The following is a 228,095-nucleotide window of genomic DNA, read 5'->3' as shown; positions in this document are numbered from 1 at the left end:
GGCCGGGATCTTGCGCAGCAGGCGTCCGGCCCGGCCGGGCAGTCTCGGCCAGAGCAGCAGCAGGGCCAGGGTCAGCGCGCTCACCGACACGGCCGCGGGGCGCATCTGTGCCAACTGGGCGGGCAGCGCGGCGAGGTTGTCGGGCACGGAGCTCTGCGGTGTGCCGCCGAGCACGATGTGCAGCTGCGCCACGGCGATGGTGACGCCGATGCCGGCGAGCATGCCGTGCACGATGGCGGGGCTGACGGCGAGGGCGCCGCGGGCCACGCGCAGGCATCCCAGACCGAGTTGGGCGAGGCCGGCGAGGACGGTGATGGCGCAGGTCGTCCGCCAGCCGTAGCGCAGGATGAGGTCGGCGGTGACGACCGTGAGGCCGGCGGCGGGGCCGCTCACCTGGAGCGCGGAGCCGCCGAGCCGTCCGGCGACGAGTCCGCCCACGGCGGCGGCGACGAGGCCGGCCTGCAGGGGGGCGCCGGTGGCGAGGGCGATGCCCAGGGACAGGGGCAGGGCGATCAGGAAGACCGCGATCGAGGCCGACACGTCGGCACCCGCGATCCGGAAACGGCGGGGGCCGGTCGGCGGCGGGCTGTGGGGCGGGTGGGTGCGCTCGGTCCTGTTCGGGTCGGCGGCGCGTGTGGGGACGCAGGCAGACATTGTTTCCCGTCTCCTCCGGGGCTGCGCGGTCGCGTAAGGGGGGCTCCCGCTCGGGGCGGGGGTCGGTCGCGGCCGTAGGTCACGGCGTAAATCGGCGGGATGAATCAACGCTCGGTAAACGGATCGTAATGCAGAGTAAAGGGCGGGCATAGACTTTACGGGCAAATGGGCGAATAAATCACCCCGACGAGTGAAGTGGCCATTTGATCGGCTTGTCGTACTAATTCCTTCTCGGTCCCGTGCGAATTTGGCGGCGCTGTCGGCACCCGAGAGAAGGAAGAAGGTGGGCGACACATGGCCGCCACTTACAGGATCGCCGCGGGCTCCGTGATCGCCGCGGTCTGCGCCGCATCGCTCGCCGGTTGCTCGACCGGCACCTCCCGGCACGAAGACCCCGAACCGCGGAAGGCGAAGCCGGCCCAGGCGCCGAAGAGCGCGGTCCGGCTGATCGGAGACGGCTCCACCGCCTACACCGGCGCCCAGCCCCACCTGCCCAGGCCCGAACGGCTGCGGCCCGGCCAGAAGCCCCCGCAGTTCGTCGTCTTCTCCTGGGACGGCGCGGGCGAGGACAGCCAGAAGCTGTTCTCCCACTTCCGCGAGGTCGCCAAGGCCAACAACGCGACGATGACGTACTTCCTGAGCGGCGTGTACATGCTGCCGGACGAGAAACGCGACCTCTACCGGCCGCCGCAGCACTCCCCGGGCCGCTCCGACATCGGCTTCAACGACCGCCGCGGCATCGCCGCCACCGCGAAGCAACTGCGCCTGGCGTGGCTGGAGGGCAACGAGATCGGCACGCACTTCAACGGCCACTTCTGCGGCAGCGGCGGCGGGGTCGGCGAGTGGTCGGTGGAGGACTGGAAGGACGAGATCGCCCAGGCCAAGCAGTTCGTGAAGTCCTGGAAGACCAACACCGGCCTGCGGAACGCCTCTCCGCTGCCCTTCGACTACGACAAGGAGCTCATCGGCGCCCGCACACCCTGCCTCGAAGGCCAGCGGAACTTCATGCGGGCCGCCCGCGAACTGGGCTTCCGCTACGACACCAGCGGCGTCAACGACCAGGTCTGGCCCAAGCGGAAGCAGGGCCTGTGGGACGTGTCCATGCAGCTCGTGCCCTTCCCCGGGCACTCCTACGAGCAGCTCACCATGGACTACAACTTCATGGTCAACCAGTCGGGCACCACCACCCAGGGCGACCCCGACAAGTTCGAATTCTGGGGCGACCAGATGCGCGACGGCCTGCTCAAGGGCTTCTCCCGGGCGTACGACGGCAACCGCGCGCCCTTGATCATCGGCAACCACTTCGAGTCCTGGAACGGCGGCACCTACATGCGGGCCGTCGAGGAGGTCATCGAGGAGGTGTGCACCAAGGAAGAGGTGCGCTGCGTCTCGTTCCGCCGGCTCGTGGACTGGCTGGACGCCCAGGACCCGGCGACGCTGGAGAAACTGCGCTCCCTGAAGGTCGGCGAGAAGCCGAAGCAGGGCTGGGCGTCCTTCCTCGCGGGTGACCCCGCCCCGGCCCCGAAGGGCGTGCCCGGGGCTCCGGCGGCGAAGCGGTAGCGCAGTGAGGAAGGCCACTCCGCCATGGGGAGGGCTCCCGGGGTGCGTAGGGTCGTACTCATGAGTACAGCAGGTGCGGCCGCCGATCCCCTTGCGACCCTGGGGGCGCTGCCCGGTGTGGCCGAGTCCGTGGAGTCCGTGCGCAAGGCCGTGGACCGGGTCTACGGGCACCGGATCATGCGGCGGCGCAGCAACGCGGTCACCTCCGAGGCGGCCCTGCGCGGCGCCCGCGGCTCGGCGGCGCTGTCCGGCGCGGACTGGGCCCTGGAGGAGGTGCGCCGCCGTACGGACTTCAGCGGTGACGACGAGGCGCACACCGTGGGGGCCGCGCTGCGGCTCACCGCCGAGGCGGGCCAGTTGCTGTCGATCTGGCGGCAGTCACCCCTGAGGGTGCTGGCCCGGCTGCACCTGGTCGCGGCCGCCGGCCAGGACGACCAGGTGGGACGGCCCCGGCAGGCGGGCGAGCCGGTCGACGAGCCGCTCGTCGCGCTGCCGCTGCCGAGCGCGGCCGAGGCGCACGGCCGGCTGGAGGGGCTCGCCGGGCTGATCATCGCGGGCGGCACCGCACCCGCGCTGGTGACGGCCGCCGTCGTGCACGGCGAACTCCTCGCGCTGCGCCCCTTCACCTCCCACAACGGCCTGGTCGCACGTACGGCCGAGCGCATCGTCCTGGTCGGCAGCGGCCTGGACCCGAAGTCGGTCTGCCCGGCCGAGGTCGGCCACGCCGAACTGGGCCGCGGCGCCTATCTGGAAGCCCTCGACGGGTACGTCTCCGGTACGCCGGAGGGTGTGGCCGCCTGGATCGCCCACTGCGGCAGGGCCGTCGAACTGGGGGCGCGCGAATCGACGGCGGTGTGCGAGGCGCTGCAGCGCGGAGCGGCGTGACACGCGTCCCCAAAGCCCGGAACCGGAGGGGCCGGAAAGATATGCGGCGGTACGAGAAACTCGTACCGCCGCTGGCATGAGCACCGGGTTACCAAGCGTCCTCGATATATGCCCATCAGGTCGGGAACTTTGCCCGTCCCTGGTGCGGCTGGCCCGTATTCGACGGGTCGACGTCGCGTGGGTGCCTGGTGTTCATGCGCGGTCCGTGGGGCCAAATGCGTATTTAAGGTGATCCTCTCGGATGTCCTTGGTCTCGCGGGCCGTTGAGTCCTTTGTACTCCTGCCCCGCAGCAAGCGGAAGTCCAGGCTGTACTTCTTTACTTTTGCGTTCAAACAGGACTTCTGGTCGTCCCGGGTCAGGCGACCGTCGCCCGGCGCCGGTTCGCGTACCAGACGAGTCCCGCGGTGGCCGCAGCGGCACCTATCGCGGCGACCGCGACGAGCGCCGGGCGCGGCGGTACGGAGAACGCGGGGATGCGCTGCTTGAGCCGGACGGGGCGGTGGAAGTCCAGGATCGGCCACTCGCGCGTGAGGGCCTCGCGGCGCAGCGCGCGGTCCGGGTTGACGGCATGGGGGTTGCCGACGGACTCCAGCATCGGGACGTCGGTCGCCGAGTCGCTGTAGGCGTAGCAGCGGCTGAGGTCGTAGCCCTCGGACGCGGCCAGCTCCCTGATGGCCTCGGCCTTGGTCGGGCCGTACGCGTAGTACTCCACCTCGCCGGTGAAGCAGCCGTCGTCGCCCACGACCATGCGGGTCGCCACCACGCGGTCCGCGCCGAGGAGTTCACCGATCGGCTCGACCACCTCCGCGCCCGATGTGGACACGATCACGACGTCGCGGCCGGCGGTGTGGTGCTCCTCGATGAGGGAGGCGGCCTCGTCGTAGATGATCGGGTCGATCAGATCGTGCAGCGTCTCGGCGACGATCTCCTTCACCTGCTGCACGTTCCAGCCGCGGCACAGCGCGGACAAGTAGGCGCGCATACGCTCCATCTGGTCGTGGTCGGCGCCGCCGGCCAGGAAGACGAACTGGGCATATGCGGTGCGCAAGACAGCCCTGCGGTTGATCAGACCGCCTTGGTAGAACGACTTGCTGAAGGTGAGCGTGCTCGACTTCGCAATGACCGTCTTGTCCAGATCAAAGAAGGCCGCTGTGCGGGGCAAGGAGTGGTTTTCCACGCCCCCGAGCATAGGGGCAGCCCATTCGGCGTAAGGTGGGGCGCGTGGGTTTGCCTGAGAGGGCTCTCGGGTACACCATGGAAGTCACGGATCGTTCGCGACCGTGCTAACCCGGCCCGACTCCTCCCCCCCCGAGTCGGCCGTGGGGACGACCCCCGCTCTCCCCCCCGGCGGGGGTCGTCGCATGTCCGGGTGGGTTTTCTCCCTCTTTCAACGGTCTGATCGCCGTTCTGCTGTGGCCCTGGTGGCGATGTTGTCATGCGCATGACTCATCACGTTGTGTAGCCGTCGGACTGCTCTGTGGAAGTCGCACAGAGGGCCTGCGGCGGTCACCGGTATGGGTGACGGCGATATTCACAACTGTCCAAGCGTCCACAGTTATCCACCAAGATCCACACGATTTCCGGGATCGCTGCACCGTGATTCCCACGCACCCCGCTCGCGGCGAAGTTCATGGCCGGTTCCGATTGCCGGGGGCGTTTGGCCGGTTTCTGTCGGCCATGCAAAGGGAGGCCGCCTTGTCGGTTCTTCCCATGTTCGGGAATCGCGGGGCCCCAGGGCCGCGCGAGGCAAGCAGTGAAGGGGGATGACCGTGGCCGGAGCCGTCACACACGATCCACCACCGGCCGCCGGAGGGCGGCAGGGCGGACCATTGATCGTCACCGAGGACACCGACCTCCTCGACGACCTGCTGCGCCTGTGCGCGGCGGCGGGCGCCACGCCCGAGGTGCACCACGGAGTGCCGCAGCGCAGAGGGAGCTGGGAGGCCGCGCCGCTCGTCCTCGTGGGCGACGACGCCGCGCGGCGGGTACGCGGGGCCGTGCACAGAAGGGGCGTCGTCCTCGTCGGCCGGGACCAGGACGACTCGGGGGTGTGGCGGCGGGCCGTCGAGATCGGCGCCGAGCACGTCCTGATGCTGCCCGACGGCGAGCAGTGGCTCGTCGACCGCATCGCCGACGTGGCCGAGGGCGTCGGCCGCCCCGCCCTCACCGTGGGCGTCATCGGCGGCCGGGGCGGGGCCGGAGCGTCCACGCTCGCGTGCGCGCTGGCCGTCACCTCCGCGCGGGAGGGACTGCGCACGCTCCTCGTGGACGCCGATCCGCTGGGCGGCGGACTCGATGTACTCCTCGGCGGTGAGACGGCCGAAGGGCTGCGCTGGCCCGCGTTCGCCTCCTCCCGCGGGCGGGTCGGCGGCGGCGCCCTGGAGGAGTCGCTGCCCGAGCTGCACTCGCTGCGGGTGCTCAGCTGGGACCGCGGCGACCGCATCGCCGTCCCGCCCCAGGCGGTGCGCGCGGTGCTCGCGGCGGCCCGGCGCCGGGGCGGCACGGTCGTGGTCGACCTGCCGCGCCGCATCGACGACGGCGTCGCCGAGGTGCTCACCCAACTGGACGTCGGCGTGCTGGTGGTACCCGCCGAGCTACGGGCCGTCGCGGCCGCCGGGCGCGTGGCGTCCGCTGTCGGCATGGTCCTGCGCGATCTGCGGGTGGCGGTCCGCGGGCCGTACTCTCCAGGGCTCGACGACCGGGAGGTGGCCCGGCTGCTCGGACTGCCCCTGGCCGGTGAGGTGCCTCTCGAGCCCGGGCTGCTGCGCCCGGACCAGGGCACGACACCACCGGGCGGCGCCCCGCGCGGACCGCTCGCCCGGTTCTGCAAGGGGTTCTGGGAGCGGGCCCTCGTCGAGGCCGGTGCCCCATGAGCGCGATGACCGAAGCGGTGTCCGGAGCCGAGGGCGCCGGGCTGCTCGACGGGGTGCGGCGGTGGCTGGCCGAGAGCGGATCCGAGCCGACCCCCGCGCGCGTGGCCCAGGCCCTGCGGGAACAGGGGCGGGTGCTCGGAGACGCCGAAGTCCTTGGTGCCGCAGCGCAGTTGCGGTCCGAACTCGTCGGCAGCGGGCCGCTGGAGCCGCTGCTCGCCGACCCGTCGGTGACGGACGTGCTGGTGTCGGCCCCCGACCGGGTCTGGGTGGACCGGGGCGGCGGACTGGAACTGACGTCGGTGCGCTTCGCCGACGCGGCGGCCGTACGACGACTCGCCCAGCGCCTCGCCGCCGTGGCCGGGCGCCGCCTGGACGACGCCCGGCCCTGGGCCGACGCCCGGCTGCCCGACGGAACCCGGCTGCACGCGGTACTGCCGCCGGTGGCCGTGGGCTGTGCCTGCCTGTCACTTCGGGTCGTACGGCCGCGTGCCTTCACCCTCGGCGAGCTGGTCGCGGCGGGCACGGTGCCGCCGGGCGGCGACCGCGTGCTGCGCGCCCTGCTCGACGCACGGCTGTCCTTCCTGGTCAGCGGGGGCACGGGCTCGGGCAAGACGACGCTGCTGAGTGCCCTTCTGGGGCTGGTGGGGCCCGACGAGCGGATCGTCCTCGCCGAGGACTCGGCGGAACTGCGGCCGGAGCATCCGCATGTGGTGCGGCTGGAGACCAGACCCGCCAACCAGGAGGGCGCGGGCCTCGTCACCCTCGAGGACCTGGTGCGCCAGGCACTGCGGATGCGGCCCGACCGGCTGGTCGTGGGCGAGGTGCGCGGGCCCGAAGTGGTGCATCTGCTGGCCGCGTTGAACACCGGCCACGAGGGCGGCTGCGGAACCGTCCACGCCAACGCCGCCGCCGATGTGCCGGCCCGGCTGGAGGCGCTCGGCACGGCCGCCGGGCTCGACCGGGCCGCCCTGCACAGCCAGGTCGCGGCAGCCCTCTCCGTGGTGCTGCACCTCGTACGCGACCGGGCCGGGCGGCGGCGGATCGCCGAGGTGCATGTGCTGGAGCGGGATCCCTCGGGGCTGGTGCGGACGGTGCCGGCGCTGCGGTGGGGCGCGGAGGCCTTCGTGCGCGAACGGGGGTGGGAGCGGCTGCGGGGGCTGCTGCGCGGTGAAGGCGGTGGCGGCGGGCCGGGGGAGGCCGGCCCTGTGCCGGTGACAGCGGGCGGGCGAGTCCGGTGACAGCGGGCGGGCGAGCGATGACGGGGGCCGGGTGATGGCAGGGGTGGCTGAGATGTCGATGGGGGCGGCCGTGGCGTGTATGGGGGCGGCGGTCTGGCTGTTGGGGGAGCGGGGCTCGGTGGCGCCTCGGGCGCGCTTGCTGCTCGCGGGCGGCGGGGTCGTCGGGAGTGGGCCGTCCGGGTGGCGGCGGATGACCGGTGGGCTGCGGCGGGTCCGCGGGCGGTTGCGGGCCGAGTGGTGGTCGCCGGTGGCCGGGCTGGTGCTGGCGGTACTCGGCGCGTCGGTGCTGCCCGTCGTCCTGGGAGCGGCCGGGGTGCCGTTGCTGCGGCGGGTCCGCCTGGCCGGGCGGGCGGCGCGGGACCGGGAGCGCCGAGCGGATGCGGTGATCGCGTTGTGCGGGGCGCTCGCCGGGGAGGTGAGGGCCGGACGCCAGCCGGGTGAGGCGCTGTTGCGGGCCGCGCGGGACTGCGGCGGACCGGTGGACGCGCAGGCGACGGTTCTGGCGGCGGCGCGCTTCGGCGGCGACGTGCCGGGCGCGCTCGAGGCGGCGGCCAGGCAACCGGGTGGCGAGGGGCTGCGGGGGCTCGCGGCGTGCTGGCGGGTGGCCGTGGACCAAGGCGCGGGGCTCGCGGCCGGACTCGACCGGCTCGCCGCCGCCCTGCGTGCCGAGCGGGACCAACGCTCCGACCTTCGAGCCCAGTTGGCGGGCGCCCGGGCCACGGCGGTGATGCTCGCCTGCCTGCCCGCCCTGGGGCTCCTCATCGGCACCGCCCTCGGCGCCGACCCCCTCCACATCCTGCTCCACACAGGGGCCGGACTGGGCTGTCTGGTGGTCGGCGGTGTGCTGGAGGGCCTGGGGCTGTGGTGGGTGCTGCGGATCGTGCGGGGCGCGGAGGAGTCGGCATGAGCGGGGAAGTTGTCCACAGGCTGGGGGTGACGGTGGGGATCCTGCTGGCCCTCGGGTGGTCGGTGCGGTGGCTGACGGAGGCCCGGCGCCGCAGGAGGACGCGACGGCGGCTGGCCGAACTGTCGCCCCGGGAGGCGACCGCTCCCGTCCCGCGCCTCGCCTTGGGCCGGGCTGCTGCACGGACTTGGCTGCCTCCTGTGGGTGTGGCGTGCGCCGGCTGGGCGCTGGTCGGTGGCCTCGCCGGTGTCGTCGTGGGGCTGGCCGGAGCGGTGGGGATGTGGCGCTGGCGGCTTCGGCAGGAGGCGGCGGGTGCGGACGCGCGGGCGCCCGATCTCGCCGAGGCGGCTCGGCAACTCCCCCTCGCCGCCGATCTGCTGGCGGCCTGCATCGCGGCGGGTGCCGGCCCGGTGATCGCGGCACAGGCGGTGGGAGAGGCCCTGGGCGGCCCCGTGGGCGACGCCTTGGCGCGTGGCGCGGCGGAGGTCCGGCTGGGCGGTGAACCGGGCGCGGCCTGGGTGCGGCTGGCCGCCGTCCCGGGCGCAGCGGGCCTGGCCCGGCTGCTCGAACGGGCCGGAGTGTCCGGACTGCCCGCCGCCGCACCGGTCGCACGGCTCGCCGCGGAGGCCCGGGCCGACTGGGGCCGCGCCGCGACGGCCCGGGCCCGCCGGGCGGGCGTCATGGTCAGCGCTCCGGTCGGGCTGTGCTTCCTGCCCGCGTTCATCGCGGTCGGCGTGCTGCCCGTGGTGATCGGGCTCGCGGGCGGGGTGCTCGGAGGAGGTGGTGGATGACGCGGATACGGGCCGAGACAGCCGGAGACAGCGACAGAAGTCAGCAGGACCCGAAGGAAGTTCGGACTTTTTCACGGAGGTTGAGATGTATCAGGCGGTACGGGCACGGCTGCGTGCCCTGGTGTGCGGAATGCGGGCGGCGCGGAGGGACGCGGGAATGGTCACGTCCGAGTACGCGATGGGAATCGTGGCGGCGGTGGCGTTCGCGGTGGTGCTCTACAAGGTCGTCACCAGCGGCGCGGTCAGCGGGGAGCTGCAGAGCATCGTGACGGAAGCCCTCAATGCGCGGATGTGAGCGGGATTCGGACCGGGGGTTCGTCACGGCGGAGTCGGCCGTGGTGCTGCCCGTGCTGGTGATGTTCGCGATGGCGCTGGTGTGCGGTCTGCTGGCCGTGGCCGCGCAGATCCAGTGCGTGGACGCGGCGCGGACGGGCGCTCGCGCCGCGGCCCGCCAGGACCCGCCCGGCGCGGTCGTGCGGCTGACCCGCGAGGCGGCACCGCCCGGCGCGAAGGTGACCGTCAGCCGGGAGGCGGAACACGTCCGGGTGATCGTCGTGGCCGCACCGCCGGGGTTGAGCGGGCTGCCCTTCGCCGTGCGCGAGGAGGCCGTGGCGTCGGTGGAGGAGGCGGTGGGCACATGAGACGCCGGGTCATGACACGCGACGTCTCGGACCGGGGTTCCGCCACCGTCTGGAGCGTCGGGGCGATCGCCGTCCTGTGTGTGGTGTTCGGCGTCGTCCTCGCGCTGGGACAGGCCGTCGCGATCCGGCACCGTGCGGCGGGCGGTGCGGATCTCGCGGCGCTCGCGGCGGCGGACCACTGGGCCGAGGGCGGTACGGCGGCCTGTGCCCGGGCGGGCGGGGTGGCCCGGGCACAGGGGGTGCGGCTCGTGCGGTGCGAGGTGGTCGGCGATGTCTCGGACGTCACGGCGGCGTCCGGGCGAGGGCCGTTCACGGCGGAGGTCAGGGCGCGGGCGGGGCCTCCGTCGGCCTCCCTGGAGCCGCTTCCGACGGCTGCTCCGTCGACTCCCCTGGAGCGGCTTCCGGCGGCTCCTCCGTAGCTCGCGTCGGCGGCGAGGAGGGCGCCGGCCGGTCCTCCGACGGCTTCTCCGGGCCTCCGGTAGGCCGCTCCTCCGTCTCCTCCGCCTCCTTCTCCTCGGGGGCGCCCTCCAGCAGCACAGTGAGCAGCCGCACCGCCCCCCTCTTGTGCAATGGGTCGTTGCCGTTGCCGCACTTGGGGGACTGGATGCAGGACGGGCAGCCGGCGTCGCACTCGCAGGAGGCGATGGCCTGGCGGGTGGCGGTCAGCCAGGTGCGGGCCGTGTGGAAGGCGCGCTCCGCGAAGCCCGCGCCGCCGGGGTGGCCGTCGTAGACGAAGACCGTGGGCAGCAGTGTGTCGGGATGGAGCGGGATCGACACGCCGCCGATGTCCCAGCGGTCGCAGGTCGCGAAGAGGGGCAGCAGGCCGATCGAGGCGTGCTCGGCGGCGTGCAGGGAGCCCCCGAGGATCTCCGGATTGATCCGGGCCCGGTCGAGTTGGTCCTCGGTGACGGTCCACCACACGGCCCGGGTGCGCAGCGTACGAGGAGGGAGGTCGAGTTTCGTCTCGCCCAGCACTTCACCGGTGATGAGCCGTCTGCGGAGGAAGGAGACGACCTGGTTGGTGACCTCGACGGAGCCGTAGCAGAGGCGGCCGTCGCCCCAGGGGATCTCGGTGTCCGTCTCCAGGACGGAGATCGACGTCGTGTCGCGGGCGACCGTGGAGTAGGGCGGGGCGGCCTCCTCGACGAGGGCGACGGAGTCCTCCATGTCCAGGGAGCGGACCAGGTAGGTGCGGCCCTGGTGGAGGTGCACGGCGCCTTCGTGCACCGTCGAGTGCGCGGCGCCGGCGTCGACCGTGCCGAGCAGCCGGCCCGTGCCGGTCTCGACGACCTGGACCGGGCGTCCGCCCTCGCCGCGGATGTCGGTCAGGTCGGCGGCGCGCTCGCGGCGGGTCCAGTGCCAGGCCTTGGTACGGCGGCGCAGCAGCTTGGCCGCCTCCAGCTGGGGCAGAAGGCCTTCGCTGGCCGGGCCGAACAGGTCGAGGTCCTCGTCCGTCAGGGGCAGTTCCGCGGCGGCCGCGCACAGGTGCGGGGCCAGCACATAGGGGTTGTCCGGGTCGAGGACCGTGGACTCGACGGGCTGGTCGAAGAGGGCCTCCGGGTGGTGGACCAGGAAGGTGTCCAGCGGGTCGTCGCGGGCCACCAGGACGGCCAGCGCCCCCTGCCCGGAGCGTCCGGCCCGGCCCGCCTGCTGCCACAGGGAGGCGCGGGTGCCCGGGTATCCGGCGATGACGACGGCGTCCAGACCGGAGATGTCGATGCCGAGTTCGAGGGCGTTCGTCGCGGCGAGGCCCAGGAGTTCACCCGAATGGAGGGCGTGTTCGAGTGCGCGGCGCTCTTCCGGGAGATAGCCGCCCCGGTACGCCGCGACACGCCGGGCCAGCGACCGGTCGACCTCGGCCAGACGCTCCTGGGAGATGACCGAGATCAGCTCGGCGCCGCGCCGGGAGCGCACGAAGGCGACCGAGCGCACGCCCTGCACGGTGAGGTCGGTCAGCAGGTCGGCGGCCTCCGCGGTGGCCGTGCGGCGGACGGGGGCGCCCTTCTCGCCGTGCAGCTCGGTCAGCGGCGGCTCCCACAGGGCGAACACCAGTTCGCCGCGAGGTGAGGCGTCGTCGGCGACCTCCAGCACCGGCAGGCCGGTGAGGCGGCGGGCCGCCACCGAGGGCTCGGCGGCGGTCGCTGAGGCCAGCAGGAACACGGGCGAGGCCCCGTAACGGGCGCACAGGCGGCGCAGCCGGCGCAGCACCTGGGCGACGTGCGAGCCGAACACGCCGCGGTAGGTGTGGCACTCGTCGATGACGACGTATTTCAGCGATTTCAGGAAGGAGGACCAGCGGGGGTGGGACGGAAGGATCCCGCGGTGCAGCATGTCCGGGTTGGTCAGGACGTAGTTGCCGTACTGGCGGATCCACTCGCGTTCCTCGAACGGAGTGTCGCCGTCGTAGACGGCCGCGCGCACCGAATGGCCCAGTGGATGTGAAAGTTCCTTCACCGAGCGGCACTGGTCCGCCGCAAGGGCCTTGGTGGGAGCCAGATAGAGGGTGGTCGCGCCACGGCCGTTCGGGGCCTCGGCGCCCTCCAGAAGGGCGGACAGGACCGGCACGAGGTACGCCAGGGACTTGCCGGAGGCCGTGCCCGTCGCGACGACGACCGACTCGCCGTCCAGCGCGTGCTCGGCCGCGCGCGCCTGATGGGCCCAAGGGTGTTCGATGCCGGCGGCGCGCACGGCGGCGAGCACCTCCGCGCGGATCCGGTCCGGCCAGACGGCATGCCGACCCTCGCGCGGGGGCAAGTGCTCCGTATGAGTAACACGCGAAGCCCTGCTCGGACCGGATGTGAGCCGGTCCAGGACCACGCCCGGCGCGGGTCGGGAGGCAGGGTCCGTCGGGGTTCGATCGGATCGGTGATTCTTGGCCATCGGCACCGAGTGTGTCACTGGCGTGACGGACAATGGAGCCAAGGCGTCGTGCACGCCTGCCGGTAAGTGATTGAATGCCATCGCGGCTGGCGAAGCGTCCAAGGGCTGAAGCCGAGTGCCCTTAGGGCGACCGCTCGATAGCAAGGTGCTGGAGGATCCGTGGACCTGTCCCTGTCGACCGAGACCATGGGCGATCGCACGATCGTCAGGGTCGGTGGCGAAATCGACGTATATACCGCGCCCAAGCTGCGCGAGCAGTTGGTCGAGCTGGTGAACGACGGCAGTTTCCACCTTGTCGTCGACATGGAGGGCGTGGACTTCCTCGACTCCACCGGACTCGGCGTACTGGTCGGCGGCCTGAAGCGTGTGCGAGCCCATGAGGGCTCCCTGCGCCTGGTCTGCAACCAGGAGCGCATTCTGAAGATCTTCCGTATCACCGGCCTCACCAAGGTGTTCCCGATTCACACCTCGGTCGAGGAAGCGGTTGCGGCCACCGACTGACACCGGTCCCGGGCTTCGTGCCCGGGCCGGCCGAAGCACGGCAGAAGTTCGGAAGAAGTGAAGACCGAGGGGGCCCGGGCTTTCGGCGGCCCGGAGCCTCCCCACAGCACGCCCGTAGTTGCGAGGGGGATGCATGGCCACCGTTGAGCTCCGCTTCAGCGCGCTGCCCGAGCACGTCAGGACCGCCCGACTGGTGGCGGCAGCGGTGGCGCGCAGGGCCGGAGTGGACGAGGCCGTCCTCGACGAGGTCAGGCTCGCCGTCGGTGAGGCGTGCACCCGTGCCGTCGGGCTGCACCAGACCGTGGGGATCTCGGCACCGGTGAAGGTGCTGCTGATCGAGGAGGAGAAGCAGTTCTCCATCGAGGTCGGCGACGAGGCCCCGCACGCGGTACCGGGTGAGCACGCGCCCGGCCCCGGCGACCCCGACGGGGAAGCCGACGAGGACGAGATGGGCCTCGCGGTCATCAGCGGACTCGTCGACGACGTCGAGGTCAGCGCGGGCGAGCACGGCGGATCGATCAAGATGACGTGGCCGACCACGCCGCCGCCGACGATTCTGGTCTGAACCGGCCACGCCACACACCGTTCCTGACGAAGGGCCCCACCCGTGGGGCCCTTCGTCATGTGCGGCTGTCAGTGCTCGCCTTTACAGTAGTTCCTGTGCCGTTCATCGCGTGAATTCGTTCACGATCATTCGTATGCTCCACGGACGTCTCGGAATGCTTTCAGGGCATTACCTCGGAAGTCTAATTCCGTTTATCGCGCTCTGTTTTGATCAGGTTCCGGTACCTACAATCCCGTCCACATCTTGAGCTCAGCCCAAGCGTCAAGGAGGACGAATGGCGGGGCTTTTCAACTCACCACAGTCGGGCCATCCCACAGACCTCGCAGCCGCTGTACTGACCGACGGCAACCGCGTTCTCGTCGTGGTCATCGCGGTCGTCGCACTGGCGGCACTGGCGGTCGCGGGCGTCCTGGTGCGCCAGGTACTCGCGGCCGGCGAGGGCACCGACAGCATGAAGAAGATCGCGGCGGCGGTCCAGGAAGGCGCGAACGCCTATCTGGCACGGCAGCTTCGCACGCTCGGCGTATTCGCCGTGGTCGTGTTCTTCCTGCTCATGCTGCTGCCCGCGGACGACTGGAATCAGCGTGCCGGACGTTCGGTGTTCTTCCTGATCGGAGCGGCGTTCTCGGCGGCCACCGGCTATATCGGCATGTGGCTCGCCGTACGCAGCAATGTGCGTGTCGCCGCGGCGGCGCGTGAAGCCACACCGGCGGCAGGCGAGCCGGAAAAGGATCTGACCGCGGTCTCGCACAAGGCGATGAAGATCGCATTTCGCACGGGCGGCGTGGTCGGCATGTTCACGGTGGGCCTCGGCCTGCTGGGCGCCTCGTGCGTGGTGCTGGTGTACGCGGCCGACGCGCCGAAGGTGCTCGAGGGCTTCGGCCTCGGGGCCGCGCTGATCGCGATGTTCATGCGTGTCGGCGGCGGCATCTTCACCAAGGCCGCCGACGTCGGCGCCGACCTGGTCGGCAAGGTCGAACAGGGCATTCCGGAGGACGATCCGCGCAATGCCGCGACCATCGCCGACAACGTGGGCGACAACGTCGGCGACTGCGCGGGCATGGCCGCCGACCTCTTCGAGTCGTACGCCGTCACCCTGGTCGCCGCGCTGATCCTCGGCTCGGCGGCCTTCGGCGACGCCGGGCTCGGCTTCCCGCTGCTCGTGCCGGCGATCGGTGTGATCACCGCGATGATCGGCATCTTCGCGGTGGCGCCCCGGCGCGCCGACCGCAGCGGCATGAGCGCCATCAACCGCGGGTTCTTCATCTCCGCGGTGATCTCGCTCGTGCTGGTGGCGGTGGCCGTGTTCGTCTACCTGCCGGGCAAGTACTCGGAGCTCGACGGCGTCACCGATGCCGCCGTCCTGGCCAAGGACGGCGATCCGCGGATCCTCGCCCTCGTCGCAGTGGCCATCGGCATCGTGCTCGCCGCCCTGATCCAGCAACTGACGGGCTACTTCACCGAGACCACCCGCCGGCCCGTCAGAGACATCGGCAAGACCTCGCTCACGGGTCCGGCCACCGTCGTCCTCGCCGGGATCTCCGTCGGACTCGAATCCGCCGTCTACACCGCCCTGTTGATCGGCCTCGGCGTGTACGGGGCGTTCCTGCTCGGCGGTACGTCGATCATGCTGGCGCTGTTCGCGGTAGCGCTGGCCGGCACCGGCCTGCTCACCACGGTCGGTGTGATCGTCGCGATGGACACCTTCGGGCCGGTCTCCGACAACGCGCAGGGCATCGCGGAGATGTCCGGTGACGTCGAGGGCGCGGGCGCGCAGGTGCTCACCAACCTGGACGCGGTCGGCAACACCACCAAGGCGATCACCAAGGGCATCGCGATCGCCACGGCCGTGCTCGCGGCGGCGGCGCTCTTCGGGTCGTACCGCGACGCGATCATCACCGGGGCACGCGACGTGGGCGAGAAACTCGGGGGCGAAGGGGCCCCGATGAGCCTGATGATGGACATCTCGCAGCCCAACAACCTCGTGGGCCTCATCGCGGGCGCGGCGGTCGTCTTCCTCTTCTCGGGGCTGGCGGTCAACGCGGTGTCGCGGTCGGCGGGTTCCGTGGTCTTCGAGGTGCGGCGGCAGTTCCGCGAGAAGCCCGGGATCATGGACTACAGCGAGGAGCCGGAGTACGGCAAGGTCGTCGACATCTGCACCAAGGACGCGCTGCGAGAGCTCGCCACGCCCGGACTGCTGGCCGTGCTGGCGCCGATCTTCATCGGGTTCACGCTCGGCGTCGGTCCGCTCGGCGCGTTCCTGGCGGGCGCGATCGGCGCGGGCACGCTGATGGCGGTGTTCCTGGCCAACTCCGGCGGCGCCTGGGACAACGCCAAGAAGCTCGTCGAGGACGGTCATCACGGAGGCAAGGGCAGCGAGGCCCATGCCGCGACCGTGATCGGCGACACCGTCGGCGACCCGTTCAAGGACACCGCCGGTCCCGCGATCAACCCGTTGCTCAAGGTCATGAACCTGGTCTCGCTGCTCATCGCGCCCGCAGTGATCAAGTTCTCCTACGGCCCGGACAAGAGCATCGGCATGCGGATCCTGATCGCGGCGCTCGCGTTCGCTGTGATCGCCGGCGCGGTCTACGTGTCAAAACGGCGCGGCATCGCCGTAGGTGACGAAAACAACGCCGAGCCGGAACCCAAGTCTCCGGATCCGGCGGTGGTTTCGTAGGGAGGTTCGTCAAGCCCCAGCTCAAGGTGCGGGCGGGCGGCGCGCGTTGGCGCGTCGCCCGCCCGCCCTGTGTGTTCGCACGCCACATCGTGAGCCTTGTCTCGCCCGGATCAAAAGGTAACAAAAAGGTCTTAATAGGTTCTCGGCGTGCGGTTGCCGTGCCCCTGGCGTGTATGTTCCGGGGCCGAGAGCCATGGAAGGGACCAAACCGGTGAACAAGAAGCTCGCGGCCGCACTGTCCGGCGGTGCGGTACTGGTACTGGCGCTGTCGGGCTGCGGCGGCGACGAGAACGAGAAGCTGGACTCCTGGGCCAAGGACGTCTGCGACGCCGTACAGCCGCAGGCCAAGAAGATCGAGTCGGCCAATGCCTCGATCCAGAAGGAGACCTCGGACAACAGCACACCGGAGGACGTCCAGAAGACCGACGCACAGGCCTTCCAGGACATGTCCGACGCCTACAAGGCGATCGGCACCGCGGTGAACAAGGCCGGCGCGCCGGACGTCGAGAACGGCGAGACGAAGCAGAAGGACGCGGTCAAGGAGCTCAACACGATCTCCGCGTCGTACGCCTCGCTGAAGAAGCAGGTCGACGACCTCGACACGAAGGACCAGGGCAAGTTCGCCGACGGTCTCAAGGACATCGCCACCGAGCTGGACAAGCTGAGCAAGAGCGGGAACGACGCGCTCAGCAAGCTGGAGGAGGGCGAGGTCGGCCAGGCGATGGCCCGGCAGACGAGCTGCAAGGCGGCGACGGGACCGGCGTCCGCGACCTGATCCGGCCGTTGGGGAGGGGCCCGCGACGGCTGAGCCGGGAGTGACGGCTCAGCCGGGAGTGACCGCTCGTCCGGGAGTGACGGCTCAGTCGGAAGTGACGGCTGGGCCGGGAGTGACCGTTCGTCCGGGAGTGACGGCTCAGTCGGAAGTGACGGCTGGGCCGGGAGTGACCGTTCGTCCGGAAGTGACGGCTGAGTCGGGAAGTGACGGCTGAGTCGGGAAGTGACGGCTGAGCCGAGCCGTACAGGCCCGCGCAATACCCGGCACGGGCACGTGCGCCACCGGCGCCTGCGGACACAATGGGGGGCGTGAGTAACGCCAGCCAGTCACCCTTGTCCCCGCTGCCCGCCCCCGACCGCCCCGAGGTCGCCGCCCGGCTCCGGGACGCCCTGCTCGGGGCCTCCTTCACCGCCGACGGACTGCTCGAACTGCTCGGCGCCCCCGCGTACGCGGCGCTGGCCCGGAGCGAGACCGTGCCCGCGCTCCGGGCGACCCGCGGGGACACACCGCTGGAGATGCTCGTCCGGCTGTTCCTGCTCCAGCAGCCCGTGCCGCACGCGCGCGTGGCGGACGTCCTGCCTGTCGACGCCTGCCTGGAGACCGGCTGGCTCGAGCGAGCGGGCGACGAGATCGCCGCCACGGTCGACGTGCGGCCCTACGGCGGGCCCGGCGGCGAGGACTGGTTCATCGTGTCGGACCTGGGCTGCGCGGTCGGCGGCGCCGGCGGGATCGGCAGCCGCGACGAGGGAGTCGTCCTGGGCGTAGGCGGCGCCTCCACGACCCTCGCCGGCATCACCGTCCGTACGCCCGTGGGCGCCGCCCTCGACCTCGGCACCGGTTCCGGCATCCAGGCGCTGCACGCGGCCCGGCACGCCACGCGCGTGACGGCCACCGACCTCAACCCGCGCGCGCTGCACATCACCGGTCTCACGTTGGCCCTGTCCGGCGCCCCGGCCGCCGAGCTGCGCGAGGGCTCCCTCTTCACCCCGGTCCGGGACGACGAGACGTACGACCTGATCGTCTCGAACCCGCCGTTCGTGATCTCTCCCGGTGCCCGGCTCACCTACCGCGACGGTGGCATGGGCGGGGACGATCTGTGCCGCACGCTCGTTTCGGAGGCGGGGGAGCGGCTGAACGAGGGCGGGTTCGCGCAGTTCCTCGCCAATTGGCAGCACGTGGAAGGGGAGGACTGGCAGGACCGGCTCAGGTCATGGGTGCCCCGGGGCTGTGACGCGTGGATCGTGCAGCGCGAGGTGCAGGACATCAATCAGTACGCCGAGCTGTGGCTGCGGGACGCGGGCGACCACGAGGGCGACACGGCGGAGTACCAGGCGCGGTACGACGCATGGCTCGACGAGTTCGAGGCGCGCAAGGTGAAGGCCGTCGGCTTCGGCTGGATCACCCTGCGCAGGACGGGCGCCGCCGTGCCCTCCCTCACGGTGGAGGAGTGGCCGCATCCGGTCGAGCAGCCGCTCGGGGACACCATCAAGGCCCACTTCGACCGGCTCGACCACCTCCGCGGCCACGACGACGCCGCCCTGCTCGAAGGGCACTTCCGGCTGGCCGCCGAGGTCGTGCAGGAGCAGGTCGGGCTGCCCGGCGCCGAGGACCCCGAGCATGTCGTGCTGCGCCAGAACCGCGGGATGCGCCGGGCGACCCGGGTGGACACGGTCGGGGCGGGCTTCGCGGGCGTCTGCGACGGCACGATGAGCGCCGGCCGCATCCTTGACGCCATCGCCCAGCTGATCGGCGAGGACCCGGTGCTGCTCCGCGATCGCACACCGGCCCAGATCCGGCTGCTCGTCGAGCAGGGGTTCCTGGAGCCGGTGCGCTGAGGACCCGGCGGAAAGACATCCGCCAAGCCATCCGCCAGACATCCGCCAAGACATCCGCCAAGATCCGCCAATAAATTTCGAGTCGATTTGAACACCTCGTCCCGAACGGGTTCCGAGGGCCGGGTCCTCCTCGATCCCCGGCCGCGTCGCCCCGGCGTTCACCTACGGTTCGCCTGCCCGCCGCCCACGCGTGTCAGCCTCCCGGGGCTGAGGAGTCGCGGACTGGGGAAAAGGGGCACGGGGGCCATGGAGAGCGAACCGGCGATCTTCGCGGGAGCGGTGTTCTCCCTGTTCGGAGGCGGACTGCTGGCGTGGACCGTGACGCGCGTGCGCCAGCACAGGCCCGTCGCCGAGGGTGTGAGGCCCGTCGCGTCGGCGACCCTCGCGAGCGTCGTCGCGGTGCTCGCCCTGGTGGTCGGAACCTGGTGCTTCACCCGCCTCTGAAGCCCCGGCCGACGTCGCGCCCGCCGGTAATCGGGAGGTCGCGCTCCGCATAGGACCGGGCCGGGTACGGGCACTCCGGGCGGCAGGAATGGTGGTAGTCGGGTTACCGTTCGAGTGGCCGTTGCGGGCTTTTCCCGTTTGACACGGGGGCGGGCTGTACCGTCACACTCCGCAGCGTCACCCACGACCCAGCCCCGGGCAAGCGACTCCGGGGAGGCCCCAGCGTCGACCGGAGAGAAGAGCGAAGTTGTCCCCGACCAGCGAGACCGCAGAGGGCGGCCGCCGACTCGTCATCGTCGAGTCGCCTGCCAAGGCGAAGACGATCAAGGGCTATCTCGGCCCCGGATACATCGTCGAGGCGAGCGTCGGGCACATCCGCGACCTTCCCAACGGCGCCGCGGAGGTGCCCGAGAAGTACACCGGCGAGGTCCGCCGCCTCGGTGTGGACGTCGAACACGACTTCCAGCCGATCTATGTGGTCAACGCCGACAAGAAGGCCCAGGTCAAGAAGCTCAAGGACCTGCTGAAGGAGTCCGACGAACTCTTCCTCGCCACCGATGAGGACCGCGAGGGCGAGGCCATCGCCTGGCACCTCCAGGAAGTCCTGAAGCCCAAGGTCCCGGTCAAGCGGATGGTCTTCCACGAGATCACCAAGGCCGCGATCCAGGCCGCCGTGGCCAACCCGCGCCAGCTCAACCAGAAGCTCGTCGACGCCCAGGAGACCCGCCGCATCCTCGACCGCCTCTACGGCTACGAGGTCTCGCCGGTCCTGTGGAAGAAGGTCATGCCGCGGCTGTCCGCGGGCCGTGTCCAGTCGGTCGCCACACGACTCGTCGTCGAGCGGGAACGCGAGCGCATCGCCTTCCGTTCAGCTGAGTACTGGGACCTGACGGGCACCTTCTCCCCCACTCTCGACTTCGCTCGAGCGGGGGGACCCCCATCCGGCCGCGCCGGTGACTCGTCGGACCCGTCGTCGCTGGTCGCGCGCCTGCAGTCCGTCGACGGCAGGCGGGTCGCGCAGGGCCGCGACTTCGACTCCCTGGGACAGCTGAAGAGCGCGAACACCCTGCACCTCGACGAGGCGAACGCCCGCGCCCTGGCCGCCGCCCTGGAGCAGACCCGGTTCGCCGTCCGCTCCGTCGAGTCCAAGCCCTACCGCCGCTCGCCGTACGCCCCGTTCCGTACGACGACGATGCAGCAGGAGGCCAGCCGCAAGCTCGGCTTCGGTGCGAAGGCCACCATGCAGGTCGCGCAGAAGCTGTACGAGAACGGCTACATCACCTACATGCGTACGGACTCCACGACCCTGAGCGACACGGCGGTCGCCGCCGCCCGCGCCCAGGTCACGCAGCTGTACGGCGCCGACTACCTGCCGCCGCAGCCGAGGACGTACGCCGGGAAGGTCAAGAACGCGCAGGAGGCGCACGAGGCGATCCGCCCCTCGGGTGATCGTTTCCGCACTCCCGCCGAGACCGGACTGACCGGCGACCAGTTCAAGCTCTACGAGCTGATCTGGAAGCGGACCGTCGCCTCCCAGATGAAGGACGCGACCGGCAACAGCGTCACGGTGAAGATCGGCGGCGCGGCCTCCGACGGCCGGGACGTCGAGTTCAGCGCGTCCGGCAAGACGATCACCTTCCACGGCTTCCTCAAGGCCTACGTCGAAGGCGCCGACGACCCGAACGCCGAGCTCGACGACCGCGAGCGCCGGCTGCCCCAGGTCTCCGAGGGCGACGCCCTGAGCGCCGAGGAGATCACGGTCGACGGGCACGCCACCAAGCCCCCGGCCCGCTACACCGAGGCCTCCCTGGTCAAGGAGCTGGAAGAGCGCGAGATCGGCCGCCCGTCGACGTACGCGTCGATCATCGGCACGATCCTCGACCGCGGCTATGTTTTCAAGAAGGGCACGGCACTCGTCCCGTCCTTCCTGTCCTTCGCCGTGGTCAACCTCCTGGAGAAGCACTTCGGGCGGCTCGTCGACTACGGCTTCACCGCCAAGATGGAGGACGACCTCGACCGCATCGCCCGCGGTGAGGCGCGTGCCGTGCCGTGGCTGAAGCGGTTCTACTTCGGTGAGACGGCATCCGACAGCGGCTCCGCCGCGGGCGTCGAGGGCGGTGCCGCCGACGCCGGCAACGGCGACGGGGACCACCTCGGCGGCCTCAAGGAGCTGGTGACCGACCTGGGCGCGATCGACGCCCGCGAGGTGTCGTCGTTCCCCGTGGGCAACGACATCGTGCTGCGGGTCGGCCGCTACGGGCCGTACATCGAGCGCGGTGAGAAGGACACCGAGCAGCACCAGCGCGCCGACATCCCGGACGACCTGGCGCCGGACGAGCTCTCCGTCGACCTCGCCGAGGAACTGCTCGCCAAGCCGAGCGGCGACTACGAACTGGGCCCCGACCCGGCCACCGGCCACACGATCGTCGCCAAGGACGGCCGCTACGGCCCGTATGTGACGGAGATCCTCCCCGAGGGCACCCCGAAGACGGGCAAGAACGCGGTCAAGCCGCGTACGGCCTCCCTCTTCAAGACGATGTCCCTGGACACGGTGACGCTCGACGACGCCCTGAAGCTGATGTCGCTGCCGCGTGTCGTCGGCGCCGACGCCGAGGGCCAGGAGATCACCGCGCAGAACGGCCGCTACGGCCCGTACCTGAAGAAGGGCACGGACTCGCGCTCGCTCCAGGCCGAGGAGCAGCTCTTCACGATCACGCTGGAAGAGGCGCTGGCGATCTACGCCCAGCCCAAGCAGCGGGGCCGGGCGGCCGCCAAGCCGCCGCTGAAGGAGCTGGGCGAGGACCCGGTCAGCGGCAAGCCGGTCGTCGTGAAGGACGGCCGCTTCGGGCCGTACGTCACCGACGGGGAGACCAACGCGACCCTGCGCTCCGGCGACAGCGTCGAGACGATCACCCAGGAGCGCGGCTTCGAGCTGCTCGCCGAGAAGCGCGCGAAGGGGCCGGCGAAGAAGACCGCCAAGAAGGCGGCCAAGAAGGCCCCGGCGAAGAAGACGACGGCCAAGAAGACCGCGGCGAAGAAGACCACGACCGCGAAGAAGACGACGGCCAAGAAGACCACCACGGCGAAGAAGACGACGGCGAAGACGGCGGCCAAGACGGCGACCGCCTCGAAGCCGGCGGAGGACTGAGGTCCTTTCAGGACCTGTCCGGGATCCGGACCTTCAAGGGTCCGGATCTTCGCCCAGGGTTCGGAAAGCGAACGCCCCGGCACACTTCGGTGTCGGGGCGTGCGCATGTCAGACCGGGCCCTCCAGGCTGTCGGTGGCTCCCGATAGGCTGAACGCATGACGCGAGCCGAGCACCCCACGGCCTCTCCGCCGGCCCCCGACGATGCCCTGGTCGCGGACTCCCGCGAGCGCGCCGTCCGCGCCCTGCTGCGCCGTCCGCAGTTGAAGCGGCTCTGGAGCGCACAGCTCGTGGGCGGTGTGGGCGACACCCTGGCCCTTCTCGTGCTGGTCCTGCTCACCCTCCAGGCGGCTGTCGCCGAGGGTGCGTTCGGGGGCGGCTACCGAGGCGTGGCGTTCGCAGTGGCGACCGTTTTCGGGGTGCGCATCCTCGCGACGCTCCTCTTCGGCGCCGTGCTCCTCGGTCCGCTCACGGCGCTCACCTCGCAGGACGGCCCGCTCGACCGCCGCTGGACCATGGTCGGCGCGGACGGGCTGCGTGCCGTGCTGCTCATCATCGCGCCGCTGTGGATCGACTGGATGCCCGAGGACGCGCTGGCCATGCTCCTCGTCACGGCCTTCGTGACCGGAGTCGCCGAGCGCTTCTGGACGGTGTGCCGCGAGAGCGCGGCCCCCGCGCTGCTGCCCGCACCCCCGCCGGAAGGCGCGACGGTCCGGCCGCTGCCCGACCACCTGGACGCCCTGCGCCGGCTCTCGCTGCGCACCGGTTTCGTCGCGATCCCGCTCGCGGCCGTCGTGCTCGTCGTCGCGGCCCTGTTCAACAATCTGCTGGGCGTCGGCATCGACTGGTTCGGCCAGCACCAGGCGGCCCTCGCCTCGTACGTGGCGGCAGGGCTGTTCGCCGCCTCCCTCTCCGTACTGACCTTCCTCGAACTGCCCGCCACCCGCACCCCCCGCGCGCGGTCGCCGCTCGAGGGGCTGCGCCGTCCGAAGACCACCGCCGGCGCCGACAAGGGGCGCACGGGCGCGATGCCGCTGCTGGTGCTGGCCTGCGCGGCCGTCGCCGCCGCGGTGTCCGCCGCCGTCGCCGTGGCCGTGCTGCACGCCAAGGACCTGGGCGGCGGCCCGGTGCTCTACGGCCTGTTCGTGGGCGTGCTGACCGGCGGTGTCGTCGTCGGCATCCGTACGGCGCCCGCCCTGCTGCCCGCCCTGTCGCGCCGCCGGCTGCTCGCGCTGGTGATCGCCTTCACCGGTATCGCGCTGCTGGCCGCCGGGCTGGTGCCGGACGTCACCACCGTGCTGCTGATCCTCGCCCTGGCCGGTGTCGGCGCGGGTATCTCCGCCAACATCGGGCACACGCTGCTCGACCAGGAGGCCGAGGAGTTCCGGCGGCCCCGTACGACCGAGCACCTGCACGCGGTCGTCCGGGTCTGTGTGGCGCTCGCCGCGGTGATCGCGCCGCTGGTGGCGGCGGCGATCGGGCCGCACCGGCTGGAGAGCGGCAAGTTCGTCTTCGCGCACGGCGGCGCGGCCTTCACCCTGATGCTCGCCGGCGCCCTGCTGCTGCCGGTCGCCGCGCTGGTGCTGGCCAAGGTCGACGACCGCTCCGGCGTGCCGCTGCGGCAGGACCTGCGGGACGCGCTGCTCGGCGGCGACGACCCGGACCAGGCGTCCGCGACCTCCGGTTTCTTCATCGCCCTGGAGGGCGGCGACGGGGCCGGCAAGTCCACGCAGGCCGAGGCGCTCGCCGAGTGGATCCGCGGCAAGGGCCACGAGGTCGTGCTGACGCGCGAGCCGGGGGCGACGCCGGTGGGCAAGCGGCTGCGGTCGATCCTGCTGGACGTGTCCAGCGAGGGCCTCTCGCACCGAGCCGAGGCGCTGCTCTACGCGGCCGACCGGGCCGAGCACATCGACACCGTCGTACGGCCCGCCCTGGAGCGCGGCGCGGTCGTCATCTCCGACCGGTACATCGACTCCTCCGTGGCCTACCAGGGCGCGGGCCGAGACCTGTCGCCGACCGAGATCGCCCGGATCAACCGCTGGGCCACGAACGGGCTCGTGCCGCATCTGACCGTCCTGCTGGACGTCGCGCCGGAGACCGCCCGCGAGCGGTTCACCGAGGCGCCCGACCGGCTGGAGTCGGAGCCCGCCGAGTTCCACGCGCGCGTGCGGTCCGGTTTCCTCACCCTGGCCGCGGCCGACGCCGGGCGGTACCTGGTGGTGGACGCCGGCCAGGAGCCCGAGGCCGTCACGACCGTCATCCGGCACCGGCTCGACCAGGTGCTGCCGCTGTCCGAGGCCGAGATCAAGGCCCAGGAGGAGGCGCGGAAGAAGGCCGAGGAGGAGGCCCGCCGCAAGGCCGAGGAAGAGGCCGCCCGCAAGGCCGAGGAGGAGCGCCTGGAGCGCGAGCGCCAGGAGCAGCTCGCCCGGCTGCGCGCCGAGGAGGAGGAGCGCAAGCGGCGCGAGCTGGAAGAGGCGCAGCGGCGCGAGGCCGAACGGCAGGCGGAGGAGGCCCGGCGACGGGCCGAGGAAGCGCAGAAGAAGGCCGAGGAGGAGCGGGCGCGGCTCCTCGCGGAGGAGAAGGCCCGGGCCGAGGAGGAGGCCCGCCGCAAGGCCGAGGAGGACCGGCGCCGCAAGCAGGCCGAGGAAGAGGCCCGGCTGCGCGCCGAGGCCGAGGCGCTCCGCCTGGAGAAGCAGCGCAAGGCCGAGGCGGCGCTGCTGCGGGCCGAGGAGGCGCGACGGCTGGCGGAGGCGGCGGCCGCGGCGGCGGAGGCAGGGCCGAAGAGCTCCACCCAGAGTTCCCCGCAGAGCTCTCCCCAGAGCTCTGGCCAGGGTTCCGCTTCGCAGGATGCTTCCCGTACGTCGGCCGGCCAGGACGCGGCGACGGTGCCGACGCCCGTGGTGAAGCCGGAGAACGCTCCGGGTGGCTCCGGGTCCGGGTCGGGTGCTGCCTCCGGTTCCGATTCCGGTTCCGGTTCTGCTTCCGGTTCCGTCGACGAGACGACCGTGCTGCGCCGGGTGCGGGACGACGCCGAGGTGACGGCCGAGCTGCCGAAGCCGCCGGTGCCGCCGACGGCGGCCGAGGAGACGGCGGTGCTGCCGCCGGTTTCTCCCCGGGCGGGCGACGAGACCGAGGTGCTGCCCGCGGTGCGCCCCGGGGCCGAGGAGAGGCCCACCTGGGCAGAGGACGAGACGGCCGTGCTGCCGCCCGTACGCGGGGACGAACCGCCCGTACGCGGGGACGGACCGGCGGACCGGGTTCCGCCCGGGTACTTCCGCGACGACTCGCCAGCCTCCCGCCCCGACGGCACCGATGACCGTACGCGTGAGCTGCCCCAGGTCGACGCCGAGGGCGAGCCGCGCCGCCGCCGGTCCGACTGGGCGGAGGAGACGCCGCTGGACGACCTGCCGTCGCTGGCGGACGAGCTGCTCGGACCGCACGACGACGACCCGGACGAGGGCCGGGGACGCCGGGGGAGGGGCCGGGGCCGCTGAGGCCCTGCCCGGCAGGCAGTTGGCAAGATCACCGGCTCCGGCCCTCTGAGGGCCGGAGCCGGTTGTCAGTGGCCGGCCCCACAATGGATCTCGCAGCGGGCAGGCCTGTCCGCGGACGCGGCAGAGCGGTTCTCGGACGCGGCAGTACGGTTCGCGGAAGCGGACGCGGACGTGACGGAAGGGCGGCGTGACCCATGACCGTGTGGGACGACCTCGTCGGGCAGGCGAGGGTGAGCGAGCAGCTGGGCGCTGCCGCCAGGGACGCCGACGCCCTGGTCACCGCGGCCACGGCCGACACCCCTCCGCCCGAGGCGTCGAAGATGACCCACGCGTGGCTGTTCACGGGCCCGCCCGGAGCCGGGCGGAACCAGGCGGCGCGGGCCTTCGCGGCGGCGCTGCAGTGCGTCAGCCCCGACCGGGCCCTCGGCGGCTCCCCGGGCTGCGGCTTCTGCGACGGATGTCACACGGCACTGGTGGGCACGCACGCCGACGTCACCACCGTCGCCGCGGTCGGCTCGCAGATCCTCGCCGACGACATGCGCGACACCGTCCGCAAGTCGTTCACCTCGCCGGCGAACGGCCGCTGGCAGATCATCCTCGTCGAGGACGCCGAGCGGCTGAACGAGAAGTCGGCCAACGCCGTCCTCAAGGCCGTGGAGGAGCCCGCCCCCCGCACGGTCTGGCTGCTGTGCGCCCCCTCCATCGAGGACGTCCTGCCGACCATCCGCTCCCGCTGCCGCCACCTGAACCTGAGCACGCCGTCGGTCGACGCCGTCGCCGACATGCTCGTACGGCGCGAGGGCGTCGAGCCGGAAGCCGCCGCCGCGGCGGCCCGCGCGACCCAGGGCCATGTCGACCGGGCCCGCCGCCTGGCCACCGACCCGGCCGCTCGCGAGCGCCGTGCCGCCGTGCTGCGGATGCCGCTGCGCGTCGAGGATGTCGGCGGCGCGCTCAAGGCCGCCCAGGAGCTGGTCGACGCGGCCGCCGAGGACGCCAAGCAGCTCGCCGAGGAGATGGACACCAAGGAGACCGAGGAGCTGAAGGCCGCACTCGGCGCCGCCCAGGGCGGCCGGATGCCGCGTGGCACGGCCGGTGTGATGAAGGACCTGGAGGACAAGCAGAAGCGCCGCAGAACGCGCACGCAGCGCGACAGCCTCGACCTCGCCCTCACCGACCTCACCGCCTTCTACCGCGATGTCCTCGCCCTCCAGCTCGGCTCCCGCGTGGCCATCGCCAACGCGGACGCCGAGGACGCCCTGGAGCGCCTGGCCCGTGGCAGCTCCCCGGAGTCCACGCTCCGCCGCATCGAGGCGATCGCCGGCTGCCGTGACGCGCTCGACCGCAATGTGGCGCCGCTGCTCGCGGTGGAGGCGATGACGATGGCGCTCAGAGCGGGCTGACACCCGGTGCGGTCGGGGCACGCTGGGGTCTCGGAGGAACCTGGGGGATTGACGTTGTAACTCGTACGAGGCACGACACGCACGCACGGCACTCATTCCGTCGCGCAGAGTTACGCTCGCTGAATGCACACAAGGCGCACTCCCCGCACCGCCTCCCGCTCGGTCTTCCGCTCCGCCTCCACCCCCGCTTCCCGGCGCGGGGGCTCCGGCGGCGCCCACCGCAGGGCCCGTGGCGGAGTCAGGACCGCGATCGGCCTCCTCGCCACGGCCGCGCTGCTGGTCTCCGCCTGCTCCTCGGGGAGCCCGACGACGTCCGCGGCCTCGGCGGCGGCGGAGCCGGCGACACTGGCCGCGCTGCCGAAGTCCGTCCCCGCCGCGCTCACGTCGTACTACGCGCAGAAGCCGGCGTGGCGGGGCTGTGGCGTCCCCGGCTTCGAGTGCGCCACGATCAAGGCACCGCTCGACTACGCCAGGCCGTCCGCCGGTGACGTCCGGCTCGCCGTCGCCCGCAAGAAGGCCACGGGCGACCGGCTGGGCTCGCTGCTCGTGAACCCGGGCGGGCCGGGCGGTTCGGCGATCGGCTACATGGAGTCGTACGCCGGCATCGGCTACCCGGCCGAGGTCCGGGCCCGCTACGACATGGTGGCCGTCGACCCGCGCGGCGTGGCCCGCAGCGAGCCCGTCGAGTGTCTGGACGGGCCGGACATGGACAGGTACACGCAGACGGACATCACGCCCGACGACGCGAAGGAGGGAGACGGGCTGGTCGCGGCGTACCGGACGTTCGCCGAGGGCTGCGGCGCTGACGCGCCGAGGCTGCTGCGCCATGTGTCCACCGTGGAGGCGGCCCGGGACATGGACATCGTGCGGGCGGCGCTGGGCGACAAGAAGCTGAACTACGTCGGCGCCTCGTACGGGACGTTCCTCGGGGCGACGTACGCCGGGCTCTTCCCGGACCGGGCGGGCCGGCTGGTGCTGGACGGCGCGATGGACCCGTCGCTGCCCGCGCGGCGGCTGAACCTGGAACAGACGGCGGGCTTCGACACGGCGTTCCGGTCGTTCGCGCGGGACTGCGTACGGCAGACCGACTGCCCGCTGGGCGGCGCGGGCACCTCGCCCGAGCAGGTGGGCAAGAACCTCAAGTCGTTCTTCGAGGAACTGGACGACCAGCCCGTCCCCACCGGCGCCCCCGACGGCCGCCGCCTCACCGAGTCGCTCGCCACGACCGGTGTGATCGCGGCCATGTACGACGAGGGCGCCTGGCCACAGCTGCGCGAGGCGCTGACCTCCGCGATGAAGGAGGACGACGGCGCCGGACTCCTCGTCCTGTCCGACGGCTACTACGAGCGTGACGCCGACGGCGCCTACAGCAACCTGATGTTCGCCAACGCGGCCGTGAACTGCCTGGACCTCCCGCCCGCCTTCGACACCCCCGACCAGGTGCGCAGCGCGCTGCCGGACTTCGAGAAGGCGTCCCCCGTCTTCGGCGAGGGCCTCGCCTGGGCGTCGCTGAACTGCGCCTACTGGCCGGTCCACGCCGCGGGTGAGCCGCGCCGCATCGAGGCGAAGGGCGCGGCCCCCATCCTGGTGGTCGGCACCACCCGAGACCCGGCGACCCCGTACCGCTGGGCCCAGGCCCTGGCCGGCCAGCTCTCCTCGGCCCGCCTCCTCACCTACGAGGGCGACGGCCACACCGCCTACGGCCGCGGCAGCGCCTGCATCGACCGCACGATCAACGCCTACCTCCTCCGAGGCACCCCGCCCGAGGACGGAAAGCGCTGCTCATAACCGCAGCCCCCGGCCCCGGAGCGCCCCCCTCCGGGGCCGGTACGGAGCACCCTTCGAAACTGTGTAGACTTACCGTCGTTGCTGATCGCACCATAGTGCGGACAGCGCGCCGCCTTAGCTCAGATGGCCAGAGCAACGCACTCGTAATGCGTAGGTCTCGGGTTCGAATCCCGAAGGCGGCTCAGAGAAACCCTAGGTCACATGAATCGTGACCTAGGGTTTTCTGTTGCTTGTCCCTCCGCTGCCCTACCAACTTGCTGGTGCAGGCGGTACTTGGCCTGGAAGGTGCGGGCGGCGGCCTCAGCGTTCCACCGTTCGCGTCCTTCGGCCGTGACGGCGGCCAGTGTCGGTGCGCTGGTCGGCGGCATGGGTGCGAAAACGGTTGATCACGGAGAACGAGGGGCCGCGGGAATGCGTCGTCGCCGGTGAATCAGTGCAGGGCGTCCCAGGTGGGCGTCGGGTGCTTGTAAGTGAGTTGGCGGACCTCGGAGGCGTAGCCGACTGCTGGGTAGATCAGGCTGATCGGCGGGAGATGGCCGAGGTTCGCGGCCATCTCCAGGACGTCGACGACCGACCTCGCGGATTGCCCCAGCCAACCGGCTCGATGGAGCCAGCCCTTGCCGCTGAGATCGGCGGAAGCAGGCCATCGGGCATGCAGGCCCGGGCCCGATCTGGAGGGGTGCTCGCTACATGGACGGCGGGCGTGAGGCTTGAGGAAACCACGCCCGCCGGTCTAGGTCTGCTGCAGATCAAGGAACCATGGATGCGTTCAGGACGTCCCCTGTACCGTTGAAGCGACAGCGCTTTCGCTGGTGTCTCAGGAGGGGGGAGAGGCATAGGGGCCAATGACGTCTTTGGCGCGCGGTGACCGGCGGCAATCCGATCGCCGCGTGTGATGAGGGGCTGATCGCAGCGCGCTGACCCTCGTCGACCCCTGCCTCTGAGGGCCATGAACGCATTCGACCGTTGGTACAAGGGGCTCAGCAGCTTCAACCGGGACCTCATCCTGCAGCACTTCTGCGCTGAGGTCCCGGTTCCGCTGGGCGAGCTTGCTGCTCAGCATGCCCTTCTTCGGGAGACTGCGCGGCAGTGCCGAAACTTCCTCATGGACGAGTTCAACCGCAGTGTCGAGGGAAATTCCACACTCCGTGCCTGGATAGAGCAGGCGGAGTTTGACCTGCGGAAACCTTGCCTCGTCAGTTCGTTTCTGGACCGCCACGCCTGGCTTGGCGAGAACATTGGGGACAGGCTCACCGTCCTCCGCCTGTTCACCGGCATGCGCTGGCTGGATGCGACCACCTCCTCCGCGTCCCCGACCGGACAGTGGATCTTCATGAATGATCTGGGAGAGTGTGGCGCCGCCACGGTGAGAGCCCTTGATCTTGATGTCGAAGAGGTGATGAGCCTGTCGGCAGCCTCCGCCCTCCTGGAGGCACGCCAGGTGCCTGTCCCCAGCGATCTCGACACCCTGCGTCAGTGGCTGATCTACTGCGGTCTTCACCACGAGGGCAACCAGATCTCGTTGCCACAGCCGACTGAGACCGCCGCCGTCTCAGACGGGCTGTCCGAGCTGATCGAGCAGCTCTTCGCCCTCCTCCTAGTAAATAAGAACGGCGAGAGAGTTATTACTCTCGGTGACATTCTTGGTGAGGCGAAGACGGTAGACGGAGAGCTTGGAGTAGTCTCCCGCATGCTCCGCGACACCACCTTCAAGGCTGGCGAGGGCTGGGTTGTGCCGGATCGCTCCACCGATTCCGAACGGCGTCGAGCAATGCGAGGCGAAGGAACCTCGGCAGAGCAGAATGCTACGGAGGGTAATAGCCCTTCGGGCGCAACCGAGGAAGTCAAAAACAGGGAAGCAGAGAGTGGCGGATCCATTCCGCTTGCAGGCGCGCTGGCGGATGCCGGCGAAGCGGGTCTGGAGGCGTCGCCCGGAGACCTCATCGCGCAGCTCCTCGAAGGTTGCACTGAGGGCATGAGCACCTCGCTCATCGAGGGTGCACTGGACGGAGTCGTGCCGCAGGGAGAGGTGGCAGAGGCGCTCTTCACGGACGCGCGCTTCGCGATCACGGCCAGGGGAGCCTGGTGCCTCCAGGACGGTTCGGCCGACACGACTGCACCCTCCGCTGCAGCGATCCCGGCCCGGGGACTGTCCTCCCGAGAAGGAGCAGCATCCGCCTCGACCACAGAGGCCGCCAGCGGCGTCGGCTCGCGCGGCGGGCTTCAGCGTGAGCGCGAGCGCCTCGACAATGTGGAGGCTGCCTTGCGCGAGGCGGACACCCCGCTGACTGTCGAGGAGCTGAAGGAACGCACGGGCGCCACCATCGGGATCCAGTATCTGCGGCAGCAGATCGAAGGGGATGCCCGCTTCAGCCGGAGCCAGCGGAACCAGTGGGCGCTGACCGAGTGGCGTCTCCCGGTGTACAAGCCGATCAAGGAACTGATCTCTGACATGGTCGATGCGCACGGCGGCCAGGTTGAGGCAGACAAGGTCGTGGCGCTGCTCCGCCGAGACTTCGACATCAAGGAGTCGAGCCTGCGGGCCGCCATGTCCAATGCGCCCTTCACTGCACGTGGAGGGATCGTCCGCCGTATAGGTGAAGACCTGGACACTGGCACCGAGGAAGCCGCTGTACCCGCAGCCCGCACCGCTGAGACCGACGCGTCGGCCGAGCAGCGGCCCCGCCCCGTCGACGAGGCCCCCAACGTGGACGACCTCATGGACCACCTGGGGTTGATCTGATGGCGGCTTCCCCTTTCCTCCGCGACTGTGGCGCGGAGTCCGACTACCGCAGCGACCGCAGCAACCTTGTCGAGGACTTCTACCTGCCTGCCCTCGCCGCCTCCAGCGCCTACGACCGGGCTGTGGGCTACTTCGCTGCGTCCGTGATCGCCACGCTCGGGCAGGGAATCGACGAGTTCACCGCGCGCGGCGGCACCATGCGGATCATAGCCTCCCCTTACCTTGACCCGGCCGACATCAAGGACATCGAGGACGGCTACGAGCTGCGCGAAGTCCTCCAGCGTGCTGCCCTTCGCGACCTGGAGCAGGCGGTCGAGGACGCGCGGGCAGCCCGCGGACTCGGCAAGCTCGGACAACTGGTCGCCGAGAACCGAGTCGACTTCAAGCTGGCCTATGTCGAAGAGCGTGGCCGCGTCGGCATGTACCACGAGAAGATCGGTGTCTTCCGGGATGGCCGAGACGTCATCGCCTTCAAGGGCAGCGCCAACGAGACTCGCTCCGGTCTCGTCGGCAACTTCGAGGCGATCGAGGTTTACCGGAGCTGGGACCCGAGCGATGCACGCCGGGCCGCGCGCATTAGCAAGGACTTCGATGACCTCTGGGAGAACCGCACGCAGTTGCTGCGTGTCATCGCGTTCACCGAGGCCGCCAAGGTGATCGTCGAGCGCAGCGCCCGGGCCACCGCCGACCAGTACGAGCTGGACGACCTCCCGACCGGCGGAACCCCCATCCGCACCGCCCCGCTGCCCCCACCTGGCACGCTCGCGATCCCGCCCAGCCTGAAGGTTCGCGACTACCAGAAGGAAGCTGTCCAGAACTGGTTTCGCAACCAGTGCCGAGGCATTCTTCGCATGGCCACAGGCACAGGCAAAACCCTGACCGCGCTTTCCGCCGCCTCCCAGCTCGGCACGCTCCTTCGGAAGAATGATGCGTCCGCCTCGCTACTCACGGTCGTAGTGGCCCCGTACCAGCATCTCGTCGACCAATGGGCCAAGGACGTTGAGTGGTTCGGCGTGACGCCGTTGCGGGCCTACGAGGCGACCAGCAAATGGTCCCCGCGCGCTCACAGCCTGCTCCAGAACATCGCCCTCGGCGGTACCCGAGGCGGCGTCATCGTCACCACCAACGCCACCTTCGGCGGCGATGCCTTCCAGAACCTGCTCAGCTCCTACCAGGGGCACCTCCTCCTCATCGCGGACGAGGCCCACAACCTCGGCGCCGCGCACCTGCGTACCTGCCTCCCAGAGAAAGCCCAGTACCGCCTCGGCCTCTCCGCCACCCCGGAGCGCTGGTTCGATGAGGAGGGCACCGACGCCCTCACCGACTACTTCGACCGAGTCGTCTTCGAGATGGGCATCGGCGAAGCCATCCGCCGCGGCGCCCTGTGCCGCTACACCTACACGCCCATCCTCGTGGAGCTGGACGACGAAGAAGCCGAGCTGTACGCAGAGACCAGCGCAAAGATCGCCCGCCTGATCGCGGCCGGCACAGACCTGAAGGAGACCGCCGATCGGGACAGCCCGCTCGGCCGACTTTTGAAGAAGCGCGCCGACATCATCGGCCACGCCCGCGGCAAGCTGGAGATCCTCCATGCGGAGATCGAGAGGCGCCGGGACACCAGCCACCAGCTGATCTACTGCGCCGAGGGCAAGCACCCCCTTCTCTACGAACACGGCACCGACGGCCCGCGCCAGATTGACCAGGTTATGGAGGTGGTCGGCAACGAGCTGCACATGCCCGCTGCCCGCTACACCTCGGAGACGAAGCGCTCGGCCCGCCTAGACATCCTGCGCCGCTTCGAGAACAACGAGCTCCAGGTCATCTCCTCCATGCGCTGCCTGGACGAAGGCGTGGACGTCCCGGCCTCCCGGACCGCCTACCTCCTGTCGAGTTCCTCCAACCCTCGCCAGTTCATCCAGCGCCGCGGCCGCGTCCTGCGTAAGGCACCTGGCAAAGAGCGCGCGGACATCATCGACTTCGTCGTCGTGCCGCCCGCGGGCGGGGACGCGATTCAGTACGAGACCGAACGCAGCCTGCTCCGTCGCGAGCTGGCTCGCGTCGAAGAGTTCGCCCACCTCGCTGACAACGAGGGGGACACCCTCAATGCCCTCCGCCCTGTGCGCGAGCGCTACGGCCTCTTCGACACCTGAGCCCCGCAGGTACCCCCATTCCTTCTGTACCGCTAACTCGAACCAGGAGCAACCCGTGAGCGATGAAACAGCTGGCCAGCCTCCCGCACGAACGGTGCGTGACGTCCTGAACGATCTGCCACGGGAAGCCAAGATTCTCGTCCAGAAGGTCATCGACCTGGAGACCGAAAACATCCACATCAGGGAGACGACCAAGGTCGTCCCGAAGATCGTCGACGCCGTGAGGGAGCTGACCAAGTGAAGCTGCTCAAGCTGACGCTGAACAACTTCCGCGCCTTTTACAGTGAGCAGGTTCTCGACTTGTCTGTCGAGGAGGGAAAGCCCGCTGTCCTCGTCTTCGGGAACAACGGTGCCGGCAAGACAACTTTGCTCAACGCATTTGCCTGGGCCCTCTACGGCACCTTCTCGGAGGACGTGGAACAGCAGCATCGCGTCATTCACGACAAGGCATGGGCGGATACCGCGTTCGGTGAGGACGCCACGGCCTCGGTTCGGCTGGACTTCGAGCACGACGGGACCCGGTTCTCCGTGGTCCGGCACGTCACCGTTATCAAGGAGAAGGCGGAGCAGGAGCCCGTCGAGCCTGAGCTGACGGTCACGGAGATCGGGACGGACGGCGAAGCCCAGAGCATCCTCAACGGCCAGGACCGGATCGAGAAGATCCTACCCAAGGGCCTGCGTCAGTTCTTCTTCTTCAACGGTGAGCGCATGGAGAAGATGTTCTCCGGCGATGTGAAGCGGGAAGGCGAAGGAAAGAATCAGGAGGTCCAGAAGGCTATCAAGACCCTTTTGGACTTGGAGGCTATCGAGCGTGCTCTGGAGGACCTGCCGAAGGTCTCCCGAAAGCTCGCCAGCGAGATCGACTCCAAGGAGGACAGCAGGCTGAAGCAGCTGTCCGACCACATGGACCACCTCGCCACCCGCGAGAAGGAAGAGGTGGCAGAGATGCTGCGCCTCTCCAGCGAGATCAGCGCCTTCCAGAAAGAAGTCCAGTCCATTGACCGCGCCCTGCTCCAGAACAGGGAGGCGGAGCCGCTCCAGAAGAAGCGGGACTCGCTGACCCGTCGGATCAAGGCCGCGCACGACCGGCACATGGAGTACAAGAGCCGCAAGCGTGAGCTGCTGTCGCGGCACGGCTTCCTGGCTTTGACCAGTGGGATCGACACCAAGGTGATTGAGCTCGCGGACGACATGCGAGAGCGCCGTCAGCTGCCCGCAGGCATCCAGCGCAGCTTCATCGAGGACATCCTCGAAGCCCAGCTGTGCATGTGCGGCCGTGAGGTCCGCGAGGGGACCCAGGAGTATGTGGAGCTGGACAAGCGCAAGTACAACGCCGGTCTCGAGGACGTCCAGGAGAGCTGGATGCGGGTCAGCGGCAAGATGAAGAACCTGGAGGAGAGGCGCCAGGAGATCCTGGAGCAGCTCACCCTCAATGCTTCCGACATTCAAAAGGCAGACGCCGAGATCAGCGAGCTTGAAGCGGAACGCTCCGATGTCGATCGGCAGCTGGAGGGAGTGAACATCCAGGACGTCCAGCGCCTCATCGAGCGCCGAAAGAACTACGCCTCCAAAGAGACCGACGCCCGTGTCGCGCACAAGGAGGCTGAGAACAAGGTCACCTCGATCAAGCAGGAGGCAGAGGCCACAGGCCGTCAGTACCGGAAGGCTGAGGTCAAGAGCGAGAAAGCCCGCAAGGTTCAGGAACAGGTCGAGCTCGTCGAGAAGGTGCGTGCCGCCCTGAAGGAGATCCTCGAGATCAAAACCGAGGAGGTCCGGGACCAGCTCGACAAGAAGGTCAAGGAAGTCTTCTCCCGGATCTTCATCAAGAGCTACGTACCCGAGCTGAATGACGACTTCGAGCTGGAGCTGCACACCGCGAGCGGAGTGGCCATCCGCTCCACCGGTGAGAACCAGATCCTCGGCCTCAGTTTCGTCGGCGCGGTCTCCGAGGTTGCCAGGAACATCAGTGCCCGAAAGAAGAACAGGGGGGAGGCGACTATCGAGACCGGCAGCGGCGGTGTCTACCCGGTCGTCATGGACGCCCCCTTCGGCAGCCTCGACCTGACCTATCAGGAAGAGATCTCCAAAGCCCTGCCGGCGCTCACATCTCAGATCATCACCCTGCTCTCGCAGTCGCAGGCGCGGGGCAAGGTCCTGGAGAACCTCCAACAGGCTGCCAACCGGATGTACGTACTGCGCTCTTACACGCCGAACCAGTCGGCGGGCGAAGAGACGATCGTGATCAATAACCGTCAGGTTCCGTACGTGTCACACGGCGACTTCGAGCACACTGTTCTGGAGAAGGTGACCTTCTGATGGCCTACACGGACCGATTCCGCCGGCCTCACGCGCATGAGGACCTACTCGGTAAGCTCACCGACAGAAAGACCGGGACGTTCGCGACCATGGTCGAGGCGATGATGTTCGCCGCGCTGCTCGGCCGCCGTCGAGGCGAGCGCAAGCCGTTCGACCAGGCTGATGAGCCGATCCGCCTCGCGCTCATGGAGAGCCGTGACTACGGGGAGGTGCTCCTCGACATGCTCGGAGCCGTCGAGTGCCCCGACGACCCGAAGATCCTCAGCGCGGACCGCCAGCCTGAGCGGGTCCTCATCTTCGAGGAGTACGCGAACGCCGGCCTGTCCCACCTGCAGACTCTTATAAACCGTCAGTCCGACCAGGATCTCGACACGATCATCTCGAACCTCGTCCTCGAGGGGCTTAGGACGCCGCCGCTGGAGGAAGAGAAGGACGATGTTGGCGACATCCTCGCCAGCGCTGATCTGGACTGGTAAAGCTGCTTCTTTCACGGCAGGAGTGGCAGCCGGAAGCCTTTCGGCTGCCACTCCTGGTGATTTCTGCGTCAGCGCGGCCAGGTCTTGACTGCGAGTCCGGCAAGGACGGTCTGCCGAAGTCGGATGCTGTCTGGGGTCCACTCGCTCTTCTCGCTGATCTTTCTGGTCAGCTCGAAGCCCGACTCTTTGAAGACCTCGACCTTTTCGATGAACGGCTTGTTCCCGATCTTGGAGTTCGCTCCAGTCTGCAGGAGCACCATGTTGCCAATGCGGTAGACCCAGCTGGCGGCGTCCTGCTTGTTCCCACTCATCTTGATGAAGTCCTCCCAGTCGGCTTCCTTGGCGTTCTGAGGGAACACGTGCTCCAGGTTGACCTGGCTCGGGTTGCTGTTGGGGACGAACTCCGGCTGGGATTCCTTTCGCCTTGTCGTCTCCAGGGCGCTCAGGTAGTACCGGGCAAGCTTGGAATCGCTTCTTCCTACGGTGGCGAGCGCGAACTGCTCTCTGAAATCGGTGTCGGAGGGGATGAGGTCCTCGACGCGCAGTCGGACCTGCGCGGTGGTGGTGACCTCGCCCTTCCGGATGGCGACCGCGATCTGGGAGTACTGGTCTTCGAATCGACCGCGGTTCATCATGCTCATGATCATGCCGCGCACTGACCAGTTCACCATGGCCCGGAGGAGCTTCTCGAGCTCGTGGGAGTGGAAATGCTCGACTGCTGCCAGCAGGAGGATCTTGTTGGGAACCAGGTCGAATATGGCGAGTGTGTCGAGAGCGGGACGGTGACCGTTGCCACTGCACTTGGTCGCCCAGAAGTCGCTCTCCGGGTTGGAGAGCGCGGTGTAGGCGTGTGCGGCTGACAGGAGGTTCTCCGAGAACTGCAGCGCCTCCTGTCGGTGGGTCACCTCCTTGCGCATTTCCGCGTAGAGATCGCGCTCGGTGATCTTGCCGACCTTCGAGCTCCAGTAGTGGCGCAGGAACTTGGTGAACTTCGCATCGGCAGCCCCGAGCTGGAGCGTTCCAAGTGACTGGTGCCAGTTGTTCCGCACTGCGTTGAGGTTCTGCTGCTCGCCGGCGGCTCCGAAGAGGTGGTTCTTCAGGAGGTCTGCGGTGGTCAGGTCGGCGCCTCGGTTGTTGAGGGTCTCGAAGATCACGTAGGCGTCTGCCTCGGTCGGGGTCTCGACCACGGCGAGCTGCGCCCGGTGCTGGATGTAGCTCACCCATTTCTCGAGGACGTTGGCCGCGTCCATCCCATGCAAGCTGCGGAACTGCGAGACCTTCTCCCGGAAGAACCGGTACGCCTTGACGATGTCGGAGTCGGTCCTTGAAGGTTTCCCCGGGAGCGCGGTCCCGGTGGTGATCCCGAGGAAGTCGGGGTTGTCGCTCTCATTGAGCTTGAGGTGTGGCTCCGCGTACCTGTCGTTCCATGCCTTGCTGGCTAGGAAGGTGCGGCTGATGCCTACAGCCTGGGAGTCGTCCGCCTTGATCAGGTTCCCCTCCAGGGTTCGCAGCTCGTCGCGGATGGCAGCGATCAGGAGGGAGGAGGTGACCAGCCGCTGCTGGCCGTCGATGATCCGCTTCCGAGTCCCGTCGCCGTCCTGGGTGATCACGATCGTGCCGAAGAAGTACTCCTCCTTCGCCCCGCCATTGATCGCCCGGCTCAGGTCGGTCCAGTAGTCGAGGACCTCCTGCTCTACCTTCCAACAGTACGAGCGCTGGAACTGGGGAACGACCAGGCGATTGTTGCGCAGGACCTCACCGATGCCGACGAGGTAGAGCTGAAGCGAGGTGCTGCCGTGTCCCGATGCCATACAGGGCAGCCTATGTGTCAAAGAGTGAAGTGGATCTATGTTTCCTGATGACTGGTCGGCATCTTGTGAGGGGTGGGAATGGGCCGATTCGCGTAGGCGAATCGGCCCTAAGATGAGCGATTCCTGACAAGCTAGACGGTTGCCACTGCCCCGATCAGCCCCTCGATCGCCGTCATCTCCTTGTGCGCACCCAAGTACCCGATCCCCCGGGCCAGATGGATCGTCAGCGTCTTGGAGACATTCTCGTCCGTCGGCTCCAGTCCGTCGGCCACGCAGCGCTGCTTGAGCAGGGCGAGGTAGAGGTCGCCGTGGGGTCCGGCGAAAGTCTTCCAGGACATCTCGACGTTGGAGTCGGTGACGACCTCACGGACCAGGGGGGTAGAGGCGTCCGCGAGGGAGAGCGCCAGGGCCCAGCGGCACAGGACGTTCCACTGTGTGATGCCGGTGGTGCGCTTCAGACGGCTCAGGCGGTCCTTGCTTGCGGTGGCGAGGCGGATGTTCTCAAGCGACATGGCTGGCTCCTGCGCTCCACCAGTAACCCTCGACGACGCTGGTGGTGAAGGTGGTGTCGTCGTGGACCAGAGTGTAGGTGTGGGCGACGGACTTCTTGAGGCGGCCAAGCAGGTACTCGTCGATCTCCTCATCGGTGGAGAGGAGGAGGACTTGGTCGCTGGCGTATGGGAAGTATCGGTCCACCAAGTGCTCACGGTGGCGGCTGTCGAGCCGACCGAGCGGCGTGTCGATGACGTTGGGCAGGTGGTTGCCGGCGACCTTCATCAAGCCCCAGAGGAGGGAGACGGCGAGTAGCTGGCGCTCGCCCGCGCTGAGACGCCCGGGGTCGATCGGCTCTCCATCGGCGTCAGCCAGGGTGAGCGTGAACTTGTCGGTGTCGATGCGGAGGTCGTTCACCAGGCCCTGCTTGCGCATGAGGGTCTGGAAGCTCGTGAGCATCGCTACCTCGAGGCGGCTGATGTGCCGCTTGAGGAGGGCATCGCCGAACTGTTCCAGCGTCTTCCGGGCCTTCTCCGAGTACTTGATGATCCGCTCGACCTCTTCGGCCTTCACCTTGGTGCGGACGAACTCTTCGTGGGCACGCTGAAGGGAGGCCGAGACGTATTCGAGGCGGCGCTTCAACTCCTCGACGTTGCTGAGGCTGTTCTCGTGCTCCCGTTCCAGCCGTGCGACTTCCTGGAGCTGGTCTTCACGCTCCTTCTGGATGGCCTCGACCTTGCTCTTGGCCGGTACACCCGCCAGCTGACGCTCCAGCTGCACACGCTCTTCGGCGGCTTCCGCAGCCTGCTTAAGAAGCTCGGCAGCCCGTGTCTTGTCACGACTGAGTGCCTCGTCGAGTGCCGACAGCTGGGGGAGCGTGTCCGGGGAGAGTTCGAGATCCACCGTGAGGCCAGCGGACTTGGCGCGTTTGGCGCGGTCAGCCTCCAGCTTCTCCATCACGGCGGTTTTCGTCTCGGCAGGGAGCATGTCCAGTAGCCACTGGTCGCGCTCTTCGAGTACCCCCAGTACCTGGTGGGACTCGGCTGCCGTACGCTCGCGATCAGCCTGCTTGCGCAGCTCTTTGAGGTGGCTCCCCAGCATGAGGAGCGGAAGCGGGCCTGCAGCCAACTGGACGAGGTAGCTGCGGGTTTCGGCGAGGCGAGCACAAACCTGCGCGTAGTCGCGCTCGATCTCGACGCGACGCTCGAAGAGGTTTCCGCCTTCCTGCTTGTAGGCAGCCTCCAGCGTTTCGAGAGTGCGCCGAGCTTTGACGAGCTCGCTATTGCGCTGCGCGGCCTGCTGTTCTGCGTTCTCCAATGCGGCGTCGGCTGCCTGCCGTTCCTGCTCCTCCGCGTGGATCTTGTCCATCAGATGCTGCTCTTCCTCCGACAGCTTCTGCCGGCGCTGGAGCGCGAGCAGGTCCGTACGGAGTTGCTGGACGGTGCTGACGCCGAGCAGCGAGTGGATGGCCGATTCGATGACCGATGCCGCGCGCTCGGGGTCGGCGAGCGATTCGATCTTCTCTCCGTCGAAGAACGACAGTGAGGCCACTTCGAGGGGGAGCAGGCTTTCGATGTGATCGGCCCACTCCTGACTGAGAACCCGGCTGTACTTCAGCTCAGGTGCGACGTGTCGCCCCGGCTTTGCCCTGGAGCCGTACTCCTCGTCGACGAACGCGTTCACGAATTCCTTGAGCGTCGTCTTGCCGCTGGTGTGCCAGCTGCGGACCACCTTGTAGTAGTGCTCCGTGCCGTCCACCGTGACCGTGAACTCCAGGATGATCTGCGCACCGCGGGTTGGGTCGGCTTCCCGGTTGATGCTCTCGCGGAGGTACGTCTCGTACGACTTGCTGCCTCGACCGCTGCAACGCGCTCGCGGCCCGTACAGCGCCAGCTGGATAGCGTCGAGCAGGGTGGTCTTGCCGCAGCCGTTGAGGCCGCCGATGAGGACGATCGGCTTGCTCTTCTTGGTGGTCAGATCCAGCGACTGGGTGCCGCGGTAAGCCCCGAACTCTTCGAGAGTGATCTTACGCAGGAGCATCGATACCGGTTTCTTCGTCCAGGGTCAGGTGGGTCGGCGATTCCTCACGCCACTTGTTCTTGCGCTGCGCGAAGTCGATGGCGTCGGCGCTGTCCTCGTAGTACCCCTTCTTTACGGCGGTCTCCAGCGCCTGGAAGAGGCCAGCGCGTCGGGACATTGTCCGGTACTTGCGCTCGACGGAGAGCAGCTCGCGGACCATGTCGTAGTGCAGGTCGTCGTCCTCGCAGAGCTCCTTCAGGAGCTCCATCTCGTCTGCGCCCATGACGAGTTGCTCGTCCAGAGGTCCGCCTGGGAAGTCCTCGCCCGTGGACTCCTTGTATATACGGGGGAGGGAGTCCTCGACCTCGTGCTTGTCGAAGACCCAGATGCGGCGGATCTCGTGCAGCTCGTCGAGGGTGATCAGTTCGATGTTCTTGACGTGCTCCGGCGCGTTGGCGCGGATCCAGGTCTGGGCGTCCAACAGGTCCTTGAGCCACTCCTGGCGAAACTTCTGCAGGTACGGGCCGTGGATCGGGACCTCTTCGCCGTCGGTCCGGCGCGTGTAGACCGTGACCTTGCCGTTCATGCGGCGGAAATCTCGGGCAGGCTGGTCAGGGCGGGGGTACGGGAGCTTCCGGCCTGCGGGAAGTCCTTCCTCGCCTTCTTCGAAGTAGCCGAACGGGGCGTCGAGCTTGTCGCGGAGGTCCAGGAGCGGCCTCATCCACTCCTTCTCGTCGTCGTTCTGGATCATCGCCGACATCGACTTGTCCTGCTCGACTAGCGTGCACGTCCAGCACCCGAAGCGGCTGGAGCCGCAGGAGGGGGTCGTCGAGTCGACCACAAGAGGGCACTCGCCATCGCCGGAGGCGCCCTGGTACATGGTGAGGAGATCCTGATTGTTGTAGCCCCACGGGTTGGGCTTCTGCATCAGGTACTCCCATACGTCGTCGTTGGTCCAGTCTTCGACCGGGCTGTAGACGAGGGAGTTGGGAAGGTTCGCATTGGGGGAGAGGCGATCACGGACGCGTCGCTTCTCGTGCTTCTCCATGGCACGGGCGCGCGCCTGGCTCTCGGTCTTACGGATACCGAGCACCATGATCGCCTCGCCATGTGCTGCCACGACGTTTCGGATGAAGGAATTGGAAGGCTTGATCTTGAGGCGCTCGGTGCACCAGCGGAACTTGGGGCGCGGCGCCGGGTAGCCCCGACCGATCAGGTTGACCCAGAAGGTGTCCTTGATCTCCGGCGTCAGGCGATGGGGCTCGATCGGGAGGCCCTGCTCGGCGGCGGCCTTCTCCATCGTCTCCAGGGACGTCGTCACCCACGCCGCGACGACGGGGTTCTCGACAAGGGTGTCGGTGCTGATGACGTGGACCGTCTTGGTGCGCTGCTCCGCCGGCAGAGCAGCGATGGCGTTCCATACGAGCTGGAGGACCGCGGTGGAGTCCTTGCCGCCGCTGTATCCGATGACCCAGGGCACCTGGTCGGCGGTGTAGAGCTCACGGACCTCGTCTGAGAGCTTGGCGATGACCTCTTCGAGGGGTTGCCCGTCGAACGGCTTCCGCCGGACCGGCGTGATGCCGAGTTGCAGAGGGATGGTGCTCATGCTTCGCCTCGCAGGTATGCGTCCTCTACCCGCTGCTCTTCGGCGCTGAGGCCGAGGCGCAGGTGATTGCGCAGGTAGTTGACTGTCAGGGTTACATTCTGGTGGCTTTTGGAAACACGTCCACCGACGATGGCGCGGCCCTCCCAGTCTGTATTCGACCGAGTCCAGTCGACCTTTTTCAGAGGGGAAAGTTTCCGTTTCCATTTACTGGGCGCGGTGGATTCCCGAAGGAGGGAATTTCCGATGCGGCCGAGAGCATGCAATGCGATTCCGTGACTGTGGATGAAGTCGCGCCGCATCTCGCGTGCCGAGAGCTCTCGCTTGCGAACCATCTCCCACTCGGGAAGTGTCGTGTCGATGTGCTGCCAGTACTCCTGCGCCAGCTCGGCTGCGGCGTCTGCCTTAATCTCCAGGCCCTGGAGGAGGGATTGGGTGCCGTAGTAGAGAGCACTCAAGGTGAACATCATCCGGGAGCGGGCGGAGAGGGTGCTCTTCTCCATCTCGACGTAGCCCTTGAAGACCGTGCACTGGCCGGCCAGCGTGCGCGCGACCTGGGCTTCGCTGTCCCGGTGGTCGTAGAGGACGCCGATGGACCGGGCCGGACGCACCGCGTGCCGGTTGAGGTCCGCGAACATCTGCTGCGAGCGGGCGAGCCCCGCGTCATGGAAGAAGACGACGGCGATCGTCTCGTTACCGATGTCCGGGTTCCCCTTGAGGGCGTGCTCGATGGCTGCGCGCCGGTGCTGGCCGTCGTTGATCAGGAAGCGAGAGTCCATGGGGATGCGCAGCTGCCCGGCACGGAAGGCGTTGCCGTCGGAGCCGAGAGGGTCGAACTCCATGTCGCCATCGACGGATGCGGTCAAAGCACTGAAGACGTAATCCTCTGGATTGTCCAGAATGTACTTCGTGAGTGCCGGGAGGCGTCCCTTGTTGAGGATCCGCTGGGCGCGCAGTTCTGGCGAGAGCTCGTCTTCGTCGAAGATGAAGATCTTTGGGATCAGGCGCAGGGGGCACATCGAGACGTAATACTCGCGCCCTGCCTGGATGCCGCGGATGGCAGGGAACGTGTACTCGAACCCCGTCGAGGTGCGCGGAGCTACGACTCTGGTTGCTGGTGTCGCTGCTTCGATCTCCACCCGGCAACCTTAACGTACGTCACCTGTTTAACGTACGCAGCCTGCTGAAGTTACGTCACCTTCACGTGCGTAAGACGCACCGGCAGGTCTGGGGGAACGCCTGGCTTGCGCGAAGGGCGTTCCTGCCCGGGAAGACGTACGCCGATGTCTGCGTTGACAACTCTGAGGCGCCGCGCTGTGCGTCAGTCGAGCATGCGTGTACGTTAACGGTTTGACGTACCCGGTAACGGGATGATGCTCTGGGATGGGTGAGCGCTGTGGTGGCGTATCTGGATGTGGCGGCGACGACCCGTGTGGAGCCGCGGGTGGCTGACGTGGTGCTCCACTGGATGACCGAAGACTTCGGCAACGCCGGCAGCCGCACCCATGAGTACGGAGCCCGGGCAAAGAAGGCGGTCCAGGAGGCCAGGGCGTTCCTTGCCAGTACGGTCGGTGTGAGGACCGAAGAAGTCATCTTCACCAGTGGAGCGACGGAGTCCAACAACATCGCCCTGCTCGGTATGGCCCCGTACGGCGAGAAGCACGGCCGGAAGCACATCATCACCTCCGCCATCGAGCACAAGGCGGTTATCGAGCCGCTGCTGCATCTGCAGGAGAAGCAGGGGTTCGAGGTCGATTTCCTGGAGCCCGGCCCCTCGGGACGGATCTCGACGGAGGCCGTGCTGGAGAAGCTGAGGCCGGACACCCTGCTCGTCTCGCTCATGCACGTGAACAATGAGACGGGCGTCATCCAGCCCGTGGCCGAGCTGGCAGAGAAGCTCCAGAAGACCCCGACTTATCTCCACGTCGATGCCGCGCAGGGGTACGCAAAGGTTCCCGAGGACCTGAAGGCGCCCATCGATTTGACCAGCATCAGCGGCCACAAGATCGGTGCACCCAAGGGGATCGGCGCTCTGGTGACCCGGCGTCGAGGTTGGGACAAGGTGCCGCTGGAGCCGATCATTTTCGGCGGCGGGCAGGAACGAAAGCTGCGCCCCGGGACGCTCCCTGTGCCGCTGATCATGGGGCTGTACGAAGCAGCCAAGGTCTTCCAGGACAACCGGTCGCGTTGGGAGCGGGACGCGAAGGAGATGCGGGAGCGGCTGCTCGACGCGCTCGGCAAGACCCGCTTCCAGATCAACGGCGATGCCGACCACGCGGTCCCGCACATCCTCAATGTGACCTTCGACGGGCTCAACGCCGAGGCCCTGATCGTACGGATCAAAGACCAGGTGGCCGTGGCGACCGGTTCCGCATGCACCAGCGCCTCGTACACGCCGAGCCACGTGCTGACCGCAATGGGCCTCCCGGAGGAGGTGGCCACCAATGGCCTCCGCTTCTCGTGGTTCCCCGGGCAGGTCTCGGACTTCGACCCGGCCGGGCTGGCGGAGACGATCGCGTACATGCAACCGGATGCCTCCTGACGGTTTGAGCTGCTCAGTCTCCGGGGCGCCGGATCAGCCGGTGTCCCCGGAGCATGCGACCGCACCTGATCAGTTCGGCCTCCCAGCCATTCTCGGTGCCGATCAGGTGCGGATTCTCGTAGAGGCCGACGCGTAGTTCGGACTCGGTCAGACGGCGGTAGCGCAGCACGTCCGGGTCGTCGGGCGCCAGGAATTCGTGCTTGCGGTGAAGCAGAGGACGGTTGGCGGAGTTCGCGTAGGACATGTGCGACGTTTCGAGGGTCTTGAGATCTACGAGGTATGAGGACGTGATCCGCGGATGCGGGTCCTTGTCGAATCCCGGGTAGTCGAGCCAGCTGACGGCTCGCCCCTGGTGCTTCAGCTTGGCGATAGTCCATTCCTGAGGGCGGCCGGCGGCGACGGAGGCGCAGTGCTCGTACAGGCGCAGGACTGTCGGCATCCGGTCGATCGCCCGACGGTGTACGTACAGCGCGGTCGGGGTGATCTTGCCGACGCTGGAGGCGTTCATGGCGCCCCGGATATAGGTGTCGTCCCGGAGCTTGAGGAGCAGCCGGTCGGAGCGCTGGCAGGCTTCCTTGTACGAGGTGAAGAACGAACGGACGTCGAGCTGGACGCCGAGGGGGAGGCTGCTGAACGGGCCTCGGCTGTTGAAGAGCTCGACGGCGAGGAACAGCAGCGTGTTCAACGTCGTGCGCTTGGCGCCCTCGGAGACCTTCTCGGCGTCGACGGAGTCGCGTATGAGGCGCTTGAGTTCGCCGGGTTTCAGGTGGGCGAGCTGTTCGGCCATCGGCCGGGGCATCTCGTCGACACGGGGCGGGCGGCCACGCCGTTCGACGTAGTCGACCAGCGAGGCGATAGCCGAAGTGGTATCGGCTGAAGCTAGCCACTCGGCGTCAGGGACGATGCGGTGTGCGAGGTAGGCCAGTCGGGCTGAGTCGTCCTTGAAGGCGTACACGATGCCGGGAGCCGCTGAAATGCAGCGTGTTCCTGTGACCTCCTCGACGTAGATCCGGAGCTCGTCCGGGCTGAAGAGGTGCTGGAACGTCTGCCTGCTGGTGAGGAGGCCGTCGCCGTACTCCTGGCCGCGGACTTTGAACCGCTCCCAAGAGAGGCGGGCCGAGACGATGAGTACGGAGGTGGCGAGCCTCCATGCCTCCTTGAGCGTCTGCCTACGCTCGGCGGGGTCCTCGATGATGTTCAGGACGTAGGTGAGGAGGACGACGTCGGAGGGGGCCACCGGGGCGCTCGAGCTGTAGTAAGGGTCCCAACCGGTGATCTTGCAATCGAGGCGCTGGAGGGAGGCGACATCGCCGCCTCGGCCGCATCCGTAGTCGAGGATCGTGCGGTCCGCGTTGAGCTGGCGGTCGGCCAGAGCCTGGCGGGCTGGCACGGAGAGGCTGGAGCGACCGATCGCGGTGCGGCGGCGGTCGCTGTTCCATGACTGCTGCATGTCGGCCTCGTCAGTCGAGGAAGGGGTCGGGTCGCAGCATAGGCAGGGCGACGGTACGGGCGAAGAGGTTTCCGGAGGCTGAGTTTCCCCTTGGCCGCGGACACCCAAGGCCTGGCAGCGACGGCGCTGCGCACCCTCGGCTCGGCGGCTGACCCCAGAATGATTACTCGCCCCGGCGGCGCGACTTCGCTGCGGCGATTTCCTTGGGTCGCACTTCCGCCCTTATGGCAGTTCGGGCTGCCCAGTTGCTGGTCTGCGGGCGTAGGCCTGAAGTATGAGCGATGCGTGGCGGACGGTGCTGCACGAAACTGCATCGAGTGCTATGAGCATTCTGGCTTTGCTCGCTGACCTGGAACCCCAGGTCGGATGGAATCCGGCCTGGGGTTCTCTGTGTCAGTGGGCGGCTTCGCGCTCCACCGGGAGCCACAGCTCGGCGTTCGCCCGGGTGCCGTCCGTCGAGAGTTCGGTTCGGAGGAGTTCCGGGCCGGGGCGGCTGCGGTAGGGGTTGGAGGGGAACCACTCGGTGAAGATGTCTCGCCAGAGGTGCTGGATGGCCTGGGGGGCCGGGCCGGAGGTGGTGAAGACCGCCCAGGTGCCGGACGGGACCGGGAGGGTGGTGGTGCCCTCGGGGGCCGGGGTCGGGGGTGTGGTGATCACGGCGTGGTAGTAGTCGAGTTCCGTGCCCTCGGCGCGGCTCGGGTCCAGGTCGTCGCAGACCGCGATGATGCCCTGGGGGTCCTGGGTGGAGAGGTTTCGCAGGTGTTCCAGGGCCTGTTTGTCGAGGCCGCGGACGAAGTTGATGATCGACTCGTTGGGGCCTGAGTGGATCAGGGGGATGCGGGTCTTGAAGCCGGTGACGGTGAAGGCCGGGCGGTCCACCACTCGGTAGTGCATGCTGCTGCTCCCTTCGACGGTGAGGCGGAAGGTCAGCCGGGGCTGGGAGACGAGTGCGGCGGCGGTGCGCCGGGCCTCGCCCGGGCCCACGCCGTGCATCGAGCGGAACGCCCGTGCGAAGGCCTCGCCGGAGCCGTAGCCGTAGCGGATCGCGATCTCCAGGAGCGTCGCGTCCCCCGACAGCACCTCCGCGCCCGCGACCGTCAGCCGGCGGCGGCGGATGTACTCCGACAAGGGCATGCCTGCCAGTGCGGAGAACATGCGGCGCAGGTGGTACTCCGAGGTGGCCGCGATCCGTGCCAGTTCCACGGCGTCCACCGAGTCGTCGAGGTGGCGCTCGATGTGGTCCATGGCCTGGTTGAGTCGCTCCAGCACGCCCGGTTCCTTCCCGTTTCCTTCTTCGTGCCTCTTTGGTGTTCACCACGCTAGGTAGCCGGGCCCCTGCTGGACCCGACTTCCTGTGCCCGATCGGGTCGGGTGTCGCTTCGGCCGAACGAGTCAGCCGGACCGTCGTCCGGCAGGCGTATTTAAGGGGGCCTTATCGTGAACGGCTAGCATCGCCCGTCGACCCGTCAGTTGCCGACCGTGATGAGGTGAGGACATGGGGGCGCCCAGGATCGCCGTCGCCGTGGTGACGATGGGCAATCGGCCCGAGGAGGTCGACGCGCTGCTCCGTTCCGTGGCCAAGCAGGACGTGCCGCCCGAGCGGATCGTGATCGTCGGCAACGGCTGCCCGCTGCCCGAGTTCGCCGAGCGGCTCTCGCTGCCCGGTGAGGTCACGCCCGTCGAGCTCGACGAGAACCTGGGGTGCCCCGGGGGCCGGAACGCTGCCCTGGCGCGGCTGCGGGAGTTCGGGGACGTCGATGTCGTCGTCGATCTGGACGACGACGGGCTGCTCGTGGACGCCGATGTGCTGCGCCGTGTGCGGGATCTGTACGCCGCCGACGAACGGCTCGGCATCGTCGGGTTCCGTATCGCCGACGAACTCGGCGAGACGCAGCAGCGGCACGTGCCCCGGGTGGGTGGTTCGGACCCCCTGCGGGGCGGTTACGTCACCGGGTTCCTCGGTGGCGGGCACGCTTTGCGGATGGCGATGCTCGACGAGGTCGGCGACTGGCCCGCCGAGTTCTTCTTCGCCCATGAGGAGACCGACCTGGCCTGGCGCGCGGCCGACGCGGGCTGGCACATCCTCTACGCGCCCGAACTGCTGCTCCAGCACCCGAAGACCTCGCCCGCCCGGCACGCCATCTACTACCGCGTGAACGCCCGCAACCGGGTCTGGCTGGCCCGGCGCCGGCTGCCGGTCGTGCTCGTCCCCGTCCATCTGGGCGTGTGGGTGCTGCTCACCCTCGCCCGGAACCGTTCCGCCGCCGGGCTGCGTGCCTGGTTCGGCGGATTCCTGGAAGGTGTACGGGAGCCGGCGGGCGAGCGGCGGCCCATGCGCTGGCGCACGGTGTGGCGGCTCACGCGGCTGGGGAGGCCGCCCGTCATCTGACGGCGGCCGGAGCCACGCTGGTGGGGCGGAAGTTGAGTGGGCCCCGGCCGTTCACCTCCGCCGACCGGGACCCGGAACCGACCGTGGCGGCGACACTCCCCCGAGTGGCGCGCCGAGACGCGCACGCCGCCCGGCCAGATCCGACGTAGTGATCACATCAGGTCGTGCCAACGGATCGCTAACATATGGCCAACAGTTGGCCATGGGGCGGACATTCGTCGAGGGCGGTGACACGGGAGGCGGGGAGTGATGGCGGCATCTCCCTGCTCGGGACATGGCGAGAGCGCAGCGGGATCCGGGGAGCGGTGTGCGCTGCGGTTCGGGTTGCTCGGGCCGCCGGGGCTCTACGACGCCCATGGAGGCGGGCGGAGCGAGGCGCGGGGGATCGCGAGCCCCAAGGTGCGGGTGTTGCTCGCCGCGTTGCTGCTCGACGCCGGGCGGGTCGTCTCCGCCGCGTCGCTCAAGGACGCGCTGTGGGGCGGGGCTCCGCCCGCTTCCGCCCAGGCCTCGCTGCACAATCACGTAGCCCGGCTGCGGCGGATGCTCGACGATCCCGAGCGGCTGCGCACCGTGCCGTCCGGGTATGTGCTGCGCGTCGACGACGGCGAGCTGGACGTTCACGTGTTCGAGGCCCGAGTCGCCGAGGCGCGTGCCGCGCACGCCGGCCGGGACTGGGAGCGGGTCGTCCGCGCGTGCGCCGCCGCGCTCGCGCTGTGGCGGGGCGCACCGCTCGCCGGGCTGCCGTCCGACGTGGGCGGCTACGCCTTCGTACGGCGGCTGCGCGAGGCGCGGCTGCTGCTCCTGGAGTGGCGCTACGACGCCGAGTTGGCCCTGGGCGGTCCGCGGCTCGATGGGCTGGTGCCGGAGTTGGCGGCGTTGGCCGCCGAGTATCCGCTGCGGGAGGCGTACCACCGGCAGCTCATGCTCGCCCTGCACCGCACCGGCCGCCAGGCCGAGGCCCTGGCCGTCCATCACGAGTTGCGCACCCGCCTCGTCGAACGGCTCGGCATCGAGCCGGGGCCGGGGGTGCGCGAGGCGCATGTGGAGGTGTTGCGGGGGGCCGTGGGGAGCGGTGGTGCGCAGGGGCCGGGGAGCGGTGGTCCGGAGGGGCTGGGGAGTGCCGCCGGTGCGGCGGACATCGGTGGTGGAGGTTCGCCGTCGTCCCCGCCCGTCGTGCGGCGTTCCGTCGCCTCCGTGACGCCCTCGCCTGCTCAACTGCCGCCGCCGCCAGCCCATTTCACGGGGCGCAGCGGCGTGCGCGATTCCCTGCGCCGTGCCCTCACGACGCCCGGGCCGCACCCCACCGCCGTCCTCAGCGGCATGGCCGGTGTCGGCAAGAGCGCCCTCGCGCTGCATGTCGCGCACGAGGTGGCGGCGCGATTCCCCGACGGGCAGCTCTGTCTCAACCTGCACGGTGCCACCCCCGGCATGACCCCGCTCACCCCCGGCCAGGCGCTCACCGCCCTGCTGCGTGATCTGGGCGTCGAGCCCTGCCGTGTCCCCGAACACCCTGACGCGGCCTCGGCGTTGCTGCGGTCCCTGCTCGCGCCGACCCGCACGCTCCTGGTGCTGGACGACGCCGCGAGCGCCGCGCAGGTACGGCCGTTGCTGCCGGGGGGTGCGCGGTGCGGGGTGATCGTGACGAGCCGCTCGCCGCTGACCGCCCTCGACGGCGTGACCCGTTTCCCGCTCGCCCCGCTCACGGACGAGGAGAGCGCCGAACTGCTGCGCAGGGCCTCGGGCCGGGCCGAGCCGTACCCTCCGCAGGGCTCTGAGCCGGGCATTCTCGACGCCCGTCACCCCCTCGTCGCCCTCACCGGCAGGCTCCCGCTGGCCCTGCGCGTCGTCGCCGCTCGGCTCGCCGCCCGGCAGGCCCTCACCCCGGACGTCCTCGCCGGTCAACTGGCCGCCGCGGACGAGCGGTTGCACCACCTGGAGTACGACGACCTGAGCGTCCGCCGGTCCCTGGCCGTCGCGCACGACGCGCTCGCCGCCTCCGAACGCGAGGCCGACCGGGACGCGGCCCTCGCCCTGTGTCGCGTCGGCGGGCTCGATCTGCCCACGTACGGCGTCCCGTTGCTCGCCCGTCTCATCGGTACGGGTGAACGGCGTGCCGAGGCCGCCCTCGACCGGCTCGTGGACGTCGCCCTGCTGGAGGAGACGGCGTACGGCCGGTACGAGCCGCACGACCTGGTGCGGGACTTCGCGCGTGAGCGGGCCGGTGCGATGGGTGGTGAGGTGGCTGGTGTCGGGATCCGTGGTGACGTCGTCGAGACGGCCCTGCGGTGGTACGCCGACGTCGCCGAGCGCGTTCTCGTCGCGATCGTCGAGCCCGGGCCCGACCAGGACGACCGTCGTCGGCCCAGCGCGGGTCAGCCGGACGGGTACGGGGACGGCCCTGTCGACACCGTCGGCCCCTTCGGCAGTCCCGAGGAGGCCTTCGCCTGGGGAGACCGGGAGTTGGCGAACCTCGTCGCCCTGGTCGGGCGGCATGCGGACGACCCTTGCCGGCGGCGGGCGGGCCTGGTCAGCGCTGTCGTACGGCTGATCCTTCCCTACGCGCACCGCAGGGGGCGGGTCGCCGAGATGGAGGTGCTCGGGCGGGCCGGCCTCCGTGTGGCGCGGCGGCTCGGTGACCGGGCGGCGGAGGCGTGCGCGCTGGTCGACCTCGCCGGACTGCACTTCCTGACCGGCCGGCACAACGAGGCCCTCGACCTCAACGACCGCGCGCTCGACCTCTGGCGGCGGCTGGACCACCCCTCCTGGATCCGGCGCTGCCTCAACAACCGCGGCCTGCTGCTCGACGGGCTCGGCCGGCACGCCGAGGCGGGTGAGGCGCTGCTGCTGAGCCTGGAGTACGCGCGGCAGCTGGACGACCCGTACGGCGAGGCCGTCACCCACAGCCACCTCGGCAACCTCTACGAGCACACCGACGCGCGGGCGGCCATCGAGCAGCACCGGCGTTCGCTGGCCATCGGGGAGGACATCGGTGCCGTCATCCTGCGGCACTCCGCGCACTGCAACATCGGCTACGCCCATCTGCGGCTCGGCGAACCGGCCGCGGCCCTTCCGCACTTCGAGGAGAGCCTGCGCATCCTCGGCGGCCAGGGCGACTGGCACGGCGAGGCCCAGACCCGGCTCGGGCTGGTCCGGGCCCTCCGTCTGCTGGGCCGCACCGGGCGGGCCGCCCGTGAGTGCGCCGAGCTGCTGGCCCGGGCCGACGCCCGCGCCGACCGCTACACCGGCGGTCTCGCCCGCCATCAGCGCGGGCTGCTGCTGCGGGAGCGGGGGCGGCCGGAGGCGGCGTACGAGGAGTGGCGCTGGGCACTCGCGGCGCTGGACGGGACGGATGAGCGGACGGTGGTCACGGAACTCCGCGAACTGCTGGCCCCGGCCGACTGACCGACCGGCCGGTGCTGGGAGTCACTTGGCGTCCGCGTAGCACTCCACCACCGCCGTGGTGAACGGAAACCGCACCTGGGTCTCGCCGAAGGTCAGCCGGCCGGCCAGGGCCGCGGCCTCCTGGATCGCCGCCACGACCGCCTCCGTCTCCTCCTCGGGGCAGTGCACGATCACCTCGTCGTGCTGGAAGAAGACCAGTTCGGCGGCGAGGTCCGCGCAGGTCCGGCGCAGTGCGGCGAGCAGGAGCAGGGCCCAGTCGGCGGCGCTGCCCTGGACGACGAAGTTGCGGGCGAAGCGGCCGCGGGCGCGGGCGTCGGTGGAGGCGTAGCCGGGGACCCAGGGGGCGGCGGAGTCGTCGTCGGCGACGGGGATGCCGGCCTCCTCCGTCGCGTCGTCCGTTCCGCGGGCCGCCGGCGGGCAGGTCCGGCCGAGCCAGGTGCGGACGAGCCGGCCCTCCTCGCCGGCGCGGGCGGCGTCGTCGACGTACGCCACCGCCCTGGGGAAGCGGCGTCTGAGCGCGGCGAGGTTCTTCAGGCCGTCGCCAGAGGTCTGGCCGTAGACCGCGCCGAGCACGGCGAGTTTGGCCTGGGCGCGGTCGCCGGAGAAGGCGCGGTCGGAGACGGACTGGTACAGGTCGCTCTCCCGGCCCGCCACCTCCATCAGGCCGGGGTCGCGGGAGATCGCGGCGAGGACGCGCGGTTCCATCTGGTCGGCGTCGGCGACGACGAGCCGCCAGCCGGGGTCGGCGACCACCGCCCGCCGGATCACCTTGGGGATCTGGAGCCCGCCCCCGCCGTTGGTCACCCAGCGCCCGGTCACCGTGCCGCCCGCGAGGAACTCGGGTCTGAACCGCCCCTCGCGCACCCAGTCCTGGAGCCAGGACCAGCCGTGGGCGACCCAGACGCGGTACAGCTTCTTGTACTCGATCAGGGGTTTCACGGCCGGGTGGTCGACGGTCTCGATCTCCCAGCGGCGGGTCGAGGAGACCTTGATGCCGGCCTGCGCGAAGGCCTTGACGACGTCGGCCGGCAGGTCGGGGCGGACCCTGCGGCCGAACGCCGTGGACACCTCGTCGGCCAGTTCGGCCAGCCGGCGGGGCTCGCCGCCGCCCGCGTACCGGTCGCCCAGCAGGTCGTGCAGGACGGCCCGGTGCACCTCGGCGCTCCAGGGCAGCCCGGCGCGGTTCATCTCGGCGGCCACCAGCATGCCCGCCGACTCGGCGGCCGTGAGCAGTCGCATGCGGTCGGGATGCTCGGCGCTCTCGTGCCGCCGCTGCTGCTCGGCGTAGACCGCGAGGAGGTCCGGCAGGGGGAGCGGGACGCCCTGCGGCTCGAACAGGGAGGACTGCGAGCCCGGTTCGGCGGAGCGCTGGGGCGGATCGGGCGGTACGGGGCCGCCGCGCAGCCGGGCCAGGGCGGCCGCGGCCGAACGGGGTTCCCCGTACCGCCCCTCGTGACCGAGGAGGAGTGTCTCGGCGGCCTCGACGTCGTAACACCGCTCGACTCGCACCCCCGTGGCGAGCAGGCGCGGGTAGACCTCGGCGGTGGACCGCCACACCCACCGCGTGACGCCGGGACGGCTCCGCACGGCCTCGGCGGGATCCGTCTCCCGCCGCACCGGTCCGATGGGCAGCCCGTCCGGACCGAGGGGGGCGACGTCCACGCCACCGTCCTCGGCCGGAGCGAGCGCCCACCGGTCGGTCATGCCGTGAGTCTGGCAGGGGGGTCTGACAACGCCCCCCGGACCGCCCCTCGAACGCCTCCCGATCGCCCGCCGACCGCCTTCCGATCGCCGCCCCGTCCGGCCTCGTCGGGCCTGGTCGGGCCCCGTCACGACTCGTCCGGTGTCTCCTTCTGCGCCAGCATGATCTTCTCCAGCACCGTCACGACGTACTGCTCGGTCGGCTCCTTGCCGATGCCGAGGCCGCTGAGGACGCCCTCGCCGTTCTCGTGCTCCAGCAGGGCCAGCAGGATGTGCTCGGTGCCGATGTAGTTGTGGCCGAGGCGCAGGGCCTCGCGGAAGGTGAGCTCCAGGACCTTCTTGGCGGCCTGGCCGTACGGCACGAGCTCCGGGGCCTCCTCGACGGCGGGCGGGAGGGCCGCCGTGGCCGCCTCGCGCAGAGCGTCGAGGGTCACGCCCTGGACGGTGATCGCCTTCGCGGCGAGACCCTCCGGCTCGGCCAGCAGGCCGAGGACGAGGTGCTCGGGCAGGCCCTCGGCGTTGCGCGCGGACCTGGCCTCGTTGTGCGCGGCCATCACCGTGTTGCGGGCGCGGGGCGTGTAGCGGTTGAAGCCCTGGCTCGGGTCGAGGTCGGCCGACTCCTTCGGCACGAAGCGCTTCTGCGCGGCCTGCCGGGTGACCCCCATGCTCTTGCCGATGTCCGTCCAGGAGGCGCCCGAGCGCCGGGCCTGGTCCACGAAGTGGCCGATCAGATGGTCGGCCACCTCACCGAGGTGATCGGCGGCGATCACCGCGTCCTGGAGCTGTTCGAGGGGTTCCTGATGAACCTTCTTGATCGCCGCGATCAGATCGTCGAGGCGCACGGATGACGTGATGTCGGGGTTCTTCGTCATGCTGTCAACCGTAGGTTGCGCTCCTAGAGGTGTCAACCGTGGGTTGACAGTCGAATGCGTGGCACCATCGGGCCGTGAGCAGTACGTCCTCCACCGTCGACCGCGCGTTCGAAGCCGCCCTGTACGCGACCGGCGAGACGGCCCTCGACACCGGCGCGTCCCTGCTCGCCTCCGACCCGGCGGCCGATGCCGAACTCGCCCGGCGCGGCGAGGAGTTCGTCGCGGCGTCCTGGCGGCGCGGCTGGCAGCCGGCCGATGTCGTACGGATCGTCCGGAGCGAGCTGGAGGACGTCCATGTGCTGCTCGTGGCCGGGCTGATCCGGGCGCAGGCACCCGGCGACCGGGCCCGCGGCCGCCGCTGGAGCGCACAGCTCGCGGAACTCCCCGCCGATGCCCCGCCCCGCACCGACCGCTTCTCGCAGGCCACCGCCGTGCTGGAGCTGTACCGCCTGCTGCTGCGGCTGCCCGCCCTCGAATCCCTCGACGACAGGGCGGGGGACGCGGCCGGTGGGGCGAACGGCGGGGCCAGGACCGAGTCCCGGATGCTCACCCGTATCCGCGCCCTGCTCGCCAAGGCGGAGGCCACCGGGTTCCCGGAGGAGGCGGAGGCGCTCAGCGCCAAGGCGCAGGAGCTGATGGCCCGGCACAGCGTCGACGAGGCGCTGCTCGCCGCGCGGGCGCCCTCGCCCGACACCCCCGACGCCTGCCGGATCGGTGTGGAACCGCCGTACGAGCAGGCCAAGGCGGTGCTGCTGGACGCCGTCGCCTCCGCCAACCACTGCCGGGCGGTGTGGAACGAACCCTTCGGCTTCTCCACCGTCGTCGGCTTCGAGACCGACCTGGAGGCGGTCGAACTCCTCTACACCTCGCTCCTCGTGCAGGCCACGACCGCGATGACGAAGGCGGAGGCCGCCCAGCGCGCGGGGGGCCGCAAGCGCACCAAGACGTTCCGGCAGTCCTTCCTCGCGGCCTACGCCCACCGCATCGGCACCCGGCTGGGGGAAGTGGCCCAGGCCCAGGTGAGCGACGACCTGCTGCCGGTGCTGGCCTCCCGCGATGTCGCGGTCACCGGACGGCTGGACCGTATGTTCCCGGAGACCACCACGACCCGCCTGCGCGGTGTGCGCGACGCGGCGGGCTGGACGGAGGGCGCGCAGGCGGCCGACCGGGCCCAGGTCGGGCACCGGCCGCCGCTGCGCTGAGCCGCCGTCAGTCGCCCGAGGACTCGAAGCCGCTCACCGAGGCCTGGGCCGCGCCGCTCTCCCCGTCCCTGCGTGCGACTTCTCCGTACGACCACGTCAGGGTGTGCGCGTCCTCGGTGGCGCCGGGCAGGGTGAAGGACGCCTTCCGCACGGGGAGACTCTTGGGTGAGCCCGCCTCGCCGCGGACGTAGGTGATGGTGAAGGACGTGGTGCCGCCCTTGCCGAGCGTGAGCGGCTGGGCCTTCACGCCCTCGTCCGGGGAAACGGACGTCGTGCTGTCGTCGGCCATCAGGTCCACGCCGGGGAAGCCCTTCAGCGTGCACTGCGCGCCCTTGTTCGTGAGCGTCACGGTGACGGTGCCGGTGTCCCCGGCGGCCGGGGCGGCGCCGGCCCCGATCTGCACGCCCATGTCGCCGAGCGCGCAGGCCGAAGCGGCCGGCCGGTCCGCGTTCTTGACGTCGTCGGCGCCGGCCCCGTCGTCGTCGCAGGCGGTCAGCAGGAGCGTCCCGGCGAGGGCGGCGGCCAGGGCGAGGGGAGGAAGGGTGCGCATGGGGACCTCTGGTGCGTGATGGCGGTGAGCGGTTCCGATGGATGGATCATCTCGGACGGACGGACCCTCACGCACCCGGGCAGGCCGCCCTGCGGAGTCGCACTCCTACCCGAGTCCGCCCGTGGGCAGTCCGGTCGGCAGCTTCGTGCCCTTCTCGGCCTTGGTGTAGGTCTCCTCGCCGACGCCGCCCTCCCAGGTGACCTTCAGGCTGCTCTTGTCGAGGGAGTCGACCATGCCGGTCGTCCGGTCCTTGCTGCCGTCCCCGCACTTCAGGCGGATCATCCGCATGCCGGACTCCTCGCCCGCGGTGCCGGTGCACACGGTCCCGCCGGTCGCGAAGATCGCGGCCTGCTTGCCGGTGATGACCAGGGCCACGGCCTTGCCGTCGGTCGTCGCGAGCCAGCTGCCGGCCAGCGTGTCGGAGCCGGAGTCGGTGCCCGAACCGGAGCCGGAGTCGCCCGCGCCGTCGGACGCCGAGGCGGACGGAGCCGGGCTGGACGCGGAGTCGTCCCCCGAGCCGCTGTCACTGCTGCACGCGGAGAGCGCGAGCGCACCGGCCAGCCCCGCGGCCGCCGCCGCGACCCGCAGCCGTCGACGCGCTCCCGTGCGACGAGAGAAGATCACCGAAGTCACTGCAGCCCCCAAGCTGTAGCCGGGCGGCCCGGACGCAACCCGGCCGACCCCTGTGCCGGAACGACCGAAGCAAGCTACCAGGGCCCGTCAAGAGGCCCGGGGGACGACCCCACTCGGCTCCTACCGGCCGGCCTCCCGGGGGTGCCGCCCGCCGTCCGGCTCGTACCAGGAGGGCTACCCCGGTAGGGGGCGCCTCGCTGGCGTTCGGCCGACCGGTCCCTCCCGGCCGAGAGGGGTGCGCCGAGTGTCCGGGCGCCGGCGGAGAGGCGGCCCGGGGGCGGCCGGGGTGCTCGCAGTGGGGTGGCCTACTGGCGTGGAGCGGCCCTGGTGTCTGGCTCCCCCCCCAGGACGACCACCCCAGCGGAAGCCCTCGGCCGTTCGGCCTCACCGGAACAGCCGACCCAGCGGAAGCTCCCGCCCCGCCTCACCGGCACAACCGCCCCGCAAGCCCCCGCCCTCACCTCACCTCACCTCACCAGGAAGACTTCCGCACCCCCGGCAGATACCCCGCGTGCGCCTGCCCCCGCAGACTCACCCGGGACAGGCCGAACGTCCGGAAGTAGCCGCGCGGGCGCCCGTCCACCTGGTCGCGGTTGCGTACGCGGGTGGCGCTCGCGTCGCGTGGTTGCCGGCGCAACTCCGCCTGGGCGGCGAGGCGTTCCGTCTCCGTCGACGACGGGCGGCGGACGATCTCCTTCAGTTCGGCGCGACGGGCGGCGTAGCGCGCGACGATCTCCTGGCGCTTGTCGTTCTTCGCGATCTTGCTCTTCTTCGCCATCAGACCCTCACTCCCCGGGCGCGGATCCGGGCGACGGCCGCCTCGATGCCGATCGTGTCGACGGTCTTGACCGCCCTGGCGCTCAGCCGGAGGCGTACGTACCGGCCCTCGCTCGGCAGCCAGTAGCGCTTGGACTGGATGTTGGGGTCGAACCGGCGGGACGTGCGCCGGTGGGAGTGCGAGATGCGGTTGCCGAAGCCTGGCTGCGAGCCGGTCAGCATGCAGTGCGCGGACATGGTGGTGACGTACCTCTCTGACTCACGTGATGTAAATGGAATTCATTTTCAGTAGTGTAGCGGCATGGCACGCAACGAACTCCGGCCGGTCATCAAGCTCCGGTCCACCGCCGGAACCGGCTACACCTACGTGACCCGCAAGAACCGCCGCAACGACCCGGACCGCATGACCCTGCGCAAGTTCGATCCGGTCGCCGGCCGCCACGTCGACTTCCGAGAGGAGCGCTGACCATGCGCGAGGGAATCCACCCGGAGTACGGCCCCGTCGTCTTCCGCGACCGCGCCGCGAACTACGCGTTCCTCACCCGCTCGACCCTCTCGGCCCGGGCGGGCGAGAAGACGATCGAGTGGGAGGACGGCGCCACCTACCCGGTCGTCGACGTCGAGATCTCCGACGCCAGCCACCCCTTCTACACCGGCACCGCCCGTGTCCTGGACACGGCGGGGCGCGTGGAGCGCTTCGAGCGCCGGTACGGAAAGAAGGGCTGACCCGGTGACCGACCCCACCGACCCCACCGGCATGTCCGTCGTCCTCGTCGGCGGGCTGCACGCCGACGCCCGCAGGGCCGCCGTCGCACGGCTGCTCGCCGACGTGCCCGGCAGCGTCGCCCTCCACCACGACCTCGCCACGGCCGCCGCCGGCACGGTCGTACGGACCGTGCGGGACGCCACCGGCCTCCTCGACGCGGGGGAGGCGCCGCTCGTCAACGACTGCGCCTGCTGCGCCCTGCGCGAGGACCTGGTCCCGGAGCTGGAGCGGCTCGCCGACGCCGGGCGGACGCCGCTGGCCGTCGTCGAGCTGTGGGACTCCGTCGAGCCCAAGGCGATGGCCGAGGTCGTCACGGCCGGCGGGCTCACCGTCACCGGTGTGTTCACCGCCGTCGACCCGGCCCTGGTCCTGCCGTACCTCGGCAACGGCGACGACCTGGCCGACGGCGGTCTCGCCGCCGCCGCGACCGACCAGCGCACGGTCGCCGACACCTTCGCGCGCCAGCTGGAGTACGCCCCCGTCCTCGCGGTCGCCGACTCCCCGGAGGCCGACGACGAGGACCGCGAGCTGCTCGCGCAACTGCACCCGACGGCCCGACAGGTTCCGATCGGGCAGGGGGAGTCGGGGGGAGGGCCGGCCGACGACGGACTGACGGTGCCCGCCCCGCGCCGGCGCCCGCGGTCGCCGCTGGCCGAGGCGGCCCTGGCCGGCTTCGACGTGGAGGCCGCGGCCGCCGCCCAGCACCCCGCCTGCGCCCTGCTGCCCGCCGAGGCCGACGCGCACGGCGTCTCCACCCTGGTCTGGCACCGGTGCCGCCCCTTCCACCCCGAGCGGCTCTACGCCGCACTGGAGGACCTGACCTGCGCGGCGGCCCGCAGCCGGGGCCGGTTCTGGCTCGCCGACAAGACCGACACGCTGTTCCACTGGGACGCCGCGGGCGGGGCCCTGTGCGTGGAGAGCGCGGGTCCCTGGCTCGCCTCGCTGCCGGACGCGGCCTGGGAGATGGTCCCGCCGGTGCGCCGCGCCGCCGCCGCGCTGGACTGGCACCCCGAGCACGGCGACCGGGGCCAGCACCTCGTCTTCACCTCGCCCGGCCTCGACCGGGACGGCCTGGAGCGGCTGCTGGAGTCCTGCCTGCTGACCGACGCCGAGTACGCCGCCGGGCGCGACGCCTGGCAGCGGCTGCCGCACGCCTTCGACACCCTCCTGGAGGTCTGATCCCCGATGCCCCGCACGTCCGACCGCAGGCTCCCCGCCAAGAACCGTCCCAATCCGCTGGACCAGGCCGGGATCACGTACATCGACTACAAGGACACCGACCTGCTGCGGAAGTTCGTCTCCGACCGCGGCAAGATCCGCAGCCGCCGGGTCACCCGGGTGTCGTCGCAGCAGCAGCGGCAGCTCGCCAAGGCGATCAAGAACGCGCGCGAGATGGCGCTGCTGCCGTACGCCTCCCGCTGAGATCCGGCCCGGGTGAGGTTCCCCACGCTTGACGTGTGGGGGACATCATGCCTGTGCTCCGGGCCTTCGACAGGCGCACGCCGGGCGGACCGTGAGGGCCTCATCGGCCGACCGCGTATCCGCCGATGAGGCGAGCGGGACACCGGCCCGCAGGACGACGTCCCGGTCCTGCGAGCGGCCCATTTCTCCCTGCTCCCGCAGGTCACGGTCGTCTTCCGCATCGAGCCCGGCCCGCTGCCGCCCGGTCCCCGGGCCGCCCGCCGCCAGCTCCCTCTTCTCGGCCGCGGCCCCCGCGGGACCCTCCGGCTCCGCCGCCGAGCGGATGCTCCGCCTCCACCGGACCTCCGCCGAACCCGCCGACTTCCCCGTCTGCCTCGGGGAACGCGCGAGAAGGCAGGGCCGTCAAACATGCGAGGGCTTCGGTAAAGCGGTCGTCAAAGCTGTAACCGCAGGACCACCCCGCGTGCACGTGCATCTGCTCATGCATCCGCACATGAACAGGGCTATGATCCGGGTCAGTTGACCACTGCATCAATGGCCACATAAGCCAGTGCACCACCGGGGAGCGACCTGTGGACCACGACGTGTACAACGGGATGGCGGCCGCCGGGCTGAACGGTGTGGCCTGGCAGAAGAGCCGGCACAGCAACTCGCAGGGCTCGTGCGTGGAGTTCGCCCGGCTCCCGGGCGGGGAGGTGGCCGTACGCAACTCGCGCTTCCCCGACGGACCCGCGCTGGTCTACACCCGTGCGGAGATCGAGGCGATGCTGCTGGGTGTGAAGGACGGCGAGTTCGACCACCTCGTGGGCGGCTGACGCGTCGGCGAACCCCCTATAAACCGGGGGTAATCGGAAATCCACCCGCTGTAACGCGCGTAGAACCGCGGCGCCAGGAAGCGCCGCGGTTTCTTATTCGCTGCCGGCTCGCGGCAGCCGGAACAGCGCCCAGACCACCTTGCCGCTGAGGGCGCCCGCGAGCGGGTGCCAGCCCCAGCTGTCGCTGAAGGAGTCGACGAGGAACAGCCCGCGGCCCGACTCGGCCGAGAAGTCGTCGGTCTCCCGGGCGACGGGACTGTCGTGACTGGGATCGCGTACCGCGCACACCAGACGCTCGGTCCAGCGCATCAGGTGCAGCCGCACCGGGGGCTCCCGGCCCGCGGCGCACGCGGTGTTGGCCGGCAGGCCGTGCCGCAGGGCGTTGGTGACGAGTTCTGAGACCACCAGGCAGACGTCGTCGAAGCGGTCGCCCATGTCCCACTGGTCGAGGGTTCCGCGGGTGAATCGCCGTGCGTCGCGCACCGCTTCGTAGCGGGCGGGCAGAGCGCAGGAGGCGGCGTCGGACACGGCCGCTGGATCAAGCGGCGGAAGGCCCTGCCGTAACGGCTCGAGCATGGTTGATCCATTCGTCCCCATGCGAGGCACTCCCGGGAATTCGCGGTCGGTGCGATGCGGCGGTGGTGCGGGACCATGGTTTCGGATGCGTTCAGCAGATGCAAGGGCAGATGCACGTGCAGGTGACCGGAATGAGCCGTCCCGTACCGCTTGTTGGTCAATTTTTCCGTCAACTTGGCGCCTTGCTCCGGTCGTTCCTTCACCTTCTTCTTGCATGCGCGCGCGTGCGTTCTCCGATGCGATTCCGTTTCCGTAACCGGACGAGTACTGCTCGGAGTGTTTTAGTGGCAGACTTCGGCCCCTGAAGACGTTGGGGAGGCTGGCGAACGTGAGCGCGGGAGAGCCGGGATCGGTGGTGCGGCGCATGCTGCTCGGATCACAACTCAGGCGTCTGCGTGAGGCGCGGGGCATCACGCGCGAGGCGGCGGGATATTCGATCCGCGCCTCCGAGTCGAAGATCAGCCGGATGGAGCTGGGCCGGGTGAGCTTCAAGACGAGGGACGTCGAGGACCTGCTCACGCTGTACGGCATCACGGACGAGCAGGAGCGCGCCTCCCTGCTGTCCCTGGCGAAGGAAGCCAATGTCGCGGGCTGGTGGCACAGTTACTCGGACGTGCTGCCCAGCTGGTTCCCGACCTACGTCGGCCTGGAGGGCGCCGCTTCCCTGATCCGGGCGTACGAGGTGCAGTTCGTGCACGGCCTGCTGCAGACCGAGGCGTACGCGCACGCGGTGGTCCGGCGGGGCATGCAGGGCGCGAGCGAGGCCGACGTCGAACGGCGGGTGGCGCTGCGTCTGGAGCGGCAGAAGTACCTCGTCGACGAGCGGGCTCCCGACTTCCACATCATCCTGGACGAGGCCGCCCTGCGCCGCCCCTACGGCGACCGCGAGGTGATGCGCGGCCAGCTCCAGCACCTCATCGACATCTCCGAGCGGCCCAATGTGCGGCTCCAGGTCATGCCGTTCAGCCTCGGCGGCCACTCCGGCGAAAGTGGCGCGTTCACGATCCTCAGCTTCCCGGAGTCCGACCTCTCGGACGTCGTCTATCTGGAGCAGCTCACCAGCGCGCTGTACCTCGACAAGGCGGAGGACGTCGCCCAGTACGAGAAGGCGCTCAAGGAACTCCAGAGCGACAGCCCGGGCCCTTCGGAGAGCCGGGATCTTCTCCGGGGGCTCCTCCAGCTTTCCTGAAGGGGCAGCTTTCCTGAAGGTTCCTCAACTCTCCTGAAGGACTCCTCCAACTCGCTTCAAACGCAAGTACGATGACGTGTGATCAGATCGTGAAGAAGCGATCAGAGGTCTGCTTAGGGATCGAGGGATCACATGTCGTCGTCCTACTTCACCGACCTTGCACAGCAGTACATCGACGGTGAGTGGCGCCCGGGTACCGGCTCCTGGGACATCATCGACTTCAATCCGTACGACGACGAGAAGCTCGCGTCGATCACCATAGCCACGGTTGACGAGGTCGATCAGGCGTACCGGGCCGCGGCCCGGGCCCAGAAGCAGTGGGCGGCGACCAATCCGTACGCCCGCCGCGGCGTCTTCGAGAAGGCCCTGCGCCTGATCGAGGAGCGCGAGGCGGAGATCTCCGAGGCCATCATCGCCGAGCTCGGCGGCACCCGGCTGAAGGCCGCCTTCGAGCTGCACCTCGCCAAGGAGTTCCTGCGCGAGGCGGTCCATCTGGCGCTGCGCCCCGAGGGCCGGATCATCCCCTCGCCGGTGGACGGCAAGGAGAACCGCGTCTACCGCGTGCCGGTCGGTGTCGTGGGCGTGATCAGCCCCTTCAACTTCCCCTTCCTGCTGTCGCTGAAGTCCGTCGCCCCGGCGCTCGCGCTCGGCAACGCCGTGGTGCTGAAGCCGCACCAGAACACCCCGATCGTCGGCGGTTCCCTGGTCGCGAAGATCTTCGAGGACGCGGGGCTGCCCGGCGGTCTGCTGAACGTCGTCATCACCGACATCGCGGAGATCGGCGACGCCTTCATCGAGCACCCGGTCCCCAAGGTCATCTCCTTCACCGGCTCCGACGCGGTCGGCCGGCACGTGGCGACCGTCTGCGCCCGGCTGTTCAAGCGCTCCGTGCTCGAACTGGGCGGCAACAGCGCGCTGGTGGTCCTCGACGACGCCGACATCGACTACGCGGTGGACGCGGCCGTCTTCAGCCGGTACGTCCATCAGGGCCAGGTCTGCATGGCCGCCAACCGTGTGCTGGTCGACCGGTCGGTCGCGGACGAGTTCACCGAGAAGTTCGTCGCCAAGGTGAAGACCCTCAAGGCGGGCGACCCGCGCGACCCCGAGACCGTCATCGGCCCGGTCATCAACTCCTCGCAGGCGGACGCCGTCTCCGGCGTGGTCGAGCAGGCCCTCGCCGAGGGCGCCACGGCCCTGGTGCGCGGCGGGCGCACCGACAACCTGGTCGAGCCGTCCGTGCTGACCGATGTGCCGGCCGACTCTGCCCTGCTGAAGCAGGAGGTCTTCGGCCCGGTCGCGTTCCTCGTCCCGTTCGACGGCGAGGAGGAGGCCGTACGCCTCGTCAACGACACCCCGTACGGCCTGAGCGGTGCCGTCCACACCGGGAACATCGAGCGGGGCGTCGCGTTCGCCCAGCAGATCGACACGGGCATGTTCCATGTGAACGACGGCACCGTCCACGACGAGCCGATCGTCCCCTTCGGTGGCGAGAAGCACTCGGGCATCGGCCGGCTCAACGGCGACACCATGCTGGACTCCTTCACCACGACCAAGTGGATCTCGGTGCAGCACGGACGCAGCGGGTTCCCCTTCTAGAGCCCGTCCGCACGGCGCCCGGCGGCCGGTCGAGGCCGACTCGAGACGTGGTCGAGAGCGACGGCCGGTGTCCGGAACTCGTTGCGTGAGGCCGCCCCGGCGCAGCATGCTCTTACCGCGTCCGTCAGGGCAGCCGGAAGCAGTTGCTCAGCACAACTCCCCCTCGAATCACGTGATTTGAGGGGGAGTGCTGGGTGATACTCAAATTGGAGTATCCGGTGGTACGTTGTGCCCACCGACGGACGGAGTGAGTGCATGCACGAACAGGACGAGGTGCTCGACAGCCCGACCGGCTGGGTCGCTACGCATGTGCGTCGATACGTGGCCAGCGAGGGTTCGAAGGGGCACATCTGGTACGGCAAGCCCACGCTGCTGCTGACCACGCGGGGACGCAGCTCGGGGGCGCTGCGGCGGACCGGACTGATCTACGGGGAGGATCAGGGCAACTACGTCGTGGTCGGGTCCAACGGCGGATCCGACCATCATCCTCACTGGTATCTCAACCTGCTGGCGGAGCCGCGGGTGCGAGTGCAGGTGGCCGCGGACACGTTCGAGGCGGTCGCCAGGGAGGCGGAAGAGGGGGAACGGGATCGCCTGTGGGAGGCGATGACCGTGATTTTTCCGCAGTACAAGAGCTACCGGAAGAAGACCGACCGGAAGATCCCCGTCATCGTGCTGGAGCCACAGGAGCCCGCACAGGACTGAGGGGTGTCCGACGCCTGAAGGTGAGGCGGCGGCTACGGCGATGCTCGGGGGAGTGCGCGTCGGTCGAGGACCCGGTTCGACCCGGGTCCCGCGCGCGGACGGCAGGGGGCCGTGCCGTGAGGGGGGACGCGTCATCGTGCCGTTCCACCCACTCGTTTCTCATCGAAGGGTTGGGTGTTGTGCCATGGGCGGATTCAGTCGTCGCGGATTTCTGAGAACGACCGGGGCCGGTGCCGCGGCGGTCGCCACCACGGGGGCCGCCGCGGCACCGGCCGAGGCCGCGCGGGCCAGGGCCAGGGCCAATGTGTGCGTGCCGGAGTCGCCGGTCACGACGGTCGCCGCCGCCGACCCGCGGTACGGCGAACTGGTCAGCAGGGGATTCAACGCCCGCTTCGTCGGGGCGCCGGACCTGGTGCACGTGGTCCACACGCCGAAGCAGATCGACCAGGTCGTCACGGACGCCGTGGCGGCCGGGAAGCGGATCGCGGTCCGCAGCGGCGGGCACTGCTTCGAGAACTTCGCCGACCACCGCGACGTGCGCGTGCTCATCGACACCTCGCCCATGCGCGCGGTCTACTTCGACAAGGAGCACCGGGCGTTCGCCGTACAGCCCGCGGCGACCCTGGGCGAGGTCTACCGCACGCTGTTCTACGACTACGGTGTGACCCTGCCCGCCGGGGTCTGCCCGCAGGTCGGGGCCGGCGGGCATGTCGCCGGTGGCGGATACGGGCCGCTGACCCGTCGTGACGGCACGGTCGTCGACCATCTGTACGGCGTCGAGGTCGTGGTGGTGGACGCCAACGGCAAGGCCCGCACCCTCACCGCCACCCGTGAGCGGGACGATCCCCACCACGACCTGTGGTGGGCGCACACCGGGGGCGGCGGCGGCAACTTCGGCATCGTCACCCGCTATCTGTTCCGTACGCCCGGCGCCTCGGGCGACGACCCCGCGGGCCTGCTGCCCAAGCCGCCCACCCGGCTGCGCTCCACCTATGTGACCTGGTCGTGGGCCGATCTCGACCTGGCCAAGTTCACCCGGCTCGTCACCAACTTCAGCAAGTGGTACGAGCAGAACCACGCCGACGCCCGCTACGGCAGCCTCTACAGCACCCTGCACCTCAACACCCACGCGATCGGCTCCATCTCCCTGGACATCCGCTTCGACGGCGGGCGGGCGGACGCGGCCGAGCTGATCGAGCGGTACGTCGCCGCCGTCAACGCGGGGACCGGACTGGAGCCGGCCGTCGAGCACACCGACGACCTCTGGCTCCAGGCGACCCTCGGGGCACGGTTCGACACCGGCGGGTACGACCGGCACAAGTCGAAGAGCGCCTATCTCAGGCGGTCCTGGACGCCCGAGCGCATCAAGACCGTCCACAAGCATCTGACCGACCCGGCGTTCGAGGGGTGGGGCGCCGTGGACCTCTACTCGTACGGGGGGAAGGTCAACACCGTGGCGCCCGGGGCCACCGCGGTGCCGCAGCGGGACTCGATCCTCAAGGCGTGGTTCTCCGCGACCTGGATGGATCCGGGCCTCGACGACGTGCACCTGAACTGGATCCGCGAGCTGTACCGGGACGTGTTCCGCGACACCGGCGGAGTGCCCGTGCCGAACGACGACCACGACGGCTGCTACATCAACTATCCCGACACCGACCTGGCCGATCCGCGCTGGAACACCTCGGACGTGCCCTGGCACACCCTCTACTACAAGGACGGATACCGCCGCCTGCAGAAGGTCAAGGCGAAGTACGACCCCCGCGGCGTCTTCCAGCACCCGCTCTCCGTCCGGCTTCCCTGATCCCCGGCTGAAAGGAAACCGTCACCGTGCGACCCGGCCGAGCCGTCGGTACACACATCACCCTGGGAGGCGACCTCACCGTGGGCCGGCTCGGCTTCGGGGCGCTCCGGCTGACGGGACCCCACCACTGGGGCCCGCCGACCCGGCCGGACAAGGCCGCCGAGGTGGCACGGTGCGCGGTGGAACTCGGCGCGACGTTCATCGACACCGCCGACGTCTACGGGCTCGGCGCCAACGAGGAGTTGCTCGCGTCGGCGCTCCACCCCTACGCGCCGGGCCTGGTCGTCTCCACCAAGGCCGGTGAGGTCCGGCCCAGCCCCCACCAGTGGCGGGTGCTGGGCCGCCCCGACTACCTCCGCCAGCAAGCGGAGTTGAGCCTGCGCCGACTGCGGCTGGAGCGCATCGAGCTCTTCCAGCTGCACCGGGTCGATCCCCAGGTGCCGCTGGAGGACCAGGTCGGGGCGCTGAAACAGCTCCAGGACGAGGGGAAGATCCGCCACATCGGCCTCTCCGAGGTGACGGTGGAACAGATCGAGCAGGCCCGCGCCGTGGCCCGCATCGTGAGCGTCCAGAACAAGTACAACCTCTACGACCGGCGCTACGAGAAGGAACTCGACCACTGCGAACGCGAGGGCATCGCCTTCATCGCCTGGAAGCCGCTCGCCGGTACAGCCCGGCCGGCCCCCGACAGCGCCCTCGCCCGGGTGGCGAAGCAGACGGGTGCGACCACGACCCAAGTGGCCCTCGCCTGGCTGCTCCACCGCTCCCCGGCTCTGCTGCCCATCCCGGGCACGGCTTCCTTGTCCCATCTGCGGGCCAACATGGCGGCGGGGGAGATCGCCCTCGACGATGAGCAACTGGCCCTGCTCGATGGGGAGTGAGAGGCCGGGACGAGATCAGGCCGGGGGCAGCGCCCCCGGCCCTGACCGGATCCAGAGCTGTCGCCCCGGGTCGGTCACACGCTCAGTTCGTTCGCCACCGCCATGACGTACTCGCCGTATCCCGAGCGGGACAGTTTCGCCCCGAGGCGGTGGCAGGCGTCGGCGTCGATGAAGCCCATGCGCAGGGCGACTTCTTCGAGACAGGCGATGCGGACGCCCTGGCGGTCCTCCAGGGTCTGGACGTACTGGCCGGCCTGGAGGAGGGACTGCGGGGTGCCGGCGTCGAGCCAGGCGAAACCGCGGCCGAAGGTGACGAGTTTGGCTCGGCCCTGTTCGAGATAGGTCCGGTTGACGTCGGTGATTTCCAGTTCGCCGCGGGCCGACGGGCGTATTCCGCGGGCGATCTCCACGACGTCGTTGTCGTAGAGATAGAGCCCGGTGATGGCGAGATTCGAGCGGGGTTTTTCGGGCTTCTCCTCCAGGGAGACGAGCCGGCCTGATTCGTCGACCTCGCCCACGCCGTAGCGCTCGGGATCGGTGACCGGATATCCGAAGAGGACACAGCCGTCGAGGTCCCGGGAGTGCACGTCCAGGAGATCGTAGAAACCGTTTCCGTGGAAGATGTTGTCACCGAGGACGAGGGCGACCGAGTCGTCGCCGATGTGGTCGGCCCCGGTGAGGAACGCCTGCGCCAGTCCATTGGGAACGGGCTGTTCGGCGTAGGTCAGGGAGATCCCCAAGTGGCTGCCGTCGCCCAGCAGTTGGCGCAGCTGAGGGATGTCGCCGGGCAGGGCGATGATGAGGATGTCCCGGACGTCGGCCAGCATCAGCGCCGACAGAGGGTAGTAGATCAACGGCTTGTCGTTGACGGGAAGCAACTGCTTCGAAACAGCCAGGGTGATCGGGTGTAAACGGCTGCCATAGCCGCCTGCCAGCACAATTCCTTTCACTGGCTCCTCCTTAGTCTGGGCATTCTCCGCGACAGTAGGCCGGGAGTCTCCCGGCGGACAACAATCGCCCCGCCGATATCGACCGCGATACGAGGTGAGACCGCCATGGTCACCTTCTGTTCAAGTCCGCTCGATCGGTTCTCGAGTCTGTTCCTTCCAAACCTGCATAGGGTGCACTTCATGGCCGTTGTTGACCCTGACGGCCTGGCACCGAAGGAACGAGAGGTATCGACCGCAAGGGGAGGAAGAACCGTCGTGGCGGCACTGACGAGCGAGAAACTCTTTGCCATCCTGCGTGAGTGCGCGGGGGAAGAGGAGTCCGTAACCAGCGCGGAAAACGCAGTTGACATGGAATTCACAGACCTCGGGTACGATTCGCTGGCCCTTCTGGAGACCGCGGCCCGGGTCTCGCGCGAGTACGACGTGGAGATCCCCGAAGAGGATCTTTCCGAGGTGACGACCCCCGCCGGGTTTCTGGCCGTCGTGAATACGCTGCTGAAGGTGGCTTGATTCATTCGGCGGCGCCCGTCGCACCAGGGCCGTTCGTTGATTGCACAACCGGTTTGTTGCCCACGCAACGAAAATTCCGGCGCTGACAGCGCTTTCCTTTCTGGCGACATTCTGTTCTCCCTGTGGGGAACTTGTGAACCGCCTGAGGCGTTGGGGCTCGGTAGACCAGTAGCTTTCTGCGATCTATGGGGGAACGTCGTGAAGCTGGGTGTTTTAGGCCCACTTTCCGTGCAGGTCGAAGGTGATCTGCACACTCCGAGCGCACCAAAGATGAGAAGCGTTCTGGCCACATTGCTGGTGCACGCCGACCAGGTGGTCCCCGTGTCGTCACTGATACGCGAACTCTGGGACGAGGAGCCTCCGGTCAGCTGCCTGACCACGCTGCAGACCTACATCCTCAACCTGCGCAAGTTACTGGCGTCCGCGACGGGAATGACCGCCCGTCAGGTCGCCTCCGAGATCCTCGTGACCCGGTCCGGCGGTTACCTCTTCCGGACCACCCAGGGGGATCTGGACGTCCACCGGTTCCATCAGCTCGTCTCGGACGGGCGCCGGGCGCTGTCGTCGGGGGACGACAGCACCGCGCTGTCCACCCTCTCCAGCGCGCTGCAGCTCTGGCGCGGACCCGCACTGGTGGACGTCGTCGCCGGCCGGATCCTCGAAGGCCGGCGCCAGCAGTTCGAGGAGTCCAGGCTGGTCGTCCTGGAGTACCTCGTCGACACCCAGCTGCGGCTCGGCATGTACCGCGAGGTGCTCACCGAGCTCGCGGCCCTGACGGCCGACAACCCGTACCACGAGGGCCTGCACGCCCAGTACATGCGGGCCCTCTACCTCAACGGCCGGCGGGCGCAGGCCCTGGAGCTCTTCCAGCGCCTGCGGGTCAACCTGGTGAACCATCTCGGTCTCGAACCCGGTCCGATGGCCCAGGAGCTGCACCGTTCCATCCTCAACGCGGAGTCGATCGACGCGCAGGGCAACCTCCGCAGGCCCACCGGGGACATCGTGCGCATGTCGTCCTCCGGCGCGGTGCGCGTCTACTGACACCACGTGGAGCCCGGTCCGAGGGGTGGACCGGGCTCCACGTGCTCCGTGGCGGCCGCCCGAAGCCGCCTCGGTCCGCTCCCGTCCGCTCAGTCCGCGATCGACGCGCTGACGAAGCGGACCGGGGTGGGCAGATGGAGCGGGCCCTCGCCCCGCAGCCGGTCCAGCTCGGTGGTCAGACGGTGGCGCAACTGCCGGTTCTCGTACTCCGGGAGGTGCTGCCAGAGCAAGCGCATTCCCTGGGTGTGGGACCAGTCGACCCATGTCTCGCCGTCCGGCGCGCGCAGATCGATGTGCTCGTCGGCGATCTCCACGTCCTCGAAACCGGCGTCGATCATCGTCCGGGTCAGGTCGCCGGTGTCCTGAAGCCAGCTGTTGAACCGCCGCTTCAGCGCGTCCGGCCGCCAGTCGGCCGGCAGGTTGCGCAGCAGCCGCTCGGGGATCAGTTCCGTGAACACGGGCGGCAGGAAGGGGAACGTGTCCTCCGTGAAGACCGGGCTGGTGAAGGCGATCCGGCCACCCGGCCGCAGCAGGGCCGCGTACCGGGGGAGCGCGGCGGGAGCGTCGGGCAGGAAGATCAGGCTGTAGCTTCCGGTCACCACGTCGAAGGAGGCGGGCGGGAAGTCCGGGTGCTCGCCGTCCATGACCCGGACCTCCACCTGCCGGGCGCCGAGCGCGGCGGCCTGCCGGCGGGCCTCCTCGACCATGGCCGGAGCGATGTCGATGCCGAGCACATGGCCGGACGGGCCGACCCTCTCCGCCGCCACGAACAGGGACGCGCCCCGGCCGCATCCCACATCCAGAACACGCTGCCCGGGCCTCGGATCGGCCCTTTCCACCAGTCGCCGGCCCATCGGTGTGAAGAACTCGACGCCCAACTGGTCATAAGTCGCCGCGGCATTGTTGAAAGCCTCGGTGACCGTCGATTTGTACTTCGTCTTGTCCATGGGTCCTCCGGGTGACGAAAGCCGACCCGACCACCCTGGCCCGTCCCTCTGAAATGTGAGTCGGAAGGCGCTCGGTGGCCGCTCGAAACCGGCTTGTCGACGGGTCGAGGCGGTGCGGAAAAGGATTGTTGCGGAGAGATGGGGAAGTCAGGATGAACTCCATCGACGACCGACAAGGAGTGCCGACCGTGAGCGATCGCATCGACATTGTTCGCCGCATGGTGAACAGCTACAACACCGGAAAGACGGACGACGTCGCCGAGTTCATCCACGAGGAGTACCTCAATCCCGGCGCCCTGGAACACATGCCGGAACTGCGCGGCCCCGAGGCGTTCGCACTCGCGGTGAAGTGGCTCAAGCTGACTTTCTCCGAGGACGCGCATCTGGAGGAGATCGGCTACGAGGAGAAGGGCAGCTGGGTGCGGGCGAAACTCGCCCTGTACGGACGTCAGGTGGGCGAACTCGTGGGAATGCCCGCCACCGGGCGCAAGTTCTCCGGCGAACAGATCCACCTCATCCGGATCGTCGACGGAAAGATCCGCGACCACCGCGACTGGCCGGACTATCTCGGCACCTACCGCCAGCTCGGCGAGCCCTGGCCCACCGAGGAGGGCTGGCGCCCCTGAGAGGTCCTTCGGAAGGACCCCTGAGCAGCGCTTCCGCTCCGGAACACCGACGCCCAAGGGAAGGAACACGGTGAGCTCTTCCGCACCCGGGGAACCCCTGGAACCGACCGACCAGGACCTCGACGTACTCCTGAAGAACCTCGGCAACCTGGTGACCCCGATGGCCCTGAGGGTCGCCGCGACGCTCCGTCTGGTCGATCATCTCCTGGCCGGAGCGGACACCCTCGCCGGCCTCGCCGACCGCACGGGCGCCCACCCTCAGGCGCTCGCCCGCCTGGTCCGGCACCTGAGTGTCGTCGGTGTCCTGGAGGGCGGGGAGAAACCGGACCAGCCGCTGCGCCCCACCCGGCTCGGGATGCTCCTCGCCGACGGCCATCCGGCCCAGCAGCGGGCCTGGCTGGACCTCGACGGGGCCGTCTCCCACGCCGACCTGGCCTTCACCGGGCTCCTCGACGTGGTCCGCACCGGCCGCCCCGCCTACGCCGGGCGGTACGGGCGGCCCTTCTGGGAGGACCTCTCGGCGGACGTGACGCTGGCCGACTCCTTCGACGCGCTGATGTCCTGCGACGAGGACCTGGCCTACGAGGCCCCGGCCGACGCCTACGACTGGTCGGCGGTCCGGCACGTCCTCGACGTGGGCGGCGGCAACGGCGGCATCCTCGCGGCGATCGCCCTGCGGGCCCCGCATCTGCGGGGCACCCTGCTCGAACTCGCGGGCCCCGCCGAGCGCGCCCGGCGCAGGTTCGCCGACGCCGGTCTGGCCGACCGGGTCGCGGTGGCGGAGGGCGACTTCTTCAAACCGCTGCCCGTCACCGCCGACGTCGTCCTGCTGTCGTTCGTCCTGCTCAACTGGTCCGACGAGGACGCCCTGACGATCCTGCGCGGGTGCGTCAGCGCGCTGGAGCCGGGCGGGAAGGTCCTGGTCCTCGACCGCGCCGATGTCGAGGGCGACGGCGCCGACCGGTTCTTCAGCACCCTGCTCGACCTGCGGATGCTGACGTTCATGGGCGGACGGGTGCGCACCCGGGACGAGGTCGTGGCCCTGGCCGCGTCGGCCGGTCTCGCCCTGGCCTCGGAGCGCACGAGCGGCTCCACGACCCTCCCGTTCGACTTCTCGATCCTCGAGTTCACGGCCGTGTCCGAGGAAGCCGCCCCGGCCTCCGAAGCCCTCCCAGCACAGGAGTAGACACATGTCCGAACGCATCGTGCCGAGCGGGGACGTCGAGCTGTGGAGCGACGACTTCGGCGACCCGGCGGACCCGGCGCTGCTGCTCGTCATGGGTGGCAACCTCTCCGCCCTCGGCTGGCCCGACGAGTTCGCCCGGCGGCTCGCCGACGGCGGCCTCCACGTCATCCGCTACGACCACCGCGACACCGGCCGCTCCACCACCCGCGACTTCGCCGAACACCCCTACGGCTTCGGTGAGCTGGCCGCCGACGCGGTCGCCGTCCTCGACGGCTGGGGCGTCGACCGGGCCCATGTGGTCGGCCTGTCGATGGGGGCGACCATCACCCAGGTCGTCGCGCTCGACCACCACGACCGGCTGAGCAGCCTGACCATGTTGCTCGGCGGCGGCCTCGACATCGACTTCGACGCCAACATCGAGCGCGTGATGCGCGGCGAACCCACGCTGGACGGCCTGCCCGGGCCCCAGCAGCCGTTCCTGGACGCGCTCGCCCTGATGAACCAGCCGGCCGAGGGACGCGCCGCCGAGGTGGCCAAGCGCGTCAGCAAGTGGCGCATCCTCTCCGGCACGGGCGTGCCGTTCGACGACGCCGAGTACGCGCGGTGGGAGGAGCGGGCGATCGACCACGCGGGGGGTGCCCTCGCCGAGCCGTACGCGCACTACTCGCTGACCCTGCCGCCGCCGGCCCGGGCCGCCGAGCTGCGCGATGTCACCGTGCCGACCCTGGTCATCCAGGCCGAGCACGACCCGATCGCCCCCGCGCCGCACGGCAAGCACCTCGCCGGGCTCATTCCCAGCGCAACGGTGGTGGAGATCCCGGGCATGGGGCACGCCCTGCCGTCCTCGGTCCACGGGCCGCTCGCCGAGGTCATCCTCGCCCACACCCGCTCGGCGGTCTGACCGTGGCGGACGAGCAGCGGGCGGGAGAGACGATGTACGGGGCGGACCTCGCGCGGGTCTACGACCTGGTGCACCGGGAGCGCGGCAAGGACTACCGGGCCGAGACCGAGGCGGTCGCCGCCGCGGCCCGGCGGAGCAGGCCGGGGGCCGGGCGGCTGCTGGACGTGGCGTGCGGCACCGGTGGGCATCTGCGGCACTTCGCCGACCTCTTCGAGCATGTCGAGGGAGTGGAGCTGTCCGCGCCGATGGCCGAGGAGGCCCGGGCCGCGCTGCCCGGGGTGAGCGTGCACGCCGCCGACATGCGCGACTTCCGCCTCGGCGCCACCTTCGATGTTGTGACCTGCATGTTCGGCTCCGTCGGCTATATGACGTCGGTCGCCGAACTGGGCCAGGCGCTGACGATGTTCGCCCGGCACCTGGAACCGGGCGGGGTCGCCGTCGTCGACCCGTGGTGGTTCTACGAGACGTTCGCCGACGGCCATGTCTCCGCCGACATCGTCGCCGTCGACGGCGTCACCGTCTCCCGGGTCTCGCACTCCGCCCGCCGGGGCCGTACCTCGCACATGGACGTGCACTTCGTGGTCGCCGAACCCGGCGCCGGCGCCCAGCACTTCGTCGACACCCACATCATCTCCCTGTTCAGCCGCGCCGAGTACGAACAGGCCTTCCGCGAGGCGGGCTTCGAGGTCGAGTACCTGCCGGAGGCCCCGTCGGGCCGGGGGCTGTTCGTCGGCGTCCTGGTGTGAACCGGCCGACGCGCAAGGACCCCAGAGAACGAAGCGAACGACGAGAGAGGAGCAACATGAACGACCACGAGGTCGATGTACTGGTGGTGGGTGCGGGCCTCGGGGGCCTGTCGACGGCGATGTTCCTCGCCCGGCAGGGCGTCCGGGTGCTCGTGGTGGAGCGCAGGCCGGGCCTCTCGCCCTATCCGCGGGCCGCCGGGCAGAACCCGCGGACCATGGAACTGCTGCGCATCGGGGGCGTCGCGGACGAGGTGGTCCGGGCCGACGACATCCGCGGCACCCAGGGCGACTTCGTCATCCGGCTCGCCCAGAGCGTGCGGGGCGAGATCCTGCGGACCGTCTCGGAGAGCTTCGACGACATGGTCGCCGCCACCGAGCCCTGCACACCGGCCGGCTGGGCGATGCTGTCCCAGGACAAGCTGGAGCCGATCCTGCTCGGGCAGGCCCGGGGGCACGGCGGCTCCATCCGCTTCGACACCCGGCTGCTGTCGTTCCGCCAGGACGACGACGGTGTCACGGCCCGGCTCGCGGGGCCCGACGGTGAGTACGACCTGCGCGCCGGATACCTCGTGGCCGCCGACGGCAACCGCAGCCTGGTGCGGGAGTCGCTGGGCATCGAGCGGTACGGGCACGGCACGCTGACCCACATGGTCGGGGTCATCTTCGACGCCGACCTCTCCGGGATCATGGAGCCGGGCACGACCGGCTGGTACTACCTCCACCACCCGGAGTTCACGGGCACGTTCGGTCCGACGGACCGGCCCGACCGGCACACCCTCTTCGTCGAGTACGACCCCGACAAGGGCGAGAGTCCCGAGGACTTCACCCCGGAGCGCTGCGTCCAACTCATCGGCCTCGCCCTGGACGCCCCCGAGGTGAAGCCCGAGCTCGTCGACATCCAGGGCTGGGAGATGGCGGCCCGCATCGCGGAGCGCTGGCGCGAGGGGCGGGTGTTCCTGGTCGGGGACGCGGCGAAGGTCACCCCGCCGACCGGGGGCATGAGCGGCAACGCGGCCGTCGCCGACGGGTTCGACCTGGCCTGGAAGCTCGCGGCGGTGCTGCAGGGGCAGGCCGGGGCGGGGCTGCTCGGGACGTACGAGGACGAGCGCAAGGTCGCCGCGGAGCTGGTCGTGGCCGAGGCGCTGGCGATCTACGCGCAGCGGATGGCTCCGCACATGGCGGAGGTGTGGGACAAGTCGGTGGGGTATGCCGAGACGCTGCTCGGGTTCCGGTACCGGTCCTCTGCGGTGCTGGCCGCGGACGACGATCCGGCGCGGGTGGAGAATCCGTTGACGCCGAGTGGGCGGCCTGGCTTCCGTGGGCCGCATGTCCTGGTGTCGCGGCATGGGGAGCGGCTGTCCACGGTTGATCTGTTCGGTGACGGGTGGACGTTGCTGGTGGGGGAGTTGGGGGCGGACTGGGTCGCTGCGGCGGAGGCGGTCTCGGTGGAGCTGGGGGTGCCTGTGCGGGCGTATCGGGTCGGGGCTGGGCTGACTGATCCCGAGAGCTTGGTGTCCGAGCGGTATGGCATTGGGAAGGCGGGGGCGAGTCTGGTGCGGCCGGACGGGATTGTGGCTTGGCGTACGGATGAGGCGGTTGCTGATGCGGGGCGGGCGCTTGAGGGGGTTTTGCGTCGGGTGCTTGACCGCTGACGGAAATGGCTTCGCGCCCCGCCTGAGGATTTGGCGGGGCGCGGTGTCGTTGGCGGGTGCGGGGCGGTGGGGGTTGTTCGCGCCCACGCGGCGGAGCCGCAAATCGACGCAGCCCCGCGCCCCTAAAGGCAAAAAGCAGGGCGTCAGCTCAAGCCCATGTCCATCGCCAGGGCGTCGTGCGGAGGGGACTTCGGATCGCCGATGAGACGGGCCGCGCGGCGGACACGGTCCACCAGGAAGGCCTGGCGGCGGATCGCCGACATGTCGGCCAAAGGGCCGCCGCCCGTGAGGGCCGCTCGGACGAAGGCGTTCATCGCGTTGTAGACCTGGTTGTCCTCGGGGAGGGAACGCTCCGTGACCACGTCCTGCTGTTCGATCCTGACCACGGGCTTGAGCTGCTCGGGGGGTGTGAAGGCGCGCCGGACGCTCACCCGGCCCCGGTTGCCCCACAGGGCGTAGGTCGAGCGGTAGGAGTGCTCGAAGCCGAAGTCGAGCTGGGCCGTCACGCCCCGGTCGTCGCTCAGCAGCACGCTGCCGGCGACATCGGCGCCGGTCGTCTCGTCGACGCGCAGACACGCGCCGAGGACGTCGAGTTCGCCGGTGAGGTAGAGCTGGGCCGCCCGTAGGGGGTACACCCCGACGTCGAGCAACGCGCCTCCGCCCAGGGCCGGCTGGTAGCGGAACGAGTCCGGGGCCAGCGGCGGCACCGCGAACGACCCCGAGAAATGGCGCAGTTCCCCCACGGACTCGTCCAGCATCGCGCGTACCGCAGCATGCTGGGAATGGTGCAGGAACATGAAGTTCTCGGCGAGCACGAGTCCGAGTTCCGAGGCGGTCGACATCAGCTCGAGAGTTTTCTCGTACGTGTCCGACATCGGTTTCTCGACCAGCACGTGCTTTCCCGAACGCAAAGCCCGTAGCGCCCACTCGTGATGCATACCGGGCGGCAGCGGAATATAGACGGCGTCAAGGTCGTCCCGCTCGACGAGCGCCGCGTAATCGCCCATGCCGGCGCAGCCGAAAGCGGCCCCCACTCGCTCGGCACGGGCCTTGTCCCGGCTGGCCACCGCGACGAGGTCGACGTGGTCGTGCGCGGCGAGCACGGGCATGATCCGGCGTATCGCGATGTTCGCCGTGCCGATCACGCCCATGCGGAGCGCCCGTTGCTGACGGTGCTCTGGCATAGGGATCCTCATCACCTTGCGGGAGTCCAGTGGGTTCCACACCGTACGACCGGGAGATCAAGCACTGCTTGAGGAACGGTGGATACGGAAAACGGCAGTTCGAGTGTTCTTCTAATTCGGCCCCGTACCTTGCCGAGGTAATCGGATGACGGAGGTGGCGGGGTGACGGCGGCGACGAATGCCCTGGGGCGCGAACTGCAACTCGTCCACGCGGCACAGTGGCTCTACGCGATCAACGCGGAGCCGTTCGTACCGGGGGCGGGTGACCCGTATGCCCGGCTGGTACGGGGATTCGAGAGCGGCGAGGACGACGCGGGGGGAGCTCTCGCCTCCATCGCGGAGCGGGGGCCGGTGTGGCGCAGCCGGCTCGACACCTGGGTCGTCACCGGCCCGGCGGCGGTGCGGGAGTTGTTCGCCGGCGCGGAACCCGCGGTGTCGGCCGTGGTGCCGCAGGCGGAGGCCTGGCTGCCCGACCCGGAGCGGCAGCGGACGACCGGACTCGCCCGGGACCTGGCGCGGCGGGGCGGGACGAGGGCCGTGGGGAGGTCGGCCGCATCGCTGCGGGAGCAGGCCGGGCAGGCCGCGGCGCGGCTCGGTCCGGGCCCGGTCGACCTGGTGGGCGACTTCGCCGAGCCGCTGACCGCGGCCGCGTACGCCGTGATCCTGGACGTCCCCGAGGAGCGGCGCGCGGCCTTCGCCGCCGACCTCGCGGCGGCGGCACCGGCGGTGGACGCGCTGCTCTGTCCGCAGACGCTGGACACGACGCGGCGACTGGCTGCGGGCGTACGCGGGCTGCGGGAACTCTTCGCCGGGCGCGCCCACGCCGAGGCGGACCTGGTCCTCGCGGTGGCCGGGGCCCGTGCCGCCGCGGACCTGCTCGGCGACGCCCTGCGCGGCCTCCTCGACCGGCCTCGGGAGTGGGAACTGCTGCGCTCGGACCCCGCGCACGCGGCCCGGCTGGTCGCGGAGGTCCTGCACCGGCGCCCGCCGTGGCGGGCCTGTCCTCTGGTGGCCCTCGCGCCGGCCGAGGTGGCCGGGGTCCGTATCGAGGCCGGTGACAGCGTCACCGTCGTCACGACCACCACCGCCGGGACGGCCGGGATCGACGGGGTCGACGGGGTCGACGGGGCCAGCCGGGCCGCCGGGGCTACAGCGCCCGCCGGCACAGCCGGCACCGCCGAGCCCCCCAGCACAGTCGGCACCGCCGAGGCCCTCAACACCGGCCGAGGCGCCGGCGCCGGCGGTGCCGGCGAACCCGGCGCGATCACCGTGCTCGCCGAGGACACCAGGACCAGCGGTGCCCCGGCGCCCCTCCCCGTGCCCGCCTGCGCCACCCTGCTCCCGGCCGCTCGGGCGGTCGCCGAGTACGGGCTGGTGGCGTTGGCCGCGCGGTTCCCGGGGGTGCGGCCGGGCGGGGAGGTGGTGCGGGGGCGGCGGGCGCCCCTGACCCGGCGCCTGGTCAGGCTGCCGGCCCGCATCGGCGAGGAGGAGACGCGATGAAGGTTCTGTTCACCTCACTGGCCCACCACACCCACTACTACCCGCTCGTACCGCTCGCCTGGGCGCTGCGCACCGCGGGCCACGAGGTGCGGATCGCCAGCCAGCCCGAGCTGACCGACGTCATCACGGGCACGGGACTGACCGCCGTCCCCGTGGAGTGGTCGCTCGGCGCCCTGGAGGACCTCGGGCTGCTCGGCAAGCTCCACGACGAGGCCTCGGCGCATGTGCAGGGCTTCGACTACGCCGCCCGGGGCGAACACCCGTGGGACTACGAGCAGTTGCTGGCGCTGGAGAACATCATGGTGCCCACGCTCTACGGCGCGCTCAACAACGACACCATGGTCGACGCCCTGGTGGACTTCGCCCGCTCCTGGCAGCCCGACCTCGTCGTCTGGGAGACGTTCACCCTGGCCGGGGCCATCGCGGCCCGGGTGACGGGCGCGGCGCACTGCCGGCTGGTCTCGGGCCCGGACATCAGCGTCCGGGCCCGCAAGGAGTTCCTGCGGCTGGCTGCCGAGCAGGAGCCGGAGCACCGCGAGGACCCCACCGCCGAGTGGCTGGAGCGCACCCTGCGACGGCTGGGCTCCGACGCCGGGTTCGACGAGGACATGGTCACCGGCCAGTGGACCGTCAACACCACACCGCCCAGCACCCAGCTCGACCTGAAGCTGCCGACCGTGCAGGTGCGCCATGTGCCGTACAACGGCCCCGCGGTGGTGCCGGACTGGCTGCGGGCCGACCCCGGGCGCAGCCGCGTCTGTGTGACGCTCGGCTCCTCGGCCTCCGACGTCGGCGTCGACATGGCCGAGCTGCTGGCCCATCTCGCGGAGCTGGACGCGGAGATCGTCGCGACCGTCGACGAGGCGACCCGCGAGGCCGCCAAGGATCTGCCGGACAACGTACGCCTGGTCGACTTCGTCCCGCTCAACGACCTGCTGCCCACCTGCGACGCGATCGTGCACCACGGCGGCGTCGGCACCAAGGCCACGGCCGAACTGCACGCCGTGCCCCAGCTGATCCTGGCCTTCGGCTGGGACACCGAGGTCATGGGGCGCGGTCTGGAGGACATCGGCGCCGGTCTGTGCGTGCCGAGCGCGGATCTGCTTCCGGACGTCCTGCGCAAGCAGGTCCAGCGGCTGATCGGCGAGCCGTCGTTCGCGGACGGCGCCCGCCGGCTCCAGGAGGAACTGCTCGCGGTGCCCAGTCCCAACGAGGTCGTTCCGGTGCTGGAGCGGCTGGTCGCCGAGCACGGCACGCACGGCTCAGTCCACGACCGAGGGTGAGGGATCCAGACGTGACGGACACCAAGGCGCTGGTGCTGGAACTGGCGCGTAAATACCACAAGGAGCAGGAACCGCGCGGCTTCGAACCCGGGGTGACACCGATCCTGTCCTCGGGCGCTGTCCTCGACGAGGAGGACCGGGGCGCGCTCGTCGAGGCGGCCCTGGAGATGCGGATCGCCGCCGGGGCGCGCACCCGGAAGTTCGAGAGCGACTTCGCGCGCTACTTCCGGCTGCGCAAGGCCCACATGGTCAACTCGGGATCGTCGGCCAACCTGCTGGCGGTCAGCGCGCTCACCTCGCCGAAGCTGAAGGAACTGCGGCTGCGCCCCGGCGACGAGGCCATCACGGTCGGCGCCGGGTTCCCCACGACCATCAACCCGCTCGTCCAGAACGGTCTGACACCGGTCTTCGTGGACGTCGAACTGGGCACCTACAACGCCTCCCTGGCCCAGATCGAGGCGGCGATCTCCCCGCGCACCAGGCTCATCATGATCGCGCACGCGCTCGGCAACCCGTTCCCCGTCGCCGAGGTCGCGGAACTGGCCCGCCGGCACGATCTGTTCTTCATCGAGGACAACTGCGACGCCGTCGGCTCCACCTACGGGGGCAGGCTCACCGGTACCTTCGGCGACCTGTCGACGGTGAGCTTCTACCCCGCCCACCACATCACCGCCGGCGAGGGCGGCTGCGTCCTCACCGCGAGTCTGGAACTGGCCCGGATCGTCGAGTCGATGCGCGACTGGGGCCGGGACTGCTGGTGCGAGCCGGGCACGGACAACACCTGCCTGAAGCGGTTCGACTACCAGCTCGGCACCCTCCCGGCCGGCTACGACCACAAGTACATCTTCTCCCACGTCGGCTACAACCTGAAGGCCACCGACCTCCAAGGCGCCCTGGCCCTCAGCCAGTTGAAGAAGGTCGACGACTTCGGCGCGGCCCGGCGGCACAACTGGCAGCGGCTGCGCGACGGCCTGGCCGACGTGCCCGGACTGCTGCTGCCGCGGGCCACCCCGGGCAGCGACCCCAGCTGGTTCGGCTTCGCCCTGACCGTGCTGCCCGACGCGGGCTTCACCCGCAGGGACCTCGTCGACTTCCTGGAGGCCCGCAGGATCGGCACCCGCCGGCTGTTCGGCGGGAACATCACCCGCCATCCCGCCTACCAGGACGTGCGCTACCGGATCGTGGACGAGCTGGTCAACTGCGACACCGTCACGGAGGACACCTTCTGGATCGGCGTCTATCCGGGGCTCACCAAAGAAATGCTCGACTACGTCGTCGAGTCCATCACCGAGTTCTGCACGCGAAAGGGCTGATCGGAGCATGTCCTCACCCACCAGCCGGGTCGCCGTCGTCACCGGTGCCACCAGCGGGATCGGCCTCGCCGTCACCCGGTCCCTGGCCGCCGTCGGCCACCGCGTGTTCCTCTGCGCCCGGGACGCCGACCGGGTCGCGCTCACCGTCAAGGAGCTGCGCGCCGAGGGCCACGACGTGGACGGCGCCGCCTGCGACGTACGGGAGGTCGCGGAGATCGAGGCGCTGATGTCCGCCGCGGTCGAGCGCTACGGGCCCGTCGAGGTGCTCGTCAACAACGCCGGCCGCAGCGGCGGCGGCCCCACGCACACCATCGCCGACGAGCTGTGGGACGACGTGATGGCCACCAACCTGGACAGCGTCTTCCGCATCACCCGCGCCGCCCTGACCACCGGCCGGATGCGCGAGGGGAGCTGGGGCCGGGTCGTCAGCATCGCCTCCACCGGCGGCAAGCAGGGCGTGGTGCTGGGCGCCCCCTACTCCGCCTCCAAGCACGGGGTCGTCGGCTTCACCAAGGCTCTCGGGCTGGAGCTGGCCAAGTCCGGGATCACGGTCAACGCGGTGTGCCCCGGCTATGTGGAGACGCCCATGGCGGTGCGGGTCCGGCAGGGCTACGCCGCCGCCTGGGAGACCACCGAGGAGGAGGTGCTCGACCGGTTCCAGGCCAAGATCCCGCTCGGCCGCTACACCACGCCCGACGAGGTGGCGGGCATGGTCGGCTATCTGCTGACCGACGCGGCCTCATCCGTCACCGCGCAGGCGATCAACGTCTGCGGCGGGCTGGGAAACTACTGAGGAGAGCCATGCCGGAGGAGACCGAGCACACCACCGTCCACGAGATCGAGGTGCGGGCCCCGGCCGGGGCCGTGTTCGACCTGGTCGCCGAGGCCTCCCGCTGGCCGGTGCACTTCCCGCCGAGCGTGCACGTCGAGCGACTGGAGGGCGACGACCGGCAGGAGCGGCTGAGGATCTGGGCGACGGCCAACGACGAGGTCAAGTGCTGGACCTCGCGCCGTGAGCTGGACCGGGCCGGACTGCGGGTGACGTTCCGGCAGGAGGAGTCGCGGGCGCCGGTACGGAGCATGAGCGGCGAGTGGCTGCTGGAGCCGCTCGGCGACCGGGGCACCCGGGTGCGGTTCACCCACGCGTTCACCGCCGTCGACGACGACCCCGAGCACGTCGAGTGGATCCGCCGGGCCATCGACACCAACACCGGGTCCGAACTGGAGGCCCTGCGCCGGGGCGTGGAGGACGCTGACCCGGAGCTCACCTTCACGTTCGACGACAGCGTGCGCGTCGAGGGCTCGGCGAAGGACGCGTACGAGTTCGTCCGCGCGGCCGACCGCTGGACGGAGCGGCTGCCGCACGTCGCCCGGGTCGTCCTCACCGAGGACACCCCGAACGAGCAGATCCTGGAGATGGACACGCTCACCGCGGACGGCGCGACCCACACCACGCGTTCGGTGCGCGTCTGCTTCCCCGCCGAGCGGATCGTCTACAAGCAGATCCAGACACCCGCGCTGATGGCCGCCCACACCGGCGAGTGGATCTTCGAGGAGGACGACAAGGGCTGCACCGTCACCTCCCGGCACACCGTACGGATCGCGCCGGACGCCGTCACCACCGTCCTCGGCCCGACGGCGGACGTGGCCGCCGCCCGCACCCTGATCCGCGACGCCCTCGGCCGCAACAGCCTCACGACCCTGCGCCGCGCGGCCGACCACGCCGAGCGGCTGCGCGGCACCGAGCCCGTCCCCGCCGAGACGTATGTCGCCGTGCAGCAGTTCTACGCCCGGCAGATGCGGCTCCTCGACGAGCGGCGGGCCGAGGAGTGGGCCCGTACGTTCACCGAGGACGGCGTCTTCGCGCAGAACATCGCCCCCGAGCCCCTGCGCGGCCGGGACGCCGTCGCCGCCGCCGTACGCCGCAACCTGGAGCGGACGGCGGACACCCCGGAGCAGCGGCGGCACGTCTTCTCCATGCTCACCGTCGCACCCGGGCCCGACGGCTCCCTGAACACCCGCTGCTACGCCCAGGTCCTGATCACCCCGTCCGGAGGACCGGCCAGACTGCACCTGAGCGCGGTGTGCGAGGACGAACTGGTACCGCACGGCGACGGCGGCTGGCTGGTGCGGCACCGCAGGGTGGAGCACGACGGCGTCTGAGCCGCCGCTCCAGGGCCCACACGTCGACGGGCCGCACCTCATCGAGGTGCGGCCCGTCGGTGCGCGGTCCAGCTGTCCGTGAGGGCCGGGCGGCGGCGAGGCCCCGGCACCCCGCGCGGCACGGGGCGGCGGCCCGGGCCCTCAGCGGGGCCGGCCCAGCCCGCCCCGGCCACCGGCCGCCCGGCTGCCCGTGCCGTCCGGCTGCCCGCCACCGGCCCCCCGGCTGCCCGTCACCCTGCCGCCTGTGCGGTCTGGCCGCCCGTGCCGCCCGTGCCGTCCGTGCGGTCCGGCTGCCCGCCACCGGCCCCCCCGGCTGCCCGTCACCCTGCCGCCTGTGCGGTCTGGCCGCCCGTGCCGTCCGTGCGGTCCGGTTGCCCGCCACCGGCCCGCCCCGGCTGCCCGTCACCCTGCCGCCTGTGCGGTCTGGCCGCCCGTGCCGCCTGATGCTGCTCGTGCAGTCCGGCTGCCCCGGCCGTCGGCCGTCCGTGGCGCCCGTGCCGTCCGGCTGTCCCGGCCGTCGGCCGTCCGTGGCGCCCGTGCCGTCCGGCTGTCCCGGCCGTCCGTGCCGTCCGTGCCGCCTGTGCTGCTCGCGCCGTCCGTGCAGTCCGGCTGCCCGTACTGCCCGTACTGCCCGTGCCACCCGTACTGTCCGTGCCGCCCGTACTGCCCGTGCCGCCCGTACTGTCCGGGCCGCTCGTGCAGTCCGACTGCCCGGCCGCCCGTGCCGTCCGATGGTCCGCCTGGCGGGAGCGGCCCGGGAAAGGAGCCGTCAGGTCAGGGAGAGGCCGCCGTCGACCGGGACGACCGCGCCCGTCATGTAGCGGCCCTCGGGGTCGGCCAGGGCGGTGATCCACCAGGCCACGTCCTCGGGGGTGGCGACCCGGCCGAGGGGGATGCGCTCGGCGAGCTGGCCCAGGAAGCCCTGGTACTCCTCGGCGGACATGCCGACGCGTTCGCCGATGCCGGTGTCGGTCACGCCGGGGGCGACGGACACCACCCGGATGCCGCGCGGCGCCAGTTCGACGGCCCAGGTGCGGGTGAAGTGGTTCAGCGCGGCCTTGGTCGCCCAGTAGACCGAGTTGTCGGGGAACCCCTGGATGCCCAGCGAGCCGGCCGAGCTGACGTTGACGATGGTGCCGCCGGTCGCCTCCAGGGAGTCCAGCGCGGCCTGCGCCACGAAGGCCGGGGCGATCAGGTTGACGGCGACCTGGTGCTCGGTCGCGGCCCGGTCGAGTTTGGCGAGCGGTGCGAAGGAGCCGGTCCCGGCGTTGTTGACCAGCACGTCCAGCCGTCCGAACGCCCGCAGCGCGGCCTCCACCACCGCCTCGCCGGCCCCCGGCTCGGTGATGTCCGCGACCAGGGTGCGAATGCTCTCGTGGCCCTCGGCCGTCTCGTCGAGGGCGGCGGCGGTGCGGCCCACGACCAGGACACGGTCTCCCCGCCCCGCGAAGCGACGGGCCGTCGCACGGCCGATTCCGGTGCCCCCACCAGTGATGATCACAGTCCTAGGAGTCATGCCGGGACGCTACTGACGAGGGCTCGAAGCCGGGTCGAGGTCAGTGCGCCGGCCGGTCGTCCCGGGTGATGTGCCGCTCCGCCACGAGCAGTTCGCCGTCCCGCCGGACCAGCCGGTCGCGCATCACACAGGACAGCTCCACGCGCGGGGCGCCGCCGCGCGGGGTCGCCAGGATCTGCACGTACGAGACCGTCTCGATGCCGACCCCGGTGTCCCGGGCGGTCGTCATGGTCACCCAGTGTCGGTGCGTCTCCCCGGCCGCGGCCCGTCCCTCGACCGCCGCCCGCGCCCCGGCGGCGATGCCGTCCCGGCCCCGCACGGGCTCCGTCATCGACGGGGCCTTGAACTCGGCGTCGGGCGTGAACGTACCGGCCCACGCCTCGGCGGCACCGCCGTCGAGCAACTGCATGTGGCGGGCGTAGAACTGCTGGATGTCGGTGCTGTTCACGAACGGCCTCCCCGGCGACGGTCCCGCGTGTCGGTCCTCGAAGCCCGACCCTGGCGCACCCCCGTCGCACGTCTGTCGAATCCCGCTCGAGACGGCCGCGCGGTCGTCGAGCGGTCTTCCAATGCCTTCCGAGCGGCTGCGGCCAGGCTGGCCGGGTCGTCCAGGAGGTGACCGTGCGCATCATTGACCTGTCCTCGCCGGTGGACGCCGGCTCGTTCGAACCGGACCCGGTGGTCCACGAGGTGATGTCCCCCCGCGAGGGCGCGCTGCACATGCGCGACGAGATGCGGCGCCACTTCGACATCGAGTTCGACCCCGACGACCTGCCCGACGGCGAGTTCCTCTCGCTGGACCGGCTGAGTCTGACCACCCACACCGGCACACACGTCGACGCGCCCTCGCACTACGGCTCCCGGACGACGTACGGGACCGGCGTGCCCCGGCACATCGACGCGATGCCGCTGGAGTGGTTCCTCGCCCCCGGGGTCGTCCTGGACGTCCGGGGCCGCGAGGCGGGTGTGGTGGACGCGGCGGACCTGCGCAAGGAACTCGACCGGATCGGCTACCCGCTCGCCCCGTCCGACATCGTGCTCCTGCACACCGGCGCCTCCGCCTGGTCCGGCACCAGCCGGTACTTCACCGACTTCGTCGGCCTCGACGCGAGCGCCATCGCCTTCCTGCTCGACGCGGGCGTCCGGGTGGTCGGCACCGACGCGTTCAGCCTGGACGCGCCGTTCACCACGATCATCGCCGAGTACCGGCGCACCGGGGACGCGGCCGTGCTCTGGCCGGCCCATGTCGCCGGACGCCACCGGGAGTACTGCCAGATCGAGCGGCTCGCGGGCCTGGAGGAGCTGCCCGCCCCGTACGGCTTCCAGGTGGCCTGCTTCCCCGTGAAGGTCGCCGGCGCCGGGGCCGGCTGGGCGCGCGCGGTCGCCCTCGTCGACGACCAGGCCCCCCTGACCAGCCCCTGACCCGAGGAGAAACCATGTACAGCACCGACCTCGCCGAGGTCTACGAGACGGTGTACCGCAGCCGGGGCAAGGACTGGGCGGCGGAGGCCGAGGACATCGCGGCCGTGGCACGCCGGATCGCCCCGGGCGCCGACACACTGCTCGACGTGGCCTGCGGCACCGCCGCCCATCTCGGCCCCTTCAGCAAGCTCTTCGCCACGGCGGAGGGCCTGGAGATCGCGGCGCCCATGCGTGATCTGGCACTGGACCGGTGGCCCGGACTGACCATCCACGAGGGCGACATGCGCGACTTCGACCTCGGCCGCCGCTACTCCGTCGTCACCTGCATGTTCTGTGCCATCGGCTATCTGGGCAGCGTCGAGGAGATGCGCTCCGCCGTGGCCTCGATGGCCCGTCACCTCGAACCGGGCGGCGCGCTGGTCATCGAACCCTGGTGGTTCCCCGAGCAGTTCAAGGAGGGGTTCGTCGCCGGGGACCTGGCCCGTGAGGGCGAGCGGACCGTCGCCCGGATCTCCCACTCCACCCTCCAGGGCCGCGCGACCCGGATGGAGGTGCAGTTCCTCGTCGGCGAACCGTCGGGCATCCGGACCTTCACCGAGATCGACGTACTGACCCTGTTCACACGCGAGGAGTACGAGCAGGCGTTCAAGGACGCCGGCTGCTCCGTCACGTACCAGCCGGGCCCGCCGACCGGCCGGGGCCTGTTCACCGGAGTCAAGGAGCGGGAGGTGTCCGGGCGATGACCACCTACGTCTGGGACTATCTGCGGGAGTACGCCGAGGAGCGCGAGGAACTCCTCGACGCCGTCGACACGGTGTTCCAGTCCGGTCAGCTCGTCCTCGGACAGAGCGTCTCCGGCTTCGAGCAGGAGTTCGCCGCCTATCACGGGCAGCCGCACTGCGTCGGCGTCGACAACGGCACCAACGCCATCGTCCTCGGCCTCCAGGCGCTCGGTGTGAAGCCGGGCGACGACGTGCTCACGGTGTCCAACACGGCGGCCCCCACCGTCCTCGCCATCGACGCCGTCGGAGCCCGGCCGGTCTTCGTCGACGTGCGCGAGGAGGACTACCTCATGCGCACGGACCTGCTCCACGACGCGCTCACCGAGCGGACCACGGCGATCGTGCCGGTGCATCTGTACGGGCAGTGCGTCGACATGGCCGCGGTGACCGCGTTCGCGCGGCGCCACGGTCTGAAGGTCCTGGAGGACTGCGCCCAGGCCCACGGCGCCCGCCACCACGGCCGGCTCGCCGGGACCATGGGCGACGCCGCGGCCTTCTCCTTCTACCCGACGAAGGTCCTCGGGGCGTACGGCGACGGCGGCGCGGTCGTCACCCACGACGCCGGCACCGACGCGGAGCTGCGCCGGCTGCGCTACTACGGCATGGAGGACCGGTACTACGTTGTCCAGACTCCCGGGCACAACAGCCGCCTCGACGAGGTCCAGGCCGAGATCCTCCGCCGCAAGCTACGGCGCCTCGACGCTTACGTCGAGGGCCGGCGGCGCGTGGCGCGACGCTACGCGGAGGGGCTGGGGGACACCGGCCTGGTCCTGCCCGAGAACGCGCTGGGCAATGATCACGTCCACTACGTCCACGTGGTCCGCCACCCCGAGCGGGACCGGATCATCGAGCGGCTCAAGGCGTACGACATCGAGCTGAACATCAGCTACCCCTGGCCGGTGCACACGATGTCCGGCTTCGCGCACCTCGGCTACCACGAGGGCGATCTGCCGGTGACGGAGCGGCTGGCGAAGGAGATCTTCTCGCTGCCGATGTACCCCTCGCTGCCGGGGCACGTCCAGGAGAAGGTGATCGAGGCGCTGCGCGAGGTGATCGCCGGCCTGTGACGCCGTGCCCCTGCGAAACGCCGTGTCCCGGTGAGGCAGTCCGCCTCACCGGGACACGGCGTTTCAGGGTCCCCGTCCGTCAGCCCGCGTGGTACAGGCTGTGCAGGCAGGCGATCAGGCTGCGGGCCTGGACGTTGACGTAGTGGCTGTGCCGCAGCAGGTCCGAGAGCTGGTGCAGCGTCATCCAGCGGTGGTCGGGAAGGTCGCGGGGCACGTCCTGGTCGGTCTCCACGATCAGATAGCGGTTGAGCGCGTGGAAGAAACGCCCGCCCTCCTCGGAGAGCACCGTGTCGAACCGGACGCGCTCCGCGGGAGCCCCCAGCACCTCGTCGAGGAACGGCGGCGCGGCCTGGCCGGGCAGCTGCGCGTGGCTCTCCGCGACGCACTGCACGGTGGGGCCCAGCTCCACCACGTCCGCGAAGCCCGGCTCCACGCGCGCGTGCACGAGGACGTGCAGCACCCCCTCGAACCGCCGGACGAGGAAGGCGATGACGCCCTGCCCCACCGGTTCGATCATCGGCTGGCTCCACCGGTGGACCTCACGGCCCCCGGCGTCGACCTGGACCCCGATGACATCGAAGAAGGCGCCCGCGTCATGGCGGATGCGCTCGTCGGTGCGGCTCCAGTCGCGCAGCTCGCCGAGCGCGACCCGGCGGACCGCGATGTCGCTGCTGGTGCGCCGGTCGGTGATCCAGCCGAGGATCTCCGCCGCGCTGTGCACACTCACCGCCCCGGCATCGCCCGAGCGCAGCAGCGCCGACCCGAAGTCGTCCCCGTCGGGCTTCTCGGTGTCCGGGCCGGTGAACGGCAGGCACGACAGCACGGTCCGGGCGTCCATGTTGACCGTGTCCTTGCGCCCGAGCAGCTCGTGGATCTGGCCGAGCGTCATCCAGCGGTACCCGTCGAGGGCCTCCACCGGCTCGGGCAGCTCGACGACCACATTGCGGTTGCGCTTGCGGTAGAACCACGACCCCTGCTCCGACTGCCGTACGTCGGCGAGCACTCCGGGACGGCTGTGGATGTCCATGAAGTGCTCGAGATACGGCACCGCCCGCCCCTGGTGGACCCGGGTGTAGTTGCTCCGGGTCGCCTGGACGGTCGGGGAGAGCTGGAGCCCCTCGGCGTTGCCGGGCTCGACCTTCGCCTGCATCAGGCAGTGCAGCACCCCGTCGATCGGGGCGGTGAGGATGCCGAGGATGCCGATCTCGGGCTGGTTGATGATCGGCTGGGTCCACCGGGCCACCGGCGCGCCCGGGTTGCTGACCTCCAGCCCGTGCACGGTGAAGAACCGGCCCGTGTGATGGCGCAGATCGCCCGTGCCCGGGTCGGTCTCCCAGCCCTCCAGGGCGTGCAGGGGGACCCGGTCGACATGGGTGTAGGCCCGCCGGCCGTAGTCGGCGAACCAGTCCGTGAAGTCGGAGAGATCGCCGAGGGGGCCGGTCCGCAGCCGGGCCGAATCGTCGATCCGTCGTTCGACGGGATCCCGGGTCGCGGCGGACGAGGGGGCAGGGGTGTCGCTCATGAGACCTCCAGGGAGGTGGTGTCCGCTGCCGCTTCCCACATCGCCCGGACGGAGTCGCCGAGCTCGATCGTGGGCCGCCAGCCGAGCACCTGGGCGGCGAACCGGATGTCCGCGCAGGTCCAGCCGCCGCCCTTGCTGGCGACCTCGGCGGAGTCGATCTTCGCCGACGCGGCGTCCACGCCGGCCGCGTCGAACAGGGCGTCGACCAGGTCGCGCATCGGCACCGCCTCGCCGCGCCCGATGTTCACGACCAGGCCCGTGACGGGCGCGTGCACCGCGGCGACGGCCGCCCGGGCCAGGTCCCGTACGTCGACGAAGTCCCGCCGGGCGTCGGCGACGTCGAGGCCGATCACCTCGCCGGGGCCGAGGGCGCGCAGCCGGGCCACGACGGCACCGAGGAAGCTGGCCGTCGGGGTGTGGGGTCCGCAGACGTTGACCGCGCGCAGCACGACCCCGTCCACCCGGCCATCCCGAGTCTGGGCGAGCAGATGTTCGGAGCCGGTGCGCTTGGTCAGCCCGTACGGGGTCAGCGGGCCGGGCTCGCGCTGTTCGTCGATGCGGACCCCCTCGGGCACCGGCCCGTACTCGTGGATCGAGCCCATCTGGACGATCCGCAGCCGCCGGGAGGTCGCGACGCACCCCTCGACCAGGCGCTCCACCAGGTCGATGTGGGCGCTGCGCATCTCCTCGACGGTGGTGCCCCAGCCGCCGGTGGCGTTGACGACGGCGGTGACGCCGTGCCGGTCGAGGAGCGCGGCGATCTCCTCCGGCGCGGCGGCGGCGACATCGAGGGGGACGAAGGCGTCCGCACGGGTGTGCGGGGCTGGGTGCCGGGCCACCGCGAGCACCCGGTGCCCGGTCCGCAGCAGTTCGTCGCAGAGGCTGCGGCCGACGCATCCGGTGGAACCCAGCACGGCCACGGTCCCGGCGGTCTGCCCGCCCTGTGTGGTGGTGGACATCGCCGGGCTCAGCGCGTGGCGCCGATGCCGGAGGGCTGCCACAGGGCCTCCTCGACCGCCTGGGACTCCGCGTAGTCGGGCAGCAGGCCCTGCGCCCGGGCCGAGGCGAAGGACAGCGCGGCGGCGTCCCGCTCCGACTGCACCGTCTCCAGGCCCGAGGGGAGCCGCACGCCCAGGTCCTTGTCGAAGACGTCGACGGCCAGCTCGTTCTCGGCCACGTACGGGCCCGTGAGCAGATACGACATGACGGTGTCGTCCTCGAGCGCGACGAAGGCGTGGCCGACGCCGACCGGGAAGTACGAGGCGCGGAAGTGGACCTGGTCCATCTCGACCGCGTCCCACTGCCGGAAGGTGGGCGAGCCGACCCGCAGGTCGACCACGATGTCGAGGGCCCGGCCGCGCGCGCAGTACACGTACTTCGCGGTGCCGGGCGGCGTGACGGTGAAGTGGATGCCGCGGATCGTGCCGCGCCGGGACAGGCTGTGGTTGGTCTGCGCCACCGGGAAGTGCGGACGCCCCAGGGCCTGCTGGAACGCGTCGAGCTGGAACGGGGAGACGAACAGCCCGCGGTGGTCGCGGAACTGACGGGGCGTGAACTCGTACGCCCCCTCGACCTCGAGCTTTCGGATCTGCATCGCTTGGTTCACCGTCCGGGAGGTAGTCGGGTACGGCAGGGCCGGCGGCCCGGGCGTGTGCGGGTGCGGCGCGCCGGTCACCGGCGGCGGTGCTCGACGGCCAGGCGCTCCAGCGTCGGGACGACCTGGGCGGGGGCGGGCGCGGCGAGCGCCTCGCGCCGCAGGGCCTCGGCGTTGCGCTTGAAGACCGGCTCCTCCAGCAGGCGGACGAGCAGCTCGCGCAGCCCCTTCGCGCTGAGCTTGCCCGGCACGTAGAGCCCGGCCTGGCGCTCTTCGAGGTAGCGGGACTTGTTGATGGTGTCCCAGACGCCGTCGACGACGATGAGCTGGGGCACGGCGTGGATCATCGCGGTGCCGAAGCTGCCGGACCCGCCGTGGTGGATCACCGCGTCGCAGGTGGGCAGCAGCGCGTCGAGCGGGACGAAGTCCACGGCCCGTACGTTGTCCGGCAGGGTGTCGAAGTCCGTGAGCTGCTTCTCGTTGAGCGTGGCGACGACCTCGACGTCGTCGAGGCCCGCGACGGCCTCCAGCAGGTCCCCGATGGAGGCCCGGTCGGCGCCGAGCACCTCGCGGTGCGCCACACCCAGGGTGATGCACACCCGGCGGCCCTTGCGGGGCGGCTCCTGGAGCCACTGCGGCACCGTGGACTGGCCGTTGTACGGCACGTACCGCATCGGCACGTAGTGCAGGTCCACCGGCAGCCGCATGGACGCCGGCAGCGGGCAGACGGTGAAGTCGCCCGTCACCGCGGCCTCCTCGAAGGAGGCGCCGTGCCGCTCCAGGCTCCAGGTGAGCCACTCGCGCAGCGGGTCGTCCCGCAGCTCCGGCGGGCGCGCGGCCAGCTGCCCGAGGAAGGTCTCGCGCATCAGGCCCGCCAGGTCGAGCCCGAACAGCAGCCGGCCGTGCGCCGTGCCGGTGGCCATGGCGGCGATCGCGCCGGCGAAGGTCATGGTGTCCCACAGGACCAGGTCCGGCTTCCAGGAGCGGCAGTGCTCCACCAGCTCGTCGACCATCTGGTCCGAGCAGCAGTTCTGGAAGACGACCGAGGTCATGGCCGTGAACACCCCGAGCGTGTAGTCCGGGGTGAGCCGCTCCGGCCGGGTCTCGCTCATGTCGAGACCGACCTGCGCCTGGCTCTCCAGCTGGTCGACGTCCTGGCCGATGTTCTCCTGGGTCTCCTGCATCTGCTCGTCGAGATGCAGTTCCTCCCCGACACCGACGGCGGTCAGCCCCGTCTTGGTGATCTCGTCGGCGAGATCGGGATGACTGGCGATCCTGACGTCGTGGCCCGCTGCCTTCAGGGCCCAGGCGAGTGTCACCTGGGCGTGCATGTGCGACTTGGCGGCGAAGGTGGTGAAGAGTACCCGCATCCCAACCCCTGTTCCGGCGAACGACCCGTATGCGATGGGCCTCCACCCTCCGGCCGTGACCTCGTGCGGGAGTCGAGAGTCGTTGCAGCGGCGCTCGATCCGGGGCGTATCGCGCGCTGCGCCCCTCCCGCGCTCGCGGAGAACAGCAGGTCATGTACTACCGTGGGATCAGCCGGCGGGGCCCGGCCGAGGTGCGGAGCACGGGTTGCCGGTCCGCCCCCGTGAGGGAGATTCAGCAGGGAGACGATGTCTGCCACGAGATTGCTCGTCCTGGGCGTCGTGCGCATGCACGGCCGGGCGCACGGCTATCTGGTCCGTTCCGAGCTGCTGTCCTGGGGTGCCGACGAATGGGCGCACATCAAGTTCGGCTCGATCTACCACGCGCTCAGGCAACTGGCCAAGGACGGGCTGCTGAAGTCGACGGACATCCCGGACTGGCCGGGCCGGGTCGACTACGAGATCGCGCCGCCGGGCGACGAGGAGTTCTTCCGGCTGCTGCGTGACGCGCTGCGCCAGGGGAACAACCGGTCCGACATGCTGGGTGCCGCGCTCGTCCTGCTGCCCGCGCTCAGCCGCGAGGAGGCGATCGGCCTGCTGCGTGAGCGCATCGCGTCGCTCTCGGCCGAACAGTCGGAGCTGATCGCCAAGGTCGACGAGACGGCCGGGGAACGGCCGCAGCGTGCCCACATCCGTGAGCTGCTCGGCCTCTGGGAGCACGGCGCCGCCAGTCAGGCCGCCTGGACCGAGGCGCTGATCGAGCGCCTGGAGGCGGGCGCCTACGTCATGGCGGGCGAGGAGAAGGGCGCCTGACGGGGAGCCCTTCCGGCCGTTGATCGGTATCCGGTGGAGGACGGCACGCGTCCCGTGATACTCAAGTTTGTATACCCATGACGCCGGTCCCGAGAGGACGATCGCTGTGCCGATCATGCTGACCTCGGAAGACGTGGACGACGCCTTCGACGACGAGGCCTTCATGGAGGAGCGGTTCTCCGACGTCCAGCGGTTGCTCCTCGACCGCGCTCCGGTGCCCGGCCCCGACACCCTGGTCCTGCTCCCCGCCACGCGCTGCCGGCTGACCGTCGGACCGCACGCTTCCGGCCCTTTCGGCCGCTGCTTCGCCGTCCGGCTCGAACCCCGCCCCGACCTGTCCGCCGCCTGCGTGGAACTGCTGCTCGCCGACGACGGGTCCCTCCTCGGCCTCGTGGACGCCGGCGCCCTCGACGGCTGGCGCGGCGCCATCCCCTCCGGACTCGCCGCGCGCTACCTCGCCCCGCCGGCCCCCTCCAGACTGGGCCTCTTCGGCACCGGGGAGGCGGCCTGGGCCTGTCTTCTCGTCCTGCACCACGCCCTGCCCTCGCTGACCGAGGTGCGGGTCGTCGGCCGGGAGCCGGACCGGGCCCGGGACTTCGCGGCCGCCGCCGCCCTGCGCACCGGCCTGCGGGTGCGGGTGTCCGAGGACGCCCGCGCCACCGCCGCGAGCGCCGACGTCGTCGCTGTCACCGGAGGCCACCCGCCCGTCCGGGCCGCGTGGCTCGCTGCTGGAGCGCTGTTGATCGACCAGGCGGCCACGGTATCGACGGCGGAGCCGGGTGACCCCCGCGACCCGGTGACGGGCCCCCGCCCCGCCGACACCGGGCCCGAGACCGACACCGAGCCCGATACCGACGCCGGGCCCGAGCCCGACACCGGGCCCGAGACCGACACCGAGCCCGATACCGACGCCGGGCCCGAGCCCGACGCCGAGCCCGGGACCGGCCGTGGCGCCCGGCCTTTCGCCATCGGCCCGGGCGTCTGGCTTTCCGGTGGTGGCTCGGGTAGCGGGCCTTCGCATGCCGGCCAGGGCGCCCAGCCGTCCGGCACCGGCCCGGCCGCCCCGCAGTCCGGCACTGGCCAGCGCGCCGAGTCGTCGGGCACCGGCCAGCGCGCCGAGTCGTCGGGCACCGGCCCGGTCGCCCCTCAGTCCGGCACCGGCCAAAGCGCCCAGCCGTCCGGCACCGGCCCGGCCACCCCGCAGCCCGGCACCGGCTCGGCAGCCCCCTCGTTCGATGCCGCGACAGCCGCCCCGGGCCCCGTCGTCCGGCACGTCAGCATCGCTCCCTCCGGTGGCCGTTCCGTCGGCACTCGGCAGCAGTCGATGCCGATCCCGCTCGCCGAGATCGTCGCGGGCCGGGCCCTGCCCCGGCGCAGCGGCTCCGACATCGTCCACTACCGGGGCGGCGAGCTGGCCGGCTGGAGCGTCATCGCCGCCGTCGCCGGACTCGGCCACGCCTGGCGGCGGGACGTCGGCATCCCCGTGCGGCTGGGGCGCGGGGGCTCCTGACCGGGGGCGGGATCCAGCCGTCTTCTAGGGCGCCGCGAGGCACGCGCCGGAGGGTTTCACTCTGACCTCGGCGTACGCGTCGCCGGACGCCCGGACGATGAGGAGCACCGATCCCATGTCTGCCGATCAGCCCGGCCCCGCCACCGGCGGCCCGGCCACCTTCGTGAACAGCTTCACGCTTCGCACCTCCCCGGAGGAGTTCGAGGACGTCTTCGCCCGCACGGCACGCTTCATGGAGCGCCAGCCCGGATTCCTCGGCTACACCCTCGTACGCCACCTGGAGAAGCCGCACAGCTACGTCAACATCGCCCGCTGGTCGGACGTCTCCGCCTTCCGTGCCGCCGTGGGCCAGGCCGACTTCCGGCCGCACGCCGAGGCGCTGCGGGCGATCAGCACCAGCAGCTCCAACCTCTACCTGGAGCGGCACAGCGCGACCGGGGAGGCACGATGACCCGGCGGGTCGTGATCACCGGCATCGGCGTGGTGGCCCCCGGCGGGATCGGCACCAAGCAGTTCTGGCAGACCATCACCGGCGGCCGCACCGCCACCCGGGCCATCAGCCTCTTCGACCCCGCCCCCTTCCGCTCCCGGATCGCCGCCGAGTGCGACTTCGACGCCGCCGAGCAGGGGCTGAGCGCCGAGGACGCCGAACGGCTCGACAGGGCGGCCCAGTTCGCCCTGGTCGCGCTGCGCGAGGCCGTCACCGACAGCGGTCTGGAGCCCGACCCGGAGACCGCGCACCGCACGGGCGTCAGCCTCGGCAGCGCGGTCGGCTGCACCCAGAAGCTCGAAGAGGAGTACCTGGCCCTCAGCGGCGGCGGACAGGAGTGGCTGGTCGACCACACCGCAGCGAGCGCCCAGCTCTACGACCACTTCGTGCCGAGCTCCATGGCCGCAGAGCTCGCCTGGGAGGCCGGCGCCGAAGGCCCCTGCACCGTCGTCTCGGCCGGCTGCACCTCCGGCCTCGACTCGGTCGGGCACGCGGTCGCCCTCATCCGCGAGGGACTGGCCGATGTGATGATCGCCGGGGCCACCGACGCGCCGATCTCCCCGATCACCGTGGCCTGCTTCGACGCCATCCGGGCCACCTCGCCCCGCAACGACGACCCGGCGACCGCGCTGCGCCCCTTCGACCGCACCCGCAACGGCTTCGTCCTCGGCGAGGGCGCCGCCGTCCTCGTCCTGGAGGAACTCACCGCGGCCCGCGCCCGGGGCGCCCACGTCTACGCCGAGATCGCCGGCTACGCCTCGCGCGGCAACGCGTACCACATGACCGGTCTGCGCACCGACGGACGCGAGCTGGCCGCCGCCGTAGACGCCGCCCTCGACGAGGCCCGGCTCGCCCCCGACGCGCTCGGCTACGTCAACGCCCACGGCACCGCCACCAAGCAGAACGACGTGCACGAGACCGCCGCCCTCAAGCGCAGCCTCGGGGCCGCCGCCCACCGGGTGCCGGTCAGCTCCATCAAGTCGATGATCGGGCACTCGCTGGGCGCGATCGGCTCCATCGAGGTCGCCGCCACCGCGCTGGCCCTCGAACACGGCGTCATCCCGCCCACCGCGAACCTCACCGACCCCGACCCCGAACTCGACCTGGACTATGTCCCCCTGCACGCCAGGGAGCGCGCCATGTCGGCCGCGCTCACCGTGGGCAGCGGCTTCGGCGGCTTCCAGAGCGCCATGGTGCTGCGCCGGCCCGAGGGGCGGGCCGCATGACCCCGGTCGTGGTCACGGGCATCGGGGTGGTCGCCCCCACCGGCGTCGGACTGGACGCGTACTGGGCGGCGACGCTGCGCGGCGAGGACGGCATCCGGCGCGTCCAGGCCTTCGACCCCGCCCGCTATCCGACCCGGCACGCGGGCGAGGTGACCGGGTTCGAGGCGGGCGACCATCTGCCCAGCCGGCTGATCCCGCAGACCGACCGCATGACCCAGTTCGCCCTGGCCGCTGCGGACTGGGCCGTCGCCGACGCCGGCATCGACCTCGACTCCGTGCCCTCGCTGACACGCGGCGTCGTCACGGCCGGCGCCTCGGGCGGCTTCGGCTTCGGCCAGCGCGAACTGCAGCACCTGTGGGGCGAGTCCCCCAAGAAGGTCAGCGCCTACATGTCGTTCGCCTGGTTCTACGCCGTCAACACCGGCCAGATCTCCATCCGGCACGGCATGAACGGGCCGACCGGCGTCTTCGTCGGCGAGCAGGCCGGGGGCCTGGACGCCCTCGCCCACGCCGGACGCCAGATCCGCTCCGGTGCGCAGCTGATGATCTCCGGCGGCATGGACTGCTCCCTGTGCCCGTACGGCATGGCCGCCCAACTGGCCGGCGGACGGCTCACCGCCGACGCCTATCTGCCCTTCGACGACCGGGCCTCGGGTCATCTGCCGGGCGAGGGCGGGGCGCTGCTCACCCTGGAGAGCGCCGAGGGGGCCCGGGCCCGGGGGCGTCGCCCCTACGGCGAGATCGCCGGATTCGGCGCGACCTTCGACCCGCGCCCCGGGTCGGGGCGGCCCCCGACCCTGCGGCGGGCGATCGAGCAGGCGCTCGCCGACGCCGGAGCCGACCCGCAGGACATCGCCGTCGTCTTCGCCGACGGTGCGGGCGTGCCCGAACTCGACGCGGCCGAGGCCGAGGCGCTGACCGCGGTCTTCGGCGCGGGCGGGGTCCCGGTCACCGTGCCCAAGACGGCCACCGGCCGGCTCTACTCGGGCGCCGGTCCGCTGGACGTCGTGACCGCCCTGCTGACCCTCCGCGACGGGCTCGCCCCGCCCACGATCAACGTCACCGAGGTCCCCGACGCCTATGGCCTCGACCTCGTCCTCGGCGAGCCCCGGCCGGTCACCGGCACCGCCGCCCTGGTCCTGGCCCGCGGCCACCACGGCTTCAACAGCGCCATGGTCGTACGGGCCCCCGCGCCCGCCGAAGCGCTCGCCGGGTCCGGTCAGAGGGTGGCGGCGTGAACGGCGGGAGGCCGTGCAGCGGGGCGAGCGGAGCGTGGCCGCCGCCCGCCGCACGGGGCGCGGGCGGTCGCTCCGCGTCCGCCGACAGTGGCTCCGCGTCCGCCGCCCCCCTCGCGTACCCGGTCGGGGAGAGGAGGGCGGCATGAACGGCGGCGAGCTGTACATCCGGGCGACCGGGACCTGGCTGCCGCCCGTCGAACGCCTCGCGGACGCGGTCGCGGACGGGCGGTGCGACGCCGCCGTCGCCCGCTCCACCCGGATGGAGTCGGTGACGGTCTCCGCGGGGGAGCCGGCTCCCGAGATGGCGGCCCGGGCCGCCCGGACGGCGCTGGAGCGGGCCGCCGCCGAACCGGGCGACATCGACCTGGTGCTGCACGCCAGCTTCTACTACCAGGGCTTCGACCTGTGGGCCCCCGCCTCCTACGTCCAGCGGACCGCCGTCGGCAACCAGTGCCCCGCGCTGGAGGTCCGGCAGGTCTCCAACGGCGGTATGGCGGCCCTCGACCTGGCCTGGGCCTACCTCGCCGCCGACCCGGCGCGGATCGCGGCCCTGGTGTCCACCGGCGACCGGTTCTGCCCGCCCGGCTTCGACCGGTGGCGCAGCGACCCCGGAACCGTCTACGGCGACGGCGGCACCGCCCTCGTCGTCTCGCGGCACTCCGGTTTCGCCCGGGTCCGCAGTGTCGCGACCGTCTCCGCACCCGACCTGGAGGGCATGCATCGGGGCGACGACCCGTTCGGCCCGGCCCCGTTCAGCCACCGCGACGTCGTCGACCTGGAAGCGCACAAGCGGGACTTCCTGGCCGGTCACGGTGTGGCCCCGACCGTCGCCCGGGTCGCCGCCGCGCAGGAGTCCGTCGTCAAGCAGGCGCTCGCCGACGCCGGGCTCGGCCTCGCGGACATCGACCGGTTCGTGCTGCCGCACCTCGGCCACCGCAGGCTGCATGTCGCCTACTTCGCCAAGTTCGGCATCGACCCCGAGCGCACCACCTGGGACTGGAGCCGGACGATCGGGCACCTCGGCGCCGGAGACCCCTTCGCCGGACTCGACCACCTGGTCACCACCGGGGCGCTCGGGCCCGGTGACACGTGCCTGCTCTTTGGCGTCGGCGCCGGCTTCAGCTGGTCCTGCGCCGTGGTCGAGATCCTCAACACGCCTCCCTGGAGGGACCGATGACCTGGAGGGACCGATGAACGGCACCGACCGCCCGGTCGCCCTGCTGCTGCCCGGCCAGGGCTCGCAGCATCTGCGCATGGCCGCCGGACTCCTGGACGCCGAGCCCGTCTTCGCCGAGGCGATGGACGAGGCCCTGACCGCCCTGACCGACCTCGGCGGCCACAGCACCGGTCTGCGCGAGGACTGGCTGGGGACGGCCGACACCGCGGTGATGGACCACGTCACCCGCTCCCAGCCGCTGCTGTTCGCGGTCGACTACGCCCTCGGGCGGCTCGTCCTCGACCGGGGCGTACGGCCCGTCGCCCTGCTCGGGCACAGCATCGGCGAGGTCGCGGCCGCGGTCCTCTCCGGCGTCTTCACGCTGCGGGACGCCGCCGCCCTGGTCCACGACCGCGTCGGACGGCTGGCACACGCGCCGCCCGGCGGGATGGTCGCCGTCGCGGCAACGCAGGACGAGGTGGCGCCCTTCCTCACCGACGGCGTGGTCGTCGGCGCCGTCAACGCCCTGCGCCAGACGGTCCTGGCCGGCCTCGACGAACCGCTGCGCGGCGTCACGGCGGCACTCGCCGACGCCGGGTTCGTGCTCCAGCGCGTACCGGCCTCCACGGCGTTCCACAGCCCGTCCCTGGCCCCGGCCATGCGCGGAGCCGGCGAGCGGATCGCCGCGCTTCCCGTCGGCGAGCCCCGTATCCCGGTCATGTCCGGGTACACGGCCCGGTTCCTGACCCCCGCGGAGACCAAGGACCCGTCCTTCTGGTCCCGTCACCCCGTCGCGCCGGTGCTCTTCTGGCCCGCCCTCGACGCGCTCCTCGCCGAAGGGGATCTGGTGCTCGTCGAGACCGGCCCGGGCCAGGGACTGTCCCAACTGGCCCGCCGCCACCCGGCCGTGCGGTCCGGCCGCTCGTCCGTCGTCCCCCTGCTCCCGGCCCGGCCCGGCACACCCGCCCAGGACGTGGCGGCCGTACGCGCCGCCGCCGGGGCGCTCGGCGTGTAGCGCGTGTCGAGTGCCTTTGTAGGCACGCGGCCTAGCGTCGCCGGTGGCGCTTCGCCCCTGCTGCTTCCCTCTTCCCTCTTCTCTCTTCGCCCTTCTTCTTCCTTCGAGGACGGTGTCATGCTGACCGATCAGACCAACAGCGAGTTGGGCCGGCATCTGCTGACCATCCGAGGCGTGCAGTTCATCTTCGGCGCCCAGGGCGACCCCTTCGCCATGATCCTGCGCGCCGGTGACGACGACCCGCTCGACCACGGGGCACGCGCCCGTGAACAGGGCCTGCACGAGAGCAGCGTCGGCGCGTGGGTCACCGCGAGCCGCGAACTCGGCGCCCGTGTCCTCGACGACCCGCGGTTCTCCCCGCGCCATGTCGAGGAGGGGCCGCAGTCCCACCCGGGCGTCGACGTCTGGGACAACCCCCTGCTGTGCCATGTCGTCCCGCTGGACGACGCCCGCCTCAACCTCGACCCGGCCGCGTACGCCACGCTCGCCGAGGTCTCCGCGCCGCTGCTGTCGGCCGAGGCCCTCGCGGCACGGGCGCCGCAGATCGAGGCGGCCTACCGCGAGACGCTCGCCGCTGCGGGCGAACGCTTCGACCTGTACCGGGACTTCGCCGTCCCCGCCGCCCTGCGCGTGGTCGCCGAGCTGCTGGGCCTGCCCGACGAGACCCGCGAGCGCCTGCCCGAACTGCACGCGGGCCTCGCCACCGCCCTCGACGCCGGCCACTGCCCGCAGCAGCTGGGGACCGCCCGGTCGCTGCTCACCGCCGTATCGGGCCTGTCCGCCGAGCTGACCGGCCTGGTCGAGGCCGGCCGTGCCACCGGTCTCGCCGGGCTGTCGCCCGAGGACGCGGTCGCGATCGGCGCGCTGGCCGTCGTGGTGGGCGTCGAGGTCACCGCGACCGCCGTGTGCAACGCCGTCGAGGTGCTGCTGGCGCACCCGGAGGAGTGGCAGCGGATCGGGCAGGAATCGGCGGCGGCCCCGGCCGCGGTGCGGGAGGCCCTGCGGCTGGCTCCGCCGCTGCGGTTCGAGAGCCGTATCGCCCGCGAGCAGGCCGAGTTCGACGGCAAGACGATCGAGGAGGGCCGCCGTGTGGTGGTGCTCGTCGACGCGGCCAACCGGGACCCGGAGGCCTTCGCCGACCCGGACGCCTTCACGCCCGGCCGGAGCGACGGCGACCGGTCGCTCACCCTCCTCGGCGGCCCCGCCGCCCCGGTCACCGACGCGCTGGTCCGCGTCCAGACCGAGGCAGCGGTCCGCGCCCTGACCGCGCTCCGGCCCGCCCTGCGCACGAACGCCGAGGTACTGCGCCGTATGCGCTCGGCGGCGCTGCACGGCGTCCTGCGCTTCCCCGTCGCATGACCGGCCCGGCCCACACCAGGGGAGGAGCACCGCGGTGCGTGTACTGCTGACAGCCTTCGCACAGGACGCCCATCTCAACGGCGTCGTCCCGCTCGCCTGGGCGCTGCGGACCGCCGGGCACGAGGTCCGGGTGGCCGGGCAGCCGGCCGCGGTCGAGAGCATCACCCGGGCCGGTCTGACGGCCGTACCGGTGGGCGAGAACCACCGGATGGACGCCGTCATCCCCACCGTCGGTCCGGGGATGCTCATGCACCACCTGGACCGCGACTATCTGGAGAACCGGCCCGAGCGGCTGAGCCTCGACTTCCTGCGGGCGTCGAACGCCATGCTGACGGCGACCTTCTACGCCCAGATCAACAACGACTCGATGATCGACGCGCTCGTCGACTACGCCCGGTTCTGGCAGCCGGACCTGGTGCTCTGGGAGCCCTTCACCTTCGCCGGGGCCATCGCCGCCAAGGCGACCGGGGCCGCCCACGCCCGGCTGCTGGCCTTCCCCGACCTCTTCGCCAACACCCATCTGACGCTGCGCCGGCGCCAGGCGGACCTGCCCGCGGAGCTGCGCGACGACCCGCTGGAGGAGTGGCTGGCGTACACCCTGGACCGGCACGGGGCCGCCTTCGACCCCGACGTGGTCACGGGACAGTGGTCGGTCGACCAGATGCCCGCCGGGGTGCGGATGGAGCTGGGGCTGCCGACGGTGCCCACGCGCTACGTGCCGTACAACGGGCCGGGCCCGGCCGTCGTACCGGACTGGCTGCGCCGCCCGCCGGAGCGCCGCCGGGTCTGCCTCACCCTCGGGCTCACCATCCGGGACACGGAGTTCCCCAACGCGGTCGACGTGAACGACGTGTTCGCCTCGCTGGCCGACCTGGACGTGGAGGTGGTGGCGACCCTCGGGGAGAAGGAACTCGCCCAGGTGTCGCGGGTGCCGGACAACACGCGGGTCGTCGACCACGTCGCCCTGCTGGGGCTGCTGCCCACCTGCTCGGCGATCGTGCACCACGGTGGCGCGGGCACCTGGGCGACCGCCGCCGCCTACGGGGTGCCGCAGGTGGCGCTCGGCTGGATGTGGGACGCGATCTACCGGGCCCAGCGGGTCGAGGAGCTGGGCGCGGGGCTGCATCTGCACTCCGACGGCCTGACCGTCGACATCCTGCGCGACAAGCTCGTCCGGGTGCTCGACGACCCGGCGTTCACGGAAGGCGCGCGGCGGCTGCGGCTGGCCATGCTGTCGGCGCCGAGCCCCAACGAAGTGGTGCCGACGCTGGAGAAGCTGACCGCGCGTCACCGGGCGCCGGTCGCGGCACGCTGACGGGACGAGGACGGGAGAAGCGTGAACATCCTGGTGACCGGTGCGGCCGGTTTCATCGGCTCGCACTTCGTCAGAACACTGCTGAGCGGCGGTTACCCGGGGCACGAGGACGACCGGGTGACCGTCGTGGACAAGCTCACCTACGCGGGGACGCTGAACAACCTGCCCCCGCACGACCCGCGGCTGACCTTCGTGCACGGCGACATCTGCGACGCCCCGCTGCTGGACAAGGTGTTCCCGGGCCATGACGCGGTGGTGCACTTCGCCGCGGAGTCGCACGTGGACCGTTCGGTGACGGGCGCCGAGGCCTTCGTCCGCACCAACGTGCTCGGCACACAGGCCCTGCTCGAAGCGGCGCTGCGGCACGGGACGGGCGTCTTCGTCCAGGTCTCCACGGACGAGACGTACGGCTCCATCGCCGAGGGACGCTGGACGGAGGACGAGCCGCTGCTGCCCAACTCCCCGTACGCGGCGTCCAAGGCCTCGGCCGATCTGATCGCCCGGTCGTACTGGCGCACCCACGGCCTCGATGTGCGCATCACCCGGTGCGCCAACAACTACGGCCCCGGCCAGCACCCCGAGAAACTGGTCCCGCTGTTCGTCACCCGGCTCCTCGACGGGCAGCCGGTCCCGCTCTACGGGGACGGCTCCAACCTGCGGGAATGGCTGCACGTCGACGACCACTGCCGGGCGGTGCGGCTGGTGCTGGACGCGGGCCGGCCGGGGGAGATCTACAACATCGGCGGCGGCACCCATCTGACCAACAAGGAGATGACCGGCCGTCTCCTCGCGCTCTGCGGGCGCGACTGGGACCTGGTGCAGCGGGTCGCGGACCGCAAGGGGCACGACTTCCGCTACGCGGTGGACGACTCCAAGATCCGCCGCGAACTCGGCTACGCGCCGCGCTGGTCGCTGGACGACGCACTGCGCGGGACGGTCGAGTGGTACGCCGCCCACCGCGACCACTGGGACGCCCCGGAGGAGGGCGCCGACGGGGGGCACACGAGGGGGTACTAAAACTTGAATATCCGGGCCGCCCTCCTCTATGCTCGCCGGGTACCCAAATTTGAGCACCCGAAAGAAGGGGCGGGCATGGGCGGCGCCGATTTGGCGATCCAGACCGAAGCTCTGAAGAAGAAATACGGCGAGAAGGAGGCCCTCGCGGGACTCGACCTGGAGGTACCCCGAGGCGTCGTCTACGGCCTCCTCGGCCCGAACGGCGCCGGAAAGACCACCGCGGTCCGCATCCTCTCCACCCTGCTGAAGTACGACGAGGGCATCGCCCGCGTCGCCGGCTACGACGTCGCCACCCAGTCGGCGCAGGTCCGCTACAGCATCGGCCTCCTCGGGCAGCACGCCGCGGTGGACGAGGATCTGAGCGGCCGTCAGAACCTCGTGATGTTCGGGCGCTTGTACCACATCGGCAAGCGCACCGCGCAGAGCCGAGCAGACGAACTGCTGGAGCGCTTCGGCCTGACCGAGGCCGCCGGAAAGCCGGCCAAGCAGTACTCCGGCGGTATGCGGCGGCGGCTCGACCTCGCCGCCAGTCTCATCCTGGCCCCGTCCGTGCTGTTCCTCGACGAGCCCACCACCGGGCTCGACCCGCGGGGCCGCAACGACGTCTGGGAGTCCGTCCGGAGCCTGGTCTCCGAGGGCCGCACGGTCATGCTGACCACCCAGTACCTCGAAGAGGCCGACCAGCTCGCCGACAAGATCGCCCTGATCGACAACGGCAGGGTCGTCGAGTCCGGCACCCCGGACCAGCTCAAGAACAAGATCGGCGGAGACCGGATCGACGTCGTGCTCCGCCGCTCCCACGACCTGGAGCGGGCCGGCCGCATGATCGGCGCGCTGCTGCGGGCCGAGCCGGAGACGGACGCCGACAACCGGCGCGTCAGCGTCGTCGTCGCCAACCGGGTCGCCGCCCTCACCGCGGTCACCCGCGAACTCGACGACGCCGGTATCGAGGCCGAGGACATCGCCCTGCGCAGGCCCACACTCGACGAGGTGTTCCTGAACCTGACCGGCAACAGGTCGGCCACGTCCGCCGAGCAGAGCCTCAAGGAGGTCGCCCAGTCATGACCGCGATCATCGCGCCCGAACTGCCCAGGAACCCGCTGGCCAAACTGGGCTGGGTCCTCGCGGACTCCTGGACGCTCACGCTCCGCGGACTGTCCCACTGGGCCCGCAACCCCACCCAGATCCTCGCCGGCCTCGCCTTCCCGATCCTCATGGTGCTGCTCTTCGGCGGCATCTTCGGCAGCGGGATGCAGGTCGAGGGCGGCGGGGACTACATGGACTTCCTGATGCCCGGCATGTTCGTCATGTCGATGGCCTTCGGCATCGGCGAGACCATGGCCGGCGTCACCGCCGACGCCTCCAAGGGCGTCACCGACCGGTTCCGCTCCATGCCCATGTCGGCCGCCTCGGTCGTCATCGGGCAGAGCATCGTCAACATGCTCTACAGCACCGTCGTCCTGATGATCCTCATGGGCTGCGGGGTCATCGCCGGCTGGAGCTGGAGCGACGGCTTCGCCCAGGCGCTCGGCGCCTTCGCGCTCCTGCTCCTGCTCCGCTTCGCCCTGCTGTGGGTCGGCATCTACCTCGGCCTGATCATCAAGACCCCGGAGGCGGCCTCCGCCGTCTACACCCTGCTCTTCCCGCTCGGCATCGTCGCCAACACCTTCGCCTCCCCGGAGATGATGCCGGGCTGGCTGGCGACCATCGCCGAGTGGAACCCTCTCTCCTCCACCGCCCACGCCACCCGAGAACTGTTCGGCAACCCCGGAGTCGGAGGGACCTCCTGGATCGCCGAACACGCCATGCTCATGTCCTTCGTCTGGCCACTCGCGATCTTCGCGGTCTTCTTCCCCCTGGCCGTCCGCAAGTACCGGTCCCTGAGCCGGTGATCACACCCTGAACCGGGGATGTGAGCCGGCCAATCCCCCGGACCGGCTCACATCCCCCCGGCTCACCGACGACTTCGCAGTCCCGACCTCCGCGACTTGCCCGTCGGCCGCCGTACAGCCCTTCGACTTCCCGGCGACTCCGCCGGACCGCCCTCCGCGTCTCGTCCCGCGCCCTCGACTTGCCGCCGCCGGGCGACAGCCCCTCGACTGCCCGCCACCTCGGCGGGCCGCCCACCTCGGCTCGTCCGCCGGGCGGGCAGCCCTTCGACTTGCCCAGCCGCGTGGGCGTCCCCTCAACCGGTCTGCCGCTCCCGGCGGACCATCCTTCGACCTGTCCACCGATCCCGGATGGCTTCCCCTTGGCTTGTGCACCGGGCGGAGCGGCCGCCCCTCGACCGACTTGCCCACCGATCCCGGCGGCTTGTTCAACGACTCCAGGGGGTACCCCTTGGCTTGTGCGCTGGCCCGGTGGGCCGTTCCTCCACCTGTCCACCCCCCGGGGGGGGGCCACCCTCGGCTCGTCCGTCAGCCGCGTGGGCGTCCCCTCAACCGGTTTGCCGCACCCGGCGGCCATCGCTCGACCTGCTCACGCCCTCCCGGCGGGCCACCCCTCCGACCTGCCCACCACCCCGGCGGCCGGCCTTCCAGCCGTACCGCGAGCCCTCCCGACGGGACGTCGACCACGACTGGAGTCGGTGAAATTAGCGTGCACGGCATGACCGTCTTCGACATCGCCATCGCGGAACTCAACGGCAAGCCCGACCTGTTGGCCCAGCACCGGGGCCGGGCCCTGCTCATCGTCAACGTGGCGTCGCAGTGCGCCCTGGCCGGCCAGTACGCCGGACTCGACGCGCTCGCCCGCCGTCACCACGAGGACGGGCTCAGCGTCATCGGCGTGCCCTGCAACCAGTTCGGCGAGCAGGAACCCGGCACCCCCGAGGAGATCGCCGGCTTCTGCTCCCTGCAGGGGATCTCCTTCCCGCTCACCGAGAAGACCGACGTCAACGGAGCCGACCGCCACCCCCTCTACGCCGCCCTGACCCCCTGCGCCGACGCGGAGGGCCACACCGGCGACGTGCGCTGGAACTTCGAGAAGTTCCTCGTCTCGCCCACCGGCGAACCCGTGGCCCGGTTCGGCCCCACGGTCGACCCGGGGGACCCCGAACTCCTGCGCGCCGTCCGCGCGCAGACGCGAACGCAGTGAGCCCCACACGGAAAGGATGATTTGTGAACCAGACGCCGGTTACCGCAACCGACGAGGGCATCCAGGTCTTAGGTGCCCGAGAGAACAACCTGAAGGACGTCTCCCTCGTCATCCCCAAGAACCGGATCTCGGTCTTCGTCGGCGTCTCCGGCTCCGGAAAGTCCTCCCTGGTCTTCGACACCGTCGCCGTGGAGGCCCAGCGGCAGCTCAACGCCACCTTCCCCTGGAACATCCGGCACGACCTGCCCAAGTTCGAACGCCCCCACGTCGACGCCGTCACCCGGCTGACCACCCCGGTCGTCGTCGACCAGCGCCCCCTCGGCGGCAACGCCCGCTCCACCGTCGGCACCGTCACCGACGTCTACACCGTGATGCGCGTCCTCTTCGCCAACCACGGCAACGACGGACTCGGCCAGACCTGGCTCTACTCCTTCAACGACCCCAAGGGCATGTGCCCCGAGTGCGAGGGCCTCGGCCGCGCCCGCCGCCCCAGCCCCGAGCTGATGACCGACCCCGGCAAGTCCATCGCCGAGGGCGCCATCCTCCTGCCCGGCTACACCGTCGGCAGCGCCAACTGGCAGTTCTACGCCAACTACGAGCACCTGGACGCCGAGAAGAAGCTCGCGGACTACACCGACGACGAGATGCACACCCTGCTGCACGGCAGCACCGGCACGTCCGAGGTGACCTACCCCAACGGCAATGTGCTGGCCCTGCGCTACGAGGGCCTGGTGGACAGCTTCGTCCGCCGCCACCTCAAGCGGGACACCGGCGGCATGAGCAAGGCCGCCCGCGACAAGGCCGCCGAGTTCTTCACCGACGGCGTCTGCCCCACCTGCGAGGGCGCCCGCCTCAACCAGAAGGCACTCGCCACCCGCATCGACGGCCACAACATCTCCGACTGGGCGCAGATGCAGGTCAGCGACCTCATCGGCGTCGTGGCCACGCTGAAGGAGCGGCTCGACACCCCCCTCGTCACCACCATCATCGAGACGCTGGAGCAGATCCAGGCCATCGGCCTCGGCTACCTCACCCTCGACCGGTCCACCACCTCGCTCTCCGGCGGCGAGGGCCAGCGCCTCAAGCTCGTCAACCACCTCGGCAGCGAACTGACCGGCCTGACCTACATCTTCGACGAGCCCAGCGTCGGCCTGCACCCCCGCGACGTCAGCCGGCTCAACGACCTGCTGCGCGCCCTGCGCGACAAGGGCAACACGGTCCTCGTCGTGGAGCACGACCCCGACGTCATGGCCGTCGCCGACCACGTCGTCGAGATCGGGCCGCGGGCCGGTGTGCACGGCGGCACGATCGTCTTCGAAGGCGCCTACGACGAACTCCGCACCAGCGACACGCTGACCGGGCAGGGCCTGCGGCGCACCGGCGGCATCAAGGAGAACCCCCGCCCCTGGGGCCGGACCCTGCCGATCAGGAATGCCACGGCCAACAACCTGAAGAACGTCTCCACCGAGATCCCCTGCGGTGTCCTCACCGCCGTCACCGGAGTGGCGGGCGCGGGCAAGAGCTCCCTGATCGCCCACGCCTTCCGCGACCAGTACCCGGGGTCCGTCTTCGTCGACCAGTCGCCCATCCCGCGCTCCTCGCGGTCCACCCCGGCGAGCTACCTCAAGCTGATGGACCCGATCCGCAAGCTCTTCGCCAAGGCCAGCGGCGAGGACGCCTCCCTCTTCAGCTTCAACTCCAAGGGCGCCTGCGAGGAGTGCGAGGGCCGCGGCCTGCTCATCACCGAGGTCGCCTACATGGACCCGGTCACCACGCACTGCGAGGTCTGCGAGGGCCGCCGCTTCAAGGAGTCGGTGCTCCAGCACCGGGTGCGCGGCAAGAACATCGCGGACGTCCTGGCCATGTCCGCCGAGGAGGCCGGGGAGTTCTTCCTCTCGGGCCCGCTGCGCGCCAAGACCAAGGCCCTGATCGAGACCGGCATCGGCTACCTCGGCCTCGGCCAGTCGCTGGCCACGCTGTCCGGCGGTGAACGCCAGCGGCTCAAGCTCGCCGACCGGCTCTCCGGCTCGGGCACGGTCTACATCCTCGACGAGCCCACCACCGGCCTGCACCTGTCCGACATCGACAACCTCGTCGGCCTGCTGAACCGGATCGTCGACCGGGGCAACACCGTCATCGTCATCGAGCACGACCTGGCCGTGATCTCCCAGGCCGACTGGGTCATCGACCTCGGGCCCGAGGGCGGCAACACCGGCGGCGAGATCGTCTTCACGGGCACGCCCGCCGAACTGGCGAAGGCGGCGCACTCGCACACCGGACAGCACCTGAGCCTGTACCTGGAGCAGTAGGCAGAGGTGGCGCGGACCCGGACCCTTGCGGACAGAACCTGACCGCAAGGGTCCGTAGTTTCGTCCTTGTCAGGCAGCAGGCGCCGGACAGCAGACGCCGGACAGCAGGCGTCACGCAGCAGGCCAACCGACGAGAGGCGGCCGTCCATGGTGAAGCACGTGGGACCCGAGGCACCCGGCGACGAGCGCGGAGCGCTCCTGAACTTCATCGCCGAGCAGCGCGGCGGCATCCGGCGGGCCCTGCTCGGCCTGACGGAGGAGCAGGCCTCCTCCCGCCCCAGCGCCAGCGAGCTGTCCCTGGCCGGTCTGCTCAAGCACGTCGCCGAGGTCGAGCAGGGCTGGATCGCCCGGGCCAAGGGCGAGCGGCCGGCGGTGCACCGCGACGAGTCGAACTGGCACGAGTGTTTCGTGCTGGTCGGCGACGAGGACGTGGAGTCGCAGCTCGCGTACTACGAGAAGGTGGCGGCCGAGACGGAGGCCTTCATCCGCGCGGTGCCCAGCCTCGACGACACCTTCGAGCTGCCCAGGACATCCTGGAACCCGAAGGACGAGTTGCTCTCGATGCGCTGGCTGTGCCTCCACCTGATCCGCGAGACGGCCCGGCATGCCGGGCACGCCGACATCATCCGCGAGTCGCTGGACGGCAGGACCGCTTTCGAGCTGGTGGCCGCGGAGGATCAGGAGACGGCCGGGTCCTAACCTGGACCCCATGTCAGCGATCCGCCTGCTCGTGCTCGGCGCGGTCCGCCAGCACGGGCGGGCCCACGGCTACCAGGTCCGGGGCGACCTGGAGTACTGGGGCGCTCACGAGTGGTCCAACGCCAAGCCCGGCTCGATCTACCACGCCCTGAAGCAGATGGCGAAGCAGGGACTGCTGGTGGCGCACGAGATCGCCCCGTCCACGGCCGGGGGCCCGCCGCGTACGGAGTACGAGATCACCGAGCAGGGCACCGCGGAGTACTTCACCCTGCTCCGCCAGTCGCTCACCGCCTACGACCAGAAGCCGGACGTCCTCACCACCGCGCTCGGCTTCATGGTGGACCTCGGCCGCGAGGAGGCCCTGGGCCTCCTGGAGCAGCGGGTGCGGTCCATCGAGGAGTGGCGCGCGACCGTCGTCGAGGACTATCTGCCCGAGGGCGGCCCCCAGCAGCTCGGCCACATCGGCGAGATCATGAACTTCTGGGTCCACTCGGCCGACACCGGCGCCCAGTGGACCCGCGACCTCATCGAACGCATCCGCTCCGGCGCCTACACCTTCGCGGGCGAGGGCGCCCCCTTCGTCGGAGTGCTCCAGGACGACGACGCCCGCTAGTGGTGGAACCCGGTCGCAGCCCCCTTGTCCCGGGTCAGGGGGCGCGGCTGGCGGCGCAGTTCCGGGAGCAGCCGTTCCAGGTCCTGGGTGAGCAGCTCGGCGAGGTCCGCCGAGAAGCCGTTGCGGCACACCACCCGCAGCACGGACAGGTCCTCCCGGTGCGGCGGGAAGGTGTACGCGGGCACCAGCCAGCCGCTCTCGCGCAGCCGCCGGGACACGTCGAAGACGTCGTACGAGGTCACGTCCGGCGCGGTCGTGAAGGCGAACACCGGCAGCTCGTCGCCCCGGGTCAGCAGCCGGAAGTCGCCGAGCGCCTCGATCCGCGCCGCCATGCCGGTGGCCACGTCCCGCGCGGCCTGCTGCACGGCCCGGTAGCCGTCCCGGCCCAGCCGCAGGAAGGTGTAGTACTGCGCCACGACCTGCGCGCCCGGCCGGGAGAAGTTCAGCGCGAAGGTCGGCATGTCGCCGCCCAGGTAGTTCACCCGGAACACCAGCTCCTCCGGCAGCGCCTCGGCGTCCCGCCACAGCGCCCAGCCGACGCCCGGGTAGACCAGCCCGTACTTGTGCCCCGAGGTGTTGATCGACGCCACCCTCGGCAGCCGGAAGTCCCACACCACGTCCTCGTCGAGGAACGGCGCGACCATGGCACCGGACGCCCCGTCGACATGCACGGGGATGTCGAACCCGGTCCGCTCCTGCAGCGCGTCCAGCGCCGCGCACAGCTCGGCGATCGGCTCGTAGGACCCGTCGAAGGTCGAGCCCAGGATCCCCACGACCCCGATGGTGTTCTCGTCGCACAGCTCGGCCGCGGCCTGCGGGTCCAGATGGAACCGCTCGCCCTCCATGGGCACCAGACGGGCCTCCACCTCCCAGAAGTTGCAGAACTTCTCCCAGCAGACCTGCACGTTCACGCCCATCACCAGATTGGGCCGGGCCGCCGGGTACCGGTCGGTGTTGCGCCGCGTCCAGCGCCGCTTCAGCGCCATCCCGGCGAGCATGCACGCCTCGCTCGACCCGGTCGTCGAACACCCCACGGCCGCCGCCGGGTCGGGCGCGTGCCACAGATCGGCGAGCATCGCCACGCACCGCCGCTCCAGCTCGGCCGTGCGCGGGTACTCGTCCTTGTCGATCATGTTCTTGTCCCGGCACTCCGCCATCAGCAGCCCGGCCTCGGGCTCCATCCAGGTGGTGACGAAGGTGGCGAGGTTCAGCCGCGCGTTGCCGTCGAGCATCAGCTCGTCGCGTACCAGCTGGTGGGCGGTCGCCGGGGCCACGGGCTGGTCCGGGAGCCGGTGCGTGGGCGGGGCCTCGGCCATGTCGCCGAGCGGGTTGGCGGCGCCGTAGAAGGGGTTGACGGACAGGCGGCGTTCGCCGGCCCGGCGGATGCCATCGTTGAGCGGCAAGGGAGTCTCCAGAGGGGTCGTTGGGTCAGCGGACCGATGTCCCGTCCGTCCGCAGCTGCATCTGCGGACGGCCCGTGACCAGCAGCCAGGCGGGCAGTGAGGCGACGCAGAGCAGGGCGAGGATCCCCGGCGAGATCACCAGCACCGCGGCGACGAAGAGGCTGATCCAGCCCTGCCGGGTGATCGCCAGCAGCACCCCGAGCACCCCTGCGGACACCCCCACCGACGGATGCACCCCGGGCACCAGGGCGTGCGCGCACAGCCCGAGGGCGGTGCCGACGAACACGGCCGGGAAGATCCGCCCACCGCGGAACCCGCAGGACGCGGCCACCACCAGCGCGGCCAGCTTCACCACCGTCATGACGGCGAACTCCCCGGCCGACCAGCCGTCCGGGTCGTGTGCCAGCTCGGCGATCTCGTCGAGTCCCTTGAACAGCGTCAGATGTCCGCCCACGGCCGCGAGAGCGCCCAGCACGACCCCGCCCGCCGGGAGCATCAGCATCGGGTGCCGCAGCCGCTTGAAGGCGCTGTGGACATAGGGGAGGGCGCGCACGGCGCACATGCCGAGCAGCGCGCCCACGCACGCCACCACGGCCGACGCCAGCAGGTCCGACCAGCCCGGCTGCCCGAAGGGGGGCAGGTCCAGGTCGAAGCTCGGGTGGTCCACGAGGCTCGCGGTCAGGGACCCGGCCGCGGCGGCGGTCAGCGGCGCGAACAGGTTGTCCCACAGCAGTCCGCGGGTCTCCTGCCGGGCCAGCACCTCGGAGATCACGAGGGCGGCGGCCACCGGCGTGCCGAACAGCGCGCCGAGCGTCGCCGCCTCGGCCAGTGCCGGCCAGATCCGCCCCGGCGCCCGGGGAATCGCCTTGCCGCCCAGCCAGACCGCGAGGCCCACGTTCACGGCGATGATCGGGTTCTCCGGGCCGAGGCTCGGCCCCCCGGCCAGCATCAGCGCCGTCGCCAGCACCAGTCCCGGCAGCACCACGGGCGGCAGGACCGGGGCGTCGAGGCCCAGGGTGGCCGGATCGGGGCCCGCGTGCCCCGGCACCTTCCACACCACCAGCCCGACCGCGATGCCGGTCGAGACCAGCATCACGAACATCCACGCCACGGAGTACCGGCCGATCCCCAGGGCGTCCGGCAGGTTCTGCCACAGCACGTCCTCGAGCTGCTCGGCGGCGACCTCCACCCCCACCAGGAGCAGGCTGCAGATCACCCCCACGGCCAGGGCGGGCAGGATCGACGGCAACAGCGCACGGGCGGGGGTCGCGGGAGTGACGGAGGGCGCCTGCCGCGCGGAGTCCTGGACCACGGGCACACGATAAACGGATCAAAAGCGTACAAAGCGCAAACACGCTTGCACCTCACGCGACGTGAGGCCCGACCGTGAAGAACGAAAGAAGGAAGGGAGCGGAAGTGAGCTACTCGGTGGGACAGGTCGCGGGCTTCGCCGGCGTCACGGTGCGCACACTGCACCACTACGACGGCATCGGCCTGCTCGTCCCGAGCGAACGCAGCCACGCGGGCCACCGGCGCTACAGCGACGCCGACCTCGACCGGCTGCAGCAGATCCTGTTCTACCGCGAGCTCGGCTTCCCCCTCGACGAGGTCGCCGCCCTGCTCGACGACCCGGAAGCGGACCCGCGCGCCCACCTGCGCCGGCAGCACGAACTGCTGACCGCCCGGATCGAGCAGCTGCGAAAGATGGCGACGGCCGTGGAACACGCCATGGAGGCACGCAAGATGGGCATCGATCTCACTCCCGAGGAGCGCTTCGAGGTCTTCGGGGACAAGGACCCCGAGCAGTACCGCGAGGAGGCGGAGGCACGCTGGGGCGACACCCAGGCGTACGCCGAGTCCCAGCGCCGCGCCGCCACGTACACCAAGGAGGACTGGAAGCGCATTCAGGCCGAGGTCGACGACTGGGGACGGCGGTACGCGGCCCTCATGTCGTCCGGCGAGCAGCCGTCGGGTGAGGCGGCCATGGACCTCGCCGAGGAACACCGGCAGCACATCAGCGGGTACTACTTCGAGGTCCCCTACGAGCTGCACCGGTGCTTCGGCGAGATGTACGTCTCCGACGAGCGCTTCAAGGCGCACTACGACGGCATGCGCCCGGGTCTCGCCGAGCACCTGAGGGACGCGATCACCGCGAACGCGGACCGCCACAGCGCCGAGTGAGCGGCGCGCAAATAAGGCGGAGCGCTTAATTTGCGTGGGGCCCTTTGATTCTTCAGGTAATGCGACGGGCCACCCGCCGATCAGTCAATCTACTCATAACTTTAGGCCGGAAGGGGCGTGTTAGCTTTCGAACAAAGCGGGGGGAGCGCTTGTGGCGAGTCACGTGAGAAACGCGAGCCCGGACGTCAGGGGCCCGCACGGCGCGGAGTCGGTGGCGAGCGTCGCCAGGCAGCACACCGGGCTGCTGTGCGCGGGGGTGCTGCTCGGCCTGCTGGGGGTGGGCGCCTCGCTCGCCCAGCCCTGGGCCATCGGCAACCTGATCGTGGCGGCGGGCGGGGGAGCCTCGATGACCGGCCCCGTCGCCCAACTCGTCGGCCTCTTCTGCGCGGGCGCGCTCTTCTCCTCGCTCCAGGCCTATGTCATCGGGCGGGCCGGGGAGAATATCGTCTTCGACGTTCGCCGGATCCTGGTCGGACGACTTCTGCGCGCCGATCTCACCGCGTTCGGAAAAGAGTCGCAGGGCGATATCTTCACCCGCACGGTCACCGATACCTCACTGGCGAGAATCGCCCTCGCGCAGAGCCTCGCCCAGCTGATCGTCAGCGGCGCCACGGTCGTCGGCGGCATCGTGCTGATGTTCCTCATCGATCTGTGGCTGATGGTCATCACCATGGGCTGCCTGGGCACCGCCAGCGTCGTCTCCGTCGCGCTCGCCCGCAAGCTCCGCAAGGCCGCTCTGCAGAACCGGGACGACACCGGCGCCTTCGCCGGGGGCATCCAGCGCGTGCTCTCCGCGCTGCCCACGGTGAAGGCGTCCCGCGCCGAGTCCCGTGAGGCCGCCCGCATCGGCGAACTCGCCGAGAGCACACGGCGTTCGGGCATCCGGGTCAACGCCTACAACGCGCTGCTGATGCCCTCCATGAACGTCGGCACGCAAGGCGCCCTGGCCGTCGTCGTGGGCGTCGGGATGGCCTGGGTGGCCCGTGGCGAGATGGACATGGCCTCTCTGACCACGTTCATCATGTATCTCTTCCAACTCGTGTCGCCGCTGGTGATGCTCTTCATGGGGGTGGGCCAGCTCGTCCAGGGCCGGGCCGCCATCCAGCGGGTGGACGAACTCGCCCGCCTGCCCCAGGAGGGCGACACCGCGGCCGGCGCGCCGGGCCCCGCACTCCCCGGGCAGCTCGCCCCGCACTGGCCGGCGGTCGAGTTCCACGATGTGCGCTTCGCCTACCGGCGAGGCAAGCGGGAGGAGCGGACGCAGGTCCTCGACGGCGTCTCGTTCAGCGTGCCGACCCGGGGGCTGACGGCGGTGGTCGGGCCCTCGGGCGCGGGCAAGACCACCATGTTCCAGCTCATCGAACGCTTCTACCCGGTGGACGGCGGCCTCGTCCGGCTCGGCGGACGAGACATCGAGGCGCTGCCCCTCGACACGGTCCGCGCTCTGGTGGGCTACGTCCAGCAGGACAGCGCCGCGATGCGCGGCACCATCCGGGAGAACCTGACCTACGCCAACCCGCACGCCGGTGACGCCGCCATCCGGGAGGCGGTGGAGATGGCCGGCCTCACCTCGGTGATCGCCCAGCTCCCGCGCGGCCTGGACACCGAACTCGGCGACCAGGGCAGCGGGTTGTCCGGCGGACAGCGCCAGCGCCTGTGCATCGCCCGCACGCTGCTCCAGCAGCCCGCGGTGATGCTGCTGGACGAGGCCACCTCCAACCTGGACTCCGACTCGGAGCGGGACTTCCGCGAGGTGCTGCGCCGGGTCTCCCGGCACTGCGCGGTCATCGCCATCGCGCACCGGATCTCCACGGTGATCGACGCCGACCAGATCGTGGTGATGGAAGCGGGCAGGGTCCGGGCCACCGGAGTGCACCAGGACCTGATGGAGCGCGACGAGCTCTACCGGCGCCTGGCCGGCTCGCAACTGCACGCCGAGCCCGGCCCCGTCGCCCCGGCGCCCCGCCCCGTACCGGTGGAACCGTGGGCGCCGCCGCCCTCCATCGCCGTCGGCTGGCCGTCGTACGCCGGACTCGCCGAGCAGACGATGCAGCTTCGGCCCGTCAAGAGTGAGGAGCACTGGTGAGCACCACCGACGTCGCCATCGTGGGCACCGGACCCAACGGCCTCGCGGCCGGCGTGGTCCTGGCCCGTGCCGGTCTGCGCGTGGAACTCCACGAGGCGGCCGACAGCATCGGGGGAGGGCTGCGCACCGCCTCCCTCTTCGACTCCGGGGTGGTGCACGACCTCTGCTCCGCCGTCCACCCCATGGCCGCCGCCTCCCCGTTCCTCCGCGCGTTCGACCTGCCCGCCCGCGGGGTCGAGCTCCTGCGGCCCGAGATCGCCTACGCCCATCCGCTCGACGGGGGCCGCGCCGCCCTGGCCCACCGCTCTCTGGCGAGGACCTGCGAGCACCTGGGCGCCGACGGCCCTGCCTGGCGCCGCCTCATGGGCCCGCTGCTCGAACGCAGCGAGGAGGTCGTCGACCTCGTCCTGTCCGGGCCGCGCACCCTGCCGCGGACCTCCGCGGCGGCCCTGCTGCTGGCGAGCCGGGCAGCGCTCCACGGCAGCGGACTCGGCGCCGCGCTCTTCCGCGGCGAGGAGGCGCCCGCCCTGCTCACCGGCGTCGCCGCGCACGCGGTCGGCAAGCTGCCGAGCCTGGCGTCCGCGGGGGTGGCCATGCTGCTGGGCCACCTGGCGCACGGGACGGGGTGGCCGCTGCCGCGCGGTGGCAGCGGACGGATCGCCGAGGCGCTGGCCGAGGACATCACGGCACACGGCGGCGTCTTCCACACCGGACACCATGTGAAGGACCTGGCCGAACTGCGCGGCGCACGCGTGGTGTTGCTCGACACCAGCCCCAAGGGCCTGCTGGCCCTCGCGGGCGGCCGGCTGCCCCGGGCCTACGCGCGCGGCCTGGAGCGGTTCCGCTACGGCCCGGGCGCCGCCAAGGTCGACTTCCTGGTCTCCGAGCCGATCCCCTGGGCCGATCCGGCGGTGGGCCGCGCCGGAACCGTGCATCTGGGCGGCACACACGCCGAGATGGTGCGCCAGGAGACCGCGAACGCCCGCGGGGTGCGCACGGGGAAGCCGTTCGTCCTCGTGGTCGACCCGGCGGTGGCCGACCCCGGGCGGGCCCTGCCCGGCAAGCGCCCGGTGTGGGCGTACGCGCATGTCCCGAACGGCGACCCCATCGACCCCTACGACCTGGTACGGGCCCGCATCGAGCGCTACGCCCCCGGGTTCGGGGACACGGTCATCGCCCACCGTTCCGTCGCTGCCGCCGCGTACGAGACCTACAACCCCAACTACGTGGGCGGGGACATCGGTTCGGGGGCGATGACGCTCTACCAGAGCATCGCCCGGCCCCTCCCGCGCCTCGACCCCTACCGCACCCCGCTGCCCGGGGTCTTCCTGTGCTCCGCGTCCACTCCGCCGGGTCCCGGTGTGCACGGAATGTCTGGATACCTCGCCGCCCTCTCCGCCCTCCGCCATTGTTTCGGGATATGTGAGGTACCCGACTTGGCGCCCGATTCGGCACCACTTGCATTCCAGCGTCCCGGATAAATGCATGGCGCGCTGCTTGGCAATCGTTGGCCAAAATCCATGGAACTGGCCATATCGCTTTGGTACGGTGGTGCCAACGAAGCTCCCCACAAGCTCCGTTGAGGCGTTACCGTGCTGTCTGACTATTCACGCGGGTGGTCGCGGAGCATTCCGCAACCGCTGTAGCCGGCATCCCACGTCTTGCCCGGCTCCAACTCCTCGGCTTCATGACGCTCCCATCGGTATGGCAGTGGGGACATCATGAACGGGGAATTCTGTGGTGACCGGAGTTGAAGACATAGGCTACGGCAGACAGTTCGAAGGGTGGTACGACCGGCTGATCCCGGATGACAGGATTACCGCCGAGGCTGTAAAGGGATTGCAGGAGCGCCACCCCGCTCCCGAGGCGGGGACCCTTGAATTCGGTGTCGGCACCGGCCGGATCGCCGTTCCGCTGTCCCGAAGTGTCGGCCGGGTGACCGGCGTGGACTCCTCTCCGGAGATGCTGGACGCATTGCGCGTCAAGCTCAAGGACGGCGGCGACGTCACCCCGGTGCACGGGGACATCCGCACCTACACCTCGGACGCCCGCTACGGGCTGGTGTACTGCGTCTGCGCGACCCTGTCGTGCCTGACCACTCCCGCGGATCAGCAACAGGCCGTCCAGCGCGCCGCCGACCTGCTGCTTCCCGGCGGACGGCTGATCGTCGAGACGCACAACAAGCCGCCGATCCTGGACCTTCACGAGGGCCGGACCCGCACCACCTACTTCGTGCCCTACCCGGAGCCCGGGACGGGTGTGCAGACCCACTCCACCCTGCTCGACGGCAGCCTGTGGCACTGCTCGCACATCCTGTACCAGGCCGACGGCACCACCCGGGTGGGCAGCGAACTCACCCGGCTGACGACCCCGGAGGACGTCGACGGCTACGCCCGCGCGGCCGGCCTGGAGCCCGAGAGCCACATGTCCCGCTGGGACGGCACCCCTTACAGCCACGAGGCGCCCATGTTCATGTGCTCCTACGTCAAACCCTGAGCGCACCGCACACACCACAAGGTTGGCTATAAGGGGGTTGCACGTGGGGCGTCCGCCAGTACTTCCGGTAGACAAGAAACTCGGCCTGGTGGTCAGAGTGATGAGCGGTGAAATCACGGCGGCGGAAGCCGCCAGAGAAGCAGGAGTGTCCGAGCAATCGGTGTCGAACTGGCGCCGTCAGTTTATTGAGGGCGGCCGCAGCGGCCTGGCCGGCGAGGGTGGAAAACCCACCGAGGAAGCGTCCCGCATGGCCGAGCTGGCAAAAGAGAACGCCATGCTCAAGGTGACGATCGGCGAACTCTACATGGAACTGCGGAAGTACGGCCGGAGTACGGCCCTGCGCCCGCCGCAGCGCCGTGAGGGAACACGCCCGGGTCGGCTCGTCAATTAACTCATAAATTGAGCCCGGGATTGCGTGTTAGCCTTCCGGGCAGACAGTCACTTCACATCACGGGGGAGGGAATGTGGCGTCTTTGGAGCGTCAGTTTGCCGTCGGCATTTCTGGATTGGCCGGCGCCGGCCTTCTGACCGGTGCGGTTACGAGATTCACCGGCAAACGCGAGCGTGCGCGTCGCTATCGACTGCACGAAAGACCGGACGGCAGCCTTGTCGAGGTCGATGTCCACATCCCTCCGCGGGCACAGCGCGCCGTTCTGCTCGACAACGGCATGGGCGCGCCTCAGGAATACTGGGACTGGGTCTGTGGCGCACTTCCCGCGGACATGGGATATGTGCGGTTCAACCGCCCCGGCTACGGGCTCAGCACCCCGGACACCCGCTACGGCCTGGACCGGCACTTCGAGCTGCTGCAGGAACTGCGCGACACCTACGTCGCGGGCCTCCCGCTCGTCCTGGCGGGCCACTCGCTGGGCGGCTATCTCGTCGCGGCCTACGCCGCCCTGCATCCGGACGCGTCCGAGGGCGTGACGCACGTGGTCATGATCGACGCCACCGAGGTGGTGAGCCTGCGCCATGCCCGCCGGACCGACGTCGACCGCTGGTCCAACCAGCGGATGGTGATGGAGCAGGTGTTCGCCGGCAGCGGTCTGTCGGTCTTCCGTCCCGCCATGAACCGCAACCGGCAGTACCGCCCGGACATCAACCGGAGCTACCGGGCGTTCCAGGCGACGCCCCGCACCTGGGCCACGGCCCACCGGGAGTACCGGGACGCCATGACCTATCCGCAACTGACCGACCTCGACTGCCCGTTGACGGTCATCACGGCGGAGAACAACATCGGCGACAACACCCTGCACGCCGGTATCCAGGCCAGGCTGGCCGTCATCTCCCAGCGGGCCCGGCACCACTTCGTCGCCGGCTCCGATCACGAGTCCCTGCTCTCCGTGCGTCCGCACGCCGAGGAGGTGGCGGAGCTGCTCGCCGGCGAACCTCCCTCCGAGCCGCTCGGGACGTCCTGGCGGCCGTCCACCAGGAAACTCCGGTCCGTCGACAGCACCGCCGAGCGGGAGGAGGAGTTGGCATGATCACGAAGCCGAACGCCGAACGCGTGAAGGTCGCCGCCGTCACGACGTCGCTCGCCGTCTGGCTGGTCGCGACGGCCGTGGCACAGATCCCCGAGCAGCGCTTCGACGGCCTCCTGAGCCGCGGGAGGCTGCGCATACCGACCCCGAACTGGCGCTTCTTCGGGCCGAACCCCGGCGTCAAGGACAACCACCTTCTCTACCGAGACCTCGACGACGGCGAGCCCGGTGAGTGGACTGAGGTCCCCATCGTCCAGGACCGGCCGTGGTACGCACTGGCCTGGAACGCCCGCAACCGCAGCCCGAAGGCCCTGTTCGACGCGACCCAGCACGCCCTGACCCACGCGGTCGCCTTCGGATCCGAGGTGCTTCCGGTGACGACGGCGACCGGGTACCGGCTGCTGGCCCGCTACATCCAGCTCCATCTGCCGCACGCCGAGGGCGCCACGCACAGCCAGTTCATGCTGCTGCACTCGTACCCCACCAGCCCGGACGACCGGAACATCGAACCCGTCTTCGTCTCCATGGAATTCCCCCTGGAGGGAGACGTCACCCCGGCCGACGCGCCCTCGCGCATCGCCGCATAGCGAGTCGATCGACCCCCTCGACTGGAAGCCGCGCGCTCACTCGGCACCTCATGTGCCGCGTGAGTCCGCGCCCTCCCGCCGAACGGCTGGAGAACTCGCTGAAGAGCTTTTCTCAGAGAAAGAGGACAACAATGTCTGTTGTGGCTGACTTCGCCAACACCGAGCTGGCGGACGTGACCCCGGGCCGTATCGGCAACGAGGCGACCCCGACCATGCTCACCCCGACGGCCACCATCGCGACCCCCGAGGGTGTCGCCGTGACCGCCGCGACCGCCTACGCCTTCAACGAGGTCACCAACGACCTCGCGGGCTGAACGGCCGGCCGGCGGGCGATGCTGACCGGCATCGCTAGCTCCGTCCGATGAAAGACGCGGCGGCACGGTACGCCCGATACGCATACCGTGCCGCCGCTTTTCGTATCCACCGTACTCGCATCACACCATCGGGAGCACCCATCCATGTTCCTCAGCGCTCCGCCCGAGGTCACGGCACGCCGAGTGGCTTCGCTGGGTACGCTGGTCTCCGCACTCGAAATGCTGAGCCAGACGCGTAAGTTCGAAGAAGGCGAAATGCTGAGCGGGCAGCTCGCGAACATGCGCCCCAAGTTCGCCAAGCGCTTTCCCCGGCTGACCCGCGCCCTCGAATCCAAGCAGGCGGCGGTCGCCCTCTACGGGATACAGGCGGGTGCTTCCGCCGCCACCCTGATCTGGGGCCACAAGCGCGCGGTACGCACCGCGGGCAGCGCCGTCCTCGCGGCCACGGGCGCGGCCGGACGCCTGCGCTCCCCCTTCGGCGGGGACGGCGCCGACCAGCTCCAGCAGGTCATCAACATCGCCCTCGCCTCGACCGGCACCTTCAAGGACGGCGACAAGGCCCGCGACGTGGCCATGCGCGCACTGGCCCTGGAGACGAGCATCTCCTACGTCGCCTCCGGTGTGGTCAAACTCGTCTCCCCGGTGTGGCTCAGCGGAGAGGCGTTCAGCGGCGTCATCCGTACGCGCAACTACGGCGACCAGCGCGTCTACCGGCTCGTGCACAAGTACCCGACGGTGGGCAAGCTCGTGACCTGGGGGACGATCGCCGCGGAGGTCTCCTTCCCGCTGGTCTTCGTCCTGCCCAGGCCCGCCGCGAAGGCCTATCTCGGCTCCATGACGCTGTTCCACCTGGGGATCGGGCAGTTCATGGGCCTCAACCGCTTCGTGCTGGCCTTCGGCGCCACCCACCCGGCGCTGCTCTACGTCTTCGCCCAGCGGGACGAGCGCGCGGAGCTGTCCGGAAAGGCGGGGCACGAGGACTGACCCCGAGGGGATACGGCTACCACCGGGGAAACTCCTGTCACCCTGTGTGATCGAGCTCGATCACCACGGCCGTGCCGTACGCGCACACCTCCGTGCCCACGTCCGCCGCCTCCGTCACATCGAAGCGGAACGCGAGCACCCCGTTGGCTCCACGCGCGCGTGCCTGCTCGACGAGCCGCTCCATGGCCTGGTTGCGGGTCTGCACGAGCGTCTTGGTCAGCCCGCGCAGCTCGCCGCCGACCATCGACTTCAGCCCGGCACCGATCTGGCTCCCCAGGTGCCGGGAGCGCACGGTCAGGCCGAAGACCTCACCCAGCACCTCCCGCACGCGGTAGCCGGGTACGTCGTTCGTGGTGACGACGATGACCTCGGGCCGGGGGCCCTGTCCACCGCCGTATTCGTCGATGCCCATGGTTCACAGCTTTGACCGGGACCGCCCACAGTGCATCCTGAGTACGCCCATGGAACCTGGGCCATGACGGCCGCGTTGATACTTTGAGGCAGTCAGCCCCAGCCCGTATCCCCCCAGCAGCAGGAGCCACATCCCCGTGACCACGCTTGCGCTCGGCCCCGAGTGGCTCAGCCCGGACTATCTGATCTCCACGTTCAGCCTGCCCGGCATCCTGCTCATCGTCTTCGCGGAGTCCGGACTCTTCGCGTTCCTGCCCGGCGACTCCCTGCTGTTCACGGCCGGCCTCTTCGTGGCCGAGGGCACCTACATCACCCAGCCGCTGTGGCTGGTCTGCACGCTGATCGTGATCGCCGCCGTCGTCGGTGACCAAGTGGGCTACATGATCGGCAAGTTCCTCGGCCCGAAGCTCTTCAACCGGCCGAACTCCAAGCTCTTCAAGCAGGAGAACCTGGACAAGGCCCACGAGTTCATGGAGAAGTACGGCCCCAAGGCGATCGTCCTGGCCCGCTTCGTCCCGATCGTGCGCACCTTCGCCCCGATCGTCGCCGGCGCCGGCCGCATGAAGTACCGCACCTTCCTCACGTACAACGTGATCGGCGGCATCGCCTGGGGCACCGGCGTCACCCTCGCGGGCTACTGGCTCGGCCAGATCGGCTTCATCAAGAAGAACGTCGAGTCGATCCTGATCCTGATCGTCCTGCTCTCCGTCCTCCCGATCATCATCGAGTACCTGCGCGAGCGCTCCAAGAAGAAGCGCGCGGCGGCCACGCCCCAGCAGGCGCCCCAGTCCCAGCTCCCGGCCATGGACGACGCCACGACCCAGCTCCGCCGCATCACCCCGGACGACCAGCCCCCGCACCAGCAGCAGCAGCCGTACGGCAACCAGAACGGCTACAACGACCAGCAGTACTACAACCAGTACCCCCAGTCCCCGGGCTACGGCCAGCAACAGCAGCAGGGGAACCAGCAGCCTTACAACGGCGGCTACTGACCGACCTGCTTTTCAGGGGCGCGGGGAACTGCGCGACAAGCCACGAACCACCCGCAGCCGCCAACGGACACGAAGCCCCGACCCCATAGGCACTCGGCGCTAGAACCCTCGCGTCCGCTTGGCGGCCCGCCGCTTCTCCGCGGACCCGATCCGCAGGAACATCCGCGAGATCTCGGACCCCAGATTCACCCCGATGGCGATGGCCATGGCCAGCGCCACCGCCTTGGACAGCGACACCAGCCCCTCGTCGATCTCGTTCTGCGCGATCGCCAGCAGACCGAAGTACGTCGCGGAACCCGGCAGCAGGGGCCCGATCGCGGCAGTCGTGTACGGCAGGGCCGAAGCGAACTGATACCGCGACAACAACTGCCCGAACAGCCCCACCAGCCCCGCCGCCGCGGCCGTCGACGCCACCGGCGAGATATCCCCGGCCAGATGCATCGCGCCGTACACGACCCACGCGACACCGCCGTTCAGCGTCACCCACACCACGGTGGATCGTTCCTGCTGAAGCAGCACGGCGAACGCCAGCGACAGCAGCATCGACGCCCCGATCAGCAGCACCGGCTGGTCGGAGATCCCGAGCGCCCCGTCGGGGTTCAGCCGCGCCCCCAGCTGCACACCGAAGTACAGCACCAGCAGCACACCCGCGACGATGCCCACGAAGAAGTACAGAACCTCCAGCAGACGCGCGGACGCGGTGATGTAGAAGCCGGTCAGCCCGTCCTGTACCCCCGCCACCAGCGCCCGCCCGGGCAGCAGCGCGAACAGTCCACCGGTGATGACCGCGGACGCGTTGACGTTCGCATGGACGAGCGTGAGCGCGACCCCGATCGCGGCCGGCGGCATCGCGGCCACCGTGAACTGGTAGAACTCCGGCAGCCCGCGCCCCGCGCACAGCCACGCCAGCCGGTCACCGAGCATCGCGCCCAGCGCGGCGGCGACGAACACGAGCAGATCACCGCCGACGAGCACGGAGGCCGCACCGGCCAGCAGCCCGCTCGCACCGGTCAGCGCCCAGCCGGGGTAGGGGTGCCGGTTACGGCGGATCTCCGCCAGCCGCCGGTAGGCCTCCTCCAGGGAGACCGCGGTCTCGTGGTCGCTGAGGTCGTCCACCAGCTGGTACACGGCCGCGAGACGCGTGTAGTCGGTGCCCCTGCGGCGCACGGTCCGCGACGCCGTGACCGGGTCGTCGACGAGCGACGGCTGATAGGAGATCGCCAGCAGCGTGAAGGTGACGTTCGGCTCGCAGCGGTCCAGACCGTAGGACCGGCAGACGGCGAACATGGCCGCCTCCACGTCCTCGGCGCCCTCACCGCCCGCCAGCAGCAACTCCCCGATACGCAGCGTCAGGTCGAGCACACGGGGCACCGCGGGCCCCGCCTCGTCGGCGTGCCGCTGGCTCGGTTCCGTCGCCGGCCGCTCCGCCACCGGCATCCGCAGCATCGTGCGCATCCGGTCCTGCCAGGGCACGTCCTTGGTCAGGCTGACCACGGGAATCCCGGTCGGCGGGGTGAACGCGGACAGGGCGTGCTTCGCGGTGTACGTGCTCGGCGTCGTGAACGCCGACCCCTCCGGCTCCGCCGAGGGCGCCTGCGGGACGTCCATCCCCTGCGGCAGGGAGAACTCCGACGTGGTCTCGGCCTCCGCACCGGCCGTCCTGTGGACGGCCAGCCCTTCCGGTATGGCGAACTCCGACGTCGTCGACATCTCCCCGTCGACGGCGGCCCCACCGGGAGGCGAGAAGTTGCTCCTCGCCTCGTCCGACTTCGGCTTGCGGTCCTCCGCGTCCGTCACTGCCTGGCGCTCCCTGTACGACACGTCAGCCTCGTACCCCCCACAGCTTCAGTATGCGCACAAACGGACGAACGGGCCGCACGCGCAGGCGTGCGGCCCGATGGGTGTCGAGGAAGGGTCAGTGCCCGCCCGACTCCTTGAAACGCTTGTAGGACCGCTCGATCTCGACCTCGGCGTCCGTACGGCCCACCCAGTCGGCACCCTCGACCGACTTGCCGGGCTCGAGGTCCTTGTAGACCTCGAAGAAGTGCTGGATCTCCAGGCGGTCGAACTCCGACACGTGGTGGATGTCCCGCAGGTGCTCCACACGCGGGTCCGTCGCCGGGACGCACAGCAGCTTGTCGTCGCCACCGGCCTCGTCCGTCATACGGAACATGCCGATCGCACGGCACTTGATGAGACAGCCCGGGAACGTCGGCTCGTCCAGGATGACCAGCGCGTCCAGCGGGTCGCCGTCCTCGCCGAGGGTGTTCTCGACGAAGCCGTAGTCGGTCGGGTAGGCGGTCGAGGTGAAGAGTCGCCGGTCCAGGCGGATACGACCGGTCTCGTGGTCCACCTCGTACTTGTTGCGCGAACCCTTCGGAATCTCGATCGTGACGTCGAACTCCACCGGTGGCTCCTCCATGATCAACACATAGTTCTGGTGGTTAAGTGTCCCTCACGCAGGTGTGTGATCGCGAAAGGGGCTGGTGTTCGTGCCAGAGCTGAGGCCATGGCGGTCCGCGAGACCGCACGTGGTGCGGATCGCGGGTGCCGTACGACCGCGCCTGGCCCGGGCCGCCGCGGCCGCGAAACCACGGGTCGCGCGGCTTGCACGGGCCGGGAAACCGCAGGTCGCGCGGCTCATGCGGCCGAAGACCTGGCAGTACACCGCGGGGGCCGCCACCGCCGGTCTCGCACTGGCCGCCGGTGTGGTGACCGCCGCCGGTCCCTGGGACTCCTCGGGTCAGCGTACGGCCGAGCGGGACCGGGCCGCCGCCCTGAACCGCCCGGGTGGCACAGATCACGGCGGCACCTCGGGCGCCCCCGGCAGGCCCCGGCCCGCCCCCAGCGCCGCCCCGGTGCTCAGGGGCCTCGGCGGCGTCAGCAAGGTGAAGTCCGCCCCCGACGGCAGGGCCCTCAGCAGCGCCCTCACACCCCTGCTGGAGGACCCCGCGCTCGGCCCCCGGCCCGCCGCCGCTGTCGTCGACGTCACAAGCGGCAGGCGCCTGTACGGCACGGGCTCCGACGCCGCGCTCACCCCGGCCTCCACGACGAAGATCGCCACGGCCGTCGCCGCGCTGTCCGCCATGGGCGCCGACCACCGCATCACCACCCGCGCCGCGCTGGAACCCGACACCAGGGAAGTCGTCCTGGTCGGCGGCGGCGACCCCACCCTCACCGCCCACGAGGACGCCGCCGGAGCGGCGAGCCTGCGCGACCTGGCCGCCGACACGGCCGGATCCCTCGCCGAACGGGGCATCCGCGAGGTGACGCTCTCCTACGACACGACCCTCTACGCGGGCGACGAAAAGCACCCGATCGGGGTCAACCCCAACCTCGCCCTCATCAGCCCCCTGATGGCCGACGAGGCCCGCACCGACGACTCGACCAAGGGCCCCGTCGCCCGCGTCCCCGACCCGGCGCAGGACGCGGCCGACCGCTTCGGCGACCTCCTGAAGTCCCACGGCATCAAGACCACGGCCCCCGGCCCCTCCAAGGCCACCACCCGGGCCAAGACCCTCGCCACGGTCTCCTCGCCCCCGCTCTCCGCCCTCGTCGAACGCATGCTGACCAACAGCGACAACGACATCGCCGAGGCCCTCGCCCGCCAGACCGCCCTCGCCACCGGCGAGCGCGCCGACTTCGAAGGCGCCGACCGGGCCGTCGGCACGCAGCTGCGCAAGCTCGGCCTCCCTCTCAAGGGCGCCGCCTTCAAGGACGGCAGCGGCCTGAACCGCGCCGACCGGCTGACGGCGGACCTCCTCACCGCCCTCCTGGCCAAGGCGGCCGACCCCGGCCACCCCGAACTCCGCCCGGCCCTCACCGGCCTCCCCGTCGCCGGCTTCACCGGCACCCTGACCAGCCGCTACACGGACGGAGCAGCCGGCGTCGTACGCGCCAAGACCGGCACCCTGACCGGCGTCAACACCCTCGCGGGCACCCTCGTCGACCAGGACGGCCGCCTCCTCGCCTTCGCGTTCATGGCCAACGAGACCACCAACCCCGAAGCAGCCCAGAAGGCCCTGGACAGAGCGGCGACGACCCTGTCGGAATGCGGCTGCCGATAACCGCTTGCCCTGCTGTGGGCAGTCGTTCTGCTGGGGCGGAACGGGTGGGCACAGCGGGCAACGCCGAGCACAGGCCGAGAAACCCCGGCCCCCGCCGACCCCGCCGAACGCCGAGCACCTGACAACGCACCCCGGCGTCACCCACCCCTCGCCGCCCTGCCCCAGCGGCCAGCGCTCACGTACGGTTGACGCATGACGAGCATCGGTGGTGCTTCAACCGGCATGGTCGACTGGAATCTCGCGGTCGCGACCGCGACCCGGCTCGTACGGCCGGGCCCCGACGTCAGCCGGGACGAGGCCCGCGCCGTCGTCGCGGAACTGCGTCGGCACGCCAAGGCCTCGGAGGGACACGTCCGCGGCTTCACCCGCCTGGGCACCGAGGAGGGACACGACACCCCCGTCCTCGTCGTCGACCGCCCCGGCTGGATCCGCGCGAACGTCGCCGGCTTCAGAGAACTCCTCAAGCCCCTGCTCGACAAGATGCAGGACCGCCGCGGCAACACCCCCGGCGGCGCGGTGATGAGCGCGGTCGGCGGCAAGGTCACCGGCGTGGAACTGGGCATGCTGCTGTCCTTCCTGGCCTCCCGCGTCCTCGGCCAGTACGAGACCTTCGCCCCCGCCACCGCCGGCCTCCCCGCCGCGGAGAACGGCGGCGGCCGGCTCCTGCTCGTCGCCCCGAACATCGTGCACGTGGAGCGCGAACTCGACGTCGACCCCCACGACTTCCGCCTCTGGGTCTGCCTCCACGAGGAGACCCACCGCACCCAGTTCACCGCCGTGCCCTGGCTGCGGGACCACCTCGAGGGCGAGATCCAGGCCTTCCTCAGCGAGACCGACGTCGACCCCATGACCGTCCTGGAACGCGTACGCGAAGCCGCCCAGACCCTCGCCGGAGGCCGCCCCGAGGCCGAGGAGGACGACGGCGGCCGCTCCCTCGTCGAAATCGTGCAGACCCCCGCCCAACGGGAGATCCTCGGCCGCCTCACCGCCGTGATGTCCCTCCTGGAGGGCCACGCCGACTTCGTCATGGACGGCGTCGGCCCGGACGTCGTACCGACCGTCGGAGAGATCCGCGAGAAGTTCCAGCAGCGCCGCGCCAAGGGCGCCTCCCGCCTGGACCTGGCCCTGCGCAAGCTCCTCGGCCTGGACGCCAAACTCCGCCAGTACCGCGACGGCGAACGCTTCGTACGGGCCGTCGTCGACGAGGTCGGCATGGACGGCTTCAACCGCGTGTGGACCTCGCCCAACACCCTCCCCACCAAGACGGAGATCGCCAAACCGGCGGACTGGGTCGCGCGGGTGCACCGCAGGACCGAGTAGTGAACATCGCCGCGAGGTCGTGAAAGGAAACCGGCGGACGGCAGGCGAACGCCCCTCCAATCACCCGTCCGAGGGACCGTGAGGCAGGGGTAGGCGTGCAATGCTCGGGGAACGGCCCGGTTCTGTCACCATCTACACACTCTGCGTGACCGAACCTCGGGCTCACCCCCCGACAACTTCATGAAGGGAACCGGACATGGGTCCCCATCCTGCGGTCGCGGCGATACGCCTGGCGGTCCGCCGCGTCCTCCACGACCTCCTCACCGAACACCACAGCGCCACCGCCGCGCTCCCGCACGAGCCGCCGCCCCCGCCGCTCGTGCTCGTGGCCTGCTCCGGCGGCGCCGACTCCATGGCCCTCGCCTCCGCTCTCGCCTTCGAGTCCCCCAAACTCGGCATCAGAGCCGGCGGCGTGACCGTCGACCACGGCCTCCAGCCCGGCTCCGACGCCCGCGCCGCGGAAGTCGTCCAGCGCCTGCGCGAACTCGGCCTCGACCCGGTCGACTCCGTCGCCGTGACCGTCGGCCGCACCGGCGGACCCGAAGCCGCCGCCCGCGACGCCCGCTACACCGCACTCGACACCGCGGCCGAACGCCACGGCGCCACCGCGGTCCTCCTCGGCCACACCCGCGACGACCAGGCCGAGACCGTCCTCCTGGGCCTCGCCCGCGGCTCCGGCATCCGCTCCCTGTCCGGAATGGCCGCGGTCTCGGGGGCCGGCGGCCGCTACCGGCGCCCCTTCCTGGAACTCGACCGGCAGACCGCCCGCAAGGCCTGCATGGTCCAGTCCCTGCCCGTCTGGGACGACCCCCACAACGCCGACCCCGCCTACACCCGCTCCCGGCTGCGCCACGAAGGCCTGCCCGCCCTGGAGAAGGCCCTCGGCAAAGGCGTCGTCGAAGCCCTCGCCCGCACGGCACAGCTCTCCCGCGACGACGCCGACGCCCTCGACGCCTGGGCCGGCCGGGCCGAGGCCACCGTCCGAGACGCCACCGGCGTGCTGGAGTGCGCGAAGCTCTACGCCCTGCCCCCCGCCGTACGCCGCCGCGTCCTGCGCCGGGCCGCCATCGCGGCCGGTGCGCCGGCCGGCTCGCTGTTCGCCCGCCACATCGAAGAAGTCGACCGGCTCATCACCGGCTGGCGCGGTCAGGGAGCCATCAATCTCCCCGGCAAAGTCGTGGCCCAGCGGCAGGGTGGCAGACTGGTGATTCGGCAAGGCTGAACCACGACCCCTCCGGGCAATCCGTGGAGGGGCCGCTCAGCCGGTGGGACGACCGAAAGTGATGCGGGTGGACGCGAAAGACATGGGTGCCGACCTCCAGCAGGTGCTCATCACCAAAGAAGAGATCGACGCCAAGCTCACCGAGCTGGCCGCGAAGATCGACGCGGAGTACGCGGGCAAGGACCTGCTGATCGTCGGAGTCCTCAAGGGCGCGGTGATGGTCATGGCCGACCTCGCCCGGGCGCTGTCCACCCCCCTCACCATGGACTGGATGGCCGTATCCTCGTACGGGGCGGGCACCCAGTCCTCCGGTGTGGTGCGGATCCTCAAGGACCTCGACACCGACATCAAGGGCAAGCACGTCCTCATCGTCGAAGACATCATCGACTCCGGCCTGACCCTGTCCTGGCTGCTCTCCAACCTCGGCTCGCGCGAGCCCGCCTCCCTCAAGGTGTGCACCCTGCTGCGCAAGCCCGAGGCCGCGAAGGTCGCCATCGACGTGGAATGGGTCGGATTCGACATCCCCAACGAATTCGTCGTCGGCTACGGCCTGGACTACGCCGAGAAGTACCGCAACCTCCCGTTCGTCGGTACGCTCGCGCCCCACGTGTACGGCGGCTGAATCCCGGCCGGGGTGCCGTGACGGTGATCGGGAACCCCAGCGGACTTCCCGCCGTTGGAGCATGCGTAGACGGATCGCCAGTCGTCCCGCGCAGCTTCAGGTGACAATGCTGGGGTACCGTCCGAAGAACAGTCTTTATCAAACTCACTATGGCAGGAGGGACGGGGCGGCACCGCTCCGTATGGATGGACGTGAAGCGATACTTCCGTGGGCCGGTCATGTGGATCGTGCTGGCCGTCCTTGCCGTGGTCGTGTTGATGCAGGTCGTCGGCTCGTCCGGCGGCTACAAGACGGTGGACACCGGCCAGGTCGTCCAGGCGATCAACCAGAACAAGGTGGAGTCGGCCAAGCTGACCACCGGTGACGAGCAGACCATCAAGGTCACGCTCAAGGACGGCGTAAAGGTCGAGGGCAGCTCGAAGATCCAGGCGAGCTACATCGGCGACCAGGGCGTGGACATCGCCAACACGCTGCAGAACAAGTACCAGGACAAGCAGATCTCGGACGGCTACACGATCTCGCCGTCCAAGCAGAACCCGTTCATCGGGATGCTGATCTCCTTCCTGCTGCCCCTGGTCCTCATCGTGGTCATCTTCCTGTTCCTGATGAACCAGATGCAGGGTGGCGGCTCCCGGGTCATGAACTTCGGGAAGTCCAAGGCCAAGCTGATCACCAAGGACACCCCCAAGACGACGTTCTCGGACGTCGCCGGCTCGGACGAGGCCGTCGAGGAGCTCCACGAGATCAAGGAGTTCCTCCAGGAGCCCGCCAAGTTCCAGGCCGTCGGCGCCAAGATCCCCAAGGGCGTGCTGCTGTACGGCCCGCCCGGCACCGGCAAGACCCTGCTCGCCCGAGCCGTCGCCGGCGAGGCGGGCGTGCCGTTCTACTCGATCTCCGGTTCCGACTTCGTCGAGATGTTCGTCGGTGTCGGTGCCTCCCGAGTCCGTGACCTCTTCGAGCAGGCCAAGGCGAACGCCCCGGCGATCGTCTTCGTCGACGAGATCGACGCGGTCGGCCGCCACCGCGGCGCCGGCCTCGGCGGTGGCCACGACGAGCGCGAGCAGACCCTTAACCAGCTGCTCGTCGAGATGGACGGCTTCGACGTCAAGGGCGGCGTCATCCTGATCGCCGCCACGAACCGCCCGGACATCCTCGACCCGGCCCTCCTGCGCCCCGGCCGCTTCGACCGCCAGATCGCGGTCGACCGCCCGGACATGCAGGGCCGTCTGGAGATCCTCAAGGTCCACCAGAAGGGCAAGCCGGTCGCGCCCGACGTCGACCTGTCGGCGGTCTCCCGCCGCACGCCCGGCATGACGGGTGCCGATCTCGCCAACGTGCTGAACGAGGCCGCCCTGCTGACGGCCCGCAGCGACCAGAAGCTGATCGACAACCACATGCTGGACGAGGCGATCGACCGTGTGGTCGCGGGCCCGCAGAAGCGGACCCGGATCATGTCGGACAAGGAGAAGAAGATCACCGCGTACCACGAGGGCGGTCACGCCCTGGTCGCGGCGGCCTCACCCAACTCCGATCCCGTCCACAAGATCACGATCCTCTCCAGAGGCCGCGCCCTCGGCTACACCATGGTGCTGCCGGACGAGGACAAGTACTCGACCACGCGCAACGAGATGCTCGACCAGCTCGCCTACATGCTGGGCGGCCGCGCGGCCGAGGAGCTCGTCTTCCACGACCCGACGACGGGTGCCGCCAACGACATCGAGAAGGCCACCGGCCTGGCCCGCGCGATGGTCACGCAGTACGGCATGACCGAGCGTCTCGGCGCGATCAAGTTCGGCGGCGACAACACCGAGCCGTTCCTCGGACGTGAGATGGCTCACCAGCGCGACTACTCGGAAGAGATCGCCGCGCTGGTCGACGAAGAGGTCAAGAAGCTCATCGAGACCGCGCACAACGAGGCGTGGGAGATCCTCGTCGAGAACCGCGACGTCCTCGACAACCTGGTCCTGGCCCTCCTCGAGAAGGAGACGCTGGGCAAGGAGGAGATCGCCGAGATCTTCGCGCCGATCGTCAAGCGCCCGCCGCGTCCCGCCTGGACCGGCTCCTCCCGCCGTACGCCGTCCACCCGCCCGCCGGTCCTCTCCCCCAAGGAGCTGGCCCTGACGAACGGGACCAACGGCGCGACGCCGGCCATCTCCACCGCGAAGAGCACCACGGCGGAACCCGCCCCGGCGCCCGAGCGGACCCCGGAGGACCGCCCCGAGAGCTGACCACCGCTCTCCCCGCGGCCCCCGGGCCCGGAATGGATGCCGCGCCCCCCAGGTTTTAGCCTGGGGGGCGCGGCTTTTCGCCATTTCCGCAGGCCGCCCCGTGAAGGACACAGGAACGAGGCACCCAGATGACCGACCCCGTGACGCTGGCCGGCGAGGGCCAGCTCGGCGAATTCGACGAGAAGAGAGCCGAGAACGCCGTTCGGGAACTGCTGATCGCGGTCGGCGAGGACCCCGACCGCGAGGGGCTCCGGGAAACACCGGCGCGGGTCGCGCGGGCGTACAAGGAGATATTCGGCGGGCTGTGGCAGAAGCCCGAGGATGTGCTGACGACGACGTTCGACATCGGGCACGACGAAATGGTGCTCGTGAAGGACATCGAGGTGTACAGCACCTGTGAACACCATCTCGTACCGTTCCGGGGCGTCGCTCATGTCGGGTACATCCCGGCCACCAGCGGAAAGATCACCGGGCTGTCCAAGCTGGCCCGGCTCGTGGATGTCTACGCCCGGCGCCCGCAGGTGCAGGAACGACTCACCACGCAGATCGCGGACTCGCTGATGGAGATCCTCGAGCCGCGTGGGGTCATCGTGGTCGTGGAGTGCGAGCACATGTGCATGTCCATGCGCGGGATCCGCAAGCCCGGCGCGAAGACGCTGACGTCGGCCGTGCGGGGTCAGCTGCGGGACGCGGCGACCCGGAACGAGGCGATGAGCCTCATCATGGCGCGCTGACGCCGGGCGTCAGGTCGTAGGGGCCGTGCCCGTGCCGTCGTGTTCGTCGTCTTCCGGGAGTTTGCAGACGCGTTCCAGGAAGAGGGCCGTCGCTATGACGGCGATGCCCGCGAGGACGGAGAGGCCGGCGTAGATGGCCTGGTCGCGGCGGGCGGGGATGTCGAGGGACTCCAGGAGGAAGACGCCGGTGCCGCCGTACATGCCGGAGACGAGGGCGGCGACCAGGGCGCTGGCATGGCCGAAAACGACCGCGCGGGCCGCCATCATGGGGTCGACGCCCTTGGCGTCGGGCTGCCGCTCGCGCTGGGCCTTCAGGCGGGCGCGGAGCGAGAGCGCCGTGGCCAGGAGGACCACGGCGATCATGGCCAGGACGATGGGGGCGGCCATGGGGACGCCGGGAAGGGTGCCGACCGAGTTCCACAGGCGGGCCCCGGCCCAGGACAGGACTCCGGCCACGACGAAGACGCCGACCAGCACCCTGATGCGCAGCTCTCTCACGGTGTCCCTTCGCTTCCCCCGTCGGTGGCCCCGTTCCGCGGCCGTCTTGACCTTAACGGCTACTCGGGCAGCCGGAGTTCCAGGTCCTTGCGGGGCGCCACGCCGTCGCGGGTGACGGCGTCCAGCAGACCGGCGACCGGGCCGCGCCCGGGCAGCTGCGCCTCGGGGTCCAGGTCGTTCCAGGGAGCCAGGACGAAGGCGCGCTCGTGGGCGCGGGGGTGGGGGAGGGTGAGCTGCGGGTCGTCGGAGACGACATCGGCGTAGGACACGATGTCGACGTCGAGGGTGCGGGGGCCCCAGTGCTCGTCCCGGACGCGGTGGAAGGCCTCCTCGACCGCGTGCGCGCGCTCCAGGAGCGAGGAGGGCGGGAGGGTGGTCTTGAGGACGACGACCGCATTGAAGTAGGCGGGCTGGCTGCCGGGCTCCACGCCCCAGGGCTCGGTCTCGTAGACCGGGGAGACGGCCTTGATGCGCAGGCCGGGCGTGTCCTCGAGGGCGTCGACGGCTCCCTGGAGGGTCTCCAGGCGGTTTCCGAGGTTGGAGCCGAGGGCGACCACGGCCCATTTGGGGTTGCTGAGCGTGGTGTCGGCGGCGTCGACCTTGTCGACGACGGAGGCGGGTACCGGCTGTACGGTCGGGTCGCTGGGACCCTGGATGAAGGGTGCAGTCATACTCGGCTCCGGGTGATGGTGACGGTCACGTCGTCGAAGGGGACGGTGATCGGGGCGTCCGGCTTGTGGACGGCCACCTCGACCTCCTCGACCCCCTCGTGCTTCAGACATACCTGGGCTATCCGCTCGGCGAGCGTCTCGATGAGGTTGACGGGCTCGCCCTCGACGACGGCCACGACCTCCTCGGCCACGATGCCGTAGTGAACGGTCTTCGCCAGGTCGTCGTCGGCCGCGGCCGGCCGGGTGTCCAGGCCGAGGACGAGGTCCACGACAAAGGTCTGGCCCTCCTTGCGTTCCTCGGGGAACACACCGTGGTGCCCACGGGCCTTCAGGCCGCGCAGCGCGACACGATCCACGCGAATCACTCCTGCAATCGTCGGTCACGGCCGGTCCGTGCCGTGTGCGGGCGGCACACCGGCCTCAGTCGAATCTACCTGCGAGCCCGGAGGGGGCCGGGCCACGGGGGTGGGCGCCCGGGCCGGGCCGGGCAGGATTCATCCAGCGTTTCCCCTGGCGAACCCGGCGGCTCATGGGTTGGTAGCCGCCCATACCCGGGGGTCCGTGATTCCAACCACGTCGTCGCCGCGGTCCGGCCCTTGTCAGGCGCCTACCCACTCAGGAGGGGGTCTCCTCGCCCTCGTCCTCGTCGGTTTCGGCCAGAACGGGGGAAGCGTGGTGCGACCAGAGTTTCCACCCCTGGGGCGTGCGCCGGAACACGTTGGTGGCGACCACGAGCTGGCCGACGAGCGGGCCGAGCTCCTCGTCGCCCTCGGGGGCGGGGCCGCCGCTGAGGATGTTCTCGGTGCAGTTCACGAGGGCGGTGTCGCCGGTGACCGAGACGTGTACATCGGTCAGGAAGAACTGGATGTAGTCGGTGTTCGCCATGATCAGCGCGTAGGACCGGAGGACCTCGCCGCGGCCGGTGAGCACGGGCCAGCCGGGGTGCACGCAGGAGACCACGCCGGTGTCGGCCGGGTCGTGGTAGGACTCGTCGACGCCCAGGTCGGCAGGGGTCAGCCAGAGCGAGGCGAGTTCCTCGAAGTCGCCCCGCTCCAGTGCCTCGTAGAAGGCGGTGTTGGCGGCCTCGACCTGTTCGACGTCGGTGTGCGGGGCGCTCACCGGGTTCCTTCCGCGCCGGTGTCCGTCGTACGCGCCCTTTCTATGGCGTGGGCGACCCGTACCGCGTCGGCCGTGGCGCGTACCTCGTGGACGCGGACGGCCCAGGCGCCGGCGTGTGCGGCGAGGGCGGAGACGGCGGCGGTGGCCGCGTCGCGTTCGCGGGCGGGCGGGGGCGGGCCGTCGGGGCCGGCGAGGACGCGGCCGAGGAAGCGTTTGCGGGAGGCGGCGACGAGCAGGGGGTGGCCGAGGCGCAGGACCCGGTCGAGGCCGGCGAGGAGCGCGAGGTCGTGCTCGGCGTCCTTGGAGAAGCCGAGTCCGGGGTCGACGACGACGCGGTCGGGGGCGATGCCGCCGGCCAGGACGGCGTCCACGCGGGTGCGCAGCTCGTCCACGACCTCGCGGACGACGTCGGTGTACTCGCCCCGGACGTTGCCGCCCTGGAGGAAGCCGCGCCAGTGCATGACGACGAAGGGGGCGCCGGCGTCGGCGACGGCCGGGATCATGCGGGGGTCGGCGAGGCCGCCGCTGACGTCGTTGACGAGGGCGGCGCCCGCGGCGAGGGCGCGTTCGGCGACGGAGGCGCGCATGGTGTCGACGGAGACGGTGACGCCTTCGGAGGCGAGGCCGCGGACGACGGGGATGACGCGGCGCAGTTCCTCGGCCTCGTCCACCCGGGCGGCGCCGGGGCGGGTGGACTCGCCGCCGACGTCGACCAGGTCCGCGCCCTCGGTGACCAGGTCGAGGCCGTGTTTGACGGCGGTCGTGGTGTCGAAGAAGCGGCCGCCGTCGGAGAAGGAGTCGGGGGTGACGTTCACGACTCCCATGACCGCGCAGCGGTCCCATTCCGGTAGGCCCGCCACGCGCCCGCGTCCGCTCTGGTTGCTCATATGTTCAGCGTAGGCCCCGGCGGGGGCCGTCCGGGGCTGCGGCCCAAGGGACGGCCCCGTGTGGGGGCTCGGTCAGGCCGCCCGGACGCCCCGTTCGGTCGCGGTGCCGTGGGGGCAGGGGCGGCGGCCGGCCGGGCCGCGGCGGCGCAGGAAGCGCGGCAGGGGGAGGGCGAGGTCGACGAAGCCCTCGGCCTGCATGGCGGCGAATCCGATGCGGGGCAGGTCGGCGGAGGCGCGGTAGACGACGAAGCGGGGCTCCCAGCGCGGCCGGAACTTGGCGTTGAACTTGTACAGGGACTCGATCTGGAACCAGCGGGAGAGGAAGACGAGCAGTCCGCGCCAGGCGCGCAGCACCGGGCCGGCGCCGATCTTCTCGCCGCGGGCGAGGGCCGCGCGGAACATGGCGAAGTTGAGGGAGACGCGGGTGATGCCGAACCGGGGGGCGGCCTGGAGGGCGGCGACGATGAGGAGTTCGTTCATGCCGGGGTCGGCGGAGCGGTCGCGGCGCATGAGGTCCAGGGAGGCGCCGTCGGTGCCCCAGGGCACGAAGTGCAGGATCGCCTTGAGGTCGCCGTAGGGGCCGGGGTGTTCGTCGGCCTTGTGGGCGGTGGCGATGAGGCAGTCGCCGTCGGCGGGGTCGCCGACGCGGCCGAGCGCCATGGAGAAGCCGCGTTCGGTGTCGGTGCCGCGCCAGTCGTCGGCGGCGCGGCGGATGCGTTCCAGCTCGGCCTCGCCGAGGTCACGGACACGTCGTACCCGGGTTTCGTAACCGGCGCGCTCGATGCGCTTGACCATCTGGCGCACGTTGCGCATCGCGCGGCCGGCGAGGGAGAAATCCTTGACGTCCACCACCGCCTCGTCGCCCAGTTCGAGGGCGTCGAGCCCGGTCTCGCGGGTCCAGACCTCGCCGCCGGTCTCGGAGCAGCCCATGACGGCGGGGGTCCAGGAGTGGGCCTTGGCCTCGTCCATGAACTGTTCGATGGCGCCGGGCCAGGCTTCGACGTCGCCGATGGGGTCGCCGCTGGCGAGCATGACGCCGGAGACGACGCGGTAGGTCACGGCGGCCTTGCCGCTGGGGGAGAAGACGACGGCCTTGTCGCGGCGGAGCGCGAAGTGGCCGAGGGAGTCGCGGTGGCCGTGCCGCTCCAGGAGGGCGCGCAGCCGGGTCTCGTCCTCCTCGGTGAGCCGGGCGGCGGGGTGTTCGGGGCGGAAGGCCAGGTAGATGGTGGTGACGGCGGTGAGCAGGCCGAGGGCGCCGAGCGAGAAGGCCACGGTCCAGGAGGTGTTGCCCTGGTATTCGACGGGGCCTTCGAAGCCGAACAGGCCGTAGATGACGTGGGTGATGCGGTCGGCCAGGCTCGGGTCGCCGATGATGCGCTCGGCGTGGACGCTGACGATGAGCAGGCCGAGCATGAGCGAACCGGCGCTCATGAGGACGAAGTTGGCGAGGGCCCGCCAGCGGCTGCGCGGGTCGGGCAGGGCGTCGAACTGGTCGCGGTGGAGCAGCAGCGGTGCCAGCAGGGCCAGGGAGATCAGTACGCCGACCAGCGAGTGGCGGTACGTGAACTGGGCGACGGCGCCGGCGGGCAGCAGGGCGACGGCGGCCCGCCAGGCCCGGCGCTTGCCGCGCTTGAGGCCGTGGGCGAGCAGCAGCAACAGCACGCCGGTGCTGAGCGACAGGGCGGCCGCGAAGGGGCCGAGCGCGCCGGGCAGTACCTCGGCGATGGCGTGCATGCGGCTGTGGCGGAAGCGGGGGAACACGCCCGCGGCGATGTCCAGGACGCCCACGAGGGCGCATGCTCTGCCGACCAGGACGGGGACGGCCTCGGGGCGCGGTCCGCGCAGCAGCCGGCGCACCCGGTTCACCCGGCCCGTGGGAGCCGCGTCGCTTCTGCGACTCGGAACCTCGACCGACATTTCCTCATCTGTCCTGACAGACATCGCATCCCGTAGTTCTGCGAGAGACCTTGGATCCGGTACCGATTCGGGCATCCGGCGACATTGCGCCCTCTAGGACGGTGTCTCGGGGGGAGAGGTTCACTCCCCACGTCAAAGCCGTTTCAAAGGCCAAGGAAAGTCCGGGACAAGCCCTCGCGAAGGTGTGGTCGGGGTGGCCGGACGGAGAGCGCGGACAGGTAACCAACCCATGGGTCTCACGAGCAACAACGTGCTGCTGCTGGCGGCGCTGTCGGCCGTGCTGCTGTTCGCCGGCACGGTCTGGCTGTGGCCGCGGCTGGCCCGGCGCGGCTGGCGGGCGGTGTGCGGGCGCGTCGGTCTGCTGCTGGCCACGCAGTTGGCGCTGTTCGCGGCGGTGGGTCTCGCCGCCAACCAGGCTTTCGGGTTCTACGCGAGCTGGGCGGATCTGTTCGGGCAGGAGAAGGACCAGGGCGTGGTGGTCGATCACGCGCGGGGCGGCGGCCCGCTGGAGGTGGTCGCCACGCGGCGGGTGCCGGGGGCGGGCGGCGCTCAGCCCCAGGTCGGCGGCCGGATCCAGGAGGTCGGGATCGTGGGCCGGACGACCCGCATCGCGACGCCCGCGTACGTCTATCTGCCGCCGGAGTACTTCCAGCCGCGGTACCGCACCCGTTCGTTCCCCGCGGCCGTGGTGCTGACCGGCTATCCGGGTACGGCGTCGGCGCTGGTGGAGAAGCTCCACTATCCGCGTACGGCCCTGGAACTGGCCCGGGCGGGGCGGATGAAGCCGACGATCCTCGTGATGCTGCGGCCGACGGTGGCGCCGCCCCGGGACACGGAGTGCGTGGACATCCCGGGCGGGCCGCAGACCGAGTCGTTCTTCGCGAGGGATCTGCCCGACGCGTTGCGTTCGCAGTTCAGGGTGGTCGCAAAGCCGGGCCGGCTGGGCATCGTCGGCAACTCCACGGGCGGCTACTGCGCGTTGAAGATCGCCATGCACCATCCCGATGTGTACGCCGCCGGGGCCGGTCTCTCCGCGTACTACAAGGCGCCGATCGACGCCACGACCGGTGATCTCTTCCAGGGCGACAAGGGGCTGCGCAATCGCGCCGATCTGTGGTGGTACCTGAAGCACAGGCCCGCTCCCGATACGTCGTTGCTGGTCACCAGCAGCAGGGAGGGGGAGTCCAACTACAAGGACACGCTGCGGTTCATCGAACGCGTGAAGAACACCGGGCGGACGCGGATCTCGTCGATCGTCCTCGAAAGCGGCGGGCACAACTTCAACACCTGGCGGCGCGAGATTCCGGCGACGCTGGAGTGGATCAGCGGGCGGCTGGACGGCCGTTCGCGGACCGCTGGAAATGATCTTGGGAGTGATCCTGCGCGTGATCTCGGGAATTGATTGACGGGCGGATTCCGCTCGGTGTCGAGTTCTGATGCGGTGTGAACACTTCGGTATGGCTTTGTTTTGCGGGGTGGCTCACCATGATTCGCCTACGCGCGGTAAGTTTCTGGCCATGCCACGTGGACGTCACCGCCATTCCCCGCCCCTGCACAGGCTGCTTCCCCCGTCGGCGATCGCAGGCGTCTCCCTCGTCTGCGCCCTGGGGCCCTGGGTGTTCACGGAGCCGATGGTGCTCCGCGGTCTGGCGGCGGCCGCCGCGGCGACGGCGGTCGTCGGCGCGGTCGTGCTGCGCCGCTGGGACAGCCAGGCGGGCAAGCGCGTCGCCGACCTCACGCGCGGGCGCGCGAGCGACGAGTGGCGCTTCGAGGAGCGCGTCGCCGAACTGGAGGGCGACCTGGAGGAGTCCCGCGAGCTGCGCGTGAAGCTGGAGCAGCGGCTGCGCGCCAAGCGCACGGAACTGGCCGGGCTGCGCAACGAACACGCCGCGCTGCTGCGCCGGTACGCCACGTCCGAGACCGAGCGCGCGAGCGTCCTCGAGGACCGCCGGATGCTGGAGATCGAGGCGACGGTTCCGGTGCGGGCCGCGCTGCCCGCGGGCGCGTCGAAGCCGGCGGACGGTTCGGCGGACGCGGACGAGGCATCCGCCGCGACGGCCGGGGATCTGGCCGTCGAGGAGGAGCCGGCCGTTCCCGCGGTCTTCTCGCCGGAGGGGTCCCGGCTGTTCCTGCGTGCGGCGGCCGCGCTCGCCCGGTTCGACGGCGACGCGGCCCCGGACCCGGACGGCGGCCCGGACGGCGACGGTGACGGCGTCCCGGACGACGACGAGGACGAGCCCGCGCAGGAGGCGAAGGACGAACAGCCGGACCTCCGGGAGCCGTCGCACGAGGACGAGCCGCGGGAGCGGTCGGAGGCGGTCGACGCCCACGAGCGGGCGGCCGTCGGAACGTCCGCCACGTCCGCCGCGTCCGCCACGTCCGAGACCGAACGGCTCTCGCGGTCGGCCGCGTCGGGTCACTACGCCGTGCCGACCGCCGTGGCCGTCGCCCCGCAGACGCCGGCGCGGCGTCCGCGGACCGAGGGCGGGTTCGACTTCTTCGGCACCAAGCAGGAGACGTCCCGCGCCGCTCTGGAGGCCGTGCAGAACGAGGACCTGGCGGATGTCGTCGGCCAGGAGGCCCTCGCCCTGCACAAGGCCGAGGCGGAGGCCCGGTACAAGCCGGCGGACGAGGAGTCGCGCGGGATCGGCCAGGTCATCGACCTGACCGCGCACGACGAGACGGAACAGATCGACGTGCAGGGGCTGCGCAGCGCGGTGTCCTGAGGCCCGCGCCTTTCGGTTCTCGGCCGGTCACGCCATCCAGCGGTCCGGGCGCGCGTCCCTGCGTCCCGTCCGGGAGCGCTCCGCCTGCCGGGCCAGCAACTCGCGTGCCTCGTCCGCGTCCCGCAGCCGCGCCCGTACGACCTTGTTCGCGCCGGTGTCCACACAGACGTCGGCCACGCCCCGGGCCCGCTCCCAGGGCCCCTGCGTCATCCGTACGCTCTGCACCTTGGCGTGCGGCACCAGCGCCAGACTCCGCGCCAGCAGCCCGGAGCGCGCCGCGAACACCGCGTCGGTGACGGCGAGTCCGTACCCCCGCCACCACACCGGCACGCACCACCGGGCGCGGCGCGGCGACGGCGCGAGGGCCGCGGGCTCCGGCACGGTCACTCCGGGCAGCACCAGCGCGACGACGGTCTCCGCGAGTTCGCGCGGGGCGACCGGCACCAGCACGGAGTTGGACGAGCCCGCCACATCGAGTTCCACGCGCACCCAGCCGCGCCGCCGCCACAGCAGCGGCTCCACGATCCGCACGGTCTGCACCCGGCCCGGCGGCACCGTCTCGTGGGCCCGGTCCAGCAGACCGTGGTCGATGCGCAGCCCGTCGGGCGACTCGCCCACCGTCCAGTCGTACTCGGCGACGAACCTCCCCACGCTGCTCGCGCCCGCCGCGCCCAGGAGCGGCAGGGCGACCGCGAGAACTGTCCACAGGCTGTGGGTGAACAGCCACAGCACCGGCGGTACGACGAGCGCCGCGGCCAGCGATCCCCAGGTGGCGCCCGTCAGCACCAGTGACACGGCGAGGACACCCGGCGGCACGCGGAGCAGCTGCCGGGACGGTGCCTCGCCGACCTCGTGGGCGGTCTCGGGTGCGAAACCGGCCGCCCGGGCGAGCAGTTCGGCGCGCAGGGTGCGTGCCTCGTCCGCGCCCAGGAAGGCCAGTTCGTCCTTCTTGTCGGTCCCTATGACGTCGAGTTTCAGCTTGGCGACGCCCGCGACCCGGGCGAGCAGCGGCTGGGTGATGTCGATGGCCTGGATGCGCTCCAGCCGGATGTGCGCGGTGCGCCGGAACACCAGGCCGGTGCGGATGCGCAGTTCGGTGTCGGTCACCGCGAAGCGCGTGAACCACCAGGAGCAGAAGCCGTAGAGGGCGGCGGCCGGGATGATCACGGCGAGGCCGAGCAGCAACGTGGTCGTCGTCAGCCGGGTCAGCTGGCGCTGCGCCCCGTCGAGGTCGTGCACGGCCCAGCCGATGACCACAGCGACCGGCGCCCAGGCCCGCCGCAGGGGGGTGACGGGGTGCAGTCGGCGCTCGGGTAGGGCGGTAGTGGGGTTGGTGGGTTCGGTGGGTTCGGTGGGTTCGGTGGGCTCGGAGGGATGGGCGGCCTCGGTGGCGCTGTCGGCCGCCCCGGTGGTCCTGTCGGCCTCCGTCCCTGCGGGGTTGGTGGCCTCGGTGGCCCCTGGGGGTTTGGTGGCCTCGGCGGTCTCGGTGGCTCCTGCGGCCCCCGTCGCCTCGGTGGGCCCGTTGGCTCCGATGGTCCCCGCGGCCCTCGTCGCCTCGGCGGTCCCCGCAGTCCCGGTAGCCCTTGCGGCCCCCGTCGCCTCGGTGGGCCCGTTGGCTCCGATGGTCCCCGCGGCCCTCGTCGCCTCAGCGGTCCCGTTGGCATCGGCGGTCCCCGCAGCCCCGGTAGCCCCTGCGGCCCCGGTGGCCCCTGCGGCCCCGGTGGCCCCGGTGGCCCCGTTGGCACGCCCGGTCTCGGCGCTCTCCGGCGTTGTCACAGGCCCGCCGATCGGGCCTCGCCCAGCTCGGTGAGCCGGTCGCGCAGTCGTTCCGCTTCGGCCGGGTCCAGGCCGGGGATGGTCGCGTCGGTGGCCGCGGCGGCCGTGTGCAACTGCACGCTGGCCAGCCCGAAGTGCCGTTCGACGGGCCCGGAGGTGACCTCGACCAGCTGCATCCGCCCGTACGGCACGACCGTCTCCTCGCGCCACAGCACGCCCCGGCTGATCAGCAGGTCGTCGGCGCGCTCGGCGTACCGCCAGGAACGCCAGTTGCGGTCGACCATCACCCAGCCCCAAGCCATCAGCGCCAGCGGCAGCACCGCGAAGACGGCCCAGGCGGGCCCGGCCAGCAGGCCAGGCAGCAACCCGGCGGCCAGGGTGATCAGCCCCAGCCACACCACCAGCAGCAACCGCCGCATCTTCAGCAGCCCGGGCGGCAGCGCGATCCACACCGGCTCGTCCCCGTCCGCCCCCGCCGTGCCCTCGACGGCCGCCACCGGCTCCGCCTCCCGCGCACTCCCCGTATCCATGAGGCCAGCGTACGTAGGAGAGACTGTGTCCATGACTCCTACGACGGAGACCATGGTCGGAATCGGCGGCGCCGCGGAGAGCACCGACATGGTGCTCAACATCGGCCCCCAGCATCCCTCCACGCACGGCGTGCTGCGGCTGAAGCTGGTCCTGGACGGCGAGCGCATCACGCACGCGGAGCCGGTGATCGGCTATATGCACCGCGGCGCCGAGAAGCTGTTCGAGGCGCGCGACTACCGCCAGATCATCATGCTGGCCAACCGCCACGACTGGCTGTCGGCGTTCTCCAACGAGCTGGGCGTGGTCCTCGCCGTGGAGCGGATGCTCGGCATGGAGGTCCCCGAGCGCGCGGTGTGGCTGCGCACGCTGCTCGCCGAGCTGAACCGGGTGCTCAACCACCTGATGTTCCTCGGCTCGTACCCGCTGGAGCTCGGCGGGATCACCCCGATCTTCTACGCCTTCCGGGAGCGCGAGGAGCTCCAGCACGTCATGGAGGAGGTCTCCGGCGGGCGGATGCACTACATGTTCAACCGTGTCGGCGGCCTCAAGGAGGACCTGCCGGCCGGCTGGACCACCCGCGCGCGTGCCGCCGTCGCCGACGTGCGCTCGCGGATGGACCGCTTCGACGACCTGGTGCTCGGCAACGAGATCTTCCGGGGCCGCACCCGGGGCGTCGGCAGGCTCACGCCGGAGGCCGTCCACGCGTACGGGGTCAGCGGGCCGATCGGGCGCGGCTCGGGCGTCGACTTCGACCTGCGCCGGGACGAGCCGTACCTGGCCTACGGCGAGCTGGGCGACGTCCTGAAGGTGGTGACCCGGCAGGAGGGCGACTGCCTGGCCCGCTTCGAGTGCCTCCTGGAGCAGACGCACAACGCGCTCGACCTGGCCGACGCCTGCCTCGACCGGCTCGCCGAGCTGCCGCCCGGGCCGGTCAACCAGCGGCTCCCCAAGGTCCTGAAGGCACCCGAGGGCCACACCTACGCCTGGACCGAGAACCCCCTCGGCATCAACGGCTACTACCTGGTCAGCAAGGGCGAGAAGACCCCGTACCGGCTGAAGCTGCGCTCGGCCTCGTACAACAACATCCAGGTGCTGACGGAGCTGCTGCCGGGGACGCTGGTCGCGGACATGGTGGCGATCCTGGGGTCGATGTTCTTCGTGGTCGGGGACATCGACAAGTAGGGGCTCAGTCCCGGAGCAGGTCCGGGATCCCGACCGGCTGCACCAGCCACCCGAAGTCGCCCAGCCCTCCCGCCGCCGTGAGCTCGGCCGCCTCCCCGGCGCCCGCGAGAGCGCGTACGTAGGCGGCGGGGTCGGTGGACGCGAGCGTGAGCGGGGGGCGTGCGCCGGTCACGCCCAGGGCGTGCAGTGCCTCACGCTGGGGGAGGAGCCGTCCACCGGGCAGCGCGCACGCGTCGAGCGCGACATGGGCCGTGATGTCGCAGGAGCCGTCCGGTACGGGCGCGGTCTCGCGGCCCTCCCGGAACCCGGTGAGCGTCCCGAACGGCGGCCGGGCGTCCGCCGTGTGCGCGTAGTCCACGGCGACGGCGAGCCCCCGGTCGAGTGCGGCGACCGCCGAGGCCCAGGCCTCGTCCCTGGGCAGACCGATCTCGGCCCGCAGCCCCGCCTCGCCGGGCAGCGGCCACCACCGCTGAAGCCACCGCGCCTGATCCCCTCCGACCGGCTCCCCGAGCCGCTCGCTGCCGTCCTCCCGGACCAGCACCAGCCGGGCGGTGTCCGCGGAGTCCACCTCGGCGACCTCCACGGGTACGTTGTCCAGCCACTCGTTGGCGAACAGCAGCCCGGTGATCCGCTCCGGGGGCGCGGCCCGCCACTCGATCCGGTGATCGAGCCCTGGGGGCCGCCCGGCGATCTCGACGGCGTACACCCGCGTGCGGGCCGCCACGTCCGCGGGCAGCGCGTTGAGCACCCCGCCGGCCAGCTCGCCCCGCCCGGCCGCCATGTCCACGAAGTCCAGCACCGCGGGCCGCCCCAGTGCCTCGTCGACCCGGCACAGCAGCCGCGCCACGGCCCCGGCGAACAGCGACGAAGCGTGCACGGACGTACGAAAGTGCCCGGCGGGTCCCTCGTCCCGCCGGTAGAAGCCGGCCGGCCCGTACAAGGCCTCCTCCGCCGCCGCCCGCCACCCACGCCACTCGTGCAACTCGGCTCCCGTACCTGGTGTCACCGGGCCAGGCTAAGCGCACACAACGAACGCAACTCCACCTTGCGGAGTACGCGCGCCCGGTGCGGATCGGTCCTCCGGTTGACCCCTGCACCTATCGCGCTTCCCTACGCTGGGTTACGTGCAGCGCCTCTATGACTTCCTCCGCAGGCACCCGATGTGGGTCGACGGCTCCTGGGCCGTGGTCCTCCTCGGGATTTCCCTGGTCGGCGGAGTGGCGGGCGGATACGGCTCACCGGCCGCCGCCGTTCCACTCACGATTCTGCTGTGCCTGGTGGTCGCGCTGCGCCGCCGTCTGCCGGAGAAGATGCTGCTGCTCGCGACCGCGGTCGGGGTGGCCCAGCTCGTCACCGACGTGGAGCGGGGTCCCGCCGACTTCGCCCTGCTGGTGATCGTCTACACGGTCGCGGCGGAGGGCGCGCGCTGGGCCTCCCGCTTCGCGCTGGGCGCCGGTCTGTGCGCGGCCCCCGTGTCCCAGTTGCGCTGGCCGAGCGACCAGACGAACGTCGCGGGCAACATCGCCCTGACGGTCTTCATGGCCGTGCCCTTCGCCCTCGCCTGGGTGCTCGGTGACTCCATCCGTACCCGCCGCGCCTACTTCGCGCAGCTGGAGGAGCGGGCCGCCCGCCTGGAGAAGGAGCGCGAGGCGCAGTCCAAGGTCGCGGTCGCCGCCGAACGCGCCCGGATCGCACGCGAGTTGCACGATGTCGTCGCGCACAACGTCTCGGTGATGGTGGTCCAGGCCGACGGCGCCGCCTACGTCCTCGACGCCGCTCCCGACCAGGCGAAGAAGGCCCTGGAGACCATCTCCTCCACCGGCCGCCAGGCCCTCGCCGAGATGCGCCGTCTGCTCGGCGTGCTGCGCACCGGGGAGCACCAGGAGGCCGGCGAGTATGTGCCGCAGCCCGACGTCCAGCAGATCGAGGACCTCGTCGAGCAGTGCCGTACTTCCGGACTGCCCGTCGACTTCAAGGTCGAGGGCACCCCTCGGCCGCTGCCCAGCGGCGTCGAGCTGACGGCGTACCGCATCGTGCAGGAGGCGCTCACCAACACCCGCAAGCACGGCGGGCCCAACGCGGGCGCGAGCGTGCGCCTGGTGTACTTCGACGACGGCCTCGGCCTGCTCGTCGAGGACGACGGCAAGGGCGCCCCGCACGAGCTGTACGAGGAGGGCGGGTTCGACGGCCAGGGCCACGGCCTCATCGGCATGCGCGAGCGGATCGGCATGGTCGGCGGCACCCTGGACGCCGGACCGCGCCCGGGCGGAGGATTCCGCATCAGTGCGCTGCTGCCGCTCAAACCCGCCAACTGACCTCGGCACACACGCCCTTCGCTGACACCTGTAACGCTCCCATCTGCAACAAGAGACTTGGAAGAGGACCCGATGACGATCCGCGTGATGCTCGTCGACGACCAGGTGCTGCTGCGCACCGGGTTCCGGATGGTGCTCGCCGCCCAGCCGGACATGGAGGTCGTGGCGGAGGCGGGCGACGGGGTCGAGGCCCTCCAGGTGCTGCGGTCGACCGAGGTCGACGTGGTGCTGATGGACGTCCGCATGCCGAAGCTCGACGGTGTGGAGACGACCCGACGGATCTGCGCCGACACCGACCCGCCGAAGGTGCTCATCCTGACCACCTTCGACCTCGACGAGTACGCCTTCTCCGGGCTGAAGGCGGGCGCCTCCGGCTTCATGCTCAAGGATGTGCCGCCCGGTGAGCTGCTCGCCGCGATCCGTGCCGTGCACAGCGGTGACGCGGTCGTCGCGCCCTCCACCACCCGGCGGCTCCTGGACCGCTTCGCACCGATGCTGCCGGGCACCGCGAAGCAGCCCCAGCACGAGCAGCTGGAGCGGCTCACGGGCCGCGAGCGCGAGGTGATGGTGCTGGTCGCGCAGGGCCTGTCCAACGGCGAGATCGCGGCCCGGCTCGTGCTCTCCGAGGCGACCGTGAAGACGCACGTGGGCCGCATCCTGACCAAGCTGGGCCTCAGGGACCGGGTGCAGGTCGTGGTGCTGGCCTACGAGACGGGGCTGGTGCAGGCCGGCGGGCGCGGCTGAGCGGGCAGCGGCCGGCCGGCCCTCGTCGGCTGCTTTTCTCGGCTGTTCTCCTCGGCTATCTGAGGATCCCCTCCAGGAACTCGCTGCCGAGCCGGGCCACCACCGTCACATCCAGCTGGTGCAGGACGTAGCGCCCGCGGCGGCGGGTGGTGAGCAGGCCCGCCTTCTTCAGCACGGCCAGGTGCCGGGATATCTCCGGGGCCGTCATGCCGTGCACCTGCGCCAGCTCGCCCGTGGTGTACGCGCTGCGGGCCAGGTTGCGGCACATCCGCATCCGCACGGGGTGGGACAGCGCGGTCATGCGCAGGGCGAGCTGTTCGAGTTTGGCCGGGGCGGCGAGCTCGGGGGAGCCGACCGGGTAGTGCAGCACCGGCTGCCAGCCGTGCCGGTGCAGGACCATCAGATGCGGCCAGCCCAGGCTCGTCGGGACGAGCAGCAGGCCGCCGTCCCCGGTGGACGTACCGTCGTCGCCGCCCAGCTTGTCGACCGTGATCCGGGCGGCCGCCTCATCGAGCGTGATCGCCGGGGACACCGCGGCCAGCGCCTCGGACATGCCCTTGCGCCGGAAGAGGTCCGTCTTCAGCCGCGCGTCCGCCGCGAGCTGGTGGCGCAGCCGGGACCAGGCCTCCGCGAAGAACGCCTCGTCGCAGTCCTGGAGGAACTGCCGCAGCCAGGCCCGGATCGAGGGCGGGTCGCCCAGCAGCCGCCGGCTGAACCGCAACTGCTGGGGCCCGCGCGCGGCGGCCAGGTCCAGGGCGCGGCGCCGCACCTCGGGGTCGGACAGCGCGGTGGGCCCGCACGAGCCGTATCCGACGGCGCAGGTGAACTCCAGTGCCGCGTCCACGAACTGTTCGTCCGACAGCTTGTCGAGCAGGTCCAGCTCCTCGGCGAGCGTGCCGCCCGGGAGGGTGCTCCCGCCCGGGACGCCGGCGAAGGGCAGGAACAGGTCCGAGAACGTCGACCGCCACAGGAAGTCGGCCTCGCACATCCGGTCGGCCAGATGCGGGTCGAGCCGGGCCGTCACGCCCGTCACCCAGCCCTGGAGGCCCGGGTGGTGGCCCGGCTCGGACAGCGCGTGCAGCGCCATGCCGAGCTCGGCCAGGGGGGAGGGCACGACGGCGATCTCCTCCGGCCGCAGCCCCGTGATGTCGATGTGCACGCTCATGCCCTCATGGTGCACCCCACCACTGACAACGCCTCCGTCGATTGACGGGCGTCGTCAATCGACGCGACGTCGCCCCGGGTACGGGCGCAGGGTGGGGGCACCGGGGCAGCCGCGGAGCCTTCGGACCCCCCCCGTCACCCCGACCTGCCGAGGCGATTCCTCATGAGCATCACGCAGCAGCACCTCCTCGACCTCTACCGCGCCCAGCAGCACGGCGAGCCCGCCCCGCCCGCGCCCGGCACACACGACCGTCAGGTCGTCCGCGAGTGGCGCGAGGAACGCCGCTTCCGCGCGGTCCTGTCCGGCCGCCCGGCCCACGGCCGGACCCGGATCCGACTCGCCCTGTCCCGCTGGCTGCGTCCCCGACGCGGCTTCACCACCTGACGCCCGGCCGACCGCCCGGCCGACCGCTTTGGCCGAAGGCCTGACGCCTGGCCCTCCCCCTGCGGCGGCCCTTACCGGCCGCCGCCCTCCCCGGGCAACCGGGCGACGAAGTCCGTCACCGCCGTCTTCACGTCCTCGGCGGTCCACTCCAGCCCCGGGGCCCGCACGCTCACCTCGGTGTGGGCCAGACCCGGACCGCCCCGGATCCAGGCGGCGGCGAACAGGAAGACGCCCGTCTCCTCGGCCGTCCGGACCGACGCCTCCATGAGGACGTCCGCCTCGTACGGCAGCCAGACCTGGAAGTCGTGGGTGTGCGGCACCTCCGGGTACACACGGGCCCACGGCAGCCCGGCCGCCGCGAACCCCTCGCGCAGGGCGGCGGCCACCACGCGCGCGTGGGCGACGTACTCCGGCAGCCGGGGCAGCTCCCGCTCCAGCCCGGCCAGCGCCGACAGGGCCGTGGGGAACTGCTGGAAGATCTCCCCGCCGTACCGGTGCCGCCAGGTCTTCGCCTCCTCCACCAGCTCCTTCGGGCCGGCGAGCGCCGCGCCGCCGAGCCCCTCCAGGGCCTTGTAGAACGACACGTAGACGCTGTCCGCCAGGCCCGCGATCTCCTCCACGGACCGCCCGAGCTGGACCGTGGACTCCCACAGCCGGGCCCCGTCGAAGTGCACCACGGCGTCCCGCTCCCGCGCGGCCTGAACCACCTCCGTGAGTTCCTCCCAGGAGGGCAGCACGAAACCGGCCTCCCTGAGGGGGAGTTCCAGCATCAGCGCCCCGAAGGGCTCCTCGAAGTCGCGCACCTCGGCGGCGGTGGGCAGCCGCGGCTGGTCCGTCACGCGCACCGGACGCAGGCCGCCGACCTCGCTGAACGCGTTCCGTTCGTGCACCTCGGGATGGCCGAGCGCGTGCAGGGCGACGGTCGGGTTGCCGGTACGGCCCGCCCAGCAGCGCAGGGCCACCTGCTGGGCCATCGTGCCCGTCGGGAAGAACGCGGCGGCCTCGGTGCCGAGCAGCCCGGCGACCTTCGCCTCCAGCGCCTCGACGACCCCGTCGCCGTACACGTCGGACAGCTCGTCCAGGTCGTACAGATCCTCCACCGCGGCCAGCTCCGCCAGACGCTCCCGGAGCGTCTTGTGGAAGGCGAAGCGCACGAGCACCCGCCGCGCGCCGCGATGGGCGGCCAGCCGCCGCTCACGGAGCCGTGCGCGCCGCTCCCGGTCCGTCTCCCGCCCGGCCGCCCGCTCGTCCCGTTCCGTCGTGTCAGTCATGCCCGGATCCTGCCCCGCGCGCGTGCGGGCGGGCATCCGCATTTCCGGCACACCCTGTGGACAGCATTCCCCACACCCTGTGGACGACCGAACACCCCTCGAACCGATCGCGTTAACATGACGAGAAATCGTCCGGTACCCGGAGCGGACTGGAACGGGAAGGCCGCCGTCGAGTGAACACAACCCCACAGCCAGACCCCAAGGACCGCCCCGCGCGGCTCACCGTCGGCGTCGTCGGCGCCGGCCGCGTGGGACCCGCACTGGCCGCCGCCCTGCAGCTCGCCGGGCACCGCCCCGTCGCCGTCTCCGCGGTCTCCGACACCTCCCGGCGCCGCGCCGCGCAACTGCTGCCCGACGTGCCCGTGCTGCCGCCCGCCGAGGTGCTCCAGCGGTCCGACCTGGTCCTGCTGACCGTCCCCGACGACGCCCTGCCCGACCTGGTCACCGGACTCGCCGACACCGGCTCCGTACGGCCGGGACAACTGCTCGTCCACACCTCAGGGCGCTACGGCGCCCGGGTGCTCGACCCCGCCCTGCGCGCGGGCGCCCTGCCGCTGGCCCTGCACCCCGCGATGACCTTCACCGGCACGCCCGTGGACGTCCAGCGACTGGCCGGCTGCTCCTTCGGCGTCACCGCGCCCGAGGAACTGCGGCTGGCCGCCGAGGCCCTCGTCATCGAGATGGGCGGCGAGCCGGAGTGGATCGCCGAGGCGAACCGCCCGCTCTACCACGCGGCGCTCGCCCTGGGCGCCAACCACCTGGTCACGCTGGTCGCCCAGTCCCTGGACCTGCTGCGCGAGGCCGGGGTCGCCGCCCCCGACCGGATGCTCGGCCCGCTGCTCGGCGCGGCCCTGGACAACGCCCTGCGCTCCGGCGACGCGGCCCTCACCGGCCCGGTCGCGCGCGGCGACGCGGGCACCGTCGCGGCCCATGTCACCGAGCTGCGCCGGCACGCCCCGGGGACCGTCGCCGGCTATCTGGCGATGGCCCGCGCGACCGCCGACCGGGCCTTGGCCCACGGCCTGCTGAAGCCGGAGCTCGCCGAGGACCTCCTCGGGGTACTCGCCGACGCGAGCGACGGCATTGACGGCACCGACGGCACCGAAGGGGACGCCCGATGACCACCACCCTGCTGAGCACCGCCGACGAGCTGCACGCACGCGTGCGGGCGGGCCGCCGCGCCGTGGTGATGACCATGGGCGCCCTGCACGAGGGCCACGCCACACTCATCCGCACCGCGCGCGGCATCGCGGGCCCGGACGGCGAGGTCGTCGTCACCGTCTTCGTCAACCCGCTGCAGTTCGGCCAGGGCGAGGACCTCGACCGCTATCCGCGCACCCTGGACGCCGACATCGAGCTCGCCCGGAAGTCCGGCGCGGACGTCGTGTTCGCCCCCTCGGCGGACGAGGTGTACCCCGGTGGCGAGCCCCAGGTCCGCATCACCGCGGGCCCCATGGGCGAGCGCCTGGAGGGCTCCTCCCGCCCGGGCCACTTCGACGGCATGCTCACGGTCGTCGCCAAGCTGCTGCACCTGACCCGCCCCGACGTCGCCCTGTACGGCCAGAAGGACGCCCAGCAGCTCGCCCTGATCCGCCGCATGGTGAGGGACCTGAACTTCGGCGTGGAGATCGTCGGCGTCCCCACCGTCCGCGAGGACGACGGCCTGGCCCTGTCCAGCCGCAACCGCTACCTCTCGGCCGCCGAGCGGCGCACCGCCCTCGCGCTGTCCAGCGCCCTGTTCGCGGGCCAGGACCGGCATGCCGCGCAGGAGGCGCTGCGGGCCCGGGCCCGTGAGGTGCCGGCCACGCGCGCGCGTGCCGAGGCGCTCAGCGCCATCGGCGAGTCCCGCGCGGCGGCCGACGCGCACGCCGTGGCGACAGCCGTCCCGGGCGGCCCGGCCGCCGTCCGCGCCGCCGCCCGCCAGGTCCTGGACGAGGCCGCCCGCCTCGATCCGCCGCTGGCCCTGGACTACCTCGCCCTGGTCGACCCGTCCGACTTCACCGAGATCGGGCGCGACTTCACCGGCGAGGCGGTCCTCGCCGTGGCCGCCCGGGTCGGGGCGACCCGGCTGATCGACAATGTCCCCCTCACCTTCGGAACCTTCGGAGCCGCCTCGTGACCAGCACAGGCATACGACTGCACGCGCCGGCGCCCGGCTGGTCCATCGCCGCGGACGTGGTCGTCGTCGGCTCGGGCGTCGCCGGTCTGACGGCGGCCCTGCGCTGCCAGGCCGCGGGCCTGAAGACCGTCGTCGTCACCAAGGCCCGCCTCGACGACGGCTCCACCCGCTGGGCCCAGGGCGGTATCGCCGCGGCCCTCGGCGAGGGCGACACCCCCGAGCAGCACCTCGACGACACCCTGGTCGCGGGCGCCGGGCTGTGCGACGAGGAAGCGGTCCGCATCCTCGTCACCGAGGGCCCCGACGCCGTACGCCGCCTCATCGAGACCGGCGCCCGGTTCGACGAGTCCGCCGAGGGCGCCCTCGAACTCACCCGCGAGGGCGGCCACCACCGCCGCCGCATCGCCCACGCGGGCGGCGACGCCACCGGCGCCGAGATCTCCCGCGCCCTGGTCGACGCGGTACGCGCGCGTGGCGTGCGCACGGTCGAGAACGCGCTCGTCCTGGACCTCCTCACGGACGCCGAGGGCCACACCGCGGGCGTCACCCTGCACGTCATGGGGGAGGGCCAGCACGACGGCGTGGGCGCGGTCCACGCACCCGCCGTGGTCCTCGCGACCGGCGGCATGGGCCAGGTCTTCTCCGCGACCACCAACCCGTCCGTCTCCACGGGCGACGGCGTGGCCCTGGCGCTGCGCGCGGGCGCCGAGGTCAGCGACCTGGAGTTCGTCCAGTTCCACCCGACCGTGCTCTTCCTGGGCGCCGACGCGGAGGGCCAGCAGCCCCTGGTCTCCGAGGCGGTCCGCGGCGAGGGCGCGCACCTGGTCGACGCCGACGGGGTGCGCTTCATGCTCGGCCGGCACGAACTCGCCGAACTCGCCCCCCGGGACATCGTCGCCAAGGGCATCATGCGCCGCATGCAGGAGCAGGACGCCGACCACATGTTCCTCGACGGCCGTCACTTCGGCGCCGAGATGTGGGAGCACCGCTTCCCGACGATCCTCGCCGCCTGCCGCGCCCACGGCATCGACCCGGTCACCGAGCCCATCCCGGTCGCCCCGGCCGCCCACTACGCCTCCGGCGGCGTCCGCACCGACTCCCAGGGCCGTACGACCGTCCCCGGCCTGTACGCGTGCGGCGAGGTCGCCTGCACCGGCGTGCACGGCGCGAACCGCCTGGCCTCCAACTCGCTCCTCGAAGGCCTGGTCTACGCCGAGCGCATCGCGGCCGACATCACGGCGAGCCACGCGGAGAACGGCCTCCTCACGCGCGTGCCCCGCCCGCTCCCGTACCCGGAGACCCCCGAGCACCCCCTGCTCACCGCCGAGGCCCGCTTCACGATCCAGCGGATCATGACCGACGGCGCGGGCGTGCTCCGCTCCGCCGGCTCCCTGGCCAAGGCCGCCGACCGGCTCCAGCAATTGCACACCGACGCCCGCGACGCCCTCACCGAGAACGGCAAGACCGCCGAGCCCGGCGTCGACACCTGGGAGGCCACCAACCTCCTGTGCGTGGCCCGCGTCCTGGTCGCCGCCGCCCGGCTCCGCGAGGAGACCCGGGGCTGCCACTGGCGCGAGGACCGCCCCGAGCGCGACGACACCGCCTGGCGGCGCCATATCGTCGTACGCCTGAATCCGGACCGCTCGCTGGCCGTGCACACCACGGACACCACAGACTTCCCTACGACCCTCCCGCCCCAGGCCCCCCAGGAGCAGTGACCGACGTGACCACCCCCGACCTTCCCCTCGCCTCGTCCGGAGGCTGCGGCGACGGCTGTGCCTGCGGCGCGGACGAGCAGGCGTACCTGGAGTGCGGCCTGGACCCCGCACTCGCCCAGCTCCTGGCCGACGCCGGTCTCGACCCGGTCGAGGTCGAGGACATCGCCAACGTGGCCCTCCAGGAGGACCTGGCCCACGGCGTGGACGTGACGACGGTCGCGACGATCCCCGAGGACGCGGTGGCCACCGCGGACTTCACGGCACGCGAAGCAGGAGTCGTCGCCGGCCTGCGCGTCGCCGAAGCGGTCATCTCGGTCGTCTGCGAAGAGGAACTGGAGATCGAACGCCACGCGGAGGACGGCGACCGCGTGGAGGCGGGCCAGAAGCTCCTCTCGGTCACCACCCGCACCCGCGACCTCCTCACGGCCGAACGCAGCGCGCTGAACATCCTGTGCCGCCTGTCGGGCATCGCGACGGCCACGCGCGCGTGGGCGGACACGCTCGACGGCACCAAGGCCAAGGTCCGCGACACCCGCAAGACCACCCCGGGCCTGCGCGCCCTCGAGAAGTACGCGGTCCGCTGCGGCGGCGGCGTCAACCACCGCATGTCCCTCTCGGACGCGGCCCTGGTCAAGGACAACCACGTGGTCGCCGCGGGCGGCGTCGCCCAGGCATTCCAGGCGGTCCGCGACCGCTTCCCCGACGTCCCCATCGAGGTCGAGGTCGACACCCTGCACCAGCTCCGCGAGGTCCTGGACGCCGGAGCGGACCTGATCCTCCTGGACAACTTCACGCCCGGCGAGTGCGAGGAGGCGGTGGCCCTCGTCCAGGGCCGCGCCGCCCTGGAGGCCTCGGGCCGCCTCACCCTCGGCAACGCCAAGGCCTACGCGGACACCGGCGTCGACTACCTGGCCGTCGGAGCCCTCACCCACTCCTCGCCGATCCTGGACATCGGCCTCGACCTGCGGCCGGCGGAGTAGGGGAGCGGGTAAGGCCATGCTGCTCACGATCGACGTAGGAAACACCCACACCGTCCTCGGCCTGTTCGACGGCGAGGACATCGTCGAACACTGGCGCATCTCCACGGACGCGCGCCGCACCGCCGACGAACTGGCGGTCCTCCTCCAGGGCCTGATGGGCATGCACCCGCTCCTCGGCGACGAACTGGGCGACGGCATCGACGGCATCGCCATCTGCGCGACCGTCCCCTCGGTCCTGCACGAACTCCGCGAGGTGACCCGCCGCTACTACGGCGACGTACCCGCCATCCTCGTCGAACCGGGCGTCAAGACGGGCGTCCCGATCCTCATGGACAACCCCAAGGAGGTCGGCGCCGACCGCATCATCAACGCGGTGGCGGCCGTCGAGCTCTACGGCGGTCCCGCCATCGTCGTCGACTTCGGCACGGCGACGACGTTCGACGCGATCAGCGCGCGTGGCGAGTACGTCGGCGGCGTCATCTCGCCCGGCATCGAGATCTCCGTGGAGGCCCTCGGCGTCCGCGGCGCCCAGCTCCGCAAGATCGAGGTGGCCCGCCCCCGCAGCGTCATCGGCAAGAACACAGTCGAGGCCATGCAGTCGGGCGTCATCTACGGCTTCGCCGGCCAGGTCGACGGCGTCGTCAACCGCATGGCCCGCGAACTCTCCGAGGACCCGGAAGACGTCACCGTCATCGCGACGGGCGGCCTGGCCCCCATGGTCCTGGGCGAGTCCTCGGTCATCGACGAACACGAACCATGGCTGACCCTGATCGGCCTACGCCTGGTCTACGAGCGAAACGTGTCCCGCATGTGAGCCCCCACTCGGCACGGGTGCCGGCGCCGACTGGGTCCGCAACCCGGCGGAACGGCGTGCCACCGCGCCCACCCGTGCCGCCCCGAGCGGCACGCATGCCCGCGGCTGGGGCGACCCGCAGCGCCGGCTTGCGGCAGCCGGGGCGAGCCAGGCGCCCGCAGCCGGCCCGGAAGTCCGAAGCCCCGGGCTGAAGCGGAGGGCCGAAGCTCCTGGCTGGAGCGGACGGTCGAGGCCCTGGCTTGGGCGGGAGGCCGAAGCCCCCGCTGGGGCGGAGGGCCGAAGCCGTCGGCTGGGCGGAGGGAGAAACCCGCTGTCGGAGCGGACGGCGGAAGCCACCACGGGCAGCCGCACCCGCCGGCTCACGGATGGGACGTGCGCTGGCTGGGCGGGGTGACGTGTGACGAGCCCCCTGCCGGGGCGGATGGCGGGACCACCGCGCACGCGCACCCGCGTACGGCGAGCAGGGGACGTGTCGGGGGGTGTCCGCCCGCAGCGGTTGGCGCGTCAACGAACAGCTAGTCGGCGTCCGACCCCATCGCGCCGTTCCGAGGACGGACACCCCCCGGCGCGGCCCCGACCCACCCCCACCGCGTAGGCGCTACGCACACCCCCACCCCACCCGCACAGGCGCCGCAGGCACCCCCACCCACCACCCGAGTGGTCCCCCACGCCACACCCACGCCACACCCGCGCCCCCTATGCCGAATTTGTCTGATTAGCGCGTATCGTCGCAGCATGCCCACGCCATACGGATCCCGCGGCGGCATGGCGTTCGGCGTGGAGGAGCTGCGTGTGCTCCGCCGCGCTCTCGCCCTCGCCCTCCACCCCACCCCCGCCTCGTCCGACGACGTCCAGGACTGCCTCCGCCTAGCAGAGTCACTCGACGAGGCGACACAGGAGGGAGCCAGGCTGCGCGCCTTCCTCGTGGCCGATCTCGGCCGGTACCGCGCCGCCCTGCCCGGCACCGCAGCCGGATACCTCACCCTCCTGGACGAGGCCCTGGGCGCCGGATACCGCCCCCACCCCCACGACCTCACAGCCCTCCGCGCCCTGCGAGGCAACCCCACCGCCGCCGCCCTCCTGGACCGCTGCCGCCAGCTCGCCGAGCGCCACGTCCGCACCCACGCACAGCAGCACCCCTCGACCACCCACCCGGCCACCCGAACAACCCGGGCCGCCACCCCAGCCACCCCCGACACCTCCGCCACCCCGGCCACCCCCACCGTCCCCGCCGCCCGCACCCGCCTCCACGCTCTCCCGGGAGGCCTCTCCACAGGCCCCTCCACGAGCCTCTCCACCCCCGCGGACTCCGCCAAGGACACCCCAGGCCGACAGCCCGAAAAGAAGCCCACCCGCAAACCCCCGGCCCCCAAACCGGCCCCCAAGCCCACCCCGGCAGCACCCCCCGCCCCCACCCCCGGCGGCACCCCGAAGCCCAGCCGCCCCATCCCCACCCCGGGCGAGGTCTTCCCGCGCCGCAAGCCCACCCCACCGCCCCCCGCGAACCCCCAGCAGCTCGCCGCGGGCTGACGTGGCTACCCTGGATCCATGGACTATGTCTCCGCGCTGCTGCCCCCGGTCGTCATGGCCGTCTTCTTCATCGGCGTGATCCGGGTGATCGTGAAGACGCAGGGCGGCGCCAACAAGGCCAAGGAGGACGCGGCCGTGGACGCCGCCCTCGCGCGCGTGGAGGGCGCCCACCAGTCCTCCCCGGGCACCCCGAAGGCCTGACCACACCCCCGCCGACGGCGTACGACTCGGCGCGGCCCACCCCCCCCCGGGGGGAGGCCCGCCCCTTCGAGTCGTACGCCCTTTTTGTTCACGTTCGCCGCTGAAGCGCACGTCCGCCACGCCATTACCGAGTTCTCCCACTATTGTTCTGAGCTGTGCCTCGCCCATTGGGAGAACTCGAAGACGCGGTCATGTCGCGGGTGTGGAAGTGGAACCGCCCGGTGACGGTTCGAGAAGTCCTGGAGGATCTTCAGAAGGAGCGGTCCATCGCCTACACCACGGTGATGACCGTTTTGGACAATCTCCATCAGAAGGGCTGGGTGCGCCGCGAGGCGGAAGGCCGTGCCTATCGATATGAGGCGGTCTCCACACGCGCCGCCTACGCCGCCGCCCTGATGAACGACGCCTGGTCGCAGAGCGACAACCCCGCCGCGGCTCTCGTCGCCTTCTTCGGCATGATGAGCGAGGAACAGCGACAGGCACTCCGCGATGCCGTACGCATCGTCCAGGTCCCGGAAACCCAGGAACCGACCGAAGCGTCTGATTCGACGGAAGCCACCCCCGAGAACCCCACCCCCGAGAACCCCACCACCGAGAAGCCCACCACCGAGAAGCCCGCCTCCGAGAACCCCACCCCGCAGAACCTGACCCCCGAGAACCTCGAGAACCCCGCCTCCGCTCAGGACCCCGGAGGGCGATAGCGTCCGCCCATGTCCGCGAAGAGCCCCGAAGCCACCGCAAAAGCCATCACCGTCCGACGGGCCCGCACCAGCGATGTCCCGGCGGTGCGCCGTCTCCTTGACGCCTACGTCCGCGGCGGCAACCTGCTCGACAAAGCAACGGTGACGCTTTACGAGGACATCCAGGAGTTCTGGGTCGCGGAACGGGACGACAACGCGGAGGTCGTCGGCTGCGGCGCCCTGCACGTGATGTGGGAAGACCTCGCGGAAGTGCGCACTCTCGCGGTGAAGCCCGGCCTCAAGGGCGCCGGCGTCGGACACCAGTTGCTGGAGAAGTTGCTGCACACCGCCCGCTGGCTCGGTGTTCGCCGCGTTTTCTGTCTGACCTTCGAAGTCGACTTCTTCGTCAAGCACGGCTTCGTGGAGATCGGCGAGACGCCGGTCGACACGGATGTCTACGCGGAGCTGCTGCGTTCCTATGACGAGGGTGTCGCGGAGTTCCTCGGTCTCGAACGAGTGAAACCGAACACCTTGGGCAACAGCCGGATGCTTCTGCATCTGTGATCGTCGGCGATTCGGGGATCGACACCTGCCCCGGTGCCCTATGTCCGAAACGCGCACGTTTCCGGACGGAGCCAGGGCTCCCGGTCTCTGCCGAGGGTTTGTGTTTTTCCGGCAAAAGCGGTTTGCTTTCCGACGTACTGCAGTACTGCATATAACAGGGGACGGCGATACGGCGGACGCCGGCACACTCCCCGGCCCTGAAGATATCGATGAAAGGAAATCCGGTGGCACAGAAGGTTCAGGTCCTTCTTGTCGACGACCTCGACGGTGGCGAGGCGGACGAGACCGTGACGTTTGCGCTGGACGGCAAGACGTACGAGATCGATCTCACCACTGCCAATGCGGACAAGCTCCGTGGCCTTCTCGAGCCTTACGTGAAGGGCGGTCGTCGTACCGGAGGCCGTGCTTCGGGCGGGCGCGGAAAGGCGCGCGCGGCTTCGAGCGGCAGCCAGGACACCGCGGCCATCCGCGCCTGGGCGAAGGAGAACGGCTACGAGGTCAACGACCGCGGCCGTGTCCCCGCGACCATCCGCGAGGCCTACGAGAAGGCCAACGGCTGAACAGCGGCACTACCGACCTTGCACGCGTGAGGCCGGCGGGCGGGCGCACGCGCGCCGCAGCCGGACCCGGTGGCAGTGCGTGGCCACCGTGTCCACCAGCCGTACGAGATCGGGGGCATTCCCACCGCCCCCCAAGGCCGACAGCGTCGGCAGCGAGGCCTCGACCTCGCATCCCGGCTCGGGGGGCCGCAGCCAGACGGCGGCCCCCTGGGAACCGACCCGGCCCGGGGAGACCGGCCGGCCGGTGAACGGCCCGGTTTCGGGAACCGGTGCCACAGCCGCCCCGGGAGCCATCTGCGGGGCCCTCTGGCCGGGCAGCGGCACGTTCTCACCCGCCCCGCTCACCCCGCCCGGCACCGGCGCCTCCATGGACCCGCCCGCGCCGATCGCGACCAGGTCGAGCGCCAGCGACCCCCACTCCAGCCACTCCAGCAGCCCCGGCAGCTCCTCCGCGCTGCCCGAGGCCACCAGCAGCCGCACACGGTCGCCCCGTACGGCCACGGGAGCCCCAGGCCCAGGCCCAGCCCCCGCCCCCAGGCGCCGCAGCGCCGCGAGCCCCGCCTCGGCCGGCACATCCAGGACGTCGAAGCGAACCCCCACCGCCAGCCGCACCGGATCCCCGGGCACCGTCGGCCAGCCCAGCTCCCTCTCGTACCACCGCCGGACCGGACAGCCCTCGTCGGTCGGACCGCGAGGAGGCGGGACGAGCGGTGAAGCTGAAGGGGACACGGACGCGGACACAGACGCGGTCACGGAGTGCGGGGCGCCGAACATGCCAAGTGCAACCGCCGGAAGGACGTGCGAGTTACGCTGGGTGTTTCGGCAGGCGCACAGAGTGGCGAAAGGGCTGCGTGTGGGGGGTACCGGGAGGCGCAAGGTTGTTCGCCCGTAGCGGAGGGAACCAGGGCACCCGGCATGGACATCCGGGCTCTACGGGTAAGACATCCCTTGTGGGAGGGGGCGACACGCAGGAAAGGCCGTCTCACGTTCGCCATCGGCGTACTGGCGATGGGGGTAACTGCCTGGCCTGCGGGAACATCGTCTCGCACCATCGGGTTGGAGCAGATGTCGGCGTTCGGGGTCAGGAGGCCATCGACGGTGTCGGCAGTTGGAATGAGCGGTCCCCGCTTGCGGGACTAAGCTGCGGAAGGACAGGGAGGGGAAGTTCCCCCCACTGCCTGACCGCTCTGAGGAGCGATTAACGATGTTCGAGAGGTTCACCGACCGCGCGCGGCGGGTTGTCGTCCTGGCTCAGGAAGAAGCCCGGATGCTCAACCACAACTACATCGGCACTGAGCACATCCTCCTGGGCCTGATCCACGAGGGTGAAGGTGTCGCCGCCAAGGCCCTTGAGAGCCTCGGGATTTCGCTCGAGGCGGTCCGCCAGCAGGTGGAGGAGATCATCGGGCAGGGGCAGCAGGCCCCGTCCGGGCACATCCCCTTCACCCCCCGTGCCAAGAAGGTCCTGGAGCTGTCGCTCCGCGAGGCCCTTCAGCTGGGCCACAACTACATCGGCACGGAGCACATCCTGCTCGGCCTGATCCGCGAGGGCGAGGGCGTCGCCGCCCAGGTCCTCGTCAAGCTGGGCGCAGATCTCAACCGGGTGCGGCAGCAGGTCATCCAGCTGCTCTCCGGTTACCAGGGCAAGGAGACCGCCACCGCCGGCGGTCCTGCCGAGGGCACGCCCTCCACGTCCCTGGTCCTCGACCAGTTCGGCCGGAACCTCACCCAGGCCGCTCGTGAGTCCAAGCTCGACCCGGTCATCGGGCGCGAGAAGGAGATCGAGCGGGTCATGCAGGTGCTGTCCCGCCGTACGAAGAACAACCCGGTCCTGATCGGTGAGCCCGGCGTCGGCAAGACCGCCGTCGTCGAGGGCCTCGCTCAGGCCATCGTCAAGGGCGAGGTGCCCGAGACCCTCAAGGACAAGCACCTCTACACCCTGGACCTCGGCGCGCTGGTCGCCGGCTCCCGCTACCGCGGTGACTTCGAGGAGCGCCTGAAGAAGGTGCTCAAGGAGATCCGCACCCGCGGCGACATCATCCTGTTCATCGACGAGCTGCACACGCTGGTCGGAGCGGGTGCCGCCGAGGGCGCCATCGACGCGGCTTCCATCCTGAAGCCGATGCTGGCCCGCGGTGAGCTGCAGACCATCGGCGCCACCACCCTGGACGAGTACCGCAAGCACCTGGAGAAGGACGCGGCCCTCGAGCGCCGCTTCCAGCCCATCCAGGTCGCGGAGCCGTCCCTGCCGCACACGATCGAGATCCTCAAGGGTCTCCGTGACCGGTACGAGGCCCACCACCGCGTCTCGATCACCGACGAGGCGCTGGTCCAGGCCGCCACGCTGGCCGACCGGTACATCTCGGACCGCTTCCTGCCGGACAAGGCGATCGACCTGATCGACGAGGCCGGTTCCCGGATGCGCATCCGCCGGATGACCGCGCCGCCGGACCTGCGCGAGTTCGACGAGAAGATCGCCGGTGTCCGCCGGGACAAGGAGTCCGCGATCGACTCGCAGGACTTCGAGAAGGCCGCCTCCCTCCGCGACAAGGAGAAGCAGCTCCTGGCCGCCAAGGCCAAGCGGGAGAAGGAGTGGAAGGCCGGCGACATGGACGTCGTCGCCGAGGTCGACGGCGAGCTGATCGCCGAGGTCCTCGCGACCGCCACCGGCATCCCGGTCTTCAAGCTGACCGAGGAGGAGTCCTCGCGTCTGCTGCGCATGGAGGACGAGCTCCACAAGCGGGTCATCGGCCAGAAGGACGCCGTCAAGGCGCTCTCCAAGGCGATCCGTCGTACGCGCGCCGGTCTGAAGGACCCGAAGCGTCCCGGTGGCTCGTTCATCTTCGCCGGCCCGTCCGGTGTCGGTAAGACCGAGCTGTCCAAGGCGCTCGCCGAGTTCCTCTTCGGCGACGAGGACGCGCTGATCTCCCTCGACATGTCGGAGTTCAGCGAGAAGCACACGGTTTCGCGGCTCTTCGGTTCGCCCCCCGGCTACGTGGGCTACGAAGAGGGCGGCCAGCTGACCGAGAAGGTCCGCCGCAAGCCGTTCTCCGTCGTCCTCTTCGACGAGGTCGAGAAGGCCCACCCGGACATCTTCAACTCGCTGCTGCAGATCCTGGAGGACGGTCGCCTGACCGACTCCCAGGGCCGGGTCGTGGACTTCAAGAACACGGTCATCATCATGACGACCAACCTCGGCACCCGGGACATCTCCAAGGGCTTCAACCTGGGCTTCGCGGCCTCGGGTGACACGAAGTCCAACTACGAGCGCATGAAGAACAAGGTCCAGGACGAGCTCAAGCAGCACTTCCGGCCCGAGTTCCTCAACCGCGTCGACGACGTGGTCGTCTTCCCGCAGCTCAGCCAGGACGACATCCTCAAGATCGTCGACCTGATGATCGGCAAGGTGGACGAGCGCCTGAAGGACCGGGACATGGGCATCGAGCTCTCCCAGTCCGCCAAGGAGCTGCTGTCGCAGCGGGGCTACGACCCGGTGCTGGGTGCGCGTCCGCTGCGTCGCACCATCCAGCGCGAGATCGAGGACTCGCTGTCGGAGAAGATCCTCTTCGGCGAGCTGCGCCCCGGTCACATCGTGGTCGTCGACACGGAGGGCGAGGGCGATTCCAAGACCTTCACCTTCCGCGGCGAGGAGAAGGCGGCTCTGCCGGACGTCCCGCCGATCGAGCAGGCGGCCGGTGGATCCGGGCCGAACCTGAGCAAGGACGCGTAAGCGTCACGGCTGAGTGAGAGGGGCCGGTGCCGAAAGGCACCGGCCCCTTTTGCATGCCCGGGGGCTGCCCTGTGGCCCTACGACAGCTGCCCGTCGTAATCCGGCAGCTTGTACGTCTTCTCGGCGTGGCCGCCCGACAGATCGGTGGCGCTGTTGCCGATGTTCGCGATGATCGTGTAGCCCTTCTTCTCGATATCGACGCGCTGGGCCGTCTTGTACTCGGCGACGTTCTTGAAGAGGTCGATGAAGTTCCGGACATAGAGGCCGGAGACCCGGTAGCCGGTCTGCTTCAGGTTGTAGTCGGTGAACGAGTAGATGATGTCCGGGCGGGCGGTCACGAAGAACAGCGCGACGCCGCGGTCCTGGGCGTATCTGGCGGCCTCCAGGACCGGCTTGTTGGCCGGCTGCGGGTAGCTGAAGCCGAAATCGGTCTCCAGCGTGGTGTTGTCGATGTCGAAGACGATGGCCTGCTTCTCACCCGGCTTGGCGGCCGCGATCCGCTGCTTCAGATAGGGCAGGGCCTGGCCCATCACCGCCTGGCAGTCCTTCTGCCAGGTGGCGTAGTCGACGTCCGCCGCGGCTGCCGTGGAGGCGGCGGTGGCGGACGCGGAGGCAGGGGTGGCGGTCGTGGCATCGGCCGGCGCGGCCATCGCCACGAGGGCGGCCGCCGATACGGCGGTCACTGATGCGCGGCGCAACCAGGGGCGTCGGGTCTGCATGTCGTGGGGGTCCTCTCACGTCCGTGACGCTGCAACATGGCGTGTGCATGTTCGTGGGCGAGGGTGGCGCGAGGGGAACCGTAGGGTTACCGGACGGTAGGTGCCTAGAGGCGTGCGCCACATTTCCGGAATGGTTGAAGAGGGCCTCCGGTGACATGGCGCACAGGCGATATGTCCGTTACTAGATGGAATAGTTGCTAACGGGCCGGGAGGAAAGGGACTTTTGGCCCGCGAGGCGGGGGAAAGTGCAGTGCAGTGTGCTGATTCGTCCCCTATGGGTGCAGTGTCAAGAGACGTGGAACACTGACCTAAATTACTAACTTCAGTCGTAGATCACGCTTTTTGGGGTTTGTCGGGCTTCGGGTTACCAAGGGATGGCCATTCGGCGAGCGTCTGTGCGCCGGGTGGTTTCTCCGTCCCCTTCCACACGAGGTTTCGATGTCCAAGCGCGTCACGTCCCGTTCTTCCCGTACGTCCCAGCTCCGCACCCGTGCGACCGTGCTGGCCGCCGGCCTTGGCGTCTCGGTCGCACTGGGAGCCGGGGTCGCGTCCGCCGCCGACACCACGTCCGCGTCCGGCGCCGCCAGTGCCGTCCAGGCGCAGGCCGCCGCCCAGGCCAAGCACGCCAAGGCCGAGTCCGTGAAGGCTGAGAAGGCCGCCAAGGCCGCCGCCGCGAAGAAGGCGGCCGAGAAGAAGGCGGCTGCCAAGAAGGCCGCAGCCAAGAAGGCCAAGCCGTCCTGGGTCGACCCGGTGAAGAAGTACAAGCTCTCCGCGAGCTTCGCCCAGAACGGCGGCATGTGGCAGTCCACCCACAGCGGCCAGGACTTCGCCGTCCCGACCGGCACCCAGGTCGTCGCCGCCCACGGCGGCACCGTGGTCAAGGCCGGCGGCAACGGCGCCGGTGACGGCCCCGCCTACGGCAACGCCGTCGTGATCAAGCACGGCAACGGCACGTACTCCCAGTACGCCCACCTGTCGAAGGTCACCGTGAACGTCGGCCAGATCGTGAAGACCGGCCAGGAGATCGCCAAGTCCGGCAGCACCGGTAACTCGAGCGGTCCGCACCTGCACTTCGAGATCCGTACGACCGCCAACTACGGCTCGGCCGTCGACCCGGTGAAGTTCCTGCGCGCCAACGGCGTGAAGGTCTGACGACCACGCCCTGACCGGCGGTGCCCCTAGGAGCCCTCGGCTCCCCGGTGGGCCCGGGTCACCAGCTCGGTGGCGACCTCGAGGACGGCTTTGTCCTTCTCTTCGGGGTCGCCTTCCATTTCCTGGAGCAGGAACATCCCGGCGTGCAGCGTGAAGAGCGCGCTGGCGCAGCGGACCTGGTCGACCAGGTCCGCGTCCGGGTCGATGATGGTGTCCCGCAGGCTGCGGATGCGCTCCTTGAAGGAGTCGCCGATCTGCAGTTCCCGCACCGTCGCCTGGTTCTCGTGCATGAAGCGGAACAGCGGCGCCGCGTGGGACAGCGCCTCGGCGTAACGGCGGACGATCTCCTGCTTGGTGTCGAGGGTGTGCGGCTGGCTCCGGCCCCACTCGATCAGGTCGTCGATCGGCTGCGTGAGGTCCTCGAAGATGCTGACGAGGATCTCTTCCTTCGTCTTGAAGTGGTAGTAGAGCGCCGCCTTGGTGACGTCCAGGCGCTCGGCGATCTCGCGCAGGGACGTCTTCTCGTAGCCCTGCTCCGCGAAGAGTTCGAGGGCCACGTCCTGGATGCGCTGGCGGGTGTTCCCGCGGCGCCGCTGCCTGGTGCCGTCCATGGTGCCGCCCATCCTCCTACGCCGCCCCGCTTTCCATAAAACTTACTTGACGCCCGGCTAGTTCCGGAGCTAACTTCCGAGTGTAGTCACTAGCCGGTCGGCAAGTAAGTAGCAGTAGCTGCAGATACGTAGCGGTAGCTGGGGGAGTGGGAAGCGATGGCGGACACGACGGACACACCGGCGGTCGGCGCCGGCAGCGGGGAGAAACAGCCGAAGAGCGTACGGGTCGTGCTGCTCGCGCTGATGATCGCGATGATGCTCGCGATGCTCGACAACATGATCATCGGTACGGCGATGCCGACGATCATCGGTGAGCTGGGCGGGCTCGAACACCTCTCCTGGGTCGTCACCGCCTACACGCTCGCGACCGCGGCCTCCACCCCGCTGTGGGGCAAGCTCGGCGACATGTACGGCCGCAAGGGCACGTTCATGACGTCCATCGTCATCTTCCTGATCGGCTCGGCGCTCAGCGGCATGGCCCAGAACATGGGCGAGCTGATCGGCTTCCGTGCCGTCCAGGGCCTCGGTGCCGGCGGTCTGATGGTCGGCGTCATGGCGATCATCGGTGATCTGATCCCGCCCCGGGAGCGCGGCAAGTACCAGGGCATGATGGCCGGCGTCATGGCGCTGGCGATGATCGGCGGCCCGCTGGTCGGCGGCACCATCACCGACCACTGGGGCTGGCGCTGGGCGTTCTACATCAACCTGCCCCTCGGCGTCGTCGCGCTCGCCGCCGTCAGTGTCGTCCTGCACCTGCCGAAGAAGCGCTCCGAAGCGCGGATCGACTACCTGGGCGCGGCCCTGCTGACCATCGGCATCACCGCGATCGTGCTGGTCACCACCTGGGGCGGCACCGAGTACGCCTGGAGCTCCGCGCGGATCATGGAGCTGATCGGCATCGGGGTCGCCGCGCTCGTCGGGTTCGTGTTCTGGCAGACGAAGGCCGCCGAGCCGATCGTGCCGCTGCACATCTTCCGCAGCCGCAACTTCACGCTGATGTCGGTCATCGGCTTCATCACCGGCTTCGTGATGTTCGGGGCCACGCTCTTCCTGCCGCTGTACCAGCAGTCCGTGCAGGGCGCTTCCGCCACGAACTCCGGGCTGCTGCTCCTGCCGATGCTCGGCGCGATGCTCGTCACCTCGATGGTCGCCGGGCGGATCACCACGAACACCGGCAAGTACAAGGTCTTCCCGATCCTCGGCAGCGTCCTGATGATCGTCGGCCTCTATCTGCTCTCCACGATGGACACCGGCACCTCCCGCCTCACCTCCGGTGTCTTCATGGCCGTGGTCGGGCTCGGCATGGGCTGTCTGATGCAGATCACCATGCTGGTCGCGCAGAACAGCGTCGAGATGAAGGACATGGGCGTCGCGTCCTCGTCCACCACGCTCTTCCGCACCCTCGGCTCCTCCTTCGGCGTCGCGATCATGGGCGCGCTGTTCAACAGCCGGGTCCAGGACGTCATGGCCGAGCGGGCCGGGGCGCTGGGCTCCAAGGTCACCGAACAGTCGGCCCAGCTCGACAAGGCGAGCCTCGCCAAGCTCCCGGTGCTGGCCCGCGAGGCCTACCAGCACGCGGTCTCCGCCGGCATCCACTCGGCGTTCCTGCTCGGAGCCGTGGTGGCGGTGGTCGCACTCGCGGCGGCCGTCTTCGTCACGGAGGTACCGCTGCGGGGAGCGGGACCGAAGGCGTCGGACGACGACAAGGCGGACGGCCCGGCCGCGCAGACACCGGTCGTCGAGGCCGTCTGACCTGCCCCAGCCCCTTCCGACCCGCTCCAGCCCCTCACACAAGGCCCCGGACGGCCCACCCGCCCGGGGCCTTCGCCGTGCCCGGGCGCGAGGCCGGTGCCGCTGTCGGACCCCCGTGCCACCATCGACGTCATGGACAAGACGCGGCAGCTGCGGCTCGCCAAGGACGCCATGGACCGGGACTGGGCCGATCCCGGGCTGGACCTGGACACCGTCGCCGCGCACGCCGGGTACTCGCGGTATCACTTCATCCGCGCCTTCAAGGAGGCCTACGGCGAGACCCCCGGCCAGTACCTCACACACCGCCGCATCGAACGCGCCGAGGACCTGCTGCGCACGGCGAACCTGTCCGTCACGGAGATCTGCCACCTGGTCGGCTTCAGCAGCGTCGGCACGTTCTCGGCCCGCTTCAAGACCTGGACCGGCCTCACCCCCAGCGAGTACCGCGCCAAACACGTCGGCCGGGGAGCCGCCCTCATCCCCGGCTGCTACGCCATGCTCTGGGCCGGCGGCTTCCGCTCCGCGCCCGGCGCGGGCAAGGAGCGCAATTCCGGAGAAGCGGGCTGACACCCCCGCTGCCTACCGTGGCAGGGCACGCACGAACCGGCCGCCGAGCAGCAGGAGCACGCCATGATCAAGGGTCTCGCCATCTCGACCGTCTGGGTCCTCGACCAGGACCGGGCCAAGGAGTTCTACACGGAGAAACTGGGCCTGGAGGTCCGTACGGACATGACCATGGGCGAGGGCGGCATGCGCTGGCTCACCGTCGGCTCGCCGGACCAGCCCGACGTCGAGCTCACCCTGATGGTGCCCGGCGGCCCCGCGATGGACCCCGAGTCCGCCGAGATGGTCCGGAAACTCGTCGCGAAGGGAGCGCTCGGCGCCGGTGTGCTGACCACGGACGACATCCACGGCGACTACAAGAAGCTCAAGGACCGCGGCGTGGAGTTCCTCCAGGAGCCGCAGGAGCGCCCCTACGGCACGGAGGCACTGTTCCGCGACGACTCCGGCAACTGGTTCTCCTTCACCCAGCCCCGCGAAGGCGGACTCGACATGGACCAGGACTGGTCCTGCTGATCCGCGAGGTCCGGTCCGCGAGAACCGGCGCTACGACTGCGCCCCCGGCAGCATCGGATAACTCCCCGTGTTCGTCGGCGCGTGCTCCGGCAGCCACAGCACCGCCACCGCGCCCTCGGCCGGCACATGCTCCGGTGTCCCGGGCGGGCGGACGTTGCGGAAGGTCAGCCGGGCGCCCAGCACCCGGGCCTGTCCGGCCGCGATGGTCAGGCCCAGGCCGTGGCCGTGCCCGGCGCGGTCCGTGCTGCCGGTGCGGAAGCGGCTCGGGCCCTCGGCGAGCAGGTCCTCGGGGAAGCCGGGGCCGTGGTCGCGGACCCGGATGACCCGGCCCTCGACGGAGACCTCGATGGGCGGCTTGCCGTGCCGGGCCGCGTTGGCCAGGAGGTTGAACAGGACCCGCTCCAGGCGCCGCGGGTCGGTCGTGACCTCCGACTCGTGCACCACCCGCACCTCGATGGCCGGGTCCTTGGCCGTCACCCGCCGGGCGACGAACTCGCCCAGCATGATGTCCTGCAGCTCCGCCCGCTCCGAGGCCCCGTCCAGCCGCGCCACCTCCAGCACGTCCTCCACGAGCGTGCGCATGGCCTTCGCCCGGTCCAGCACCAGCTCGGTCGGGCGCCCCGGCGGCAGCAGCTCGGCCGCGGTCAGCAGCCCGGTCACCGGCGTGCGCAACTCGTGCGCGATGTCGGCGGTGACGCGCCGCTCCGCCTCTATGCGCTGCCGCAGGGTGTCCGCCATGGCGTCCACCGCGCTCGCCAGGTCGTCGGTCTCGTCCCGGACGACCCCGCCCATGGCGTCCCGCACCCGCACGTCCGTCTCGCCGCCCGCGAGCTGGTGGGCCGCGACGGCCGCCTTGCGCAGCCGCCGCGACAGATGCCCGCCTATGAGCACACCGAGCGCGCTGCCGCCGAGGACGACCGCGATGGACCCGATGAGCAGGGCCTGGTCGAGGTCCTGGAGAATGTCCGAGCTGCGGTCGGTGAAGCCCGAGTGCAGGGACATCACATGCCCGTTCTTCAGCGGGACGGCGGCCCATATGTCCGGCGAGCCGCCCGGCCGGTCCGCCACATAGGTCGCCCGCTGGCCCGCCTCGACCCGGTCCCGCAGGGCCTCCGGCAGATCCGGGTCGTCGATCTTGGTGTTGGGGAAGTTCATTCGCCCGGACAGCTCGAAGTTGCGCTGGGCGATCATGATGCGCTCGTCGGCGAGGTCGCGCGCGTTGTCCAGCATCGACACCCGCGCCGCGTTGTGCACGACCAGGCTCAGCGCGATCGCCACCAGCGCGCCGACCAGCGCGATGGCCGCGCTCAGCTTCCATCTCAGGCCCGTACGGATCCCCGCGCGTTCCACGCCCGTGGCGACCAGGCGCCGGAAATGCCCCCTCATAACCCCTGCTCAGGCCTTCAACTTGTAGCCGAAACCACGGACCGTCTCGATACGGTCCTGGCCGATCTTCTGCCGCAGCCGCTGCACATGCACGTCGACGACCCGGGTGTCCCCGCCCCAGCCGTAGTCCCACACCCGCTCCAGCAGCTTGTCGCGGGAGAGCACCGTGCCCGGCGCGGAGGAGAACTCCAGCAGCAGCCGCATCTCGGTCGGCGTCAGCGCCACCGGCTGCCCGGCCCGGCGGACCTCCATGCCCTCGGTGTCGACCTCCAGATCCCCGAAGGCCAGCATCCCGCCGCTCGCGAGAGAGTCCGGCTCCTGCGCCCTGCCGCCGCCCGCGTGCCCGAAGCGGCGCAGCACCGCGCGGATCCGGGCGACCAGCACGGCCCCGTCGAAGGGCTTGGTCACATAGTCGTCGGCCCCCGCCTCCAGGCCCAGCACCACGTCGATGGAGTCGGCCCGCGCCGACAGCATGATGACCGGCACGGTCGACTCGTCCCGGATGCGGCGGCACAGGCTGACCCCGTCGAGGCCGGGGACCATGACGTCCAGCAGCGCGATGTCGGGGCGGTCCGTGCGGAACGCATCCAGTCCCGACAGGCCGTCGGGCATCGCGGTGACCACGAAGCCGTCCCGTTCCAGGGCGAGCTGTGTGGCCTCGCGGATGACGTCGTCGTCCTCGACGAACAGAACGTGGGTCTGGTCTGCCATCCCGGTGCTCTCAGTCCTCGTGTGGGTCGTAGGGGTGTGCTTCTCAAGGACGCACGGTCCGTCCTCTCAGGGGACGCACGGACCGTGCATCGCGTTCACCCAGAGATCGGTCCGAGCGGCCCGATCGGTTCACACACGCCTCGCCCGCGTCAGCTCGCGGGCACCGGCGACGGGCTGTCGCCGACGACCTTGCCGTAGTCGTTGTGCGTGCGGTACTTCTCGCTGAACCGGCCGGAAGCCCATCTGTACGTGATCACGTTCTCCCCGGAGGGGCTCGACACCGGGTCGCCCTTGTCGTACACCTGCTTGGTCACCACCAGGTCGCCGCGGTCGATCTCCGCGTAGACCGGGGGTTCCTCGGCCTTGAACACATTCTCGTACGAGCCGTCCCGCTCGCGATACACATAACTGCCCACACCCACCGCGTCACCGCAGGTCAGCACATTGACGACGACATCGTCGGCCGTTCCGCCGGTCAGCTTGCCGTAGGACACGTCGACGGGATACTCGTCGGCCACGCACGGCTTCAGCTCGCGCTTCACCTCGGGGGAGACCTCGGGGTCGTCCTTGACGAGCCGGACCGCGTTCACGGTGTCGGGCGTCCTGGACGGGGAGGCCGAGGGAGTGGCCGCGGTGGCGCCCGCCACCGCGTCGGCGTGCGCCGGGCCCTCGTCACGGGCGCCGGTGCCGCCGGCACCGCACCCGGACACGAAAAGGGCGAGGGCGGTGACCACGGCCGATGCCGTGCTCACCGCCTGGATGCTGCCCCGGGTCCGTGGGGACCCCTCGCCGGTCAGGCCGCGCACCGCTCCCGCTCCTCACGCTCCAGCGCGCGTGCGTCCAGGTCGCGGGACTCCAGCTCCTCACGGAGCCGGGCGAGCGCCCTGTGCAGCGTGCTTTTGACCGTTCCGGCCGACATACCGAGGGCGGCGGCCGTCTCCTCCGTGGACATCTGCTCCCAGTGTCGCAGGACCACGACACTGCGCTGCTTCGGGGCGAGCACCTTCAGGATGTCCATCAGCAGGGCGCGGTCCGCGTGCTGCTCGGTGGCGTCGTCGACCGAGGCGTCCGGGAGCTGCTCGGTCGGGACCTCCTCCAGCTTGCGGGCCCGCCACCACTCGGTCCGCGTGTTGATCATGACCCGGCGCAGGTAGGCGTCCGCCAGCCGCTTGTCCTCGATGGTCTCCCAGCGGCCGTAGGTCCGCACCAGCGCCGTCTGCAGCAGGTCCTGTGCGTCCGTCGGGTCCGGGACCAGGCGGCGAGCACTGCGCAGCAGTGCGTCCTGCCGGGTGCGGACGTACTCCTCGAACTCGAGCACCTCGCCCTGCGCCATGGTGAACCGCCTCCCGTTTCCCCGTTCGGGCCGGCTCCCCGCCGCCCGTGCACTGCCTGTGTTCCTTGGTCGTCCCGTGTCTTCCGGGAACGCATCTGAAGGTACGGAGGCGTTGTCACGGCGCTGTCCGAAGCAGCCTTCGGCTAGCACTCGGCTGTCCGTCGGTTGTGTAACGGACGTCGTAACGGGGTGCAGCGATGGGGGTGTTGAGGCGGTTATGGGGTGATTTGTCCACCCTGTGTCGTCGTTACGGGAGACCCGAGGCTGTCATCTGCCTGTACGTCAGGTCAGCGGCAGCCGGTACATCCCGCCCGCCAGCGGCTCGACCAGGCCGTCGGCGACCAGGCCGTCCAGGGCGCGCGCCCGCTGCACCGGCTCGTGCCACACGCGGTCGAGCGCCGCCTGCGGAACCGGGGCGTGGGCGTCCCGCAGTACGGCGAGCAGCCGCCCGCGGACCTGCCGGTCGGTGCCCGCGTAGGTCTGGCCGCGGCGCGGCGGCCCGTCGTGCTCCGGCTTGCCCGCCAGCCGCCACGCGCACTGCGCGGCGATCGGGCAGCGGTGGCACGACTCGCTCTTCGCCGTGCACACGAGCGCGCCCAGCTCCATGGAGGCGGCGGCCCAGCGGGCGGCGGTCGGCTCATCCTCGGGGAGGAGCGCGCGGGCCAGTTTGCGCTCGGCGGCGGTGGTGGCGTTCGGCGGGTACTGCACGCCGGTGACCGCGCGGGCGAAGACCCGGCGCACATTCGTGTCCAGCACCGGGTGCCGCTGCCCGTAGGCGAAGGAGGCGACGGCGGCGGCCGTGTACTCGCCGATGCCGGGCAGCGCCAGCAGCTGGGCGTGGTCGGCCGGTACGTCACCGCCGTGCCGTTCCGTTATGGCGACGGCGGCGCCGTGCAGCCGCAGCGCGCGGCGCGGGTAGCCGAGTCGGCCCCAGGCCCGGACGGCCTCGCCGGGCGCCTCCTTGGCCAGGTCGGCGGGGCGCGGCCAGCGGGCCACCCACTGCTCGTAGACGGGCAGGACGCGGCTCACCGGCGTCTGCTGAAGCATGAACTCACTGACCATCACGCCCCACGCCCCGGCCTCGGGGCGCCGCCACGGCAGGTCGCGGGCGTTGTCGTCGAACCAGTCGATGACGGGGGAGTGCAGGTCCCCGCCCGGCGGCGGGCCGGACGCGGTGTCGGTGGGGCCGGAGCTGGTGCGCGGGGTGTTCGTGGGAGCAGTCATGGCCATTCGATCCTGCCACGCGGGAGCCGCGAATCGGGCACACCGCGACCCGAGAGGGCGAGGTACCTGACGATCGGCAGCAGTGCCGCCCCGCCGCCCGCCGATAGCGTCGGCCGAATGGAACGTCCTCGTTCGGCCCGGCTCGCCCGGGGCGCCCTCCTCTGGGCCGCCCTGGTCCTCCCCGCGCTCACGGCGGACCGGATCGGCCTGAACGAGCCGCGCACGCTCTGGCAGCAGGCCGCCGGCGCGGCGGTGCTGGCCGCTGCCGCCGCCCTGTCCCGCCGGCTGCCCCTCGCCGCCTTCGGCCTGACAGCCACCCTGAGCCTGACCGCAGCCCCATCCCTGTTCACCGCCTCCTACGGCCCGGCCCTCGGCACGTCCGCCCTGCTCCTCGGGCTGCGCGCGGGCCGGGCCCGCCCCGCGGCGCTGTGCTTCGCCGCCGTCGGCTGCGCGGGCACCGCGCGGATCGTGCTCGTCGGACTCGACCCGGTCCCCGAGTGGCTGGTCATGACGGGCACGCTGCTCTTCGGCTGCGTCTTCCCCTGGCTCGGCGGACGCTACTGGCGCCAGAGCCGCGAGCTGGCCGCGGAGGGCTGGCTGCGGGCGGCCCGGCTGGAGGACGAGCAACGCCTCACCGAGGAGCGCGCCCGGCTGCGCGAACGCTCCCGGATCGCCCAGGACATGCACGACTCCCTCGGTCACGAGCTCAGCCTCATCGCCCTGCGCGCGGCCGCCCTCCAGCTCGCCCCCGGCCTCGCCGACGAACACCGGACGGCGGCGGCCGAACTGCGCGGCGCGGCCGCCGACGCCACGGACCGGCTGCACCGCATCATCGGCGTCCTGCGCGAGGACGACGACGAGCCCCCACCGCTGACCCCCGCGGGCGAGACCCTGGAACAACTCGTCGCCCGCGCCGCGGAGTCCGGACTCCCGGTGCGCTGGGCACAACCCGCAACGCGGGACCCGCACACGGCCCCCGGCGACCTCGCCGAACGGCTGCTGTACCGAGTGGCCCGGGAGGCCCTGACCAACGCGGCACGACACGCACCGGGTGCCCCCGTGATCGTGGCGGTGACCGGGCGGGACGAGGGGACGTCCGTCACGCTCACCAACGGCTCGCCCACCGAGCCGAGTTCCCGGCCCTCCGAAGGCGGCACCGGCCTGCTCGGGCTGCGCGCCGCGGTGACCTCGGCCGGCGGCACCTTCGAAGCGGGCCCGCAGGGGGAGGGGTTCCGCGTCAGCGCGTACGTCCCCGCACACCGGACCGCGACCGGACCGCCACGCCCCGCCCTCGCCCCGATCACCCACGCCCGCCGCCGCGTGGCCCTCTGCCTCGGCCTCGCGGCCGGCGTGGGCGTCGTCCTCGTCGGCACCGCCTTCGGCTGGTACGCGTACGTGGAGAAGCACTCGGTGCTCGCACCCGCCGCGTACGCGACCCTCCGCCCGGGCGCCCCGGCCGCCGACGTCGAGCGCGTGCTGCCCGACCGGGATGTGAACGACCCGCCCGTCGAGCGGGCGGCGACACCGGCACCGGAGGGTGCCGACTGCCGTTACTACCGGGCGAGCGGTGAGCTGTTCGTCTCCGTCGACCACTTCAGACTGTGCTTCGACGCCGGGCGGCTCGTCACCAAGGACGTGGTCCCGCGCGCCGGCCGGTCCGGCGAAGGCCGGGAAGAATACGAGGAGTTCTCACAGTGATCCGCGTGCTGCTGGCCGACGACGAGACGATGGTGCGGGCCGGGGTGCGCGCCATCCTGGGCAGTGACGACGAGACGGAGGTCGTCGCCGAGGCGGGCGACGGCCGCGAGGCGGTCGAGCTGGCCCGCGCCCACCGCCCGGACGTGGCCCTGCTCGACATCCGCATGCCGCGCCTGGACGGCCTCACGGCGGCGGAGGAGATCGTACGGACCGCGCCCGGCACGGCCGTCGCGATGCTCACCACCTTCTCCGAGGGCGCCTATGTCACCCGCGCCCTCGGCGGCGGCGCCACCGGCTTCCTGCTGAAGTCCGGGGACCCGTACGAACTGATCGCCGGTGTACGGGCGGTGGCCGCGGGCGCCGCGTTCCTGTCGCCGAAGGTGGCCCGGTACGTCATCGACGAGGGCCTCGGCGGCGGCCGGCTCACCCGCGAGGCACAGTCACGGGCCCGCGTGTCCGCCCTGAGCCCCCGCGAACGCGAGGTGCTCGGCCTGGTCGGCGCGGGCCTGTCCAACCCGGAGATCGCCGCCCGGCTGCACCTCGTCGAGGGCACGGTGAAGGCGTATGTGAGCGCGGTCCTGGAGCGGCTGGGCGTGCGCAACCGTGTGCAGGCGGCGATCGTGGCGTACGAGGCGGGACTGGTGGAATCGTGACACCCCATCGGCTCAGGGCCGCGTGTGCGTCCGGCTAGGGCCGCGCGTGCCTACCGGCTCAGTGCCGTGCGTGCGCCCCGTACGACGGCACGGGTGCCGGGCCCGGCCCGCTGACCCACCGCGCGGCCGTTGTCGGCGAGCCGCGCATCGCCCCGGCCAGCCGCGTCATCGGCCCCGTGCCCAGCCGTACGGCGACGAGGGCGACGAGCGTGCCGAGGGCGAGCCCCGCGACCACGTCGTGCGGATAGTGCACGCCGACGTAGACCCGGGAGAAGGCCATCAGCAGGGCGAGCGGGGCCGTCAGCCACAGCAGGGCGCGCCGGACCAGGGCCAGGGCGACGGCCGCGGCGCCCGCGATCGTGGCGTGGTTGGAGGGGAAGGACCAGTCGCCGTGCGGCGGACACTCGGCCAGGGACACCGCCGCACCGGCGACCGCCCGGCACGGACGCTCCTGTGTGACAGCGGACTTGAGCACCTCACTGCACACGTACGCCACAGCCGTGGCCAGAGGTGCAAGGGCCGCGATCGCGAACGCGCGGGGGGTGTCGCGGCGGGCACGCCACCAGGCGGATGCGAACAGCAGGGCGAAGACCAGCAGTCCGGCCTCCGTCCATAACTCGGCCCCGTGCCGTATCCACAGCGGGGAGCCGTCGGCGAAGTCGGTGATGTCGCGGTAGAGCGCGGTGTCCTCGAAGTCCATGGTCACGGACGGTAGGTGACGAGCCGATCCCGTCACACCCAGCGATCGTCGGGTGCCGTATCTGACGAAAGACAGGGGTGGGACAGCTGCTTCCGGCATGATGATCCGGAAAAGTTGTGAGCCTGAGCGGCGGGTGGGACCGGCTAACGCGCTGATCTCTCGTAAGGTTTGCGCCGTGGGATCTCTGCGCAATCCGGTCGGGCCGCTTCCCTCCTCCATCTACTGGCGACGGAGGGTCGTACTGGTGTCCGTGGCTGCCCTGTTGGCGCTGCTGACCACCTGGCTCGTGACCATGGGCGGCGATGGCGGCAAGGACCGCGACAACGGCGCCAACGGCAAGAATCCCGCGCCCTCCATCACACCTGGCCCGTCGAACTCCGGCCCGGCGATCAGCCAAGCGCCGGGCGGGCGCGACGAGTCGGGCGACGAGGGCTCGGGCGGCTCCTCGTCCGGGTCCGGGGCAGGGTCCGGCGGCGGTTCCGGTGACGGCTCGGGCAGCGGAGCCGGGGGCGGTACCGGCACGGGCTCCGGCGGCGGTTCCGGCACCGGCGGGTCCGAGGGAGCGGGCGCTTCGGGCGGCTCCGGCGGTGCCGGTGGCTACGACGGCGGTACCACCGTGGGCGGCGTCGGCGCGGGCGACACACTGCCGGCCGGCTCCATGCTGCCCAACTGCACCGCGAGCATGGTCAAGTTCAGCCTGCGCAGCCAGCACAACAGCTACGACCCCGAGCAGACGCCCACCTTCCTGCTCACCGCGCGGAACGTCTCCGGCCACGACTGCAAGATCGATCTCGGGCCGAAGAACGCGGTGTTCACCATCGCCGAGGCGAGCGCCGACGACGACTACTGGTCCTCCAAGGACTGCCCCAGGACCACCGGCAGCCGGCTCTACCGCGTCCCCGCGGGCAGCGGCATCACCTACGCCCTGAAGTGGGACCGGGGGCCCAGCGCCCCCGAGTGCGCCACGCCTCCCTCGGGCTCGGCCGGAGCGGGCACGTACCTGGTGGAGGCCAAGGCTCCGGGCTACGCCAAGGTGCAGACCTCGTTCGTCCTGAAGAACGATTAGCCGCTTGTCGTTCAGGAGGCCGCCTGGCCTTCATGCGTGAGGGGGGTGTTCCCGACCGGGAACACCCCCCTCACGCGTCAGCGAGCGCCGAAGACGCCTGACGGCTAGACGTACCGCTCCAGGATCGACGACTCCGCCAGCCGCGACAGCCCCTCGCGTACGCTGCGCGCCCGGGCCTCGCCCACGCCGTCCACCGTCTGGAGGTCGTCGACGCTCGCGGCGAGCAGCTTCTGCAAGCCGCCGAAGTGCTCCACCAGCCGGTCGATGATCGCGCCGGGGAGCCGGGGCACCTTGGCCAGGAGGCGGAAGCCGCGCGGCGACACCGCCGAGTCCAGGGTCTCGGGCGAGCCCGTGTACCCCAAGGCCCGCGCCACGATGGGCAGTTCCAGCAGCTCGGCGTGGGTGAGGGCGTCCAGCTCGGCCAACGCCTCGTCGACCGTACGGGACCGCTTGGCGGTCGGCTCGGGCACGTAGTCCCGGACGACCAGCTCACGCTCGGGCTCCACACCGGCGATCAGCTCGTCGAGCTGGAGGGCCAGCAGGCGCCCGTCGGTGCCCAGCTCCACCACATACTCGGCGATCTCCGTGGCGATGCGGCGCACCATCTCCAGGCGCTGGGCGACCGCCGAGACGTCCCGGACGGTCACCAGGTCCTCGATCTCCAGCGCCGACAGCGTGCCCGCGACCTCGTCGAGGCGGAGCTTGTAGCGCTCCAGGGTGGCGAGGGCCTGGTTGGCGCGGGACAGGATCGCCGCCGAGTCCTCCAGGACGCGGCGCTGGCCGTCGACGTACAGGGCGATCAGCCGCATCGACTGGGAGACCGAGACCACCGGGAAGCCGACCTGCCTGCTCACGCGGTCCGCGGTGCGGTGCCGGGTGCCGGTCTCCTCCGTGGGGATCGTCGGGTCCGGGACCAGCTGCACGCCCGCGCGCAGGATCTTCGACAGGTCCGAGGACAGCACGATGCCGCCGTCCAGCTTGCACAGCTCGCGCAGCCGGGTCGCCGTGAACTCGACGTCCAGCACGAAACCGCCGCTGCACAGCGCCTCGACCGTCTTGTCGGAGCCCAGCACGATGAGACCGCCGGTGTTGCCCCGGAGCACGCGCTCCAGGCCGTCACGCAGGGCGGTTCCGGGTGCCACGGCGCTCAGTGAAGCGCGCATCAGGCCATCGGTACCGGCACTCCCACCGGATTTTCCGGGAGCTGCTGCCCGGTCGTTGGCTGCCACTGCACTCCTCCGGTCGCAGGTTCTGGGGCGCCCCGTGTCGCACACTTGGTTCGCACGGACGGGCGAGACCTGGGCAAAGTCTACCGGCGACCCTCCTCGTCCCGTGGGGCCTCTCGGCGACGGGAGCGCGGAAGGACCCGCAGCGCGTCCCCTATGTCCGAGACTTCCAGAACCTTCATACCCGCGGGGATCTTGCCAGGGTCGCCCGGTACCAGGGCGTGTGTGAAGCCCAGACGGTGGGCTTCCGCCAGCCTGCGCTGCACGCCCGTGACCCGCCGCACCTCACCCGCGAGGCCCACCTCACCGATCGCGACCAGGTTCTTGGGGAGAGGTGTGTCACTCGCCGCGCTCGCCAGGGCGAGGGCGACGGCCAGATCCGCCGCGGGCTCCGAGAGCTTCACCCCGCCGACCGTCGCGGAGTAGATGTCCCGCTTGCCCAAGGCACTGATCCGGCCGCGCTGTTCCAGCACCGCCAGCATCATCGAGACCCGGGAGGTCTCCAGGCCCGAGGTGGTGCGGCGCGGGGAGGGGATCTGCGAGTCGACCGTGAGCGCCTGGACCTCGGCGACCAGGGGGCGGCGGCCCTCCAGGGTGACGGTCAGACAGGTGCCCGGGACCGGTTCGGCCCGACGTGTCAGGAAAAGTCCGCTCGGGTCCGCGAGGCCCGTGATGCCCTCGTCGTGCAGTTCGAAGCAGCCGACCTCGTCGGTGGTGCCGTAGCGGTTCTTGACGCCTCGTACGAGGCGGAGGCGGGCGTGCCGGTCGCCCTCGAAGTGCAGGACGACGTCCACGAGGTGTTCCAGCAGACGCGGGCCCGCGATGGCGCCGTCCTTGGTGACATGGCCCACGAGCAGGGTGGACATGCCGCGTTCCTTCGAGGCCCGGATCAGGGCCCCGGCGACCTCGCGCACCTGGGCCATGCCGCCGGGCGCGCCGTCGATCTCGGGGGAGGCCACCGTCTGCACCGAGTCCAGGATCAGCAGCGACGGCTTCACCGCGTCCAAGTGGCCCAGAACCGCCGCCAGATCCGTCTCGGCGGCCAGGTACAGATGGTCGTCGATGGCCTTGATCCGGTCGGCGCGCAGCCGGACCTGGCTCGCCGACTCCTCGCCCGTCACGTACAGCGTGCGGTGCTCGTCGCTCGCCGACTTGGCCGCCACGTCCAGCAGCAGCGTCGACTTGCCGACGCCCGGCTCGCCCGCGACCAGCACCACCGCGCCGGGCACCAGGCCGCCGCCGAGCACCCGGTCCAGCTCGGGCACGCCGGTGGTGCGGGCCGTCGCGCTCCGGCCGTCCACCTGGCCGATGGGCAGGGCGGAGCTGGTGACCCGGCCCGGTGCCGTCGTACGGACCGCGGGCGCGCCGTACTCCTCGACCGTCCCCCAGGCCTGGCACTCGGGGCAGCGGCCGAGCCACTTCGCCGTCTGCCACCCGCACTCCGTGCAGCGGTAGGACGGACGGTCCTTGGTGGTCTTCGTACGGGCAGCCATGGACGAAACCGTAGCCGCAGGCACTGACACCGCGGGGACCGGAGGGCGCGGCCGGCCGCCCGCCAGGGCCCCCGCCACCCCGCGCCGACGGCGGAACGACAGGTTCCTGTCCCCTATTGAGGGATCGTTTCACCCGTACGGATTAAATGTGCTCAAGCCGCCGGAAGGTAACACTCCCGGCCCCCTACGGTCGCCGAATGACGAGCAGTACGCCGGAGATCTCGACCCGCTCGGCCGGCGCCCACCGGGCGCACCGGGAAGCGCGTGACCGCGGTGCGGCGCGCACGCTGGTGCAGCGGCCGCCCGCGCGCTACGAGCCCTACCTGGACGGCCTGTTCACCTACTGCCTGTCCGTGCTGTGCGACCACGACGCCGCGACCGCCGCCCTGGGCGACGTCCTCGCGCTCGCCGAACGCCGCGGCCGGCACGTCCCCGAGGCGCCCGCGGACCGCAGGGCCTGGCTGTACGCACTGGCCCGCTGGGCGTGCCTGCGAGGGCTGGCCGAGGCCAAGCAGAAACGTACGAGCAGCCACGCCGCGGGCCGTGTCCAGCGCCCCGACCCCCCGGCCGCCCCGGTCTCCGAAGAGGTCCAGGAGCGGCGTCGCGGCGAACTGGCCCTGCTGGCCTGGCCGGAGGCCGCCGGCACCACCCCGGAGCAGCGGGAGGCGCTCGAACTGGCCGTGCGCCACCACCTCGCCGCCCACGAGGTCGCCGCCGTCCTCGGCATGGACCTCGCCACCACCCGCGACCTGCTCGCCTCCGCCGCCTGCGAGGTCGAACGCACGCGTGCGGCCCTCGCCGTGGTCGAGACCGGGGCGTGTCCGAGCGTCGCCCACCTCGTAGGCGACGACCGGCTCGTGCTCGGCACGGCCCTGCGCCGCGAACTCGTCCGGCACGTCGACGACTGCCCGCGCTGCCGCCGCACCGCCGAGCGCGCCATGCCCGGCCGCTGGCCCGGCACCAGCGTCACGCCCGCCGCGCTGCCCGTCCTGCCCGCGCCCCTCGCGGCCCTGCACGTCGCCATGGCCCACCCGCCACGCGCGCGTGGCGCCGCCCCCCGCTTCGACCGGCGCGGCTATCCGATGGACCCCAAGGACCGCGCCGCCCGACGGGACCGTCTCCGCGCGCGTGCCGTCACCACGACCGTCGTCGCCACCGTCGTGGCCGCCCCCGTGCTCGCCCTGTGGGCCGCCTACCGGGGCACTCCCGTGGGCGAGGCGCAGGACGGCCGCTCCGCCTCCGCGCTCGAAGTGGACGACCCGCTCGGCCTCGACGGCGAGATGGCGGGCGGCGGCTACGAGAACACCGGCAACGCGAGCACCAGACCCGGCCCCCGCTTCGGCAAGAACGGCAAGGCCGACGTGTCTGTCGAGGTCCTCGGCGTCGCGAGCGCCGGCCGCGCGGGCGCGCTGGACGTCACGGCGGACAACACGGGCGACACCACCCTGATCACGCTCGCCGCCACCGGGTCCGCCCCGGTCCGCTGGTCCGCCTCCACGGGAGCCGACTGGCTCTACCTCAGCCAGTCCTCGGGAACGCTCCGGCCCGGCGAGTCGTTGACGATCAAGGTGTACGTCGACCATCTGCGGGAGCCCTCCGGCCCCTGGCACGCGCAGGTGGCGATCGCACCCGTCGGAGCCGTCGTCCACATCGAGGGCTTCGGCACCGCGCCCACCCCCGCCGACCCCGGCCCGGACCCCCACCCCAGCGACCCGCCGCCGCACCAGCCCGACCCGACGCCCACGACCTCGGCGCCCGACCCCGACCCGACGCCGACCACCCCGCCCCCGTCACCCGACCCGGACCCGACGCACACGGCCCCGGACCCGGACCCGACCGACCCGCCGGACTCGACGTCCCCGCCCTCGGAGGGCGACGACCCGAGCCCGCCCACGTCATAGACGCACGCCGGCCGACATCGACGCGGCTCAGCCGACGTCAACGCAGGTCAGTCCACCGGATCAGCCGGATGCGGCGCCAGCAACGGCAGCTGAGACGCCAGCCGCTCCTCGCACAGCTCGACCAGCCGGTCGTACCCGGCCTTGCCCATCAGCTCGATCAGCTCCGGCCGGTAGGACACGTACACCGGGTCGCCCGCGCCGTGCGCCGAGGTCGCCGACGTGCACCACCAGTGCAGGTCATGCCCGCCCGGACCCCAGCCGCGTCGGTCGTACTCACCGATCGACACCTGCAGCACCCGCGTGTCGTCGGGCCGGTCGATCCACTCGTACGTCCGCCGCACCGGCAGCTGCCAGCACACGTCCGGCTTGGTCTCCAGCGGCTCGCGGCCCTCCTTCAGGGCGAGGATGTGCAGCGAGCAGCCCGCGCCGCCCTCGAAGCCGGGCCGGTTCTGGAAGATGCACGACCCCTGGAAGGGGCGCGTCTGCCGGTCGCCGTCCTCGTCCTCGGAGATCCAGCCGCTGCTCGTGCCCTCGGCGTGGTTCTGCCAGATGTCCGGCGTGAGCCTCGCCACATGCTCGGCGACCCGCTTCTCGTCGTCCTCGTCGGAGAAGTGGGCACCCAGCGTGCAGCACCCGTCGTCCGCGCGGCCGGCCTGGATGCCCTGGCAGCCGCTGCCGAAGATGCAGTTCCAGCGAGAGGTCAGCCATGTCAGATCGCAGCGGAAGACCTGCTCGTCGTCCGCCGGATCAGGAAACTCCACCCACGCGCGGGCGAAGTCGAGGCCCTTCTCGTCGGACACCGCGGGGCCCGATGATTTGTCGCGCTTCGCCTTTTTCGTCTTTGGCACAGCTCCAGGGTACGGGCCTTGTACCCACACCGAGGACGGCGGACGGCCCGGCGGGCAGTAGCGTTCCGTACATGAGACTCGGTGTCCTCGACGTGGGATCGAACACGGTGCATCTGCTCGTGGTGGACGCGCATCCCGGCGCGTGCCCGTTGCCCGCGCACTCGCACAAGGCGGAACTGCGCCTCGCCCAGCTCCTCGACGACGACGGCGCGATCGGCCCGCACGGCGTCGACCAGCTGGTCTCGGTCATCCAGGAGGCGCTCCAGGCCGCCGAGGACAAGGGCGTCGAGGACCTCCTGCCGTTCGCCACCTCCGCCGTGCGCGAGGCCCGCAACGCCGATGACGTCCTCGCGCGCGTGCGCGCCGAGACCGGCGTCGAGCTCCAGGTCCTCACCGGCGCGGAGGAGGCCCGCCTCACCTTCCTCGCCGCCCGCCGCTGGTTCGGCTGGTCGGCCGGGAAACTGCTGGTCCTGGACATCGGCGGCGGCTCCCTGGAGGTCGCCTACGGCATCGACGAGGAGCCCGACGCGGCCGTCTCGCTGCCGCTGGGAGCGGGCCGCCTCACCTCCGGCTGGCTGCCCGGCGACCCGCCCTCCCCGGACGACGTCCGCGCCCTGCGCCGCCATGTGCGCACCGAGATCGCCCGCACGGTCGGCGAGTTCAGCCGCATCGGTTCCCCCGACCATGTCGTGGCCACGTCCAAGACCTTCAAGCAGCTCGCCCGCATCGCCGGCGCCGCCCGCTCCGCCGAGGGCCCCTACGTCCAGCGCGAGCTCAAGCGGGAGTCCCTGGAGGCCTGGGTCCCGAGGCTGGCCGGCATGAAGGAGGCGGAACGGGCCGAGCTGCCGGGCGTCTCCGAGGGCCGGGCCAACCAGCTCCTGGCCGGCGCGCTGGTCGCCGAGGGAGCGATGGACCTGTTCGGCGTCGAGCGCGTGGAGATCTGCCCGTGGGCGCTGCGGGAGGGCGTGATCCTGCGGCGTCTGGACCACATGGAGTCCGCGTAAGAGAGCATGGGAGCCCGCGTAAGAGAGCTGCGAAGGACATGCACCCCCGCCGTGGCAAACACCACAACAGCGAAGAGGCCCCCCGCCCCGCCCCGACCACACCCCGTAATCTGTCCTGCATGGCAGAGCCAGCCGTGAAGATCCCGGACGCGAAGGTCGCCCTGTCGACGGCCTCGGTCTACCCGGAGTCGACGGCCACGGCCTTCGAGATCGCCGCACGCCTCGGCTACGACGGAGTCGAGGTCATGGTCTGGACGGACCCCGTGAGCCAGGACATCGAGGCCCTGCGCAGACTCAGCGACTACCACCAGATCCCGATCCTGGCCGTGCACGCCCCCTGCCTGCTCATCACGCAGCGCGTCTGGTCCACCGACCCCTGGACCAAGCTCCAGCGGGCCCGCGCGGCGGCCGAGAAGCTCGACGCGAGCACCGTCGTCGTGCACCCGCCCTTCCGCTGGCAGCGCCAGTACGCCAGGGACTTCGTCACGGGCATCTGGCGCATGGCGAACGAGACGGACGTACGGTTCGCCGTCGAGAACATGTACCCCTGGCGCTACCGCGACCGCGAGATGCTGGCGTACGCCCCCGACTGGGACGTGACGAAGGACGACTACCGCCACTTCACGATCGACCTCAGCCACACCGCCACGGCCCGCTCCGACGCGCTCGCCATGGTCGACCGCATGGGAGACCGCCTCGGCCATGTCCACCTCGCCGACGGCAGGGGATCGGCCAAGGACGAGCACCTGGTGCCCGGCCGCGGCACCCAGCCCTGCGCCGAGGTGCTGGAGCGGCTCGCCCTCACCGGCTTCGACGGCCATGTCGTGATCGAGGTCAACACCCGCCGCGCCATGTCGAGCGCGGAGCGGGAGGCCGACCTGGCGGAGGCGCTGGCCTTCACACGCCTCCACCTGGCCTCGGCGGCGAAGGTGCCACGACGATGAACGCCCGGCCCCCGACCGGACCCGGCACAGGCAGCGGACCCGGGACTGGCAGCCGGTCCGGCACTGGCAGCGGACCCGGCACCGAAACCAACACCACCCCTCGCCGCCGGGGCCGCCCCCCACGCACGGAATCGGCCGACACCCGCGACCGCATCCTCACCACCGCCCGCGACGAGTTCTCCGAGCGCGGCTACGAGAAGACGTCCGTGCGCGGCATCGCCAAGGCGGCCGGGGTCGACCCGGCGCTCGTGCACCACTACTTCGGGACGAAGGAGCAGGTCTTCGAGGCGGCGATCACCCAGTCCTTCGCCCCGGCCATCGAGGCGCCGAAGGCCATCGAGGACGGCCCGCTCGACGGTGTGGGGGAGCGCCTGGTCCGCTTCTTCTTCGGCATCTGGGAGAACCCGGCGACCCGCACGCCCCTGCTCGCCATCGTCCGCTCCGCCGTCACCAACGAAACGGCCGCCGCCGTCTTCCGCCGGATCGTCGCCACCCAGGTCCTGCGCCGCATCGCCGACCGCCTGGACCTGCCGGACGCCGAACTGCGCGCCGAACTCGCCGCCGCCCAGCTCGTGGGCACGGCCATGCTGCGCTACGTCATCAAGGTCGAACCCCTGGCCTCGGCGGACCCGGAGCAGATCATCGCCCGCCTGGCCCCGGTCGTACAGGGCCACCTCACCGGCCCCTGACCTGCCGAGGACAGCCGTCGGCCGAGATACTCATCCCGCATTTCGGACACGCCGTCCCGCCCTCTGGATGACCGGCGTACGCTCGATAGCAGTCAGAAATCTCCGAATCCTCTGACGCAGTCTCTGAAGGAGCGAGCGACGATGCCCGAGCTGAGGTCCCGCACAGTCACCCACGGCCGCAACATGGCGGGCGCCCGCGCCCTTATGCGGGCCTCCGGTGTACCGGGTGCGGACATCGGCCGCAAGCCGATCATCGCGGTCGCCAACAGCTTCACCGAGTTCGTGCCGGGCCACACCCACCTCCAGCCGGTCGGCCGGATCGTCAGCGAGGCGATCGTCGAGGCCGGCGGCATCCCCCGCGAGTTCAACACCATCGCGGTGGACGACGGCATCGCCATGGGCCACGGCGGCATGCTCTACAGCCTGCCCTCCCGGGACCTCATCGCGGACTCGGTCGAGTACATGGTCGAGGCCCACTGCGCCGACGCGCTGATCTGCATCTCCAACTGCGACAAGATCACCCCGGGCATGCTGAACGCGGCCCTGCGCCTCAACATCCCGACGGTCTTCGTCTCCGGCGGCCCGATGGAGTCCGGCCGCGCCACGCTGGTCGACGGCACGGTCCGCACCCTCGACCTGGTCGACGCGATCTCCGACGCCGTGAACGACAAGATCTCGGACGAGGACATCCTCCGTATCGAGGAGAACGCCTGTCCGACCTGCGGCTCGTGTTCCGGCATGTTCACCGCCAACTCGATGAACTGCCTCACCGAGGCCATCGGCCTCTCCCTGCCCGGCAACGGCTCGGTCCTGGCCACGCACACCGCGCGCAAGCAGCTCTACGTCGACGCGGCGAACACGGTCATGGACATCACCCGTCGCTACTACGAGCAGGACGACGACACGGTCCTGCCGCGCAACGTCGCCACCATCGCGGCGTTCGAGAACGCCATGGCCCTCGACATCGCCATGGGTGGCTCCACCAACACGATCCTGCACCTGCTGGCCGCGGCCCAGGAGGCGGACGTCCCCTTCGGCCTCACGGAGATCGACGCGGTCTCGCGCCGCGTCCCCTGCCTCGCCAAGGTCGCCCCGAACGTCGCCAAGGACCGCACGTACTACATGGAGGACGTGCACCGCGCCGGCGGCATCCCCGCCCTCCTCGGCGAACTGCACCGCGGCGGCCTGCTCAACGAGGACGTGCACTCCGTCCACAGCCCCACCCTCGCCGACTGGCTCAAGACCTGGGACGTGCGCGGCGGCTCCCCGTCCCCCAAGGCCCTCGAACTGTGGCACGCGGCCCCCGGCTGCGTCCGCTCCGCCGAGGCCTTCTCCCAGTCCGAGCGCTGGGCGTCCCTCGACGAGGACGCCGAGGGCGGCTGCATCCGCTCCGTCGAGCACGCGTACTCCAAGGACGGCGGCCTCGCGGTCCTCAAGGGCAACCTCGCGGTCGACGGCTGCGTGGTGAAGACGGCCGGCGTCGACGAGTCGATCTGGACCTTCGAGGGCCCGGCGGTCGTCTGCGAGTCGCAGGAGGAGGCCGTCGAGAAGATCCTGCTGAAACAGATCACGGAGGGCGACGTCGTCGTCATCCGCTACGAGGGCCCCAAGGGCGGCCCCGGCATGCAGGAGATGCTCTACCCGACCTCGTACCTGAAGGGCCGAGGCCTCGGAAAGGCCTGCGCCCTGATCACCGACGGCCGCTTCTCCGGCGGCACCTCCGGCCTGTCCATCGGACACGCCTCGCCCGAGGCGGCCGGCGGCGGCACCATCGCCCTCGTCGAGGACGGCGACCGCATCCGCATCGACATCCCGAACCGCACCATCGAACTCCTCGTCGACGACGCCGAACTGGCCCGCCGCGAGGACGCCCTCAACGGCGTCTACGCCCCGAAGAACCGCGACCGCAAGGTCTCCGCCGCCCTGCGCGCCTACGCCGCGATGGCGACCAGCGCGGACAAGGGCGCCGTCCGGGACGTGTCGAAGCTCGGCTGACCACCCCGGGGCCGCCCCGCAAGGACAACGCGGCGGCGGCCCCTACCACCCGGCCGGATCACGCCCGTCCACACCGAAGACGCTGCCGTCCGGGGCACCGGCGAAGACATGGTCGTCCACGACCACGGGCGTGGGCAGCGTGGCCGGAACCCGGTCCGACTGCTCCGCCAGCCGGGGAGACGTCTGCCCGACGAGCTTCCCGCGCCGCCCGTCGACGGCGAGCAGCCGCCCGTCCGGCGTGGTGACGTACACATACCGATCACCGGCGACGGGGACGGACCCCCGGGCCACCCCGGTCTGCAGACTCCACAGCTGCTTGCGCGCCTTCAGATCGACGGCGACCAGCCCCCCGCTGTCCGCCATCAGATGGACGACGTCCCCGCGCACACTGCCCTGAACCCCCTGCAACGGGATACGCAACGGCACCCGCTCGCTCGTCCGCCCCTCCGGGCTGTACCGCACCACGGCCCGGGCGTCCCCTTGCACGGCATCGCCCGAGAGGAACACGACCGACCCGCCCTCGGTCCCGATCGGCTCCAACGCCCCCTCGAGCCGCGCGTCCCACCGCACCTCGCCGGTGCCGGGATCCACCGCCGTCACCTTCGTCGTGGCCCCGTCGTCGGACACGGTCGCCGCATACGCCAGCGGATCCCCGGGGAACACCGTGAAGTACGGCACCGCCTGCCCCGAGATCGGCTGACGCCACTTCACGTCCCCGGAGGCGCTGTCCACACCGGTCACCGTGCCGTCGGCCGCGGTGAGCAGCACCATCCCGCCCACCGCCGCCACCCCACCGTTCATGGTCATGGCCTGCCGCCGCACCACATCACCCGAGTCCGGATCGAGCAGGGTCAGCCGCTGCCCATGGCCGAGCCCGGCCAGCACCCGATCACCCGACACGACCGGGGCCTCACTCACCGGCCCCTCGGCGGCGATCCCCTCCAGCGGGTACTTCCACAGCAGACGCCCGTCGTCCGGATCGAGAGCGAAGATCAGCCCACTCTGCGCGCACAGCAACTTCCCGGCCGCGTAGGAGCACAAGGGGGTGCCGCCCGCCTTGGACAAGGGCGTCGCCTCCCACGCCGTGAAGGCGGCAGCCGTCGTCCGCGGCGCGCTGGCCGCGGGCGCCGGAGCAGACCCACCCCCGAGCAGAGGCACCACCGCGAACCCCCCGGCGACGGCCAGCCCAAGGGCACCGGCCCCCAGAACGGCCCGCTTGCCGAGACGCGCCCCGAACCGCCGTCGCGGGGACACGACGGAAGGCGTCGCGGCCACCGCCTCACCCGCACCCGGCGCCTCGTCCCCCCGCTGCGCCGGTATGAAAACCTGCGTGTCGTACGACGCCGAAACCGACCGCAGTTCCCGCATCAACTCGTCGGGAGAGGGCCGGTCCTCGGGCTCCTTGGCGAGACACCGCAGCACGAGCGGCGCGAGCTGCTCCGGTACGCCGGCCAGATCGGGCTCGTCATGCACCACCTGATAGGCGACGACATACGGACTGTCGGAGTCGAAAGGCCCCCGCCCGGTGGCCGCATGGACCATCACGGACCCGAGGGCGAACACATCGGCGGCGGGCCCCACTTCCCTGGGCCGCCGGAACTGCTCGGGCGCCATGAAGGGCGGCGTACCGATCAGCTTCCCGGTCTCGGTCCGCAACTCGCTGTCCTTTGGCCGGGAAATGCCGAAGTCGATGACCTTCGGCCCGTCCTCGGCGAGCAGCACGTTGCTCGGCTTCAGGTCCCGGTGCACGACCCCGACCCGATGGATGTCGCGCAGCGCCTCCGCGAGCCCGGCCATCAGCCGCCGCAACTGCGCCGGAGCCAAGGGCCCGTTCCGCTTCACCTCCTGGGCCAGCGTCGACCCCGGGATGAACAGCGTGGCCATCCAGGGCCGCCCGGCCTCGGGATCGGCATCCACGACAGGCGCGGTGAAGGCCCCGCTGACCCGCCGGGCCGCCGCCACCTCCTGCCGGAAACGCCCCCTGAACTCGGCGTCCTCGGCGAACTGCGCGTGCACGACCTTCACGGCCAGCTTCATCCCGGAGGTACTCCGGGCCAGATGCACGACCCCCATGCCGCCCGAGCCCAGACACTCCTCGAGCCGGTAGTGACCGGCATATTCAGGAAGTTCCGCTTCCGGGCCCGCTCCGGTGTGTCCCTGCGCCGCCATGGAACCACCCCCGTGCTGATCGTCCGCGCGCGCGACGCTCGGAGCCTAGTCGATGACTCGTACGAGACAGAGGCGGCTTGCTAGCCTCCGCTGGCGAATCACGCACAAGTGTTTGATGGCGTGATTCAGGGGAATCAACGGGACCCCATGCCTGACATGGGGCCAACGGGGGAGGTTTTTCATGTCTGTCGAACAGGTCAATCCCAGTACCGGCATGCCGGTGGTCACCACACTGGCCGCCGCGGCCACGTACTACTCCATCGCACCCGGCGTCAGCCTCAACGTCCGCAGCGGCCCGGGCACCGGCTACCCGGTCGTCAGGACCCTGCCGGAAGGCGCCCGGGTGGCCATCCACTGCCAGACACCCGGCACCCGCGTCACGGGCCCGTACGGCACGACCACCATCTGGGACAACATCGCAAGCGGCCAGTACATCTCGGACGCCTACGTGAACACAGGCAGCGACGGCTACATCCGCCCCCGCTGCTCCTGACCGCACCACCCGCGAGCGGCCCGCCCCCACTACGGGCCGCCCGCGGCGTGCGGCACTCAGCCGGTACGCGCCCGCACCCGCGTACGGCGAGCAGGGGACGTGTCGGGGGGTGTCCGCCCGCAGCGGTTGGCGCGTCAACGGACAGTCAGTCGGCGTCTGACCCCATCGCGCCGTTCCGAGGACGGACACCCCCCGACGCGGCCCCGACCCACCACCGGCGAGAAGGCGCGACGCGCACCCCCACCAAAGCCGCAGAGGCCGCCGCAGGCACCCCACAGCCAAGCGCGATAATCACCCGATGAGCGCAGAAAACGGCACCCCACCCCCGGGCCCAACGCCCGAACCCATCCGCTTCTTCGGCACGACCTGGCTGAACCACGACACCGGCTACACCCCCCGCCGCATCGCCGTATCCGTCGGCTCACTCGCCACGGCCGCCGCGGCCTGCCTGGTCCTCCGCCTCGCCTACCAGGGCCTCCGGATCGCCGCGATCGGCGGCTTCGTCACGCTCCTCATGACCGTGATGTTCACGATCTGCAGCGCGACGGCCTTCCGCCACACCTGGAACGGCTTCACCCGCCGCCCCGACCCCGACCGCCAGGCATCCCTCCGCGGCCTCCTGGCCATCGGCTTCGTCGGCTCCCTGCTCGCGTACTTCTTCCGCTCCCTCACCGAGGCCCCCGGCGAGAAGCTCCACCGCGAGGAGTACGAGGCAGCCCGCAAGCGACACGAGAAGGGCACCACCCGCCGCTCGGGCAACCCCTCGAAGAAAAGGCGATAACCCGCCACCTCTCACCCAAATCTCACCGCACCGCACCCCACCCCCGGCCACCATGGCCGCATGACCACACCGCCCCCAGCCCACAGCCCCACCGGAGCCGACACCACCACAGACCCCACACCCCAAGCCCCCGCACCCACCCCCGAAACCCACCCCACCCGAACCACCCGAACCACCCGAGCCCACTCCTTCAACACCGCCGCAGCCCAATACGCGGCCAACCGCCCCTCCTACCCCCCAGCCCTCTTCGACGCGATAGAAGACCTGGCCGGCCACCCCCTCCCCGGCTCCCGCGTCGCAGACATCGGCGCAGGCACGGGCATAGCCACCGCCCTCCTCAACGCCCGAGGCGCGGACGTCATCGCGGTGGAACCCGGCGACGGCATGGCGGCGCAATTCCGCCGCACCCTCCCCGCCGTCCCGATCATCCGCGGCACCGGCGACGACCTCCCCCTCGCCACCGCCTCCCTCGACTTCGTCACCTACGCCCAGGCCTGGCACTGGACCGACCCCGCCCGCGCCGTCCCGGAGGCCCTCCGTGTCCTGCGCCCCGGCGGCTCACTCGCCCTCTGGTGGAACACCGACGCCCTCGACGTGCCCTGGATCGCCGAGGCCGCCGCCCGCACCGCGCGCCACTTCGGCATCGACGTCTCCGCCGAGAAACGGAACGTCAACGCCCAGGCCGCCGACCCCACCGGCCGCCTCGACTTCACCCGCCGCACGGTCCGCTGGAGCCGCCGCGTCCCGGTCGACACCCACCTCGCCAACATCGCCAGCCACTCGGTCTTCCTGGTCAACGACGAGGAACACACCGCGACCTTCCTCGCCGCGGAAAGGGAGCACCTGCTCAACGCCTTCCCGGACGGCTCCGTCGAGGAGGTCTACGAGGTGGTCCTCCTGCTCGCGAAGACCAAGACCTGACGAACCCCAGCCCGCCCCATCCCCCCTGCTTGACGCACCCCACCACCGGGAGCATTATTCATCACATGATGAATAATGCTCCCGGCTCACCACACCCCGGCGCGACCCCGAACCCAAACCCAAACCCGAACCCCCCGGCCGTACAGGCCAAAAACCTCACCGTCACCCGAGGCCCCCGCAAGGTCCTCCACAACCTCGCCTTCACCGTCCCCCGAGGCCAGATCACCGGCCTCCTGGGCCCCTCCGGCTGCGGCAAGTCGACCCTGATGCGCTCCATCGTCGGCACCCAGGCCAAGATCACCGGCACCCTCGACGTCCTCGGCCACCCCGCAGGCCACCCCACCCTGCGCACCCGCATCGGCTACGTCACCCAGGCCCCGTCCGTCTACGACGACCTGACCGTCCGCCAGAACCTCGACTACTTCGCCGCGATCCTCGACCCCGGCCGATCCGCAGCCGACCGCCGCGCGGAGAACGTCACCCGCGCGATCGCCGACGTCGACCTCACCACCCACACCGACGCCCTCGCCGGCAACCTCTCCGGAGGCCAGCGCAACCGCGTCTCCCTGGCCGTCGCCCTCCTCGGCACCCCAGAACTCCTGGTCCTCGACGAACCGACCGTCGGCCTGGACCCGGTCCTGCGCCGCGACCTCTGGAACCTCTTCCACGACATCGCGACAAGCCGCGGCGCCACCCTCCTCGTCTCGTCCCACGTCATGGACGAGGCCGAGCGCTGCCACCGCCTCCTCCTCATGCGCGAAGGCGAGCTCCTGGCCGACGACACCCCCGACGCCCTGCGCACCCGCACCACCACCGAAACGGTCGAGGAGGCCTTCCTCCACCTGGTCGACGAAGCGAATGCGGCATCCCACCCGAAGGAGACAACGCGATGACGACCACGCTCACCCCACCGAACACCCCGCCGCACACGCCACCGAACACCTCACCGAAAGCCTTGAGCGCGGCCCGCACCACAGCCACCACCACCCGCGTCCTGCGCCAGCTCACCCACGACCCCCGCACCATCGCGCTCCTGATCCTCATCCCCTGCGTGATGCTGCTCCTGCTCCGCTACGTCTTCGACGCCAACCCCCGCACCTTCGACAGCATCGGCGCATCGCTCCTCGGGATCTTCCCGCTGATCACGATGTTCCTGGTGACCTCCATCGCCACCCTGCGCGAACGCACCTCCGGCACCCTCGAACGCCTCCTCGCCATGCCCCTAGGCAAGGGCGACCTGATCGCCGGCTACGCCCTCGCCTTCGGCACCCTCGCGATCATCCAGTCCGCCCTGGCCACCGGCCTCGCGGTCTGGTTCCTCGGCCTCGACGTCACCGGCAGCCCCTGGCTCCTCCTCCTGGTGGCCCTCCTCGACGCCCTCCTCGGCACCGCCCTCGGCCTCTTCGTCTCGGCCTTCGCGGCCTCGGAATTCCAGGCCGTCCAGTTCATGCCGGCGGTGATCTTCCCCCAGCTCCTCCTCTGCGGCCTGTTCACCCCGCGCGACAACATGCACCCGGCCCTGGAGACCCTCTCCGACGTCCTCCCCATGTCGTACGCGGTGGACGGCATGAACGAGGTCCTCCACCACACCGACATGACGGCCACCTTCGTACGAGACACCCTGATCGTGGCGGGCTGCGCCCTCCTGGTCCTCACCCTGGGCGCGGCGACCCTACGACGCAGGACGGCGTGAGCCGGTCCGCCCGACATCCCGCCCCGACATCCCGCCCACCGGACACGACCCCGCCCCACCGCCCCCCGAGTGCGAGGATGAACCCGGACGACGCGCAACCCCCGGAGGGCACCCCAGCCATGACCCAGAAAGTCGCAGTCCTAGGCACCGGCAAGATCGGCGAAGCCCTGCTCAGCGGAATGATCCGCGCCGGCTGGAACCCGGCCGACCTCCTGGTCACCTCCCGCCGCCAGGAACGAGCCGACGAACTCCGCACCCGCTACGGCGTCACCCCGGTCACCAACCCGGAAGCCGCGAAGACCGCCGACACCCTGATCCTCACGGTCAAACCGCAGGACATGGGCACGCTCCTCGACGAACTCGCCCCCCATGTGCCCGCCGACCGCCTGGTCATCAGCGGCGCCGCGGGCATCCCCACGGCGTACTTCGAGGAGCGCCTCGCCCCCGACACCCCCGTCATCCGCGTCATGACGAACACCCCGGCCCTGGTCGACGAGGCGATGTCCGTCATCTCCGCCGGCACCCACGCCACCGCCGGCCACCTCGCCCACACCGAGGAGATCTTCGGCGCCGTCGGCAAGACCCTCCGCGTCCCCGAGTCCCAGCAGGACGCCTGCACGGCCCTCTCCGGCTCCGGCCCGGCCTACTTCTTCTACCTGGTCGAAGCCATGACCGACGCCGGAATCCTCCTCGGCCTGCCCCGCGACAAGGCCCACGACCTCATCGTCCAGTCCGCCATCGGCGCCGCGACGATGCTCCGCGACAGCGGCGAACACCCGGTCAAGCTCCGCGAGAACGTCACGTCCCCCGCCGGCACGACGATCAACGCCATCCGCGAACTCGAGAACCACGGCGTACGAGCCGCCCTCATCGCCGCCCTCGAAGCCGCCCGCGACCGCAGCCGCGCCCTGGCCTCCGGCAAGAACAGCTGAGCACCGGGGGCGGGCCACCCACACCCGCCCCCACCGCCCGCGTCACCTCACACGGTCACCCCGGCACCGGCCTCGGCCACCTCTGCCACGGCCGGCAGCAACCCGATCGCGCGATAGGCGGCATCCACGGTCGGCCGCGCCATCCCCCGAGCCCGCTCCGCCCCGTCCCGCAGCACGCGCTCCACATACCCGGGATCAGCGCACAACTCCTTGTGCCGCTCCTGCACAGGCCGCAACACCTCGACCACAGCCTCGGCGGCATCCTTCTTCAGATCCCCGTACGACCGATACGCCCCGGCCAGCTCCTGCGGGCTCCCACCCGAGCACGCGGCGAGAATCTCCAGCAGATTCGCGAGCCCCGGCCGCTCCTCCCGGTCGTACACGACCTCCGACCCGCTGTCGGTCACCGCCCGCATGACCTTCTTCCGCACCACGTCCGGCTCGTCCAGCAGATAGACGATCCCCGGCCCGACGTCGTCGCTCTTGCCCATCTTCGACATCGGATCCTGCAGATTCATCACCCGAGCCGCGACCTCGGGACGCGTGGCCCGAGGCACCACGAACGTATGCCCGTACCGCTGGTTGAACCGCACGGCGATGTCCCGCGCCAGCTCCACATGCTGCCGCTGATCGTCCCCGACCGGCACCTCACCGGCCCCGTAGGCCAGGATGTCCGCCGCCATCAGCACCGGGTAGGTCAGCAGCGACAGCCGCACACTCCCACCCCGCCGCTGCTCCCGCGCGGCCTTCTCCTTGTACTGGATCATCCGCCGCATCTCACCGTCGGTGGCCACACACTCCAGTACGTACGACAGCCGAGCGTGCTCATCCACATGACTCTGCACGAACACCGTGCAGACCTCGGGATCCAGCCCGGACGCCAGCAGCAGCGTCGCCGCCTGCCGACTCAGCCGGCGCACCCGCGCCGGATCGTGCTCCACGGTCAGCGCGTGCAGATCGACGACGCAGAACAAGGCATCGGCCTCGTGCTGGTCGACGGCGGCCCACCGCCGCATGGCTCCCAGGTAGTTCCCCAGCGTCAGATGCCCCGTCGGCTTGACCCCGCTGAAGACCCGTGTCATCTCTCCTCCTCCTGCCCGGGACCGCCGCCCCGGGCGGCCGCCCCTCAGTGGTTCCGGAGGGAGAAACAAGAACGGCCGCCGAAGCGGCGGCCGTTGAATGCATACGCGAGAGCGGCCGCCGTCAGGCGGCCCACCACAGTTGGGTGCACGTACGCGTCGTCATGCATCGCAGACTACGCCCCTGGAGTGCCGCCCGCCCTTGAGTTGACACGCCCAGACCCGATCCGTAGTGTTCTCCGAGTTGCCCGACGTGAGCGCCGACCCCGGTCGGTCCCCGGGCAGCCACTCCGGAAGTACCCACCACTCTTCGATGCGCAGCACAGCTGTCGTCGTTTCATTGGTATGCGTATTTACGGAATGAGGAATCCTCGTTCGAAAGGACGCGGCCCCCGATTCGCTCGGGAGCCGGGGAATCCGCTAAAGTCTCACTCGTCGGAACGGCCCAACAGCCGCAAAGACAACCCCCCTCTGACTGGGAGTCAGGCCCGAAAGGATCTGATAGAGTCGGAACCGCCGGAAAGGGAAACGCGGAAGCGGGAACCTGGAAAGCGCCGAGGAAATCGGATCGGAAAGATCTGATAGAGTCGGAAACGCAAGACCGAAGGGAAGCGCCCGGAGGAAAGCCCGAGAGGGTGAGTACAAAGGAAGCGACCGTTCCTTGAGAACTCAACAGCGTGCCAAAAGTCAACGCCAGATATGTTGATACCCCGTCTCCAGCATTCGCTGGGACGAGGTTCCTTTGAAAAAACACAGCGAGGACGCTGTGAACGGTCGGGCCTATTCCGCCTGACTGTTCCGCTCTCGTGGTGTCGACCGGATTACCGGTACACATTCACGGAGAGTTTGATCCTGGCTCAGGACGAACGCTGGCGGCGTGCTTAACACATGCAAGTCGAACGATGAAGCCCTTCGGGGTGGATTAGTGGCGAACGGGTGAGTAACACGTGGGCAATCTGCCCTTCACTCTGGGACAAGCCCTGGAAACGGGGTCTAATACCGGATAACACCTCCACTCTCCTGAGTGGAGGTTAAAAGCTCCGGCGGTGAAGGATGAGCCCGCGGCCTATCAGCTTGTTGGTGAGGTAATGGCTCACCAAGGCGACGACGGGTAGCCGGCCTGAGAGGGCGACCGGCCACACTGGGACTGAGACACGGCCCAGACTCCTACGGGAGGCAGCAGTGGGGAATATTGCACAATGGGCGAAAGCCTGATGCAGCGACGCCGCGTGAGGGATGACGGCCTTCGGGTTGTAAACCTCTTTCAGCAGGGAAGAAGCGAAAGTGACGGTACCTGCAGAAGAAGCGCCGGCTAACTACGTGCCAGCAGCCGCGGTAATACGTAGGGCGCGAGCGTTGTCCGGAATTATTGGGCGTAAAGAGCTCGTAGGCGGCTTGTCACGTCGGTTGTGAAAGCCCGGGGCTTAACCCCGGGTCTGCAGTCGATACGGGCAGGCTAGAGTTCGGTAGGGGAGATCGGAATTCCTGGTGTAGCGGTGAAATGCGCAGATATCAGGAGGAACACCGGTGGCGAAGGCGGATCTCTGGGCCGATACTGACGCTGAGGAGCGAAAGCGTGGGGAGCGAACAGGATTAGATACCCTGGTAGTCCACGCCGTAAACGGTGGGCACTAGGTGTGGGCAACATTCCACGTTGTCCGTGCCGCAGCTAACGCATTAAGTGCCCCGCCTGGGGAGTACGGCCGCAAGGCTAAAACTCAAAGGAATTGACGGGGGCCCGCACAAGCGGCGGAGCATGTGGCTTAATTCGACGCAACGCGAAGAACCTTACCAAGGCTTGACATACACCGGAAACGTCTGGAGACAGGCGCCCCCTTGTGGTCGGTGTACAGGTGGTGCATGGCTGTCGTCAGCTCGTGTCGTGAGATGTTGGGTTAAGTCCCGCAACGAGCGCAACCCTTGTCCCGTGTTGCCAGCAGGCCCTTGTGGTGCTGGGGACTCACGGGAGACCGCCGGGGTCAACTCGGAGGAAGGTGGGGACGACGTCAAGTCATCATGCCCCTTATGTCTTGGGCTGCACACGTGCTACAATGGCCGGTACAATGAGCTGCGATACCGCGAGGTGGAGCGAATCTCAAAAAGCCGGTCTCAGTTCGGATTGGGGTCTGCAACTCGACCCCATGAAGTCGGAGTCGCTAGTAATCGCAGATCAGCATTGCTGCGGTGAATACGTTCCCGGGCCTTGTACACACCGCCCGTCACGTCACGAAAGTCGGTAACACCCGAAGCCGGTGGCCCAACCCCTTGTGGGAGGGAGCTGTCGAAGGTGGGACTGGCGATTGGGACGAAGTCGTAACAAGGTAGCCGTACCGGAAGGTGCGGCTGGATCACCTCCTTTCTAAGGAGCACTTCTTGCCGATCCCCTCGGGGTGAGGTCAGAGGCCAGTACATCAGCGAACGTCTGATGCTGGTTGCTCATGGGTGGAACGTTGACTATTCGGCCGGATTCTCGGGTCGGAGGCTGCTAGTACTGCTCCCTTTGGGGGCGTGGAACGCTGATCTTCGGACGGGAGCCGGCCGGGCACGCTGTTGGGTGTCTGAGGGAACGAACTTTTCCTCAGTCGCCGGCCCCAGTGAACTCCGGTGTGAACCGGGGGTGATGGGTGGCTGGTCGTTGTTTGAGAACTGCACAGTGGACGCGAGCATCTGTGGCCAAGTTTTTAAGGGCGCACGGTGGATGCCTTGGCACCAGGAACCGATGAAGGACGTGGGAGGCCACGATAGTCCCCGGGGAGTCGTCAACCAGGCTTTGATCCGGGGGTTTCCGAATGGGGAAACCCGGCAGTCGTCATGGGCTGTCACCCGCTGCTGAACACATAGGCAGTGTGGAGGGAACGCGGGGAAGTGAAACATCTCAGTACCCGCAGGAAGAGAAAACAACCGTGATTCCGGGAGTAGTGGCGAGCGAAACCGGATGAGGCCAAACCGTATGCGTGTGAGACCCGGCAGGGGTTGCGTATACGGGGTTGTGGGATCTCTCTTTCACAGTCTGCCGGCTGTGAGACGAGTCAGAAACCGTTGATGTAGGCGAAGGACATGCGAAAGGTCCGGCGTAGAGGGTAAGACCCCCGTAGTCGAAACGTCAACGGCTCGTTTGAGAGACACCCAAGTAGCACGGGGCCCGAGAAATCCCGTGTGAATCTGGCGGGACCACCCGCTAAGCCTAAATATTCCCTGGTGACCGATAGCGGATAGTACCGTGAGGGAATGGTGAAAAGTACCGCGGGAGCGGAGTGAAATAGTACCTGAAACCGTGTGCCTACAAGCCGTGGGAGCGTCGGATGGAAGCTTGCTTCCATCTCGTGACTGCGTGCCTTTTGAAGAATGAGCCTGCGAGTTTGCGGTGTGTTGCGAGGTTAACCCGGGTGGGGAAGCCGTAGCGAAAGCGAGTCCGAACAGGGCGATTCAGTAGCACGCTCAAGACCCGAAGCGGAGTGATCTAGCCATGGGCAGGTTGAAGCGGAGGTAAGACTTCGTGGAGGACCGAACCCACCAGGGTTGAAAACCTGGGGGATGACCTGTGGTTAGGGGTGAAAGGCCAATCAAACTCCGTGATAGCTGGTTCTCCCCGAAATGCATTTAGGTGCAGCGTCGTGTGTTTCTTGCCGGAGGTAGAGCACTGGATAGGCGATGGGCCCTACCGGGTTACTGACCTTAGCCAAACTCCGAATGCCGGTAAGTGAGAGCGCGGCAGTGAGACTGTGGGGGATAAGCTCCATGGTCGAGAGGGAAACAGCCCAGAGCATCGACTAAGGCCCCTAAGCGTACGCTAAGTGGGAAAGGATGTGGAGTCGCAGAGACAACCAGGAGGTTGGCTTAGAAGCAGCCACCCTTGAAAGAGTGCGTAATAGCTCACTGGTCTAGTGATTCCGCGCCGACAATGTAGCGGGGCTCAAGCGTACCGCCGAAGTCGTGTCATTGCAGCAACAGGGCCAACGCCCGCTGTGATGGGTAGGGGAGCGTCGTCTGCCGGGTGAAGCAGCCGCGTAAGCGAGTTGTGGACGGTTGACGAGTGAGAATGCAGGCATGAGTAGCGATTCACACGTGAGAAACGTGTGCGCCGATTGACTAAGGGTTCCTGGGTCAAGCTGATCTGCCCAGGGTAAGTCGGGACCTAAGGCGAGGCCGACAGGCGTAGTCGATGGATAACCGGTTGATATTCCGGTACCCGCTGTGAAGCGTCAAACATCGAATCCAGTGATGCTAAGCCCGTGAAGCCGTTCCGGACCCTTCGGGGAAAGGAAAGTGGTGGAGCCGGTGACCCAAGTTGGTAGTAGGTGAGTGATGGGGTGACGCAGGAAGGTAGTCCATCCCGGGCGGTGGTTGTCCCGGGGTAAGGGTGTAGGCCGTGCGATAGGTAAATCCGTCGCACATGTGGCTGAGACCTGATGCCGAGCCGATTGTGGTGAAGTGGATGATCCTATGCTGTCGAGAAAAGCCTCTAGCGAGTTTCATGGCGGCCCGTACCCTAAACCGACTCAGGTGGTCAGGTAGAGAATACCGAGGCGTTCGGGTGAACTATGGTTAAGGAACTCGGCAAAATGCCCCCGTAACTTCGGGAGAAGGGGGGCCACATCCGGTGATGAGCTTTGCGCTCTGAGCTGGGGGTGGCCGCAGAGACCAGCGAGAAGCGACTGTTTACTAAAAACACAGGTCCGTGCGAAGCCGTAAGGCGATGTATACGGACTGACGCCTGCCCGGTGCTGGAACGTTAAGGGGACCGGTTAGTCACTCTTCGGGGTGGCGAAGCTGAGAACTTAAGCGCCAGTAAACGGCGGTGGTAACTATAACCATCCTAAGGTAGCGAAATTCCTTGTCGGGTAAGTTCCGACCTGCACGAATGGCGTAACGACTTCTCGACTGTCTCAACCATAGGCCCGGTGAAATTGCACTACGAGTAAAGATGCTCGTTTCGCGCAGCAGGACGGAAAGACCCCGGGACCTTTACTACAGTTTGATATTGGTGTTCGGTTCGGCTTGTGTAGGATAGCTGGGAGACTTTGAAACTCGCACGCCAGTGTGGGTGGAGTCGTCGTTGAAATACCAGTCTGGTCGTGCTGGATGTCTAACCTGGGTCCGTGATCCGGATCAGGGACAGTGTCTGATGGGTAGTTTAACTGGGGCGGTTGCCTCCTAAAGAGTAACGGAGGCGCCCAAAGGTTCCCTCAGCCTGGTTGGCAATCAGGTGTTGAGTGTAAGTGCACAAGGGAGCTTGACTGTGAGACCGACGGGTCGAGCAGGGACGAAAGTCGGGACTAGTGATCCGGCGGTGGCTTGTGGAAGCGCCGTCGCTCAACGGATAAAAGGTACCCCGGGGATAACAGGCTGATCTTCCCCAAGAGTCCATATCGACGGGATGGTTTGGCACCTCGATGTCGGCTCGTCGCATCCTGGGGCTGGAGTCGGTCCCAAGGGTTGGGCTGTTCGCCCATTAAAGCGGTACGCGAGCTGGGTTTAGAACGTCGTGAGACAGTTCGGTCCCTATCCGCTGTGCGCGTAGGAATATTGAGAAGGGCTGTCCCTAGTACGAGAGGACCGGGACGGACGAACCTCTGGTGTGCCAGTTGTTCTGCCAAGGGCATGGCTGGTTGGCTACGTTCGGGAGGGATAACCGCTGAAAGCATCTAAGCGGGAAGCCTGCTTCGAGATGAGTATTCCCACCTCCTTGAGAGGGTAAGGCTCCCAGTAGACGACTGGGTTGATAGGCCGGATATGGAAGCACGGTAACGTGTGGAGTTGACCGGTACTAATAGGCCGAGGGCTTGTCCTCAGTTGCTCGCGTCCACTGTGTTGGTTCTGAAACCACGAACAGCCCCATACCCAGGTCACGGTGTGGTGCGGCAGTTTACAGTTTCATAGTGTTTCGGTGGTTTTAGCGTTAGGGAAACGCCCGGTTACATTCCGAACCCGGAAGCTAAGCCTTTCAGCGCCGATGGTACTGCAGGGGGGACCCTGTGGGAGAGTAGGACGCCGCCGAACAATCATTCAAGGAAACCCCCGTATCTTCGGATACGGGGGTTTTCTGCGTTTAGGGTCGTGGATATGAACTACGACCTCGTGATCTTCGACAACGACGGTGTCCTCGTCGACAGCGAGCCCATCTCCAACCGGCTGCTGGCCGCGTATCTCACCGAGCTCGGGCATCCGACCTCGTACGAGGAGTCCATTCGGGACTACATGGGGTCGGCGATGCACCGGATTCATGAGCTGGTTCTCGAACGGACGGGACAACGACTGCCGGAGAGCTTCGACGACGTCTTTCATGCGCGGGTGTTCGCGGCGTTCGAGAAGGAGCTCGTGGCTGTGGCCGGGGCCTCCGGTGTTCTGGAGAAGCTCGCCGCGGACGGGGTGCCGTACTGCGTGGCCTCGTCCGGGAGCCATGAGCGGATTCGGGTGGGGCATCGGACGACCGGGCTCAGCCAGTGGTTCGACGAGGGGCGGATCTTCAGCTCGCAGGACGTCGGGCGGGGGAAGCCGGCTCCCGATCTGTTTCTGTACGCCGCCGAGCGGATGGGGGTCGCGCCGGAGCGGTGTGTCGTCGTCGAGGACAGTCCGCTGGGGGTGCGGGCGGCGGTCGCGGCCGGGATGGACGTGTACGGATTCACCGCCATGACACCGCCCGAGAAGCTCGCCGGCGCCACCCGGCTCTTCTCCGACATGGGGGAGCTGGCCGATCTGCTGGTGTGACCCCGCGGAAGATGAGGCAAATTCATCTTTGGCTGGATCTACCCACGGGTAAGCCGGGGCCCTACGCTCGCCGCCATGACTGATGTGCTGCGGCGCGGCAGGGGCTCTTTGGCGTTCAGCTTCTTGGTGCAGGGGGTCGCCTTCGCTCTGCTCGTGACGCGGATCCCGGCCATCCAGGACCGGTACGGGGTTTCCGACGCGTTGCTGCCCGCCTTCCTGGCCGCCGTGCCGATCCTCGCCGGGGTCGGGAGCGTCAGCACCGAGCGGCTGGTGAAGCGGGTGCCGCCGAGCCGGCTGCTGCGGTGGTCCCAGCCCGTGGTGCTGCTGGCGTTGCTCGGGGTCGGGGCCGGGGAGCGGATGGTGGAGCTGGGAGTCGCGCTCGCGGCGTTCGGGCTCGCCGTCGGGGTGCTGGACGCGTCGATGAACATGCTCGGGGTGAGCCTGCAGCGGTCGTACGGGCGCAGCATCATGCTCAGTTTTCACGCGGTCTACAGCCTGGGCGGGATCGTGGGGGCCTCGCTGGCGTGGGTGGGGGCGCACTGGGATCTGGCGTTGTGGGTGTCGTATCTGCCGGTCGTGGTGGTGCTGTTGCCGGCTGTGCTGGTGGGGAGCCGGTGGTATGTCGACGGCGGCGATGCGGGCCAGGTGGCGGAGTCCGGGGTCGGGGAGAAGGCGGGCGAGGGGCAGGGCCTCGCGTTCAAGTTGCTGTTGCCGCTGTGTCTGGTGATGACCGTCGCGTACATCGGGGACTCGACGGTCTCCAACTGGAGTGCGAAGTATCTGCAGGACGTGCTCGGCAGCTCGGAGCAGATGGCGACGGTGCCGTACAACGTGTACATGGTCACCACGCTGCTGGGGCGGACGTTGGGGGACTTCGGCGTGCGGCGGTTCGGGGCCGTGGCTGTGGTGCGGGCCGGGGCGCTGGTCGCGGCGGGTGGGTTCGCCGTGGTGGCGGGGGCGCCCGGGGCGTGGGTCGGGATGCTGGGGTTCACGCTGCTGGGGCTGGGGTTGTGTGTGCTGGTGCCGCAGACGTTCGCGGCGGCCGGCCGGTTGTTCCCGGGGGCTTCGGACGCGGCCGTCGCCCGGCTGAATGTCTTCAACTATGTGGGGTTCTTGATCGGTTCGCCGTTGGTGGGTGCGCTCGGGGATCTGTGGAGTTACCGCGGGGCCATGCTCGTGCCGATGGTGTTGGTGCTGGTGACGCTGGTGTACGCCCGGTCGTTCGCCGCTCAACCGGACCGATACGGTGGCGGTCATGAGCGGCCGCGCACAGCTGATGTGGGACGAGGCAGTAACGGGCTATGACTTCGGTCCCGGGCATCCGATGGACCCGGTCCGGCTCGCGCTGACCCGGAGACTGGTCGACGCCTTCGGGCTGGACCGTGAGGTGGAGGTGGTCGCCGCGAAGGCGGCCGGGGAGTCGACGCTGCGGCTCGTCCACCGGGAGGACTACATCGAGGCGGTGAAGGCCGCGTCGGCCGATCCGGGCGCGGCGGACCAGTCGTACGGGCTGGGGACGATGGACGATCCGGCCTTCGCGGGGATGCACGAGGTGTCGGCGCTGATCGCCGGGCAGTCGGTGGGGGCGGCGGAGGCCGTGTGGCGTGGGGAGACGCCGCACGCGGTGAACTTCGCGGGCGGGCTGCATCACGCGATGCCCGGTGGTGCGTCCGGGTTCTGTATCTACAACGACGCGTCGCTGGCGATCGCCCGGCTGCTGGAGCTCGGGGCCGAGCGGGTCGCCTACATCGACGTCGACGTGCATCACGGGGACGGGGTCCAGGCGGCGTTCTGGGACGACCCGCGGGTGCTGACGATCTCGCTGCACGAGCATCCGAGGACGCTGTTCCCGCAGACCGGGTGGCCGGAGGAGACCGGGGCGGACTCCGCGGAGGGCTCGGCGGTGAATGTGGCGCTGCCGGCCGGGACCGGGGACGCCGGGTGGCTGCGGGCGTTCCATTCCGTGGTGCCGGAGCTGATCGCCGACTTCCGGCCGCAGGTGCTGGTGACACAGCACGGGGCCGATACGCACTTCGAGGATCCGCTCGCGCATCTGGCCGTGTCGCTGGACGCGCAGCGGGCCGTGCAGGTGGCCTGTCACGACCTGGCGCACGAGTACGCCGACGGCCGGTGGGTGGCCCTGGGCGGGGGTGGCTACGCGGTGGTGGACGTCGTACCGAGGTCGTGGACGCATCTGGTCGCCATCGCGGCGCACCGGGAGGTCGAGCCCGAGGCGGTGATCCCCGAGGGGTGGCGGCAGGAAGTGTTCGCGCGGACACGGCAGTTGGCCCCGGCGCGGATGACGGACGGGCGCTGGCCCGTGGAGTGGACCGGCTGGGAGGCGGGGTACGACCCGGCGGACCGGCTGGACCAGGCGGTGCTGGCGGCCCGGCGGGCGGTGTTCCCGCTGCGGGGGCTGCTGCCGGGGTGAGGCGCCCCTGGTGGGCGGGGTGGGCCCGGTAGGCCGACCGAGCGGTGTTCGCCGGTTCCCGGGACAGGTGAGGACCCGGTCGCGGACGATCTTCTCGTGCTGACCCCCGAAGTCCTGCGTACGCACCTGGTGGGTGCGCGCCTCGCCGGTACCGTGGCCACATCGCGTGAGGAGAGCCTGCGCAGCTACCGGCTCTTCGCCGCCCGGGACCCCCGGGTGCTGCTCGGCATCGATCCCGAAGGGCCTTGGAAGCAGCGGGAATTGCTTGAGCTGATGGCGGACCGGTGCGGGGTTTCGGCCGATTCTCGACGGACTTTCGGCCAGGACGTGATCGATCCGCTGCGGACGGTGGCCGCGCTGGACGCCTTCGCGGACCGTCTCGCCGATGCCGCCCGGCGGGGTGCTCCGGTGCTTCTCGGTACCGGGCACCCGCATCGGCTGCTCGGCTTCTACGCCGCTCTGGCAGACGCGCTGTCGGCGGCTGGATGTGCGGTTCTCACCCCCGCGCAGGGTCGCTGTGTCGACATAACGACCCGGTTCGGCCTACGCACGTACAACCTCGACTACGTACGAGGAGTCGCGCTGGTGCGGGCGCCCGAGGCGGAACGCCCCGGTTGTGAGCCCGGCGCACATACGCACTCCCCGCTCCCGGTTCGTATCGCGCTGGCCGCCGCGGCGGAGGCCGGCGGGCCGCTTCCCGAGCTGGTGATCGGGGACCATGGGTGGGTCTGCGGAGCAGGTCAGCTGGGGTTCGAGGCCATCGGGCCGGCCGATACGGACGACCCCGCCCCGTTCGTCGGGCAGGCGGAGGGGCATGTGTCCGTCGTCGTTCCACTTGATGACGGCGTGCGATCTGATTACTACCTGCCGCTTACCCGCTACGTACTCAATCGGGCGTGTCTGTCACAGTAGGCCGTTGATGGGTGCACCTCTTCCCCACTCGCATCACTGGCCCCTACATTGGGGAGTGAGCACGCAGCGACGAAGAGTCACCGGAAGGGGAAGCCGGTGGCCGTCGAGTGCGGAAGGTTCAGGTGTGTCATGGCTGCAGCTGGCGAGAGGCCTCTGAACGAGGTTCAGTTCCTTACCGTGGCGGAAGTCGCCTCGGTGATGCGAGTGTCGAAGATGACCGTGTACCGGCTGGTGCACAGCGGTCATCTGCCCGCTATCCGTGTGGGGCGGTCTTTCCGCGTCCCGGAGCAAGCGGTTCACGAGTACCTCCGCGAGAGCTATGTGGGGGTGGAAACCGCCTGACGGCTGGGGCGGGGTGGTCCCTCACAGGGCACTCGGGATCACCCTGGCCCCCTCGATTACGACCTCAGCGCTCGGGCGGGTAGGCTAGCCCCTCGTAGGTCGTATGGGCCCATGGCGCCCAGCACCGAGTGATGAGAAGTGAGCGAGGGTAGTCGTGGGCTCTGTTATCAAGAAGCGGCGCAAGCGGATGGCCAAGAAGAAGCACCGCAAGCTGCTCAAGCGCACGCGCGTTCAGCGTCGCAACAAGAAGTAAGTTCGCGACGCCGACGCCGCGAGAGCGTCGTTGTGGCCCCCCACCCACGGGTGGGGGGCCACACGTGTATCGCCACGCAGGTCCGGCCGCTTCCCGTAGGTGTTCTGGTCACTTCGCGCATCGGGCGGTCATCACAGCGCAACACCGAACCGCTAAGTTGGCCCCACGGGGGAACGCGGCGGGGACAAGAGGTTGTGGAAGGAAGGCGCTGATCTTGGGCAAGGTCGTGCTCGTGACCGGAGTGGCCCGCCAGCTGGGGGGCCGGTTCGTGAGGCGGATCCAGCGTGACCCCGAGGTGGACCGGGTGATCGCGGTGGACGCGGTGCCGCCCGAGCACCATCTGGGCGGCGCGGACTTCGTCCAGGCCGACATCCGGCAGCCCACGATCGCGCGGGTGCTCGCCGAGACGGCCGCCGACACGATCGTCCACCTGGACGTGACGGGCACACCGCTGGGCAGCGGCAACCGGGCCTCCCTAAAGGAGACCAACGTCATCGGCACCATGCAGCTGCTCGGTGCCTGCCAGAAATCACCGACCGTGCAGCGGCTGGTCGTGAAGTCCAGCACCAACGTCTACGGCTCCGCGCCCCGCGACCCGGCCGTCTTCACCGAGACGACCCCGCCCAAGTCCCTGCCCAGCGGCGGCTTCGCCAAGGACACGGTGGAGGTCGAGGGCTATGTCCGCGGCTTCGCGCGCCGGCGGCCCGACGTGGCCGTGTGCGTGCCGCGGTTCGCCAACATCCTGGGCCCGACCGCGGACACCCCGCTCGCCTCGTACTTCGCGCTGCCGGTCCTGCCGACGGTGTTCGGCTACGACCCCCGGCTGCAGTTCGTGCACGAGGACGATGTGATCGAGGTGCTGCGTATCGCCTCCCACGAGCCCCGGCGGGGCACGCTCAACAGCGGCACCTTCAACATCGCCGGTGACGGCGTTCTGCTGCTCTCCCAGTGCTCCCGGCGCCTTGGCCGCCCCACCGTGCCCCTGCCGCTCCCGGCGGTCACCTGGGCGGGCTCGCTGGTGCGTACGCTGGGGATGACGGACTTCTCGCCCGAGCAGATCCGGCTGCTCACCCACGGCCGGGTCGTCGCCACGGGCCAGATGCGCGAAACGCTGGGATTCCAGCCCAAATACACGACCGCGGAAACGTTCGCGGACTTCGCCCGAAGCCAGGGCCCCGGACTTCTTCCGCCGGAGGCCCTCGCGGGGGCCGTCGACCGGATCGCCGCACTGCCCCTTGCGGGCGACGGCCACCCCCCGACGCAGAGCGCCAACTGAGGAGCGCATCAACGATGGCGGATGCCAAGGTCATTCCGTTCGACGACGACCGGTCCCGCGGAAGCGCCGTGCAGCGCCCCCAGCGGCGCCGGAGCGCGGGCAACCGCCGCTCGGGCACGGAGTCGGCGCCGGTCCGTGAGGTGCAGCCCCTGCCCACCAGGGCTGTTCCGCAGGATGATGTTCCTGTGACTTCTGAGGAGCAGCCGCCGGAGCGGTCCCAGGACGGCTCCGGCGGTCTGGAACGCCGGATCGCGGGCGGGCTCGCGTTCCTGCGCCGGCGCCTCACCGGGGATTACGAGGTCGACGACTTCGGCTACGACGAGGAGCTCACCGACCAGGTCCTGATGTCCCTGCTGCGCCCGTTGTACGACACGTACTTCCGGGTCGAGGTGAAGGGCATAGAGAACATCCCGTCCGAGGGCGGGGCGTTGATCGTCGCGAACCATTCGGGCACGCTGCCGATGGACGGCCTGATGATGCAGGTCGCCGTGCACGACAACCATCCGGCGGGACGGCATCTGCGCCTGCTCGCCGCCGACCTGGTGTTCATGCTGCCGGTGGTCAACGAACTGGCCCGCAAGCTCGGTCACACCCTGGCCTGTGCCGAGGACGCGGCGCGGCTGCTGGAGCAGGGCGAACTGGTCGGGGTGATGCCGGAGGGCTTCAAGGGCCTCGGCAAGCCCTTCGCGGACCGGTACAAGCTGCAGCGCTTCGGCCGCGGGGGTTTCGTCTCGACGGCTCTGCGCGCCGGGACGCCGATCGTGCCCTGCTCGATCGTCGGGGCCGAGGAGATCTACCCGATGATCGGCAACGCCAAGACGGTCGCGCGTCTGCTGGGCTTTCCGTACTTCCCGGTCACGCCCACGTTCCCCTGGCTCGGACCGCTGGGCGCGATTCCGCTGCCGACCAAGTGGACGATCCAGTTCGGCGAGCCGATCCCCACGGACGGCTATCCGCCGGAGGCCGCCGAGGACCCGATGCTGATGTTCAACCTGACCGATCAGGTCAGGGAGCAGATCCAGCACACGCTGTACAAGCTTCTGGTGCAGCGGCGGTCGGTCTTCTTCTGAGCCTGCCCAGGTACGGCGAGGGGGCGTCGGTCGCTCGCAGCGGACAGGAGGGGCCAAGCTCTTGGTGCAGCGGCGGTCGGTCTTCTTCTGATGCTTCGCGTACGACGCTGGGCGCCCCGTACAGGGGCGCCCAGCGTCGTCTAGCGTGCGTCCTCGCCGTCGATGCCCAGGCCGGGCAGGAGGCCGGGCAGGAGCGGTGGGAGTGTGACGTCCGGCTTGGGGACGGCCGGGGTGCCCTCGGCGGACGGTGAGGTGCTCGCCTCGCTGTCCTTCGGCGGGTCGAGCAGGCCGCCGGTGCTGCCGCCGAGCAGGCCGTCGCTTTCGCTGCCGGAGTCGGCCGAGCGGCTGGGGCTGCCGCTGCTCTTGCCGGTGCCGCTCTTGTCGGTGCGCCCTCCGCCGCTCTTGCCGGGCTGGGCCGACCGGTCGGTGGGGGAGGAGCCGGTGGAGGCCTCCTCGGAGGCGCCCCGGTGCTTGCCTCCGCCGCCGTTCTTCGCCGGGGGCTCGGGGAGCAGGGAGCGCAGCGGGGCGACGTCCTCCTCTATGGCGTCGAACACCGACGTCACCTGCTCGCTCACGTCCCCGAGCTGGACCGGGAGCTTTTGGCGCAGTTCGCCCCAGGCCTCGCGGTGGGAGCGGGAGAACGCCGACAGGGCCTGGATGGGGCCCAGGGAGTCCGGGTCGTGCGCGTAGGCCTCGCTCAGCAGCCGGTGGCCTTCCGCGGCGTCGTGCCGCATGCCGGACAGGGCGCGGCGGACCTCGCCGAGGGACTCGTGGTCCAGGGGGCCGCTGCGGCCGCGCTCCATCAGGCGCCGGGCTTCGCCGAGCCGGGTGGAGGCGTGGTCGAGGTAGACCCGGCCGCGCTCGTCGGCGCTGTCGGCGAGGCCGAGTTTCACGTCCTCGATGCCGCGCTTGAGGCCGTAGAGCGAATCGCCGGGCAGGGCGTCGGAGCTGGCGGCGGAGACTCCGCCGAAGGCGCTCGCGGCCACGCCGACACTGAGTCCGCCCGCGGTGAGGCCCTTGGCGAGCCGGGAACGCGGGCGGATTTTCTTCAGTGAGCCGGCGCGGTGAGCGCCGCGGGAGCGCTGTCCGGGGACCGCTCGGTCCGTCGCCCCGCCGCCCGCGGTGCCCTCCTGGAGCATGGCCTCGAACGCGGCCACCAGCTGGGCCCGCTGGACGACCTTGACCTCCGGGTCGAGCTCCGGCTTGGGCAGCGCGTCGAGACCGGAGGCGATCGCCGTCAGGCGTGCCGGTTCGGTCTGTTCCGCGGGTGCCGTGGCTGGTGCCGAACCTTCGGACTGCTCGGCCGCCGGGCCCTGCTCGGACTGCTCCTCCAGGGCCTGGGCGAAGGCGTTCGCCCGCCGGTGTGCCGATACGTTCGCGATCACAGGCGGCACCTCCTCTCGTCATGACGGTCGACTCCCCAGGGGGTCCTGAGGGTTGCACACCCTGATGACAACCACACGATCGAGTGATCGGGGTCGGCCAGGGGGTGACCACAGGGAGCCTGCATCCCTCACAACGAGCGGCGCGGCACTTGGGTTACGGACCCCGGCCGATCGGATGCCGAAGCCAACGGACTGTCACGGAACGTGAGTTGGTTGTCGCCGAGCGTGCGGTCCGGTCAGCGGGCGTCTTCCGGGAGGAGCCGGGCGAGGGTGCGGACGGCCCGGTACTGGAGGGTCTTGATGGCGCCCTCGTTCTTGCCCATCACACGGGCGGTCTCGGCGACGGAGAGGCCCTGGAGGAAGCGGAGCGTCACGCACTCCTGCTGCTGGGGGTTGAGCCGCCGGACGGCGTCGAGCAGGGCGGCGTTGGAGAGGGACTCCAGGACGGAGTCCTCGGGGGAGCGCTCGACCTCGTTGGCGTCGAGCATCTCGCCGGTGGTGACCTCGAGGCGGAAGCGGCTGGACTTGAAGTGGTCCGCGACGAGGTTGCGGGCGATGGTGACCAGCCAGGCGCCGAAGTCGCGGCCCTGCCAGGTGAACGTGCCGATGCGGCGCAGGGCCCGCAGAAAGGTCTCACTCGTGAGGTCCTCGGCGGTCGCCTTTCCTCCGACCCGGTAGTAGATGTACCGGTACACGGTGTCGCTGTACTGGTCGTAGAGACGGCCGAAGGCGTCGGCCTCGCCGGCCTGGGCGCGCTCCACGAGGTCCATCATGCGGGCGCTGTCGCTGTCCGCCGCGGGCCGCCGGGCGGTGGCTCCGCCGGACGGGCGCCCGCGTCTGCCGACCGCGGCGCTGCCGTCGGCCAGTGCGTAGCAAGGGCCTGCGGGTGCTGCGGCGGCGAATGCGGGGACGGTGTACGCGGTGGGGACGAGGCCACGCAGCAGGTCGAGGACCGTTGCGCGCAGCGTAGCCAGGCCCGAGGCGTCAACCCCGACGTGTGGGTACACGGGACTCCCAGAGGCAGAGCTTCCATCACGTGCAGTGCGGGACCTTTCACCCGTCGTAGCGACGGAGGGGTACCGGTTTGCGTCTGAGGAGAATAACGCTTCGTGCAGGCTCTGCTACACCGAGTTGCTCAAATCATCGATTACGTCGCTTCCGTAACCGATTGACGCCGGATCAAGTGCCGGGTTGTGAACAGTTGTTGATCGGAAGGGTTCGGATTGCGGCTGAGTCCAGGGCGTGTTGTGGCCGTGTCCAGCCAAGAGGACTGGATACGAGGTTTTGGGGGTACGCCAGTTGGATTTACGGGCGTTGTCATCCCGCAAACGATGGTGTCCCGGATTGATCGGGTCGTCAGCGACGGCGGCGGTGCAGGGCGATCGCGGCCGCCGTGCCGCCCGCCACGGCTCCCACGCCGGCCGCCGCGGGGATGCCGACCTTGGCCGCCTTGCGGCCCGTGCGGTAGTCGCGCAGACGCCAGTCCAGCTCGCGGGCGTGCCTGCGCAGCTTGGAGTCCGGGTTGATGGCGTAGGGGTGGCCGACCAGGGACAGCATCGGGATGTCGTTGTGCGAGTCGCTGTAGGCGGCGCAGCGGGTCAGGTCCAGGCCCTCCGCCGCGGCCAGGGCGCGGACCGCCTCGGCCTTCGCGGGGCCGTGCAGCGGTTCGCCGACGAGCTTGCCCGTGTAGACGCCGTCGACCGACTCGGCGACCGTGCCCAGGGCGCCGGTCAGGCCCAGACGGCGGGCGATGACCTGGGCGATCTCGACGGGGGCCGCCGTCACCAGCCAGACCTTCTGGCCCGCGTCCAGGTGGGCCTCGGCGAGGGCGCGGGTACCGGGCCAGATGCGCTCGGCCATGTACTCGTCGTAGATCTCCTCGCCGATCGACTGGAGTTCGGCGACGCGGTGGCCCTTGACGATCGACAGGGCGGAGTCGCGGGCCTCCTGCATGTGCTCGGGGTCCTCGACCCCGGCCAGCCGGAACCAGGCCTGCTGCCAGGCGAACTTCGCGAGGTCGCGGGTCTCGAAGAACTTCCGCTTGTACAGGCCCCGGCCGAAGTGGAAGAGCGCGGCGCCCTGCATGACGGTGTTGTCCAGGTCGAAGAAGGCGGCGGCCCGGTCGTCGCCGTGGACCGGGAACTGCGGTTCCTCGGTCGTGCCGGAAGCTTCCTGCGTGGATTTGCGGGCTGCCTCCGCCGAGGCCTCGCCTGCCAAAACGCTCCGCGCCGTGGCGGAGCGCCTACGGGGAGTGAGCCATCCGAGAGCGGCCATGGCGTGAGCATAGCCAGTTTGTTCGGGGGTTCCGGAGTCGAGAGGTTGGGAGCCTGTGAACTCTCGGCGAGCGTGTCGTTAAAGATGCCGCTGGAAGAGCGGGGGCCGGCGTGTCGCGGGCGCGCGACAATGGCCGACATGAGTCCCCTCTTTCGCCGTACGCCCCCTCGGGACCGGCTTGTCACCCTGATCCGGAAGCCCGGGTGTCATCTGTGTGATGACGCACAGGTCGTTGTGGAGAAGGTGTGCGGTGATCTCGGAGTGTCCTGGGAGCAGAAGGACATCACCGAGGACCCGGAACTGCACGACCAGTACTGGGAACAGATCCCGGTCGTGCTGGTGGACGGCAGGCAGCACACGTTCTGGCGGGTGAACGAGGGGCGTCTGCGCAAGGCCCTGACCGACTGAGCCCGGCCGCGAGGCGACTGACCGAGCAGTCCAAAGCGGCCGTAAGGGTCGCTTAGGATCGAGGGTGACTGGTCTCGGGGGCGGGATTCACAGAGGAGAGTGTGCGGTTTTGCCCCCTGAAGCGAAGGAGCGGCGGTGCTTGTGCGCCGGTTCCCCGGGAGTGCGCCGGGGGCGCGTGAGCCCGGTCACGTTGGGCGGGCAAAACGGACACCATCTTTGTGCACGCGTTCACAAAGACATAGCCTGCTTTCGACGGGGCGGTCATGTAGGGACGTATGGCCGCCTACAGCCCCGCTCTACCCGCAGGAGCACCGTGGCAACTGGCCGAACTCACCGACCGGCGACCCGCAGCCGAGGGATTCCCGAGGCCACCGTCGCCCGGCTTCCGCTGTATCTCCGCGCTCTGACCGCGCTGTCGGAGCGCTCGGTACCCACGGTCTCCTCCGAGGAGCTCGCGGCCGCCGCGGGGGTCAATTCCGCGAAGCTGCGCAAGGACTTCTCCTACCTCGGCTCCTACGGGACCAGGGGTGTCGGCTACGACGTCGAGTATCTCGTCTACCAGATCTCCCGTGAACTGGGCCTCACCCAGGACTGGCCGGTTGTGATCGTCGGTATCGGTAACCTCGGCGCCGCGCTCGCCAACTACGGCGGTTTCGCCTCCCGCGGTTTCCGGGTCGCCGCGCTCATCGACGCCGACCCGGCCATGGCCGGAAAGCCCGTCGCCGGGATCCCCGTGCAGCACTCCGACGACCTGGAGAAGATCATCCAGGACAACGGCGTGTCGATCGGTGTCATCGCCACCCCCGCCGGTGCCGCCCAGGCCGTCTGCGAGCGGCTCGTGGCCGCCGGTGTCACCTCCATCCTGAACTTCGCGCCGACCGTGCTGTCCGTCCCGGACGGGGTCGACGTGCGCAAGGTCGATCTCTCCATCGAGCTGCAGATCCTCGCCTTCCACGAGCAGCGCAAGGCCGGCGAGGAGGCCGCCGCCTCCGACGGGGGTGCCCCGGCCGTCGCCGCCCGTAACCAGTCCGCCGACCAGGGGCCTGACGGGGACATGCCCGCCGTGATGCCCGCATGAGCCTTCTCGTCGTCGGACTCAGCCACCGCAGCGCCCCGGTCAGCGTCCTGGAGCGGGCCTCGCTGAACGCGGACGCGCAGGTCAAGCTGCTCCAGGACACGGTCGCCGCCGAACCGGCCACCGAGGCCGCGGTGCTCGCCACCTGCAACCGCATCGAGCTCTACGCCGACGTGGACAAGTTCCACGCCGGTGTCGCCGAGCTGTCCACGCTCCTCGCCCAGCACAGCGGGGTCGGCCTGGAGGAGCTCACCCCCTATCTCTACGTGCACTACGAGGACCGGGCCGTCCACCACCTGTTCTCGGTGGCCTGCGGGCTGGACTCGATGGTCGTCGGCGAGGGACAGATCCTCGGCCAGATCAAGGACTCCCTGGCCCGGGCGCAGGACCTGCACTCCGCGGGCCGGCTGCTGAACGACCTGTTCCAGCAGGCCCTCAGGGTCGGCAAGCGGGCCCACTCCGAGACCGGCATCGACCGCGCGGGGCAGTCCCTGGTCACCTTCGGCCTGGAGCAGCTCGCGCAGGGCGGCGACATACAGGAATGGGCCCGGGGCAAGACGGCCCTGGTCATCGGGGCCGGATCGATGTCCTCCCTGGCGGCGGCGACGCTCGCGCGCGCCGGAGTCGCCGAGGTCGTCGTCGCCAACCGGACCTTCGACCGGGCCGAGCGCCTGGCCCGGATCCTCATGGAGGGCGACGACACGGACGTGGCGGCCCGCGCGGTCCCGATGGAATCGGTGCCGGCCGAGCTGACACGTGCCGACGTAGCCGTCTCCTGTACCGGCGCGACCGGCCTCGTCCTGACGGCCGAGGCGGTCGCCGCCGCGGCGGAGGGCCGTACGGCCGTGCTGTGGGAGCAGGCCGACGGCGCGGAGCCGGGCCGTACCGCGGGGCCCGACGGACAGCGGGGCAATCTGCCGGCCACCAGCCTCGGCAACGAGGACGGCTGTCCGCTCGACCTGACCTCCGTGCAGAGCACCGCCGGATTCTCCGTACTCGGCGAGGCGGCCGTGGCCGGGATGGCCGCCGCCGATCTCGAACAGCACGCGGCCTGGGTGGACAACGGCGCGGTGGGCGGCGGCGCCCAGCGCACGGCGGGCGCCCGGCCGGGGACGATCGACCCGCTCGACCCCGCCCCGGACGCCGACGCCATCGCCGCGCTCGCCGCGACCGCGGCCGCCGTCGGCCGGATCCCCGAGCGGCGCAGGCCCGAGCCCGTCGAGGAGCCGCCGCGCCCGCAGCCCGTGCTCTTCCTGCTCGACCTGGCGATGCCGCGCGACATAGACGCGGCCGTGCACCGGCTGGCCGGGGTGCGGCTGGTGGACATCGAGTCGCTGGCGGAAGCCTCCGCGGGCGCTCCGATGGCTGCCGATGTGGACCAGGTCCGGCGTATCGTCTCCGACGAGGTCGCGGCCTTCGGGGCGGCACTGCGGGCCGCGCACATCACGCCGACCGTGGTCGCCCTGCGCACCATGGCCGCCGATGTGGTGGCAGGCGAGATCGCCCGGCTGGACGGACGGCTGCCCGGCCTCGACGACAAGCACCGCGCGGAGATCACCCAGACCGTGCGGCGCGTGGTCGACAAACTGCTGCACGCGCCGACCGTACGGGTCAAGCAGCTCGCGGCCGAGCCCGGCGGCGCCGGGTACGCGGACGCGCTGCGGACCCTGTTCGACCTCGACCCCGAGACGGTGGCCGCCGTCTCCCGCGCCGAGGACAGCACTACCGAGAAGAACCGAGGGTCGGCATGAACGACACGCGGGGAGCGAACGAAACAGGGGCACTGCGGCTCGGTACCCGCCGCAGCAGGCTCGCCATGGCCCAGTCCGGGCAGGTGGCCGAGGCGGTGACCCGGGTGACCGGGCGGCCCGTGGAGCTCGTCGAGATCACCACGTACGGAGACACCTCGCGCGAGCAGCTCGCCCAGATCGGCGGCACCGGCGTCTTCGTCACCGCCCTGCGCGACGCGCTGCTCAAGGGCGAGGTCGACTTCGCGGTGCACTCGCTGAAGGACCTGCCGACCGCGCAGCCCGACGACCTGGTCGTGGCGGCCGTACCCGTGCGGGAGGACCCGCGGGACGTGATCGTCGCCCGGGACGCGCTGAAGTTCACCGACCTGCCGAGCGGGGCCCGCATCGGCACCGGTTCGCCGCGCCGCATGGCCCAGCTCAACTCGTACGCCCGCAGCCACGGACTGGACATAGCGACCGTCCCGATCCGCGGCAACGTCGACACCCGGATCGGATACGTGCGGGGCGGTGAGCTCGACGCCGTCGTGCTGGCCGCCGCCGGACTGAACCGGATCGGCCGCGGCGACGAAGTGACCGACTTCCTGTCGGTCGACACGGTTTTGCCCGCCCCCGGCCAGGGGGCACTGGCGATCGAGTGTGCCGCGGAAAACGCGGACCTCGTCGCCGCGCTCGCCGAGCTCGACGACCCGTTCACGCGGGTCGCCGTGACGGCCGAGCGGTCACTGCTCGCCGCCCTGGAGGCCGGCTGCAGCGCTCCCGTGGGCGCTTTGGCCGACTTGCTGGCCGACGGGCAGATTGTCAAGGAAATGCGCCTGCGCGCCGTCGTCGGTACGACCGACGGCACGCGCATGGTGCAGCTGTCCACCACCGGTCCCGTGCCCGAGACGTACGACGGGGCAATGGCGCTCGGTCGCGAACTCGCGGCCGAGATGCTCGCCCAGGGCGCGGCCGGTCTGATGGGGGAGCGAGCACATTGAGCCCCACCACCCTTTCCGCCGGTCCTGAACACGGGCACGTCACCTTCCTGGGTGCCGGACCCGGAGATCCGGGACTGCTAACTCTGCGCGCCGTAGAGGCGCTGGCGAGCGCGGACGTTCTCGTCGCCGAGCACGAGGTGCTCGACGTCGTACGTCAGCACGCCAGGCAGGGCGTCTCCGAAGTGCACACGGATTCGGATCCTTCCCAGGAGCCGGCTCCGGGCACAGGAACGCCCCAGCTGACGGTAGTTGACGGCACGTCAACCACCGCGGCAGTCCCCGCGGTGCGGGATGCCGCACATCTTGTCATGGAGGCCGCGCGGGGCGGCAGGCGGGTCGTGCGTGCGGTGTCCGGTGACCCGGGCCTCGACACGTACGCCGCCGAGGAGATGCTGGCGTGCGCCGCCGCCGGGGTGCCCTTCGAGGTCGTCCCCGGTATCGCGAGCGCCGTCGGTGTGCCCGCGTACGCCGGTGTGCCGCTGCGTGACGCGCAGGGCGCGGACGTGCGGTTCGTGGACGCGCGGACGGCGTCGGACCGGTGCTGGACGGAGGTCGGGGCGTCGGACGGCACGGTGGTCGTGTCCACCTCGCTGGACTCCGTCGCCGCGGCGGCCGGCGAGCTGGTCTCCGCGGGCCGCAAGCCGGACACCCCGATGACGGTCACCGTCGCCGGTACGACCACCCGGCAGCGGACCTGGACCGCCACGCTCGGCACGATCGCGCAGACGCTGAAGCAGGCGAAGGTGCTGCCCTCGCCCGACGGCGGCCGGCCGGTGATAGCCGTGGTCGGTGATCGTTCCGCCGCCGCCCAGCGCGACCAGCTCGCGTGGTTCGAGTCCAAGCCGATGTTCGGCTGGAAGGTCCTCGTGCCGCGCACCAAGGAGCAGGCGGCGTCGCTCTCCGACCAGTTGCGCTCGTACGGGGCCGTACCGCACGAGGTGCCGACCATCGCCGTGGAGCCGCCGCGCACGCCCCAGCAGATGGAGCGGGCGGTCAAGGGGCTCGTGACGGGCCGCTACGAGTGGATCGCCTTCACCTCGGTGAACGCGGTCAAGGCCGTGCGGGAGAAGTTCGAGGAGTACGGGCTCGACGCCCGGGCCTTCGCCGGGATCAAGGTCGCGGCGGTCGGTGAGCAGACCGCCAAGGCGCTGATCGCCTTCGGCGTGAAGCCGGACCTGGTGCCGAGCGGTGAGCAGAGCGCCGCCGGGCTGCTGGAGGACTGGCCGCCCTACGACCCGGTCTTCGACCCGATCGACCGGGTGTTCCTGCCGCGTGCGGATATCGCCACGGAGACGCTGGTCGCCGGGCTGATCGAGCTGGGCTGGGAGGTCGACGACGTCACGGCCTACCGGACCGTGCGGGCCTCGCCGCCGCCGGCGGAGACGCGCGAGGCGATCAAGGGCGGCGGGTTCGACGCCGTGCTGTTCACGTCGTCGTCGACCGTGCGGAACCTGGTCGGTATCGCCGGCAAGCCGCACAACGTCACCGTGATCGCGTGTATCGGCCCGGCCACGGCGAAGACCGCCGAGGAGCATGGGCTGCGGGTGGACGTGATGGCGCCCGAGCCGTCCGTGCACAAGCTGGCCGAGGCGCTGGCCGACTTCGGTGCGAAGCGGAGGGCTGCGGCTGTGGAGGCCGGGGATGCGGTGACTCGGCCCAGCGAGAGGCGGCCGGGGGCTCGGCGGAGGCGGTCGACCACCTGAGTCGGGCTGGTCCGGGTCGGCTTGGTGGTGCTCGGCGTTGGGGCCGGGCCGGGTGGGTGCGCAGCCCGGCGTAGCGGGGTGCCGCTGCGCCCACCCGTGCCGCCCCTAGCGGCACGCATGCCCGCAGCGGGGTGGGTGTGGCTAGGCGGGGGTTACCGCGTGGCCGTAGCGCAGTAGGTTCGTCGGGTCGTAGGTGGCCTTGTCGTGGCGTAGGCGGGCGTAGACCTCTGGGGTCCAGGCGCGGGCGATGTCCTGTTCGTCGCCCGGGGTGCCGTGGATGTTGACCATGGTGCGGCCCGTGCCGTGGGGCGCCATCGCGGTGTAGAGGCGGGCCGTCGCCTGTTCCAGGGCCTCGGCGGCGGGTGGGGCGGCCAGGATGCCGACCGATTCGAGGAGGTACCGCGCGTCGCGGGAGCAGACGGCGTCCTCGACGGCGGACGGGCGGGCCATCGCGCCGCCCATGTGGCGCAGCGAGACGACCAGCAGCGGGTGGTCGGCGCCGGCCGTGGGGCCGACCTGCTCCAGGAGCGTGCCGATGGCCTCCGGGGACAGGTCGCGCAGGAGCAGGCAGCACTCCCGGGCCGGGAGCGGGTCCTGGGGTTCCGTGTGGATGCGGTCCAGGGCCGCGTAGTCCATTTCCTCGACCGTGTCGACGGCCACGGGGGCCGCTTCGCGGAGCGGGGCGATCAGGGCCTCGCCCTCGGCCGTGTCGCCCGGCCAGGCGATCGCGACCCGGGCCCAGAAGCCGCCGCGCAGGGGCTCCGGGATCTGGGGCAGGGGCGGCAGGCGCAGGATCGAGAACATGCTGCACATCTCGTCCGGGACGGTGCGGGTCCAGTCCGTCCAGGTCCGCAGCAGGGCCGCCGTGTGTTCGCCGGGGCAGTAGATGCCACCGCCGTAGAGGCGGGCCAGGGGGAGCAGGTCGGTCACGAGTGAGGTGACGACGCCTACGTTGCCCTTGCCGCCGCGCAGGGCCCAGAACAGTTCCGGTTCGTGCCGGGGGTCCGTCTCGCGCAGGTGCCCGTCCGGGGTGACGACCTGGAAGGAGCGGACCAGGTCGGCGGCGTAGCCGTACGCGCGGCCGAGGACCGGGAGTCCGCCGCCCAGGGTGTAGCCGATGACGCCCGCGTCCGTGGAGGTGCCGCAGAGACCGGCCAGGCCGTGCGGGGCGGTGGCGGCCATGACGTGGCTCCACTTCGCGCCCGCGGCGATCGTGGCCGTGCGGGCGGTGGGGTCGGTGTGCACGTCTGTCATACGGGCGGTGTTGATCAACAGGCCCTGTTCTATGGGGAAGTTGGCGCCGTGGCCCGTCGCCTGGACGGCTACGGGGGTGTCGGTGGCCTTCGCCCAGCGCATGGCGGTGACGATGTCGTCGGGGCCGGTGGCTCCTATGACCACGTCGGGGGTGTGGAGGGCGGCCAGGTTGAAGCCGGTGACTTCGTCGGCGTAGGCGGGGTCGCCGGGGCGTAGGACCGGGCCGTGGATTCCTGACAGGGCGAAGAGGTCGGGGGTGTGGTGGGGGTGGGGGGCGGTCATCGCGTCCTCCGTGGATGGGCGTACGGAGGGACGGCGGCGGCGGGGGTTTTGGGGCCGGCCGTCGGGGTCCTTGTCCTTGCTGTTCCTTGGTTTCAGGATGGACCTGGGGGGTGGTGGGCGCACTTGGGGGGCTTCTGGGGTGCTCGGCGTGGGGGCTTAGGGCGGGTGGGTGCGCAGCCCGGCGGAGCGGGGTGCCGCTGCGCCCACCCGTGCCGCCCTTAGCGGCACGATTGCCCGCAGCTAAGCGGCTTCGCTCCGACATCCCGTCGGCATCGGGGCGTTTTGGGCGGGCGTAGCGTAGGTGGCATGACGACGTACGGTTCTTTTCCTGGTACTCGGCCGCGGCGTTTGCGGAGTAGCCCCGTCATGCGTCGGATGGTGGCCGAGACCAGGTTGCACCCCGCTGATTTGATTCTTCCGGCCTTTGTGCGCGAGGGCGTCAGTGAGCCGGTGCCGATCGGGGCCATGCCCGGGGTCGTGCAGCACACGCGGGACAGTCTGAAGAAGGCCGCCGCCGAGGCGGTCGCGGCGGGGGTCTCCGGGATCATGCTGTTCGGCGTGCCGGAGGAGTCGAAGAAGGACGGTCTCGGGACGCCGGGCACCGACCCGGACGGGATTCTGCAGGTCGCCCTCCGGGACGTGCGGGCCGAGGTCGGCGACGACCTGCTCGTCATGTCCGACCTGTGCCTCGACGAGACCACCGACCACGGGCACTGCGGAGTGCTGGACTCCGAGGGGCGGGTCGACAACGACGCGACCCTGGAGCGGTACGCCGAGATGGCCCAGGTGCAGGCCGATGCCGGGGCCCATGTGGTCGGGCCCAGCGGGATGATGGACGGGCAGGTCGGGGTCATCCGTGACGCCCTGGACCAGATCGGGCGGGAGGATGTCGCCATCCTCGCCTACACCGTCAAGTACGCCTCCGCGTTCTACGGGCCGTTCCGGGAGGCCGTCGGCTCGTCCCTGCAGGGGGACCGGAAGACCTATCAGCAGGACCCCGCCAATGTGCGTGACTCCCTGCGGGAGCTGGCCCTCGATCTCGAAGAGGGCGCCGACATGGTGATGGTCAAGCCGGCCGGGCCCTACCTGGACATCCTCGCCCGGGTCGCGGACGCCTCGGACGTGCCCGTCGCCGCGTATCAGATCTCCGGCGAGTACTCGATGATCGAGGCCGCCGCCGAGAAGGGCTGGATCGACCGGGACCGGGCGATCATGGAGTCCCTGACCGGCATCCGGCGGGCCGGTGCGCGCAACATCCTCACCTACTGGGCCACCGAGGTGGCCCAGAAGCTCAAGGAGCAGTAGGGCTCGGTCAGGCTCAGTAGGTCAGGGCCTCGTCCATGTCCCGCAGCCAGTACGTGGCCGTCAGCGAGCTGTCGTAGTACATGCCCTTGGCCGGGAGGGTCGGGAGTGCGGAGGGGCCGCCGTTGCTGTTCGGCGTGCGGCCCTGGAAGCCGACCTCGAGCTTGCGGCCGGTGGTGCCGCCGTCGCCGCTGCCGTCGGCCGCCGACAGCGTCACGCCCGAGTAGCCGGACTCGCCGGGGGCCAGGGTCGTGACCGCCTGCGGCTTGGAGTCCTCGATCGGCCGCGGGGCCCACTGCATCTCGTCGAAGCGCAGCACCGGGTAGTAGGTGAGGTCGCAGTACTTCGAGCCGGTGTTCTTGACCGTGATCAGCATGTGGTTGACGGGTCGGCGGACCGGCTGGGCCGTGACCGTGGTGTTGGTGCCGTTGCAGGAGACGCGGTTGGCCGGGTCGGCGGGGTCGGTGGGCTTGGCCGCCCCGGAGTTCCCGCCGTTCGTCTTGCCGGTCGTCCCGGACTGCGTGCCCTTCGTGTCGGTGGACGTCTGCTGGGGCGCGGTGGCCGCCGTCGTCGATGACGTCACCCGGGGCTTGGCCGCGCCCTCGTCCTGAGTGCCCGTGCCGTCCTCGCACGCCGTGAGGGCGAGCGCGGCCAGGAGGGCTACGGGGAGGGCGTGGTACTTGCGCATGAGTGGGTTCCCTTTCGGACAAAGGCGGTTGGCGAGAAGGCCCGAGCGAGCCGCCGACCGGTCGGCCGGGAGCGGCTGCTTGGATGGCCAGAGCTTGTGCGGTGATCCGTCCCGGCCGCCACACCCGGCGGACCATCAGGGACGCTGGAACGCCCGTACATGCTGTGACCTGGGGAAACGTCCCTGCCCTGGAACGGGTGAACGGGACATGGGGGATGGAGGAAGGGTGTCGGAAGGCACGGCCGCGGCGGAGTTCGCCGCGCTGCTGGGGGAGTTGAAGGAGCGCTCCGGGCTGAGCTACGGGGTGCTCGCCAAGCGGCTCCACATGAGTACGTCGACGCTGCACCGGTACTGCAACGGGGACGCCGTGCCCGCCGACTACGCGCCGGTGGAGAGGCTCGCCCGGCTGTGCAAGGCGTCGCCCGGGGAACTCGTCGAGCTGCATCGGCGGTGGGTGCTGGCCGATGCCGGGCGAGGGCGGAAGGGGGGTGGGGGCTCGGCCGAGACCGGGGTGGCAGGACCGGCGGCAGTGGCTCCGGCTCCGGGTGCCGAGGTTCCGGCTCCGGCTTCGGCTCCGGTTGCCGAGGCTCCCGCTTCGGGTCCCGAGCCTCCGGCCTCGGTCGATGATGCGCCGGCTTCGGAGGCGCCCCGGTCACGGCGTCCTCGGCCCGCCCTCCTCGCCGGTATCGCCGCGGCCGTCGTCCTGGGCGGGGTCGGGCTCGCCGTGGCCGTGCCCTCCGGTGGGGCGGACGGCGACGGGCGTCGGGGTGCGGCTGCCGTGTCCGACGAACGCCGGACGCCGGACGGCGGGTCGGACGCCTCGGCGTCGCCCTCGGGCCGTGCCTCCACCGACAGCGGCAAGGACAAGGACAAGGAGAAGGGCAAGAGCAAGGGCGAGGGGAAGGAGTCCGCCTCCGCGACCCCTGCCCCGCGCGCCCCCGCCGCCGGCGGCACCGGCGGACGGCCCGGCCGTACCGGCGCCCCGGCCTCCGGCCCTGTCCCCCTCACGGTGAACACCACCCCGCACGCCTGGGAAGATCCTTGTTCCCAGCGCTACTTGGTGAACCGGCCGCCGAGTCAGGTCGGGCCGCCGCCGCTGGAGCAGGACGCGCCGGCCTGGGTGGCGGCGAACGGGGCCGTTCCGTCGGGGCAGCAGTTTCTGAAGCTCACCGTGCAGGGCACGGGCAAGGAGACGGTGGTCGTCGACGGGCTGACGGTCCGTATGGCGGGCAAGCGGACGCCGCTCGCCTGGAACGACTACGCCATGGGCTATCCGGGCGTCGGCTGCGGCGGTGGCGTCCCGACGCGCTTCTTCACGGTCGCCCTGGACGCCGCGCGTCCCTCCGTCGTCCCCGAGGCGGGCCATGACGACTTCCCGTTCTCGGTGAGCCAGTCCGACCCGGAGGTCTACTACATCCGGGCCGACGCCTCCGCGTACGACGTCAGCTGGTATCTGGAGCTGCGCTGGTCCAGCGGCAGCCGGAGCGGCACGCTGACGGTGGACGACAAGGGCCGGCCCTTCCGCACGAGCGGGAACAACGGGCGTCCGGCGTACGAGTTCCCGCTGGGCGGTGAGAAGTGGGTCGAGGCAGGGACCACCGAGTGACCGGCCGGCCGGCTCTCAGTGGAACTCGTGGACCAGCTCGATCTCTCCGACGATGTGGGCGTTGAACTCGTCGAGTTCCTCGGCCGGTACCCAGAGTTCGAGGATCGTCTCGCCGCCCGCCTGCTGGACCGGGTAGCGGCTCAGGAAGCCGGAGTCGACCTCGAACCGGGTGACGTAGCCGGCACCGTCATGCTTGACGTTCCAGTCGCGGGCGATCCTGACGGCGTAGTCCTCGTTGAGGACCGGGTAGAAGATCGGCTGCTCGGGGAGCCGGGGCGGCCAGGCGCGCCAGTCGAGCTCCCGCACCAGGTCCAGTTCCTTGGGCCCGGTGGGACGCCACAGGGTCGTCGTCGCTCGCTCGCTGGTCCGCACGGGCACCATCAAATCACTTGAGGCGTTAGGTTGTTGACCGTCGAAGTGGTTGCTGATTGAACCACCTACTCTTCAGGGAGACGTCCATGCCCGGTGACGCGCTCAGCCAGGATCCCGCCGAGCTGCGGAGGAGGATCGACAGCAGCAAGGCGCACCCGGCGCGGGTCTACGACGTCTTCCTCGGGGGCAAGGACCACTACCCGGCCGACCGGGAGGCGGCCGCCGCCGGGCTCGCCGCCAATCCGCGCGGGTATCTCGACGTCCGGCACAACCGGGACTTCCTGCGCCGTGCGGTGACCACGCTGGTGGAGCAGGACGGCATCCGGCAGTTCCTCGACATCGGCACGGGGCTGCCGACGGCCGAGAACGTGCACCAGATCGCACAGCGCGTCGCCCCCGAGTCGCGGGTCGTGTACGTCGACAACGACCCGGTCGTGCTCGCGCACGCGCGGGCCCTGCTCACCAGCGGGCCCGAGGGGCGTACGGACTACATCGACGCCGATCTGCGGGACCCGGCCCGGATCCTCGAACAGGCCGCCAAGACACTGGACTTCGACCAGCCCGTCGCGCTGTGCCTGGTCGCGATCCTGCACTTCGTCGAGGACGGCGAGGCGTATCCGCTGGTGCGCGAGCTGCTCGACGCGCTGCCCGTCGGCAGCCGGCTGGTGCTCAGCCATCTCACCGAGGACCTCAACCCCGAGAAGATCCGCGCGGTCCAGCGGACGTACACCGAGCGGGGGTTCACCTTCGTGCTGCGGACCCGGGCGGATGTCGAGCGGTTCTTCACGGAGAACTTCCTGGAGATCGCCGACCCCGGCGTCGTCCCCGCGCACCGCTGGCGGCCCGACCACGCGGCCCCCGTCCCCGAGCAGCCGGAGGAGTCCTTCCTCGCGGGCCTCGACGACATCGAGAGGGTCCGCTACCGCGACATCAACGACGTGACGGACGCGGACATCAACGTCTATGCGGGGATCGGGGCCAAGGGCTGAGCCATCAGCGTCCCTGGGGGTTCAGTCCCACCAGAAGGGCCAGGTCGGCTGATCCCTGACCTGGCGCTCGGCGTATGACCGCAGGGTGGGGTCGGCGCTCTGCCGGATGTTGTCCGGGCAGAACGCGAAGTGCTCGGCGGCGACGGCCTCCGCCTCCGCGAGGGTGGTGGGCGGGGCGGCGACCGACAGCAGCAGATGGTCGAAGCCGAGGGCCACGACCCGTATGCCGAAGCGGTCCTCCCAGGAGCGCAGCACCGCGCTGATCCGGGCCGTGTCGCCCTCGTGGTGCGCCGGGCCCGTCCAGCCGATCGCCGTCGGGATGTCGGCGCTGCGGCGGGCCGGGACCAGGGCGAGACGGGGGTCCTTGAGCGGACCGCCGGCTTCTAGCAGCGAGTCCGCGACGGCCGCGGCGACCGCGTCCGGGTCCGGGGCCATGTCCGGGTCCGCGTCCGGGGCCGGGTCCTGAGTGGCGGGGGCGGCCGGCCCGGGCCATGTGTCGCCCTCCGCCGCGCACTCCTCCCAGTACTCCGCCAGCACCTCCTCGGCGTCGTGATCCCCGGGGTAGGACACCTCGCCGGGCATCAACTCCCAGCCGTCCGGCCCGCCGTGCCCGTCCCCCACGTCGAGGACGACCGGCAGCAGCCCGACCCGACGCGTCGGCTCCAGCGCCGTCCAGCCGCCCGGCACGGCCCGGTCCTGCGCGCACCACAGCAACGGTTCGTGCCAGGGGCCCTCGTCGGTGGTGTCGAGCAGGGTCCCGGCGGGGAGTTCAAGCCCCAGCGCGCGGCCGCTCGGGTCTGCCGCCAGGGTCGGGAGCGGGTTCGGAAGTGTCGCCATGGAGGTGACTGTAAATCCGACCACTGACAAGCGAACATCAGCGGACGCGAGCTGACCTAATTGCTCCCTACGGTCCTTCCATGACGACTTCCTCGGAGAAGACCGACCTGTCGTACGCGCTCGCCGAGCAGCGGGAACTGCTGCTGATCACCGTGCGCGGACTCGACGACGAGCAAGCCGCCCGGCGTACGACCGTGAGTGAGCTGACCCTGGGCGGGATCGTGAAGCATCTCGCTCAAGGGGAGGCGGCGTGGACGCGGATCATGGTCAAAAGCGACGGTGAACTGCCGGACGGCATGCTCGACATGGGGCAGTACCGCATGGCCGAGGGCGACACGCTCGACGGGCTGCTGGCGGCGTACACCGCGGCCGCGCGGGCGACCGACGAGGCCCTGGCCGGGCTGCCGGACCTGGACCATCGCGTGCCCCTGCCGATGACTCCCTGGTCGCCGCCGGAGCGCGAGTACTGGTCGGCGCGCCGGATCCTGCTGCATCTGATCCAGGAGACGGCCCAGCACGCCGGGCACGCGGACATCATCCGGGAGGCACTGGACGGTGCGAGCAGCACGGCTCAGCGGTGAGGCCGGGGACCAGGGGATACGGGGGATAACGGGGGAGGAGGGCGGTGATCCGTCAGACGCGGGCCTCGAAGCATTCGCGGCTGCCTCCCGTCACCGGGTGGAAGCAGGCCCGGACCGTCGCGCCGGGGGTCGCCTCGGTCATCGGGGTGTAGACGTAGGACTGCGCGGCGACGCCGTCCGTGATCCGGGCGGTGTGCGGGCGGCCCGTGTCTTCGCCGCCCGGGTCCATCTCCAGGCGGTCGCCGATGCGGGTGCTCCACATCCTCGCCCAACTCGCCCCGCACTCCGTGCTGTAGCGCAGTTCGAGGTGGGCTCCCGTGGACGTGCGGTGCGTGGCGAGGGTGAGCGGGTGGGTGCCGCACTTCATGGGCATCGGGTCCTGGCCCTCGCAGGTGGCTCCCTGGCAGCGGGGTGCCGGGGCGAAGGACGGCGGTGCGGAGGGGCGGCTGTCGCCGGTGTGGCCCGCGACGAGGACCAGGGCGATGGAGAGGCCGCCGGCCGCCAGCGCGCAGACCGAGGCGAGGACCGCCATGACCGTGCCCCTGCCGCCGACGGGATGCCCGGCGTCCGGGCCCGGGGGGTCCGCGGGCCCAGGCGCGTCCGTGGGCCGCGCCGCCGCCCGGCCGCTCCATTCCGACTCCGCGAGTTCCCACAGCGCCAGACAGCGGCCCTCCGGCTCGCCGGCCAGACGGCACAGCTCCCGCACCGCCTGGCCGGGCGGGAGCGTCTTGCCGTTGAGGTAGCGCTCCCAGGACGACTTGCTGAACGTGGTCTTCGCCGCGAGGGCCGCCAGGCTCAGTCCCGTGCCGGTGCGCAACTCCCGTAGAGCGGAGGCCAGTCGGGTGCGTTCCGGCGGCAGTGCGGAGGGCTGCGGGGCCCGTGTCATCGCCGCAGGGCCTTCCAGGTGTGCGGGCCGATGATGCCGTCCACGACCAGTCCGGAGTGCTTCTGCAACTCCTTGACCGCGCGTTGCGTGTGCGGGCCGAAGATGCCGTCCACGGCTCCCGGTGAGAAGCCCGCCTGATGCAGCAGACACTGCGCCTCCGCCACCTCCGGTCCGGCGTGGCCCTTCGCCAGGACGGCCTTCAGGGTGCGGC

At 70.6% G+C, this 228,095-nt stretch carries 204 protein-coding genes, 1 tRNA gene and 3 rRNA genes (2 of these 208 only partly in view); 141 read left to right on the top strand and 67 right to left on the bottom strand.

The features are described 5' to 3' along the window. Positions 1-654, bottom strand: the beginning of a protein-coding gene (locus NNW99_RS16570; RefSeq protein ID WP_215119921.1) for a bifunctional SulP family inorganic anion transporter/carbonic anhydrase. 1,713 nt of this gene lie to the left of the window's left edge; only the first 654 of its 2,367 coding nucleotides appear in the window; it begins with the start codon at positions 652-654; its stop codon lies beyond the left edge, outside the window. A gap of 294 nt (positions 655-948) precedes the next feature. Between NNW99_RS16570 and NNW99_RS16565 the strand changes: the two genes are divergently transcribed. Together NNW99_RS16565 and NNW99_RS16560 are read left to right on the top strand one after the other, a co-directional pair. Next, a complete protein-coding gene (locus NNW99_RS16565; RefSeq protein ID WP_215119920.1) occupies positions 949-2,214 on the top strand; it encodes a hypothetical protein in 1,266 nt (421 codons plus the stop codon). Between the two features lie 60 nt (positions 2,215-2,274). After that, entirely contained in the window at positions 2,275-3,099 is an 825-nt protein-coding gene (locus NNW99_RS16560; protein WP_215119919.1) for an oxidoreductase, read from the top strand. 356 nt (positions 3,100-3,455) lie between these two features. Here the strand turns inward: NNW99_RS16560 and NNW99_RS16555 are convergent, their stop codons facing one another. Then, the gene (locus tag NNW99_RS16555; RefSeq protein WP_215119918.1) at positions 3,456-4,289 is read right to left on the bottom strand and encodes an HAD family phosphatase; all 834 of its coding nucleotides are present in this window, start codon (positions 4,287-4,289) and stop codon (positions 3,456-3,458) included. Positions 4,290-4,869: 580 nt separating this feature from the next. Between NNW99_RS16555 and ssd the strand changes: the two genes are divergently transcribed. The 7 genes from ssd (at position 4,870) to NNW99_RS16520 (ending at position 9,966) form a co-directional block, all read left to right on the top strand. Beyond that, positions 4,870-5,973 (top strand): septum site-determining protein Ssd, encoded by a 1,104-nt coding sequence (gene ssd / locus NNW99_RS16550; RefSeq protein ID WP_215119917.1) that lies wholly within the window; start codon positions 4,870-4,872, stop codon positions 5,971-5,973. Then, positions 5,970-7,211: a TadA family conjugal transfer-associated ATPase gene (locus tag NNW99_RS16545; protein ID WP_215119916.1), complete on the top strand. Its 1,242-nt coding sequence runs from the start codon at positions 5,970-5,972 to the stop codon at positions 7,209-7,211. Before ssd ends, NNW99_RS16545 begins: the two co-directional genes overlap by 4 nt. Before the next feature lie 34 nt (positions 7,212-7,245). Continuing rightward, on the top strand, positions 7,246-8,118 hold the full coding sequence (locus NNW99_RS16540) for a type II secretion system F family protein (protein ID WP_215119915.1): 873 nt from the start codon (positions 7,246-7,248) through the stop codon (positions 8,116-8,118). Further along, positions 8,115-8,906 carry a type II secretion system F family protein gene (locus NNW99_RS16535; protein ID WP_215119914.1) on the top strand — a complete coding sequence of 264 codons (792 nt, stop codon included), beginning with the start codon at positions 8,115-8,117 and terminating at the stop codon, positions 8,904-8,906. Before NNW99_RS16540 ends, NNW99_RS16535 begins: the two co-directional genes overlap by 4 nt. Before the next feature lie 85 nt (positions 8,907-8,991). Next, a complete protein-coding gene (locus NNW99_RS16530) occupies positions 8,992-9,201 on the top strand; it encodes a DUF4244 domain-containing protein (RefSeq protein ID WP_215119913.1) in 210 nt (69 codons plus the stop codon). Then, positions 9,188-9,547, top strand: a complete 360-nt coding sequence (locus NNW99_RS16525; protein ID WP_215119912.1) for a TadE family type IV pilus minor pilin — start codon at positions 9,188-9,190, stop codon at positions 9,545-9,547. Before NNW99_RS16530 ends, NNW99_RS16525 begins: the two co-directional genes overlap by 14 nt. Next, the gene (locus NNW99_RS16520) at positions 9,544-9,966 is read left to right on the top strand and encodes an Rv3654c family TadE-like protein (RefSeq protein WP_215119911.1); all 423 of its coding nucleotides are present in this window, start codon (positions 9,544-9,546) and stop codon (positions 9,964-9,966) included. The genes NNW99_RS16525 and NNW99_RS16520 overlap by 4 nt, the downstream gene beginning before the upstream one ends. On the opposite strand, the gene NNW99_RS16515 is transcribed toward NNW99_RS16520, so the two are convergent. Continuing rightward, positions 9,869-12,508 carry a DEAD/DEAH box helicase gene (locus NNW99_RS16515; RefSeq protein ID WP_251057823.1) on the bottom strand — a complete coding sequence of 880 codons (2,640 nt, stop codon included), beginning with the start codon at positions 12,506-12,508 and terminating at the stop codon, positions 9,869-9,871. The two genes, NNW99_RS16520 and NNW99_RS16515, sit on opposite strands and share 98 nt — an antisense overlap. Before the next feature lie 78 nt (positions 12,509-12,586). On the opposite strand from NNW99_RS16515, the gene bldG reads away from it, so the two are divergent. From bldG to NNW99_RS16460, 11 genes are all read left to right on the top strand, one after another. Continuing rightward, positions 12,587-12,928 carry an anti-sigma factor antagonist BldG gene (gene bldG, locus NNW99_RS16510; protein WP_003991900.1) on the top strand — a complete coding sequence of 114 codons (342 nt, stop codon included), beginning with the start codon at positions 12,587-12,589 and terminating at the stop codon, positions 12,926-12,928. Between the two features lie 133 nt (positions 12,929-13,061). Further along, on the top strand, positions 13,062-13,493 hold the full coding sequence (locus tag NNW99_RS16505) for an ATP-binding protein (RefSeq protein ID WP_215119910.1): 432 nt from the start codon (positions 13,062-13,064) through the stop codon (positions 13,491-13,493). Between the two features lie 274 nt (positions 13,494-13,767). Beyond that, entirely contained in the window at positions 13,768-16,173 is a 2,406-nt protein-coding gene (locus tag NNW99_RS16500; RefSeq protein ID WP_215119909.1) for a sodium-translocating pyrophosphatase, read from the top strand. Between the two features lie 193 nt (positions 16,174-16,366). After that, positions 16,367-16,948, top strand: coding sequence for a small secreted protein (locus tag NNW99_RS16495; RefSeq protein WP_215119908.1), 582 nt, complete (start codon positions 16,367-16,369; stop codon positions 16,946-16,948). Positions 16,949-17,247: 299 nt separating this feature from the next. Further along, a complete protein-coding gene (locus NNW99_RS16490) occupies positions 17,248-18,783 on the top strand; it encodes a methyltransferase (RefSeq protein ID WP_215119907.1) in 1,536 nt (511 codons plus the stop codon). 246 nt (positions 18,784-19,029) lie between these two features. After that, positions 19,030-19,227 (top strand): hypothetical protein, encoded by a 198-nt coding sequence (locus NNW99_RS16485; RefSeq protein ID WP_215119906.1) that lies wholly within the window; start codon positions 19,030-19,032, stop codon positions 19,225-19,227. Between the two features lie 247 nt (positions 19,228-19,474). Then, positions 19,475-22,375 carry a type I DNA topoisomerase gene (gene topA / locus NNW99_RS16480; RefSeq protein ID WP_215119905.1) on the top strand — a complete coding sequence of 967 codons (2,901 nt, stop codon included), beginning with the start codon at positions 19,475-19,477 and terminating at the stop codon, positions 22,373-22,375. A gap of 156 nt (positions 22,376-22,531) precedes the next feature. Beyond that, complete coding sequence (gene tmk, locus NNW99_RS16475; RefSeq protein WP_215119904.1) at positions 22,532-25,867, top strand: dTMP kinase; 3,336 nt, start codon at positions 22,532-22,534, stop codon at positions 25,865-25,867. A 194-nt stretch (positions 25,868-26,061) separates the two neighbouring features. After that, the gene (locus tag NNW99_RS16470; protein WP_215119903.1) at positions 26,062-27,267 is read left to right on the top strand and encodes a DNA polymerase III subunit delta'; all 1,206 of its coding nucleotides are present in this window, start codon (positions 26,062-26,064) and stop codon (positions 27,265-27,267) included. A gap of 123 nt (positions 27,268-27,390) precedes the next feature. Then, on the top strand, positions 27,391-29,055 hold the full coding sequence (locus tag NNW99_RS16465; RefSeq protein ID WP_215119902.1) for an alpha/beta hydrolase: 1,665 nt from the start codon (positions 27,391-27,393) through the stop codon (positions 29,053-29,055). Positions 29,056-29,163: 108 nt separating this feature from the next. Next, positions 29,164-29,237 (top strand) — tRNA-Thr (locus NNW99_RS16460). Between the two features lie 248 nt (positions 29,238-29,485). On the opposite strand, the gene NNW99_RS16455 is transcribed toward NNW99_RS16460, so the two are convergent. Continuing rightward, on the bottom strand, positions 29,486-29,608 hold the full coding sequence (locus NNW99_RS16455) for a hypothetical protein (protein WP_255961287.1): 123 nt from the start codon (positions 29,606-29,608) through the stop codon (positions 29,486-29,488). Between the two features lie 396 nt (positions 29,609-30,004). Between NNW99_RS16455 and NNW99_RS16450 the strand changes: the two genes are divergently transcribed. The 5 genes from NNW99_RS16450 to NNW99_RS16430 are packed head-to-tail and all read left to right on the top strand — an operon-like array spanning position 30,005 to position 36,740. Continuing rightward, positions 30,005-31,798 carry a hypothetical protein gene (locus NNW99_RS16450; RefSeq protein WP_215119901.1) on the top strand — a complete coding sequence of 598 codons (1,794 nt, stop codon included), beginning with the start codon at positions 30,005-30,007 and terminating at the stop codon, positions 31,796-31,798. After that, positions 31,798-33,948, top strand: a complete 2,151-nt coding sequence (locus tag NNW99_RS16445; RefSeq protein WP_215119900.1) for a DEAD/DEAH box helicase family protein — start codon at positions 31,798-31,800, stop codon at positions 33,946-33,948. The genes NNW99_RS16450 and NNW99_RS16445 overlap by 1 nt, the downstream gene beginning before the upstream one ends. A 55-nt stretch (positions 33,949-34,003) precedes the next feature. Next, a complete protein-coding gene (locus tag NNW99_RS16440; RefSeq protein ID WP_215119899.1) occupies positions 34,004-34,189 on the top strand; it encodes a hypothetical protein in 186 nt (61 codons plus the stop codon). Then, complete coding sequence (locus tag NNW99_RS16435) at positions 34,186-36,264, top strand: AAA family ATPase (protein ID WP_215119898.1); 2,079 nt, start codon at positions 34,186-34,188, stop codon at positions 36,262-36,264. The genes NNW99_RS16440 and NNW99_RS16435 overlap by 4 nt, the downstream gene beginning before the upstream one ends. Further along, positions 36,264-36,740 carry a DNA phosphorothioation-associated protein 4 gene (locus NNW99_RS16430; RefSeq protein WP_215119897.1) on the top strand — a complete coding sequence of 159 codons (477 nt, stop codon included), beginning with the start codon at positions 36,264-36,266 and terminating at the stop codon, positions 36,738-36,740. Before NNW99_RS16435 ends, NNW99_RS16430 begins: the two co-directional genes overlap by 1 nt. Positions 36,741-36,808: 68 nt before the next feature. On the opposite strand, the gene NNW99_RS16425 is transcribed toward NNW99_RS16430, so the two are convergent. The 5 genes from NNW99_RS16425 to dndB form a co-directional block, all read right to left on the bottom strand. Beyond that, entirely contained in the window at positions 36,809-38,551 is a 1,743-nt protein-coding gene (locus tag NNW99_RS16425) for a DUF262 domain-containing protein (protein WP_215119896.1), read from the bottom strand. 131 nt (positions 38,552-38,682) lie between these two features. Then, complete coding sequence (gene dndE, locus NNW99_RS16420; RefSeq protein ID WP_215119895.1) at positions 38,683-39,063, bottom strand: DNA sulfur modification protein DndE; 381 nt, start codon at positions 39,061-39,063, stop codon at positions 38,683-38,685. Then, positions 39,053-41,083, bottom strand: coding sequence for a DNA sulfur modification protein DndD (gene dndD / locus NNW99_RS16415; RefSeq protein ID WP_215119894.1), 2,031 nt, complete (start codon positions 41,081-41,083; stop codon positions 39,053-39,055). Before dndD ends, dndE begins: the two co-directional genes overlap by 11 nt. Then, positions 41,070-42,668, bottom strand: coding sequence for a DNA phosphorothioation system sulfurtransferase DndC (gene dndC / locus NNW99_RS16410; protein WP_215119893.1), 1,599 nt, complete (start codon positions 42,666-42,668; stop codon positions 41,070-41,072). Before dndC ends, dndD begins: the two co-directional genes overlap by 14 nt. Beyond that, positions 42,665-43,804, bottom strand: coding sequence for a DNA sulfur modification protein DndB (dndB, locus tag NNW99_RS16405; protein ID WP_251057822.1), 1,140 nt, complete (start codon positions 43,802-43,804; stop codon positions 42,665-42,667). The genes dndC and dndB overlap by 4 nt, the downstream gene beginning before the upstream one ends. Positions 43,805-44,052: 248 nt before the next feature. Between dndB and dndA the strand changes: the two genes are divergently transcribed. Then, complete coding sequence (gene dndA, locus NNW99_RS16400) at positions 44,053-45,207, top strand: cysteine desulfurase DndA (protein ID WP_215119892.1); 1,155 nt, start codon at positions 44,053-44,055, stop codon at positions 45,205-45,207. Between the two features lie 13 nt (positions 45,208-45,220). Here dndA and NNW99_RS16395 read toward each other — a convergent pair whose 3' ends face one another. Beyond that, on the bottom strand, positions 45,221-46,657 hold the full coding sequence (locus tag NNW99_RS16395) for a DNA phosphorothioation-associated putative methyltransferase (protein WP_215119891.1): 1,437 nt from the start codon (positions 46,655-46,657) through the stop codon (positions 45,221-45,223). Between the two features lie 393 nt (positions 46,658-47,050). Beyond that, entirely contained in the window at positions 47,051-47,926 is an 876-nt protein-coding gene (locus tag NNW99_RS16390; protein WP_215119890.1) for an AraC family transcriptional regulator, read from the bottom strand. A 226-nt stretch (positions 47,927-48,152) separates the two neighbouring features. On the opposite strand from NNW99_RS16390, the gene NNW99_RS16385 reads away from it, so the two are divergent. Both NNW99_RS16385 and NNW99_RS16380 read left to right on the top strand, forming a co-directional pair. Beyond that, a complete protein-coding gene (locus NNW99_RS16385; RefSeq protein ID WP_215119889.1) occupies positions 48,153-49,046 on the top strand; it encodes a glycosyltransferase family 2 protein in 894 nt (297 codons plus the stop codon). Positions 49,047-49,295: 249 nt separating this feature from the next. Then, positions 49,296-52,448, top strand: a complete 3,153-nt coding sequence (locus tag NNW99_RS16380) for a BTAD domain-containing putative transcriptional regulator (RefSeq protein ID WP_215119888.1) — start codon at positions 49,296-49,298, stop codon at positions 52,446-52,448. Positions 52,449-52,469: 21 nt separating this feature from the next. Here the strand turns inward: NNW99_RS16380 and NNW99_RS16375 are convergent, their stop codons facing one another. Together NNW99_RS16375 and NNW99_RS16370 are read right to left on the bottom strand one after the other, a co-directional pair. Further along, positions 52,470-54,152 (bottom strand): bifunctional 3'-5' exonuclease/DNA polymerase, encoded by a 1,683-nt coding sequence (locus NNW99_RS16375; protein WP_215119887.1) that lies wholly within the window; start codon positions 54,150-54,152, stop codon positions 52,470-52,472. A gap of 125 nt (positions 54,153-54,277) precedes the next feature. Next, on the bottom strand, positions 54,278-55,021 hold the full coding sequence (locus NNW99_RS16370; protein ID WP_215119886.1) for a Clp protease N-terminal domain-containing protein: 744 nt from the start codon (positions 55,019-55,021) through the stop codon (positions 54,278-54,280). A 74-nt stretch (positions 55,022-55,095) separates the two neighbouring features. On the opposite strand from NNW99_RS16370, the gene NNW99_RS16365 reads away from it, so the two are divergent. Then, positions 55,096-56,223, top strand: coding sequence for a DUF2786 domain-containing protein (locus NNW99_RS16365; RefSeq protein WP_215119885.1), 1,128 nt, complete (start codon positions 55,096-55,098; stop codon positions 56,221-56,223). A gap of 7 nt (positions 56,224-56,230) precedes the next feature. Here NNW99_RS16365 and NNW99_RS16360 read toward each other — a convergent pair whose 3' ends face one another. The 4 genes from NNW99_RS16360 to rpmB all read right to left on the bottom strand — a co-directional run bounded on the left by NNW99_RS16360 (position 56,231) and on the right by rpmB (position 58,420). Continuing rightward, positions 56,231-56,773: a DUF4232 domain-containing protein gene (locus NNW99_RS16360; protein WP_215119884.1), complete on the bottom strand. Its 543-nt coding sequence runs from the start codon at positions 56,771-56,773 to the stop codon at positions 56,231-56,233. Positions 56,774-56,878: 105 nt separating this feature from the next. After that, positions 56,879-57,406: a hypothetical protein gene (locus tag NNW99_RS16355; RefSeq protein WP_215119883.1), complete on the bottom strand. Its 528-nt coding sequence runs from the start codon at positions 57,404-57,406 to the stop codon at positions 56,879-56,881. Between the two features lie 472 nt (positions 57,407-57,878). Then, entirely contained in the window at positions 57,879-58,184 is a 306-nt protein-coding gene (gene rpsN, locus NNW99_RS16350; RefSeq protein WP_215119882.1) for a 30S ribosomal protein S14, read from the bottom strand. Next, a complete protein-coding gene (rpmB, locus tag NNW99_RS16345; RefSeq protein WP_215119881.1) occupies positions 58,184-58,420 on the bottom strand; it encodes a 50S ribosomal protein L28 in 237 nt (78 codons plus the stop codon). Before rpmB ends, rpsN begins: the two co-directional genes overlap by 1 nt. Positions 58,421-58,484: 64 nt before the next feature. Here rpmB and rpmG point away from each other — a divergent pair, with 64 nt between their 5' ends. The 5 genes from rpmG to NNW99_RS16320 all read left to right on the top strand — a co-directional run bounded on the left by rpmG (position 58,485) and on the right by NNW99_RS16320 (position 61,186). Continuing rightward, positions 58,485-58,649 (top strand): 50S ribosomal protein L33, encoded by a 165-nt coding sequence (gene rpmG, locus NNW99_RS16340; RefSeq protein ID WP_184594658.1) that lies wholly within the window; start codon positions 58,485-58,487, stop codon positions 58,647-58,649. A 2-nt stretch (positions 58,650-58,651) separates the two neighbouring features. Next, entirely contained in the window at positions 58,652-58,909 is a 258-nt protein-coding gene (locus tag NNW99_RS16335; protein ID WP_215119880.1) for a type B 50S ribosomal protein L31, read from the top strand. 31 nt (positions 58,910-58,940) lie between these two features. After that, entirely contained in the window at positions 58,941-60,128 is a 1,188-nt protein-coding gene (locus NNW99_RS16330) for a GTP-binding protein (protein ID WP_215124308.1), read from the top strand. Between the two features lie 6 nt (positions 60,129-60,134). Continuing rightward, positions 60,135-60,371, top strand: a complete 237-nt coding sequence (rpsR, locus tag NNW99_RS16325) for a 30S ribosomal protein S18 (RefSeq protein ID WP_215119879.1) — start codon at positions 60,135-60,137, stop codon at positions 60,369-60,371. A 596-nt stretch (positions 60,372-60,967) separates the two neighbouring features. After that, positions 60,968-61,186, top strand: a complete 219-nt coding sequence (locus tag NNW99_RS16320) for a DUF397 domain-containing protein (protein ID WP_221299255.1) — start codon at positions 60,968-60,970, stop codon at positions 61,184-61,186. A 93-nt stretch (positions 61,187-61,279) separates the two neighbouring features. Here the strand turns inward: NNW99_RS16320 and NNW99_RS16315 are convergent, their stop codons facing one another. Next, complete coding sequence (locus NNW99_RS16315) at positions 61,280-61,783, bottom strand: ATP-binding protein (RefSeq protein ID WP_215119878.1); 504 nt, start codon at positions 61,781-61,783, stop codon at positions 61,280-61,282. 343 nt (positions 61,784-62,126) lie between these two features. Here NNW99_RS16315 and NNW99_RS16310 point away from each other — a divergent pair, with 343 nt between their 5' ends. The 5 genes from NNW99_RS16310 (at position 62,127) to NNW99_RS16290 (ending at position 67,934) form a co-directional block, all read left to right on the top strand. Further along, positions 62,127-62,951 carry a helix-turn-helix transcriptional regulator gene (locus NNW99_RS16310; protein ID WP_215124307.1) on the top strand — a complete coding sequence of 275 codons (825 nt, stop codon included), beginning with the start codon at positions 62,127-62,129 and terminating at the stop codon, positions 62,949-62,951. A 132-nt stretch (positions 62,952-63,083) separates the two neighbouring features. Continuing rightward, the gene (locus NNW99_RS16305; RefSeq protein ID WP_215119877.1) at positions 63,084-64,547 is read left to right on the top strand and encodes an aldehyde dehydrogenase family protein; all 1,464 of its coding nucleotides are present in this window, start codon (positions 63,084-63,086) and stop codon (positions 64,545-64,547) included. 255 nt (positions 64,548-64,802) lie between these two features. Beyond that, positions 64,803-65,252 carry a nitroreductase family deazaflavin-dependent oxidoreductase gene (locus NNW99_RS16300; RefSeq protein WP_215119876.1) on the top strand — a complete coding sequence of 150 codons (450 nt, stop codon included), beginning with the start codon at positions 64,803-64,805 and terminating at the stop codon, positions 65,250-65,252. A 184-nt stretch (positions 65,253-65,436) separates the two neighbouring features. Then, positions 65,437-67,053, top strand: a complete 1,617-nt coding sequence (locus NNW99_RS16295) for an FAD-binding oxidoreductase (RefSeq protein ID WP_215119875.1) — start codon at positions 65,437-65,439, stop codon at positions 67,051-67,053. Between the two features lie 26 nt (positions 67,054-67,079). Beyond that, on the top strand, positions 67,080-67,934 hold the full coding sequence (locus NNW99_RS16290; RefSeq protein ID WP_215119874.1) for an aldo/keto reductase: 855 nt from the start codon (positions 67,080-67,082) through the stop codon (positions 67,932-67,934). Between the two features lie 74 nt (positions 67,935-68,008). Here the strand turns inward: NNW99_RS16290 and rfbA are convergent, their stop codons facing one another. Next, the gene (gene rfbA / locus NNW99_RS16285) at positions 68,009-68,884 is read right to left on the bottom strand and encodes a glucose-1-phosphate thymidylyltransferase RfbA (protein WP_215119873.1); all 876 of its coding nucleotides are present in this window, start codon (positions 68,882-68,884) and stop codon (positions 68,009-68,011) included. 180 nt (positions 68,885-69,064) lie between these two features. Here rfbA and NNW99_RS16280 point away from each other — a divergent pair, with 180 nt between their 5' ends. Further along, positions 69,065-69,394 carry an acyl carrier protein gene (locus NNW99_RS16280; RefSeq protein ID WP_321170415.1) on the top strand — a complete coding sequence of 110 codons (330 nt, stop codon included), beginning with the start codon at positions 69,065-69,067 and terminating at the stop codon, positions 69,392-69,394. 270 nt (positions 69,395-69,664) lie between these two features. Next, a complete protein-coding gene (locus NNW99_RS16275) occupies positions 69,665-70,435 on the top strand; it encodes an AfsR/SARP family transcriptional regulator (RefSeq protein WP_184594679.1) in 771 nt (256 codons plus the stop codon). An 89-nt stretch (positions 70,436-70,524) separates the two neighbouring features. On the opposite strand, the gene NNW99_RS16270 is transcribed toward NNW99_RS16275, so the two are convergent. Continuing rightward, positions 70,525-71,382 (bottom strand): class I SAM-dependent methyltransferase, encoded by an 858-nt coding sequence (locus NNW99_RS16270; RefSeq protein WP_215119872.1) that lies wholly within the window; start codon positions 71,380-71,382, stop codon positions 70,525-70,527. Between the two features lie 188 nt (positions 71,383-71,570). Between NNW99_RS16270 and NNW99_RS16265 the strand changes: the two genes are divergently transcribed. From NNW99_RS16265 to rdmE, 5 genes are all read left to right on the top strand, one after another. Further along, the gene (locus NNW99_RS16265; RefSeq protein ID WP_193483074.1) at positions 71,571-72,008 is read left to right on the top strand and encodes an ester cyclase; all 438 of its coding nucleotides are present in this window, start codon (positions 71,571-71,573) and stop codon (positions 72,006-72,008) included. Between the two features lie 70 nt (positions 72,009-72,078). After that, a complete protein-coding gene (locus NNW99_RS16260) occupies positions 72,079-73,194 on the top strand; it encodes a methyltransferase (RefSeq protein WP_215119871.1) in 1,116 nt (371 codons plus the stop codon). Between the two features lie 4 nt (positions 73,195-73,198). Continuing rightward, a complete protein-coding gene (locus NNW99_RS16255) occupies positions 73,199-74,095 on the top strand; it encodes an alpha/beta fold hydrolase (RefSeq protein ID WP_215119870.1) in 897 nt (298 codons plus the stop codon). Between the two features lie 32 nt (positions 74,096-74,127). Next, entirely contained in the window at positions 74,128-74,841 is a 714-nt protein-coding gene (locus NNW99_RS16250) for a trans-aconitate 2-methyltransferase (protein WP_215124306.1), read from the top strand. A gap of 56 nt (positions 74,842-74,897) precedes the next feature. Further along, positions 74,898-76,493: an aklavinone 12-hydroxylase RdmE gene (gene rdmE / locus NNW99_RS16245; RefSeq protein ID WP_215119869.1), complete on the top strand. Its 1,596-nt coding sequence runs from the start codon at positions 74,898-74,900 to the stop codon at positions 76,491-76,493. A gap of 143 nt (positions 76,494-76,636) precedes the next feature. Here the strand turns inward: rdmE and NNW99_RS16240 are convergent, their stop codons facing one another. Then, complete coding sequence (locus tag NNW99_RS16240) at positions 76,637-77,677, bottom strand: Gfo/Idh/MocA family protein (RefSeq protein WP_251057820.1); 1,041 nt, start codon at positions 77,675-77,677, stop codon at positions 76,637-76,639. Positions 77,678-77,839: 162 nt separating this feature from the next. Here NNW99_RS16240 and NNW99_RS16235 point away from each other — a divergent pair, with 162 nt between their 5' ends. Genes NNW99_RS16235 through NNW99_RS16215 form a run of 5 tightly spaced genes read left to right on the top strand, consistent with a single transcriptional unit; the run spans position 77,840 to position 83,936 of the window. Next, complete coding sequence (locus tag NNW99_RS16235; protein WP_251057819.1) at positions 77,840-79,177, top strand: hypothetical protein; 1,338 nt, start codon at positions 77,840-77,842, stop codon at positions 79,175-79,177. Beyond that, complete coding sequence (locus NNW99_RS16230; RefSeq protein ID WP_215119868.1) at positions 79,174-80,460, top strand: activator-dependent family glycosyltransferase; 1,287 nt, start codon at positions 79,174-79,176, stop codon at positions 80,458-80,460. Before NNW99_RS16235 ends, NNW99_RS16230 begins: the two co-directional genes overlap by 4 nt. An 11-nt stretch (positions 80,461-80,471) precedes the next feature. Then, positions 80,472-81,773: a lipopolysaccharide biosynthesis protein RfbH gene (gene rfbH, locus NNW99_RS16225; RefSeq protein ID WP_215119867.1), complete on the top strand. Its 1,302-nt coding sequence runs from the start codon at positions 80,472-80,474 to the stop codon at positions 81,771-81,773. 7 nt (positions 81,774-81,780) lie between these two features. Then, on the top strand, positions 81,781-82,566 hold the full coding sequence (locus NNW99_RS16220; protein ID WP_215119866.1) for an SDR family NAD(P)-dependent oxidoreductase: 786 nt from the start codon (positions 81,781-81,783) through the stop codon (positions 82,564-82,566). An 8-nt stretch (positions 82,567-82,574) separates the two neighbouring features. Beyond that, positions 82,575-83,936, top strand: a complete 1,362-nt coding sequence (locus tag NNW99_RS16215; protein ID WP_215119865.1) for a nuclear transport factor 2 family protein — start codon at positions 82,575-82,577, stop codon at positions 83,934-83,936. A 769-nt stretch (positions 83,937-84,705) separates the two neighbouring features. Here NNW99_RS16215 and NNW99_RS16205 read toward each other — a convergent pair. Together NNW99_RS16205 and NNW99_RS16200 are read right to left on the bottom strand one after the other, a co-directional pair. Further along, positions 84,706-85,437 carry an SDR family NAD(P)-dependent oxidoreductase gene (locus NNW99_RS16205; protein ID WP_215124304.1) on the bottom strand — a complete coding sequence of 244 codons (732 nt, stop codon included), beginning with the start codon at positions 85,435-85,437 and terminating at the stop codon, positions 84,706-84,708. 55 nt (positions 85,438-85,492) lie between these two features. Further along, entirely contained in the window at positions 85,493-85,900 is a 408-nt protein-coding gene (locus tag NNW99_RS16200) for a nuclear transport factor 2 family protein (protein WP_215119864.1), read from the bottom strand. A gap of 173 nt (positions 85,901-86,073) precedes the next feature. Here NNW99_RS16200 and NNW99_RS16195 point away from each other — a divergent pair, with 173 nt between their 5' ends. From NNW99_RS16195 to NNW99_RS16185, 3 genes are read left to right on the top strand one after another with little or no spacing between them, the layout of a single operon-like run. Beyond that, positions 86,074-86,874 (top strand): cyclase family protein, encoded by an 801-nt coding sequence (locus NNW99_RS16195; RefSeq protein ID WP_215119863.1) that lies wholly within the window; start codon positions 86,074-86,076, stop codon positions 86,872-86,874. A 14-nt stretch (positions 86,875-86,888) separates the two neighbouring features. Beyond that, positions 86,889-87,617 (top strand): bifunctional 2-polyprenyl-6-hydroxyphenol methylase/3-demethylubiquinol 3-O-methyltransferase UbiG, encoded by a 729-nt coding sequence (locus NNW99_RS16190; protein WP_215119862.1) that lies wholly within the window; start codon positions 86,889-86,891, stop codon positions 87,615-87,617. After that, complete coding sequence (locus NNW99_RS16185; RefSeq protein WP_215119861.1) at positions 87,614-88,723, top strand: DegT/DnrJ/EryC1/StrS aminotransferase family protein; 1,110 nt, start codon at positions 87,614-87,616, stop codon at positions 88,721-88,723. Before NNW99_RS16190 ends, NNW99_RS16185 begins: the two co-directional genes overlap by 4 nt. Before the next feature lie 79 nt (positions 88,724-88,802). On the opposite strand, the gene NNW99_RS16180 is transcribed toward NNW99_RS16185, so the two are convergent. The 4 genes from NNW99_RS16180 to NNW99_RS16165 form a co-directional block, all read right to left on the bottom strand. Next, positions 88,803-90,245 (bottom strand): NDP-hexose 2,3-dehydratase family protein, encoded by a 1,443-nt coding sequence (locus tag NNW99_RS16180; RefSeq protein ID WP_215119860.1) that lies wholly within the window; start codon positions 90,243-90,245, stop codon positions 88,803-88,805. Next, positions 90,242-91,204, bottom strand: a complete 963-nt coding sequence (locus NNW99_RS16175) for an NAD(P)-dependent oxidoreductase (protein WP_251057818.1) — start codon at positions 91,202-91,204, stop codon at positions 90,242-90,244. Before NNW99_RS16175 ends, NNW99_RS16180 begins: the two co-directional genes overlap by 4 nt. Positions 91,205-91,212: 8 nt before the next feature. Continuing rightward, positions 91,213-91,839 (bottom strand): dTDP-4-dehydrorhamnose 3,5-epimerase family protein, encoded by a 627-nt coding sequence (locus NNW99_RS16170; RefSeq protein ID WP_215119858.1) that lies wholly within the window; start codon positions 91,837-91,839, stop codon positions 91,213-91,215. Positions 91,840-91,916: 77 nt separating this feature from the next. Next, positions 91,917-93,209, bottom strand: a complete 1,293-nt coding sequence (locus tag NNW99_RS16165; protein ID WP_215119857.1) for an activator-dependent family glycosyltransferase — start codon at positions 93,207-93,209, stop codon at positions 91,917-91,919. Positions 93,210-93,455: 246 nt separating this feature from the next. On the opposite strand from NNW99_RS16165, the gene NNW99_RS16160 reads away from it, so the two are divergent. The 16 genes from NNW99_RS16160 to NNW99_RS16085 all read left to right on the top strand — a co-directional run bounded on the left by NNW99_RS16160 (position 93,456) and on the right by NNW99_RS16085 (position 111,062). Beyond that, the gene (locus tag NNW99_RS16160) at positions 93,456-94,019 is read left to right on the top strand and encodes a PadR family transcriptional regulator (RefSeq protein ID WP_215119856.1); all 564 of its coding nucleotides are present in this window, start codon (positions 93,456-93,458) and stop codon (positions 94,017-94,019) included. 115 nt (positions 94,020-94,134) lie between these two features. Next, on the top strand, positions 94,135-95,529 hold the full coding sequence (locus NNW99_RS16155; RefSeq protein WP_251057817.1) for a hypothetical protein: 1,395 nt from the start codon (positions 94,135-94,137) through the stop codon (positions 95,527-95,529). 115 nt (positions 95,530-95,644) lie between these two features. Beyond that, complete coding sequence (locus NNW99_RS16150; RefSeq protein ID WP_215119855.1) at positions 95,645-95,980, top strand: antibiotic biosynthesis monooxygenase; 336 nt, start codon at positions 95,645-95,647, stop codon at positions 95,978-95,980. Continuing rightward, on the top strand, positions 95,977-97,245 hold the full coding sequence (locus tag NNW99_RS16145) for a beta-ketoacyl synthase (RefSeq protein WP_215119854.1): 1,269 nt from the start codon (positions 95,977-95,979) through the stop codon (positions 97,243-97,245). The genes NNW99_RS16150 and NNW99_RS16145 overlap by 4 nt, the downstream gene beginning before the upstream one ends. Next, positions 97,242-98,483, top strand: coding sequence for a ketosynthase chain-length factor (locus tag NNW99_RS16140; protein WP_215119853.1), 1,242 nt, complete (start codon positions 97,242-97,244; stop codon positions 98,481-98,483). The genes NNW99_RS16145 and NNW99_RS16140 overlap by 4 nt, the downstream gene beginning before the upstream one ends. A 142-nt stretch (positions 98,484-98,625) precedes the next feature. Next, positions 98,626-99,660 carry a ketoacyl-ACP synthase III family protein gene (locus NNW99_RS16135; RefSeq protein ID WP_215119852.1) on the top strand — a complete coding sequence of 345 codons (1,035 nt, stop codon included), beginning with the start codon at positions 98,626-98,628 and terminating at the stop codon, positions 99,658-99,660. Between the two features lie 13 nt (positions 99,661-99,673). Continuing rightward, positions 99,674-100,654, top strand: a complete 981-nt coding sequence (locus tag NNW99_RS16130) for an acyltransferase domain-containing protein (RefSeq protein WP_215119851.1) — start codon at positions 99,674-99,676, stop codon at positions 100,652-100,654. A 117-nt stretch (positions 100,655-100,771) separates the two neighbouring features. Next, positions 100,772-102,013: a P450-derived glycosyltransferase activator gene (locus NNW99_RS16125; protein WP_215119850.1), complete on the top strand. Its 1,242-nt coding sequence runs from the start codon at positions 100,772-100,774 to the stop codon at positions 102,011-102,013. 34 nt (positions 102,014-102,047) lie between these two features. After that, entirely contained in the window at positions 102,048-103,328 is a 1,281-nt protein-coding gene (locus tag NNW99_RS16120; protein ID WP_215119849.1) for an activator-dependent family glycosyltransferase, read from the top strand. 21 nt (positions 103,329-103,349) lie between these two features. Further along, positions 103,350-104,345, top strand: coding sequence for a dTDP-glucose 4,6-dehydratase (rfbB, locus tag NNW99_RS16115; protein ID WP_215119848.1), 996 nt, complete (start codon positions 103,350-103,352; stop codon positions 104,343-104,345). 75 nt (positions 104,346-104,420) lie between these two features. After that, positions 104,421-105,410 carry an ATP-binding cassette domain-containing protein gene (locus tag NNW99_RS16110; RefSeq protein WP_215119847.1) on the top strand — a complete coding sequence of 330 codons (990 nt, stop codon included), beginning with the start codon at positions 104,421-104,423 and terminating at the stop codon, positions 105,408-105,410. Beyond that, the gene (locus tag NNW99_RS16105; protein WP_215119846.1) at positions 105,407-106,237 is read left to right on the top strand and encodes an ABC transporter permease; all 831 of its coding nucleotides are present in this window, start codon (positions 105,407-105,409) and stop codon (positions 106,235-106,237) included. Before NNW99_RS16110 ends, NNW99_RS16105 begins: the two co-directional genes overlap by 4 nt. A 715-nt stretch (positions 106,238-106,952) precedes the next feature. Beyond that, positions 106,953-107,441: a glutathione peroxidase gene (locus NNW99_RS16100; RefSeq protein ID WP_215119845.1), complete on the top strand. Its 489-nt coding sequence runs from the start codon at positions 106,953-106,955 to the stop codon at positions 107,439-107,441. Positions 107,442-107,464: 23 nt separating this feature from the next. Beyond that, on the top strand, positions 107,465-109,750 hold the full coding sequence (locus NNW99_RS16095) for an excinuclease ABC subunit UvrA (RefSeq protein WP_215119844.1): 2,286 nt from the start codon (positions 107,465-107,467) through the stop codon (positions 109,748-109,750). Between the two features lie 147 nt (positions 109,751-109,897). Continuing rightward, complete coding sequence (locus tag NNW99_RS16090) at positions 109,898-110,449, top strand: DinB family protein (protein ID WP_215119843.1); 552 nt, start codon at positions 109,898-109,900, stop codon at positions 110,447-110,449. Between the two features lie 10 nt (positions 110,450-110,459). After that, positions 110,460-111,062 carry a PadR family transcriptional regulator gene (locus NNW99_RS16085; RefSeq protein WP_215119842.1) on the top strand — a complete coding sequence of 201 codons (603 nt, stop codon included), beginning with the start codon at positions 110,460-110,462 and terminating at the stop codon, positions 111,060-111,062. Here the strand turns inward: NNW99_RS16085 and NNW99_RS16080 are convergent. Continuing rightward, positions 111,059-112,465: a glutamate decarboxylase gene (locus tag NNW99_RS16080; protein WP_215119841.1), complete on the bottom strand. Its 1,407-nt coding sequence runs from the start codon at positions 112,463-112,465 to the stop codon at positions 111,059-111,061. The genes NNW99_RS16085 and NNW99_RS16080 overlap by 4 nt on opposite strands. Positions 112,466-112,490: 25 nt before the next feature. Beyond that, positions 112,491-113,777, bottom strand: a complete 1,287-nt coding sequence (locus NNW99_RS16075; RefSeq protein ID WP_215119840.1) for an ion channel protein — start codon at positions 113,775-113,777, stop codon at positions 112,491-112,493. 104 nt (positions 113,778-113,881) lie between these two features. Between NNW99_RS16075 and NNW99_RS16070 the strand changes: the two genes are divergently transcribed. The 5 genes from NNW99_RS16070 to NNW99_RS16050 all read left to right on the top strand — a co-directional run bounded on the left by NNW99_RS16070 (position 113,882) and on the right by NNW99_RS16050 (position 119,619). Next, positions 113,882-114,646, top strand: a complete 765-nt coding sequence (locus tag NNW99_RS16070) for a MerR family transcriptional regulator (RefSeq protein ID WP_215119839.1) — start codon at positions 113,882-113,884, stop codon at positions 114,644-114,646. Positions 114,647-114,809: 163 nt separating this feature from the next. After that, positions 114,810-116,732 carry an ABC transporter ATP-binding protein gene (locus NNW99_RS16065; RefSeq protein ID WP_255961286.1) on the top strand — a complete coding sequence of 641 codons (1,923 nt, stop codon included), beginning with the start codon at positions 114,810-114,812 and terminating at the stop codon, positions 116,730-116,732. After that, positions 116,729-118,213: an NAD(P)/FAD-dependent oxidoreductase gene (locus tag NNW99_RS16060; protein WP_215119838.1), complete on the top strand. Its 1,485-nt coding sequence runs from the start codon at positions 116,729-116,731 to the stop codon at positions 118,211-118,213. Before NNW99_RS16065 ends, NNW99_RS16060 begins: the two co-directional genes overlap by 4 nt. Before the next feature lie 358 nt (positions 118,214-118,571). Then, a complete protein-coding gene (locus tag NNW99_RS16055) occupies positions 118,572-119,228 on the top strand; it encodes a class I SAM-dependent methyltransferase (RefSeq protein ID WP_321170473.1) in 657 nt (218 codons plus the stop codon). A gap of 43 nt (positions 119,229-119,271) precedes the next feature. Further along, positions 119,272-119,619: a helix-turn-helix domain-containing protein gene (locus NNW99_RS16050; protein ID WP_215119836.1), complete on the top strand. Its 348-nt coding sequence runs from the start codon at positions 119,272-119,274 to the stop codon at positions 119,617-119,619. A 52-nt stretch (positions 119,620-119,671) separates the two neighbouring features. On the opposite strand, the gene NNW99_RS16045 is transcribed toward NNW99_RS16050, so the two are convergent. Next, the gene (locus NNW99_RS16045) at positions 119,672-119,854 is read right to left on the bottom strand and encodes a hypothetical protein (protein WP_251058169.1); all 183 of its coding nucleotides are present in this window, start codon (positions 119,852-119,854) and stop codon (positions 119,672-119,674) included. Between NNW99_RS16045 and NNW99_RS16040 the strand changes: the two genes are divergently transcribed. From NNW99_RS16040 to NNW99_RS16025, 4 genes are all read left to right on the top strand, one after another. Then, positions 119,810-120,712: an alpha/beta fold hydrolase gene (locus NNW99_RS16040; protein WP_251058102.1), complete on the top strand. Its 903-nt coding sequence runs from the start codon at positions 119,810-119,812 to the stop codon at positions 120,710-120,712. The two genes, NNW99_RS16045 and NNW99_RS16040, sit on opposite strands and share 45 nt — an antisense overlap. Beyond that, on the top strand, positions 120,709-121,296 hold the full coding sequence (locus NNW99_RS16035; RefSeq protein WP_215119834.1) for a hypothetical protein: 588 nt from the start codon (positions 120,709-120,711) through the stop codon (positions 121,294-121,296). The genes NNW99_RS16040 and NNW99_RS16035 overlap by 4 nt, the downstream gene beginning before the upstream one ends. Before the next feature lie 131 nt (positions 121,297-121,427). Then, positions 121,428-121,610 (top strand): linaridin family RiPP, encoded by a 183-nt coding sequence (locus tag NNW99_RS16030; RefSeq protein ID WP_215119833.1) that lies wholly within the window; start codon positions 121,428-121,430, stop codon positions 121,608-121,610. Between the two features lie 255 nt (positions 121,611-121,865). After that, on the top strand, positions 121,866-122,594 hold the full coding sequence (locus NNW99_RS16025; protein ID WP_251057815.1) for a hypothetical protein: 729 nt from the start codon (positions 121,866-121,868) through the stop codon (positions 122,592-122,594). Positions 122,595-122,631: 37 nt separating this feature from the next. On the opposite strand, the gene NNW99_RS16020 is transcribed toward NNW99_RS16025, so the two are convergent. Continuing rightward, positions 122,632-123,006 carry a YbjQ family protein gene (locus NNW99_RS16020; RefSeq protein WP_215119831.1) on the bottom strand — a complete coding sequence of 125 codons (375 nt, stop codon included), beginning with the start codon at positions 123,004-123,006 and terminating at the stop codon, positions 122,632-122,634. 136 nt (positions 123,007-123,142) lie between these two features. Here NNW99_RS16020 and NNW99_RS16015 point away from each other — a divergent pair, with 136 nt between their 5' ends. Beyond that, a complete protein-coding gene (locus tag NNW99_RS16015) occupies positions 123,143-123,997 on the top strand; it encodes a DedA family protein (protein ID WP_215119830.1) in 855 nt (284 codons plus the stop codon). A 99-nt stretch (positions 123,998-124,096) separates the two neighbouring features. Here the strand turns inward: NNW99_RS16015 and NNW99_RS16010 are convergent, their stop codons facing one another. Together NNW99_RS16010 and NNW99_RS16005 are read right to left on the bottom strand one after the other, a co-directional pair. After that, a complete protein-coding gene (locus NNW99_RS16010) occupies positions 124,097-125,794 on the bottom strand; it encodes a threonine/serine exporter ThrE family protein (protein WP_215119829.1) in 1,698 nt (565 codons plus the stop codon). Positions 125,795-125,912: 118 nt separating this feature from the next. Next, a complete protein-coding gene (locus NNW99_RS16005) occupies positions 125,913-126,404 on the bottom strand; it encodes an inorganic diphosphatase (RefSeq protein WP_215119828.1) in 492 nt (163 codons plus the stop codon). A gap of 79 nt (positions 126,405-126,483) precedes the next feature. Between NNW99_RS16005 and dacB the strand changes: the two genes are divergently transcribed. From dacB to folE, 6 genes are all read left to right on the top strand, one after another. Beyond that, the gene (gene dacB, locus NNW99_RS16000; protein WP_215119827.1) at positions 126,484-128,064 is read left to right on the top strand and encodes a D-alanyl-D-alanine carboxypeptidase/D-alanyl-D-alanine-endopeptidase; all 1,581 of its coding nucleotides are present in this window, start codon (positions 126,484-126,486) and stop codon (positions 128,062-128,064) included. A 192-nt stretch (positions 128,065-128,256) separates the two neighbouring features. Then, on the top strand, positions 128,257-129,384 hold the full coding sequence (locus tag NNW99_RS15995; RefSeq protein WP_215119826.1) for a zinc-dependent metalloprotease: 1,128 nt from the start codon (positions 128,257-128,259) through the stop codon (positions 129,382-129,384). 196 nt (positions 129,385-129,580) lie between these two features. Next, a complete protein-coding gene (gene tilS, locus NNW99_RS15990) occupies positions 129,581-130,606 on the top strand; it encodes a tRNA lysidine(34) synthetase TilS (RefSeq protein ID WP_215119825.1) in 1,026 nt (341 codons plus the stop codon). A gap of 61 nt (positions 130,607-130,667) precedes the next feature. Next, entirely contained in the window at positions 130,668-131,228 is a 561-nt protein-coding gene (gene hpt, locus NNW99_RS15985; RefSeq protein WP_215124302.1) for a hypoxanthine phosphoribosyltransferase, read from the top strand. 185 nt (positions 131,229-131,413) lie between these two features. After that, positions 131,414-133,456: an ATP-dependent zinc metalloprotease FtsH gene (gene ftsH, locus NNW99_RS15980; protein ID WP_215119824.1), complete on the top strand. Its 2,043-nt coding sequence runs from the start codon at positions 131,414-131,416 to the stop codon at positions 133,454-133,456. 128 nt (positions 133,457-133,584) lie between these two features. Further along, positions 133,585-134,190 carry a GTP cyclohydrolase I FolE gene (gene folE / locus NNW99_RS15975; RefSeq protein ID WP_215119823.1) on the top strand — a complete coding sequence of 202 codons (606 nt, stop codon included), beginning with the start codon at positions 133,585-133,587 and terminating at the stop codon, positions 134,188-134,190. Between the two features lie 9 nt (positions 134,191-134,199). Here folE and NNW99_RS15970 read toward each other — a convergent pair whose 3' ends face one another. The 6 genes from NNW99_RS15970 to NNW99_RS15945 form a co-directional block, all read right to left on the bottom strand. Next, complete coding sequence (locus NNW99_RS15970; RefSeq protein WP_215119822.1) at positions 134,200-134,688, bottom strand: DUF3180 domain-containing protein; 489 nt, start codon at positions 134,686-134,688, stop codon at positions 134,200-134,202. Positions 134,689-134,747: 59 nt separating this feature from the next. Beyond that, on the bottom strand, positions 134,748-135,359 hold the full coding sequence (gene folK / locus NNW99_RS15965) for a 2-amino-4-hydroxy-6-hydroxymethyldihydropteridine diphosphokinase (RefSeq protein WP_215119821.1): 612 nt from the start codon (positions 135,357-135,359) through the stop codon (positions 134,748-134,750). Further along, complete coding sequence (gene folB / locus NNW99_RS15960; RefSeq protein ID WP_215119820.1) at positions 135,356-135,715, bottom strand: dihydroneopterin aldolase; 360 nt, start codon at positions 135,713-135,715, stop codon at positions 135,356-135,358. The genes folK and folB overlap by 4 nt, the downstream gene beginning before the upstream one ends. A 259-nt stretch (positions 135,716-135,974) precedes the next feature. Next, positions 135,975-136,478: a nuclear transport factor 2 family protein gene (locus tag NNW99_RS15955; RefSeq protein ID WP_215119819.1), complete on the bottom strand. Its 504-nt coding sequence runs from the start codon at positions 136,476-136,478 to the stop codon at positions 135,975-135,977. Beyond that, positions 136,475-137,365 carry a dihydropteroate synthase gene (folP, locus tag NNW99_RS15950; RefSeq protein ID WP_215119818.1) on the bottom strand — a complete coding sequence of 297 codons (891 nt, stop codon included), beginning with the start codon at positions 137,363-137,365 and terminating at the stop codon, positions 136,475-136,477. Before folP ends, NNW99_RS15955 begins: the two co-directional genes overlap by 4 nt. Before the next feature lie 72 nt (positions 137,366-137,437). Further along, the gene (locus NNW99_RS15945; RefSeq protein ID WP_215119817.1) at positions 137,438-139,282 is read right to left on the bottom strand and encodes a phosphatidylglycerol lysyltransferase domain-containing protein; all 1,845 of its coding nucleotides are present in this window, start codon (positions 139,280-139,282) and stop codon (positions 137,438-137,440) included. A gap of 229 nt (positions 139,283-139,511) precedes the next feature. On the opposite strand from NNW99_RS15945, the gene NNW99_RS15940 reads away from it, so the two are divergent. Together NNW99_RS15940 and NNW99_RS15935 are read left to right on the top strand one after the other, a co-directional pair. Beyond that, entirely contained in the window at positions 139,512-140,684 is a 1,173-nt protein-coding gene (locus tag NNW99_RS15940) for an esterase family protein (RefSeq protein ID WP_215119816.1), read from the top strand. Between the two features lie 115 nt (positions 140,685-140,799). Further along, positions 140,800-142,008, top strand: coding sequence for a hypothetical protein (locus NNW99_RS15935; protein ID WP_215119815.1), 1,209 nt, complete (start codon positions 140,800-140,802; stop codon positions 142,006-142,008). Between the two features lie 27 nt (positions 142,009-142,035). Here NNW99_RS15935 and NNW99_RS15930 read toward each other — a convergent pair whose 3' ends face one another. Then, positions 142,036-143,310, bottom strand: a complete 1,275-nt coding sequence (locus tag NNW99_RS15930; RefSeq protein WP_215124301.1) for a PH domain-containing protein — start codon at positions 143,308-143,310, stop codon at positions 142,036-142,038. Positions 143,311-143,780: 470 nt separating this feature from the next. Then, positions 143,781-144,314, bottom strand: a complete 534-nt coding sequence (locus NNW99_RS15925) for a PH domain-containing protein (RefSeq protein ID WP_215119814.1) — start codon at positions 144,312-144,314, stop codon at positions 143,781-143,783. 31 nt (positions 144,315-144,345) lie between these two features. On the opposite strand from NNW99_RS15925, the gene NNW99_RS15920 reads away from it, so the two are divergent. Further along, positions 144,346-145,497: an NADH-quinone oxidoreductase subunit D gene (locus tag NNW99_RS15920; protein WP_215119813.1), complete on the top strand. Its 1,152-nt coding sequence runs from the start codon at positions 144,346-144,348 to the stop codon at positions 145,495-145,497. 4 nt (positions 145,498-145,501) lie between these two features. On the opposite strand, the gene NNW99_RS15915 is transcribed toward NNW99_RS15920, so the two are convergent. Continuing rightward, positions 145,502-146,503, bottom strand: coding sequence for an SAM-dependent methyltransferase (locus NNW99_RS15915; protein WP_215119812.1), 1,002 nt, complete (start codon positions 146,501-146,503; stop codon positions 145,502-145,504). 118 nt (positions 146,504-146,621) lie between these two features. Here NNW99_RS15915 and NNW99_RS15910 point away from each other — a divergent pair, with 118 nt between their 5' ends. Both NNW99_RS15910 and NNW99_RS15905 read left to right on the top strand, forming a co-directional pair. Continuing rightward, positions 146,622-147,812 carry a sensor histidine kinase gene (locus tag NNW99_RS15910; RefSeq protein WP_215119811.1) on the top strand — a complete coding sequence of 397 codons (1,191 nt, stop codon included), beginning with the start codon at positions 146,622-146,624 and terminating at the stop codon, positions 147,810-147,812. 72 nt (positions 147,813-147,884) lie between these two features. Beyond that, the gene (locus tag NNW99_RS15905; RefSeq protein WP_215119810.1) at positions 147,885-148,556 is read left to right on the top strand and encodes a response regulator transcription factor; all 672 of its coding nucleotides are present in this window, start codon (positions 147,885-147,887) and stop codon (positions 148,554-148,556) included. A 55-nt stretch (positions 148,557-148,611) separates the two neighbouring features. Here the strand turns inward: NNW99_RS15905 and NNW99_RS15900 are convergent, their stop codons facing one another. Further along, on the bottom strand, positions 148,612-149,721 hold the full coding sequence (locus NNW99_RS15900) for a DUF5937 family protein (RefSeq protein ID WP_215119809.1): 1,110 nt from the start codon (positions 149,719-149,721) through the stop codon (positions 148,612-148,614). Positions 149,722-149,883: 162 nt separating this feature from the next. Between NNW99_RS15900 and NNW99_RS15895 the strand changes: the two genes are divergently transcribed. Continuing rightward, entirely contained in the window at positions 149,884-150,105 is a 222-nt protein-coding gene (locus tag NNW99_RS15895; RefSeq protein WP_215119808.1) for a hypothetical protein, read from the top strand. 71 nt (positions 150,106-150,176) lie between these two features. On the opposite strand, the gene NNW99_RS15890 is transcribed toward NNW99_RS15895, so the two are convergent. Beyond that, the gene (locus NNW99_RS15890) at positions 150,177-151,376 is read right to left on the bottom strand and encodes a low specificity L-threonine aldolase (protein WP_215119807.1); all 1,200 of its coding nucleotides are present in this window, start codon (positions 151,374-151,376) and stop codon (positions 150,177-150,179) included. Positions 151,377-151,549: 173 nt separating this feature from the next. Between NNW99_RS15890 and NNW99_RS15885 the strand changes: the two genes are divergently transcribed. From NNW99_RS15885 to NNW99_RS15840, 10 genes are all read left to right on the top strand, one after another. Then, on the top strand, positions 151,550-152,497 hold the full coding sequence (locus NNW99_RS15885) for a Rossmann-like and DUF2520 domain-containing protein (protein ID WP_215119806.1): 948 nt from the start codon (positions 151,550-151,552) through the stop codon (positions 152,495-152,497). Further along, positions 152,494-153,495: a pantoate--beta-alanine ligase gene (gene panC / locus NNW99_RS15880; RefSeq protein ID WP_215119805.1), complete on the top strand. Its 1,002-nt coding sequence runs from the start codon at positions 152,494-152,496 to the stop codon at positions 153,493-153,495. Before NNW99_RS15885 ends, panC begins: the two co-directional genes overlap by 4 nt. Further along, positions 153,492-155,213 carry an L-aspartate oxidase gene (locus NNW99_RS15875; protein ID WP_215119804.1) on the top strand — a complete coding sequence of 574 codons (1,722 nt, stop codon included), beginning with the start codon at positions 153,492-153,494 and terminating at the stop codon, positions 155,211-155,213. Before panC ends, NNW99_RS15875 begins: the two co-directional genes overlap by 4 nt. A gap of 5 nt (positions 155,214-155,218) precedes the next feature. Continuing rightward, the gene (nadC, locus tag NNW99_RS15870; RefSeq protein ID WP_215119803.1) at positions 155,219-156,193 is read left to right on the top strand and encodes a carboxylating nicotinate-nucleotide diphosphorylase; all 975 of its coding nucleotides are present in this window, start codon (positions 155,219-155,221) and stop codon (positions 156,191-156,193) included. A gap of 16 nt (positions 156,194-156,209) precedes the next feature. Continuing rightward, positions 156,210-157,007, top strand: a complete 798-nt coding sequence (locus NNW99_RS15865) for a type III pantothenate kinase (RefSeq protein WP_184594802.1) — start codon at positions 156,210-156,212, stop codon at positions 157,005-157,007. Positions 157,008-157,772: 765 nt separating this feature from the next. Continuing rightward, positions 157,773-158,537, top strand: a complete 765-nt coding sequence (locus NNW99_RS15860; protein ID WP_215124300.1) for a hypothetical protein — start codon at positions 157,773-157,775, stop codon at positions 158,535-158,537. An 18-nt stretch (positions 158,538-158,555) separates the two neighbouring features. After that, positions 158,556-158,738 (top strand): hypothetical protein, encoded by a 183-nt coding sequence (locus tag NNW99_RS15855; protein WP_215119802.1) that lies wholly within the window; start codon positions 158,556-158,558, stop codon positions 158,736-158,738. Between the two features lie 191 nt (positions 158,739-158,929). Beyond that, positions 158,930-159,439 (top strand): BlaI/MecI/CopY family transcriptional regulator, encoded by a 510-nt coding sequence (locus tag NNW99_RS15850; RefSeq protein WP_251058101.1) that lies wholly within the window; start codon positions 158,930-158,932, stop codon positions 159,437-159,439. Positions 159,440-159,448: 9 nt separating this feature from the next. Continuing rightward, positions 159,449-159,982, top strand: coding sequence for an amino-acid N-acetyltransferase (locus NNW99_RS15845; RefSeq protein ID WP_189725877.1), 534 nt, complete (start codon positions 159,449-159,451; stop codon positions 159,980-159,982). Positions 159,983-160,206: 224 nt separating this feature from the next. After that, positions 160,207-160,542 (top strand): Lsr2 family protein, encoded by a 336-nt coding sequence (locus NNW99_RS15840; protein ID WP_010048839.1) that lies wholly within the window; start codon positions 160,207-160,209, stop codon positions 160,540-160,542. Positions 160,543-160,551: 9 nt separating this feature from the next. Here NNW99_RS15840 and NNW99_RS15835 read toward each other — a convergent pair whose 3' ends face one another. Beyond that, complete coding sequence (locus NNW99_RS15835) at positions 160,552-161,316, bottom strand: SCO3374 family protein (protein ID WP_215119800.1); 765 nt, start codon at positions 161,314-161,316, stop codon at positions 160,552-160,554. Between the two features lie 430 nt (positions 161,317-161,746). Here NNW99_RS15835 and NNW99_RS15830 point away from each other — a divergent pair, with 430 nt between their 5' ends. After that, positions 161,747-164,272, top strand: a complete 2,526-nt coding sequence (locus tag NNW99_RS15830) for an ATP-dependent Clp protease ATP-binding subunit (RefSeq protein WP_215119799.1) — start codon at positions 161,747-161,749, stop codon at positions 164,270-164,272. Between the two features lie 77 nt (positions 164,273-164,349). On the opposite strand, the gene NNW99_RS15825 is transcribed toward NNW99_RS15830, so the two are convergent. Next, positions 164,350-164,991 (bottom strand): HAD family acid phosphatase, encoded by a 642-nt coding sequence (locus tag NNW99_RS15825; RefSeq protein WP_215119798.1) that lies wholly within the window; start codon positions 164,989-164,991, stop codon positions 164,350-164,352. Positions 164,992-165,429: 438 nt separating this feature from the next. Between NNW99_RS15825 and NNW99_RS15820 the strand changes: the two genes are divergently transcribed. After that, complete coding sequence (locus NNW99_RS15820; protein WP_215119797.1) at positions 165,430-166,143, top strand: M23 family metallopeptidase; 714 nt, start codon at positions 165,430-165,432, stop codon at positions 166,141-166,143. A gap of 26 nt (positions 166,144-166,169) precedes the next feature. Here the strand turns inward: NNW99_RS15820 and NNW99_RS15815 are convergent, their stop codons facing one another. After that, positions 166,170-166,766, bottom strand: a complete 597-nt coding sequence (locus NNW99_RS15815; RefSeq protein WP_215119796.1) for a TetR/AcrR family transcriptional regulator — start codon at positions 166,764-166,766, stop codon at positions 166,170-166,172. A gap of 144 nt (positions 166,767-166,910) precedes the next feature. Between NNW99_RS15815 and NNW99_RS15810 the strand changes: the two genes are divergently transcribed. The 3 genes from NNW99_RS15810 to NNW99_RS15800 all read left to right on the top strand — a co-directional run bounded on the left by NNW99_RS15810 (position 166,911) and on the right by NNW99_RS15800 (position 169,583). Then, positions 166,911-168,506, top strand: coding sequence for an MDR family MFS transporter (locus NNW99_RS15810; RefSeq protein WP_215119795.1), 1,596 nt, complete (start codon positions 166,911-166,913; stop codon positions 168,504-168,506). Positions 168,507-168,638: 132 nt separating this feature from the next. Beyond that, positions 168,639-169,073, top strand: coding sequence for a helix-turn-helix transcriptional regulator (locus tag NNW99_RS15805; RefSeq protein ID WP_215119794.1), 435 nt, complete (start codon positions 168,639-168,641; stop codon positions 169,071-169,073). A gap of 63 nt (positions 169,074-169,136) precedes the next feature. Continuing rightward, positions 169,137-169,583, top strand: coding sequence for a VOC family protein (locus NNW99_RS15800; RefSeq protein WP_215119793.1), 447 nt, complete (start codon positions 169,137-169,139; stop codon positions 169,581-169,583). Positions 169,584-169,613: 30 nt separating this feature from the next. Here the strand turns inward: NNW99_RS15800 and cseC are convergent, their stop codons facing one another. The 5 genes from cseC to NNW99_RS15775 all read right to left on the bottom strand — a co-directional run bounded on the left by cseC (position 169,614) and on the right by NNW99_RS15775 (position 174,237). Beyond that, positions 169,614-170,969 (bottom strand): two-component system sensor histidine kinase CseC, encoded by a 1,356-nt coding sequence (gene cseC, locus NNW99_RS15795; protein ID WP_215119792.1) that lies wholly within the window; start codon positions 170,967-170,969, stop codon positions 169,614-169,616. Between the two features lie 9 nt (positions 170,970-170,978). Then, positions 170,979-171,680, bottom strand: coding sequence for a two-component system response regulator CseB (gene cseB, locus NNW99_RS15790; protein WP_215119791.1), 702 nt, complete (start codon positions 171,678-171,680; stop codon positions 170,979-170,981). Between the two features lie 149 nt (positions 171,681-171,829). Further along, complete coding sequence (locus NNW99_RS15785; RefSeq protein WP_215119790.1) at positions 171,830-172,486, bottom strand: hypothetical protein; 657 nt, start codon at positions 172,484-172,486, stop codon at positions 171,830-171,832. Beyond that, positions 172,474-173,013, bottom strand: coding sequence for a SigE family RNA polymerase sigma factor (locus tag NNW99_RS15780; RefSeq protein WP_030251439.1), 540 nt, complete (start codon positions 173,011-173,013; stop codon positions 172,474-172,476). The genes NNW99_RS15785 and NNW99_RS15780 overlap by 13 nt, the downstream gene beginning before the upstream one ends. Positions 173,014-173,295: 282 nt before the next feature. Continuing rightward, a complete protein-coding gene (locus tag NNW99_RS15775; RefSeq protein WP_251057814.1) occupies positions 173,296-174,237 on the bottom strand; it encodes an A/G-specific adenine glycosylase in 942 nt (313 codons plus the stop codon). Between the two features lie 117 nt (positions 174,238-174,354). Between NNW99_RS15775 and NNW99_RS15770 the strand changes: the two genes are divergently transcribed. Next, positions 174,355-175,935 (top strand): sensor histidine kinase, encoded by a 1,581-nt coding sequence (locus NNW99_RS15770; RefSeq protein WP_215119789.1) that lies wholly within the window; start codon positions 174,355-174,357, stop codon positions 175,933-175,935. Beyond that, positions 175,932-176,588 (top strand): response regulator transcription factor, encoded by a 657-nt coding sequence (locus tag NNW99_RS15765; RefSeq protein WP_215119788.1) that lies wholly within the window; start codon positions 175,932-175,934, stop codon positions 176,586-176,588. The genes NNW99_RS15770 and NNW99_RS15765 overlap by 4 nt, the downstream gene beginning before the upstream one ends. 58 nt (positions 176,589-176,646) lie before the next feature. Here NNW99_RS15765 and NNW99_RS15760 read toward each other — a convergent pair whose 3' ends face one another. Beyond that, on the bottom strand, positions 176,647-177,288 hold the full coding sequence (locus tag NNW99_RS15760; protein WP_215119787.1) for a phosphatase PAP2 family protein: 642 nt from the start codon (positions 177,286-177,288) through the stop codon (positions 176,647-176,649). A 175-nt stretch (positions 177,289-177,463) separates the two neighbouring features. On the opposite strand from NNW99_RS15760, the gene NNW99_RS15755 reads away from it, so the two are divergent. Next, entirely contained in the window at positions 177,464-178,354 is an 891-nt protein-coding gene (locus tag NNW99_RS15755) for a hypothetical protein (RefSeq protein ID WP_215119786.1), read from the top strand. Positions 178,355-178,458: 104 nt separating this feature from the next. On the opposite strand, the gene disA is transcribed toward NNW99_RS15755, so the two are convergent. Together disA and radA are read right to left on the bottom strand one after the other, a co-directional pair. Then, the gene (gene disA, locus NNW99_RS15750; RefSeq protein ID WP_215119785.1) at positions 178,459-179,583 is read right to left on the bottom strand and encodes a DNA integrity scanning diadenylate cyclase DisA; all 1,125 of its coding nucleotides are present in this window, start codon (positions 179,581-179,583) and stop codon (positions 178,459-178,461) included. A gap of 80 nt (positions 179,584-179,663) precedes the next feature. Next, on the bottom strand, positions 179,664-181,073 hold the full coding sequence (gene radA, locus NNW99_RS15745) for a DNA repair protein RadA (protein WP_215119784.1): 1,410 nt from the start codon (positions 181,071-181,073) through the stop codon (positions 179,664-179,666). 197 nt (positions 181,074-181,270) lie between these two features. Between radA and NNW99_RS15740 the strand changes: the two genes are divergently transcribed. Further along, positions 181,271-182,974 (top strand): sigma-70 family RNA polymerase sigma factor, encoded by a 1,704-nt coding sequence (locus tag NNW99_RS15740; protein WP_215119783.1) that lies wholly within the window; start codon positions 181,271-181,273, stop codon positions 182,972-182,974. A 47-nt stretch (positions 182,975-183,021) separates the two neighbouring features. Here NNW99_RS15740 and NNW99_RS15735 read toward each other — a convergent pair whose 3' ends face one another. Continuing rightward, the gene (locus tag NNW99_RS15735; RefSeq protein WP_215119782.1) at positions 183,022-183,822 is read right to left on the bottom strand and encodes a hypothetical protein; all 801 of its coding nucleotides are present in this window, start codon (positions 183,820-183,822) and stop codon (positions 183,022-183,024) included. 71 nt (positions 183,823-183,893) lie between these two features. Between NNW99_RS15735 and NNW99_RS15730 the strand changes: the two genes are divergently transcribed. The 4 genes from NNW99_RS15730 to ilvD all read left to right on the top strand — a co-directional run bounded on the left by NNW99_RS15730 (position 183,894) and on the right by ilvD (position 188,454). Further along, the gene (locus tag NNW99_RS15730; RefSeq protein WP_215119781.1) at positions 183,894-184,826 is read left to right on the top strand and encodes a Ppx/GppA phosphatase family protein; all 933 of its coding nucleotides are present in this window, start codon (positions 183,894-183,896) and stop codon (positions 184,824-184,826) included. A 119-nt stretch (positions 184,827-184,945) separates the two neighbouring features. Further along, positions 184,946-185,770 carry a sugar phosphate isomerase/epimerase gene (locus tag NNW99_RS15725; protein WP_215119780.1) on the top strand — a complete coding sequence of 275 codons (825 nt, stop codon included), beginning with the start codon at positions 184,946-184,948 and terminating at the stop codon, positions 185,768-185,770. Beyond that, a complete protein-coding gene (locus NNW99_RS15720) occupies positions 185,767-186,459 on the top strand; it encodes a TetR/AcrR family transcriptional regulator (protein ID WP_215119779.1) in 693 nt (230 codons plus the stop codon). The genes NNW99_RS15725 and NNW99_RS15720 overlap by 4 nt, the downstream gene beginning before the upstream one ends. Before the next feature lie 141 nt (positions 186,460-186,600). Next, positions 186,601-188,454: a dihydroxy-acid dehydratase gene (ilvD, locus tag NNW99_RS15715; RefSeq protein WP_215119778.1), complete on the top strand. Its 1,854-nt coding sequence runs from the start codon at positions 186,601-186,603 to the stop codon at positions 188,452-188,454. 42 nt (positions 188,455-188,496) lie between these two features. Here ilvD and NNW99_RS15710 read toward each other — a convergent pair whose 3' ends face one another. Continuing rightward, positions 188,497-190,623 (bottom strand): PQQ-binding-like beta-propeller repeat protein, encoded by a 2,127-nt coding sequence (locus NNW99_RS15710; RefSeq protein ID WP_215119777.1) that lies wholly within the window; start codon positions 190,621-190,623, stop codon positions 188,497-188,499. Between the two features lie 181 nt (positions 190,624-190,804). Here NNW99_RS15710 and NNW99_RS15705 point away from each other — a divergent pair, with 181 nt between their 5' ends. The 6 genes from NNW99_RS15705 (at position 190,805) to proC (ending at position 195,443) form a co-directional block, all read left to right on the top strand. Further along, positions 190,805-191,116 (top strand): SH3 domain-containing protein, encoded by a 312-nt coding sequence (locus NNW99_RS15705; RefSeq protein WP_215119776.1) that lies wholly within the window; start codon positions 190,805-190,807, stop codon positions 191,114-191,116. A 298-nt stretch (positions 191,117-191,414) separates the two neighbouring features. Next, positions 191,415-191,897, top strand: coding sequence for an EamA/RhaT family transporter (locus NNW99_RS15700; RefSeq protein ID WP_215119775.1), 483 nt, complete (start codon positions 191,415-191,417; stop codon positions 191,895-191,897). Between the two features lie 60 nt (positions 191,898-191,957). Continuing rightward, a complete protein-coding gene (locus NNW99_RS15695) occupies positions 191,958-192,818 on the top strand; it encodes a class I SAM-dependent methyltransferase (protein WP_215119774.1) in 861 nt (286 codons plus the stop codon). Between the two features lie 65 nt (positions 192,819-192,883). Next, positions 192,884-193,711 carry an ABC transporter ATP-binding protein gene (locus NNW99_RS15690; protein ID WP_215119773.1) on the top strand — a complete coding sequence of 276 codons (828 nt, stop codon included), beginning with the start codon at positions 192,884-192,886 and terminating at the stop codon, positions 193,709-193,711. Beyond that, a complete protein-coding gene (locus NNW99_RS15685; RefSeq protein ID WP_215119772.1) occupies positions 193,708-194,511 on the top strand; it encodes an ABC transporter permease in 804 nt (267 codons plus the stop codon). Before NNW99_RS15690 ends, NNW99_RS15685 begins: the two co-directional genes overlap by 4 nt. Before the next feature lie 119 nt (positions 194,512-194,630). Beyond that, positions 194,631-195,443 (top strand): pyrroline-5-carboxylate reductase, encoded by an 813-nt coding sequence (proC, locus tag NNW99_RS15680; protein ID WP_215119771.1) that lies wholly within the window; start codon positions 194,631-194,633, stop codon positions 195,441-195,443. Positions 195,444-195,490: 47 nt separating this feature from the next. Here the strand turns inward: proC and trpS are convergent, their stop codons facing one another. After that, positions 195,491-196,525: a tryptophan--tRNA ligase gene (trpS, locus tag NNW99_RS15675; RefSeq protein ID WP_215119770.1), complete on the bottom strand. Its 1,035-nt coding sequence runs from the start codon at positions 196,523-196,525 to the stop codon at positions 195,491-195,493. An 831-nt stretch (positions 196,526-197,356) separates the two neighbouring features. Here trpS and NNW99_RS15670 point away from each other — a divergent pair. The 11 genes from NNW99_RS15670 to NNW99_RS15620 all read left to right on the top strand — a co-directional run bounded on the left by NNW99_RS15670 (position 197,357) and on the right by NNW99_RS15620 (position 209,514). Beyond that, a 16S ribosomal RNA gene (locus NNW99_RS15670) occupies positions 197,357-198,881 on the top strand. A 312-nt stretch (positions 198,882-199,193) separates the two neighbouring features. Next, positions 199,194-202,313: ribosomal RNA gene (locus NNW99_RS15665) — 23S ribosomal RNA — on the top strand. A gap of 92 nt (positions 202,314-202,405) precedes the next feature. Then, positions 202,406-202,522 (top strand): 5S ribosomal RNA (gene rrf, locus NNW99_RS15660). Together the 16S, 23S and 5S rRNA genes form the textbook arrangement of a ribosomal RNA operon. A gap of 63 nt (positions 202,523-202,585) precedes the next feature. Next, entirely contained in the window at positions 202,586-203,230 is a 645-nt protein-coding gene (locus tag NNW99_RS15655; RefSeq protein ID WP_215119769.1) for an HAD family phosphatase, read from the top strand. Between the two features lie 75 nt (positions 203,231-203,305). Beyond that, a complete protein-coding gene (locus tag NNW99_RS15650) occupies positions 203,306-204,535 on the top strand; it encodes an MFS transporter (protein ID WP_215119768.1) in 1,230 nt (409 codons plus the stop codon). After that, on the top strand, positions 204,486-205,661 hold the full coding sequence (locus NNW99_RS15645) for an acetoin utilization protein AcuC (protein WP_215119767.1): 1,176 nt from the start codon (positions 204,486-204,488) through the stop codon (positions 205,659-205,661). Before NNW99_RS15650 ends, NNW99_RS15645 begins: the two co-directional genes overlap by 50 nt. Positions 205,662-205,757: 96 nt before the next feature. Then, positions 205,758-206,573: a phosphatase gene (locus NNW99_RS15640; protein ID WP_215119766.1), complete on the top strand. Its 816-nt coding sequence runs from the start codon at positions 205,758-205,760 to the stop codon at positions 206,571-206,573. A gap of 129 nt (positions 206,574-206,702) precedes the next feature. Then, entirely contained in the window at positions 206,703-206,915 is a 213-nt protein-coding gene (locus tag NNW99_RS15635) for a helix-turn-helix domain-containing protein (protein WP_004984898.1), read from the top strand. Positions 206,916-207,069: 154 nt separating this feature from the next. After that, positions 207,070-207,168, top strand: a complete 99-nt coding sequence (locus NNW99_RS15630) for a 30S ribosomal protein bS22 (protein ID WP_003948845.1) — start codon at positions 207,070-207,072, stop codon at positions 207,166-207,168. Between the two features lie 214 nt (positions 207,169-207,382). After that, positions 207,383-208,444: an NAD-dependent epimerase/dehydratase family protein gene (locus tag NNW99_RS15625; protein WP_215119765.1), complete on the top strand. Its 1,062-nt coding sequence runs from the start codon at positions 207,383-207,385 to the stop codon at positions 208,442-208,444. Positions 208,445-208,458: 14 nt separating this feature from the next. Continuing rightward, positions 208,459-209,514 carry a lysophospholipid acyltransferase family protein gene (locus NNW99_RS15620; RefSeq protein WP_215119764.1) on the top strand — a complete coding sequence of 352 codons (1,056 nt, stop codon included), beginning with the start codon at positions 208,459-208,461 and terminating at the stop codon, positions 209,512-209,514. 140 nt (positions 209,515-209,654) lie between these two features. Here NNW99_RS15620 and NNW99_RS15615 read toward each other — a convergent pair whose 3' ends face one another. The 3 genes from NNW99_RS15615 to NNW99_RS15605 form a co-directional block, all read right to left on the bottom strand. Then, positions 209,655-210,899: a DUF5667 domain-containing protein gene (locus tag NNW99_RS15615; RefSeq protein WP_215119763.1), complete on the bottom strand. Its 1,245-nt coding sequence runs from the start codon at positions 210,897-210,899 to the stop codon at positions 209,655-209,657. Positions 210,900-211,135: 236 nt separating this feature from the next. Next, complete coding sequence (locus NNW99_RS15610) at positions 211,136-211,906, bottom strand: ECF subfamily RNA polymerase sigma factor, BldN family (protein ID WP_215119762.1); 771 nt, start codon at positions 211,904-211,906, stop codon at positions 211,136-211,138. Positions 211,907-212,255: 349 nt separating this feature from the next. After that, positions 212,256-213,173: an HAD family phosphatase gene (locus NNW99_RS15605; RefSeq protein WP_215119761.1), complete on the bottom strand. Its 918-nt coding sequence runs from the start codon at positions 213,171-213,173 to the stop codon at positions 212,256-212,258. Positions 213,174-213,311: 138 nt separating this feature from the next. Between NNW99_RS15605 and NNW99_RS15600 the strand changes: the two genes are divergently transcribed. The 5 genes from NNW99_RS15600 (at position 213,312) to NNW99_RS15580 (ending at position 219,087) form a co-directional block, all read left to right on the top strand. Next, a complete protein-coding gene (locus NNW99_RS15600) occupies positions 213,312-213,581 on the top strand; it encodes a glutaredoxin family protein (RefSeq protein ID WP_215119760.1) in 270 nt (89 codons plus the stop codon). 313 nt (positions 213,582-213,894) lie between these two features. After that, positions 213,895-214,659 carry a redox-sensing transcriptional repressor Rex gene (locus NNW99_RS15595; RefSeq protein WP_215119759.1) on the top strand — a complete coding sequence of 255 codons (765 nt, stop codon included), beginning with the start codon at positions 213,895-213,897 and terminating at the stop codon, positions 214,657-214,659. Further along, positions 214,656-216,407, top strand: a complete 1,752-nt coding sequence (locus NNW99_RS15590; RefSeq protein ID WP_215119758.1) for a glutamyl-tRNA reductase — start codon at positions 214,656-214,658, stop codon at positions 216,405-216,407. Before NNW99_RS15595 ends, NNW99_RS15590 begins: the two co-directional genes overlap by 4 nt. Continuing rightward, positions 216,404-217,384 carry a hydroxymethylbilane synthase gene (hemC, locus tag NNW99_RS15585; protein ID WP_215119757.1) on the top strand — a complete coding sequence of 327 codons (981 nt, stop codon included), beginning with the start codon at positions 216,404-216,406 and terminating at the stop codon, positions 217,382-217,384. Before NNW99_RS15590 ends, hemC begins: the two co-directional genes overlap by 4 nt. Beyond that, positions 217,381-219,087 (top strand): bifunctional uroporphyrinogen-III C-methyltransferase/uroporphyrinogen-III synthase, encoded by a 1,707-nt coding sequence (locus tag NNW99_RS15580; RefSeq protein WP_215119756.1) that lies wholly within the window; start codon positions 217,381-217,383, stop codon positions 219,085-219,087. The genes hemC and NNW99_RS15580 overlap by 4 nt, the downstream gene beginning before the upstream one ends. Before the next feature lie 141 nt (positions 219,088-219,228). Here the strand turns inward: NNW99_RS15580 and NNW99_RS15575 are convergent, their stop codons facing one another. Beyond that, positions 219,229-220,623: an FAD-binding oxidoreductase gene (locus NNW99_RS15575; RefSeq protein ID WP_215119755.1), complete on the bottom strand. Its 1,395-nt coding sequence runs from the start codon at positions 220,621-220,623 to the stop codon at positions 219,229-219,231. A gap of 306 nt (positions 220,624-220,929) precedes the next feature. Between NNW99_RS15575 and hemB the strand changes: the two genes are divergently transcribed. Continuing rightward, complete coding sequence (gene hemB, locus NNW99_RS15570; RefSeq protein ID WP_215119754.1) at positions 220,930-221,928, top strand: porphobilinogen synthase; 999 nt, start codon at positions 220,930-220,932, stop codon at positions 221,926-221,928. Positions 221,929-221,941: 13 nt separating this feature from the next. Here hemB and NNW99_RS15565 read toward each other — a convergent pair whose 3' ends face one another. Next, complete coding sequence (locus tag NNW99_RS15565; RefSeq protein WP_215119753.1) at positions 221,942-222,613, bottom strand: DUF4232 domain-containing protein; 672 nt, start codon at positions 222,611-222,613, stop codon at positions 221,942-221,944. Positions 222,614-222,839: 226 nt separating this feature from the next. Here NNW99_RS15565 and NNW99_RS15560 point away from each other — a divergent pair, with 226 nt between their 5' ends. Continuing rightward, the gene (locus NNW99_RS15560) at positions 222,840-224,219 is read left to right on the top strand and encodes a helix-turn-helix transcriptional regulator (protein WP_251057813.1); all 1,380 of its coding nucleotides are present in this window, start codon (positions 222,840-222,842) and stop codon (positions 224,217-224,219) included. Between the two features lie 15 nt (positions 224,220-224,234). Here the strand turns inward: NNW99_RS15560 and NNW99_RS15555 are convergent, their stop codons facing one another. Next, the gene (locus NNW99_RS15555; protein ID WP_215119751.1) at positions 224,235-224,600 is read right to left on the bottom strand and encodes a hypothetical protein; all 366 of its coding nucleotides are present in this window, start codon (positions 224,598-224,600) and stop codon (positions 224,235-224,237) included. A gap of 77 nt (positions 224,601-224,677) precedes the next feature. Between NNW99_RS15555 and NNW99_RS15550 the strand changes: the two genes are divergently transcribed. Next, on the top strand, positions 224,678-225,580 hold the full coding sequence (locus NNW99_RS15550) for an SAM-dependent methyltransferase (protein ID WP_215119750.1): 903 nt from the start codon (positions 224,678-224,680) through the stop codon (positions 225,578-225,580). Between the two features lie 21 nt (positions 225,581-225,601). Here NNW99_RS15550 and NNW99_RS15545 read toward each other — a convergent pair whose 3' ends face one another. Further along, on the bottom strand, positions 225,602-226,417 hold the full coding sequence (locus NNW99_RS15545) for a DUF4253 domain-containing protein (RefSeq protein WP_215119749.1): 816 nt from the start codon (positions 226,415-226,417) through the stop codon (positions 225,602-225,604). 80 nt (positions 226,418-226,497) lie between these two features. Between NNW99_RS15545 and NNW99_RS15540 the strand changes: the two genes are divergently transcribed. Continuing rightward, positions 226,498-226,998 carry a DinB family protein gene (locus tag NNW99_RS15540; RefSeq protein WP_215119748.1) on the top strand — a complete coding sequence of 167 codons (501 nt, stop codon included), beginning with the start codon at positions 226,498-226,500 and terminating at the stop codon, positions 226,996-226,998. Between the two features lie 52 nt (positions 226,999-227,050). Here the strand turns inward: NNW99_RS15540 and NNW99_RS15535 are convergent, their stop codons facing one another. Next, positions 227,051-227,884 (bottom strand): XRE family transcriptional regulator, encoded by an 834-nt coding sequence (locus NNW99_RS15535; RefSeq protein WP_215119747.1) that lies wholly within the window; start codon positions 227,882-227,884, stop codon positions 227,051-227,053. Beyond that, positions 227,881-228,095, bottom strand: partial view of a peptidoglycan-binding protein gene (locus NNW99_RS15530; protein ID WP_215119746.1) — the final stretch only. It continues 556 nt past the right edge of the window; the window shows 215 of its 771 coding nt (coding positions 557-771); the start codon falls outside the window, past its right edge — the gene reads right to left on this strand; it ends in the stop codon at positions 227,881-227,883. The genes NNW99_RS15535 and NNW99_RS15530 overlap by 4 nt, the downstream gene beginning before the upstream one ends.

The organism is Streptomyces sp. CRCS-T-1, from assembly GCF_024442335.1.
Lineage (GTDB): Bacteria > Actinomycetota > Actinomycetes > Streptomycetales > Streptomycetaceae > Streptomyces > Streptomyces koelreuteriae.
The sequence above is the reverse complement of the archived record's forward strand: the minus strand, read 5'-3'. Positions and strand labels throughout refer to the sequence as shown.

What these genes read in the sequence shown, in the direction of transcription:
- ilvD (WP_215119778.1), top strand. Translation starts at nt 186,601, where the DNA reads ATGCCCGAGCTGAGGTCCCGCACAGTCACCCACGGCCGCAACATGGCG.
- NNW99_RS15835 (WP_215119800.1), bottom strand. Translation starts at nt 161,316, where the DNA reads ATGTTCGGCGCCCCGCACTCCGTGACCGCGTCTGTGTCCGCGTCCGTG.
- NNW99_RS16160 (WP_215119856.1), top strand. Translation starts at nt 93,456, where the DNA reads ATGTCTGCCACGAGATTGCTCGTCCTGGGCGTCGTGCGCATGCACGGC.
- NNW99_RS15690 (WP_215119773.1), top strand. Translation starts at nt 192,884, where the DNA reads ATGATGAATAATGCTCCCGGCTCACCACACCCCGGCGCGACCCCGAAC.
- NNW99_RS15810 (WP_215119795.1), top strand. Translation starts at nt 166,911, where the DNA reads ATGGCGGACACGACGGACACACCGGCGGTCGGCGCCGGCAGCGGGGAG.
- NNW99_RS16215 (WP_215119865.1), top strand. Translation starts at nt 82,575, where the DNA reads ATGCCGGAGGAGACCGAGCACACCACCGTCCACGAGATCGAGGTGCGG.
- NNW99_RS16495 (WP_215119908.1), top strand. Translation starts at nt 16,367, where the DNA reads ATGGAAGGGACCAAACCGGTGAACAAGAAGCTCGCGGCCGCACTGTCC.
- NNW99_RS16030 (WP_215119833.1), top strand. Translation starts at nt 121,428, where the DNA reads ATGTCTGTTGTGGCTGACTTCGCCAACACCGAGCTGGCGGACGTGACC.
- NNW99_RS15545 (WP_215119749.1), bottom strand. Translation starts at nt 226,417, where the DNA reads ATGGCGACACTTCCGAACCCGCTCCCGACCCTGGCGGCAGACCCGAGC.
- NNW99_RS16220 (WP_215119866.1), top strand. Translation starts at nt 81,781, where the DNA reads ATGTCCTCACCCACCAGCCGGGTCGCCGTCGTCACCGGTGCCACCAGC.
- NNW99_RS16545 (WP_215119916.1), top strand. Translation starts at nt 5,970, where the DNA reads ATGAGCGCGATGACCGAAGCGGTGTCCGGAGCCGAGGGCGCCGGGCTG.
- radA (WP_215119784.1), bottom strand. Translation starts at nt 181,073, where the DNA reads ATGGCTGCCCGTACGAAGACCACCAAGGACCGTCCGTCCTACCGCTGC.
- NNW99_RS15925 (WP_215119814.1), bottom strand. Translation starts at nt 144,314, where the DNA reads ATGGATACGGGGAGTGCGCGGGAGGCGGAGCCGGTGGCGGCCGTCGAG.
- NNW99_RS15635 (WP_004984898.1), top strand. Translation starts at nt 206,703, where the DNA reads ATGGCTGCAGCTGGCGAGAGGCCTCTGAACGAGGTTCAGTTCCTTACC.
- dndE (WP_215119895.1), bottom strand. Translation starts at nt 39,063, where the DNA reads ATGTCGCTTGAGAACATCCGCCTCGCCACCGCAAGCAAGGACCGCCTG.
- NNW99_RS16310 (WP_215124307.1), top strand. Translation starts at nt 62,127, where the DNA reads ATGCTGCTCGGATCACAACTCAGGCGTCTGCGTGAGGCGCGGGGCATC.
- cseC (WP_215119792.1), bottom strand. Translation starts at nt 170,969, where the DNA reads ATGAGGGGGCATTTCCGGCGCCTGGTCGCCACGGGCGTGGAACGCGCG.
- NNW99_RS15740 (WP_215119783.1), top strand. Translation starts at nt 181,271, where the DNA reads ATGACGAGCAGTACGCCGGAGATCTCGACCCGCTCGGCCGGCGCCCAC.
- proC (WP_215119771.1), top strand. Translation starts at nt 194,631, where the DNA reads ATGACCCAGAAAGTCGCAGTCCTAGGCACCGGCAAGATCGGCGAAGCC.
- NNW99_RS16430 (WP_215119897.1), top strand. Translation starts at nt 36,264, where the DNA reads ATGGCCTACACGGACCGATTCCGCCGGCCTCACGCGCATGAGGACCTA.
- NNW99_RS16315 (WP_215119878.1), bottom strand. Translation starts at nt 61,783, where the DNA reads ATGGGGACGAATGGATCAACCATGCTCGAGCCGTTACGGCAGGGCCTT.
- NNW99_RS16230 (WP_215119868.1), top strand. Translation starts at nt 79,174, where the DNA reads ATGAAGGTTCTGTTCACCTCACTGGCCCACCACACCCACTACTACCCG.
- NNW99_RS16525 (WP_215119912.1), top strand. Translation starts at nt 9,188, where the DNA reads ATGCGCGGATGTGAGCGGGATTCGGACCGGGGGTTCGTCACGGCGGAG.
- NNW99_RS15770 (WP_215119789.1), top strand. Translation starts at nt 174,355, where the DNA reads ATGGAACGTCCTCGTTCGGCCCGGCTCGCCCGGGGCGCCCTCCTCTGG.
- NNW99_RS16395 (WP_215119891.1), bottom strand. Translation starts at nt 46,657, where the DNA reads ATGCAGCAGTCATGGAACAGCGACCGCCGCCGCACCGCGATCGGTCGC.
- NNW99_RS16020 (WP_215119831.1), bottom strand. Translation starts at nt 123,006, where the DNA reads ATGGGCATCGACGAATACGGCGGTGGACAGGGCCCCCGGCCCGAGGTC.
- NNW99_RS15650 (WP_215119768.1), top strand. Translation starts at nt 203,306, where the DNA reads ATGACTGATGTGCTGCGGCGCGGCAGGGGCTCTTTGGCGTTCAGCTTC.
- NNW99_RS15900 (WP_215119809.1), bottom strand. Translation starts at nt 149,721, where the DNA reads ATGAGCGTGCACATCGACATCACGGGGCTGCGGCCGGAGGAGATCGCC.
- NNW99_RS16090 (WP_215119843.1), top strand. Translation starts at nt 109,898, where the DNA reads ATGGTGAAGCACGTGGGACCCGAGGCACCCGGCGACGAGCGCGGAGCG.
- cseB (WP_215119791.1), bottom strand. Translation starts at nt 171,680, where the DNA reads ATGGCAGACCAGACCCACGTTCTGTTCGTCGAGGACGACGACGTCATC.
- NNW99_RS16455 (WP_255961287.1), bottom strand. Translation starts at nt 29,608, where the DNA reads ATGGCCGCGAACCTCGGCCATCTCCCGCCGATCAGCCTGATCTACCCA.
- NNW99_RS16515 (WP_251057823.1), bottom strand. Translation starts at nt 12,508, where the DNA reads ATGGCATTCAATCACTTACCGGCAGGCGTGCACGACGCCTTGGCTCCA.
- folE (WP_215119823.1), top strand. Translation starts at nt 133,585, where the DNA reads ATGACCGACCCCGTGACGCTGGCCGGCGAGGGCCAGCTCGGCGAATTC.
- NNW99_RS16540 (WP_215119915.1), top strand. Translation starts at nt 7,246, where the DNA reads ATGGCAGGGGTGGCTGAGATGTCGATGGGGGCGGCCGTGGCGTGTATG.
- NNW99_RS16125 (WP_215119850.1), top strand. Translation starts at nt 100,772, where the DNA reads ATGCTGACCGATCAGACCAACAGCGAGTTGGGCCGGCATCTGCTGACC.
- NNW99_RS15800 (WP_215119793.1), top strand. Translation starts at nt 169,137, where the DNA reads ATGATCAAGGGTCTCGCCATCTCGACCGTCTGGGTCCTCGACCAGGAC.
- NNW99_RS15600 (WP_215119760.1), top strand. Translation starts at nt 213,312, where the DNA reads ATGAGTCCCCTCTTTCGCCGTACGCCCCCTCGGGACCGGCTTGTCACC.
- NNW99_RS15860 (WP_215124300.1), top strand. Translation starts at nt 157,773, where the DNA reads ATGGCGTTCGGCGTGGAGGAGCTGCGTGTGCTCCGCCGCGCTCTCGCC.
- NNW99_RS16465 (WP_215119902.1), top strand. Translation starts at nt 27,391, where the DNA reads ATGCACACAAGGCGCACTCCCCGCACCGCCTCCCGCTCGGTCTTCCGC.
- NNW99_RS15945 (WP_215119817.1), bottom strand. Translation starts at nt 139,282, where the DNA reads ATGTCGGTCGAGGTTCCGAGTCGCAGAAGCGACGCGGCTCCCACGGGC.
- NNW99_RS16370 (WP_215119886.1), bottom strand. Translation starts at nt 55,021, where the DNA reads ATGACGAAGAACCCCGACATCACGTCATCCGTGCGCCTCGACGATCTG.
- rpmG (WP_184594658.1), top strand. Translation starts at nt 58,485, where the DNA reads ATGGCACGCAACGAACTCCGGCCGGTCATCAAGCTCCGGTCCACCGCC.
- NNW99_RS16105 (WP_215119846.1), top strand. Translation starts at nt 105,407, where the DNA reads ATGACCGCGATCATCGCGCCCGAACTGCCCAGGAACCCGCTGGCCAAA.
- NNW99_RS15620 (WP_215119764.1), top strand. Translation starts at nt 208,459, where the DNA reads ATGGCGGATGCCAAGGTCATTCCGTTCGACGACGACCGGTCCCGCGGA.
- NNW99_RS16085 (WP_215119842.1), top strand. Translation starts at nt 110,460, where the DNA reads ATGTCAGCGATCCGCCTGCTCGTGCTCGGCGCGGTCCGCCAGCACGGG.
- NNW99_RS15865 (WP_184594802.1), top strand. Translation starts at nt 156,210, where the DNA reads ATGCTGCTCACGATCGACGTAGGAAACACCCACACCGTCCTCGGCCTG.
- NNW99_RS15565 (WP_215119753.1), bottom strand. Translation starts at nt 222,613, where the DNA reads ATGCGCAAGTACCACGCCCTCCCCGTAGCCCTCCTGGCCGCGCTCGCC.
- NNW99_RS16275 (WP_184594679.1), top strand. Translation starts at nt 69,665, where the DNA reads ATGAGAAGCGTTCTGGCCACATTGCTGGTGCACGCCGACCAGGTGGTC.
- NNW99_RS16165 (WP_215119857.1), bottom strand. Translation starts at nt 93,209, where the DNA reads ATGCGGGTACTCTTCACCACCTTCGCCGCCAAGTCGCACATGCACGCC.
- NNW99_RS16185 (WP_215119861.1), top strand. Translation starts at nt 87,614, where the DNA reads ATGACCACCTACGTCTGGGACTATCTGCGGGAGTACGCCGAGGAGCGC.
- NNW99_RS15605 (WP_215119761.1), bottom strand. Translation starts at nt 213,173, where the DNA reads ATGGCCGCTCTCGGATGGCTCACTCCCCGTAGGCGCTCCGCCACGGCG.
- NNW99_RS15685 (WP_215119772.1), top strand. Translation starts at nt 193,708, where the DNA reads ATGACGACCACGCTCACCCCACCGAACACCCCGCCGCACACGCCACCG.
- NNW99_RS16255 (WP_215119870.1), top strand. Translation starts at nt 73,199, where the DNA reads ATGTCCGAACGCATCGTGCCGAGCGGGGACGTCGAGCTGTGGAGCGAC.
- NNW99_RS15830 (WP_215119799.1), top strand. Translation starts at nt 161,747, where the DNA reads ATGTTCGAGAGGTTCACCGACCGCGCGCGGCGGGTTGTCGTCCTGGCT.
- NNW99_RS16145 (WP_215119854.1), top strand. Translation starts at nt 95,977, where the DNA reads ATGACCCGGCGGGTCGTGATCACCGGCATCGGCGTGGTGGCCCCCGGC.
- NNW99_RS15730 (WP_215119781.1), top strand. Translation starts at nt 183,894, where the DNA reads ATGAGACTCGGTGTCCTCGACGTGGGATCGAACACGGTGCATCTGCTC.
- NNW99_RS16445 (WP_215119900.1), top strand. Translation starts at nt 31,798, where the DNA reads ATGGCGGCTTCCCCTTTCCTCCGCGACTGTGGCGCGGAGTCCGACTAC.
- NNW99_RS16450 (WP_215119901.1), top strand. Translation starts at nt 30,005, where the DNA reads ATGAACGCATTCGACCGTTGGTACAAGGGGCTCAGCAGCTTCAACCGG.
- NNW99_RS15825 (WP_215119798.1), bottom strand. Translation starts at nt 164,991, where the DNA reads ATGCAGACCCGACGCCCCTGGTTGCGCCGCGCATCAGTGACCGCCGTA.
- NNW99_RS15820 (WP_215119797.1), top strand. Translation starts at nt 165,430, where the DNA reads ATGTCCAAGCGCGTCACGTCCCGTTCTTCCCGTACGTCCCAGCTCCGC.
- NNW99_RS16425 (WP_215119896.1), bottom strand. Translation starts at nt 38,551, where the DNA reads ATGGCATCGGGACACGGCAGCACCTCGCTTCAGCTCTACCTCGTCGGC.
- NNW99_RS16320 (WP_221299255.1), top strand. Translation starts at nt 60,968, where the DNA reads ATGGCGGCCGCCGGGCTGAACGGTGTGGCCTGGCAGAAGAGCCGGCAC.
- NNW99_RS16500 (WP_215119909.1), top strand. Translation starts at nt 13,768, where the DNA reads ATGGCGGGGCTTTTCAACTCACCACAGTCGGGCCATCCCACAGACCTC.
- dndC (WP_215119893.1), bottom strand. Translation starts at nt 42,668, where the DNA reads ATGAGCACCATCCCTCTGCAACTCGGCATCACGCCGGTCCGGCGGAAG.
- NNW99_RS15705 (WP_215119776.1), top strand. Translation starts at nt 190,805, where the DNA reads ATGTCTGTCGAACAGGTCAATCCCAGTACCGGCATGCCGGTGGTCACC.
- folP (WP_215119818.1), bottom strand. Translation starts at nt 137,365, where the DNA reads ATGAGCAACCAGAGCGGACGCGGGCGCGTGGCGGGCCTACCGGAATGG.
- NNW99_RS15700 (WP_215119775.1), top strand. Translation starts at nt 191,415, where the DNA reads ATGAGCGCAGAAAACGGCACCCCACCCCCGGGCCCAACGCCCGAACCC.
- NNW99_RS15645 (WP_215119767.1), top strand. Translation starts at nt 204,486, where the DNA reads ATGAGCGGCCGCGCACAGCTGATGTGGGACGAGGCAGTAACGGGCTAT.
- NNW99_RS15775 (WP_251057814.1), bottom strand. Translation starts at nt 174,237, where the DNA reads ATGACTGCTCCCACGAACACCCCGCGCACCAGCTCCGGCCCCACCGAC.
- NNW99_RS16155 (WP_251057817.1), top strand. Translation starts at nt 94,135, where the DNA reads ATGCTGACCTCGGAAGACGTGGACGACGCCTTCGACGACGAGGCCTTC.
- NNW99_RS15850 (WP_251058101.1), top strand. Translation starts at nt 158,930, where the DNA reads ATGTCGCGGGTGTGGAAGTGGAACCGCCCGGTGACGGTTCGAGAAGTC.
- NNW99_RS15890 (WP_215119807.1), bottom strand. Translation starts at nt 151,376, where the DNA reads ATGACTGACACGACGGAACGGGACGAGCGGGCGGCCGGGCGGGAGACG.
- NNW99_RS15935 (WP_215119815.1), top strand. Translation starts at nt 140,800, where the DNA reads ATGCCACGTGGACGTCACCGCCATTCCCCGCCCCTGCACAGGCTGCTT.
- NNW99_RS15555 (WP_215119751.1), bottom strand. Translation starts at nt 224,600, where the DNA reads ATGGTGCCCGTGCGGACCAGCGAGCGAGCGACGACGACCCTGTGGCGT.
- NNW99_RS16330 (WP_215124308.1), top strand. Translation starts at nt 58,941, where the DNA reads ATGTCCGTCGTCCTCGTCGGCGGGCTGCACGCCGACGCCCGCAGGGCC.
- NNW99_RS15855 (WP_215119802.1), top strand. Translation starts at nt 158,556, where the DNA reads ATGGACTATGTCTCCGCGCTGCTGCCCCCGGTCGTCATGGCCGTCTTC.
- NNW99_RS16130 (WP_215119851.1), top strand. Translation starts at nt 99,674, where the DNA reads ATGAACGGCACCGACCGCCCGGTCGCCCTGCTGCTGCCCGGCCAGGGC.
- NNW99_RS15540 (WP_215119748.1), top strand. Translation starts at nt 226,498, where the DNA reads ATGACGACTTCCTCGGAGAAGACCGACCTGTCGTACGCGCTCGCCGAG.
- NNW99_RS16380 (WP_215119888.1), top strand. Translation starts at nt 49,296, where the DNA reads ATGGCGGCATCTCCCTGCTCGGGACATGGCGAGAGCGCAGCGGGATCC.
- NNW99_RS15710 (WP_215119777.1), bottom strand. Translation starts at nt 190,623, where the DNA reads ATGGCGGCGCAGGGACACACCGGAGCGGGCCCGGAAGCGGAACTTCCT.
- NNW99_RS15780 (WP_030251439.1), bottom strand. Translation starts at nt 173,013, where the DNA reads ATGGCGCAGGGCGAGGTGCTCGAGTTCGAGGAGTACGTCCGCACCCGG.
- NNW99_RS16300 (WP_215119876.1), top strand. Translation starts at nt 64,803, where the DNA reads ATGCACGAACAGGACGAGGTGCTCGACAGCCCGACCGGCTGGGTCGCT.
- tmk (WP_215119904.1), top strand. Translation starts at nt 22,532, where the DNA reads ATGACGCGAGCCGAGCACCCCACGGCCTCTCCGCCGGCCCCCGACGAT.
- NNW99_RS16485 (WP_215119906.1), top strand. Translation starts at nt 19,030, where the DNA reads ATGGAGAGCGAACCGGCGATCTTCGCGGGAGCGGTGTTCTCCCTGTTC.
- tilS (WP_215119825.1), top strand. Translation starts at nt 129,581, where the DNA reads ATGGGTCCCCATCCTGCGGTCGCGGCGATACGCCTGGCGGTCCGCCGC.
- rpsN (WP_215119882.1), bottom strand. Translation starts at nt 58,184, where the DNA reads ATGGCGAAGAAGAGCAAGATCGCGAAGAACGACAAGCGCCAGGAGATC.
- NNW99_RS15550 (WP_215119750.1), top strand. Translation starts at nt 224,678, where the DNA reads ATGCCCGGTGACGCGCTCAGCCAGGATCCCGCCGAGCTGCGGAGGAGG.
- NNW99_RS16175 (WP_251057818.1), bottom strand. Translation starts at nt 91,204, where the DNA reads ATGTCCACCACCACACAGGGCGGGCAGACCGCCGGGACCGTGGCCGTG.
- folK (WP_215119821.1), bottom strand. Translation starts at nt 135,359, where the DNA reads ATGACTGCACCCTTCATCCAGGGTCCCAGCGACCCGACCGTACAGCCG.
- NNW99_RS16170 (WP_215119858.1), bottom strand. Translation starts at nt 91,839, where the DNA reads ATGCAGATCCGAAAGCTCGAGGTCGAGGGGGCGTACGAGTTCACGCCC.
- NNW99_RS16385 (WP_215119889.1), top strand. Translation starts at nt 48,153, where the DNA reads ATGGGGGCGCCCAGGATCGCCGTCGCCGTGGTGACGATGGGCAATCGG.
- hpt (WP_215124302.1), top strand. Translation starts at nt 130,668, where the DNA reads ATGCGGGTGGACGCGAAAGACATGGGTGCCGACCTCCAGCAGGTGCTC.
- NNW99_RS16150 (WP_215119855.1), top strand. Translation starts at nt 95,645, where the DNA reads ATGTCTGCCGATCAGCCCGGCCCCGCCACCGGCGGCCCGGCCACCTTC.
- NNW99_RS15655 (WP_215119769.1), top strand. Translation starts at nt 202,586, where the DNA reads ATGAACTACGACCTCGTGATCTTCGACAACGACGGTGTCCTCGTCGAC.
- rdmE (WP_215119869.1), top strand. Translation starts at nt 74,898, where the DNA reads ATGAACGACCACGAGGTCGATGTACTGGTGGTGGGTGCGGGCCTCGGG.
- NNW99_RS16250 (WP_215124306.1), top strand. Translation starts at nt 74,128, where the DNA reads ATGTACGGGGCGGACCTCGCGCGGGTCTACGACCTGGTGCACCGGGAG.
- NNW99_RS15575 (WP_215119755.1), bottom strand. Translation starts at nt 220,623, where the DNA reads ATGACCGCCCCCCACCCCCACCACACCCCCGACCTCTTCGCCCTGTCA.
- NNW99_RS16305 (WP_215119877.1), top strand. Translation starts at nt 63,084, where the DNA reads ATGTCGTCGTCCTACTTCACCGACCTTGCACAGCAGTACATCGACGGT.
- NNW99_RS15920 (WP_215119813.1), top strand. Translation starts at nt 144,346, where the DNA reads ATGACTCCTACGACGGAGACCATGGTCGGAATCGGCGGCGCCGCGGAG.
- rpmB (WP_215119881.1), bottom strand. Translation starts at nt 58,420, where the DNA reads ATGTCCGCGCACTGCATGCTGACCGGCTCGCAGCCAGGCTTCGGCAAC.
- NNW99_RS15590 (WP_215119758.1), top strand. Translation starts at nt 214,656, where the DNA reads ATGAGCCTTCTCGTCGTCGGACTCAGCCACCGCAGCGCCCCGGTCAGC.
- NNW99_RS16530 (WP_215119913.1), top strand. Translation starts at nt 8,992, where the DNA reads ATGTATCAGGCGGTACGGGCACGGCTGCGTGCCCTGGTGTGCGGAATG.
- NNW99_RS15995 (WP_215119826.1), top strand. Translation starts at nt 128,257, where the DNA reads ATGACGAGCATCGGTGGTGCTTCAACCGGCATGGTCGACTGGAATCTC.
- NNW99_RS16360 (WP_215119884.1), bottom strand. Translation starts at nt 56,773, where the DNA reads ATGCGCACCCTTCCTCCCCTCGCCCTGGCCGCCGCCCTCGCCGGGACG.
- NNW99_RS16270 (WP_215119872.1), bottom strand. Translation starts at nt 71,382, where the DNA reads ATGGACAAGACGAAGTACAAATCGACGGTCACCGAGGCTTTCAACAAT.
- NNW99_RS15815 (WP_215119796.1), bottom strand. Translation starts at nt 166,766, where the DNA reads ATGGGCGGCACCATGGACGGCACCAGGCAGCGGCGCCGCGGGAACACC.
- NNW99_RS15695 (WP_215119774.1), top strand. Translation starts at nt 191,958, where the DNA reads ATGACCACACCGCCCCCAGCCCACAGCCCCACCGGAGCCGACACCACC.
- NNW99_RS15535 (WP_215119747.1), bottom strand. Translation starts at nt 227,884, where the DNA reads ATGACACGGGCCCCGCAGCCCTCCGCACTGCCGCCGGAACGCACCCGA.
- ftsH (WP_215119824.1), top strand. Translation starts at nt 131,414, where the DNA reads ATGGACGTGAAGCGATACTTCCGTGGGCCGGTCATGTGGATCGTGCTG.
- NNW99_RS15760 (WP_215119787.1), bottom strand. Translation starts at nt 177,288, where the DNA reads ATGGACTTCGAGGACACCGCGCTCTACCGCGACATCACCGACTTCGCC.
- NNW99_RS16025 (WP_251057815.1), top strand. Translation starts at nt 121,866, where the DNA reads ATGCTGAGCGGGCAGCTCGCGAACATGCGCCCCAAGTTCGCCAAGCGC.
- NNW99_RS15805 (WP_215119794.1), top strand. Translation starts at nt 168,639, where the DNA reads ATGGACAAGACGCGGCAGCTGCGGCTCGCCAAGGACGCCATGGACCGG.
- NNW99_RS15845 (WP_189725877.1), top strand. Translation starts at nt 159,449, where the DNA reads ATGTCCGCGAAGAGCCCCGAAGCCACCGCAAAAGCCATCACCGTCCGA.
- NNW99_RS15895 (WP_215119808.1), top strand. Translation starts at nt 149,884, where the DNA reads ATGAGCATCACGCAGCAGCACCTCCTCGACCTCTACCGCGCCCAGCAG.
- NNW99_RS16135 (WP_215119852.1), top strand. Translation starts at nt 98,626, where the DNA reads ATGAACGGCGGCGAGCTGTACATCCGGGCGACCGGGACCTGGCTGCCG.
- NNW99_RS16520 (WP_215119911.1), top strand. Translation starts at nt 9,544, where the DNA reads ATGAGACGCCGGGTCATGACACGCGACGTCTCGGACCGGGGTTCCGCC.
- dndD (WP_215119894.1), bottom strand. Translation starts at nt 41,083, where the DNA reads ATGCTCCTGCGTAAGATCACTCTCGAAGAGTTCGGGGCTTACCGCGGC.
- hemB (WP_215119754.1), top strand. Translation starts at nt 220,930, where the DNA reads ATGACGACGTACGGTTCTTTTCCTGGTACTCGGCCGCGGCGTTTGCGG.
- NNW99_RS15720 (WP_215119779.1), top strand. Translation starts at nt 185,767, where the DNA reads ATGAACGCCCGGCCCCCGACCGGACCCGGCACAGGCAGCGGACCCGGG.
- NNW99_RS16240 (WP_251057820.1), bottom strand. Translation starts at nt 77,677, where the DNA reads ATGCCAGAGCACCGTCAGCAACGGGCGCTCCGCATGGGCGTGATCGGC.
- NNW99_RS16565 (WP_215119920.1), top strand. Translation starts at nt 949, where the DNA reads ATGGCCGCCACTTACAGGATCGCCGCGGGCTCCGTGATCGCCGCGGTC.
- NNW99_RS16335 (WP_215119880.1), top strand. Translation starts at nt 58,652, where the DNA reads ATGCGCGAGGGAATCCACCCGGAGTACGGCCCCGTCGTCTTCCGCGAC.
- NNW99_RS16560 (WP_215119919.1), top strand. Translation starts at nt 2,275, where the DNA reads ATGAGTACAGCAGGTGCGGCCGCCGATCCCCTTGCGACCCTGGGGGCG.
- trpS (WP_215119770.1), bottom strand. Translation starts at nt 196,525, where the DNA reads ATGACACGGGTCTTCAGCGGGGTCAAGCCGACGGGGCATCTGACGCTG.
- NNW99_RS16535 (WP_215119914.1), top strand. Translation starts at nt 8,115, where the DNA reads ATGAGCGGGGAAGTTGTCCACAGGCTGGGGGTGACGGTGGGGATCCTG.
- NNW99_RS16035 (WP_215119834.1), top strand. Translation starts at nt 120,709, where the DNA reads ATGATCACGAAGCCGAACGCCGAACGCGTGAAGGTCGCCGCCGTCACG.
- NNW99_RS16505 (WP_215119910.1), top strand. Translation starts at nt 13,062, where the DNA reads ATGGCCACCGTTGAGCTCCGCTTCAGCGCGCTGCCCGAGCACGTCAGG.
- NNW99_RS15940 (WP_215119816.1), top strand. Translation starts at nt 139,512, where the DNA reads ATGGGTCTCACGAGCAACAACGTGCTGCTGCTGGCGGCGCTGTCGGCC.
- NNW99_RS16375 (WP_215119887.1), bottom strand. Translation starts at nt 54,152, where the DNA reads ATGACCGACCGGTGGGCGCTCGCTCCGGCCGAGGACGGTGGCGTGGAC.
- NNW99_RS16470 (WP_215119903.1), top strand. Translation starts at nt 26,062, where the DNA reads ATGACCGTGTGGGACGACCTCGTCGGGCAGGCGAGGGTGAGCGAGCAG.
- NNW99_RS15725 (WP_215119780.1), top strand. Translation starts at nt 184,946, where the DNA reads ATGGCAGAGCCAGCCGTGAAGATCCCGGACGCGAAGGTCGCCCTGTCG.
- NNW99_RS16100 (WP_215119845.1), top strand. Translation starts at nt 106,953, where the DNA reads ATGACCGTCTTCGACATCGCCATCGCGGAACTCAACGGCAAGCCCGAC.
- NNW99_RS16490 (WP_215119907.1), top strand. Translation starts at nt 17,248, where the DNA reads ATGGGGGGCGTGAGTAACGCCAGCCAGTCACCCTTGTCCCCGCTGCCC.
- NNW99_RS16180 (WP_215119860.1), bottom strand. Translation starts at nt 90,245, where the DNA reads ATGAGCGACACCCCTGCCCCCTCGTCCGCCGCGACCCGGGATCCCGTC.
- NNW99_RS15905 (WP_215119810.1), top strand. Translation starts at nt 147,885, where the DNA reads ATGACGATCCGCGTGATGCTCGTCGACGACCAGGTGCTGCTGCGCACC.
- NNW99_RS16190 (WP_215119862.1), top strand. Translation starts at nt 86,889, where the DNA reads ATGTACAGCACCGACCTCGCCGAGGTCTACGAGACGGTGTACCGCAGC.
- NNW99_RS16280 (WP_321170415.1), top strand. Translation starts at nt 69,065, where the DNA reads ATGGCCGTTGTTGACCCTGACGGCCTGGCACCGAAGGAACGAGAGGTA.
- NNW99_RS16140 (WP_215119853.1), top strand. Translation starts at nt 97,242, where the DNA reads ATGACCCCGGTCGTGGTCACGGGCATCGGGGTGGTCGCCCCCACCGGC.
- NNW99_RS16295 (WP_215119875.1), top strand. Translation starts at nt 65,437, where the DNA reads ATGGGCGGATTCAGTCGTCGCGGATTTCTGAGAACGACCGGGGCCGGT.
- NNW99_RS16555 (WP_215119918.1), bottom strand. Translation starts at nt 4,289, where the DNA reads ATGCTCGGGGGCGTGGAAAACCACTCCTTGCCCCGCACAGCGGCCTTC.
- panC (WP_215119805.1), top strand. Translation starts at nt 152,494, where the DNA reads ATGACCACCACCCTGCTGAGCACCGCCGACGAGCTGCACGCACGCGTG.
- rpsR (WP_215119879.1), top strand. Translation starts at nt 60,135, where the DNA reads ATGCCCCGCACGTCCGACCGCAGGCTCCCCGCCAAGAACCGTCCCAAT.
- NNW99_RS16110 (WP_215119847.1), top strand. Translation starts at nt 104,421, where the DNA reads ATGGGCGGCGCCGATTTGGCGATCCAGACCGAAGCTCTGAAGAAGAAA.
- hemC (WP_215119757.1), top strand. Translation starts at nt 216,404, where the DNA reads ATGAACGACACGCGGGGAGCGAACGAAACAGGGGCACTGCGGCTCGGT.